This window comes from Azospira sp. (genome assembly GCF_030247495.1).
GTDB classification, from domain to species: Bacteria; Pseudomonadota; Gammaproteobacteria; order Burkholderiales; family Rhodocyclaceae; genus Azospira; species Azospira oryzae.
The window spans coordinates 115,165-337,255 of sequence record NZ_JAOTRW010000004.1; the positions used below are offsets into that span (position 1 = coordinate 115,165).

The following is a 222,091-nucleotide window of genomic DNA, read 5'->3' on the forward strand; positions in this document are numbered from 1 at the left end:
GCAAGCAGCGCATCAACGGCTACGAGCTGGGCTTTGCCGGCAACCTCACCGACAAGTGGCAGGTCACCGGCGGCTACACCTACATGGATTCCGAACTGGTGGAACCGGGCCCCTCCTACTGGAGCAAGAGCGGCACCAACTGGCGCTACAACGCCAACGCCGAGAACAAGGGCAACAAGGTGCCCAACACGCCCGAGCACAGCTTCAGCGTGTGGACCAGCTACCGCATCCTGCCCCAGCTGACCATCGGCGGCGGCGCCTACTACGTCTCCAAGGTGTACGGCGATGCCGCCAACACCAAGTGGGTCCCCTCCTACTGGCGTGCCGATGCCATGGCCACCTACCAGGTGGACAAGAACCTGTCCCTGCGCCTCAACGTGCAGAACCTGTTCGACGAGGTGTACTACGACAAGGCCTACGCCAGCCACATGGTCAGCGTCGCCCCGGGTCGCCAGGCCATCCTGACGGCCAACTACAAGTTCTAAGCGTTGCCTCCCCGCCCGGTCCGCCGGGCGGGTTTTTCGTTTCACCCGGGCCTAGCCCATCGCCAAGGAGCCCTGCATCATGATGCTGCATATTCCGGAATTGCTGACCCGGGACCAGGTGGCCGAGTGCCGCCACATTCTCGCCAACGCCCAATGGCAGGACGGCCTCGCCACCGCCGGCATCCAAGCAGCCCAGCGCAAGCAGAACCTGCAACTGCCCGAAGGCACGCCGGCCATCGCCCGCCTGCGGGAGATCGTCACCGGCGCCCTGCTCAATAATCCCCTTTTCTTCTCCGCCGCCCTGCCCCAGCGCATCCTGCCGCCCTTCTTCAACCACTACGAAGGCGGCGGCTTCTACGGCAACCACGTGGACAACGCCATCCGCTATCCCCACGGCAGCCAAGCTGGCATCCGCACCGACGTCTCCACCACCATCTTCTTCACCGACCCGGACGAATACGAGGGCGGCGACCTGTTCGTGGACGACACCTACGGCAGCCACCAGGCCAAGCTGCCGGCCGGCGACGCCATCGTCTACCCCTCCACCAGCCTGCACCGGGTCGAGCCTGTGACCAAGGGCGCCCGCATCTGCTCCTTCCTGTGGACCCAGAGCATGATCCGGGACGACTGGAAGCGCACCATGATGTTCGACCTGGACTGCACCATCCAGAAGCTGCGCCAGCAGGTGGGCGACAGCGAGGAGGTGGTGGCCCTCACCGCCCACTATCACAACCTGTTGCGCCAATGGGCGGAGATGTAAGCCGTCCCATGAACACCGCAGCAAGCATCGCCCCCGCCCGCCGCCCCGGCTGGCTGAAAACCCTGCACCAGTGGCACTGGATCAGCTCCGCCATCTGCCTGCTGGGCATGGTCCTCTTTGCCGTCACCGGCATCACCCTCAACCACGCCGCCGACATCGGCAGCAAACCGACGGTGCTGCGCCAGCAGCTGCAACTGCCCGAAGCCCTGCAAGCCCAGCTGGCACCGGCTGCCGCCGAAGCCCGGCAGGCGCCCCTGCCGCCGGCCCTGGCGGCCTGGGCCGCCGCGGCCCTGGGCATCGAGGCGGCCGACCAGGAGGCCGAGTGGTCGCCGGAGGAAATCTACCTGGCCCTGCCCCGGCCCGGCGGTGACGCCTGGCTGCGCATCGACCGGGAAAGCGGCGAGGCGGAATACGAAGTGACCGACCGGGGCTGGATCTCCTACCTCAACGACCTGCACAAGGGCCGCCACACCGGCGGCGCCTGGCGCTGGTTCATCGACATCTTCTCCGCCGCCTGCCTGGTGTTTTCCCTGTCGGGCCTGCTCATCCTCAAGTACCACGCCGGCAACCGGCCCGGCACCTGGCCCCTGGTGGGCCTGGGCGCCCTGGTGCCCCTGCTGCTGGCCCTGCTGCTGATGCACTGACCCTCCCCCAACTATTACCGAAAGCCTCCGACCATGACGTTCGCCAAGAAACGCCTGCTTTCCCTGCTCCTCGGCTGCGGCCTCGCCCTGCCGTCCCTGGCCGCCGACCTGGCGGTGGAAGTGGAAATCCCCCGCCTCAACGTGGCCGAATACCACCGCCCCTATGTGGCCGTGTGGGTGGAACGGGCCGACAACAGCATCGCCGCACACCTGGCGCTGCTCTACGACGCCAAGATGAAAAACGGCGAAGGCACCAAGTGGCTGAAGGACCTGCGCCAGTGGTGGCGCCGCGGCGGCCGGGACCTGGCCATGCCGGTGGACGGCATCACCGGCGCCACCCCCACCGTGGGCAAGCAGAAGCTGCGCTTCGCCCAGGGCAAGGCCCCCCTCGGCGACCTGCCTCCCGGCGACTACAAGCTGGGCATCGAAGCCGCCCGGGAAGTGGGCGGCCGCGAGCTGCTCTACATCCCCTTCCAGTGGCCCCCCAAGCAGGCCCAGCAGGCCACCGCCCAGGGCCAGAGCGAACTGGGCCACATCACCCTGGACCTGAAGCCCTGAACGGCACGGGCGGTTCATTCCGCCCCGCCCCCTCGGTGATCTCTGTGCCCTCTGTGGCCAGCTTTTAAAACTCCACCCCATTCCCACCGCAAAGGATTCCCCATGAAACTGCTGCGCCCCCTGACTATCGCCGCCCTCCTGGCCACCGCCCTGGTGCCTGCCGCCCAGGCCCACAATGCCTGGCTGCTGCCCTCCTCCACCGTGCTCTCCAAGGCCCAGTGGATCACCGTGGATGCGGCCGTGGCCAACGACCTCTTCTTCTTCAACCACAACGCCCTCAACCTGGACAACCTGAGCGTCACCGCCCCCGACGGCAGCAAGGTGGCGCCGGAAAACCTGGCAAAGGGCAAGCTGCGCAGCGTCTTCGACCTCAACCTGACCCAGGCCGGTACCTACCGCGTCGCCGTGGTCAACGCCGGCATCATGGCCAGCTTCAAGCTGAAGGGCGAACCCAAGCGCTGGCGCGGCAGCGCCGAAGCCTTCGCCCGGGAAATCCCGGCCGAGGCGGAAGAGCTGAACGTCAATGAAATGGCCGGCCGCAACGAGACCTTCGTCACCGTCGGCAAGCCCTCCGCCCTGACCCCCATCGGCAAGGGCCTGGAACTGGTGCCGGTGACCCATCCCAACGACCTGGTGAACGGCGAGGCCGCCACCTTCCAGATGCTGCTGGACGGCAAGCCCGCCGCCGGCCTGGAAGTCACTGTCACCAAGGGCGCCACCCGCTACCGCAACCAGCTGGGCGAAATGAAGCTGAAGACCGGCGCCGACGGCAAGTTCAGCGTCACCTTCCCCGAAGCCGGCATGTACTGGCTCGACGCCGAACTGAAGGACAGCAAGACCAGCGTCAAGGCCGCCAAGGAACGCCGCGTCACCTACGCCGCCACGCTGGAAGTGCTGCCCCAGTAAAGGGCAAGGCAAAACCTTAGCCACAGAGGGCACAGAGATCACCGAGGTTTCTGTGCCCCGGGCTTCCCGGGTCGGGTAGCCAGCCTCCTGTGCGCTTCCGTCACCGTTCCCGCCAGCAACCCTCCTCCCCGTTTCGGTTCCATTTCATGCCCGACACCGTGCGACTCCTCACCGCCTGGGGCGCCACCCTGGCCTACGGCGGCCTTTGCGCTGCCGTCTATCTGCGCCACCGGCGGCGGCAGCGCATCGCCGTGGCGCCCCTCGGCGACGGCGGGCGCCCCGTGCTGGTGGCCTATGCCAGCCAGAGCGGCAGCGCCGAGGCCCTGGCGCAACACACCGCCCGCAGCCTGGGGGCTGCCGGCCTCAACACCACCCTGGTGCCCCTCAACCGGGTCACCCCGGCCCTGCTGGCCGCCCACGAACAGGCCCTGTTCCTCGTCAGCACCTGCGGCGAGGGGGACGCGCCGGACAACGGCGCCCTCTTCGAGCGCCACTGCATGGCCGACGCGGGTCCGGACCTATCCCGCCTGCACGTCGGCGTGCTGGCCCTGGGGGACCGGGAATACGCCCACTTCTGCGCCTTCGGCCGGCGCCTGGCCGCCTGGCTGGAGGCCCGGGGCGCCGTGCCGCTGTTTGCCCCCCTGGAGATGGACAACCAGGATGCCAACGCCCTGGCGGCCTGGCAGCAGCAGGTGGCCCACATCGCCGGCAGCGGCGAGACGCCGGACTGGCGCGCCCCGGCCTTCACCCCCTGGCGCCTGCTGGAGCGGCGCCACCTCAATCCGGGCAGCAGCGGCGCCCCCGTGTTCCACCTGGCCCTGGCGCCGGAACACGCCCCCCTGCCCGAGTGGCAGGCCGGCGACCTGGTGCAGGTGCAGCCACCAGAGGCCGGGGAACATCCCCGGGACTATTCCATCGCCTCCCTGCCCGCCGACGGCGCCCTGCACCTGCTGGTGCGCCTGCAGGCCCGCCCCGACGGCACCCCCGGCCTGGCTTCCGGCCACCTCTGCAAGGACCTGGAGGTGGGCCGCAGCGTGGCCCTGCGCCTCAAGCCTCACGCCAATTTCCGCCTCGGCGACAACGCCGGCCGGCCCCTCATCCTGATCGGCAACGGCACCGGCATCGCCGGCCTGCGGGCCCTGCTCAAGGCCCGGGAAGCCCGGGGAGATAAGCGCAACTGGCTGATCTTCGGCGAACGCCACGCCGGCCCGGACCGGCACTACCGGGAAGACCTGGCCCGCTGGCGCAACAATGGCCTGCTGCCCCGGCTGGATCTGGTCTTTTCCCGGGAACAGGCGGCCAAGGATTACGTGCAGCATCGCCTGGCCCAGCGCGGCGACGTGCTGCAGGACTGGCTCGACGAGGGCGCCGCCCTCTACGTCTGCGGCAGCGCCGCCACCATGGGCGCCGCGGTAGATGAGACCCTGGCCCAGCTGCTGGGCCGGGAAGCCCTGGACCGGCTGCTGGCGGAAGGCCGCTACCGGCGGGACGTTTACTAAGGCCCGGGCACTCCCGGCCACGGATTCCCCAGACCACCACGCCAGAAACAAGAAGGGACGCTCCTCTCAGCCATGGCACGGCTGAGAGTGGCGTCCCTTCTGCCTTCCAGGGCAGGCGTCTAGTGGGCTTCTTCCACCCGGTAGGCGCTGTGGCAGGCGATGCAGTTGTTGAGGTTGTCGGCCAGGGTGTTGAGCACCACGTCCCGGTCCTTCAGTTCCGTGGCCAGTTCGGCGATGCGGTCGAAGTTGATGTGGGTCTCCCGGCCCAGGGGGAAAAAGGCCTGGGGCGCCTTCTTGCGGATGCCGTGCACCAGGCTGCCCGGGTTGGCGAAGTCCTTCTGGTGCGCCTTGAGACCGCCCACCCGGGCGGCCTCGGCCACCGCCGCCATGTCGTTGGCGGTGGCGGCGCTGATGATCTTCTGGGTGATGGCAACGAAGCCCCGCATTTCCGAGAGCAGGAAATGTTTTTCCGCCGGCGTCAGCCGGATCACCTGGCGCTGGTCGCTGCCGCTGCCAGCGTCGTGGTCGTGGGCCGCGGCCGGGCCGCCGGCCAGGGCGGCCAGCAGCAGGACCAGGGCGGAGGGGCGTAATTGCATCAGAAGTCTCCTTTCCAGGTGAGAACGAGGGAACGGCCGGGGGCCAGGATTTCGTTGCCGCTGACGCCTTCGGCCAGGTGTTCGTGGTAGCGCTTGTCGGCCAGGTTCTTCAGGGCGACGCGGAAGCTCTGCCGGGACCAGCGGTAGGTGGCGCCCAGGTCGGCGGTGGCAAAGCCGGCGGTGGCGTTTTCGCTGCCGCGGCTGAAGAGGGTGGCTATGCGGTCCTGGCGGGCCACCAGGCGCAGGGTGGCGTCGGCACGCCAGCCCTGGGCAACGGCGCCGTCCCAGCCGAGGGAGAGTTCGTCCGCCGGCATCTGGAAAAGGGGCTCGTCCAGGTCCTTGTTCTCGCCCCGCAGGCGGGAATAACCGGCATTCAGCCATTGCCCCGGCCGCACCTGCCAGCGGGCGGAAGCCTCGACCCCGGCGATGACGGCCCGGCCCAGGTTCACCGTGGCCTTCACCGGCAGGCCGCTGATGAAGGTGCCGGTGGGCTGGCCGGTGATGTAGTTGTCGATGCTGTTGCGGTAGGCCGCCAGGTGGTAGTTGAAGTCGGCGCTGGCGCCCTTCAGGCCCAGCTCGAACTGGGTGGCCTCTTCCGGCTTGATCTGGGGATTGCCGACGTAATAGTAGCCGTCGCCCCGGGGCGAGGACTCGTAGCGTTCCCGCATCTCGCCGGCGCGGAAGGCGCGGGAGAGGTTGGCATAGGGCCGCAGCAGGGGCGCCGCTTCATAGACCGCGCCGAGGCTGCCGGAGGTGGCGCTGTCGCTGCGGGAAAGGCCGTTCTTGATCGCCCCGTTGTTCATGGAGGCGGCGCTGCCCTTGACCGTGTCGTGGCGCAGGCCGGCCAGCACGTTGAGCTTGCCGAAGCGCATGTCGTCCTGCAGGTAGGCCCCCAGGGATTCGATGCGGCCATCGGCGAAGGGATTGTTGGCCACCATGTTGCCGGCCTGGTACAGGCGCCGGTTGGGGGAGGCCTCCATCTCCCAGGCGTTGAGGCCGAAGGAAAGCAGGTGCTGGGGATGGACCAGCCAGTCGGCCTTGGCATCCCAGCCCTCGGTGACGAAGGAGACCTTGGTCTCGGCGTTGTTGCGCTTGATGCCGCTGGCCCAGGAGTAGATCTGCCGCTCCATCTCCTGGCGGTAGACGCGGAAGTCCAGGTTCAGCGGCGCCTCGCCCGAGCCCTGGCGGGAATAGCCCGCTTCCATGAGGCGGCGGCTCTGCTTCGGCGAATAGATGGTGGTGGATTTGATAGGGTTGGCGGCCGCCTTGGTGGAGCCGGGGTACCACACGTCCTCGTCCGTATGCTCCTGGAAGGAGAGGCGCAGTTGCTGGGCGCCATCGATGCGGAAGCGATACTGGCCGATGAGGCTGTCGGAATCGTAGCCGGTCTTGGCCACCTTGCCGTCCGGGGAGCGGTAATCGCCGATGCGGGCGCTGGAGGTGCCGAGCATCAGGGCATGGTCGCCGGCGGAGAAATTGACCACACCGGTGGCCCGCAGGCCGTTGCTGGCGCTGTCCCAGGAAGCCATGGCCGAACCGCTGGTGCCGGCCTTGAACTGGGCCTGGGGCAGGCGCACATTGACCACGCCGCCCAGGGCGCCGCTGCCGTAGAGCACGGAGGACGGGCCCTTCACCACCTCCACCCGTTCCGCCAGGCCGAGGGACATGAAGGAGGCGATGGCCCCCTGGGGCTGGGCCGAGTTGAGGCGGATGCCGTCCACCAGCAGCACCACGCTTTCCTTCTTCAGGCCGCGCAGCACCGGGTTCTGGCCCTGGGCGCCGTCGCTGGCGACAGCGATGCCGGGCTCGCCGCGCAGCAGTTCCCCCGGATTGTTGGCGCCGCGGCGGACGATTTCCTCCCGATCGAGGGAAACGGTGCTGAGGGGCGTTTCCAGTTCGTCGGCGGCATAGCCCTTGGCGGTGACGCTGACGGTGGACAGGGCGGATTCGGATGAAGCGGGGTTATCGGCGCCCCAGGCAAAGCCCGAGGCCAGGCTCAGGGCCAGCAGATGCAGGGCGAAAGGTGGGCGCTGACGCGACGGGGAAGAAACAGCGACAAGGGATGACAGCGTTGACATGGACGGGCTCCGGAAGGAATCCCCGCGCCTGGCTGGCATTGCTGTCGCTGGCTGGATCGCGGCGGGTTGATCGAAGTCCGCACTGTACTTTGTTGAGAATTGATCTCAATATGATGCAGGTCAAAAAACGTAAATCCCTGCCGCTCAGGCAGCAGGGGAACTACTCCACTGCTCCTTCCGCCACCTCGGAAATACCGCGCACGAAGCTGGAAACACCGGCCCCCTTGAGATAGACGCAGGGCTTGCCGGTCCGCTTGCAGTGGTCCTTCAGCTTCCAGTAGGCGCCATGGCTGATGCAGCCGGCCTGGCAGATGACCGCATCGGCGGCAGACAGCACCCCGTCGAGGAAGCGGGGATTGTCCTCCAGGCCGCCGTCGTGGTGGGCGAAGCGGCCGCCCAGCCGCTCCACCAGCCGACGGTAGGTTTCCACCAGGCCGGGCCGGCCGCCGACGCAAAGCACGCTGCGCCCTTCCAGGCGCGGCATGGCGGCCTCGGCGCCGTCCTTGCCGCTGGCGCATTCCCGGCCGCAGGTGGCGGAGAGGGCGCAGGCATCGCCTTCCGGCGCGCCGTCCAGCAGCAGCCAGGATTCCATGGCCTGCTCGGCCGCCACCAGATCGCGGCGGGATTCCTCCAGCTGGCGGGTCAGGTCCCGCACCCGGGCCTCGGCGGCATTGGTGCGATCCTCCGCCGACACCAGACGCAGGGCCAGGGCGTCGGCCCGGGCCTTCTGGCCGCCGTCGGCCCCTTCCAATTCGCGGCAGCGGGCCTCCAGTTCCACCACCCGCACCGCCAGGGCCTCCCGCTCGCAGGCAAAGACTTCCATCTCCGCCAGCTGGCGCTTCAGTAGCTCTGCCTCCTGGATCTTCTCCGCCAGACGCTGGCCGCCCTTCTCCCGCTGGGCTTGCAGTTCGGCTTTGAGGGCGGCGTTTTCCGCCTCCAGCTGCTTCAGCCGGTTCACATCCGCCTGGTGGGCGGCGCCGGCCTGGTGGGACAGCATGTGGATGTCGCCGTAGATGCGCTGGGCCGTCTCCGTATCGCAACGGGGATGGGTCCAGGCAGCCCACAGGGCGTCCGCCACCTGGCCCGAGGCCACCGCCTCCCGCCACAGGCGGTAGATGGCATCGCCATCCCGGGCCGGGCGGAAGCGCTGGATGGTGAGGTTGTAGCGCCGCTCCAGTTCCTGCTGCATCAGCTCGGCAAAGGGATTGCGCTGCTCGGCAAAGCCCACGGCCTGGGTATGCAGGGAGAAGTCGGACATGTTGGGGCCGAGTATCTTGGCCCGGGCTGCCAGGCGCCGCAGCAGATCCAGTGGCAGGCAGGTACCGATCACCGGGCAGTGGTGCTGGTGCTTCAGTTCCCACAGGCGCTTGCGACGGGAGCCGGCGCTGGGGACGGGAGCCGCCGCAGCCGGTTCCGGCAGGGCGGCCTCGCCCAGTTCCGGCAAATTGACGGGTTCATGTTTCTGCTTGAAGGGAATCATGGTGGCACCTCCTCGCCCCTCGGAAGAATGGAGCGGAATGACGGGATTCAGGACAGGCCGGAGTCGTTTTCGCCCTCACGGCCTGAACGGCATATCGCAAATAATAACAACTCTCATTTGCATTGCAATAGCACCAAAGAACTAGTCGCATCCCCGGGGCATCTCCCGGCATGGCCTGATCCGACGCCGGAGCCCGCCAGTTCTTGCATTGCAGCATCCGTCAGAAACCTGTCGCAAAACTGACGTACGCGAATAATTGACACGAGAATCATTCTTACTTAGATTGTTATTAAGCCGCGCCAAAGCGGTATCCCAAAAACATCCGCCTATTACCGCTCAGGAGCCTAGTCATGCCTTCCATCCGCCTTTCCTTCGCCCGTACCCTGGTAGCCCTCGCTGCTGCCTGGTCCTTCTCCGCCAATGCCGTGGAATACCCCATCGGCACGCCCCAGCAGCGCTACGGCATGGAGATTTCCGCCGTCTATCTGCAGGCGGTGAACATGGAGCCGGACGGCATGATGCGCAAGGCCGAGGAATCCGACATCCACATCGAGGCCGACATCCGGGCCCTGGCCAACAACCCCAACGGCTTCGAGGAAGGCCACTGGATTCCCTACCTGGTGGTGAAGTACGAAGTCTCCAAGATCGGCTCCGACCAGAAGACCTCCGGCGAATTCATGGCCATGGTGGCCAACGACGGCCCCCACTACGGCGACAACATCAAGCTCTTCGGCCCGGGCAAGTACAAGGTGAAGTACACCATCCTGCCGCCCACCGAAAACAAGCACGCCCATTTCGGCCGCCACACCGACCGTCTCACCGGCGTGCGCCCCTGGTTCAAGCCCTTCGAAGTGGAAAATGAATTCACCTTCGTCGGCATCGGCAAAAAAGGCGGGTACTAAGCCATGGCTGCCACCACCAACCTCCTTCGGCCGCGCCCCCTGGCGCTGCTGACGGCGGCCCTGATCGCCGGCAGCGCGCCGGCCTTCGCCGCCCCCCAGGCCGCCGGCAACCAGGCTGAACTGCTGAAGCTGCTGGAAAAGATGAACGAGCGCCTGGAGAAGCTGGAAAAGCGCAACGCGGAACTGGAAAAGCAGGCCCAGGCCGCCCCGGCGACGAAAGCCTCCCCGGCCCTGGAACAGCGCATCAAGACCCTGGAAGAGCAGAACGCCCGCATCACCAAGGGTCTGGACAGCGACGACATCAGCCAGTACGAGCCGGAAATCACCGCCCGCCTGAAGGCCGTGGAATTCCAGTCCCTCGACATGCTCAAGGCCGCCCGCACGGTGGAATCCCTGGACGGCATCACCGCCGGCATCAGCCTCACCACCGTGGCCCAGCGGCCGTCCGGCGTGCCCAGCGGCGACAGCAACGGCAACAGCCAGCTCAACTACCGGGGCGACGTCTTCGTCACCCTGCCTCTGGCCAATATCGGCGATACCGAGAGTCACATCTTTGCCCAGTTCCGCCTCGGCCAGGGCCAGGGCCTCAACGGCATGAGTTCCTACGCCAAGCCCAACGCCAGCGCCTTCCGCGTGCAAAGCGGCAATCCGGATGACTCCGTGGCCGTGTTGGGCCAGGCCTGGTACCAGGCCACCATTCCCCTGCCCTTCGGCGGCTACAAGCCCCGCTCCCGGGAAAAGCTGGAGATCAACTTCGGCAAGATGGACCCCTTCGTCTTCTTCGACCAGAACGCGGCCGCCAACGACGAAACCCGCCAGTTCCTCAACACCGTCTTCGTGCATAACCCGCTGCTGGATGCGGGCGGCGACATCGGGGTGGACGCCAACGGCTTCTCCCCCGGCTTCCGCGTCTCCTACTACAACGAGACCCAGAAGCCCGAGACCTGGCGCTTCTCCCTCGGCGTCTTCGGTGCCGGCGCCAACGGCTCCACCTACACCCGCTCCTTCAGCTCGCCCATGGTCATCGCCCAGATGGAGACCCAGCGCAAGTTCTTCGGCGGCCTCACCGGCAACTACCGGGCCTACTACTGGCGCAACGGTCAGGCAGTGTCCTTCGCCGGCATCCAGGAATCCCATTCCGGCCTGGGCGTTTCCGCCGACCAGCGCATCGGCGATGCGGTCACGGTGTTCGGCCGCTACGGCCAGCAGATCTCCGGCAACGTGCGTTTCGACAAGGCCCTCACCCTGGGCGCCGAACTGGGCGGTTCCTACTGGGATCGGGGCGGCGACTCCCTCGGCCTGGCCTTCGGCCTGCTGCGCACCAGCAAGGAGTTTTCCGGCGAATCGTCCTTCGTGGACGCGGACGGCGACGGCATTCCGGACTACAACTTCAACGCCAGCGGCGCCGAGCGCGTGGCCGAAGTCTATTACCGCTACCGCATCAACAAGCAGTTCGAGCTGTCTCCCGACCTGCAATACCTGGGACGGCCCGGCGGCGACGCCACGGCCAAGGCCATCAAGGTGCTCGGCATGCGTGCCCAGCTGACCTTCTAAGGAGCCGCCATGCGCCTGTCTTCCCTCGTGGTACCCGCCCTGCTGCTGTGCGCCGCCCTGTTCGTCGGGCCGGCGCCGGCCGCGGCAGCGGAGCTGCCTTCCTTCCAGATCGTGGCCAAGGATGGAAAGCTCATCCCGAACCGCCTGGAAGTGCCGGCCGGGACCAAGTTCAAGATCATCTTCCGCAACGAGGGCCCCGGCCCGGAGGAGTTCGAGAGCACCCAGCCCCGCATGGAGAAGGTGCTGGCCCCCGGGGCCAGTTCCTTCGTCGTGGTGCAGCCGCTGCAACCGGGCACCTACCGCATCTTCGGCGAGTTCCATCCGGATACCGCCGAATGCCTGCTGATCGCCAAGTAAGAGGACAACCATGCTCAATGCCCTGATTGTCGTCTGGCGCGAAAGCCTGGAAGCAATGCTGGTGGTCGGCGTGCTGCTGGCCTGGATCGCCCGCCAGGAGGACGCCTCCCGCCTGCGCCGCACCCTGTGGAGCGGCGTCGGCGGTGGCACCCTGCTGGCCCTGGCCCTGGCCTTTCTCGCCTACGGCGCCCAGACCTGGCTCGACGGCGAGTCCCTGGAACTGTTCCAGATCGGCATGCTGCTGCTGGCCTGTGTGCTGATGACCCAGATGGTGATGTGGATGCGCCGCCACGGCGCCTCCATGAAACGGGAGCTGGAAGCCGGCGCCAGCCGCGCCGCGGAAACCGGCGGCCGCCTCGGTGTGGCCCTGGTGGCGGCCCTGGCCATCGGCCGGGAGGGCATGGAGACCGTGGTCTTCCTCTACGGCATGGCGGCGGAGCGCCAGGGCAGCGAGCTGCTTGGCCTCTACGGCATGGCCGCCCTGGGCTTTGTCATCGCCGGCCTCACCGCCTGGGCCGTGGCCCGGGGCGCCCGCTTCTTCTCCTATCGCACCGTCTTCCGCGTCAGCGAGGTGGTGCTGCTGGTGACGGCCGGCTCCCTCCTCGGCGCCGCCGTGGATCGCCTGATCGGCATGGACTGGCTGCCCACCCTGATGGACCTGGTGTGGGACACCTCCGCCGTCCTCGACGACGGCAGCGGCCTCGGCCAGGTGCTGTCCACCTTCGCCGGCTACCGGGCCCAGCCCACCGCCATGCTGCTGCTGGCCTATGCCCTGTACTGGGGCTACGTCGCCCTGCGGCTGCGCTCCTTCACTCCCAACCCATCATCCGTGCGAGCCGATTCATGCCAGCCCACAGCAGCACCTTGAAGCGTCCCCTGCCCGCCGCTGCCGCAACGCAGCGGCGGGGTCCCATCGCCGGCCTGCTGCAGGCCTGCGGCCGGGGCATGCAGAAACATGGAGCCACCATCCGCGCCATCCAGTGGGCGGTGGTGGTTTTCTATTTCGGACTGGTCATCACCCCCGCCTTCCTGCCCCTGCCGCCGGAAGGCTCCAGCATCTTGGACAACCTCACCCTCTTCGCCCAGTTCCTCTTCTGGGGCATCTGGTGGCCCTTCGTCATGGTTTCCATGCTGTTCATGGGCCGCCTCTGGTGCGGCGTCTTCTGCCCCGAGGGCACCCTCACCGAATGGGTCAGCTGGCGCGGCCTCAACCTGCCCATCCCGCGCTGGCTCAAGTGGGGCGGCTGGCCCTTCGTCGCCTTCGTGTGCACCACCGTCTTCGGCCAGCTGGTCAGCGTCTATGAATACCCCAAGGCCGCCCTGCTGGTGCTGGGCGGCTCTTCCGTCGCCGCCGTGGCGGTGGGCCTGCTCTACGGCAAGGGCAAGCGGGTGTGGTGCCGCCACCTGTGTCCCGCCTCCGGCGTCTTTTCCCTCCTGGCCAAGGTCGCCCCGGTGCACTTCCGGGTGGACCGGGCCGCCTGGGATACGGCCACAGCGCCGGCCCAGCCCGTCAATTGCGCTCCTCTGGTGGACATCCGGCGCATGACCGGGGCCTCCGACTGCCATGCCTGTGGCCGCTGCGCCGGCCACCGGGAGGCGGTACAGCTGTCGCCCCGCCGCCCCGATGCGGAAATCCTCGCCAGCAAGGCGGAACAGATCCACACCGGCGAGGCCATGACCCTGCTCTTCGGCGTCCTCGGCATCGCCACCGCCGCCTTCCAGTGGACCGTCAGCCCCTGGTTCGTGGCCCTGAAGACCGCCGCCGCCAACTGGCTCATCGACCACGACTCCTTCCTCCTGCTGCAGGACAACGCCCCCTGGTGGCTGCTCACCCACTACCCGGAGGTGGGCGACGTGTTCACCTGGCTCGACGGCCTGTGCATCCTGGCCTACATCCTGGGCGGCGGCTGCGCCATTGCCCTGGCCCTGCTCGGCGTCGTTGCCCTGGCCAGCCGCATCGTCGCCAGCCCCCAGCTGCCCTGGCGGCGCCTGGCCCTGGGCCTGGTGCCCCTGGCCGGGGCCAACGTCTTCCTAGGGCTTTCCATGCTCACCCTGAGCCAGCTCAAGGGCGAACGGGTGATCCTGCCCTGGGTGCCGGATGCCCGCATCGCCATCCTCGCCCTGGGCATCGGCTTCGCCCTGTGGCTGGGGCTGCGCCTGGTGCTGCAGACCACCCCGGCCTGGGGTCGGCGCGTGGCGGCCTTCTCCATCTATACCCTGGCCCCGGCCTTGATCGGCGCGGTCTGGTACGTGGTCTTCTTCGTCTGGTAGGCGCCCCGGACCCGGCCGCCCTGACCGCCTAAAAAGGCGCTCCCTTACTGGCTCCCAGCCCTCCTCCCGGACGGCTGGGATTTCGTGCTGGTGGCCTCGCCTGCAATCTCAACTGTCAAACTCAAATGAGATAAGTTATCATTAGCGCCATTGCCGCTCCGCTTCCTCACATTCCGGCGGCCACCTTTCGGGGTCTTCCATGCTGCGTTCCGTCCTTGCCGCCTCCCTGGTACTCCTTCTCGGGCTGACCCTGGGCCCCCTGGAGCGCAACCCTGCCCAGACCGCCGCAGCGCACCCCGCTCCCCGGCACTGAAGCCCCGCCTCCCAGCCACCCACCCCAGGCAGCCGATGGAAACCTCCGCAGAAAGCACCCGTCCTTCCCCCCTGGCCGACAACGAAGCAGCGGCCGCCGCCCCCGCCGGCCTGGTGGTGGCCCTGGTAGGCCACCCCAACGTCGGCAAGTCCGTCCTCTTCCACCGCCTCACCGGCACCTACGTCAATGTGTCCAACTATCCGGGCACCACGGTGGAAGTCTCCCGGGCCACCCTGAAAATCCACAAAGAACAGCAGGTGCTGGACACCCCGGGGGTACTCTCCCTGCCCTCCCGCAGCGACGACGAGCGGGCCACCCTGCGGGCCCTGCTGCAGGAGAACCTGAACTGCCTGGTACAGGTGGGCGACGCCAAGAACCTGCGCCGCACCCTGACCCTCACCGCCCTGCTGGCGGACCTGGGGGTGCCCATGGTGCTGATGCTGAACATGGCCGACGAGGCCGAACAGCGGGGCATCGGCGTCGATGACAAGCTGCTGGCCGAAGCCCTGGGCATTCCCGTCATCAGCGGTGTCGCCACCCGCAACGAAGGCGTCGGCGCCCTGGAGGCCGCCCTCGCCAAGGCGGCCCGGCCCGAGCCCCTGCTCTGCTACGACGACGCCGTGGAAAGCGCCATCGGCCGCCTCGCCGCCCAGTTCGCCAGCGACGTCCCCCATGCCCACCTCTCTGCCCGGGGCCTGGCCATCCTCTACCTGGGCCACGACCCGGAACTGGAAGCCTGGCTCGACCAGCACTTCCCCAAGACCGCCGCCCTGCTCGCCGCCCTGCGCCTGAACCTGGAAGGGGAATTCACCGGCCAGCCCCTGGCCGCCCTCCTTTCCGGCGAACGGGGCCGGGCCGCCGAGGCCCTCACCCGCACCGTGGCCCGGGAAGGAAAGAAGCCGGCCAGCGGCAAACCCCTCACCGCCGGCCAGCTGGCGGTGCATCCGGTGTGGGGCTGGCCCATCCTGCTGGGCGTGCTGTTCCTGCTCTATGAGTTCGTCGGCGTCTTCGGTGCCAGTACCCTGGTGGGCCTGTTCGAGGAGGACTTCTTCGGCGGCGTCCTCAATCCGGCCTTCACCGAGCTGGTGCAGAACCACGTCTCCATCCCCTGGATCGTCGAGCTGCTGGTGGGCGAGTACGGCCTGTGGACCATGGGCATGACCTACGCCCTGGCCCTCATCCTGCCCATCGTCACCACCTTCTTCTTCGCCTTCGGCATCCTCGAGGATTCGGGCTACCTGCCGCGCCTGACGGTCATCGCCAACCGCACCTTCGCCGCCATCGGCCTCAACGGCAAGGCCGTGCTGCCCATGGTGCTGGGCCTGGGCTGCGTCACCATGGCTACCCTCACCACCCGCATCCTGGCCACGCCGCGGGAGCGTCTCATCACCACCTTCCTGCTGGCCCTGGCCATCCCCTGTTCGGCCCAGCTGGGCGTGGTGCTGGGCCTCCTCGGCGGCGTTTCCTTCGGCGCCCTGCTGACCTGGGCCGTGTGCATCCTGGTGGTGCTGCTCAGTTCCGGCTGGCTCGCCTCCCGCCTCATCCCGGGCAAGCGCATCCCCCTCATGACCGAGCTGCCGCCCCTGCGCTGGCCGGTGCTGGGCAATGTGCTGAAGAAGACCGGCGGCCGCCTGAAGTGGTATCTGGTGGAGGTGATTCCCCTCTTCCTCATCGGCACCTTCCTCATGTTCGCCCTGGACAAGATCGGCGCCCTGCCGGCCATCATCGAGGCCGGCGAGCCCCTGGTCTCCGGCTGGCTGGGCCTGCCCAAGGAGGCCAGCGCCGCCTTCGTCATGGGCTTCCTGCGGCGTGACTTCGGCGCCACCGGCCTGTTCGCCATGACCGAGCACCTCTCGGCCATCCAGGCCGTGGTCGGCATGGTCACCATCACCCTGTTCGTGCCCTGCATCGCCAGCGTCATGATGATCGTCAAGGAACAGGGCCTGAAGGTGGCCGTGGTGCTGCTGGCCCTGATCATTCCCACCGCCTTCCTCATCGGCGGCATCCTCAACCACCTGCTGAGACTGTTCGCATGAGCCCCGCCACCCACGAAGCCCTGCGCCTCACCGGCATCCCCGAAGGCACCCGGGCCAACCTGGCCCACTTCGATGCGGACATCCCCGCAGTGTTGGCCGAACAGCTCCACGCCTACGGCCTGGTGCCGCCCCACGCCATCCAGGTACTGCGCCAGCAGCCCCTCACCGTGGTCCTCTGCGAACAGGTGGAACTGGCCCTGGAACACGAGATCGCCCATCGCATCTGGGTGGAGGCGACGCCGGCCTGAGCGCTCGGCCGCCCCACAAAACAAAAGCCGCCGCCCGGCAACGGGCAGGCGGCTTTTTCATGCCGGAACCGGGAGAGTTACAGGGCGTCGAAGCCCGCATCCTCCACCGCTTCCCGCAGGCGGGCCTCGCCCACCTGGGCCGGATCGTAGGTGACGGTGGCCTGGCCCGGCTCCAGCAGCACTTCGGCCTTTTCCACCCCGGGCAGCTTGGACAGCACGCCGGTAAGGGAGGCCACACATTTCTGGCAGCTCATGCCGCCGACGGGGATGGTTGTTGTTGCCATGGAATCCTCACTTAAAAAACTTGGCCACAGAGGGCACAGAGAACACAGAGTTTAAAACCATCGGCGCCTTCCAGGCCGGTGGTCGACGCAGAACCCACATCAACAACGACAAAGAACCCTCTGTGAACTCTGTGTCCTCTGTGGCTAACGCCCCTATTTCGGCAACCAGCGCCGCAGCAGAAGGGAATTGCTCACCACCGACACCGAACTCAAGGCCATGGCGGCGCCGGCCACCACCGGGTTGAGCAGGCCGAAGGCGGCCAGGGGAATGCCCAGCACGTTGTAGATGAAGGCGAAGAACAGGTTCTGGCGGATCTTCGACAGGGTGGCCCGGGAAAGCGCAATGGCGTGGGCCACACCCATGAGGTCGCTTTTCACCAGGGTCAGGTCGGCGGCCTCCACCGCGGCGTCGGAACCGGCGCCCATGGCGAAGCTGACGTCGGCTGCCGCCAGGGCCGGGGCGTCGTTGATGCCGTCGCCGGCCATGGCCACCAGACGGCCGCCCTGTTTCAGTTTTTGCACCGCCGCTGCCTTGTCGCCGGGCAATACTTCGGCCTCGAAACGGGCGATACCGGCCTGGGCGGCAATGGCCGCCGCCGTGGCCCGGTTGTCTCCGGTGAGCATCACCACTTCCACGCCCAAGGCCAGCAGCCGCGCCACCGCAGCCTTGGAACTTTCCCGCAGGGGGTCGGCGATGGCGATCAGGCCCAGGGCCACGCTGCCATCGGCCTGCTGTTCGGCCAGCACCACCACCGTCTTTCCCTGTCCCTGCAAGGCAGCAAGGACGCCATTCTCCACCATGGCACCCCGCTCCGCCGCCCAGGACGGGCTGCCCAGCAGCAGGGCCCGGGAGGAAACCGTCCCTTCCACCCCGTGGCCGGCCACGGCGGCAAAGCCGCTCACCGCCTGCATCGCCAGGCCCCGGGCTTTCTGTTCGGCCAGCACGGCCCGGGCCAGGGGATGTTCCGAGCCCTGCTCCAGGGCTGCCGCCAGGGCCAGCACCTCGTCTTCGCTGGCGCCCAGGGCGACGATGTCGGTCACCGCCGGTTCGCCCCGGGTCAGGGTGCCGGTCTTGTCCACCGCCAGCACTTTCAATTTTTCCGCCCGCTCCAGGGCTTCCGCATTCTTCACCAGGATGCCGGCGGCGGCGCCCCGGCCGGTGCCCACCATGATGGCGGTGGGCGTGGCCAGGCCCAGGGCGCAGGGGCAGGCGATGACCAGCACCGCCACCGCATTGACCAGGGCGGTGGTGAAATCGCCCCCCAGCCACCACCACAGACCGAAGGTGACCAGGGCGATGGCGCAGACCACCGGCACGAAAATGGCAGAGATTTTGTCGGCCAGCCGCTGCACCGGGGCCTTGGAGCCCTGGGCCTCGGCCACCAGGCGGATGATGCCGGCCAGCAGGGTGTGTTCGCCGACGCCGGTAGCACGGCAGCGCAGCATGCCCTGGCCGTTGCTGGTGGCGGCGAAGACGGCGTCGCCCGCCTGCTTGCCGACGGGCATGGACTCGCCGGTGAGCATGGCTTCATTGACGCTGGAAGCGCCCTCGATCACCTCTCCGTCCACCGGCACCGCTTCGCCGGGGCGGACGATGAAGACGTCGCCGGGAATGAGCAGGGCCACGTCCAGCTCCACCAGTTCACCATGGCGTTCGACCCGGGCGGTCTTGGGCTGCAGGCGCACCAGTGCTTCCAGGGCGGCGGTGGTCTTGGCCTTGGCCCGGGCCTCCAGCAGCTTGCCCAGCAGCACCAGGGTGATGACGGCGGCGGAGGCTTCGAAATAGACGTGCTGGTGCTCCAGCCCGAAGAGGGTCACCACCAGGGAAAAGACGTAGGCCATGGTGGTGCCCAGGGCCACCAGCACGTCCATGTTGGCGCCACCGCCGCGCAGGGCCTTGTAGGCGCCGTCGTAGAAGCGCCAGCCGATCCAGAACTGCACCGGGGTGGCCAGCAGCAGTTGCAGCCAGCGAGGCAGCAGATCGCTGTGGCCATGTTCCGGCGCCGGGCCGAACATGGTGACCATCTGGGCCACCAGGGGCAGGGTGAGCAGGGCGGCGATGAAGAAGCGGCGCTTCTCGGCGGCGTAGAGGGCGGCCTTGCGGGCCTTTTCCTCTTCCCGGGTGGTGTCGCTGGCCACCCGGGCGCCGAAGCCGGCTTTTTCCACGGCACTGATCAGCCGGGCCGTATCCACCAGACCCGGCACGTAGCGGATACGGGCCCGCTCGGCGGCCAGGTTCACCGCACCTTCGACGCCGGGCAGACGGTTCAGCACCTTCTCGATGCGGGCCGCGCAGGCGGCGCAGGTCATGCCGGTAAGTTCCAGTTCCACCGTGGCCGGCGGCACGGAAAAACCGGCCTTCTCGATGGCCTCCACCACCCGCTGGGGCGTGGTTTCCTCGCTGTTCAAGGCGACGCTGGCCCGCTCCGCCGCCAGATTGACGCTGGCTTCCACGCCGGGCAGGCGGTTCAGCACTTTCTCGATGCGGGCCGAACAGGCGGCGCAGGTCATGCCGGCAATGGGCAGGTCGAGGCGGGAGGAAGAAGGAGCGGCAGGGGACTGGGACACGGGCAACTCGGCAAGAAACATTAGCAATGGCTAATTATGGGCGCAGGCGCCCTTAGCCGCCAGTAACAGAGGGGCTCAAACCCCATGGTTACAGACCGCCGGCACGGCCAGGGGTTTCTTCGTTGCGCGGGGATGGACGCAGCCCTCCTCCCCGCCCGCTCATGCCGGGGATCAGGCCGGCTGCGCTGGCAGACGGCCTGCCGCCTATTTCACCAGCAGGACGGGCACCGTGGTTTCATGCACCACCCGGGTGGCCACCGAGCCCATGACGGCCCCGGCGATGGCGCTCCAGCCGTGGCTGCCGAGCAGCACCAGGTCGGCCCCCAGTTCAGCGGCCTGATGGGCGATGACGGCCCCCGGCTGGCCCACGTGGATGTGCCGCTGGTAGGCCACCCCGGCGGCCTTGAGCTTGGCCTCGGCCGCCTCCAGGCGTTCCACGCTGTCCTCCCGGTAGTAGCGCTCCAGGGTTTCGTGGCCCAGGTGGCGCTGCACCCGGCCGTCGGGAATGGGCGGATGCACGTAGAGCAGGTGCACCGTCGGCACTTCCCGGTACCAGGAGAGGCGGGAAATCAGGTGATCCACGGCCCGCAGGGAACAAGCGGAACCATCGACCGCCAGCAGGAAATTCAGCATCGTCTGCTCCTCAGCATTTCTAGATGTTATGGGCCAGGCGCCAGGCACCCAGCAGGCCCCACAGGCCGAAGCCGAGCACGCTCAGCCCGGCGATGCCGCGCACCCAGGGGCGCCGCACGAAATCCTTCAGCCGCGCCGCCAGGAGGCCGGCCAGCAGCAGGTTGGGCAGGGTGCCCAGGCCGAAGGCCAGCATCACCGCGCCGCCCCGGGCGGCGCTGCCGCTCACCAGGGCGGTGGTCAGCACACTGTATACCAGACCGCAGGGCAGCCAGCCCCACAGCAAGCCCAGGGGAAAGGCCTGGGCCGGGCTGCGGGCGGGCAGAAAACGTTTGGAAAAGGGCTGCAGACGGCGCCACAGGCCCTGGCCTGCCCGCTCGGTCCACGCCAGGGCCTGGGTGGCGCCAAGCAGATAAAGGCCCAGGGCCACCAGCATCAGGTTGGCCAGCACGTAGAGCACCAGGCGCAGGGACCATTGCTCTCCCAGGTGGGCGCCGGCCGCGCCGACGGCCCCCGCCAGGAGGCCGGCCAGGCCATAGCTGGCGATACGCCCCAGGTTGTAGGCCAGATGCAGGGACCAGCGGCTGCCTCCGGCCTGCCCCAGAGAGAGGGCGCCGACGATGCCGCCGCACATGCCGATGCAGTGGGTGCCGCCGAGAAAGCCGACGAGGAGGACGGAAAGCAGGGTGGGCAGGAAGGAGTCAGCCACGTGGGAGCGCCGTGCGGAAAGTGAAAAAGGCCATGGCCAAAATTATACCGGGCACTGGGGTTTCCCCCAGCGCCCGGCTTTTCCCCCCTGAGGCTTGCCTCAAGTTAAACGCGGTATCCCGTAGCCCGGTCAGATGACCTTGCTGTAACGGGTGCGCTGCCGATCGGCGCGCAGATATTTGTCGAACACCATGGAGATGGCCCGCACCAGGAGACGTCCCGGGGGCAGCACGGTGATCCATTTGTCGTCCACCTTCACCAGCCCGCCCCGCTCCAGTTCCTTCAGGTCCTCCAGTTCGGCGGCGAAGTACTTCTTGAAGTCGATCAGGTGGGCGATTTCGATGGACTCGGTGGAGATTTCGAAATGGCACATCAGGGCCTGGATGATGGAACGGCGCAGCAGGTCGTCGGCGGTCAGCTCGATGCCCCGCAGCACCGGCAGCACGCCGGCGTCCAGGCGGTCGTAGTACTCGTCCAGGGTGCGGTAGTTCTGGCTGTAGGTGGGCCCCACCTTGGCGATGGAGGAAATGCCGAAGGACAGCATGTCGCAGTCCGCATGGGTGGAGTAGCCCTGGAAATTGCGGTGCAGCCGGCCCTGGCGCTGGGCCACGGCCAGCTCGTCGTCCGGCTTGGCGAAGTGGTCCATGCCGATGAAGACGTAGCCGGCATCGGTCAGCTTCTTGATGGCCAGGGAGAGCAGCTGCAGGCGCGTGTCGGCGTTGGGCAGGTCGCTCTCGTTGATGCGCCGCTGGGGCTTGAAGAGGCCCGGCAGGTGGGCATAGTTGTAGATGGAGAGACGCTCCGGGTCCATGGCCAGGACCCGCTCCAGGGTGCGGTTGAAGCCCATCACCGTCTGGTGGGGCAGGCCGTAGATGAGGTCCACGCTGATGGACTTGAAGCCGCTCTTGCGCGCCTGGTCCATCACCGTGAAGGTTTCTTCCTCGGTCTGGATGCGATTGATGGCCTGCTGCACCCGCTCGTCGAAATCCTGGACGCCCAGGCTCATGCGGTTGAAGCCCAGCTCGCCGAGCAGGGCCACGGTGGGCCGGTCCACCTTGCGCGGATCCACTTCGATGGAAATCTCGGCCCCATCCACCAGCTTGAAATGGCGGTGGGTGAGGTCCATCAGCTGGTGCATTTCCTCATGGGAGAGGAAGGTGGGCGTGCCGCCGCCCCAGTGCAGCTGGGAGACTTCCCGATCCCCGTCCAGCAGGTACTCGGCCTGCAGGGCCATCTCCTTGCCCAGGTACTTGATGTACTTGGCGCTGCGGCCGTGATCCTTGGTGATGATCTTGTTACAGGCGCAGTAGTAGCAGATGGTGTTACAGAAGGGGATGTGGAAGTATAATGACAGCGGTCGGCTGATACCGCCGATGTTGCGTTTGCCCAACCACAGCTTCAGGGCCTCGGCATCGAAGGCTTCGACAAAACGGTCAGCCGTCGGATAGGACGTGTAGCGCGGTCCATTGACGTCGAAGCGGCGGATGATCTGGGGATCGAAAACCAGGTTGTTGGCGGTAAATGTCATTGAAAAACAGTCGTTGCAGAACCACACATTAGGTGCGGCTTATTATCGTGGTGCAGGAACTGGGGCACGTTGACCTGGATCAAAGGCTTCCAAAGGGCCTTCCGGCGCAGGTTACCACCATCCGAACGCCCTTGGCCCAGCGAGGAACAGCATGCCGTTGAAGAAGACCAGCGCCCAAGAAATTACCCTGTCGGTCATCAAGACCGCCTGCTCGAACTGTAACCTGCAAGAACTGTGTCTTCCCTACGGTCTCAACGAGACCGAGATGTCCAAGCTGGACGAACTGGTCAGCACCCGCCGCAAGATCAAGCGCGGCGACCACCTGTACCGGGCCGGGGAGGCCTTCGAATCCATCTACGCCATCCGCGCCGGTTTCTTCAAGACCGACGTGCTGCTGGAAGACGGCCGCGACCAGGTCACCGGCTTCCAGATGGCCGGCGAGCTGCTGGGCCTGGACGGCATCAGCACCGAACACCATTCCTGTAACGCGGTGGCCCTGGAAGACAGCGAAGTCTGCATCATCCCCTTCCCCCGCCTGGAAGGCCTGTCCCGGGAGATCGTGGCCCTGCAGCACCACTTCCACAAGGTGATGAGCCGGGAGATCGTGCGCGACCACGGGGTCATGATGCTGCTCGGCACCATGCGGGCGGAAGAACGGCTGGCCGCCTTCCTCCTCAATCTCTCCCAGCGCTTCACCGCCCGCGGCTATTCCCACGCCGAGTTCTACCTGCGCATGACCCGGGAAGAAATCGGCAGCTACCTGGGCCTCAAGCTGGAAACCGTTTCCCGCGCCTTCTCCCGCTTCCAGGAAGAAGGTCTGATCGCCGTGCAGCAAAAGCACATCCGCATCCTGGACATCCCGGGCCTGAAAAAGCTGATGACCCACCAGTCGGCCTGATCCCGGGCAAGCGTCAAACAAAAAAGCGGCTCCGCGGAGCCGCTTTTTTTATTGCCCGGATTATTGCCCGGGCTTAGTCCAGGAGTGCCGGCAGTCCTACTGTTCCCCTTCCGGAAACACCGCCCCCCGCCGTGCCGCCATGCTGCGGCCGACGGCGGCCGCCTGCTCGGGGGACAGCAGGCGCCGCCCCAGGGGCAGCAGCTCCCGGGTTTCCAGATCGATGTGTCCCAGATAAAGCTCGGCCAGCCCTTCCACCATGGCCGCCGGCAGGGCCTCGCTGCATTCCCCCGGCTGGGCCGCGACGATGGCCTGCAGGCGGGCCAGCACCTCGTCCCGGGCCCGGTCCATGCGCCGGTGATCGGCCAGGATGCGCTCGATGAGGGCCTCCACCTGAGCCGCCACCGCCGCTTCCCGGGCCACCGCCTGGCTCGCCCGCAGGGCGGGAAAGAGGTCATCCTCCTCGTCCGCATGGTGATGGGGAGCGGCCACGGAGAAATAGCGCAGCACGCCCTGGGCCGCCTCCCGGGCAGCCTGGTCGGCACCGTGCCGGGGCAGGTGCTGCACCAGGCGACGCAGGGTCTCGATCTGGGCCTGGATGCGACCGTGACAGGCATCCAGCATTTCCAGGGGTTCGTCGAAACTGGGGGCGGCGGCGCCCAACAGGCTGTGGCTCATGCAATTCCTTTCACAGACCGGCGAAGAAGCCGGCGGGATGACGCGTCAGGGCAACGGAAACGATATAGGCGAAACACGACAGGGCCATGACGAAAAAGATGCCCCGCACCGCCTTGCTGCGCCCCCGCTTGAGGGCCACGCTGCCACAGCCGATGTAGGCCAGCAGGGCCAGCACCTTGGCCGTCAGCCAGCCCTGGACGAAGGGATACTGGCCGGAGAGAAAGGCCAGGGCCAGGGCGCTGCCGAGCAGCAGGGTATCCACCACATGGGGCGCCACCCGCGGCAGGCGCCCCTGCAGTCGAGGCGACTCCTGCAGCATCCAGAATCCGCGCAGGAGGAATCCGAGGCCGGAGAGGACGACGCAGGTGATGTGCAGATGCTTGAGGGCCAGGTACATGGGATGGCTCCGCGATCCGTCAGCCGGGCTGGCCGTCGGGCCGGGGCCGCAGGTACATGGCGCCGTGGCGCCGCACCCACAGGGCGAACACCAGCAGCCAGGCCAGGCTGGCCAGCCACTGCAGGTTGAAGGGGCCGGACAGGGGCAGGAACTCGCCGGCGATGCGCAGCAGGGGCACGCTCTGGAACAGCCAGAACAGGGGCCAGGTGGTCTGATCCCCGGCGTTGATGGGCCGGCCCGAATGCCCCAGGGTGACCCGGGTGACCATGCCCAGCAGCATGGAAACAAAATAGCCGATGCTGATGGCGTGCAGGGGCGCCAGGCCGCCGAAGCTGCCGCCCAGCGCCAGGGCCAGCCCCTGGCAGGCATAGAGCACCAGCCCCAGGCCCAGCCAGACGGTGGCGCCGTGGATCATGGCCAGCATGGGCACCGCCAGGCTGCGCCGAAGCTGCCACTTCCAGGAGAAATGGATGACCACGGCGGCGGCAACGGCGTCCGGCAGCCACAGGGCTCCGTGCCAGCCGACCAGGGCCAGCAGGGCGTGGCCAAGGAAACAGGCCAGCACCAGCCACAGCAGGGGCATGGGTCGGTAGATGGTGTAGTTCTTCAGCACCGCTGCAGTGAAGAAGGGCAGCATGCGATGGCTGACGATGAAGAACACCGGCAGCAGGCAGCCCCACAGCCCCAGCTCGATGCCGGCCCGCACCCCGTCGCCGGCCATGGCTGCCAGGCCCCAGGCATAGGCCCAGAGGGCGACCAGGCCCAGCCCCAGGGCGGCCAGCAGCGCGTAGGCGTGGGAACGGTCCGGTGCGAAGCCCCGGGGCTGGGGCCAGGTCACGGCCCGGGCCAGGGCGACCAAGCCCCACAGCCAGCCGAGGGACGCCACCACCAGGCCGGACACGGCCAGGGGCGCCGCCAGCAGGCCGCCCCAGAAGAGCAGCCAGCCGCCTGCCAGCAGAGCGAAGGCCGGCAGGTACTGGCCCCGCGTCAGGGCCGGGGCGCTCACCCACTTGGGCAGGGCCGTCATGAGAAAGCCGAAGATGAAGGGGGGGAACAGGCCGAACAGCATCAGGGCCCCATGCAGCCAGATGCCGGGCAGGGCCCAGGCCGGAGCCCCATAGAGTCCGGCATAGCGGCCGCCCAGGTCCGCCGCCCAGAACAGCACCGCCAGCAGGCTCTGCAGGGCGCCGAGGGCGAACATGACCCGGTGGGGGGCGCTGAAAAAGGCCTTGAACATGGAATCTCCGAAAAATCAGGCAGCCGTGGCGAGTTGCTCGCCGATATGCCGCAGGTGCCGCCGATAGACCTGCAGGCAGCGCCAGAGGTTCACCAGCAACCACAGGTTGGACAGCAGCAGGGCCAGTCCGGCCGGCCAGGCGAACCAGGCGGGGCGGACCACGGCGGCCAGCAGCAGGGCCAGGGAAGCGGCATGGGCCGCCATCTGCCGCGCCATGGCGCTCTCGGCCAGGATGCGCTTCATGTTCGGCGCCAGCACCCGGCCCTGGCCCGCGTTCTGCAGATGCAGCCAGATGAGGAAGGGCACGATCTTGTACAGCATGCCGGTGATCACCGACATGAACCCGCCCACCAGCAGGAGCATGCCCAGCAGCAGGGGCAGCCCGGGCCACAGGCCCAGGGCCGGCCACAGCTGCCCCACCGCCCACAGGGCCGCCCCGCCGACGGCGCAGGCCAGCCCCAGCCGCCAGTAGCGCTGGGTGGCATCGAGCCTGGCCCGCTTGCTGCGCACCAGCAACCACAGGGTCGCCAGGGCAAAGGTGCCGCAACCGGCCGCCACCAGGGCCGCCAGGAGGGGGGCGCCGCCCCAGCCGGCCGCCTCGGCGCCGCTCCACAGGGCCAGCAGCAGGAACAGCAGGGGCGCCAGGAGCCGGGTCAGCCAGCCGGGAAAAGCCGGCGTCAGGAGGAACATGGGCACCACCACGTAGGCGACGCCGGACAGCAGCAGCACGCCCCAGCCCACCAGGCCCCAGGCCAGGTGGATGCCGGTGATTTCCAGCAGGGGCCAGGACAGCCCCCAGGCCAGGTTGACCAGCATGGACAGGCCCAGCAGCACCGTCACGCCGAGGCCGGCCACGGCCAGCTTGAGGGCCCACTGGATGGTGCTGCCCATGGGAATCTGAACCAGGGCCCGGCCGACGGCAACGAGGAAGATAAGAATGCCGCCACCGAGACACAACAGGGCGCCCTGGAACAGTTCGCTGCGGTAGGTGAGGAAGGCCCCCACCAGGAACAGCAGCCCCAGGGTAAGCAGGCCGTGCACCGCCCGGGCCACGCCCAGGGGCCGGGCCACGCCGGCGCCGGTGGCCACCGGCAGGATCTGCAGCAGGGCACCGACCATGGTCTGCAGCATGAAGCCGGCCGTCAGCAGGTGGGTGAAGGCCAGGGCGCCGGCGGTCCAGCGGGAGGCCAGCAGCTCCGGCCCGAGGAGCAGCAGGAGCAGGCCGGCGGCCGCCGCGAACAGGGGGGCGCTGAGGAAGAAGCGCAGGGGCGCCGCCAGGGGCGGGGCCTGGTCGAAGGACAGCATGGCTTGCATGGGAAGCGTCCTGGGCGGCGGCGTGACGATCAGCGGCGACGGGCCGGCGCCAGGGACCTCAGGCCGCCACCTTCCAGATGAGAATCTCCACCGTGCCGTCTTCTGCGGTCTGGGAACGGTAGGTATAGCCGTTGTTCACCAGGGTGCGGTACAGGGGATGGGGCTCCCGGTAGAGCAGGAGCAGCATCTTTTCCCCGTCCTTCAGCTCATCCAGGCCCTCCATGGTGCGCACGAAGGGTTCGGGCGGCTCCATCATGCGGGCATCCACCACCAGGGTGGCTTCGTCGCGGGCACTCATGACTGGGCACTCCCGGTGGTCTTCTGCAGCAGGGGCAGCAGCTCACCGGCATGCCCGGCCAGATGTTCGTCGCACATGGGATACAAGACGTTTTCTTCCTTCAGGTTGTGCTGCTGCATGAGGATCAGCAGGGTCTCGGCCGCCCCCAGGTAGTCGTCCTGGTCGCCGGCGGCCAGGGCCTGGCGCGCCTCGTCCATGAGACTGCGCATCTGCACATGTTCCAGCCGCATCATCTGGGTGGGCCCCATGCGGATGCCGGTGGCCTGCTCGAAGGCGGGAAAGAGGGTTTCCTCTTCCGCCTGGAAATGGGCCAGGGTGGCTTGGCAGAAATCGGCGAAGAGCTGGGCCGGCAAGGCCGGGTCGGGTTGGGCGAGGGACTGCTCCACGGCCGCGAACAGGTCGTCGCAGCGGCGGTGGTCGCCACTCATGTAGTCTCGGATGGGGGTCATGCCTGCTTCCTCTCTGGGGTTCAGGCAGATTCTGCCCAGCCCGGCAGGAGGACTCCTTGACTGGAATCAAAAGCGCCGGACAGGTGTCCGGCGCCGGGCGAAACAGGAGGGCGGGAGAGGCCGCTCAGCCGCGCAGGATGCCGACCTGCAGCTCGTCGAACCAGTTGATGAAGCGCTGCACGTCGGCCCCCTGGTAGATAGCGCCGTGCTGGGGGCAGAGCATGTCGATTTCCATCTGGGCCACCCGCTCGCACCAGCGGCGCTTGGCTTCGTTGGAACCCATCCAGCGACGGTGGAAGCCTTCGGCGTGCTTGATGTGGCGGTCAAAATCCTCGACGAAGAGGCCAGCCTCCTCGGGCGGCAGCAGGGCGGCGCCGACGTCGCCGGAGAAGTACATGCGGGCCTGGCGGTCGTAGAGGTGGAAATTGCCGGAGGAATGCAGGTAGTGGGCCGGCACCGCCGTCAGGGTGAGGCCGTTGAGGCCGATCTCCATACCCTCGTCGGGAATGGGCACGAAGGTGTCGCTGGTGCCGCCGAAATGGGGAATGAAGCTCTCCCAGAGCCAGCTGGTGTAGCAGTGCATCTTGGGATTGAATTCCAGCCACATGGCCAGGGAGGAGATGATGTCCGGGTCCTGGTGGGAAGCGAACAGGCCGACCACTGCGGACGGATCGAACTCGGCCGCCAGGGCGGAGAACACCGCCGGGAAAATCTCGGCGCCGCCCGGGTCCAGGATCAGCCCCTGGACGCCGTTGGCCACCAGGTACTCATTGGTGTCGATGAGGGAGTCGGGACGTTCCGGATCGCGCACGATGGCCACCCACTTGTGGGTGCCGTCCTGAAAGATGGTCTGGGTCTTTTTCATTATCTCCCCCCGAAGAAGCTGGATTTTTTCAGGGTCTCCAGGGAACCGCGGATCTCTTCGACAATGCCGTCGAACTCGCCGGAAACCTGGGCCAGGGCCCCGGCAAAGCTTTGCCCGTAGGCGGCTTCGATCTTGGCCGACTTGGCCAGCACGCCGCCCAGCTCCACCAGCTGGAAAGCATCTTCCAGGGCCAGCTTCAGCTCGCGCCGCAGGCGGGAAAGGGTCTCGCGCCGCACCTGGGCCTCCCGGTCGCGCCGCCGCAGCACCTCTTCCAGGCGGGCGTTGCCGCCGGAAAGCTGGACACCGGCCGCCAGCAGGCGGGAATAGCGGGAATGCTGCAGCAGGCGGGACACTTCCACCACGGAGGCGTGGATCAGCTGGCGCAGGGACTCCATCTGGGTCCGCAGGTCCCGGGAGAAGACTCGCAATTCGTTGGAGAGAACGCCGAAGCCGAGGGCGGCACTGCCGGCCCGCTTGGCCAGGAAGATGGCGTTCAGGGCCATGATGTTGATCTTGAAGGCGACGGCCACCACCGCCTTGATCTGTTCGTTGATGCGCACGATGCGCAGCAGGTCCAGGGACGCCCCGGCAGTTCCTTCCGCGGCACGAATGCCGGAATGGGATGCCGGGTAGGTGTCGGAAACCTGCAGCGCCGTGGAGGTCATGTGAAGACGGGTTTTTCGCCAGTCAGCAGATAATGCATCAATTCTCGCACGGGGCGAATGGCGGAACCAAACGGCAGGCTGGAGGCGCCGCGGAAGAAAAGGCCCTTCTGCACGTCGCCGGTGACGGCGGCAGCCAACTGGTTGTCGATGCAGAACTGGCCATGCTTGGGGTTGCTGTCCCGCAGGCCGCACTGCAGCAGGCAGTCCCAGGCCAGGGTGCATTTGTGCTCCTTGCCGGCGGCGGCAGCCATGAGCTTTTCTTCCCGGTTCAGGTACTTTTCCAGCCAGGGGGTCTTCACTGCCCGGGCCGGCAGGCCGGCACAGCTCATGAAGTCCACCACGTCCTTGTCCTTGGCGCCGGCCAGGACCTTCTTGAATTCGATGTCGGCGTCGCCCTCTTCGGCCACGGCGAAGGCACTGCCCAGCTGCACGGCGGCAGCGCCCATGTCGATCAGCTCCCGCACCCGTTCGTGGCTGTTGATGCCGCCAGCCGGAATCAGGGGAATCTTCTCGGAAGCAATGCCCATTTCCTCGAAGGCTTCCAGCACGCCGGGGATGACCACCTCGAAGTTGAAGCGGGGATCGTTCACATCCTCCTTCTTGGCGGCACCCAGGTGGCCGCCGGCGTAGCGGGGATGTTCGATGACGATGGCGTCGGGGAGGCGGTTCTTGCGCATCCATTTCTTCAGCAGCAGCACGATGCCGCGCACGTCGGAAAGAATGGGCACCAGGGCCACGTCCGGGTAGCCCTCGGTCAATTCGGGCAGATCCAGGGGCAGGCCGGCACCCATGACGATGGCCTCGGCGCCGGACTGACAGGACTGACGCACGTAATCCTGGTACTGGGTCACCGCCCGCATGACGTTCACGGCGATGACGCCGCGGCCCTGGGCGATGTCCTGGGCCATCTTGATTTCCCGGTCGAGGGCGATCAGGTTGGCCTTTTCGATGGCTTCCCGGTTGCGGGAACGGCCGGTCTCGGCCATCAGGTCCGGGTGGTGGCGGCGCAGATCGACGCTGGCGATGGTCCCCACCCCGTTGAGGGAGGCGACGGTACCAGCCAGGCGGTGGGCGGAAATACCGACCCCCATTCCCCCCTGGACGATGGGCACCAGGGTCTTACCTTTGATTTTGAGAGGGGGGAAAGCGGTGGAGCTCATCGAGTCTGGGGCCTAAAAACAAAGCCGCCCACGATATCACAATCCGGGATGCTTGGCTTGATCTGGATTAAGCCTTTTGTCGTAGCTCCCCCGCCGGGCTTTCCCCTTCCCATGCCTGCCTCAGGGTTCCAGCACGTAGGTGCCCGGCGCCGGCGCCAGGGCCGGAAAATCCTTGTGGGGCTTGGGCGGGGCCACCAGGGCGCCACTCTTGGGCACCAGCCACTGCACCCAGTCCTCCCACCAGCTGCCAGGACGCTTCTCGGCCGCCGCTTCCCAACGCTCGATATTCTCGCCCCGCTCCGGCTCGCCCACCCAGTAGCTGCGCTTGGGCGGATTCACCGGCGGATTGACGATACCGAGGATGTGGCCGGAAGTGGACAGCACGAACCGGGTCGGCGCACTGACGTACTTGCGGATGCGATAGCACTGGCGCCAGGGGGCGATATGGTCGTCCTCCGCCGTCACTGCATAGAGAGGCTGGGTGATGCGTTCCAGGTCGATGGCCTCACCGCCGATGGTAAGGGCATCCTTCTTCACCAGATTATTGTTGAGGTACATCTCCCGCAGGTAGTAGGAATGCATGGCGTAAGGCATGCGGGTGCTGTCCACGTTCCAGAACAGCACGTCGAAAGGCGCCAGGGGCTCGCCGTAGAGGTAGCTGTGCACGTAGTAGTGCCAGATCAGGCTGTTGGAACGCAGCATGCGGAAGGAGGACATCATTTCCTTGCCGTCGAGGTAGCCCTTCTTGGCCATGGAATCCTCGATCCACTTGACGCTGGCCGGATCCACGAAGACCTCGATGTCGCCGGGACGGGAGAAATCCGTCAGGGTGGTGAACAGGGTCCAGGAGGACACCGGCACCTTGTCGGCACTGCCGAACTTGCGGTTGGCCCAGGCCATGTAAGCCGTCAGGGTGGTGCCGCCGATGCAGTAGCCCACCGCATTGACCTGAGGCACCTTGCAGATGGTGCGGGCGGCTTCCATGACCTCATGCACGCCCTCAGTCACATAGTCTTCGTAGGTGACCTGGGACATGTCCTCGGTCGGATTTTTCCAGCTGGTGATGAAAACCGTGAAGCCCTTCTCCACCAGATAGCGCACCAGGCTCTTCTTGGCGGTCAGGTCCAGAATGTAGAACTTGTTGATCCAGGGCGTGACGATGACGATGGGCTGTTTGTAGACCTGGGCCGTGGTCGGGGTGTACTGGATCAGTTCCACCAGGCGGTTGCGGAACACCACCTGGCCGGGCGTGGTCGCCAGATCGACGCCGACCTTGAAGGCATCCTCGTCCACCATGCGCACGGTGCCGGACTGGCTGTCCTTGAGATAGTTCTCCATGCCCCGGGCCAGGGACTCTCCCTTGCTCTCGACGAACTTGCGCAGGGCCACCGGGTTGGTCCAGAAGAAATTGGTGGGCGCCACGGCATTGAGCCACTTGCGCAGCCAGAAGGCGGCGCGGCGGCGCTCCTTGTCCGACAGTCCGGGGGTCTCGAAGTACATGTCCTCCAGCCGGTGGGTCATGGCCAGATACCACTCCTTCATGATGTCCCAGGTCGGGGACTGCTCCCATACCGGATCTGAAAAACGGCTGTCATCCTCGTGGGGGCGCACCACATCCTCGGAAGGCAGGCCCAGGGCCCGGCGCATGACGTGGGCCTGGAGGGCCAGCAGGTCGCCGGAAAGACCCGTCATGACGCGGCTCAGCTCCTGGGGATGCATCAGCCAGGCGGCCTGGGCATTGAGCATGGAGGTGGTGATGCCAAAAGGATCGACCTGCTTCTCCAGTTTCTCCCCCATGTCTTCCAGGGGACTGGCTCCCGAGAGGTTGATGCTCTTGTGGTGCTTGGAGGAGGAAGCTGAATTGGGGTTGGCCGCCATGGTTTTCTGCCTTTTTAGGACTGACGCTGGAAGAGGAATTTTATATCAAACTATGACAGGGTCGTTGCAACGGGCTACGGCCACATTGGCCCAGCCGTAGCGCTGTTCGATGGCATCGCGCAGGGCCTCGGCAGCCTCCGGCTCGCCATGGACGACCCGCACCTGGCCCGGCGCCCGGGAAAAGTGTCCGACCCAGTCCAGCAGCGCCTGCTGGTCCGCATGGGCGGAGAGGCCGCCGATGGTATGCACGTCCGCCCGCACCGGCACGATCTGGCCGAACAGGCGCACGGTCCGGGCCCCATCCACCAATCGACGCCCCAGGGTGCCAGCCGCCTGGAAGCCGGTAATCAGCACCGTGCTCTCGGGACGGGGCAGGTTGTAGGCCAGGTGGTGCTTGATGCGTCCCGCATCGCACATGCCGCTGGCGGAGATGATCACGGCGCCTTCCCGGATGTCGTTGAGGGCCATGGACTCTTCCACGTCGGCGGTGAAATGCACCCGCACCGCCTGGGGATTGGCTTCCTGCCAGGCCATCAGGTCCCGGGTTTCGTCGTCCCACAGATGGCGGTACTTGAGGGTGATGCGGGTGGCCGCATCGGCCATGGGGGAATCCACGTAAATCTTCAGGTGGGGCAGCCGCCCCTGCCGCACCAGACCGCCAAGGACATAGAGGATTTCCTGGGTCCGCCCCACGGCGAAGGCGGGGATGATGATGTTGCCGCGCTTCTCGCCGAACGTGTGCTCAAAGGCCCGGATCAACTCCGCCTCGGTATCCTCCAGGGGCCGGTGCACCCGGTTGCCGTAGGTCGATTCGATGCAGAGCAGGTCGGCCTCGGCGATGAACTCGGGGTCCCGCAGCACGGGGCGCCCCGGCTGCCCCAGGTCGCCCGAGAACACCAGCTTGCGCGGACCGTCGGCCGTGTCGATCTGCACCTCCAGAATGGCCGACCCCAAAATGTGACCCGCATCCCGGAAACGCACGCTGACACCGGATGCCGGATGCAGGGGGGTGTCGTAATCGACGGCACGCAGCAGCTTCAGGCACTCCTGGGCCTGGGTCACCGTATAGAGCGGCGGCTGCAGACCGCGCCCGCCGCGGCCGGAGCGGTGGCTGCGACGCAACTGCCACTCCGACTCCTTCTCCTGGATATGGGCCGAATCGAGCAGCAGCACCTGCAGCAGGTCGGTCGTGGCGGCGGTGGCGTAGATGGGGCCGCGATAGCCCAGCATGGCCAGGCGCGGCAGCAGTCCGGAATGGTCGATATGGGCGTGGGTCAGCAGGACGAAGTCCAGATGGCGCACGTCAAAAGCCAGCGCGCGCTGGTTCTTGCCGTAGGCATCGCCGCCCCCCTGGAACATGCCGCAATCCACCAGGAAGCGCAGCCCTTCCATTTCCACCAGGGTGCACGACCCGGTGACCTCACCGGCCGCACCATGCATGCTGACCTGAATCTTGCCCTGCAGCGACATCGATACACTCCTTGCGTTTATGCCATTCTCGCCCCAAGAGTGGCTAGGGTTTTGACTTCCGTCAAAACTGACTTAGGATGGGGCCTAGAGATTTTTTCCCATAGAGGAGCCCCTCACATGTTCAAGCACATCCTACTCCCTACCGACGGTTCCGAACTCTCCCGCGAGACGGCCAAGAAGGCGGTCTCCTTCGCCAAGGAATGCGGCGCCCGCATTACCGCCTTCTACGCCAAGCCCGAGTATCCCGTCACCTACTACGGTGAAGGTGCTCTGATCGATCCGACCACGCCGGAGAAATTTGCCGAACTGGCCGACAACCAGGCCAACGAATTCCTGGGTCAGGTGGAGCAACTCTGCCAGGCCAATGCCGTACCCTGCACCACGGTCGCCGTCACCAGCGACATTCCCTATGAGGCCATCATCGAGACGGCCGAAAAGTCCGCCTGCGACCTCATCTTCATGGCCTCCCATGGCCGCAAGGGCATCACCGGCCTGTTACTGGGCAGCGAGACCAACAAGGTCCTGACCCACTCCAAGGTGCCGGTGCTGGTGTATCGCTGATCCCGGATCAGTTGCCGCAAATGAAAAAGGCCTGGAAATTCCAGGCCTTTTGCTTTGACGGAGACCGGATTACTTCTGACCGGGCTTCTCGTTCATTTTCTTGCTGAAATAGACGCCGAAGTAGGCGCCCATCACCACCACAAAGCCGATGGTGAAGAGACTCAGCAGACCGATATCAGTGGAAAACAATTCCTTCCAAGCCATGGTGTTACCTCCCGTTATTAACGATTAGAAGAAGAAACCGGTGCGGTCACTTTCATAGACAGCGACTCTTGCTTTTCCATTGCCCACTCGGCGGACAGACGCCAGTTGCCGGATTCGTCCTCAAGACGCACCAGCCAGCGATTGCCGACGATGGGATTATTCAATTTGCCACTATAGGCGCCCTGACCATCGGATGCCAGGGTAATTTCCTGATCGAATCCGGCCTTGGCCGGGTGGGCCAGTTTCAGGCGCACATTCTCCGGCAGGGCCGCACCCTGGGTGCTCGTGAGCAGGACGCGGAAGCTGCCGTTGTTACCGGCGAAGACTTCCGCCTGGAGCCCCAATTCCTCGGCCCTGCGATCCCGCTGAATGACCTGGTTCACCTCCAGGCCCTGCTTGTAGTAATCGTCCGCCACCAGGCCGTCGTTGCTCTTGATGGCAAGCCAGACGGTGACGATGCCTGCCAGGATGACAGCGACAGGGCCGGCAGCCAGGATCCAGGGCCAGGGCTCGCGGTACCAGGGTTGTGCAGCAGTTCTCATAGGGGCTCGCTTGAAAAATCAGGGAAGCATGAAACTGGCCTTTTCACTGACGCGCACCTTGTCGTGATTCTGGGCCTGGATTTCAAAGAAAATATGGTTGGCACCCTTGGTACCGGACTCGGGCGGCACACGCACGGACACCAGGACCGACTCGGTGGTGGCGGCAGGCACCTCGACGATGCGCTCGCCGATGATCTCGGCCCCCGGCAGCCCGCTGACGCTGAGGGCATAGCGCCGCGGCGCTTCTTCGGTGTTCATGATGCGCAGAGTGTAGATGTTCTCGATGCGCCCGTCGTCGGCTTCCCGGGCCAGGGTCGCGCGGTCGCGGATGACGTCCACCTTGAGCGGAATGCGGGTACCGAGCCCCCAGGCTGTCGCCAGGATGATCATGCCGAGAATGGCAGAATAGAGCAGCACCCGGGGCCGCATCACATGGGCCACCATTTCCTTGGGCGTGTAGTGCTTGGCCAGGGCATTCTCCGTGGAGTAGCGGATCAGGCCCCGCGGATAGGACATCTTGTCCATCACCTCGTCGCAGGCGTCAATACAGGCGGAACAGCCGATGCACTCGTACTGCAGTCCGTTGCGGATATCGATACCGGTCGGACATACCTGAACGCAGATGCCACAATCGACGCAGTCGCCCTTGCCCTCGCTACGGGGGTCGATCCCTTTCTTGCGCGCGCCCCGCGGCTCACCCCGTTCCGGGTCATAGGTGATGATCAGGGTATCCGGATCGAACATGACCCCCTGGAAACGGGCATAGGGGCACATGTACTTGCACACCTGCTCCCGCAGGAAGCCGGCCTGCATGTAGGTGAAACCGGCGTAAAACAGGATCCAGAAGATTTCCCAGGGGCCGAAGCCGAAGGAAGGAATGGAGGCCACCAGCTCCTTGACGGGGGTGAAATAGCCCACCAGGGTAAAACCGGTCCACAGCGAAAGGATCAGCCACAGGGCATGCTTGGTGGTTTTCAGGCGCAGTTTGCGCCCATCCAGCGGCCCCTTGTCCAGCTTCATGCGGGCGGGCCGGTCACCTTCGACCTTGGCTTCTATCCAGAGAAACAGTTCGGTGTAGACGGTCTGGGGGCAGGCATAGCCGCAAAAGAGCCGCCCGGCCACCGCAGTAAACAGGAACAGGGCATAGGCGGAAATGATCAGCAGCAGCGCCAGGTAAAAGACATCCTGGGGCCAGAACACCATGCCGAAAATATAGAACTTGCGCTCGACCAGATGGAACAGGACCGCCTGGCGGCCATTCCAGTCGACCCAGCAGAGCCCGTAGAACAGGGCCTGGGTGAGGAACACCATCCCCCAACGCCAATTGTTGAAGAGGCCGGAGGCGGCCCGCACGTAGATCTTCTTGTGCTTTTCGTAGAGAGACCCATTCGCTTCCGGTACAGCTGAATTGCCGTTCTCGATCTGGCTCATTGCTTGCTCTTAACGTTTATCAGAATCGCAGTACCGGGTCATGCCCGCACTGCGATTTTGATACAGGTCACAGCTCATGCACGGTGAAAAAAAAGCGCGGCACAGAATCTCTGCACCGCGCTTCCTTTTGACTACAGCATTACTTCTTCTCGGCGCCGGACAGGCTCAGCACGTAGGCGGCCAAGATGTGCACCTTGCCTTCACCCAGGAAGTCCTTCCAAGCCGGCATGCGGTTGTTGCGGCCGTTCTTGATGGTCTCGGTGATGGTAGCCTCGGAGGAGCCGTACAGCCAGACCTTGTCGGTCAGGTTGGGGGCGCCCAGAGCCGGGGTGCCGGTAGCTTCCGGACCATGGCAGCCGGTGCAACCGACGGTACCGAAGGCTTCCTTGCCCTTGGCGGCCAGCACGGCATCGTGCGGCAGACCGGACAGGGAGCGGACGAAGTTGGCCAGGTTCTTGATGGTCTCGTCGCCCAGTTGAGCGTGAGGAGGCATCACACCGTTACGACCTTCCAGGATGGTGGTCTTGACGGTATCGGCCTCACCGCCCCACTGCCAGTCGGCATCGGCCAGGTTAGGGAAGCCCTTGGAACCGCGGGCATCAGAACCGTGACACTGGGAGCAGTAGGTCAGGAACAGGCGCTTGCCCATTTCGTTGGCTTCCTTGTCGGCAGCAACAGCCTTCAGATCCATCTTCAGGTACTTGTCGTAGATGGGACCGTAGGTGTCGTCAGCCTTCTTCACTTCAGCCTTGTACTGGCCAACGGAAGACCAACCCAGCACGCCCTGGAACTTGCCCAGGCCGGGATACAGGGCCAGATACACCAGAGCGAAGACGATGGTGATGTAGAACATCCACTTCCACCAGGCAGGCAGAGGGTTGTTGTACTCAGCCAGAGTCTCGTCCCACACGTGCCCGGTGGTATCCGTGGAGCCCTTGTGGACGCTCTGAAATTTCAAGAAAATGCCGCAGCCGATGATAGACACCAGCGAGATTACGACGACGTACAAGTTCCAAAACTCGCTAACGAAATCGCTCATGATGTTTTCCTCTCTTCTTTGCGGGAGAGATCGGTGATCACTTCCGCATCGTCATCTGCGAAGGGCAAGTTGGCCGCTTCGTCAAAGCCCTTGCGGGCCCCCTTGCCATAAGCCCACCAGACGATGCCGACGAACGACATAAATGCCAGCACCGTCACGATGGAACGCAGATCGTTGATGTCCATACCTTACTTGGTGTTCTTCAGGGCAGTGCCCATGCCTTGGAGGTAGGCGATCAGAACGTCGAGCTCGGTCTTGTCGCCAATCTCGGCCTTGGCACCGGCAATCTCCGCGTCGGTGTAAGGAACACCGACCTTGCGCAGAGCCCGCATCTTGGCCTCGATGTCGGCACCCACGCTGTCCTTGGCCTTGCTCTTGGCCAGGAAGGGGTAAGCCGGCATGTTGGACTCAGGAACGACATCGCGAGGATTGTTCAGGTGAGCAACGTGCCACTCGTTGGAGTAACGCTCGCCAACACGGGCCAGATCGGGACCGGTACGCTTGGAACCCCACTGGAACGGGTGGTCATAAACGAACTCACCAGCAACAGAGTAGTGACCATAGCGCTCGGTCTCGGCCCGGAACGGACGGACCATCTGGGAGTGGCAGTTGTAGCAGCCTTCCCGGATATACACATCGCGGCCAGCCAGGCGGACAGGATCGTAAGGCTTCACGCCTTCAACCGCCTGGGTCGTGGACTTCTGGAAGAAGAGCGGAACGATTTCCAGAGCGCCACCGAAACTGATCACGATGACGGTCAGAACGATCAGCCAACCAGCGTTCTTTTCGATTTGTTCATGCGTAAGCATTTGTAGCGTTCTCCCTGATTAAGCGTGATGAGCGGCAGGGGCCATGATGCGCTCGTCGGCGCCTTGGCTCTGACCGATGGTCTTCAGCACGTTGTAGAACATGATCAGCATACCGCCCAGGAACAGAACACCACCAACCAGACGGATGGTCCAGAACGGGTAGGAGCCCTTCACCGCTTCGACGAAGCTGTAGGTCAGGGTGCCATCAGGGTTGAAGGCGCGCCACATCAGGCCTTGCATCACACCGGCGATCCACATGGAAGCGATGTACAGCACCACGCCGATGGTAGCGATCCAGAAGTGCACGGTGACCAGCTTGACGCTGTACATCTGCTTGGCGCCGAACAGGCGGGGGATCAGGTAGTACAGGGAGCCAACGGAAACCATCGCCACCCAGCCCAGAGCACCAGCATGCACGTGACCAACGGTCCAGTCAGTGTAGTGGGACAGGGCATTCACGGACTTCACGGACATCATCGGACCTTCGAAGGTCGACATACCGTAGAAAGACAGGGAAGTGATCAGGAACTTCAGGATGGGATCGTCACGCAGCTTATGCCAGGCGCCGGACAGGGTCATGATGCCGTTGATCATACCGCCCCAGGAGGGAGCCAGCAGGATCAAGGAGAACAGCATGCCGATGGACTGGGTCCAGTCGGGCAGGGCGGTGTAGTGCAGATGGTGAGGACCTGCCCACATGTAGGTGAAGATCAGGGCCCAGAAGTGCACCACGGACAGGCGATAGGAGTAAACCGGACGCTCAGCCTGCTTCGGCACGAAGTAGTACATCATGCCCAGGAAGCCGGCGGTCAGGAAGAAGCCCACCGCATTGTGGCCGTACCACCACTGCACCATGGCATCCTGCACGCCGGCGTAGGCGGAGTAGGACTTCAGCATGGAGACCGGGATTTCGGCGCTGTTCACCAGGTGCAGCAGAGCCACAGCCAGGATCATGCCGCCGTAGAACCAGTTGGCAACGTAGATGTGGCTAACCTTGCGCTTGATCAGGGTACCGAAGAACACCAGGGCGTAGGCAACCCACACCAGGGTGATCAGGATATCGATCGGCCATTCCAGTTCGGCATATTCCTTGCCGGTGGTGATACCCAGGGGCAGGCTAACAGCAGCCAGCAGGATGACGATCTGCCAGCCCCAGAACGTAAAGGCAGCCAGTCCGTCGGAGAACAGACGAGTGTGGCAGGTACGCTGCGCCACCCAGTAGGAGGTTGCAAACAGCGCACAACCGCCAAAAGCAAAAATCACTGCATTGGTATGCAGCGGACGAAGACGACCATAGGTCAACCAGGGCCCGAAATTGAGCTCCGGCCAGACCAGCTGGGCGGCAATGATGACACCGACAAGCATGCCAACAATGCCCCAGACTACGGTCATGATGGCAAATTGCCGTACTACCTTATAGTTGTATGTGGATTGCGTTTCCGACATGGACCCACCTCTCGACTAGGAAAAGATAATCTTCATGCCACCTCCCTATGAACCCTTGGGCAGCATCGCAGGGATGCTATTGTAGCGGAGCCCCGCGCCTTTTGACATAGATCAAGCCGTCTCGCACAAAGTCAAAAAGGCGGCGGACCACATCAAAAAAATGGGCAAAAAAAAGGGTGCGTTACAAACGCACCCCAACCCCAACAGAGAAACAAACTTGGCGAAGCCCCCAACAAAATGAGGGACTTCCAAAACGAGAAGGATTCTCTCTGATGCCCCGTTTGGGATTGTTGACCCAGATCAAACCAGGGTTATTTCTCCCCCGCCCCCTCCTCCGCCCCCTTGGCAGTCGCAGCCCCATCCCGCTTCCCGGGCAGTTCGTCGTCCATCAGGATGCGGTAGGCGGGCCCCTCCAGATCGTCGAACTGGCCGTTGCGCACCGACCACCAGAAGGCGACGCCAATGGCGAAGACCAGAACGACCGAGAGGGGAATCAGCAGATACAGGCTTTCCATGGACGAAACTCCGCTAAAGGGGGCGTTGCAGCCGCAGGGAATTGAGCACTACCAGCAGGGAACTGCCGGACATGCCGATGCCGGCCATCCAGGGCGTGATGAAACCGAACATGGCCAGAGGCAGGGCGATGAAATTATAGGCAAAGGACCATACCAGGTTCTGCCGGATGATGCGTAGCGCCTTGCCGGAAAGGGCAATGCCGCGCCGCAGATGATCCAGGTTCTCCGACAGCAGGATCAGGTCGGCCTGGGTCCGCGCCAGCTGGGCGCCGCCGCCCATGGCCACGGACACCTGGGCCTGGGCCAGGACCGGGGCGTCGTTAACCCCATCCCCCACCATGGCCACCACGGCGCCGGCCTCCTGCAGGCGGGAGACAAAATCGTGCTTGCCCTGGGGCGAGACACCGCCATGGACGTCCTGGATGCCGAGCAGGGCGGCCACCCGGGCCGCCGCCTCCGGGGCATCGCCGGAAAGCAGCACCACCTGGCGCCCCGAGGCCAGCAGATCGGCCACCAGGGCCGGCGCCTCGGCCCGGATCTCGTCCCCCAGGGCGAACAGGGCAATCCAGCCGCTCGCCGCCCCCAGGGCAATCACCGTATCGCCCCGGGCGGCAAAGCCCCGGGCAGAGTCAGGCAGGGCAGCCCCCACCAGTTCGGCGACGAAGTCGGGACGGCCGATACGGTATTCGACACCGCCCAGCACCCCGGAAATGCCGCTCCCCGGAATACTGGTGACGACTTCGGTGCCATGGGGCCAGGCGGCCAGCTGCGCCGCCTTGCTGCGGAATACCTGGGCGATGGGATGCTCGGAAGCCCCTTCCAGCGCTCCCGCCAGCCGCAAACCGTCCTCGGCACCGACAGTCCCTAGCGGCAGGACCTCCAGCAGGCGCATGCGGCCCGAGGTCAGGGTACCGGTCTTGTCGAAGACGACATGGGTGGAGCGGGCCAGGGTTTCGATGGCATGACCCCGGGTCACCAGCAGCCCTTCCCGGGCCAGCACACCGCTGGCCACCGTAAGGGCGATCGGGGTGGCCAGGGAGAGGGCGCAGGGGCAGGTCACCACCAGCACGGAAACGGTGATCCACAGGGCCCGGGCCGGATCGATGAACCACCAGGCCAGGGCGACGGCCGCCGCCACCAGCAGCAGGGCGGCGACAAAACGGCTGGCGATGCGATCAGCCATCTCGACGATCCGCGGCTTTTCCATGGCCGCCCGTTCCATCAGGCGCACGATGGCGGAGAGCCGGGTGCCCTCCCCTACCTGTTCGACCCGCACCACCAGGGGGCTTTCCACATTGATGGCGCCGCCGGTGACTGTATCTCCGACCCGCTTGGACACCGGCAGGCTCTCACCGGTGAGGAGCGATTCATTGACCGAACTCGTCCCTTCCAGCACCCGCCCGTCGGAGGGAATGGTGCCGCCGGGACGCACCAGGACGACATCCCCCGCCCGCAGGTCGGCCACCACCACTTTGCCCGGCGTGCGGTCCTGGGGATAGGCGACGAGGCGCTCGGCAAAGGCCGGCAGCAGCTTGGCCAGGGCTTCGGTGACGCCGACGGCACGCTGGCGCGCATTCATTTCCAGGAATCGCCCGCCCAGCAGGAAAAACACGAACATGGTCACCGAGTCGAAATAGACCTCGCCGTCGGCGACGAAAGTGGCCCAGATGCTGGCGGCGAAGGCCGAACCGACGCCCAGGGCCACCGGCACGTCCATGCCGACCCGGCGGAACTTGAGGTCGCGCCAGGCATTGCGGAAGAAGGGGGCTGCCGAATAGAAGACCACCGGCAGGGTCAGCAACAGACTGGCCCAGCGCATCAGGGATTCGATATCCGCCGTCATGTCCCCTTCCGCCATATAGACGGGGATGGCGTACATCATCACCTGCATCATGCCGAAACCGGCCACCCAGACGCGCCACAGGGCGTCCCGGCGTTCCTTGCGGGCCAGCTCCTCGGTCCGGGCCGGATCATAGGGGTAGGCCCGGTAGCCGATGGCCGAGATGGCCGCCAGGATGTCGGAAAGCTTGATCTTGCTCTCGTCCCAGCGCACCCGGGCGCGGCGCGTGGTGTAGTTGATATCCACCCCGGCAACCCCGGGCAGATGGGAGATGTGCTGTTCGTTGAGCCAGATGCAGGCGGCGCAGGTAATGCCTTCCAGGATCAGGGAGGCTTCCCGCTCGTTCTCGCCCAGGGCGCGCACGAAACTTTTCTGGAAATCGGCGTGGTCAAAGAGGCGCAGGTTGTCCAGCACCTCGGGCAGGGCTTCCCGCTTCGATTCGGGCAGGGCATCCCGGTTGCGGTAGTAGTCGTCCAGGCCGTTGTCCACGATGGCCTGGGCCACCGCCTGGCAACCGATACAACACATGGCACGGGGAGATTCGGAGACCCGGACCGTCAGATCGACGTCATCCGGAACGGGCTGACCACAGTGGTAACAGGCGCCTTTGCTCATGGCTCGCAAATAAGAAAGGCGCGAGCATTGCCCGCGCCTTTGGGTGGGACTGACAGGCCCGCAGTATAAGTTATTTCGCCGCCATGCGAATGGCGCCGTCCAGACGGATCACTTCGCCATTGAGGTAGGAGTTCTCCACGATGTGGCGCACCAGGGCAGCGTATTCGGCCGGTTTGCCCATGCGGGAGGGGAACGGCACCATCTTGCCCAGGGAGTCCTGCACTTCCTGGGGCATGCCCATGAGCATGGGGGTTTCCATGATGCCCGGGGCGATGGTCATGACGCGGATGCCGCTGCGGGCCAGTTCCCGGGCGATGGGCAGGGTCATGGCCACGACGCCGCCCTTGGAGGCGGCATAGGCAGCCTGGCCCAGCTGGCCGTCGAAGGCGGCCACGGAGGCGGTACTGACGATGACGCCGCGCTCGCCCTGAGCATTGGGTTCGCCCTTGGCCATGACTTCGGTGGCCAGGCGGATCATGTTGAAGGAGCCCACCAGGTTGATGTTGATGACCTTGGCAAAGCTCTCCAGGCGATGGGGACCTTCCTTGCCCAGCACCTTCTCCGCCGGCGCCACGCCGGCGCAGTTCACCAGGCCATTGAGCTTGCCGAAGGTGGAGACGGCCAGTTCGACGGCCGCCTTGGCGCTGGCTTCATTGGTCACGTCGGTTTCGGCGAAGCGGGCATTGGCGCCCAGTTCCGCCGCCAGGGCCTCGCCGGCTGCCTTGTTCACGTCGGCCAGGACCACCTTGCCGCCGCCGGCCACGATCATGCGGGCCGTCGCGGCACCCAGGCCGGAACCACCGCCGGTAACAACGAATACGCTCTCTTTGAGTTCCATATTGTGTTCTCCTCGTCCTCAAAATAATGACCGACGGATTCTATAGCATTTCCAGACGGTAGCGTATGGAAATGCCGACCCGCCCCGAGTCGCCAGGGCAGACGGAAACAAAAAAAAGGGCAGCTCCGGAGAGCTGCCCTTTTTCCTGGAATTGGTGCCGGAGATAGGAGTCGAACCTACGACCTTCGCATTACGAATGCGCTGCTCTACCAACTGAGCTACACCGGCAAAAAACCATCCGGATTGCACATCCGGGGCCGCGAAGTTTATCCGAGACCGCAGGGCAATACAACACCGCCAGCCGGCCCGCCAGGCAAAGCGACGCCCTGCCCCGGTTCTCCGCCGCCGCGGCGGCCGCCACAGCAATTCCCGCTGCAACTCCCTTTCCCCTGGCCGCCTGACACCGGGTATAGTTACCGGTTGGCCCCAACCGAGCTCAGAACACCCCATGGACGAAATAAAAATCCGCGGCGCACGGACCCATAACCTGAAAAACATCAGTCTGGACCTGCCCCGCGACAAGCTGATCGTGATCACCGGACTTTCCGGCTCAGGCAAGTCCTCCCTCGCCTTCGACACCCTCTACGCCGAGGGCCAGCGCCGCTATGTGGAATCCCTCTCGGCCTACGCCCGCCAGTTCCTGCAGCTGATGGAAAAGCCGGATGTGGACCTGATCGAGGGCCTGTCCCCGGCCATTTCCATCGAGCAGAAGGCCACCAGCCACAACCCCCGTTCCACCGTGGGCACGGTCACCGAAATCCACGATTACCTGCGTCTGCTCTACGCCCGCGCCGGCACCCCCTATTGCCCGGAACACGGAGAGCCCCTGGAGGCCCAGACCGTGTCCCAGATGGTGGACCACGTGCTGGCCCTGCCGGAAGAGACCAAGCTGATGATCCTGGCGCCGGTGGTGGCCAACCGCAAGGGCGAGCAGCTGGACCTGTTCACCGAGCTGCGGGCCCAGGGCTTCGTCCGCCTGCGGGTGGACGGCACCATCTACGAGATCGACAACCTGCCCAAGCTGGCCAAGAGCCAGAAGCACAACATCGACGTGGTGGTGGACCGCCTCAAGGTGCGGGAAGACATGCGCCAGCGCCTGGCCGAGTCCTTCGAGACCGCCCTGCGCCACGCCGACGGCCGGGCCATCGCCCTGGAGATGGAGAGCAACCAGGAGCACCTCTTCTCCGCCAAGTTCGCCTGCCCCATCTGCTCCTATGCCCTGCAGGAGCTGGAGCCGCGCCTGTTCTCCTTCAACAACCCCATGGGGGCCTGTCCCAAGTGCGACGGCCTGGGGGTGATCCAGTTCTTCGACCCGAAGCGGGTGGTGGCCCATCCCGACCTGTCCCTGGCGGCCGGCGCCATCCGGGGCTGGGACAAGCGCAACCAGTTCTACTTCCAGATGATCGGCTCCCTCGCCGAGTACTACGGCTTCAGCGTGGACACGCCCTTCAGCGAGCTGACCGACGAAGTGAAGCAGGTGCTGCTCTACGGCAGCGACAAGGACCTGGTGCCCTTCCAGTACATGAACGAGCGGGGCAAGCTGGTGCTCAAGGAACATGCCTTCGAGGGCATCATTCCCAACCTGGAGCGGCGCTACAAGGAGACCGATTCCCTGGCGGTGCGCGAGGAACTGGCCAAGTACATCAGCAACACCACCTGCCCCACCTGCGAAGGCACCCGCCTGCGCCAGGAGGCGCGCCACGTCAAGGTCGGCAGCAAGACCCTGCACGAGATCAGCCATCTGCCCCTGGCCGAGGCCCGGGACTACTTCGAGACCATCCAGCTCACCGGCCACAAGGCCCAGGTGGCGGAGAAGATCCTCAAGGAAATCACCTCCCGCCTGCAGTTCCTCATCAACGTGGGCCTGGACTACCTTTCCCTGGACCGCTCCGCCGAGACCCTTTCCGGTGGCGAAGCCCAGCGCATCCGCCTGGCCAGCCAGATCGGCTCCGGCCTCACCGGCGTCATGTATGTGCTGGACGAGCCCTCCATCGGCCTTCACCAGCGCGACAACGACCGTCTGCTGCAGACCCTGCGCCAGCTGCGGGACATCGGCAACACGGTGATCGTGGTGGAGCACGACGAGGACGCCATCCGCACCGCCGACTACGTGGTGGACATCGGCCCTGGCGCCGGGGTACACGGCGGCGCCATCGTCGCCGAGGGCACGCCCCAGCAGGTCACTGACAACCCGGCCTCCATGACCGGCGACTACCTCTCCGGGCGCAAGAAAATCGAGGTGCCGAAGAAGCGCCGCCAGGCCGACCCGGAGAAGAAGCTCCAGGTCATCGGCGCCAAGGGCAACAACCTGAAGGATGTTTCCCTGGAACTGCCGGTGGGCCTCATGACCTGCATCACCGGCGTTTCCGGCTCGGGCAAGTCCACCCTCATCAACGACACCCTGTACACCGCCGCCGCCAAGCACCTCTACGGCTCCACGGCGGAACCGGCGGAGCACGAGGAAATCATCGGCCTGGATCACTTCGACAAGGTGATCAACGTGGACCAGAGCCCCATCGGCCGCACGCCCCGTTCCAATCCGGCCACCTACACGGGCCTGCTCACCCCCATCCGGGAGCTGTTCGCCGGAGTGCCGGAAGCCCGCTCCCGGGGCTACGGCCCGGGCCGCTTCTCCTTCAACGTCAAGGGCGGCCGCTGCGAGGCCTGCCAGGGCGACGGCGTGATCAAGGTGGAAATGCACTTCCTGCCGGACATCTACGTGCCCTGCGACGTCTGCCACGGCAAGCGCTACAACCGGGAAACCCTGGAAGTGCACTACAAGGGCAAGTCCATCTACGACGTGCTGCAGATGACCGTGGAGCAGGCCCGGGAATTCTTCGACCCGGTGCCGGTGGTGGCCCGCAAGCTGCAGACCCTGGTGGATGTGGGCCTCTCCTACATCACCCTGGGCCAGAGCGCCACCACCCTCTCCGGCGGCGAGGCCCAGCGCGTCAAGCTGGCCCTGGAACTGTCCAAGCGGGACACCGGCCGCACCCTCTACATCCTGGACGAGCCCACCACGGGCCTGCACTTCGCCGACATCGAGATGCTGCTCAAGGTGCTGCATCGCCTGGCCGACCACGGCAACACCGTGGTGGTCATCGAGCATAACCTGGACGTGATCAAGACCGCCGACTGGCTGGTGGACCTGGGTCCCGAGGGCGGTGGCGGCGGCGGTCGCATCATCGCCGCCGGGGCGCCGGAAGCCGTGGTCAAGGTGGGCGAGAGCCACACCGGCCGTTTCCTCAAGCCCCTCCTGAGCCGCTGAGGAGAAGGCCGTGAGCACCTCTCCTTTCAAGGGCAAAACCGGCCTGGAACGGCTGTGGAACGCCATGGGCTATTCCCGGGACGGCTTCAAGGCGGCCTGGCAACACGAGGCGGCCTTCCGCGAGGAAGTGCTGCTGGCCCTGGTGGCCATTCCCCTGGGCCTGTGGCTGGGCAAGAGCGGCCTGGAAAAGGCAGCCCTGGTGGCCAGCATCCTCATGGTGCTGCTGGTGGAACTGATCAACTCCGCCGTGGAAGCGGTGGTGGACCGGGTCTCGCCGGAACGCCACGATCTCTCCAAACGGGCCAAGGACCTGGGCAGCGCCGCCGTTCTCATCGCCCTGGCCACCGCCGCCGCCGTCTGGGCCCTGGTGCTGTGGCCGTGAGGCCCTGACCAGCACCGGCGGCTGCCGCCACAACGACAAAGGGCCGTTTCCGGCCCTTTGTGCTTTTCGGGGGACCATGGCCGGGAAGGCGCATGGATATTGCCGCCTGGCGATGCCAGGCCCGAAACCGGCGTCCTTTCTGCCCCTCAGGCCACCCGCTCCTGGCCACCCCGGCCCGGACGCAATCCCAGATCGGCTCCCAGCACGGCGGCCAGGGCCAGGCTGAGGGCCCAGGCGAACCAGGCCGACCACAGCACGTGGGAAAGGAAGTGGGCCCCCTGGAACAGGCGCACCACGCCGAGGCCGGCGCCCAAAGCCAGGCCCAGGCCCAAGGCTAGGCGGGACCAGGTGCGACCTGCCGGACGCAGGGCCACGCCCCACACCAGCCAGAGAAAGCCGGCCGCCGCATGGCCGGCCGGGAAACAGGCACCGGCCTTGATGCCTGTCGGCCCTGGCACCAGCAAGCCAAGATAGGGCGCATAACCGCCAAACTCCAGTACATCCCAGGGACAGTGGCGGTTGGTCAGGCTCTTCAGCAGGGAAACGCCGATGGGGATCAGCACCATGCCCAGGGCCGCCAGCAGCGCATTGCGCCGGGGCAGCCAGTCCAGCTCGCCCTTCCAGCCGAGCCAGCAGGGCACCAGGGCGATGCACACCAGGGCGTAGGAGGCGTACTTCATGCCGTGGTGCAGCACCCGCTCGAACAGCCAGTGGTGGTGCATGGGAAAATCCCCCAGGGCCGGGTCGTAGAGCCGCTGACTCAGGGCCAGGTCCAGGCCCGTGTTCTCGAATACCGCCAGCAGCAGCACCGCCAGCAGAACCAGCAGCAGGGCCTGGGCCAATAGCCAGCGGCGTCCGGCGTGGCGTTCCAGGACGCCGGCCAGGGGCAGGGGCAAGGAGGTGGCGTTGTCCATGGTCAGCTCCGGCAGCCGGCGGCCAGGTCCAGCTTGGCGTCGTAAATGCTGGTGCTGACGTCGAGCAGGCCGAGCACGGAATGGAAGATGTTGTCGTGGCTGGCCGGCTGGGCCGCCCGGGCCTTGAGGCAGGAGACATTGACCTTGAAGTCCTGGGCGAAACCGCGGGACAGCCACATCACCATGGGCACCCGGGTCTGTTCCTGGGGCGCGATGCTGTAAGGCATGCCGTGCAGGAACAGATTGTTCTCGCCCAGGGACTCGCCGTGGTCGGAGAAGTACATCAGGCCCGTGTCGTAATCCTTGTCCTGGGACTTGAGGAAGTCGATGGTCTTGGCCAGCACATGGTCCGTATACAGCAGGGCGTTGTCGTAGGAATTGACGATCTGTTCCCGGCTGCACTGGCGCAGGTCGCTGGAATCGCAGGTCGGCGTATAGCGGCGATAGGCTTCCGGATAGCGCTTGTGGTAGGCCGGGCCATGGTTGCCCAGCTGGTGCAGCACCAGCACCCGGTTGCCCTTGTCGTCGGCCAGCACCTTGTCCAGGTTGTGCAGCAGCACTTCATCGAGGCAGCGCTCGCCGTCGCACAGGCCGGGGATGGCGGCATTGGTCAGGCTGTCGTTGGGCAGGCCTTCGCAGACACCCTTGCAGCCGGACTGATTGTCCCGCCACAGCACCTTGAAGCCGGCCCGGTTCAGCACGTGCAGCAGGGATTCGCTGCCGCGGATCTTCTCCTCGTCATAATCCCGGCGCCCCACGGGGGCGAAGATGCAGGGCACGGAAACTTCGGTGTTGGTGCCGCAGCTGCTGACCTGGGGGAAATTGATGACGTCGAGCCGCGCCAGTTCCGGCGTGGTCTGCCGCTCGTAGCCGTTGAGCCCCCAGTTGGCGGCGCGGGCCGTCTCGCCGACGACGATGACGAACAGGGCCGGCTTGCTGCGGCCCTTCCAGGCTGCCGCCAGGGCAGCATCGGTGCCGATGGGCTGGCGCGGCCCCTGGGCCGCCTCGGCCTTGGCCACCCGGGACAGGGAATAGACCAGGTTGGCCGGGGTGATGAGGTAGCGGATTTCCTTGTGGTTGCGCATCAGGGAGGCGAAGTCCTGGAACACCAGAAACACCGCCCCGCCGCCCAGGACCAGGGCCAGCAGCAGGGAACCGGCGCGGATGGCCAGGGTACGGCCGAGACCGGCCTCCGGCAGGCGCACCCGGGACAGCAGCAACAGGGGCAGCCCCACCACCAGGGCCAGGTGGGGCAGGAGGGACCAGGTAAACAATTCCCCCGCTTCCTTGACGTCGGTCTTGAGCACGTTTCGCAGCATGGAGGGATCGAGGTAGATGCCGTACTTCTCCATGTAGAAGCTGGCGCAGCCCACCACCAGCAGCAGCAGGGCCAGCACCGGCTTGGCGGTGCGGCGGCCCATCAGGGGCGCCAGCAGGACGAAATGGATGGCACTGAGGAATACGAACAGGGCGGCGGCAAAGCCCCAGGTGGACCACTGGCCGCCGTCCCGGCCGGCCATGGCCGCTTCCCAGAAGAGACGGTTGCCCGCCAGGCTGAAATAGACGCTGCCGAGCAGGGCCAGGGTGGTGCCGCCCACCGCCGGCTGCCAGTGCCGCCAGTGGCGCAGGCCCTGGCGCGAGCCCTGGTTGAGCCAGAAGGCGAAGGCCAAGAGCAGGTTAACCAGGGTCAGTCCGGTCAGGATCAGTCCGGAAGGATTGGCCACCAGAGCGGGGGCGGGAGCGAATACGGCCATGGAGCGGCAACCTGATGAGGGAAATTGGCCGCAACTTTAGGCGCCGCCCCGTGAGGGACTGGTGAGGGAAGTGTGAGGAATGTGTGAGGAAAGGTCCGGCACGGCCTCCGGCCGGAGGCGCCGGGGCGCCGCTGCCCGCCGGGAGCGGCAGCGCGGCCCCCGGGCGGCAGGAGGACTCAGGCAGCGGCAGCCGGTGACGGCCCCTGCAGGGACGCCCCCAGATCCACGCTGAGGACGGCGCCGCCGTCGGGGCCGTTGGCGGCGACCGGCACCCAGCCGCAGGCGCGGCAGACGTGGGCCACCAGGGCCAGGCCGAGGCCGTGGCCGGCACCGGGGCCGCGGCGGTAGAAACGGTCGAAGACCCGGGGCAGATCGTCCGGGGCAAAGCCCGGGCCCTGGTCCGCCACTTCCAGCACGCTGCCCCGCAGGCGGCAGGTGATGGTGCCCGACTCGGTGTGGCGCAGGGCATTTTCCAGCAGATTGCGCAGCACCAGCTGCAGCAGGGCCGGGTCGGCCCGCACCAGGGCCGGTTCCGGCACCTCCAGGGCCAGCTGCACCGGCTTGGCGTACTGGGTGCCCAGGGACTCCCACAAGGACTGGATTTCCAGGGACAGGCGCAGGTCGTCCTGCAGCTGGGGCCGGGTCTCCCGGGCCAGCATGAGCAGGCTCTCGGCCAGACGGGTGATGCGGTCGGTGCTGTCCACGATGCGCCGGGAGCGGCGGTAGGCCGCCTCCGGCAGGCCGCCGGCGGCGCTGAGCATTTCCGCATCGGTGCGGATGGCGGTGAGGGGGGTGCGCAGCTCGTGGGAAAGGTTGGCGGTGAATTCCCGCTCCCGCTGCAGCAGTTCCGCCTGGCGGGCCTCCAGGGCGTCCAGGGCCTGGGCCACGGCCAGCACTTCCCGCTCCATGCCGGCCTGGGCGTAGCTGCCCGCTTCCGGCACTTCGCCCCGGACCCGTTGGGCCAGCCACTCCAGGCGCCGGGTGAAGCGGCCGGAGAGGGCATAGACCATGGCCAGCACCACGCCGCCGATGATCAGGGCGCCGGCGACGATCACCGCCGTCACCGCATCGAGCCGCTCCTCGTGTTCCTCCACGTCGTAGCTGAGGATGAAGCGGGCGCCGCCATCCTCCCGCACCGCCACGTGGAACTCCTTGTCGCCCTCGAACATCTCGTGGTTGCCGATGGGCAGCCGGGCCAGGTTGTCCGGCACGCTGCCCGGCGGCGAGTGGGGCTCGAGCCGGTACAGGGTCATGGACGGGGTGTTGGGGAAGGCCGTCTCGGGCGAGGTGTGCCACAGCTCGATGCTGTGTTCCACCTGGGTGGTGAGGAGGTTGTCGATGAACTCCTCCTCCATCTCGTCGAACATCAGGAGCAGGGCCACCGACTGGGCCAGGATGATGACCAGGGCCAGGGCCGCCACCCACAGGGCGATGCGCAGGCGCATGCTGGGCGCCTGGCGGTCGGCGGCCAGCTCCTCGGCGGAATGATTAGCGAGCGACAAGTTTGTACCCCAGTCCGTGAATGTTCACCACTTCGACCCCGGCCCCCTCTCCCAGGGCCCGGCGCAGGGTGTGCAGGACGCTGCGCAGGTTGTCGCTGGCCTCCTGCTCGTGGCCCCAGATGGCGATCTCCAGCTCCCGCCGGGAAAAGACCCGGTTCGGCTGCTGCAGCAGCAGGGCCGCCAGGCGCAGGGCCTTGGGCGGCAGGCGCAGGGCTTGGCCGGCCAGGCGCAGTTCCTGGGAGGTGGCGTCGTATTCCAGGGGCCCCTGGCGCCACACGCCCGCATCCTTGCGCGGCGCCGCCCGGCGCACCAGGGCCGTCAGGCGCACCTCCACCTCCTGCAGGGCGAAGGGCTTGACCAGGTAGTCGTCGGCCCCGGCGTCGAAGCCGGCCAGCTTGTCCTCCAGGGTATCCCGGGCCGTCAGCATCAGCACCGGCAGGCTGCTGCCCTCGGCGCGCAGGCGCCGGGCCAGGCTGAGGGCGTCGCCGTCGGGCAGGCTGCGGTCGAAAACGGCGCAGTCGAAACTGCCGCCGGCCAGGAGGCGCCCCGCCGCCGCCAGGGAATCGGCGTAGTCGCACTGGTGCCCCCGGGATTCCAGGAATTCGTAGAGGTTCTCGGCGATGGACCGGTCGTCTTCGACGATGAGGATGTGCATGGCGCTGTCCGTGGCGGAAGGGCCCCATTATAGGGCGCCCGGACCGCCGTACGGCGAGCGGGCGAATCGTTCAATAAAATTGAACGGTTCCGCCAATTCTTATCGCTTTTCAGCCCTGGCCCGGAGCCCTAGGATGGTCGGCATTCCTGCGGCTGGCCTGAACTGTCCCGTCGCCGCGATAAAACATGAAAGGAAATCAACGATGAAATCTCCCGCCGCCCCCGAGATCCTGGCCCAGGCCTTCCTCGACGCCCGCAGCTTCAACCGCTTTGCCGACCGTCCGGTGAGCCCGGAAACCCTGCAGCAGCTTTATGACCTGGCCAAGTGGGGGCCCACCGCCATGAATTCCCAGCCGGCCCGCTTCGTCTTCGTCACCAGCCCCGAGGCCAAGGCCCGCCTGGCCAAGGCCCTCTCCCCGGGCAATGTGGAAAAGACCCTGGCGGCGCCGGTGACCGTCATCGTCGCCCAGGACACGGCCTTCTACGAGCACCTGCCGACCCAGTTCCCGGCCTACGACGCCAAGCCCATGTTCGAGGCCAACCCGGCCATGGCGGCCAGCACCGCCTTCCGCAATTCCAGCCTGCAGGGTGCCTACCTCATCGTCGCCGCCCGCCTGCTGGGCCTGGACGCGGGCCCCATGTCCGGCTTCGACGCCGCCAAGCTGGACGCCGAGTTCTTCCCCGACGGCCGCTGGCAGAGCAATTTCATCATCAACCTGGGCTACGGCGACGCCGCCGGCAACCACCCCCGGGGACCGCGCCTGCCCTTTGCCGAAGCAGCCCGTATTCTTTAGTCATTTTTTCGATCTAGATCAAACCCGGACGCCGCCGGCGCGCGTAGGGTAGCTCCCCATGGAGACCAAGCCCCACACGTCCGGCCACGCCCACTCATGCGGCACCTGTGGCCAGGCCATCCCCCTCAAGGACTGGCCCGGCACCATCGTCTGTGCGGCCTGTCTCGACCTGCGTCCCGCCGATAGCCCGGCCCACTGCCAGCACTTTTGCGGCGGCGAGGAACGGGAAGCGGGCGTCTGATCCCCGGTTTTCAGGCAACCTTCCACCAAGAGGTCCGCACCATGGAATACCAAGTTCAACTCCGCCATTCCGCCGCCCCCGCCCTGGACAAGGCCAACCAGCTCCTGCTGCAGGCCCGGGAATACCTCTGTGCCGGCTGCAAGCGCGACTGCGAGCGCCGCCTGACCCAGTTCGGCCAGGTGCCCCAGTCCTGTCGCCGCTCCTGAGCCGGACCTCCCCCGCCCGCGCCGGCCCTGCTGCGGCCGGCTTTTGACCCGCATCATTTTCAGCCCCGGAGACGGCGCCTAGAATGGCCCTGCTCATTTCTCCGGGTGCCCCATGATCGCCAAGCTTCTCCCTTCCCTGCGCACTTCCCTCCTCCTCGCCGCCGGCCTTGGCGCCCTGCTCTCGCCCCTGGCCGGCCACGCCGACGAACGGGGCAAGGAAATCTACGGCCCCTGCGCCGCCTGCCACGGCGAATTCGGCCAGGGCGGCAAGAAGGGCGAATACCCCCGCATCGCAGGCCAGCAGGCCAAGTACATGGAATCCCAGCTGAAGGCCTTCCAGAAGCGCATCCGGGTGAACATCCCCATGGTGCCCTACACCGAAGAGCGGGAACTGTCCCACGAGGACATGAAGGTCGTCTCCGAATACATCGCCGGCATCGAATTGCCCACCGCCATCCCCACCTTCAAGGACACGGACGACGCCCTGACCCGTCTGCAGGCCATGGAAAAGGTCATGATCGTGCCCCGGGAACCGGGCGACGTGGAGGCCGGCAAGGCCATCTACCAGAAGCAGTGCGCCGCCTGCCACGGCAAGACCGCCAAGGGCCGGGGCATGTTCCCCCGCCTGGTGGGCCAGTATTCCCAATACCTGAAGCGCCAGGTGGACCTCTACCTGAAGGGCGACCGCCCCCACGACGAAGAAACCACCCAGGGCGTGCTCAACACCCTCAAGCCCGAGGAAATCCAGAACATCCTGGCCTATGTGACGGCGCTGCAGGAAGAAGTGAACAAGCAGTAGGAACGACCCATTGCCTCCGGCTCCATGCCGGAGAGGCAGCAAGGACGGCTATTTCGGCCATGGGGTGGCTGGGAGGGCCGTTTTTGTTGGGGTGTGGCAGGGGTAGTTGTTTGAAGCCTTGTCGCTGCCTCAAACGTGATGGGTTTAGTGACCGCTGTATTCCGCGCCTGACGCGCGGGTTACTTTTCTTGTCTTGCCAAGAAAATGTAACCAAAAGAAGGCGCGCCCGGTTTGGCGCCCCTTCGGGGTTCCCTGCGCTACTCGCTTCCGGCGGGGGCTGCGCAACTCGGCCTACGGCCTCAGACAGTGCTCGCCCTTTCCCCGCCGGAGGCTCCGTTGCTCGGCGCCGCACAGGGCCAATGGCGGATACCTAGAACGTTCAGGACAAGCCAGCCACCTTACTGTTGTGGAAGGTTCAGGGGCGATCCGACTCGTCGTTGGCGGGCAAGAACTTTCGATACCGGAAAGGCACGGCCCAGCCGCCCAACAACACTTCAGCCACGCCTCGCAAGCGGTCCCGCACACCCAGCTTTGCGCAGACAAAACTCTCCTGGTGGCCCTCACGGAATACGCCGAAGAGTTCTATGGACGCCTCCGCATATGCCACTGGCACCATGACCCGCTGGACGTTGTAGAGCGACACCTGCATTCCCGGATATAAACCGCCAAAGCCGCGGTTGTGCACATAGAAGGGAATCCGGTTTGCGATCAGCATGCTTTCCATGACAGCAAGCTCTGATGCCGATCGGGGGGCGGCCAGGTGGAAGAATTCCATAGCTCAGTTTTTGCGCGGGCCAAATCGAAAGCTAGATGGGCCTAACGTGGAAGTGGGCGGCCTGCGCGGCTTTTCGCGCAGGCCCGCTCGACTGAAGGGTTATGCATCTCTTCGCACATGCGCGTTATGGATGATTGGGTTAATGCCATCAAGATGTCCGACAGTCTTTGCGAAGGAGCGAACGTTGCAGTTGAACTCAATATTTCCATCGAGGGCGACTGGATTGCCAGAATGCCTCGCGAACTGGTTGGCTGGGCCTTCTGGAATTGCTCCGCTGATGTAGAGAGACGCCACTTCGCCAGGGGCGATGACTTGTTTCTTCAGGATTGACGCATCTATGGTCGAACCGCCGAGCCAGAACCGAAAGCCAGCACGATCCAACTCGACGGGGAACGGCGAGAGATTGATGGCCATGAGCCACAGAGAGAACGAAGCTGACTCACCAAGATCAACGACCACCGAACTGTGGCGAGGCCGAAGATCGACATAGATCAACTGCGACAATTTCTCTTTCGTGAAATACCGGCGAAGAAGGAATCCCGGCAGCCAGCGAAGCAGACGCCAAATACCTTGAATTGGGATGGTCTCAAGTGCCATGCGCGGTCACCAAGTGAAATGCATAACGTGCTAGTTCAGGGGCGACCGGAGGCTGAAGGCCGGAGGGAACCTGCCGGCACGGTCGGCAGGGCATCCCCTGGAGCGGCGGGTTAGCCCCCGGCATTTGCGAGCACATTTCTATACCACTCAACATACGCTGGATCTGCCAAAGGTGACTCCGGGACGACGAGTTCTGAGGACTGAACATCGATCACCACGACGTCTGACCTGTGAGCCGCAAGTGCAACGGCATTTACGAGTGCGACGATATCGCCATCGCCACGGCACCAAAGAGAAAGTGAAGCGTCAGATGGGTGCAACTCGACAAACACCCCGTCTTTGTTGGTGTTCCCGGTTCCGTCTCTTTGCCACCGGATGCTCTCAAAGAGGTTCTCGGCCAAAGCGCGGTATTGCTCACGACCGAAGGACTCATCGGCCTCAAGCTCGGAGAGCGAGTTTGGGGGAGATTGGTACTTGACGAGGATGAAGTCGAGGCTCATGAGCGATGGCTCCGGGGGCTAACGTAGAGCTAACCGGCGCTGCGCGGGTTTATCGCGCAGCGTCCAGCGACTGAAAGGAGCGAGGTTGAGCGCCATGTTAGGTTTTTAGACCTTAGCGACCCAACTGGAGAACTCTCGGGTTGTTCTTTTCCCGACTTGAACTACAGCCCCACGTTTGAAAAACTCACTCCCGAAAATATGTATGTAGCCCCCGAAATCGGAAGGAAGGTAAAAGTCTCCGTACTTCATCATGGCCACCTTCTCCTTTCCGAAGTGGCCGTAGAAATAGCCAAACTCAAACAAGACATTCAGGTTCGGTGTCCAGACAGGCTTTCCACGCACTGTACTTTCTGCTTCGGGAGAGAACAGCAAAACTGCACCATCGACTTTGTCTTTTATGTTGTCCAACTCTTCGAGCAATGTTCTACCTGCGATGAATGCGTCGTCCCACCAAGGCAGAAACTCCAAGGTTGCGCTCGTAAACTTTTTCACGACCGCTTTTGCTTGGGAGCGGGCAGCAGAGGATGATCCAATAAACAGTGTGGTTTTAGGCATGATGGTATTGGAGGGGGAAAAAACCTAACTAGTAGTAGACGACAAAAACGTCCAATAAAAATGGGGCTGTCCAATATCCTGGAACACCGGACAGCCGAATCGCTTGTCCTGCAACGGATTCATCAAACCTTCCGATTACTGGCCCCGCTAAAAATCCGTAAAACCGGACAGCCTCAAAGTTACCGTCAGCAAACCCACACCGCAACAGAAAGTTGCCAATCGCATATCCCAAGTAACTAAACCACCACCCCCAACCAATGCGATCGCGTTCGCTACACCACCGGTTTTCCATCCCCTTCCACCCCCGCCGAGCAGCGCAAGGCGGGCGGGGGGCATTCGGCGAGGACTGTCTGAGGCCCGAAGGGCCGAGTTCCGCAGCCGCCCCGACCGACTGAGCAGCGCAGGGAAGCCCGCAGGGCCGGGGGTGAGGGTCCGCCTTCTTTTGGCTACTTTTCTTAGCGGTTAAGAAAAGTACGCCCGCCGGGCAACGGCGGAACCCAGCCGCAAATCAACAATGTAGGGCCGCGCTCGATTTGTCGTAGTTTTGCACGAGATTTGTCGTAGTGCGTTCGGTAGCGTACACAACAAAAAATGGCCGATTCTGGTTACAGATCGGCCATTTCTTTACGGGAGCTTCCCACCCGAAGTGGTATTTGTCGAGTTAGGGAAACCTACTAGGGCAGCTTGCAGGCCATCCCGCTCGACTTCCAAGTTAACGGGCTTGCATATCAACCATGTATGTACTGGATGACGATTTTGTGTGTATTTCCCGTTGCAGATATTTCGTGGTAAATGTTACTGACAACAGCTTGAATATTTCCGTCAAGGTAAAGCGTTTGACCGATATCTGGGACACATTGAAGAGTTACCCCTTGGATTAGAGAGTCAGATCCTTTGAGCTGAAGAGTGCAGGAAATTGACATATATCCCTTTCATTGTGGTGACGTGGAAATGCTGCAAGTACCGGAAGTGCCAATGGCATTATACAGCTGCTTTCTGGCTACTCGACCACCGGCTGCTCCTGGCCGGAAGCTGGCGAAGCCCTAACCTTCATTTAGGGCCGCGCTCGATTTGTCGTAGTGCTTACCCTTAGAATAGCCCGCCCATCACCCCGGGCTCGTAGTTCGTTATCACCAGCTCCCGGCTCTCCCCTGGAGCGCCCTGGTTGTTCCCTACGCTGTACTTGATCCCCAGCTCGTGAAAGACCAGGCCGGCGAACGCCTGGCGGATGTCCGGGTGGTCGTTGATGCTGACCATCATCTTGCCCTTGCAGCTGCTCATGGCCTTGGCCATCGCCTCGTATTGCTCAAAGCCGAAGGGGACGCCATAGCCTTCAGTCTGCCAGTAGGGAGGGTCCGCATAGAAGAAGGTATGGGGACGGTCATACTTGGCTAGGCACTCCAGCCAGGGCAGGTTCTCCACCAGGGTGCCGGCAGCCAGGCGCAGATGGGCGGAAGAGAGGTTCTCCTCGATGCGGAGAAGATTGATCGATGGCGCGGTGGTGGCCGTGCCAAAGCTCTGCCCTTCAACCTTCCCGCCGAAGGCGTGATGTTGCAGGTAGAAGAAGCGGGCCGCCCGCTGGATGTCGGTCATGGTTTCTGGCCGGGTTTCCTGCAGCCACTTGAAGACCTGGCGGGAGGACAGCGCCCACTTGAACTGCCGTACGAACTCTTCCAGGTGGTGCTGGACCACTCGGTAGAGATTTACCAGCTCGCCGTTGATGTCGTTGATGACTTCGCAGTTCGCCGGTACCGGCCGGAGGAAGTAGAGGGCGGCTCCACCGCAGAACAGTTCCACGTAGCACTCATGCTTGGGGAACAAGGGGATCAGACGGTCGGCCAGGCGGCGCTTTCCACCCAGCCAGGGGATGATGGGACTTGCCGGATTGTTAAGGAACGGTGTGGTCACAGAGGCTCTCCTTTCGCGCACTTGGCGCTGGATCGGGAGGCTCGGTGGCCTTCAGGTCATTCATCACCCCACAGCGGGGGCACTTGATGGCCAGGCGCCGGTAATCGGCTTCGGCCAGCTTCTTGTTGCAACTACTACAGCGGATTTCCTTCACGGTAACGCCTATGTGTTAGGCTTCGGCCCGCCGTCGCGACGGTAACGGTGCCTTGGCTAAACGCAGGCTGCTTCTGCGGGAGGTGGCCGTTGGGGGTGTTCCTGCACCCCCAGCGGTCGCACCGTTCTTCCCTACACCGGGTAGCTCTTGCCAGCCTTCGGCGCCGGCTTTGCCACCCCGTCAGAAATGGTTACTCGATCTCCGGCGGTAACGGTGCCGGAGGCTTTTAGCGTCAGCAGGCCGACGCGGGTGGCCACCTTGACCACGTCGCCCTGGACAGAGGCCACGACTCCGGTCGAGGCATCCGGCCCCTGCAGCAGCCGGCGCAGTTCCCCCAGGGCGTGTCTCACAGCGGGCGCTCCAGGCCGATATTGGCGCTGCAGCGCACGTTGTCGGCCGTGAATGAGACGCTGACGATTCGGCCTACCCAGGGGGCCTGGCCAGACGGGAAGCCCTTGGCGATGTTTCCCGGCAGCATCCCGGCCTTGGGGGCGCAGGTGGTGGTGACCGACTCCCTGGGCGTTGCCCGGTCGTTCATTTCCGCCCAGCCCCGCTCCAGAAGAGCTGCCTCACCCTCAAGCAGGGGCACTTCCACGTCGGCACCGCGTCGATCCCCAGCACCCCGATACACTTCAACCAGGCCGTCCATCAAGCATCCTCCTCGACTTCGGTCGTGGGCCGGCTGCCGGTGATCAGTACCAGCACATCGAAGTCCACCAGGCCAGCAACCCGATCCGGTGCCACCAACCCATAACTCACCGCCCGACAGGTATAGGTGATACGGGCAATGGCCACCCCGGATTCATCGGCGGTCAGGCTCAGGCCATCACCTCCAAGCTTGATGCCTCCCAGGCTACGGCCGATCCAAAGCACCGAGGTGATGGCCTTGGCCGGTACCGGCAACGATCCTGCAGCCGAATTCTCGAAAGAGATATCTTCCGTCTTGACCAGGGTCACCTCATTGCCGCCCACAATGCTGCCGGCAGAAGAATCCAGCTTCAGCTCGATGCCTTCGGAGCGATGCACCAGGAACCATGCCGTGTCGCCGGGAAGAAACGAGGTCTTCCCAGCGTTCGGGCCGGCTGCCCGATCATCAACGACGGCAGACAGATGATCGCTGGCGCTGGTACTGGCGCCGAATTGAACCCGCACCGTTACATTACTCATCAGCGTCCTCCAGTAGAAATTGCACTTCCTCCACCTGGTCGTCAGCGACGGCCCAGACGTAGGCTCTCGTTGAATAGCGAACCTTGGCCAGGCTGTACCCCAGGCCGTAGGAAGCCGTCAGGGTGTCACCATCGAGCAGTACTCCGCCAAGATCGGTATGGAGCCAGGTCACCTCCAGAAGCGCCTGGGCAGGCGTTGATAGCCGGGCGGCGCCATCCTTGAACTCGACGGTCTCTTCGATCTCCCAGACCCGGATGCCCTTCGGCGTTATGGAAACGGACGGGCGGCCGGTATGCACCAGGCTGACCGGCCGCCACGGGCTCGGCCAGGCGCGCACCGTTCCACTCAAGGGGTTAGTGTCGGCCTCAAACTCGATACGGTCGCTCGAGCTATCTGAGGCGCCCCCGTTTCCGATGGTCAGACGATTCACGATCTCGACGTTGATGGTGGACGTGCTGCGGACAGTGGCTTCCGAGTCGTAGAGATTCACGTCCGGGACCGCGCTGGTGAAGTCTGCAGGGGCGACGCGATACCGACGCCTGGCCACCACGCTGCCATCGGGCCGGGACTCCAGAAGCCCGCCGATGGCCTCGACGATGCTTCTGGCTGCAGCCAGTGGGGTGGCGGACGTAAAGGCCAGGCCAGCTGTCGGAAGAGTCCAGTCCGGCAGGCTCCAGGCCAGCGTTACTACACCGCCAAGCAGAGACTCCACCGCTTCTTTGGCGGTGGTGCCGGCGAGGAATGAGATATCGCCCGAGAGCGCGTAAGGGGTATCCAGCCAAGCCACAGGGGAAAGGGCCTTGGCGCTCCAGGTCCGCCCTGCAGGCCCCTGTGCATTCTCGCCCCGCCCATCGAGGCGCAGGGAGAAGGTATAGCCGCACATCGTCAGCGTCAGCTGCTCCCCGGTTTCGAGCTGGAGGAACTCTTCCTCACCGCCCAGGGTGATATCAGCCTGCCAATAAGGGGAATTTTCAGAGGCGGAAACCGTTACCCGGCGCGGGCTCAACCAGCGACCGTCACCAGCCAAAAGCACCACACTGGAATCGATCACCTGGCCATCCGCAGGAGCAGTCCAGGGGAGCCGGCAGCTGGCGGCCGCCCGGTACCGGGAACTGATATCCCATGGGAACACCACGCTCCCCTGCAACGGGGAGGTTAAGGCCCAGGGCGCCACCAGGCGCTTTGCCACAGGCGTAGTCTTTCCCCAGGCAAATGCCATCCGGCGTGAAACCCTCGATGCCCATTCCAGACGCAGCCCACCCGCCAGCTTTTCTGACCAGGGGAAAGCTATCGTGCGGCAAACGACTTGGGTATTTGCCCACATCAATTCAGCCCGGCCCGAAACTGCAACCGTAGTCGCCCAGGGCATGACCAGGCGGCCACTTATAGCTCCTGGTTGAGGCTCGGGTGACGTCGCGCCCAGGGACACCCCCAGGGCATCGAGGCCGAGCGGGCTGGAGAAAATAAGCACTCTTAGAACCCGTCAGGGACAGCGAAGAAGGGGCCGGTGTCACCGACCCTGGCCACCGCCCAGCCGGGAACGACATTTTCACCGACGGTGAACCCGTCCGTTGCGGCCATCAGGTCCATCAACTCCCCCATGTAGAAGCATGGCATCTTGCTCGGCGCCATGACCACCGGGAAGATCGGGGCGATGGTGGGCGCCATACCTCCTGCCACGCGTTCTCCGGGCATGGGATTACCCGGATACCAGGTTGGCTGGAACAACGGGGAGAATAGAATTCCCTGGGCCTGGGTTGTATCGGCAGCGTCGAAGCCGGCACCGGCATGAGCAATCCCAGACCAGGATGGGGACCAATACCCTGAAACCGGGCCGAGACTCACAGCCAGGTAACGCGGGAAGATGCCTTCGTGCATGTCACTCGGATAGCGGCGTACCCGGCTCCCCGCAATGGTCAAGATGCCATTAACTTCAATCCGCCAGGAGCCGGTGATACCGTTCAAAACGCAATGGACATCTGCACCACTCGGGATGGCAGCGCTGACCCAGCTCGTAAAGGCGACACCCCGAATGGCCGCTCCGATTCTAAGATTTCCCGTGCTGTCATCCACGTTCCAGGTGGGAAAGTCCTCAGTCGGACCTTCCGCTGTGGCCACACCGAACTGCTTTAGCCCGTAGGCTGCAGCGGCCGTTATCTCTTCAAAGCCACAAGCAATCGCATTGCTCAAAATGGCATCGGCTAGGCCGGTGATGCCGGTGTGGTTGAAGTCGGTCATGTAGGGAGTTGTCATGCGCTTTCTCCCTGGATGCCGATTGCCACGTTGTCGCCGGAGACCGAAGCGGCACCGGCCGGAGTGACCCGCTGCAGCCACAACGGAATGGCGGCCGGCTCGGTGGAAAACGTCAGCGTGTCGCCGGCGACCCAGGAACCGCCCCAGACATCGGACGGAATGGAGAAATAGACACCGCCCGCAGGGTTGGCCGGCGCAAATGCGGCCGCCGTGGTGCCGCTGGCCACCCCGACGCCCAGGACGTCACCATCCAGGCGGAAGGCCGTGGAAGAGGTAAAGGTCAGGGTCCAGTTCTGCAGCACCGTGCCCCGATTGCTGCCGGCCGGCTTGGCACCGCTATGGGTTCCTCCTGCCGTAGCGGCAACCGGCACCGAGGCACCGGCCTTGACCGAGGCATAGGTAAGGACGCTGGCCACGGTCACCGCCCCGGCCGCCGGATCAAATGCGGCACCGAGGGCGGCGGTAAGCGTTACTGTGGCCGTCAGGCCGGACCAGATAACGTTATCGACCATGGCGAAGGCCTCGGCGCCGCCACCGCCGGTGGCCGGCATGTTCGCCACGCGGATGGCATCGCCTACCCGGATCGGTCGCAGGTTAGCGAACTCGGCATGCTCAAAATCGACCACCAGCTGCAGCGCATCTGCAGCGATAGCGGCCGCCAGGCGACCGACGCCATAGGGGCGCCCGATGACTTCGTTTTGCGTGTCGCTCTGGGTGCCGGCGTAGAGCAGCACGTATCCATCACCTGGCGTGACGTCCTCGAGGAACACCTTGGCGTCGATCATTTCCGCTTCAGCGGCGCTGGCCACGTGGAGGAAGACCTTGCGGTAGTGCTCGGCGCCGGCCAGGCGCTGGGCCTGGGTAACGTCGGGGAAGAGATTGTTCTTCACGCTGGAGACGACGGCCGCGCTGGTCATGCGCCCCCCGTTCTGGGCCGGCACCGTATCGGAGGCCAAGGCGGCCCGGCGGAAGATTAGTTCGTTACCTGCAATGGGCATGGATGGCTCCTATACGGTCTTGAGCTTCAGGGAAGCGGTGTAGTTATCGGAAGGTGAATAGTTGGCCATGGGCCACACGGGCTGTGCAGTGAACGCCTGTTGGTTTTCTTCATGGCGGAAGCGCACCTGGTAGCTTTTCCCCCGCAGCACCAGGGTGTAGATGGCCTTCGGCCGGGACGCCAGTTCCTGCAACGCCTCGACGTCGGAACGCTTGATCCATTTCCCGGATTCGAGCGTGATGGGCCGGCCGCCAACCAGGGCGCTTGAGTAGTTCAGCTCCGACCCATCCAGGGCGCGATCCGAGGCACCGCTCACCGGAATCCAGGAGAACTCATCCGTCCACAACAGGCCGTCCGGCAAAAACAAAGTATCGAGACGGATCACGCTGCCACCTCCTTTTCACCACCGCCACCAGAACCGTCGCTGATGACGTAGGTAACGGTCCATCGAGATATCACTTGGGACTCGGACGGCAGGGCACCAGCGCCCCGAAGATTCAGGCGGCCCTCTGGTAGGGGGATATCAACGTCCTCACCAGGCTGCAGGGTCGTCTTCTCGGAAGAGCTGCTGACGATCCGTTCACCGGCCAAGGGCAGCTGGTAGTAAGCCCGAAGGGAGAAACCAGCCAGGGTCACAGCAAAGGGCCAGGGGTTGCGAAAACGGATCTTGCCGCCCTCTGGCCAGACCGCCACCAGCGACCACTCGCCGTTGTCGTCCTGGCTGCTATAGGTCTGGTGCTTGGCCAGGGCCTGCACCGCCATGTCCTGGTCGTCATAGACCTCAAACTGCACTAGGTGCCGTCCATTCACCGGGCGGCCATTGCCAATGCTGGCGGACTGAATTTCCAGAGCCCCTGCCTTGTTCAAGATTCGATGGGCATAGGTCGTATAGTCATGCCCCTGATACATGGCGTAGAAGCCTGAGTACCCCGCCTGGAAGTCGAGGTAGACGCGATAGGTGCCAGCCATGGGGGCGGTATCGATGACCCCGAGCGAATCAGGGCCGGCGCCGATCATCAGCTCCGGCTTCAACTCCCCTGCCGTGAAGACATTCCACCGCACATGATCCTGGATGCACCTTCCGTCAGGACGCTCAAGGGTCAGCGTAAATTTCGAGGCATCAACGCCTTCGGGCCGCACAGTGAAATCTCCATCCTCCTCGAGCCGCCAACTGGGGAGCGTGGCCGGGGGTTCCCGATAGGTGACCGTACCGACATCGAAGTTGCCGCAGTTCAGGACCAGGCCGAACTGGTTGTTGGCGATAAGGACGTCGCCGTGGTACCTAAACGAACCCAGGAACAAAGGCGAATGCGAGGGCGTCCGCAGGGAGAAAGACGCCCCTTGCAACTTGGAAAAATCAAATATCAGGTTGATCTCCGCCTGCGCTGCCGTCGCAAAGAGGGAGCGACTCACCTTGCCCAAGGTGCTGGGCACGCCGAAGGTCAGCCGCAGGGCCGTCTGCAGGCGTGTCTCCTGTCCAATGCCGCCAGATTCCAGGGACGGCATGGCCGTGGATAGCCTCAAATTAATGCCGGTAGATGCGGGTGTCTCAGCCGGCTGGTCCGGGTTTTCATAGCGTCTCCAGGCCTCGGCCATTCTGTCTCCGGCATCGGCGACGAAGCGATAGCGGGCTCTGTCGGCCATGTAGTTGTTCTGGAAGTGCTCGACCCACTCAGGCTTGGGCGGCGCGTCCCAGTACGACATGTTTTCATCATCAGCCACCCACTCGCCGAGAATCCACTTATCGTCCTCTGCCAGGTAGTCCCGCAGATCACGGCTCGGCGGCTCACCCCGGCCGAAGTGCAAAGAAAGGGCGGAAGAAGCCATCAGGCCACCCGGCTCAGTTGATTGAGTGCAGCCACCAGGCGCTCGGCTTCGCTGCGGTCGGACTGCACCCGCACCGGCTCTTGCAACCCCGGCAGGGAAAGATTGACGTCCACAACGTCGCGGGAGCTGCTCCCGTTTGCAGCGGCCGCACCGGGGATGCCTACCAGGCCGCCCACGGCGAACGCCGGCAGAGGGGCGCGCATGGCGTTGTAGTTCAACATGGTCCCGAGACCGTAGTAGCGGACTGCTTCTTTACGGATCACCACCTCACCAGCCTCCAGCAGCGCATGGATGCGGTCACCGCCACCATATCCGGGAAGATGCCCCCCGGAGTTGAAGCGCTGGGGAGCAATGCCGACCAAACCACCGACGCTGTGGGCCTCTACCGTGTTCTGGACAACGGTAACGGTGACCGTCTTGTCCTGCAGCGCATCAAGAGAGGCCTGGATTGCCGTGATGTTGGCCTGGGCTGCCTCGATGTTTGCATCGATCTCGATCAGGCGCTTTTTCTTCTCCAGCTCATCGAGCTGGGTGGCCAGGTCGGCCAGCTGCTCCTTCAAAGAGGCCGCCTTGGTAGCGGCGCCTTCGGCGGCCTTCTGGTTTGCATCGCCAGCCGTCTTGGCGGCGTCGGCTGCGATCTTCCCGGCCTTCTCCACGATGCCGATGGCCTGGCCGGTGTTTTTCAGGCTGCTGCCCAGGGATTCGGCCTGCTTGGCCAGGGACTCGGCCGCTGCTGCTGCCTTTTCAGCCCCGGTGGTATCTCCCTTGCCGGACAGGCGCACGGCCTCGGCGGCGCGGGCTGCTGCGGCCGCCAGCTTTTGCTGGGCCTGGGCAGCGATATCAGCCTGCTGGGCCGACTCGGACATGTCCCGGCGGCGAAGCTCCCGGACCCGGTCAGCGGTGGACATCTGGATGTCAGCAGCCCGCTCGTAGGCGGCGCTAGCGGCCTGGCGGTAACGCTCCACGTCACGGAGGGCTTCCTCCATGTCGTGCTTCTTCTTCTCGGCGAGCTTTTGCACCGCCTTGATACGGGCCTCAATGGCCTTTTCCTCTTCCAGGACTTCCTTGCCAGCCAGCACAGCCTGGCGTTGCGCAGACGCCTCGGCGAGCTTCTTCTTCTGGCCTTCCAGCTCCTGGTGCAGGCCGATCATCTTGTTGGCCCAGTCGGTAGCCGTGGCCAGGGTGCGGCCGATATCGGCATTGGGATCGGCCAGGACGGCCTGCTTCAATGCCCGCAGCTTCTCGGCGGATTCGGTAAGGCCGGCGGATTTCAGGCGCTCGATCTGGGCGTTGAACTCTTTATGGACTTGAACAGCGCGGGAGATTCGGGCGCTTTCGTCGTCCAGTTCCTGCCCCCCCATGAAGCGCTGATAGAACCACTCCACGGCTTTTCCACCAGCATAGAAGCCGGTAGCCAAACTTGCCGCTCCGACATTGAGGCGGGCCAAATAGGGGGCCATCAGGTTCATATTTGCCGTGGCAGTGGTCAGTGTTCCAGCCAGGCCCGCACCAACGCCAAAACGGGCAGAAACCGTTCCCGCCATCCAAGCCAATGACCCCAGCGCCACACGTAGCGTCCCAATGCTATTTGCTACGGCCAAGCCAATGACAATGAATCCCCCAACTGCACCAATATCCTTTACGAAATCTCGGACGCCAGCAGTCATTGCCATGAGAGCATTGGCTATTGCTGTGATAGCAGGAAGGAACGGCGTTCCCAGAGCATCCCCCAGGGCCTTGACCTGCTCCGTCATCCGCTTGATGGCGGCCTCGGTAGTGCCTGCCTGCTTGGCCGCCTCCCGGCCGACGCCGCCCTTGGCTTCTTCGGAGGCAGCCAGCTTCAGGGCATCCCGGTATTTATCCACCCCCTCCGCCAGCAAGGCTATATCGTCGGCGTACTCCCTGCCGATGAAGCCGGACAGCACGTCGATCTTGACCGACTTCGGCAGCCGCTCCAGGGCTCCCAGGAACGTCTCTACCGCCTGCTGGGGCTCGGTCTTCAGGATGGTCGAGAACTCGGTGATGGAGAGGCCTGTACGCTTGAAGGCCTCCTGGGCCTTGGCCTCTGCACTTTCGACGGTCGCCAGCTTCTGTAGCAGCGCGGCGATGGACGTTGCTGCAATTTCCGGGGGGCGGCCTAGGGAGAGGAAGGCCGTGGCCAGGGCGGCAGTCTGGCGGGCAGAGAGACCAAAGATATTGGCCATGCCCGACACCCGGGTCATGACGTTGAGGATGTCCTTCTCGGTGGCGTTGGTGTTGTTGCCCAGGTAGTTGATAGTGTCACCGAGGTCTTGCACCTGCTCCATGGAGAGGTGGAAAACGTTCATCAGCTTGGCGATGGCGTTACCGACGTCCTCGGCCGACATGCGGAAGGCAATGCCCATGGTGCCGGCGAGTTGCACGAACTCACTCAGCTTGTCGGTGGGGATGCCCATCTGGGCACCGGCCGCCGCCATGCCTGCCAACTCCTGGGCGGTATAGGGCAGGGTCTGGGTGAGGTCTTCCAGCAGGGTCTTGAAGCGCTCCAGCTCCTTGGGCGACTTGAAGTCGGCGACCTTGGAGACTTCGGCCATGGCGGTTTCCATGGCCATGGCCTGGCGGGCGGCCAGGCTCAGGATATAGAACTGGGCAGCCAGAGCCACCGCGCCCGCCCGGACCTTCTCAAAGGTGCCCAGCAACCCATTCTTGGCGGCCTGCAGTTCCTTGGTGCGTTCGATCACCTTCAGCTGGGCCTGGGCCAGCTCGGCGGCCGACAGTTTGCCGCTGGCAGCCAGGCGGTTGTAGGAGGCCTGAACCTGGGCGATCTGCCGATCGATGTCACGGAACTGGGTGACGCCCAGGTTGTCCCGGGCGGTACTGAGCCGGGATGCCTGCTGGGCGCGCTCGGCCTGGGCCTTGGTGGCTGCCGCGTAGCGTTCGGCCTCGGCGGCCGCCAGCGCTTCGGCCTGGCGTGCCCGATCCAGAGCGGCGGCATTGGCGACCAGCTCGGTCCGGCGGTTCATCAGCGCGGCCGTCTCCGCTACCCACTGCTCCTTTGCTGCCCGTGTGGCACTGGCGGCCGACGCCGTGGCCTTGGCCAGCACCTCCTGGCTGCCGCCCGAATCCTTGGCCGTTGCTGCCAGGCGCTTCAGCTCGGCCTCCCCAAGGCGCCACTGGATATAGGCCTTGTCGGCTGCTTCCCTCCCGGATGCAAACGCGCTAAGCTGGGCTTTGCGGGTCTCTTCGAGAGCCGCTACCGCGCTTTTCGCATCGCCGGTAAGTTTTAGCGCAACGACTAAATCGGAGCCAGACGCCATGAAGGTTTCTCACAAGTCCTTGGAAGTTGCCCCCTGGGCCGGGGGCTTGCTGGGTGCGGTTGCGCTCTTGTATCCCGCTGCTGGCCAGGGCATGGCCTTGTTGCTGCTTGGTGCCCTGGCACTTGGCGGTATTGCCTTTGCGGCCACCTTTCTCTACGCGCTGGCCCGGGGCTGACCTACTTCTTTTGATGCCGGCCCAGTGCCTGCATGAAGACGCGCCACGGGTAGTCCCAGACCTGGCTGTGCCCTAGTTCGGCCAGAGCCAAGGCCTGGTTTTCCAGCCAAGTCAGGCTGCGCTCTTGGCTAACGCCTTGGCCCCCGCCTCCTCCAGCGTCTTCCGCAGCACGAAAAAACCCTTGTTCACCTCCTTGCAGAAGTCCCGCAGGCTTTCCAGCTGAGACGGGGTCGCCTCCTCGATCTCTTCGTCCGTGATGTCGGTCATGATCTTCAGATCGGGAAGGCTCACGTCACCGAGCAGGACCAGATCGACGGCAGAGAGCTTTTCCAGGTCTTTCATCATGCCGTCGGCCAGCCAGGCGCGGATTTCCTTGACGGTCAGTTCCCTGACCTTGATATCCCGGACGCCTTCAAGGGGAAAGGTATTCTCAACGCGCATGGCCATGGTTAGAAGCCCGTCCGCACGCGCATGTACTTGGAGAGGCCGACGCCGGTCTTGGTCTCATCCTTTTGCAGGGTGCCTTCCAGGTCGAGGGAGACGAAGTCGTCGCCGATGAATTCGATGGATTTGGCGGGGGTGAATTTCACCTTGTAGAACTCAGCCAGGACGGGCGTCTCATCTACCTCATTGACGCCGTCAAGAACCAGGTAGTAATCCCGGTTGATATCGACCAGGGCTTCGATGTTGTGGCCAGCCAACTTGCTGTAGGCCACTTTTAATTTTTCATCAGCCGCGATGGCACCCCCTTCCAGGAGAACGAAGCCGGCGCGAACACGCCGGTAGTCCTCACCCTCAACGTAGGGATCGACGCCGGCATCCGGGGTAACGGTCATGGGCTGGGTCATGTCCTGGGGGAAATCAAGCATCACCAGAGAACCAGTGCTACCCGCCGTATGGGCTTCTGCAGGAACGTTGCCGGCCGCGAAGGAAGTAGCATTACCGCCCAACGCCAGTTCCAGGTTTTTGACCGGCACCTTGCGCAAGTTGATAACGATTTTGGCGGACTTGACGCGGGTCGACTTGGTATCGACACCGCCGCCCGAGTTTTCGTAATCGGGCAGCTCTTTCTCGTCCAACTCGACGGAATAGCTAACCTTGGAAGAGTTACCCAGGGGCTCCGGGGTTTTTGTTCCATAGGGGGCCAGGTAGGGAGCCCCCTTGAGGATGGCGGCAGAACTGTAGGGCATAGTGATCTCCGGTAAATCCAGGGCGGATTGAATAGCGACAGGGCCATGCTAAGGCCCTGCACCGGAGGTCAGCAGGGGGGCGGGTGTCGGCAGTTAAGGGGACAGGTCGGCCAGTTCCTGGCGCAATGCGGCGGCGTCGGCTTCCAGCTGCAGCAGCTTGGCGGCAGGGAATTCCGGCGCCGGCTTTCCCGCGACCAGGGCGGCAGCAACCTCCCGGGCCGGGCGAATACTGGCGGTGTCGATGGCGGCCAGGGCACCCATGATCTCGGCGCGGCGATCCGGCACCGTCTCCGGCAGCGGCGCTTCCGGTTGCGTGATGTCTTCTGCCACCCAGGCACCAGCCTCGGGCCGGTAACGCTTTCCGGGCTCTACCTGGGGCGGTGCCAGTTCAATGCATCCACCGGGAATGATGAACACGCCCGGCTCCCGCTGGCATGCATCGGCCACCGCCGGCCCCACGAAGTAGCCCGCGTCATCGAGCTGAGAAACGATCTTTTCCATGGTCATGCTTCAGTACTTGATACAGGCCAGCATGGCCACGTTGCGCGGACGGGTTTCTGTGCCGCCAGTCGACAACGTCCCCGGGTTCTGGACAGTTGCTCCTCCATACATACCTCTAGCAGCACCAACGCCACCCCCGCTAATAAAGACCGCGGAGGCATACTGCGCATGGCTATGGGTTTTGAAGTCATCTTCTTGATCACTGCCTATGGCGCGTCCAGTATCCACACCCCGACCATCGTCCAGGCCACGCAGGAATTCTCCGCGCAAGTCAGGAATGCGGAAGGTGGTGGAACCGTCGCCAGGGGAAAACTGGCCAGCCTGCCATGCTGCATCTGATGCCGCCATGTTGCCGCTGGCCACCTCGACCACCTCCAGGTGGTGGTTTTGAATCGCCACGACCTCGGGTTTGCCGCTATGAATGACGGCCAGCTCCCGGGTAATGACCTCGACAATTTCACGATTCACCCGGCCGCCTCCAGGTAAGCCACCCGCCCCCTGAAGAAGAGGGATGCGTTACCGGAGGCGTCGACGAATGTCAGCCGGTAACGGCTATGGGTCTCAGCAATGCCCCGGGTGTCTTCGCCACTCAGGCGGATGGCCGTCGTTCCCTCGGCGCCGCCCAGGGCGACATGCCCGCTTTCCGTATTGAAACGGAGCGGTGCCGCCGTAGGATCGGTCGCATCGAGCAGTACCAGCTCGGCGCGGCAGCCGGTCAGATCAATTGGGGTTCGGTCAGGGTTGAGGCGGGTGAAAAGGAACTCCCAGGGGAAGCCCATTTCGATGGCATGGGGGCCGACCAGGTCAAACGAGGTGGCTGCCATCAGTCCTCCTCCACTCCGGTCAGGGTGTGGGTGGTGGCCACCGCCACCGGCAACAGGTAGAGCCCGCGCTTGGGGAGCCAGAGCGGCCCGCCGGCCGGGGCCAGGGTGAAGCGGGAATAGCCTTTGGCGGGCCGCCATCCCAGCAGCCCCTTGAGCAAGGTATCAGCCAGGGCCAGCGCCTCACCTTTGGCTCTTTGGGCGGCGCCGGCCTGGGCGGAGGACGCAACGGCAATGGCCAGGAGCCAGGTGCTTTCCACCTTGGCATCGGCTCCGGTTTGGGTCAGCGGCTTGTAACCATCGTAGGCGATGGGGATTGCCGGCAGGGCGGGCAGCTTGGCGGCTTCGTCCAGAAGGTCACCGAGGGACGGGCTTCTATCCTTGAATTTCGGCAGCAGCTCACCGACGCGCCGCTGCAGGGCTTCCTCAACAGGGGTGAACATGTCAGCTTTCCCCGAAGGTGCGGGGGCGGGTCCGGACGACCATGCCGCTGGCGGCCGGGGTCGGCATCGGTACGGTGGCCGGGGCAACCGGCAGGGCCATCAGCCCCTTGCCGATGGACACCAGGTCTTTCATGGCGGCATCGTAGCGGGCCTTGACGGTGTCGTTCATCACGCTGACGTAGAGGTAGCCACGGGCCAGGTCGAGAACATAGCCCCGGACAGCCTCGGCCGGGACCGGCAGGGTATAGCGGCCGGCCAGGTAACCATTGACGGTCGTCTCGGCGCGGACGATAGCCCGGTTGGCCACCGTCGCGTCGATCTCGCCGGCCGGAGGGTCGGCACGATCCGTCAGATCACGGATTTCACGCTCCCCGAACTCGGCGACCAGGTCAGCGACGGTGGCGTAGGACATGGTTTAGATGCCCCGGACGATACGGATCAGGTCACCATCCGCCAGGGCCGCATCCAAGGCGATGCCGTTGGACAGGCCTGCATCCTTGGGAATGGCCTTGCCCGCAGCATCGGACTGGACATCGGCGCCTGCGGAAACGGCCGCACCGGCTTCCACCAACATGATGCCCAGCACATTGGCCGGAGCAACGTTACCGGACTCGGTGTCGGCCTCAACAACGCCGATGGCCTTGGCACCGGCCGCGCACAAACCGCCGTCGAAACCGACAAAGCGGCGCTCCGGCAGATCGGAAAGGGCCAGCAGCGAGTGCACCAGCACTACTTTTTGGGTTTGGTTCATTTCTTCACTTGCTCCTGTTTTTTGCCGGCGGCGGTGGCTTTCTTACCGTTACCAGCGGGGGGGGTGACAACAGCAGGATCACTGGTCTTTGCCGTTACCGGCTCCAGCCAGCGCTCTGCATCCTTGGCGGCGGCATCGTCCAGATCGACCTCACCCCCCTCGGGGATGGTGTTTCCACCCCCGAGGTCCAGGTCGATACCGACAACGCGATAGCGCTTGGTGGTCATGGCTTAGGCGTTGGTGTCGGAGATCAGATAGCCGGCATCGGCACCGACGATCACGGGCTTGTAGATGTCGGTATGGCGGACGTTCTGGACCTTGCCGCCGGAGCCGCCGTCGTACTTGTCGGTTTCCGGCATACCCTTGAGGCGCAGGGTGTAGCCGAAGCTGGGCTCTTCATAGTCGGCATTGCGGCTGGCGTTGGGCTTGGCCACATAGGCCAGGATCACGTTGTCGCCCCAGATGTCGTCGGTGGTGATTTTGTTACCGGCACCGGAACCGCCCAGGGCTTCGCCGATCTGGATGTCGTCGACGCCGAACAGCATCTTGAGATGCTCCAGGGTAACCAGCTTACGTTCCTGGGAACCCAGGGCCGCCTGCAGCTTGGTGTGGAACTTGAGGGACTGATAAACGGAGGCCCCCATCACGATGGTGTTGGGCCGCTTGCCGATCCGGCCGCGGATCACTTCCTTGCCGGCTTCCACGTCAGCGATGGGGTCGCCGCCATTGCCGCTCCAGCGGGCAGTGCCAGAGAGAGCCTTCTTTGCCCCGGCCTGGAAGCTATTCGGATTCTGAGCCAGAGCGGCGCAGGCGTATTCCCGGCGCAGATCGATGGCATCCTTCACCCGCTTGGCGGCGCGGGACTCGGCGTCGAACATGGACTCGGACTTTTCCCGGTAATCCACCGGGTAGGCCAGGTCGTGTTCCCGAAGGACCACGTCCAGCTCACCGATGCCGTCGGGGACCATGACATTGGAAGCAGCCCGGATGGCCCGCTCCGTATCCCACAGCAGGAAGGACTCCTTGCCGAACAGGGGAACGACGACCCCTTCCTTTTCGGTGATGGCGATGGGGAAAAGAGATTCGCCGATGTACTGGGCATTGCTGTAGCCCCGGGCGATGCTGGTGAGAACCGGATCGACGACCCGGAGCGACTTGAGACGGTCAGCCATGGTGGCGACTCCTTCTAGGTTGAGGCAGGCAGCGCCGGCCGGTTATTACTTGATGAGACGGCGGACGGCGTCCTCGTAGGGGATACCTTCCTTGGCGGCCAGGGCCGTTGCCTTGTCATGGATGGCCAGGCGATCCGCATCGGTACGCTTCTCCGAGAACTCAGCATCAGCCTCCGGCTGACCAGCAACCTTGTCCTTGGTGGCCAGCTCGGAAAACTCGACCAGGTCGGGCAGACCGGAGAACAGGCCCTTGAAGGCTTCGGTCAGGGGCTTCTTGCTTTCGCCTTCGCCGAACTCCACCGGGGTTTCCTGGCTGGCCAGGTGGTCCAGGGTGGCCACAACCACCTGGCGCTGTTCCGGTTTGAGCTTGCCGGTGAGAGCCTCGGCAAAGGCCACGTTGTCGTCGTGGCGCTTGGCCAGTTCTGCCTGGCGGGACTGCGCCTGCAGCTGAGAGATTTGCTGCTGCAACTGGGCGTTCTTGGCCTGCAGCTCGGCCGCTTCTTCCGGTTTCACGGTGTCTTTCTCCTGGGTGGTGGTGGGCGGGTCAGAAAAGGCGGGGCCGAGCTGGCCGGATTCTTCCGCCCGCTCCTGGCGGGCTTCGTCTTCCAGGTTGGCCACGGCGTAATCGGGGATAACCTTGTCGGCCTCTTCCAGGCCGTACTTGCTGATCCACCAGTCACGCATGCGGCGGAACAGGAAGGCGACCTGGGTGTCTGCCCAGCCGGAGAACTCAACCCCTTCGGTAAAGCAGACGCAGCCGTCGTCATCCTCGGAAAACTCCGGCTCATCCATGCCCTTGACGGAGGGGGGCTCGGCACCAAGGAAGCCGATATGGCGCAAATACCAGACGCCCGGGACCGGGTTGTTGGGGTCCGTGGGCCGATAGAACTTGGAGGAAATCGTGCCGTAGCGGCCGGTATTGACGCTCTCGGCGAATTCGGGAGCGACCTTCATGGGCTCGGCATACAGGCCTTTGCTGCCGGCCGTCAGGGCCTTGGCCCAGCCTTGGGCGGGATCGTCGGTCTTCGGATGGCCGATCACCAGGGGCGCCTTGTGCAGCTTCGGGTCGTAGGCTGCGGCGGTTGCCCGGAGGTCGGCCTCGGTGAACTCGATCTCTTCCCCGGCTGCCGTGGTGCGCTTGCCAGCTTTGAAGATGTGCAGGAGCTTGGGTGCCTTGGGAGGCTGGGGGGCGGTTTTGGTATCCATGCCGGCAGTTTGGATGCCGGGCAGTACGGTTGGCAGGGGGGCGGATGTCGGCAGTGGAACGACTACCGGAGGGGGAGAAAGGGGGGGGTTGGCGATTTTGCGGGGTTCGTTATGACCTTCGTCTGTCATCAGGGGCCGTTACTGGCGCGTTACTGGCGATGAGAGCGGACCTCCTGCGCCCGTGATTCACGCCAAGGCGAAAAAATCGATCCTGGCGCGATTGTGGGGCTCTACTGTTCGCGCTCACCCTTCCCACTCAAGAGGCCCTATGAAAAAACAGATCCTGCTCGGTATCACCCTCGCCGCTCTGGGCGCAACCGCCGCCATCGCCCAGGAGCAGTCACACCCCCAGCAACTTCCGCAAGTCGGTCGCTTTCAAGTGATTGAGGCCACCTTCACTTCCGCCCCCGACAACCCAGAAAAGCAATTCATGGGGGTGCTCAGACTGGATACGGCCACTGGCGAGATGGTCTTTTGCGACTACATCTATCTTCACGCAAACGACAAGCAGTGGCACGCCAATGGGAACTGCGCGCCTTTCCAGGCGCCCCAGGGATACCTGATCAACAAGCGTCAAAAGAAGTAGAGAGCCCCACCTGGATCACTCCAGGTAGCCGGCGATCAGCTCCAATATGGCGGAGCGGTCGCCGGCGGACAGCCCCAGATAGGGCCGCGCCGGAATGTCGCCCCAGGGAGCCCCGCCTCCCAGGGAGCCCTTGTCGGCGCCGTACTGCATTACCGCCGCTTGGATGCGGTTGGAGCCGACCTGCAGAACCGCATCGGTTGCCTGGTAGAGAATCTGGCTGCCCAGCTGCCGCGTCGCCCCTACCAGGGGCTTCTTGTTCTGGGCCAGGGCGGCCCCCCGGGAAATGATCCGTCCGGTCTTCTTGCTGTAGCCCCCCCGCTCCCCGATGTAGCGCTCCATGGTGGTCTGGCTGTTGGACGCCCAGCGGCTGCCGTCTGGCGCCCGGGACTCCACAAAGCGCATGCGGGTAGTCTCGGCCAGGTGTTCGCCGATGGCCAGGAGCAACGGACGCGGGCGCTGCAGGCTCTTCACCTTGGCCGCCAGGGCCGATTGGACGGCCAGCTCGTTGGCCTCGAGCTTGACCATGCTCATTGCAGCACCGAGGCGGCATGGGCCGCCAGGGCGGCCCCGATCTGAGGAGAGAGCCGGATCAGCTTGTCATCCACGAAGGCCTGCAGCTCGTCCTTGGCCCTGGCGCCGGGCATGTAGTCCCAGCCCTTGTCGATACCCATGGGGGCGCCCGTCCGGGGATCGATGCCGTCGTCTGGCGGGTTGTCGAGGATGCGCAAGCCCCAGGCCTTCGCATCATTGATGCTGACGGCCACGATGTAACACTGACAGCCCCAGCCGTTGGGGGTGTAGTGGGTCTGGAACCATGGATGGTTTGCCGGCAGGGTGATGCCGTTCCATGACACATGCAGAGGGCGGGGGTGCAGCACCGAGTCCCGGTGCCGATAGGTCCAGAACGGCTTTACCTTCAGGAGGTCGGGGTCCAGTAGCTGCTTCAGCCGGCCGGCGGAATAGCTGGTGTTGAGGTTGGTCTGGTAGATGACCCGGGTCCGCCAGTCCCGGCCTTCCTTGGTGCCGTCGCCGGTCCAGCCGGACCAGCCGTGGCGGCCGACGATGCTGTCAAAGTCCTTGCGGAACTGCTCCAGGGTGGTGCCCTGGGCGATGGCCTTGGCCACGGCGTCGGCCAGGTCTTGCAGCAGATCGGCGGCCTGGGCGCCGGCAACTACCCAGGCCCGGTCATGGGCGGCCGTCTGGATGTCGTCCCACCGCTCGGTCGGTAACGCCAGCTTGCCCATGAAGAAGTCGATCTGTTCCTGGAACGGTAGCCGGGCCACCGCCTTTGCATCTCCCTGGGGCGGGAAGTTGATGGCCGCCATCAGCTTTTCCCGCCGACGCCGGTCTCCTGGACCACGTCAGCCACACCGGCCAGCTCGGCGGCGGAAAAGCCCAGCTCCATGACCTTGGCCAGGCGCTCCACCGGCAGGTCACCAAAGGCCTGCAGCAGCTTGTCCCGTACATCTTCCAGGGTTTCGGCCTGGTCAATGATCAGGCGCACGTGCTTGAGGATGTACGCCCAGGCCTGCGCCCCTTCCCTGGCCTGGGTATCGGCCGCCACCTCGGCGTAGGTCGGCGCTGGCAGACCTCCCTCGGAGAACTGGGCCGGCGGCGTTACCTCGGTGTCGGCCGGGCCACCGACCTGGGGAGCCAGGTCACCAGGCTTATAACCGTAGGCGCGTTCAAAGTAGCGGTTGGTGAACCTGGCGCCGGACTCGGATACCGACTTGTCGCGGTCAGCCTGCAGCTTGTCCTGGGACTCCTGGTCCCACATCGACCACACCGGCCGCTCGGTGCTGCTCCAGTTCAGCTCCACCGTCCAGCGGATCAGCTCGTTGAGCGTCTCTGCCACAACTCCCGCATCTCCATCCCGGATATCGTCGGCCACTTCCAGGCCGGCCGTGGCGCTGGCCCGGTTGGAGTTGGCCTCCACCGTCTGGTTTGTGCCGGTCAGGGCAATGCTCACCTCGGAGCGGCAGTACATGACCAGGCGCTCGTACAGATCGGCGCTGGCCGACTTGCCGGCCGCCTCGAGGATTTCCACCGAGGAATCGTCCGGGATCACGGCCACCGCATCCTGGATCATGGCTTCCAGGTTGTCGGCCAGCTGGTCCTTTTCGCTCTGTTGCGTTCCGCGCGGGGTTTTGCCGACCGCCCAGGGCGTACCGTACTTCTCGGCGAAGTTGAGCCAGAACTTCACCCCGCCCTTCTTGAAGACGATGGGCCAGAAGCACATGGACAGGTCGGGGAAGCCGTAGGGGTTGGCATAGGTGGGCTCCTGGCGGGCCACCAGGAACTTCATGGGCGGCAGCTCTTCACCATTGACCGGATTGGAGCGGCTCTTGAACCGCAGCTTGTTGTTGTCGTCGTAGCCGAACCACTCGGCCGGCTTGGACTCCACATTGACGGGGACCACCAGCCCCCCGACCTTTCCCCAGGAAACCTCCAGGGGCTGGTAGCCATAGAGGACGGCATCGAGAATCTCGCCGATGATGCGCTCCAGCTGCAGGTCGGCGAAGATGGCTTCGATGTTCTTGGCCACCCGATTCTTGGCCTTCTCCCGATCCAGGCCCCACTCCAGTGCCTTTACGGCCGCCTTGCGGCGACGGACGCAGCCGCCGACGTGGGCATCGGAACGCAGCTCACGGTAGACGCGCAAGTCCTGGCCCCTGGCCTTGAGTATCGGGTCCGGGTTGGGGAGCAGCGTTCCCAGGCTGAAGAAGTCCGTGCTGCGGCCCCGGGTTGCGATCTGCTCGGACAGACTCGCCGCCTTGCCGGCCTCGGAGAACCTGACGAATTGATGCTCGTTGATGTAGATGCCTTGGGCCATGGTCAGTACCTGTCTGCAATGCCGCCCCGGGTATTACGGGGGCGAGAAACCACCGACACGGGGCCGGATGCGACCTCCAGGGTGGCGAAGTTGGCCAGGGCGCCGGCTCCGGCAAAGTCGCCGTGCCGGTACAGCTCCGGGTCTTTGAGGTCTTGGGAGCGGGCCTTGACGATCATGGGGATGCCATCGACGGTCTCGATGGCGCGGATGTCTTGCTGCAGGGAATCGTCTTTTGGCAGGCTGATGGTGCCGTCCTCGAATAGCTGGACAAACTTTGGCATCCAGGCGCCGTACCAGTTTCGGCTGATCTTGACCTGCTCGATGCGGTTGCGGCCGAATTCATCGGCGGTGTCTTCTGCCAGGGTTTCGCCGTTACCGGACGCATCCAGGGCGGCACCGGCAAAGCGGGGAAGGCTGCGGATGATGAAGAAGAGAACCAGCTTCTGCTGCCGGGCCGGCACCTTGTGCATTTCCACCACGAAGGGGACGTCCCGTCGCCTTGCCTGATCCACTCCCATGGGGCAGATGATGGAGAAGTCCCGGTGGCGGGCGTAGTCCATGCCCAGGAAGTGGCGCATGGCCGGGTCTAGCTTGGCGACGACCGGCGCCAGGTGGATGTTGATCCATTCCTCGACATAGGCGTCGCGGCGATAGACCGGCTGCTGGGTAAAGTCGTCATCCAGGGCGAGGCGCAGGACGGGCCGGCCCGGCACCATGGCGTCCTCGATCCAGACGCCGGGGATGCACACACCGTTACCGTCCCGGGGGATGGCGTCCAGCTCCTCGCGCATCTGGGCCTTGCGGGGACCGTAGGCGTTTCGGATTTTCTTGTACCAGCGCTCCTTGCCTTCAGGCGTGGGCGTCTCGCCGCTCATAAAGCACACGCGCTCGTAGAGGCCATTGGCCACGGCATCGTCAAAGGTGGCCTTATAGACCACGGCATCGTCGCCGTAGCGCCCTTCCCGGATATCGGTCGCCATCCCGTTGAAGGGATTGCTCTTGCCGTTGTGGCTGCTGATGATGACGATGCGGCCGCCCCAGATCAGGAGGGCGGTGGCCGCATCAAGGACGGTGGCGACGTCACGGTGGAAGGCCGCCTCATCGATGATGACCTTGCCCTGCAGGCCCCGGATGTTGGCCGGGTTACTGGATAGCGCCACGATCTTGAAGCCACTGGCGAAGCGGATGCGGTAGGCGTTGATCTGGCGCGTGTTGCCGTGTTCGTCTTGGTCGTCGAACAGGAACTCTTCAATTTCGCTGACGCCGGAAGCCTGGGCCTCGGCGATGACCCGGGAGAACTTGGCGCAGTAACCGATGAACTCCAGGCCCTTCTCTTTGGTGTCGCCGATGTAGAAGACGTCCATCCCCCCGGCGCTCTTGCGAGAGGCGGCCGTGATGACGGAGTCCAGGGCTTCGGCGAAGGTGATGCCGGTTCGGCGGCCTTTCTCGCACAACTTGATCTGGGCCTGAATCCCCAGCCATTCGGCCTGGTGAGCCATCAAGATGCCGGCGGTCAGGGGGTTCAGGCTTGAGGGAATCTGGCGTACAGACTCCGGCAGCTCGTCCCACTCGACGACGCGCAAGGTGCTGGAGGATGGCTTGAGAGCCATCATTGAACCCCGAGGAATTTCTTACGCCAGAACATGACCTGCTCTTCATTCATGCCGCCAGCCTTAAAGCTGGCCTCCAGCTCCTGAGCCTGCTCATTCAGCAGTTCCTGACGGATGGCCTGACGCACGTCCGCCTGGTACTTCTTCAGATTCACGCTGGCCCGGGAGAGCGTGGCGATGTTCTTGGCCGCCGTGGAGAGCAGCTTGACCCGCTGCTCCGGCTTGATGGACGCATCGGTGGCCTCCTGCAGGTTCACCAGGGTCTCGAACAGCTCGGTCTGGACCAGGGCGATCACGGCCTCGGAGCGGGCGTCCTGGTCATCGGCCGCGCCTTCGGTCAGCATGCGGGCGGCTTCGGTACTGGCCTTGATGGCCGCCAGACGGCGTTCCAACGGCTTGCCGTAACGCTGGATGGCGCTTTTGCTGATCTGGAATCCCCGCTCCCGCAATTCCTCTTCCAAGGCCAGGTACTGGGAGAAGTTCTTTTCCATCAGGGCCGACACCAGCCAGGCCTTCACCTCCGGCGGCAGGGCTTCGACGCTGCTGCGCTTGGCCATGTCAGCCCCAGTACTTCTCGGGCCGGGCAATCCCGGGCTCGACATCCACGGTGTACTCGGCCACGTCGGTGCCGGTGCGGGTGAGGTCTGCCCACCAGCGGCCGGATGGTTCCTTGCGCAGTTTCACCAGCTCCCGGTCCTCCAGGTAGTCGAGCTGCTGGCGGACTTCCAGGGGCGTCACATCTGGATAGATGGCCTGCATGGTCATCAGGACCACGTCTTCACACACCGGCTCCGGCCGGGCGTTGTAGAGGGCAAGGATCAGGTACCAGCGCAGGCCCTCGCGTCGCACTTTGGCTTGATCAATGTTCATTGCATGGCTCCCTTGCGCTGGGCCTGGTGAATGGCATCCAGCTTGGCTTCGATGATGGTTTGGTTGCGGACGTAATCCTCTCGCCGGACATACGTGGTCGGCAGCTCGGCCTTCAGTTCCAGTACCTCGCGTTCAACACGGCGCCATTCCTTCCCCTCTTCCTTGAACGTCTTTTCCAGGTCGGTGAATCTGGTATCCCAGTGCCCCATGCCTTCAACACGGGCCTTTTCCTGGGTGGCAAAGCGTTCATCCAGCAGGGTCTTCTGGGCTGTATGCCGCTCATCCAGCCGTTTGTTGAATTGCCAGAGAAGTACTTTGCCGAAGGTGTAGAGCAGCCCCAGGAAGGAGATGGTCACGTAAATGAGGTGCCACAGTTCAAACTGGATGGGCATGGTCTTTCTCAGTAGTGGTGTCGGTTCAGCGCATCGTCCAGCTCGGCCTGGCAATGCACACAGGTCTGGCAGCCGGGGGATGCCTCCCGGCGTTCCTGGGGAATCGGGTCATGGCAGACGGCGCAGCGCTTGGCAGAGGGAGTGGCGGCCTGGGCTTCCATCATCTGGTGGTGGGCCTGCCAGGCAGCCTGCCGCTCGGCCTGCTCCAGTTCGCTGGCCTGATCGAAGGCGCGCTTACTCATCACCCCGGAGTTCCTTGTTGGTCTTCTCGATCCACTCCACCAGTCCCTTCAGCCGCTCCCTGGCCAGGTGATACAGGCCCGCCGAGATCACGTGGTTCTCCACCAGGTCGTCCAGGTGGTTGCTGGCCGGCTCCGGTAGCCGCTCCGGCGGTAACGTCGTCAGGCTGGCCGGCGGGATCAGCCGGGGCGCCATGGTTGGCTGACCGCCAGCGGCGCATGCCGTCAGCGTCAAGGCGACAATCAGGAGGGGAAGGATTCTCTTTGACATGGGCGCGGCCCTCGGTGACCAGGCGCTGGGTGTGTTCGGCCTGCTTGGTTTCGGACTGGATGGTTTTGACCTCGACCTGGTGGCCGACTTCAGCAGCCTTGTCGTGTCGCTCGATGGCGGCCTCCTGGGCGCCGACCTTGCCGGCCTGGCACTGGGTCTCCCCGGCCGAGTCGCCCCAGAGGTAGCCGGCTCCGATCCCGAGCAGGAAGGCCAGGAGGACATAAGCGAGACTGCGGATCACCAGGCACCTCCCATGCAGCGGCGGTACTCGGACTGGCGGCGCTTGGTCAGGCCGGGAATCCGAACCAGGGGGCACTCCCACTTGCCCGTTTTTGGGTTCTGCACCCTGGGCTTGGTGCAATCGCGGAACTTGTCGAAGTCCAGGATGGCGAGGCAGGCCGCTTCGTACTCCTCCCGCTCCAGCTTTCCGGGGATGGACGAATCGCAGACCGCTCCGGCGCCCACGTTGTAGGCCAGGCTGACGTAGGCGTCGTATTCGTGCTGGAACAGCTTGGCGTTGATGCAGCCCTTGAGGGTCTGCTCCTTCATGGTGACGGTGCGAACCATCAGGGCCAGGCCGGCCGGGGGGGTAATCTTGTCGCCCAGCTGGACGGGGGAGCCATCCGGCCGGGTGGTGCTGCCGAAGGCATAGGTGGGCTTGTCACCCGGGAGGGGCTGGGTTGCAGTACTTACCCAGCCTTCGTAGCCGGCAAGCCCGCCGAGGCCGAGTGCAGAGAAGCTCAGGGCGGCGATGGCGATGCGGTTAAGCTCCAAGGCGCTTTTCCTCGTAACGATTCGGCACAAGCCAACATGGACCGTCGTCGGAAAAGAACCGGGCGCGGCCCTCCAGGGATGGAGAAGCCTTGCAGTAACCGTATCCATCAAGCCCCCGGCGACGTTCGTCGCCGGATTTTTCGTAGTGGATGCAGTCCCGGCAGGCCATGGGCCAATGCTACGGGTGCGGGTATGGAGCAGCAGGGGGATGGCTGTCGGCAGCCAAATGAAAAGCCCCGCACAAGGCGGGGCTTCGGTGGGTGGCGATGGGGCTAAGGTGAGATGCTGATGACGGTTCCCGAGTCATCCAAAACGAATGTCCTCTCTTCGATTACGTAGCCACCAAATCCATTCTTCGATCGGTAACGGTGGGCCACCACATTGGCTCCATTTTCTCGCCTAATTTTAGACCAAGAAATCGGCTGATATGAATCAGGATCACGCAGGTGGTTCTGTAGATAGGCTTTAACCTGGTAAACAGAGCCGTCGACTGGGCTGTTCTGAGGGCCGCTATTCTGCTGGAGCCTTCCAAAGTGGAGAGCTGAGGCAAAAACCACAATGACCAGGCCGGAGACAAGTAGGACCCCTGTCTTCTCGGCTGTTGTGGCTTCGGAGAATGGCTTCAATGTTGGCGGCTGGTATGGGTTCGAGTGACCACAATGAGGGCAGACATCTGCCTCCCTAGAAACCTTTTCCCGGCAAGCTTTGCACTTGCTTGTCAGAGGCCAGCGCTCCGGTGCAGTAACGAACATTGCATCATAGACTGCCGCGACGAGACTCTTTTGTTTGGGCTTTTCATAGTATTTCTTCCCACAAGCAGGGCAGGCCCAGGCCGGTGCCGTTTCCTCTTCGGCCGGGGACCGGGTGTGGCCGCAATGTTTGCACGTTTCAGTAGCCATACATTTCTCCTTTATCGCCATTGTCATGGATGGGCGTGGTCAGAACAAGGGCATCTGGCTGTCGTCTGGCGGCGGCATCGGGGAGCCATCCGGGTTGGACGGTTGGGAAATGACGCGCTCGATGGTGCGGCTGGCTAGGTTGTACGTCAGGCCCAGCTCGAAGACGGCCTCCCGGTGGCTGTAGCCTCCGGCGCTGCTGACCAGGCGGTCGTAGTGGCTGCGGATTTTGTCGTGGGTCTTGGCCCACAGTGCGTCCTTGCAGGAAGGAACATCCAGAATCCCGCCCCCCCAGTGCATCACGATCCGGCGGGCGGCATGGTCGCCCACGATCTCCTGCAGCATGTCGTAGCGGCGCTGCCCTTTTGCGCTGTAACGGCCAAACACCTTGGGGCAGGGATACTCCTGCCCGGGCCAGGCCGAGATGAGGCGGGCGGTGGCTTCCAGGCCTGCGACCTGGATCAGCTCCTCGGCGATCCTGGGGAAGGATGGAAGGTGGCGGATTTCCTGGAGGTCTTCAGGCGTCACTTCTTCGCTCCTTTGAATATCTGGCTTTGCTCCAGTCCCTTGGGTTGCCACATCAGGCCGCGATGTTCCAGCCAGGCATACACCAGGCGTTCGTTGAGGGTGCCTATGGCCTCCGGCGTTACCTGAAAGTCCACCTTTCTGGCTGGGAGATTCAAGGCGTAGTGGAAGGCTGCCCAGAGCGCCACGGCAGCACCGCACATGGCGCCGGCGAAGAAAACAATGAAGTCATGCATGCTTGGCTTCCTCCAGCTTCTTCGCCCAGCTCTCCAGAATCTGGATCAGCACGTGCATGTGCACCGGGCCGCAGGTTTCCAGGGGAGCCACCACCTTGCACACCTGGCCGTTCAACTTGTAGCCCTTGGACTGGGCGATGATTCCCTCCACCCAGGCCTTGGGCATGATCTTGACCTTGGGCTCTTGCAGGGCGCCGATCTTCTGGGCGCAGCGGTATATTTTCTTGGCCAGGGCCTGGGTCTCCACCGGCAGGCTGAAGACGAAGGCCCACTCGTTCGCGGGCTTTTTGTCGGCCTGCACCGGCCGGCGCTTGGCGGGCTGACCCAGGCCCAGGCGGTCGAACTCACGCAGCACGGCGTCAGCCTGGGCGAGGCGTTTGATCTGGGTGGTGCTGGTAACGTCTGCGGTGCGCTGCAGGAGGTCACGGTAGGCGGCATCGTCCAGCAGCTCGGCCACCTGGTGGCGGCGGGTACGGATGGCGACGATGCGGCGCTTGAGCTGGTCGGCGGGGAGCATGGCCATGCTGTTCTCCTGGAAGTCTTCTGGCCGGGCGGCCCCGTTACCGAGGCCGCCGAGTCAGGGGACTCGGGTTAGGGGTTGAGGGCCTTCTTCAGGGTGATGGAGACGGAGAAGCCGGGGGCCTTCTTCGCGGCGATCTGCACGTCCTCGCCGGTCTTCGGGTTGCGGCCGGTGCGGGCGGGGCGGTCCTTCACGGTGAACTTGCCCAGGGAGGGGAAGGCGACGGCATCACCCTCCTGCAGCTGGTTGGTTACCACGTCGGCCGTGGTCTTGAGGATGGCCTCCACGTCCTTCTTGGAAGCGCCGGAGACTTCGGCGACCTTAGCGATCAGTTCGGCTTGGTTCATGTGTTGCTCCTTGTGGTTGGTTGCTACGGGAAAAATTAGTGGCCGACCTGGTCGGCCCAGTGGGTGTCGGTGGCGCCATCAGGCCCGGTTACCTCCACCGCTACCCGGCTTTCACCATCGGGGCGGTAGAAGCTCACAGAGACACCCTCGGGAAGGAAGCGGCCGACCATGGCCACCGCCTGGGCCAGCTCGGCCTGGGCGGTCAGAACGGGGAGAACCTGAGAGGCATTACCCATGGGGTACCCCACGCGGGTCTCGTGCATGGAAAACGACGCCGTTATTCCCCCGGCGGCCGTTACCTTTAGCGGCCCATTCAACCCAGGCACGAAGGGCATCAACAGCCGCCATTTTTCCTTCCGCTTCGGGAACTCCGGGAATAAGCAGCTTGCCGGCGCTGGCCCCCTGGCCATGTCGGGCCAGGACGCTGACGCGCCCTTTCAGGAAGGCATCAGGCCCCGAGGCAAAGACGATGCAGCCGCTGCCATCTGCCTCATCATTCGGTGCGACCTCGCCGAATTCGATCAAGCCGGATTTCCAGCACCAGGCCAGCATGGGAGTCATGTTGAAGTAGTTGCTGCAGTTGCAGCGCGGGCATACCGACTGGGTAACACCCTGGCAGCCTTTCTTTGGGACGTAGGGGCGTTCCGATTCCAGGTGCTTGTTACGGCAGCGGCAGCACTGGACGGGGGCGTCTTGACGGTCAGGCATTCAGCACCTCCCCCCCAAGCGCTTCCACCAGGGCCGGGATGAAGTGGCGCAGCTCCCCGGTGAGGATGGCGAGATCCGCATCGAGCTGTTCGGCGGCGTTCTCGGCCTGCGTTTCCGCCTGTTCCTTGACCACATCCAGGAACGCCAGGCGCTTCACTTCCTGCTTTTCGGTGAGGACCAGGGACATGCGATCGTTCCAGGTCATGGCCAGGCGGGTGGGCAGCTTGCCGGCGGCGATGTGCTGGCGCACGTCGTCGCCTTCCAGGGTGTGGCGGACATAGCGGACGGTGGCCTTGCCCTCCACCGGAGACTTCACTTCGCAGTCCCGGTCGATGGTGAAGCCCTCCGGCGCTTCGCCGCTGGCCAGCCACTCGGTCATGGCGGCCGTGGGGGACATGGCGGTGTTGAGGCGCTCCAGGGGGAAGTTGTCCAGGGCCTTGCCGAGCAGCTCCAGGGCTTCCTCGGCCTTGGAGGCGTTACCGGCATCCACCACCAGCCAGCCCTCCTGGGCATCGATCAGGAGCATGGTGCGGCGGCACTGGGTGAAGGCACGGGGCAGCAGTTCGTCACGTACCCGCTCCCGCAGCTCCTTCATCTGCTTGCGGCCTACCGGGTAGCCCTGCTGCACGGCCAGTTCCTCGGCCCGCTCCTGAGCGGCGCGATTGATCACGGCCGTGGGCAGCAGCTTGGCCTCCACCTGGAGGGCCAGCAGGAAGGCCTGGTTGCCGATGGTGTAGGCCAGGGCATCCCCGGCCGGGGGGACAAAGCCCTTGGTCTGCGGGTCCATCTTCCCGCAGGGCTGGAAGCGCTGGCGCTGCAGCTGCTCGTTCAGGGCCTGGGCCGTGATGCTCCAGGCAGGCGGCAGGCGGTAGATCATGGCGTTGTGGAACATGGTCAGCTCCTGGTGACTTTGAAGGTGACGGTCTTCGGCGGGCTGGGGATGATCCAGTCCAGCGCCTTGAAGCCGACGCACATGAAAGCGCCCATGGCGAAGGACCAGCTGGCCAGGGCGAGGAGTTCGCGGACCTTTTTCATGTCAGTCCTTCCGTTCCTGGGAACGCCATTCACCGTCGCGGTAGAACTCAATCAGCTCACCGCTGGCAGTGTCGAAGGCTTTGAAGGAAACCGGCCCCTTGGAGGCCTTGGCCAGAATCTCGCAAGCGGCCTTTACGTCCCGATACTGGCCACCATTGCAGGTGATGAGGTTGGCCCAGGAACCGCTGGAATTGACCTTGATCTGGACGACCGGGAGTACTTGAGCCATTACGCAGCCTCCCCGGCCAGCTCCGCCTCGAAGGGCACCACCACGAAGTCCTCGCCCTGCTGGATGCTGATGCCGGGCACGGTGGCCACGGCTTCCGGCTCGTTGAGGATGGCCTCCTTGTTCACTTCGTCCTTGGTGCGGATGAAGCGAGTCAGGCCCAGGCGGCGCAGGAGGTCCAGCACCGCCTCGGCACCGACGACACGGACGCTCGGGGGACGCATGCGCCAGGCGACTTCCCCAGTGGTGAGGGCGGCGGTTTTCACCTTGCCGCCGTTGGTGATCTGGTCCCGGTTGGCTTCGCACCAGGTCTGGACACCCTTGGTCAGCGTCTCGATGCGGGACTTGTGGGGCTCGGCCTGGATTTCCCAGCGTTCTTTCACACGGGCCAGCTCGTCGTTCATGTCGGCCGTCAGGCGGGTCAGTTCGCGCTGGCGTTCGCCGATCTCGCGGATGGCCTCGGCGGTCTGCTCCCGGGTCTGGGGGACAAAGGCCGTGGCGGCGGCGGTCTTGATGCGGGTCTTTTTGGTGGTCATAGATTCCTCACTCGGTAACGGTTTGGGGGGGCAGGACTTCCAGCTCGTCCTGGTGAAAAAGGGTCAGGTTGGGGCGCTTGCCCTGGGGGGTGCCGTCCCGGTAGTTGAGAGCGACGGCCACGAAACCGGGCAGGAGCTTGAAGGCGCTGGCGTCGCAGATGACGCCTGTCCGATCCTGAAGGTGGGCAATCTGCTCACGGCCGGGGCGGTGCCCCGTTACGCGCACGGCGATTCCGGGTTTCATGCCTTGGTCTCCTCGAGGACTTGGGGGTCGAAGCGGGGCGGCCAGGCCGTAATCTCCAGGCAGCCCAGGAAGTAGCCCAGGCGCCGGGTGGCGGAAGGCGGCAGCACCATGACCTGGTTGTCGTCGGTGATGGAGAGGCGGCCGTCGTCATGGATGGCGAAGCTGACCTCCTGCTCGGAGGACGTATCCGCCCCGGGGGCTGCAGCGGCAACTGCAGGCCCCGGGGTGGGAGTGGATACGGCGATGGCCACCAATGAAAGGTTGGCACCAGTGCCGTCGCTGACGCTGTTGTTGCCCGACACCTGCGCCTGGTCGGCCGGGGTGGCAACAGCCCCGGAAGGAGAAGTGGGGGAAGCCAGGTAGTAGGCCCTGGCTCCTTTGCGTTTGGGGTGGTCAGTGGTAGCTGCTACGCCGCTATCCAGCAGGCGGATCATGGCCGGGTTCCAGCTCGACTGCGTCCGCTCCAGCAGCTCATTGATGTCGCTAGCCGTCATGGGGGCATCGGCGCTGGTTCCCTTCAGGATGGTCTGCAGGGCAGCATCCAGGTCGATGGCTGGTGCCTTTGCGGGGGTACTCATGGTGTTTCCTCTCTCCGGCCGCGGCGGCCGGGTGAAAGAGCCCGATGGCGGGCGCTTCTTCGGATTGATGGTGAAGGCGTAGCCGGTGCTGGGCGCCGGCAGGCTGGTCGGCCAGATGGCCAGGAAGGACTCGCCCTTGCGGGTGATGCGGGCCTGATTCACGGCCCGCTGCGCGTACAGCTCCTCAATGAGGGAGGCAGCCTGCAACTCAGGAATCCCCAGGCGCTTGGCCAGGTGGTCAAGCCGATCCGGCTGCTGTGACGTGGCCTTGGCGATGGCCTGGAGGATTCGCTGGTGCATGGCTTAGTCCTCAGTCCAGAAGACGCAGCAGTCCATGAAGCGGCCGGACACGACGGTCTTGCCTTCCTTCTCCTGGAAGCGCTTGTTCGTCAGGCGATCCAGCAGGGGCGCCATGGTCTTGTCGGAACGGGTGACGCAAATCTCCGGCAGCTGGCCGGCCAGGGCCGTCCAGGCCACCGAGTAGCCCATGGCACGAATCTCCCGCTCGGCCGCAGTGATGGCGGCCAGGCGGACCAGGAACACGGGGGTGAAGACTTTGGCCTCGGGCATGTCCGCTCCTTCGGGACCGGGATTGATGACAGTCACCCCGGGGAACGGGAAGACGTTGATGGCGATGCCTTGCTGTGCGCGGTTCATTGCTGGTCTCCCTTCTCGGGTCGGTTGGGGCAGGTCTGGCATACCTTCCAGACCCGCAGGTCCAGGGGGTTGTGGGTGGGGGCCTTTTCGTTGCCCCGGTAGCACTCCCGGCGCTCCACCTCCAGGTCGCAGCGGGCCGGGCAGGTAACGCGGTGGAAGCGTTGGATTACCCGGTCGGTAAAGCTCTGGGGCATGCCACCCTTCTTCAGGTCATGCAGGGCCTGGCTGACGTAGGAGCGGCCTACGCCTAGGCGGATGGCCACCTTGGTGACGCCGCCCTTGCCGGCCGCCTTGATCTCCGCCTTGAGGACCGTCTTCCACAGCGGTTCGTCGGTGGCCGCCGGGGCGACGGCGGTTGCTTCATTGCTCATTGAGTGCCTCCAGATCGGGTTCTTCGCGCCAGACAACGGCGCCGATGTTCGGGTCGTAGACGCTGGTCAGGTGCTGGACGATGGGCGGCCGGGGGCCGGGCTCCTTGCCGGTCTTGGGGTTTTTGCGGCGCAGCTGGTACCGGGCCTTGGAGCCCCCGGCCCCATTGCGGGCGGGCACGGTTTCTTCCAGGTAGGCGGCCTGCAGCAGGGCGGTGATGTAGGACTTGGCGGTATCAGCGCTCACCTTGACGGTGGGCGTGGTGGCCATGAAGGCGATCTCAATACTGTTGAAGTCGCCGCCCATCTGGGCCTGGTTGCGCATGGCCCGCCACAGGTTCTCGTTGATGGCGCCACGGACGGTCGGCTTGCCGTCCTTGGTCAGCCGGGGTGCTTCCACCCCGTTGTCCTTCACCAGGCGCAGCCACTTGGTGCTGACGATGCCCTTGTTGGCCTTCTCTTCCCGGACCACCTTCAGGTAGCCGGCCTTGACCAGGACGGAGCAGTATTCCCACACCACTTGCTGGGAGACCTTGGCGGCTCCGGCCAGCTCGGTCTGGCAGAACTCCCGATCCCGGCGGGCGCGGATGGCTTCCCAGATGCGCTGCCGGGGGCTCTTGCCTCCGATCATTTCGAGGTGGGCTGGCTTACGGGGCATGGGGGGCCTCGTCTTGTTCGTCGATGCCAGCGTCCACCGCCATGTTGAGCAGCTCATTCCAGCTCAAGGAAAAGGTCTTTCCGGTCTTTGAGCTACGAATTAGCGGCTGACCGTCTAGGGTCGTGTCCAGGTCGTACTTGGTGCCGCCCTGCCCAGAGGCAGTGCCGCAGGCAACGCGCACGAACATCTTTTCCTGCGAATAAATCGTCCCAGGCATCACACCCTCCGCTTCTGGATTTCGCCGGTGTAGATCGGGCGGTCCCCCCAGAGGGCCGCATCCACCGCGCCCCAGCCGCCCACAGCGGCCTCTTCGGCGATGCTGCGCAGATTCACCACCACCCGGCGCACGGAGCCCTGGGAGGACGTTACGAGGCGCGCCAGGAGGTCATCGGCGATCTGGAGACCAGGGGCGTAGATCGGGGCCAGCTGCTTGGCATCGCCCAGGGAGACGGGCTGGGCCGGCACCCAGGCGAGGACGCGGGAGTGGAAGCGCTCCCACTTCTTCAGCTTGGTGGGCAGTTGCTCCTCACCGACCAGGAGGATGGCGGCCTGGCCGCCGTCGTGCATGTCGCGGACCAGCTCCAGCATGCTTTCGTTGCGGGTGGCATGGTCGAACTCGTCAAGGATCAGGGGACGGTCACCGGCTCCGGCCAGCTGGTCGCAAACCTGGTCGAGCATGTTGGGGATGGTGCCGTGGGGCTTGATGCCCATTTCCGTGAGAATCTTCTCCAGCAGGGTCTTCCGGCTCCAGGCGCTACGGATTTGCACGAAGTAGCCCCGGTGCACCTGGGCCAGACGGTTGCAAGAAAGGGACTTTGCCCAGCCGGCCGGGCCGTGGAGGACAGCCAGGCCGGGCAGGCCAGGGCCGCGCTCTACCAGGCGCTGCAGGGCCACGGCGGTGATGTCCAGGTTGGCGATCTGGGCGATCCCTGGTGCGGCGAGAGTTTGTTGGGTTACCATTGCGGCTCCTCTAGTAGTTTCAAATTCCGGCCTCACCGGGCCGGCACTCCTTGAGCCGAAGCGTTGGCGCGCTCCGGCTCAAATCTTTTCTGCATGGCCCGGAACTGGGCGGTCTGCGGGTAGGTGACGAACCACCGGGCATCGGCGGCGTCTTCAATGGCCTTGCCTTCCAGGACTGCGGCTTCCAGGTTTTTCCATTCGCGGTAGTTGGTTTCCGGCGGGAACTGGGTGCGGCACTTGCGCAGCTGGGCCACGGCCGGCTCCGGCGCGGGCTCGATGGGCTGTTCCTGGGCGGGTTCGGTAACGGTTGCCGGCTGGGTGGCGTTACGGCGGGCAACGAAGGCGGCCAGGTCGGGCGGCAGGGCCGAGACGGGCTCTTCGATCCGCACGGACACGCTCTCGATGGCCGCCCGGTCGATGGTGCCCAGGCCGGGGATAACGATGCTCTCGGCCTGCTCCAGGGCGGGGCGACCACGGCGCTCCAGTTCGATCTCTTCCCGCTTGGCATCCAGGCGCTGCAGGCGGGCGTCGGCCCGGCGCTCCCGGGCCTGCTCGACCTGGGACATGGGGAAGTAGTCGGCGCTGTTGGCGTTCCACTCGGCCTTGCAGATCAGGCGGCCGTCTTCGTCATAGACCCAGACCCACTGGGCGTTGTGGATGTCGTAGGCCACTTGCACGGTGTCGCCGTGGAACTCGGTGAGGTCGCGGGAGAAGTAACGGTAGCCGCCGAAGGCGACCTCGCCGCGCTGTGCGACCCGAGCCACCCGAGGGCGGTACAGCGTCTCGGCTTCGTCTCCGGTCAGCATCAGAGGCTCCCAGCCTGCCGCCCGGTGCTGGGCCAGCATTTCGTTGGGGCTCATGTGCCGCCGCTTGCCGGCAGCGTCTGTGATCTTGGGCAGGCTGCGGTGGGGGCGGTCGTTGTACTCGGCGATGCGCTCGTTGCAGAAGGCGATGAAGTCGGCCCAGCCGATCAGGGGTATGGCGCCGCCGTTCTTGATGGCCTTGCGGGTGATCTTGAAGATGGCCAGCTTGGCTTCACGGTCCATCTTGGCGCCCATGTAGCTTTCGAGCTTCTGGGCCGCACTCACCCAGACGGTCTTGTGCAGGCGCTCAATGACGCCCCGGGCCTGGGAGTTGTAGGGCAGGGAGTGGCAGACCTGGAAGCCCAGGCGCCCCTTGAGGCCTACGCCTTCGTCCTTGATCAGGTCGTTGTCGTAACCGGAACCGTTATCGACGTAGAAGATGGCCGGCAGACCGTTACTGCGGCCGGCGTCGGCCAGGGCTTCCACCACCACCAGAGCGCCTTCTGCCAGGCCGATGGAGTACCCGACAATGCGGCGGGTGCCGACGTCGGCAATTGAGGTGACTTCCGGCCGGAAGGGGCGGCCGTGGTAGGGGTGCTGCACTTCGGCGTCGAAGCAATGGCCGTCCGCCGTCCAGACATCGTTGGGCAGCAGCTTGTCGAAGGCCCGGCGCACGAAGGGCTGGATGTTCTTCAGCTCACGGTCACCCATGCGGCCCCGTTCCCGGGTGACGGCACCCATCTTGTCGAGGAAGCGGCGCACCTGGTGGATGCTGGGCAGATCGTCCCGCTTCACTTCCTTGCAGAAGTCCTTGTAGGCCTCGGCCACGGATGGCTTCTGGGGGCGCTGGTAGTAGGAGAGGAAGGCCGGCGCCCACTCGGGCACGGACATGTCCTTGACCGGCACCTTGGGGGTGAGGTCTTGGGCGGCCAGCCAGCGCTGCAGGGTGCGGGCGGAGGGATAGGGGCTTTCGCTCTTGCGGCCCCGCTTGTCCTTGGCCAGCCGCAGCATGGCATCCAGGGTGGAGTCCAGACGTCCGGAGCCGGCATTGGTCAGCAGGGTAACGATGGCCGCCTCCAGGCTGCACCTGGATTCGCCCTGCAGGCGCTCGATGGCCAGGCGAACACCGTTGCGGGCGTCCCGTTCCAGGCGCTGGGTATCGGTCAGTAAAGAAAAAGGCACCGCCGGGGAAGCAAGGGGGAGGACTCCCCCGGCAGTGGCCGGCAAAAAGGAGCCGGCATCCTGGAGAACCTTGTCCATGACCTTGCTCTGGACGGCCTTGCGCACGTCGGCGGGGAGCTGATTCAGGGGATAGAGGCGCTTGGTCCCGCCGCGCCCCGTTCTTTCCTCAAAGGGCCAGCCCTCTTTCTCTGCGCGCCGGAGAACGTTGGTTCTGTGCAGGCCCATGGCGTGGGCAATGTCAGCCACAGCGAACGTCTGAGTTATAGGTGTGGGGGCGTTCATGCGCTTTCCCCCAACAGTCTCTTGAGGGTCTTTTCCTGCTGGGCAAGCTCGTCCTTCATCCGGCTAACCTTGCCGAGTTGGGCTTCCAAGGCTTCCCGGCCTACGGAAAGGCGGGCGCCTCGCAGGTCAGCCAACCAGGCGGTAATGGCATGGGTTTCCAGGACGACTTCCAGAGCCGGCATGTATTCCAGGGGAAATCGCCAGCCGTCGCGGCTCTCGGCAGTCCAGGAGTCCAGTTGGTTCTTGGTGATTTCGTGGCCGACTAACTCGGACATCCTTGCCGCCACTTCGTAGCGGTTAAGAGGCGAGGCCTTGAGCAGATCGGAGATCAGGCTCCGCAGCTGCTGACCGATAAGAAGGGCTCCGGGCCGGGGGAAAACCGGCGTTGGCACCTCGAATAGGTCCATGGTCAGGTTGTCAGCAGGCCGGCGTGGCATGTTCACGCAGCCTTACGTGCATTGCCATTGCGCCTGGTAACGGCTCGGGTACACTTCTTTTGCTGCAAAACTTGGAATCCTTGGGGCTTCCGGGTTCCGTCTTCGTTGTACCGGCTCGGCCAGATTTCCTTAGGGTGCAGTCCCAGGGCGTCGGCGATCCGTTTCTCATTGAGGGGATAGCTACGCACAAGCGCGGCCGAAAACGTTGAACTGCTGGTTAGTCCATGTTCGGCAGCGATGCTCGTAAGGGTTTTACCCGCCTTGTGAAGGGCGGCTTTGATGTCAGCAGGGTGCCAGTCTTGACTGGTATTTTTATTGCAGTTCGTTGCCATGTTTTGCACCGCGTTGTGGTTGTGCGATGGATGGCATTACACAGAACTATTGTTCTGCTGTCAACGCAGTTGACGCAGTATTTTTCTGTGCACAGCTTTGGAGAGGTCATTTTTCTATGCACGTACCGCTGAAATCATCTTGTAGAGCGGGTTTTGCGGAAGTTGTGCGCCATGTGACGTGCACAGCTTCTGTGCACATCTTGATCTCCGAAAGTGGTGCGCGATGATGATCTCTGACAGGCTAAAGGCTGCACGGGCTGCCCTTGGGCTTTCCCAAAGGGAGATTGCAGCAAAATCTGGCGTGTCCGCTCGGGGGTATCAGGGATATGAAGATGGCAGGAGTGTTCCGGGGGGAGATGCTCTGACAGGGTTGGCCAGTCTGGGAATAAACGTGAACTGGCTACTCACCGGAGACGGAGAAATGCTGCGGGCCGAGGGGAATGAGGAGCGAGGCGCTCCTCCGCCGAATGAAGGTTATGTAGCGGTCCCGCTCTACAACGGCGTCCGCGCAGCAGCTGGCCATGGTGCCGTGGTGGAGCATGAGGCCCCTGACGATGCCCTGATGTTCAAAGAGGATTGGATACGCTTTGAGTTGGGCACCAGGCCTGAAGACCTGCGCCTGATAAGGGTTTCAGGGGATTCCATGGAGCCGACGCTCCGCTCTGGCGACGTGATCCTGATCGATCACAGCGCCACCCGGCCAGACCGTGAGGGCATCTACATCCTGCGCATGGATGGGATGCTCCTGGTTAAGCGTGTTCAGGCGATGCCGGGCGGCATACTGAATATCTCCAGCGATAACGCAGCCTTCGCCCCATGGCAGCTCACACGGGCCGACTTAGAGGGCTCGGAAGTGTGCATCGTTGGGCGCGTTGTATGGGCCGGCCGCCGGTTCTGACCACTCCCCGGTTACTTCCCGACAATTCCCGCGCAAAACTTACCGGGCGCCGCTCGTTTTTGCTCATTTCTTAGCGGTGCGCGATTTTGGAGCCCGCCGCGCTGAAACCCGCTCCCTGTCCCGGATTCTCCCGATTTATCCCACCTCATCCCGGTTGTTCTGCCCCGTCAAAACGAACACCTCCCCACAAACAAACCACGCCCAACCAATCCCCAAACCTCAAGCCGCCGGACCAGAACCCGATCTCGGGGCAGAGGGATCATCCTCCCCCTTGTCCACCTCAATCCCCCAATCCCCATGCTCATACCAATCCTCCCCCAGCAGCTCCATCGGATGCTGGGTGCGGCTGGAGCCGTTGCCGCATTGCAGGTTGTCCGTGGAGCAATACTTGTCGCAGCCCCAGCAGATGCGCTCGGGGTGCTTGGGATGGAGGGGGAATTTCTTGGCCATGGGGATTCACCGGAAACGACGGGACCGGCCCGTTCATAACCAAGCAGATTACTCGGGTATACGGCGCCCGCCCTGATCCTAGTCAAAAAGGGGCGCCGGCGACCCGGCGGCAAAGAGTGGCAGCGAAGGCTAGCGGCGGCGCCACACCTGCCAGCGCTCGCCGCCGGCGAAGACCGGGATGGGCGCCTGGGCGGGCACGTCGACCATGCGCTCGAACCAGGGGGACAGCAGTGCCTCCTGCGCCGCCGCACCGATGCCGAAGGGGGGCCCCTTGGGCTCGTCGCTGAAAAAGAAGAAGCCGGCCAGATAGCCGCCGGGGCGCACCAGTTCGGCCGCCCGGGGGCCGTAGCCGGGCCACAGCTTGCGCGGCAGGGCGCAGAGGAAGGCCCGTTCGTACACCACGTCGTAGGGCGCTTCCACGGGGAAATCGAAAAAGTCGGCGCAGCGCAGTTCGCCGCCCCACTCGCCGAGGACTTCCCGGGCGGCGGCGATGGCGGCGGGGGCAAAGTCCAGGGCCGTCACCGCCCAGCCGCGCTGGTCGAGCCAGGCGGCCTCCCGGGCGTGGCCGCAGCCGGGCACCAGGATGCGCGGCGGCGTGGCGCAGGCGGGGGGCGGCAGCAGGGCCTCCAGTTCCGCCGGGGCGCTGCCGTGGTCCCAGGGCGTGGCGCCGGCGGCAAAGCGCTTGTCCCAGAAGTCGGGCAGTTCCGGGCGCTGGTGGTCGGGCTTGGCGGACGGGGCTTGGGTCATGGGCGTCTCCTGATTCTTGTGTGCGCCATTCTACCGGCCCCGCCCCCTCTCAATGGCAGTGACCGCCCACCTGGAAGGGGTCGAGCAGGTTGCTGCAGATCCAGCGGGCCAGACGGCCGCGCCAGCTCTGGTCAGGCTTGTAGCGTTCCAGGCGCTGGGTGAAGGTCCATTCCCGGGGCAGGTCGAGGAAGAGGATGGTGGCGATGAAGATGTTGAAGAAGACGTCGAGGAACAGGGCCACCAGGGCGGCGGGGGCGATCAGCACCCGGGGCACCGTGGTCAGTTTGGGCCAGGCGGCCTTGCCGGCCATGGTGACGATGAAGAGCAACCAGAAAACGTAGATGTAGACGAGCAGCATGATGTTCTCCCTGAATCGTTATGGATGACCACGACGGCAATACGACGTCATGGCCTGGGGCGATTATGGGCGGGAGAGGCCGCCGCTGGAAGCCTCATCGGCGACGGCCGCCATGGCGCCACCTCCGGCCTGCAGGGCGAGCCAGGCCTCGTAGCCGCCCCGCACCGGGCGCACGTTGCGGTAGCCCAGGGCCATCAGGCGGCGGGCGGCCTGCACGGCGCTGGCATCGGCGGGGCAGTTGCACAGGGTCGCCACCAGGGCCTCCCGGGGCCAGTGGGCGGCCCGCTCCGCCAGGTCCTCCAGGGTGGCGGCGGTGGCGCCGGGGAGGAGGCCCGTCTCCCGGATCATGGCCTCGCCGCGCAGGTCGAGGAACAGGGGCGGCGCGGCGGACTGCAGGGCATCGGCCAGCTCCGCCGGGGTGAGGTGGGGAATGGCGGACAGCTTCTCGAAACGGTATTTCTGCCAGAACTTCCAGCCCAGCCACAGGCCCAGCAGGGCCAGCAGCAGCGTCAGGGCCAGGTTCCCGTTGCCCTGCAGGCGGGCCAGCACCTGCTGCAGTTCGCCCCGCAGCCACCAGCCGGCCAGGATGGCGCCGCCGGCCCACAGGGCCGCCCCCAGGGCGGCGGCGGCGAGGAAGGACGGCAGGGCCAGGCGCAGGGAGCCGGCGATGGGCGGGGCCACGGTGGAAAAGCCGGGGATGAACTTGGCCAGCACCAGGGACCAGGCGCCCCAGCGGGTGAAGCGGGCTTCCGTGGCGCTGACGCAGGAGCCCGGGTTGATGGAGAGGCGGCAGAGGCCGGCCAGGACCCGGTAGCCGAAGCTGCGTCCGGCCAGATACCACACCCAGTCCGCCAGGACCGAGGCCAGCACGGCGGCGGCCAGCAATTGCATACCGTGCAGGGGCGAGGCGGCCAGGCTGCCGGCCAGCAGCAGGGTCGGCACCGCCGGCACCGGCAGCCCCAGTTGCTGCAGCAGCACGTTGAGGAAGACCACCCAGGCGGCGTCCCGTTGCAGGGCATCGGTCAGCTGGGCAAGGTCCATGGGCGGCTCCGGAGGCAGCGGGGAATTAGGGTTGGGGCCAAGAAAAAGGGCCCGGGCTTGTCACTATAGCCCGGGCCCCGCGGGGAGTAGAAGCCGGCGGCCTCAGTCGGTGCGCACCGGCACGTAGAGGCGGGCATCCTCCCGCTGGATGAGCAGGGCGAAGCGCTTGCCGGCCTGGTCCAGCAGTTCCTTGAGCTGGGCCGGGGAGGAGACCCGGGCGTTGTTCACCGCCAGCACCACGTCCCCTTCCTGCAGGCCGGCCCGGGCGGCGGGGCCGTTCACCCCCACCACCACCACGCCGCTGCTGCCCAGGGCCGCCGCCTCTTCCCGGGAGAGGGAACGCACGGCGAGGCCGACGCGGCCGCCGCCGGCGCTCTCGCCCCGGGCCTGGGGCGCCGTCTCGCTGGGCATGGCGGCCAGCACGGCCTGCTTCTCCAGGCGCTTGCCGTCCCGCAGCACGGTGAGGCCAAGCTTGGTGCCGGGAGCGCTGTCGCCCACCTTGCGCGGCAGGTCGGTGGCCTCCTCGATGGGCACGCCGTCCAGGGCGATGATGACGTCGCCCGGCTGCAGGCCGGCCTTGTCCGCCGGGCTGCTGCGGTCCACCCCGGTCACCAGGGCGCCCACGGGCTTGGCCAGGCCGAAGGACTCGGCCAGTTCCTTGGTCACCGGCTGCATGGTGACGCCGAGGCGGCCGCGCTGCACCTTGCCGGTCTTCTGCAGCTGGTCCTTGACCTTCATGGCGACGTCGATGGGGATGGCGAAGGAGATGCCCTGGTAGCCACCGGAACGGCTGTAGATCTGGGAGTTGATGCCCACCACCTCGCCCTTGAGGTTGAACAGGGGGCCGCCGGAGTTGCCCGGGTTGATGGCCACGTCGGTCTGGATGAAGGGCACGTAGGTCTCGTCAGGCAGGGCCCGGGACTTGGCGCTGACGATGCCGGCAGTGACGGAATTCTCGAAGCCGAAGGGGGCGCCGATGGCGGCCACCCACTCGCCCACCTTGAGGCGGTCCGGGCTGCCGATGCGCACCGTGGGCAGGTTGCTGGCGGCGATCTTGATCAGGGCCACGTCGCTGCGGCGGTCGATGCCCACCACCTTGGCCTTGAATTCCCGCTTGTCGGTGAGCTTCACCGCCACCTCGTCGGCATCGGCCACCACGTGGGCGTTGGTCAGCACGTAGCCGTCGGCGCTGACGATGAAGCCGGAGCCGATGCCGCGGCTTTCCTGGGGCTGCTGGGAGCCCATGCCGGGGGCGATGCCGAAGCGGCGCAGGAAGTCGTAGAAGGGGTCGTTGGGATTGATGCCGCTGACGTTGCTGTTCTTGGCCAGGGTCACGGTGGAGATGTTCACCACCGCCGAACCCACCTGCTCCACCAGGGCGGAAAAGTCCGGCAGGGCGGCCAGGGGCGCGCCGGCGGCGGGCCCTGGGACGGCCGCGGCGGAGGCGGCGGCAACCGTGGCGGGGGCGGCGTTGGAGCGGGAGATCAGGGACAGGTCGGCCTGGGCGGCGACGAAGGCCAGCAGGCCGCCGGCGGCGAAGGCGGCGACGCTGCGGGAAAGACGGAACGGCAGGGGACGGAAGGGGATTTTGGTCATGGTCTTATATCCTCCAAAAGTTGGGGCACGGCAGAAGACTACCGAAAATCCGCCGCCATGCGCCTGACCTTACAAGGTGTTACAACGACGACACAGAACGTCATCAAGCAATGCCGGAGGAAATGGGGGCGCCGGCCGCCGAACACAAGCCCTGCCACGAGGCAGAAGGGACGGCCATCTCCGGCATGGCATGGCGGAGATGGCCGTCCCTTCTAGGTTTGCAGCCACCCACCCTGGTGGCTCCGCGCCTGTCCCTAGATCTGCCGCTCCCGCCCGGCCCACCAGGGGTCCCGCAGGGTGCGCTTCAAGGTCTTGCCGGCGGCGTTGCGCGGAAAGTCGGGGACGATCTCCACCGAATGCAGGCGCTGGTACTTGGCCGCCACCCGCTCGTTCACCCAGTCCCGCAGTTCCGTCGGGCTCGCCGCCGCCGGCTGCCGCAGGACGATGGCGGCATGGGGCGTCTCGCCCCATTTGTCGTGGGGAATGCCGAACACCGCAACCTCCCGCACCGCCGGGTGGCGGGCGGCCACCTCCTCGATGTCCTTGGGGTACACCTTGACCCCGCCGGAATCGATCATGTCCTTCTTGCGGTCCACCAGGTGCAGGTAGCCCTCCTCGTCCCGGTAGCCCAGGTCGCCGGTATGCAGCCAGCCGTCCTTGAGGGTCTGGGCCGTCAGCTCGGGCCGGTTGAAGTAGCCGCTCATGAGGATGGGCCCCTTGCCCACCACCTCCCCCACTGCGCCGGGGGGCAGGTCGCGGCCGTCCTCGCCGACGATGCGCAGCTCGTAGAACTGGGGCGGGGTGCCCACCGAGAGAGGCTTGCGCAGGGACTGGCTGCGGTCGAGCACGGTGATGAAGCCTTCGGTGAGGCCGTACAGCTCGTAGAAGCGGTTGGGCAGGAGCCGGTTCAAAGCCTGCTTGCGCTCCTGCAGCAGGGGGGCGCCGACGGAGAGGAAGGTCTCGATGCTGGCCAGCTTCTCCGCGGCGAAATCCGGGTGGTCCAGGATGGCGACGATCTGGGAGGGCACCACCACCGTGTGAGTCACCTTTTCCTGCGCAATCAGGTCGATGGCCAGGGCCGCATCGAAGGCCCCGGCCAGGACATAGGTGGCCCCCAGGTAGAAGGCGGGGAACATGGTCAGCAGGGCGCCGTTGAAGACGATGCCGCCGCTGTGCAGCACCACCGACTCCGGAGTCATGCGCCAGGTGGAGGCCAGCAGGGTGCAATAGGCGGCGCGGCAGGCGTGGGACTGCAGGATGCCCTTGGGCTGGCCCGTGGTGCCGCTGGAATACATGATGGCGAAGATGTCGTCGCCGGCGGGGTGGGGCACCGCCGGCTCGTCCTCGGAAGCCGCTGCGGTGAGGGCTGCATAGGCGGGATGGTCGCCCGGGGAAGTCCCGGAATCCAAGGGCGCGGCAGATGAGGGATCGCCCTCCCCCACCACCACGATGCGTTCCCGGGCCAGGGCGGGCAGGGCCTGGCCCAGGCCGTCCACTTCCGCCACCGCAGCGGGGTGGATGAAGAGCGCCGCCGCCCCCGCATCCGCCAGCAGGCTGCCGAGGCCGGCGGCGTTGAGCAGGGGCGAGAGGGGCACCAGCACGGCGCCGATGCGCGGCACCGCCCAGTAGATTTCCAGCAGCTCCAGGCTGTTGGGCAGCACCGTCGCCACCCGGTCCCCTTTCTTGATGCCCAGGGCCAGCAGGGCATTGGCCAGGCGATTGACGCGCTGATGGAACTGGCGCCAGGTGAGGCGCCGGGTCTGCCGGCCGTCGGCGAAGACCACGGCCGGGTGTTCGGGCCGGTAGCGGGCGTGGTGGGCGATGAGGGTGGTGGGTTGCTGCATGGGGCCTCCGGAGACGGGAGGCGGCAAAGGGCCGCCGGACAGCAGCCAGTCTAGGAAGGCGCCGGCTCCGGACCCAACGATTGTTTTGGAATATTTTTATGGCAAAAGAACGGGGCCGGGGAGGTTGCCCTCGCCGGCCCCGCTGGCAGGCGCTCCCGCCGCCCGGGCGGAAGCTGCCATGGTGGCGCCTACTTGGCCGGGCCCTTGCGGATCAGGCCCAGGGGCTTGCCCAGGGGCAGCAGGGTGCGGCCGAAGTAGCTGTTGATGAAGATGGAACCGGCGGCATAGAACCCCAGCAGGGCGATGGCCAGTTCGGACCAGGCGGCGGCACCGCTGAAGAAGGCGGGGGCCACGCCCAGCATGGAGAGGGCCAGGGAAGGCAGCAGCACGTTGATCAGCACCAGGATGGCGGCAAACACCTTGTTGGCCTCGAAAGCCGCCACCATGATGAAGATGGAAAAGATGAAATAGGCGATACAGGCGAAGGCGAACTGGCGCGGATCGGCCTTGGCCGGGTCCAGGGGACCGAACCAGCCCAGGCTGATGGCCCAGTGCATGGCCACGGCGATCCAGAACAGTCCGTAGGCGCCGAGAACGATGGCGCCGAAGTAGTTGTTCTTCTTGAAGTCGATGGTGGAGGCCCAGATCTGGGCGATGGAGCCCAGGAACAGGGCCCAGGGGATCAGGAAGGTGACGCCGCTGGTCCAGCCCAGTTTGGCGGAGGCGGCGACGAAAGTGACGGTGGCCAGGCCGAACACCCCCAGGGCGGTGGGGTCGGACATGACAATTTTGGTCTCCATGACCTGTGCTTGCTGCTGCATAAAAACTCCCTCGCGTTGTGTTTGATTGGATCGAGGTCGGTTTTTGCTGCCCTGGCCATGGCACAGAAAAGGGGGAAAGGCCTGGCGGCCCGCCCCCCTATTTCCAGCGACTGTCACCTGGCACCACCGCCAGGCGCAACAAATTACGAATTATGAAATCGTATTTACCGTATCTCGCCCGACACTATAGAGAGCCTTTATTTGCAGTCAATCCGCAGTGCACAATAGATTACGATTAGTAAAATCTATTGCTTATACAGCATTCAAAGGGAATATCAGCCGCTGTTGCGCAGACCGGCGGCCACCCCGTTGATGGTGAGGTGGATGCCGCGGCGGATGCGCTCGTCCGTCTCCCCGGCCCGGTGGCGGTGCAGCAGTTCCACCTGCAGGTGATTCAGCGGGTCCATGTAGGGGAAGCGGTTGCGGATGGAGCGCTTCAGGAGCGGGTTGTCCGCCAGCAGTTCGGCCTGTTCCTCGATGGCCAGCAGCAGTTCCCGGGTGCGCTCCCACTCGGCCTTGATGCGGCCGAAGATGGCGGCGCGCAGCTCGGCATCGGTCACCAGTTCGGCGTAGCGGGAAGCGATGGCGATGTCGCTCTTGGCCAGCACCATGTCCATGTTGGAGAGCAGGGTGCGGAAGAAGGGCCAGTTGCGGTACATCTTGCGCAGGGTGGCCAGACCCGCCTCCCGCCCTTCCGGGTGCTCGCCCAGCCAGGCCTCGACGGCGCTGCCGAAGCCGTACCAGCCGGGCAGCATGAGGCGGCACTGGGCCCAACTGAAGACCCAGGGAATGGCCCGCAGGTCCTCGATGGCCTCCGACTTCTTGCGCGAGGCCGGGCGGCTGCCGATGTTGAGGTTGGCGATCTCGGAAACCGGCGTCGATTCGCGGAAATAGGTGGTGAAGCCCGGGGTCTCGTACACCAGACCCCGGTAGGCGGCAAAGGCAAGCTGGGAAAGGCGGTCGAGCACGGCGTGGTAGGGCCGGGCCGGCTCCACCCGGTTTTCGTGGTCGGTGAGGGTGGCTTCCAGGGTGGCGGCGGCGAGAATCTCCAGGTTGCGCCGGCCCACTTCCGGGTTGGCGTACTTGGAGGCGATGACCTCGCCCTGCTCGGTGATGCGGATCTGGCCGGAGACGGCGCCGGCGGGCTGGGCCAGGATGGCCTGGTAGCTGGGGCCGCCGCCCCGGCCGACGGAACCGCCACGGCCGTGGAAGAGGCGCAGGCGCACGCCCGCTGCGGCAAAGACCCGGGTCAGATCGATCTCGGCCTTGTACAGCTCCCAGCCGGAAGTGAGGAAGCCGCCGTCCTTGTTGCTGTCCGAATAGCCCAGCATCACCTCCTGCTCCTCGCCCCGGGCGGCCACCAGGGCCCGGTAGGCCGGCAGGGCGAAGAGACTGGCCATGACCGGGGCGGAGCGGCGCAGGTCGTCGATGGTCTCGAACAGGGGAATGATGTTTACCGCCAGCTTCGGTTGGGCACCCGGAATCAGCAGCCCGGCCTCCTTGGCCAGCAGGGCCACTTCCAGCAGATCGGAGGCGCCGTCGGTCTTGGAGATGATGCAGTTGGGCAGGGCGGCGTCGCCGTAGCGGGCCTTCAGTTCCCGGGCGGCGAAGAAGATGGCCAGTTCGCCGGCCGTCTCTTCCGAATACGCCAGGTAGGGCGAGTAGAGGGGCCGGGGGCTGGCGATTTCCTCCGCCAGCAGGGCGATGCGGGCGGCTTCGTCGAGGGCGGAATAGGCTGCGACGGAAGGCAGGCGTCCGGCCAAGGCCAGCAGTTCGGCAACGCTGCGTTCGTGCACGTCCGAGTTCTGGCGCAGGTCGATGGGGGCCAGGTGGAAGCCGAACACCTGCACCGCCCGGATCAGGCGGCGCAGGCGGCCCCGGGCCAGCAGGCCGGCGCCGTGGGCGGCGAGGGAGGCGGCCAGCACCTGGAGATCGGCCACCAGGGCGGCGGACGAGTCATACGGCGCGCTCTCGGCCACGGCATGGCGCAGCGGCGGGTGCCGGTCCAGGGATTCGGAGGTGGCGGCCAGGCGGGCATAGATGCCGGTGAGGGCGCGCCGGTAGGCTTCGTCCGCCCGGTGGGGGGAACGGTCCGGGGAGCGGTCGGCCAGGGCCGCCAGTTCCGCCGACACGGGCAGCAGCATCTGGGACAGGGGCAGGTCGGCGCCGAGGGCGTGGATTTCGTCGAGATAGAAATCCAGGGCGGCGGACGACTGCAGGCGCAGGGCTTCCTTGAGGATGTCGGCGGTAACGAAGGGGTTGCCGTCCCGGTCGCCGCCGATCCAGCTGCCGATGCGGAAGAAATTGGGCAGGTCCCAGGACTGGTCCGGGAAGCGGGATTTCAGCTGGTCCTCGAACTGGCAATAGAGCCGGGGCAGTTCGGCGAAGAAGGTGTCGTCGTAGTAGCTGATGCCGTTCTTCACCTCGTCCACCACCGCCAGCCGGTTGGGCCGCAGCATGCGGGTGCGCCACAGGGTGAGCACGGCGGCGCGCAGGGCGGCGTCGTTGTCGGCCGCCTCTTCCGGGGTCATGGCCACCCGGTCCCGGGTATCCAGCAGGCGGGCCACCTCCCGCTGGCAGTGCAGGATGCTCTTGCGGCTGACTTCGGTGGGGTGGGCCGTCAGCACCGGGGAGACCAGGGAATGACCCAGAGCCTCGGCCAGGGCCTCGCCGCCGACGCCGGCTTCGGCCAGGCGCTCCAGGGCGTAGGCCAGACTGCCTTCCCGCGCCTCGGAGCCGGCGATTTCATGGGTGCGGCGGCGGCGGATGTGGTGCTGATCCTCGGCGATGTTGGCGAAGTGCAGGAAATAGGTGAAGGCCCGCACCACGGAGAGCATGGTGTCCCGGGGCAGGCCGTTGAGGATGGCGGCCAGCTCGTCCCGGGCCGCCGGCTCCTGGTCCCGGGCGAAGCGCACGGCGATCTGGCGGATGGTCTCGACGGCGGTGAAGGCCTCGCCGCCCTCCTGTTCGCGCACGGTGTCGCCGAGGAGGCGGCCCAGGAGGCGGATGTCCTCCCGCAGGGGCTGGTCCTTGTCGGCGGCGGCAGAGAGGTCGGCAGAAGGGGCGGGAGCGTGCAGGGACACGGTTTTTCCTTGGATGCGAGTCATGACCCGGCCAGATTACTGCGCTGCAACAGAGGCGCCTATGGGGGTTTTCACCGATGCCGCGCCGGGGACGGCGCTTTTGTGCCGCATCAAAGTGGCGCCCCGCCCCCATGCTAGAATGGGCGCCACTTTTTTCCACCCGCCGCACGGCATTTTCACGCTTTTCCGGGGACCGCTTTGACCACTACGCCCGCTAATGTCACCACTCCTTCCCGCATCGTCATCGCCTCCCGGGAATCCCGCCTGGCCATGTGGCAGGCCGAGCACGTGCGCGACCGCCTAGCCGAGATCCACGCCGGCGCCGAAGTCTCCATCCTGGGCATGACCACCCAGGGCGACCAGATCCTCGACCGCCCCCTGTCCACCATCGGCGGCAAGGGCCTCTTCATCAAGGAACTGGAAGTGGCCATGGAAGAAGGCCGGGCCGACCTGGCGGTGCACTCCCTGAAAGACGTGCCCATGGACATGCCCGAGGGCTTCGCCCTGGTGGCCATCTCCGCCCGGGAGAATCCCCGGGATGCCTTCGTCTCCAACAAGTTCCGCGGCCTGGAAGACCTGCCGGAAGGCGCCGTGGTCGGCACCTCCAGCCTGCGCCGGGAAGCCATCCTGCGGGCCAAGTACCCCAAGCTGCAGATCCGCAGCCTGCGCGGCAACCTGGACACCCGCCTGCGCAAGCTCGACGAGGGCCAGTACGACGCCATCATCCTGGCCGCCGCCGGCCTCATCCGCCTGGGCCTCTCAGACCGCATCCGCTCCGTGCTCACCCCCGAGCAGTCCCTGCCGGCCCCCGGCCAGGGCGCCCTGGGCATCGAGGTGCGGGCCGACCGCCTGGATGCCGCCGCCTGGGTGGCGCCCCTCAACGACGCCACCACCGCCGCCTGCGTCATCGCCGAGCGGGCCTTCTCCCGGGCCCTGGGCGGCAGCTGCCAGATTCCCCTGGGCGGCTACGCCGAAATGAAAAACGGCCAGGTCTGGCTGCGGGGCTTCGTCGCCAGCGTGGACGGCCAGCAGATGGTGGAAGGCGAAGCCTGGGGCACCCCGGTGGAAGCCGCCGCCCTGGGCCGCCAGCTGGCCGAGGACCTGAAGGCCAAGGGCGCCGGCGAAATCCTCGCCGCCCTGGCTTGTGCCAAGCACTGATTGAAAACCCTTAGCCACAGAGGGCATAGAGAACGCAGAGAAAAACGAGGGCAAAGCAAAGGCAAGGAGTTGCCGCTGACGTGGATTCCCTCCTCTCGGTTTTCCCCTCTGTGTTCTCTGTGCCCTCTGTGGCAAAAATGACATGCCCCTGACCGGCCGCACCATCGTCGTCACCCGGCCCCGGGCCCAGGCGGACAGCCTGGCCCAGGCCATTGCCGCTGCCGGCGGCACTCCCCTGCTCTACCCCCTGCTGGAAATCGAGGCCGCCGACCCGGCGCCGCTGCAGGCCGTGGCCCCCCGTCTGGCGGACTACGCCATCGTCTTCTGCGTCAGTCCCAATGCGGTGGAACACGCCCTGCCCACTCTCCTGGCGGCCGGCCCCTGGCCGGCAGGCACCCGCCCGGCCGGCGTCGGCACCGGCACGGAAAAGGCCTGGGCCCGCTTCGGCCTGGGCCAGGTCATCGCCCCCAGGGAACGTTTCGACTCCGAGGCATTGCTGGAACTGCCGGAATTCCAGGCCGAGGCCGTGGCCGGCAAGAAGGTGCTGATCCTGCGCGGCGATGGCGGCCGGGAGCTGCTGCGGGAAACCCTGGAAGCCCGGGGCGCCACGGTGGACGTGCTCACCTGCTACCACCGCCGCCCGCCGAGCCAGGGCACTGCAGCCCTGGAACAGGCCTGGACCGCCGGCCGCCTTGATGCCATCATCATCTCCTCCAGCGAAGCCCTGCGCCACCTGTGGCAGTTGCTGGACGAAGACGGCCGCCGCCGCCTGGCCCAAACGCCCCTGTTCGTCCCCCACGAGCGCATCGCCCAGGGGGCCAAGGACCTGGGACTGCAACGGGTCATCCTCACGCCCCCTGCCGACCAGGGCCTATTGGCCGGCTTATGCGCCTATAATTGGGCTCAATAATTCGCTTCAGACAACACGGCCCCAGCCATGAACGACTCCCTGCCCCCCAACGAGAGCCCTGCCCCTGCCGAGACGACGCCTGCGGCGTCCCCCACCCCGCCCCTGGCCAAGCCGCGTCAGGAAGCCTGGCGCAATCCCTGGATCGGCGTCGCCGTGGTGGCCCTGGGCCTGGCCGGCTGGCAGTGGGTGGAAACCCGCATCAAGCTCTCCGACACGCAGCAGGAACTGGCCAAGCGCCTGGCCGACGCAGACAGCCTGTCCAAGGAAACCCGGGGCGTGGCCAAGCAGTCCCAGGAGGAAGTGGGCCGTCTGCAGGCCAAGCTGGGGGCCCTGGAAGCCAAGCTGGCCGAATCCCAGAACCAGCAGGCCGCCCTGGAAAACCTCTACCAGGACCTGGCCCGCAACCGGGACGAAGCGGCCCTGGCCGAAATCGAGCAGAGCGTCACCCTGGCCGCCCAGCAGCTGCAGCTGGCCGGCAACGTGCAGGGCGCCATCCTGGCCCTGCAGGCCGCCGACGCCCGCCTCTCCCGCAGCGAACGGCCCCAGTTCACCGCCCTGCGCAAGACCATCAACCGGGATCTGGAAAAGCTGCGTGCCGCGCCCTATGTGGATGTTTCCGGCATGAACCTGCGCCTGGAAAACATCATCGTCGCCACCGACACCCTGGCCCTGGCCTTCGACGAGCGCCCCAAGCCCGAGAAGGAGGCCAAGGAAGCCGCGACTGACGGCACGCCCGCCAGCGGCTTCTGGCAGCGCCTGGGCCTGGACCTGTGGAGCGAGGTGAAGGGCCTGGTGCGCATCCAACGCTTCGACCGCCCCGAACCGGCCCTGCTCTCCCCCTCCCAGAGCTTCTTCCTGCGGGAGAACCTCAAGCTGCGCCTGCTCAATGCCCGCCTGGCCCTGCTTTCCCGGGACCAGTGGACCTTCCGCAGCGAGCTGAAGATGTCCCAGGCCTGGCTGGAGCGCTACTTCAACACCAACGACAAGTCGGTGCAGACCGCCATCGCCAGCGTCAAGCAGCTGGCCGGCACCGAAATCGTCATCGAGCTGCCCCTGCTCAACGACAGCCTCAACGCCCTGAAGACCCTGAAGCTGGCCAAGGAGCGCAAATGAGAGGCCTGTTCTGGATTCTCGCCCTGTTCGCCGCCGCCGTCGGCCTGGCCCTGGCGGCCCGGGTCAATGACGGCTACGTGCTGGTGGTGTTCCCGCCCTGGCGTCTGGAAGTCTCCCTCAACCTGCTGATCATCGGCCTCATCGCCGCCTTCGCCGTGCTGCACGGCCTGCTGCGCCTGGTCTCCCTGACCCTGGGCCTGCCCGCCCGGGTCAGCGAGTTCCGCGAACGGCGCAGCAAGGACAAGGCTGCCGCCGCCCTGCAGGATGCCCTGCGCCACTTCTTCGAGGGCCGTTACGGCCAGTCCATGAAGCGGGCCGAGGAATCCTTCAGCGCCGGTTACGTGCCCGGTCTCTCCGCCCTGGTGGCGGCCCGGGCCGCCCACGCCCTGCGCGAAAACGCCAAGGAAGGCCAGTGGCTGAAGGATGCGGAAGGGGACAACAACCTGAAGGTGGCCCGCCTCATGCTGACCGCCGAGATGCGCCTGGACTCCCGGGACTTCAGCGGCGCCCTCGATGCCCTGCGCCAGCTGCAGGAAACCGCCGGCCGCCACATCGCTGCCATGCGCCTGGAGCTGAAGGCCCAGCAGGGCCGCAAGGACTGGGAACAGGTGCTGCGCCTGGCCCGCCAGCTGCAGAAACGGGACGCCATGGCGCCGGAACAGGCCCGGGAAATCATCCTCAAGGCCCACCGGGAAAACATCCGGCAGCGCCAGGAAGACGCCCCGTCCCTGCTCGCCTACCTGCGCACCATCCCCAGCCGGGAAGGCTCCCCCCGTCTGGCCGCCACCGTAGCCCGGGCCCTGCTCAGCCTGGACGCCAAGGCTGAGGCCCTGAAGGTGGTGGAGAGCACCCTGGAAAAGTGCGACGAGGACGACTGGAATTCGGACCTGGTGGAAATCTACGGCCAGGTGGCCGTGGCCGACGCCGACGGCGGCGAACTCACCGCCCGCATCGCCCGGGCCGAGGGCTGGCTCAAGCAGCGCCCCCGGGATGCCGGTCTGCTCCTGGCCCTGGGCCGGCTGTGCCTGCAGCAGAAGCTGTGGGGCAAGGCCCAGAACTACCTGGAAGCCTCCCTCTCGGTGGAGGAAAGCCGCGATGCCCACCTGGAACTGGCCCGGTTGCTGGACCAGCTGGAGCGCCCCGGCGAGGCCGACCGCCACTACCGCCAGGGCTCGCGCCCGGACCTCTACCGCAACTGACGGCCCGACGGCCCCTTACGGGGGCCTGTTGCGGCAGCCGGGAAGCGCGCTAGAATGGTCATCCCAACGAGGGAAACACAGACAACACAGAGGGTATACGGGGACTAGTCATGCTCAACATCGATCTGCGCAAAATCTACAACTTCTACCCGGTGGAGCCGGCCCCCGATGCGGCCAACCTGCCCACCGGCGGCGACATCTACTACGAGTGCCTGGACTGCACCACCGTCATCAACTCGGTGCCCCACATCAAGAGCACCTGCCCCTGCGGCAACCTGACCGGCGGCGGCGGCAACCTGACGGTGAAGCACCCGGACCGGGTGAAGGTGGTCAAGGGCAAGCTGAAATAAGCCAGCCCGCAAAACAAAAAAGGGAGCCCATGGCTCCCTTTTTTATTGGCCGCTGCCGGCGCCGGCGGACGGCTGCGGACGATTTACGACCTGCGCCAGCAGCCAGTATCCGCGCCGTTCTCGGCAGATATGCCCGGGAGAATGGCTTCCCTCCTGCCTCCCGGGCCGGGTGCCCTAGACCCAGTCCCGCGGCGGCAGGAAGTCGGTGTACAGGGCGGCCTCGGCGCTGCCCGCTTCCGGCTGCCAGTCGTAGCGCCACTTGACCACGGGCGGCATGGACATGAGGATGGATTCGCTGCGGCCGCCGGACTGCAGGCCGAACAGGGTGCCCCGGTCCCACACCAGGTTGAATTCCACGTAGCGGCCCCGGCGGTAGGCCTGGAAGTCCCGCTCCCGCTCGCCGTAGGCCAGGTGGCGGCGCTGTTCCAGGATGGGCAGGTAGGCCGGCACGAAGGCGTCGCCGACGCTGCGGGTAAGGTCGAAGCAGCGTTCGAAGCCGCCCTCGTTGAGGTCGTCGTAGAAGACGCCGCCGACGCCCCGGGGCTCGTTGCGGTGCTTGAGGAAGAAGTATTCGTCGCACCACCTCTTGTAGCGCGGGTGCACCGTCTCGCCGAAGGGCGCCAGGGCGTCCTTGCAGGTCTGGTGGAAGTGGCGGGCATCCTCGGCGAAGCCGTAGTAGGGGGTCAGGTCCATGCCGCCGCCGAACCACCACACCGGCTCCTGGCCCTCTACCGTGGCGATGAAGAAGCGCACGTTCATGTGGGCCGTGGGGCAGTAGGGATTGCGCGGATGCAGCACCAGGGAGACGCCCATGGCCTCGAAGCTGCGGCCGGCCAGTTCGGGCCGGTTGGCGGTGGCCGACGGCGGCAGGTTGCCGCCGGTGACATGGGAGAAATTGACGCCGCCCCGTTCGAACAGGTGGCTCTCCTCGATCACCCGGGATTCGCCGCTGCCGCCCTGGGGCCGCTGCCAGGCATCGCGGCGGAAGGTGCCGCCGTCCAGGGCCTCGAGGGCGGCGATGATGCGGTTCTGCAGGTCGGTGAGGTAGGCGCGGACGGGGGCGCTGCTGGGAAGCTGGCTCATGGGGAATTCTCGCAGGGAAAAAGAAACGGGGCGGTCATGGCCGCCCCGCTGTTTAGTGTGGTGTTGCGCGCAAAGGTTCAGCGGCTGACGGCCCGGTAGCCGATGTCCTTGCGGTACTGGACGCCGTCGAAGCGCACCTGGGCGGCCACCTCGTAGGCCCGCTTCTGGGCCAGCTTGACGTTGTCGCCCAAGGCGGTGACGCACAGCACACGGCCGCCGGAGGTCAGCACTTCGCCGTTGGGCCCGCTGCTGGTGCCGGCGTGGAAGACCTGGGCATCGTCGCCGAAGGCGTTGCCGTGGGCCGGCAGGCCGGTGATGACGTCGCCCTTCTTCGGCGTGTCGGGATAGTTGGCGGCGGCCAGCACCACGCCGAGGGCGACGCGACGGTCCCACTCGGCTTCCACCTGGTCCAGGGTGCCGGCGATGGCGTGCTCCAGGACCTTGGTCAGGTCGGACTTGAGCCGCATCATGATGGGCTGGGTTTCCGGGTCGCCCATGCGGCAGTTGAATTCCAGGGTCTTCACCGAGCCGTCCTTGCCGATCATCAGGCCGGCGTAGAGGAAGCCGGTGAAGGGGATGCCGTCGGCTTCCATGCCGCGCACCGTGGGCATGATGATTTCGCGCATGACCTTGGCGTGCACTTCCGGGGTCACCACGGGCGCCGGGGAATAGGCCCCCATGCCGCCGGTGTTGGGGCCGGTGTCGCCGTCGCCGATGCGCTTGTGGTCCTGGCTGGAGGCCAGGGGCAGCACGTTCTTGCCGTCCACCATGACGATGAAGCTGGCTTCCTCGCCGTCGAGGAAGTCCTCGATCACCACCCGGGCGCCGGCATCGCCCAGAGCGTTGCCGGAGAGCATGTGGTCGATGGCGGCGTGGGCTTCCGCCAGATCCATGGCCACCACCACGCCCTTGCCGGCAGCCAGGCCGTCGGCCTTGATGACGATGGGGGCGCCCTGGCGATCCACGTAGGCGTGGGCCGCGGCAGCGTCGGAGAAGGTCTCGAAGCCGGCGGTGGGGATCTTGTGGCGGGCCATGAAGCGCTTGGCGAAATCCTTGGAGGATTCCAGCTGGGCCGCTTCCTTGGTGGGGCCGAAAATCTTCAGGCCCCGGGCGCGGAAGATATTGACCACGCCGGCTGCCAGGGGCGCCTCGGGACCCACCAGGGTGAGGTGGATCTTTTCCTTCTCGGCGAAGTCGGCCAGGGCCACCGGATCAGTGATGTTGAGGTTTTCCAGTTCCGCTTCCCGGGCGGTGCCGGCGTTGCCGGGCGCCACGTAGACCTTCTGCAGGCCGGGGGACTGGGACAGCTTCCAGGCCAGGGCGTGCTCGCGGCCGCCGGAACCGATGACGAGGAGTTTCATTGTTTGTCCTTTGCGCTTCTCAGATATTGCACTGGGTACTGTACCAATGCGCTCGGCGGGGCAGCCCGGCTGCCCCGTCACGCAATCAATGGCGGAAGTGGCGGGCGCCGGTGACCACCATGGCCAGGCCGTGCTCGTCGGCGGCGGCGATCACTTCGGCGTCACGCATGGAGCCGCCGGGCTGGATCACGGCCTTGGCGCCGGCCTGGGCCAGCACGTCCACGCCGTCGCGGAAGGGGAAGAAGGCGTCGGATGCCACACAGGAACCGTCCAGGGAGAGGCCGGCGGCCTGGGCCTTGATGGCGGCGATCTTGGTGGAATCGACGCGGCTCATCTGGCCGGCACCCACGCCCAGGGTCATGCCGCCGCCGCAGAAGACGATGGCGTTGGACTTGACGAACTTGGCGACGCGGTAGGCAAAGAGCAGGTCTTCCAGCTGGGCGTCGGTGGGGGCCTTCTTGGTCACCACTTTCAGGTCGGAGGGCTGGACGTTGAACATGTCCGGGCTCTGGATCAGCAGACCACCGCCAACGCGCTTGTATTCGAAGGCGTGGTAGGCGCGCTGCAGGGGCACTTCCAGCACCCGCAGGTTGGTCTTGCCGGCCAGCAGTTCCTTGGCGGCGGGGGTGAAGGCCGGGGCGATCAGCACTTCGACGAAGTGCTTGCGCTCGTTCATGGCGTTCACCACATCCACGTCCACGGTGCCGTTGAAGGCGATGATGCCGCCGAAGGCGGAGGTGGAGTCGGTCTTGAAGGCCTTTTCATAGGCTTCCAGCAGCTTGCCGCCGATGGCCACGCCACAGGGGTTGGCGTGCTTGATGATGACGCAGGCCGGGGTGTCGAAGACCTTGACGCATTCCCAGGCGGCATCGGCGTCGGCGATGTTGTTGTAGGACAGTTCCTTGCCCTGCAGCTGGGTGTAGTTGGCGATGGCACCGGGGGTGTGCACCGGGTCCTTGTAGAAGGCGGCCTGCTGGTGGGGGTTCTCGCCGTAGCGCAGCACTTCGACGCGGTCGAAGGCGGCGTGGTAGGCGGCGGGGAACTGCTGGGGCTGGTTCTGCTCGTCCAGGCTGGTGAGCCAGTTGGCGATGGCGGAATCGTAGCGGGCGGTGTGGGTGAAGGCCTTCTTGGCCAGACCGAAGCGGGTGTTGAGGGACAGCTCACCGCCGTGGCCCTGCATTTCGTCCAGCAGGGGCTGGTAGTCGGCCGGATCGGTGACGATGGCGACACCGGCGTAGTTCTTGGCGGAGGAGCGGACCATGGCGGGGCCGCCGATGTCGATGTTCTCGATGGCATCTTCCAGGGTGACGTTGGGCTTGGCCACGGTCTCGCGGAAGGGGTAGAGGTTCACGCACACCAGGTCGATGGTGGGGATGCCGTGCTGCTCGATGGTGGCCAGGTGCTCGGGCAGGTCGCGGCGGGCCAGGATGCCGCCGTGCACCTTGGGATGCAGGGTCTTGACGCGGCCGTCGAGCATTTCCGGGAAGCCGGTGTAGTCGCCGATTTCGGTGACCGCCAGGCCGGCGTCGCGCAGCATCTTGGCGGTGCCGCCGGTGGACAGGAGCTTGACGCCTTGGGCGGCCAGGCCTTGGGCGAATTCGAGAACGCCGCGCTTATCGGAAACGGAAATGAGGGCTTGACGGATTTTCATGGTGGATGCGATGAAAGATTGAAAACGGTGAATGGCGATGAAACGGGAACGGGTGGGGCTCAGATGAGCTTGTAGTCCACCAGTTTCTTGCGCAGGGTATTGCGGTTGATGCCCAGCATCTCGGCGGCCAGGGTCTGGTTGCCGCCGGCCTGCTGCAGGACGATCTGCAGCATGGGTTTTTCCACATTACGCATGACCATGTCGTAGATGGCTGCCGGACGCTCCCCGTCCAGGTCCCGGAAGTACTGCTCCAGTGCCCCGAACACGCAGGCGGAAATATCATTGTTATTGCGGCTCATGGCCGAGGTACCTCTCCAAAAGTGTGTTGCTGACGCCCTCTGTGAGGCGGCGTCCGGCCTGCCCGGGAAGCGCGCGGCTCCCGCTCAGGCGGCCAGATCGTGATCCTGCTCTTGTTGTGGTGCTTCGTACTTCAGGTGTTCGCCGGCCTGGGCCAGGCTGGCAAAGAATTCGTTGACGGCGGCCTGCTGGGCATCCAGTTCCATGAGCTGGTTCATGGTCTTGCGGAAGGCGGCGGAACCCACCAGGCCCTTGGTGTACCAGGAGATGTGCTTGCGGGCGATCTTCACCCCGGTCTCGATACCGTAGAAGGCATAGAGGTCCTGCAGGTGTTCCTGCAGGATGCGGTGGATTTCCTCCACCCGGGGCGGGGGCTGGTGCTCGCCGGTCTTCAGGAAGTGTTCGATCTCGCGGAAAATCCAGGGCCGGCCCTGGGCGGCGCGACCGATCATGACGCCGTCGGCGCCGGTCACTTCCAGCACATGCCTGGCCTTTTCCGGGGTGGTGATGTCGCCGTTGGCGATCACCGGAATGCCGATCTGGCTTTTCACCAGGGCGATGGTCTCGTACTCGGCCTCACCAGTGTATTGGTCGGCCCGGGTGCGGCCATGGATGGCCACGGCGCGGATGCCGGATTCCTCGGCAATGCGGGCAATGGTGGGGGCGTTCTTGTTGAGGCGGTTCCAGCCGGTGCGGAACTTGAGGGTCACCGGGGTATCGGGCACGGCGCCGACCACGGCCTCCAGGATGCGGCCCACCAGCACCTCGTCCTGCATCAGGGCCGAGCCGGCCATGACGTTGCACACCTTCTTGGCCGGGCAGCCCATGTTGATGTCGATGATCTGGGCGCCGTTGTCCACGTTGTACTTGGCCGCCTCGGCCATCATGGCCGGATCGGCGCCGGCGATCTGCACGGAAATGGGCGCCACTTCCCCTTCGTGGTTGGCCCGGCGCTGGGTTTTCTTGCTGCCGTAGAGCAGGGAATTGGAGGTGACCATCTCGGACACCGCCAGGCCCGCGCCCAGGGTCTTGCACAATTGCCGGAACGGCCGGTCCGTGACCCCCGCCATGGGAGCGACGAACAGATTGTTGCGCAAGGTAAAACCGCAAAATTCCATAGGTATTGCCGGGCAAGAAAGGGGTGAGGAAGGGGGCGGATTCTACCCCAAGCGCTGCCTAAAAAATAGTCACCAGACGGGGCGCGGCTTTGCGGGGCACAGGCGGAACCCGAAAAACCAATTTGTGAAATAAGTCACAGATAGCAAAGACTACCCCAACCCGGGTAAGCAACTGGCTTTTTCGCTGCCGGAAGTCGCCCGGGCCAGACAGAAACACGCCTCCATTCCACGGAAAGGGGCAGTGGCGCCGTCAGGGCAAGGCGCGCCGGCCCGCCGTTGGCTCACTGCCAACAAGGGCCGGCGCAACGCCGCCCTGGCGGTGTCAATGCCCCTTTACGGCCAGGCGCGGGCGCCCCAGATCATGCGCTTGGCGACGAAATGGCGGGCCGGCGGGAACAGGTCCAGGGCCAGCAGGCCCAGGCCCCGGGCCAGGCGCAAGGGAGCAATGTCGTTGGAGAAGAGACGCACGATGCCGTCGGTGAACAGGGCGCTGCCCTGACGATCCGTCCGCCGCCCCCGGGCGTAGGCCTGGAGCGTTGCCGCAGCCCCGGGGTCCGGGCTGGGAGCCAGGAGGGACGCCAGTTCCCAGGCATCGCGCAGGCCCAGGTTGAAGCCCTGGCCGGAGACCGGATGCAGGGTCTGGGCGGTGTTGCCGACCCACACTTCCCGCTGGGCCACGGTTTCCTGGCGCAGACGCAGGGCCAGGGGGAAACGGGCCCGGGGGCCGGCGCCGGTGAAGGTGAGGCGGTTGCCGAACTGGGCCTGCAGGGCGGCGACGAAGGCCTCGTCGTCCAGCCCCATGAGCCAGTCGGCCTTGGTCGGCGGCACGGTGAAGACGATGGCGTAGCCGTCCTCCAGGGGCAGCAGGGCCAGGGGACCGTCGGCGGTGAAACGCTCCCAGGCCTGACGGCCGTGGGGTTCCCGGGTGCGCACTTCGGCCAGCACCGCATGCTGGCGGTAATCCCGCACCGACACGGCCGGGTCGTCGTAGGGCGTGCCTTCGGCATGGACCAGCAGACGGGCGCCCAGGCGCAACACCTCGCCCTGCTGCTGCAGGGTGACGCCGATGCCGGCCCCATCGGCACGCCAATCCACGGCCCTGCTCTGGCACAGGACGCTGATGGCCGGCGTCCGGGCCACCTGTTCGGCCAGGGCCGCGGCCAGGTCGCCGTAGCGCATGACGTAGCCGAGGGAGGGCAGCTGGTAGTCGGCCGCGGTCATGACGGCGCGGCCGAAGCCGTCCCGCTGAGAGATATGGATGTGGTCGATGGCGGTGGCGGCCCGGGCGTTCCAGGCCTCCAGGGTTTCCAGCAGCTGGCGGGCGCCGTGGGACAGGGCCAGGGCCCGGGGATCGCCGGCTGCGGCGTCGGCCGGGGCGGCATCCACCAGGGTCACCCGGTGCCGGCTGGCGGCCAGGGCCAGCGCCAGGGTCATGCCCACCGGGCCGGCGCCCAGGACCAGGATGTCGGTATCGGGGGCGGCGCTCACGACAGATGCTCCATGACCGCCTCGATCTCCGCCACGGTGCGGGGCGCCGTGGTGTAGACGCGGCAGCCGTCGGCGGTGACCACCACGTCGTCCTCGATGCGGATGCCGATGCCGTGCAGGTGGGCCGGCACGTCGTCGCCGGGGCGGATGTAGAGGCCGGGTTCGACGGTGAGGGTCATGCCCGGCTGCAGGGTCACCCAGTTATCCCCTTCCTTGTATTCGCCGGCATCGTGCACATCCAGCCCCAGCCAGTGGCCGGTGCGGTGCATGTAGAAACGGGTGTAGGCCTTGCCTTCGACGAGGGTGTCCACGTCGCCCTTGAGCAGGCCCAGATCCACCATGCCCCGGGTCAGGACCCGCACCGCCGCATCGTGGGGGGCCATGAAGGCGACGCCGGGACGGGTGGCGTCGATGGCTGCCGCCTGGGCCGCCAGGACGATTTCGTAGACATCCCGCTGGGCCGCGGAAAAGCGGCCATTGACGGGGAAGGTGCGGGTGATGTCGGAGGCGTAGCCCTCCACCTCGCAGCCGGCGTCGATCAGCACCAGGGCGCCGTCGGCCAGCAGCTTGTCGTTTTCCACATAGTGCAGGACGCAGGCGTTGGCACCGCCGGCGACGATGGGCGGATAGGCGTGGGAGGAGGCGCCGCGGCGGCGGAATTCATAGGTCAGCTCGGCCTCCAGCTCGTACTCGGCGAGGCCGGGACGGCAGCGGGCCATGGCCCGGGCATGGCCGGCGGCGGCGATGTCGGCGGCGCGCTGCATGCAGTCCAGCTCGTGGGCGTCCTTCACCAGGCGCTGCCGGTCCAGGGCGGCGCGCAGGTCGCGGATTTCCGCCGGGGCCCGCTTGCCGGCCCGGCTCTGGGCCCGCACCGCATTGAGGGCGCCGGCGATGCGGGCATCCCAGTCGCTGTCATGGCCGAGGGAATGCCAGAGGGAGTCCCGGTCCGCCAGCAGTTCGGCCAGGCGGCCGTCCAGTTCGCCGATGGGATAGGCGGCGTCGACACCGAAGGCTTCCCGGGCGGCCTCGGGACCATAGCGGAAGCCGTCCCAGATTTCCCGCTCCTCGTTTTTCTCGCGGCAGAAGAGCAGGGACTGGGGCTCGGCCCCGCCCACCAGCACCAGCACCGCATCGGGCTCGGGAAAACCGGTGAGATACCAGAAGTAGGAATCGAAGCGGTAGGGATGGTGGGTGTCCCGGTTGCGCACCCGCTCGGGCGCGGTGGGGACGACGGCGACGCCGTTGCCGAGGGCCTGCAGCAGGCGTTGGCGACGGGCGCGGAAAGGATCTTGGGTCATGGCGGAGAGCCTCGTATTACCTTGTTTCTAGGACGTTCGACGTAATGCTTTTGCGGACGGGTTTGGCTATAGTGCGCACGTCTTTGTCATGCCCCGCCGTCGGATATCAACATGATCAACACCTTGAAGCAGCTCGAAAGCCATCGGGAGCAGATCATCGCTCGCCTGCCCAGTTATTGCCAGAGCCGCATCAACGACCGCTTCGGCCGTTACCAGAACGAGTGCCAGGAATGCCGCCGTCTGCTGCGCAATTTCGCCAGCGACCACAACGAACACCCGGACCAGGCGGCGGGCCGCCTGCGTCAGCACATCATCAACTGCGACTGCCTCGGCGGCGCCCATCTGCGGCGCAGCGCCGACCGGCAGCCGGCCACGGCCCGCTGAGGCCGCCGCCGGGCTAGACCCGGGCGGCACCGCCCAGTTCCGCATCCAGGGCCTGCAGGCGGGCCGGCGTGCCCACATCCTCCCAGCGCCCCCGGTACAACTCGCCCCCCACCTGGCCCCGGGCCATGGCCTGGCGCAGCAGGGGCGCCAGCTTTGCCGGCTGGCCGGCCACGAGTCCGGCAAAGAGGGCGGGGCGATAGAGGCCGATGCCGGCGAAGGTATGGCGCGGTGTGCCGGCATCCGTCACCCGCCCATCCGCCAGCGCAAAATCCCCTTCCGGGTGCTGGGGCGGATTGGGCACCAGCACCAGATGGGCCTGGTCCTCGCCCAGGGCCAATGCCGGCGCCCGGCCCACATCCCAGTCGCAATAAACGTCACCGTTGATCACCAGGAAAGGCTCATCTCCCAGCAGGGACAGGGCCTGGACGATGCCGCCGGCAGTTTCCAGGGCCCCCGGCGGCTCGGGCGAATAGGCGAGGTGCAGGCCCCAGGCGGAACCATTGCCGAGGGCGGCCTCGATCTGCGCCCCCAGGTGGGCATGGTTGATCACCACCTCGCGGAAGCCCGCGGCGGCCAGGCGCTCCAGGTGCCAGACGATGAGGGGCTTGCCGCCCACCGGCAGCAAGGGCTTGGGGCAGGTGTCGGTAAGGGGGCGCATGCGTTCGCCACGCCCCGCCGCCAGGATCATGACCCGCATCAGAAGGTGTAGCCCACCTGGACTTCGCCCTGGGGCTCCAGCTCGTCGAGGAGCCGAGCCAGGGCCCGCAGGTCGCCGTAGCGCTCGCAGGTGCGGCGCAGGTAGGACATGACCCGGGGCATGTCCTTCAGGTAGCCGTCCTTGCCGTCCCGATGGCAGAGGCGGGCGAAAATGCCCAGGACCTTGAGCTGGCGCTGGGCTCCCATCCACTCGTAGTCCTTGTAGAAATCATCGAAGTTGGCATGGACCGGCAGGCCGGCCTTGCGCGCCTTTTCCCAGTAGCGGATGACCCAGTCCAGTTCCTGGTCCTCTTCCCACTGGATGTAGGCATCGCGGAAGAGGGACACCAGGTCGTAGGTGATGGGGCCGTACACCGCGTCCTGGAAATCGATGATGCCCGGATTGGGAATGGTCACCATGAGGTTGCGGGAGTGGTAATCCCGGTGCACATACACCGAGGGCTGGGCCAGGTTGTTGGCCAGCAGCTTGGCAAAGACGTCGTCCAGCACATGCTGCTGCTTGTCGCTGAGGCTCTTGCCCAGGTGCTTGCCCACATACCATTCGGGGAACAGGCCCAGCTCCCGCTGCAGCAGGGCCGCATCGTAGGGAGGCAGTTCCCCGGGCCGGCTGGCCTGCTGGATGCGCACCAGGGCATCCACCGCCTCGCCGTAGAGGGCCCCGGCATTTTCCCCGTCCAGCACGGACAGGTAGGTGGTGCTGCCCAGGTCGGAAAGGAGCAGGAAACCCTGGGCCAGGTCGGCAGCGAAAACCTCCGGCACATGCACCCCGGCGCCCCGCAGCAGCTGCTCCACATGCAGCCAGGGGGCGCAGTCTTCGTGGCTCGGCGGCGCATCCATGACGATGCGGGAAGGGCTGCCGTCGGCAAAGCTGACGCGGAAATAGCGCCGGAAGCTGGCATCGGCGGAAGCCGGGGTCAGGCTGAAGGTTGCACCGGAAAACTGACTCTCTAGCCAGGCCTGAAGCTGGGCGGTACGCGGCATGCCGCTTCTCCTCGTTCGAAGATGCTAAAATGCGGCGATTTTAGCATCCACGCTGCACGCCTCACGGGGCTTCGCCGCGGCATGCCCACCGATTTCCCTGAATTCCCTGTCCATGCCATTTGCCCGTCGCCCTCTGGCGCTCCTTCTCTGCTGCGGCTTTGCCGGTGCCGTTCTCGGCTCCCTACCCGAGGAAGCGCTCGCCCAGGGAATGACGCCGCTGAGTGTGGATCCGACCCTGCTCGGCCTGCCGCCGGCCCAACCCAAACCCAAGCCTGCCCCCCGTCCCGCCGAAGCGGAAAGCGCCCCCCGGGCCACGGCCACCCCGGTGACCGCTCCGGAGCCGATCCCGAGCAAGGAACTGAACAACGACGGCCCCGCGCCGGCAGCTGCCAAGCCGGCACCGGCCACCAAAGCCGTGGCGGCTCCCGCTCCCCAGCCCGCGCCGGCACCGGCCGCCCCCGCACGCAAGGCGGCGGCACCTGCTGCACCGATCGTCGCCGCCCCGCCCGTGACCCAGCCGGCCCCGGTGGTGCCCGTGACGACTCCGGCGGCAGAATCCTCCCGCCCGGCCACCGTCGCCCCGGCGGCCGTGACCTATCCCACCCCTGCCCGTCCGGCTCCCCAGGCCGCCCAGGCCAGCGGCGGTCTGGCGCCGCTGCGGGTGGACCCGGCCCTGCTCGGCCTGCCACCGGCTCCGGCAACCACCCAGGTGGCCCGTCCCGCGGCGCCTGCAGCCACGCCCACCACCAGCACCGGCGCGGCTCCGGCGGCAGCCCCGGCAACAACGACTGCCGCTACCGCCACCAGCCCGGCTGGCGCCGCGACAACCAGTGCCGTCGCTCCTGGGCGGCGCGCTGTCCGGGCGCCCCTGGTGGCCCCGGCGGAAGTCCTGGCCCGGGAGCCGGCAGCGACGCCCGCTCCGGCCCGCACCGTGGCAGCGGCAGCAGCGCCCGCTCCCATCGCCCACAAGGGTGAGGCTGCGGGTGGCACGGCCCTCGGTCCCCTCAAGGTGGATCCGACCCTGCTGGGTCTGGCCCCCCTGCCGGCGCCGGCGGCGCCGCCCCAGATCGTGAACGCGGTCTCCGATCCCCAGGCCGAAGCCGAAGCCATGGCCCCGGCCCTGCCGCCCCGCCGCCGTCGCGGCGAGGAGACCGAGAACGCCGTCCCCCTGCCCTACGCCGAGCGGGATCCGGGACCGGCCCTGGCACTGCGTCGTTCGCGCAACATGACGCCGCTGCCGAAGAACGACGACGCCCGCCCCACCTTCCTCACCGCCCGCCGCCTGTACGGCGTCGCCGACCGGGAAGCCGTGCTGGAAGGCGATGCCGAAATGCGCCGCTCCGACACCGTCCTCACCTCGGACCGGCTGGTCTACTGGCAGAACGAAGACGAAGTGGAGGCCACCGGCAACGTGGTCTATGAACAGGAAGGCACCAAGGTATCCGGCCCCAGCCTGTTGATGCGTCTTTCCGACAGCACCGGCGTCTTCGACCAGGCCGCCTACTCCATCCGCCAGGAGCGCAAGGTGCCGGTGTGGGGCGTGCGGGAAAACAGCCAGGCCATGGGCACCACCCTGACCACCGGCCGCGGCCAGTCGGAAAAGATGGAATTCCTCGGCGAAAACCATATCCGCCTGGCCAATGCCACCTACACCACCTGCACCCCGGGCAACAACGACTGGTACGCCAAGGCCGACTCCCTCGACCTCAATTACGACAGCGAGGAAGGCGAAGGCAAGAACGGCACCCTGTACTTCAAGGATGTGCCCATCTTCTACATGCCGAGCATGAGCTTCGCCCTCAACAACCGGCGCAAGTCAGGCTTCCTCGCTCCCACCTTCGGCACCAACAGCCTCAGCGGCGCCACGCTGACCACGCCCTACTACTGGAACATCGCGCCCAACATGGACGCCACCATCGCCCCCCGGGTGATGACCAAGCGGGGCCTGCAGCTGGGCGGCGAGTTGCGCTACCTGAACTACGACTACAGCGGCTACGCCCGGGGCGAGTATGTGCCGACCGACAACGTGCGTAACCTGGACAACCGCTACGCCGTCAATATCTGGCACAACCACAATTTCGGCAACGGCTTCACCGGCCTGCTGAACCTGAACAAGGTTTCGGACGACTACTTCTACACCGACCTTTCCAGCCGCATCGGTGTCAGTGCCCAGACCCTGCTGCCCCGCCAGGGCAAGCTCTCCTACAGTTCCACCTGGTGGGGAGCCACGGTCAACGTAAACCGCTACCAGACCCTGCAGCCGGATGCCGCCAACCCCATCATTGCACCGTACGACACGGTGCCCCAGGTGACCGTCAGCGCCCGCCGTCCGGACTACTTCGGCACCGATGTCTCGGTGCTGGGCCAGTTCACCTCCTTCAGCCACCGAACCAAGGTCGAAGGCGACCGTACCGTGGTCTATCCCCAGGTGTCCCTGCCCCTGATCTTCCCGGCGTTCTATGTGACGCCGAAGGTCGGCATGCACGTCACCAGCTACAGCCTGTCCCGCCAGGCAGTGACGGTACCGGATCGCATCAGCCGCAGCCTGCCCATCTTCAGCGTAGACAGCGGCCTCACCTTCGAGCGCGACACCACCCTGCTGGGCACGGCCTTCACCCAGACCCTGGAGCCCCGGCTGTACTACGTCTATGTGCCGAACAAGGACCAGAGCAACATTCCGATTTTCGACACGGGCATCGCCGACTTCAATTTCGGCCAGATCTTCTCGGAAAACCGCTACGTCGGCCAGGACCGCATCGGCGACGCCAACCAGCTCACCGCTGCCGTCACCACCCGCTTCATCGGCCCCAATACCGGTCGGGAATACTTCCGCGCCCTGGTGGGCCAGCGTTACTACTTCGACGACCAGATGGTCACCGTGCCCGGCGAGAAGCCCCGCCAGCACAAGAACACCAACTGGCTGGCCGCCGTTTCCGGCCAGATCATGCCCAAGACCTATCTCGACGGCGCCGTCGAATACAACCCCTTCGATGCCCGTACCGACCGTCTGACGGTGGCCGGCCGCTACCAGCCGGAACTGGGCAAGGTGCTCAATGCCGGTTACCGTTACACCCGGGACGTGCTGGGCAACCTGGACGTTTCCGGCCAGTGGCCCCTGGGCCGCGGCTGGTATGGCGTGGGCCGCTACAACTACTCCCTGAAGGAAAAGCGGGTGGTGGAAAACATTGCCGGCCTGGAATACAACGGCGGCTGCTGGGTCGTGCGCGGGGTCATCCAGCGCTACGCCCTGACGGCCAATACGTCGTCCACCGCCTTCTTCGTGCAGCTCGAACTCAACGACTTCTCCCGCATCGGTTCCAATCCGCTGGACCTGCTGCGCCGGACCATCCCCGGTTACGGCCGCATCAACCAGCCCATGGCCGACCCGGTGTTCGGAGGTGAGGAATAATGCAGACCATGATGAAATACTGGCTCTCCCTGCTGCTCTGCCTGGCGGCCTGCCAGGCCAACGCCCAGACCTACCGCGGCCAGCGTACCGACCCGGTGGAGGCGGACCGCATCATCGCCGTGGTCAACAGCGAGGTCATCACCCTCAACGAACTGCGCCAGCGCCTCGACTCCGTGGTCAGCCAGCTGCGCCGCCAGGGCACGCCCCTGCCCCCGGCCGACGTGCTGGAGAAGCAGATGCTGGAGCGCATGGTGGTGGACAAGGTGCAGGTCCAGTTCGCCAAGGAGAACGGTATCCGCATCGAGGACGCCCAGCTGGACATGGCCCTCAACCGTATCGCCGCCAACAACAAGATGACCCTGGCCCAGTTCCGCCAGGCCCTGGAAAAGGACGGCATCGCCTTCGCCAAGTTCCGCGAGGAAATCCGCCAGGAAATCACCGTGTCCCGCCTGCGGGAGCGGGAAGTGGATGCCAAGCTGCTCGTCTCCGAAGGCGAAATCGACAACTACCTGGCCGGCGCCAGTGCCGGCGGCAGTGCCGAGGAATACCAGGTGGCCCACATCCTGGTGCGCTCCCCCGAGTCTGCCAGCCCCGAACAGCTGCAGAAGCTCAAGGCCAAGGCCGAGCAGATTCTCGACCGCCTCAAGCGGGGCGAGGATTTCGCCCAGGTCGCCGCCGCCTACTCCGACGCCCCCGACGCCCTGCAGGGCGGCAACCTGGGCTTCCGTCCCCTGGACCGCATGCCCAACATCTTCGCCGAAACCGTGCAGAAGATGCAGCCCAGCCAGCTGTCCCCCGTGATCCGCAGCCCCAACGGCTTCCACATCGTCAAGCTGGTGGCCAAGAAGGGCGGCGCCTCCATTCCCGCCGTGCAGCAGACCCACGCCCGCCACATCCTGATCAAGGTGAACGAGGTGGTGTCCGAGGCCGAAGCCAAGCGCAAGCTGCAGGCCGTGAAGGAACGCCTGGACCACGGCGGCGACTTTGCCGAGCTGGCCCGCCTCTACTCCCAGGACGGCTCCGCCCCCAAGGGCGGCGACCTGGACTGGCTCTATCCCGGTGACACCGTGCCCGAATTCGAGCGGGCCATGGATGCCCTGAAGGTGGGCGAAGTCAGCCAGCCGGTGCAGTCCATGTTCGGCTGGCACCTGATCCAGGTGCTGGAGCGCCGCGTCCAGGACGTTTCCCAGGACCGGCAGCGGGCCATCGCCCGCAACGCCCTGCGCGAACGCAAGTCCGACGAGGCCTACCAGGACTGGCTGCGCCAGTTGCGCGACCGGGCCTACGTGGAGTATCGCTGGGAAGAGCAGTAAGCACCCGGCAATCACCAGGGGGCCTGCGGGCCCCTTTTGCATTTCAGTCCAGCGGAGTCTGCCCCATGCGCCCCACCCTAGCCGTCACTTCCGGCGAACCGGCCGGCATCGGTCCCGAACTGTGCCTGGCCCTGTCCCGCTACCCGGCACAAGCCCGTCTGGTGGTGCTGGCGGACAAGGAACTGCTGCGCCAGCGCGCCGCCCAGCTGGGAATGGACGTTCCCCTGCACGACTACGCCCCGGGCCGCCCGGCCCCGGCCGGCAGCCTGGAAGTGCTGCACCTGCCCCTGGCCGCTCCCTCCGCCCCGGGCCGCCTGGATGCCGCCAACGGTCCCTACGTCCTCCAACTGCTGGACCGGGCCCTGGCCGGCTGCCTCCAGGGTGAGTTCGCCGCCATGGTCACCGCCCCCCTGCACAAGGGCGTCATCAACGACGCCGGCATCCGCGGCTTCACCGGCCACACCGAGTACCTGGCGGAAAAGACCGGCACCCCCCTGGTGGTGATGATGCTGGCCGGCACCTCGCCCATTGGCGGCCACGGCCCCCTGGGCCAGCCCGGCCCCCTGAGGGTGGCCCTGGCCACCACCCACCTGCCCCTGAAGGAGGTGCCGGCAGCCATCACCCCGGCGGTGCTGGAGGACGTTCTGCGCATCCTGCACGCCGACATGGCGCGCAAGTACGGCATCTCCCGGCCCCGCATCCTGGTGGCCGGCCTCAACCCCCATGCCGGCGAAGGGGGCTACCTGGGCCGGGAAGAGATCGAGGTCATCACCCCGGTGCTGGAAAAATTGCGGCACGAAGGCATGGAACTGCTCGGCCCCCTGCCCGCCGACACCCTGTTCACCCCGCCCCAGCTGGCCCGGGGCGACTGCGTCCTGGCCATGTACCACGACCAGGGCCTGGCGCCCCTGAAGTTCGTCACCTTCGGCCAGGGCATCAACGTCACCCTGGGCCTGCCCATCATCCGCACCTCGGTGGATCACGGCACCGCCCTGGATCTGGCCGGCACCGGCCAGGCCGATCCGGGCAGCCTGTTCACCGCCGTGGAGCAGGCCGTCGAGATGGCCCGGCGCTCCCGGCCGGCTTGAGCGGCGACCGATCGGAGGCCCGTATCTGCCAACATGGGCCAACATCGGCCAACATCGGCCGACGCAAAAAAGCCCGGCGCCGAAAAGGCGGCCGGGCTTTTTTTATCCCCAGGATGACGGGAGTGGCGAACTCAGCCCACCAGGATCAGATGCACCCGGTAAGGCCCGTGGGCGCCGAGGGTCACGGTCTGCTCGATGTCGGCGGTGCGGGAGGGGCCGGAGACGAAATTGACGGCCCGGGGCGCCTCGCCCTTTTCCGCCCGCAGCAGGGCGAAACCGTCTTCCATGAGGGGCACCACCCGTTCCACCGGCACCACGGCGATGTGGGTTTCCGGCAGCAGGCTGGTGGCCGCATGGGTGTCGGCGCCGGAGAGCAGCATCAGGGTGCCGGTGTCGGCCACGGCGCAGAAGGTGGAAGTGATGCCCACCAGATCGTCGCCCCGGGAGGGGCGGGCCTCCACCTGCAGGCCGGCGCCAGCCCACGCCTGGTCGGCCAGGGAGGGCCAGCACACGGCCCGGGTCGGCAGCTCCCGGGCAATAAGATAGGCAGCGGCCGCCGCCGGCACTTCGGCCCAGGACGGCACCCGTTCCACCGTGGAGGCTAGGGCCGTGGCCCGTTCGGTGAAGCGCTGCAGCAGGCCTTCCCGGCTGTCGCGCCAGGCGCCGCCGGGGGCGGGGCCCCGGGTGCGGGCCGCCAGATGGGGCGCCAGCACGGCACCGTCGGCCGGGGCGCCGCGGCCGATGGAGGCGCGGATGCGGGAGAGGATCAGGTCGCGGGAACTCATCGGTGCGGCTCCTATCAGTGCAGGTTTTTGCGGGCGCGGTAGAGCTCGCGGAAGGTCTTGCCCGCCGGCGCCGGGAAGTCCCGGCCGTCGGTCCAGCCGCCGCCCAGGGGCAGACGGTGGATCAGCTTGTCGGCGCCGCCCAGGCGCTTGAGGAAGCGGGCGGCGATGGCCGTGCCGATGCCGTAGAGCCAGGACTGGCTGGCGCTCCAGCCCCACAGCTTGAGGGAGAGGCGCTCCTGCCAGGGCCGCAGGCCGGCCTCCACCTGCATTTCCCGCTCCTTGCGCATCAGCTCGGGCAGGGGAATGCGCACCGGGCAGACGGCGCTGCACTGGCCGCAGCCGGTGGCGGTGTGGGGCAGCTCGTGGGCGTGCTCCATGCCGGCGTAGGAGGGGGTCAGCACCGAGCCCATGGGGCCGGGATAGACCCAGCCGTAGGCGTGGCCGCCGACGGCCTGGTACACCGGGCAGTGGTTCATGCAGGCGCCGCAGCGGATGCAGCGCAGCATCTCCTTCAGCTCGGAGCCCAGGACCCGGGAGCGGCCGTTGTCGAGCAGGACGATGTGGAACTGCTCCGGGCCGTCGCTATCGCCGCTGCCGGCGACGCCGGTGTTCATGGAAACGTAGTTGGTGATGGGCTGGCCGGTGGCGGAACGGGGCAGCAGGCGCAGCAGTACCGACAGGTCCTCCAGGGTCGGCACCACTTTTTCGATGCCGGTGAGGGCCACGTGGATGCGGGGCACGGTGGTGCACAGGCGGCCGTTGCCCTCGTTGGTGACGATCACCGTGGAGCCGGTTTCGGCCACCAGGAAGTTGGCGCCGGAAATGCCCATGTCGGCGGAGAGGAAGTGGGGCCGCAGGATTTCCCGGGCCTCCCGGCACAGGGCGCCGATGTCCTCGGTACGGGGCTTGCCGTGCTTGGCGTGGAACAGGTCGGAGACCTCGTCCCGGGTCTTGTGGATCACCGGGGCGACGATGTGGGAGGGCGGCTCGTGGTCGTTGATCTGCAGGATGTACTCGCCCAGATCGGTCTCGACGGGCGTCACGCCGGCCGCCTCCAGGGCGTCGTTGAGGCCGCACTCCTCGCTCACCATGGACTTGGACTTGACCACCTTCTTCACGCCGTTGGCCTGGGCAATGCCGACGATGATGGCATTGGCCTCGGCCGCGTCCCTGGCCCAGTGCACCCGGGCGCCGCGGCGGGTGGCCTCCTGCTCGAAGCGTTCCAGCCACAGGTCCAGGTTTTCCAGGGCCCGGTTGCGGATGTCGCGGCCGGCGTCGCGCAGGGCCTCGAAGTCGCCGAACTCGGCGGCAGCGGCGGCCCGGCCGGGGACGAACTTCACCTGCACCAGCTTGAGGGCCTTCTGCAGGTTGGGATTGGCCAGGGCCTCCCGGGCCCGGGCCTTGAAGTCGTTGGAATGGATTTCCATGGCGGATCCTGATGAAGGCGGAAGAAGGGCGCCCGGCGGCAGCCGGGGCCGGGGTGAAAGGAATTTAGTCGAGCTTGCCGGCCAGCACTTCGGCCACGTGCAGCACCTGGGTCTTGCGGTCGCCCTTGCGGCGCAGGCGGCCTTCGATATTGAGCAGGCAGCCCAGGTCGCCGCCGACGATGGCGTCGGCTCCGGTGGCGCAGGCGTTCTCGCACTTGTTGTCGGCCAGCTTGGTGGAGATGTCGCCGAACTTGAGGGAGAAGGTGCCGCCGAAACCGCAGCAGGTCTCGGCCTCGCTCATTTCCTTGATTTCCACCTGGCCCATCTTGCCGAGGAGCTGGCGGGGCTGCTGCTTGATGCCCAGTTCCCGCAGGCCGGAACAGGAGTCGTGGTAGGTGATGCTGCCGGCGAAATCGCCGGGCACGCTTTCCAGCTTGGCCACGTTCACCAGGAAGTCGGTCAGTTCATAGGTGCAGGCCGCCAGCTTCTTGGCCCGGGCCAGCAGGGCCGGGTCGTCCTTGCACAGTTCTTCGTAGTGGGCGCGGATCATGCCGGCGCAGGAGCCGGAGGGCAGCACCACGTATTCGTAGCCTTCAAACTCGTCGATGACCTTGCGCGCCAGGGTCAGGGCGGTGGCCCGGTCGCCGGAGTTGTAGGCGGGCTGGCCGCAGCAGGTCTGGGTCTCGGGGACTTCGACGGTGCAACCGGCGAGCTTGAGCAGTTTCAGGGCGGCAAAAGCCACATTGGGCCGCATCAGGTCGGCCAGACAGGTGACGAAGAGGGCAACGCGCATGACGGTTCTTTCCCGGGCAGTGTTGGCGCCACGATAGCGCGCCGGCCCGCAAGATGAAATTGGGGAAATCCCCGTTTCCGGGGCAGGGGGCGATTGGACTCCCAAGCCAGGGCCCAGTCAACACGGCCCTGTCGGGGCAGGCACCGCCGGCAGGGCCGTCCCGCCTGCCTCCCCGGCCATGCCCCGTCAGCGTTCGGCCTGGCTCGACTCCAGGGCGCACTGCACCAGTTCGGCCAGGGAGCGCACTCCCATCTTTTCCATGACCCGGGCCCGGTGGGCCTCCACGGTCTTCATGCTGATGCTGAGCTCGTCGGCGATCTGCTTGTTGAGCTTGCCTTCCACCACCCGGTCCATCACCTCCCGCTCCCGGGCGGTGAGCTGGGCCAGGCGGCTGGCCACGGAATTTTCCCGGGCCCGGCGGGCGCGGCGTTCCGTATCCAGGTCCATGCACTGGCGGATCAGGCGCAGCATGTCCGTATCGTTGAAGGGCTTCTCGATGAAGTCGGCGGCGCCCTTCTTCAGGGCCGCCACGGCCATGGGCACGTCGCCGTGGCCGGTGATGAAAATCACCGGCAGGGTGGAACGCTGGGCCGCCAGCCGCTCGTACAGCTCCAGGCCGCTCATGCCGGGCATGCGCACGTCCAGCACCAGGCAGCCGGCCAGGCCGTCGGTGTAGGCGGCGAGGAAATCCTCGGCACTGGGAAAGGCGCGTACCGGATAGCCTTCGGACTCGATCAGCCAGACCATGGAATCGCGCATGGCCTCGTCGTCGTCCACCACGTAGACACACTGGGTTGAGGCGACGGCAGCGCTCTCCTGGCTGTTGTGTTGCGTCATGGCCTCATTCCTCCAAAGGCAGGGTGAATCGGAAAACGGTGCCGCCGCCCGGATTGGCGTCGGCCCACAGGCGGCCCTTGTGGTACTCGATGATGGACCGGCAGATGGGCAGGCCCATGCCCATGCCCTCGGGCTTGGTGGTGTAGAAGGGGGCGAACAGTTCCTCGGCGGTGGTGCTGCCGAGGCCGTGACCCCGGTCGGCCACCGCCACCTCCAGGCTGTGATTGTCCGGGAGGGTCGCGGACACCGTCAATCGGCGTTCCGCCGGCAGGGTGTCGCGCATGGCCTCGATGCCGTTCTTCACCAGGTTGAGCAGCACCTGCTCGATCATGATGCGGTCGGCAAACAGGGGCGGCAGTTCCGGCGGCAGATCCACGCAGATGTTCACCCCCAGCTTGCGCGCCTCGATCTCGGCGAAGCCCAGGGCCTCCTCGACGATGTCGCCGAGCAGCACCTGGCCCCGGTTGGGCTCGCTCTTTTTCACGAACTCCCGCATGCGGCGGATGATCTTGCCCGCCCGCTCGGCCTGGAAGCTGGCCTTTTCCATGGCCCCCAGCAGTTCCTCCGGCTTGGCGGCGCCGCCCTTCATGCGCTTGACGCAGCCCATGCAGTAGTTGGCGATGGCGGCCAGGGGCTGGTTCAGTTCGTGGGCCAGGGAGGAGGCCATTTCTCCCATGGTGATGAGGCGCGAGGTCTGCTCCAGGCGCTTCTGCTGCTGCAGGTTCACTTCCTCGATCTGCTTGCGCTCGGTGATGTCGGTGCCGATCTGCACCCGCACCACCCGGCCGTCCACCCAGCGGATGGCCCGGTCGTGCAGGTGGTACCAGCGGCCGGAGAGGCTGTTCTGCACCTCGCCGTCGAACAGCTGGCGCGGCAGCACTTCCGGCGAGAGCAGGCGCAGGTCGCAGTCGAAGGCGCCCACCGGCGGCCGGCAGGCTTCGGTCACCTCCCAGCAGTTGCGGCCGACGGCGTCGAAACCGAAGATGCTCTTGAAGGCCCGGTTGCCGAAGAGGATTTCGTCGCTCTTGGCGTCGGCCACGTACACCGCCGAATCCAGGCCGTCCAGCACCGCCATGAAGCGCTCCTGGGAGCGTTCCAGTTCGCCCCGCACCCGCTTCGGCTCGGTGATGTCGGTCATGGCCCCCATCCAGCCCGTCTGCTTGCCGTTGGCATCGATCAGGGGGGAAATGTAGAAGCGCACGTCCATGCGCTCGCCGTTCTTGCGCATCACCCGCTGCTCGAAGCCCTTGGCGGGGGCCTGGCCGGCCAGGGTCAGCTCGATGTTGGTGGCCAGCTGGCGGGCGTGTTCCGGCGGCCAGTAGGGGAAGGGGGGCTTGAGGCCCAGCAGCTCCGCCTCGCTCCAGCCCAGCATGCGACAGAAGGCCGGGTTCACGTAGATGATGCGGCCTTCCATGTCGATGGCCCGCAGGCCGGTGGACACGGATTCCTCCATGGCCTTGCGGAAGGCATATTCGTCGGTGAGGGCCTGCTCGGCGGTCTTGCGGTCGGTGATGTCGTGGGCCACGGCGTAGAGCAGCTTCTCCTCCGGCACCGGGTTGATGCTCCACAGCAGCCACTTGTCCTGGCCGTTGGCGCTGTGGAAGCGGCACTCGAATTCCTGGGCCGCCCCTTCCGCCAGATGACGCAGCATGTCCACCACCAGGGCCATGTCGTCCGGGTGCACGAAGTCCAGCAGGGACTTGTCCCGCAGCTCACCCAGGGGATAGCCCAGAACCCGCTCGAAAGCCGGATTGACCCGGCGCAGCTTGCCTTCCAGGGTGGCGATGCACTGCAGGCCGAGGGACAGGGAGAACAGCCGGTCCCGCTCCTTCTCCGCCTGCAGGCGGCGCTGCACGTCGCGCCGCAGCAGGGCCAGGCTCCAGATCAGGGCCAGGGTCAGGGCGCCGATCACCAGGGGCGGCAGGGTGCGGGACCAGGCGTCGTCGGTGGCGTAGGCAATGGCCCGCAGGGAAAGGCCGTTGGCCGGGGGCTCCAGGGTCAGGCGGTAGGCCAGTTCCTTGCTGGTGGGGCGCACCGCCGTATTGGCCGCCACTTCCTTGCCCTCCCCGTCTTCCAGGGTGAGGCGGTATTTTTCGGTGAACCAGGTGGGCACCGGATGGCGCAGCAGGCCGTCGGTGCTGTAGATGCCGACGATGGCGCCCATGTCCTCGCGCCAGCGCTGCACCGGGATGGTCAGATCGAAGTAGGCGGCGCCCTGGCGGTTGCGGTAGGTGCTGCCGTAGAGGGGCCGGCCGCCGCGCAGGGCTTCGGCCAGGCGGTCCTGCTGGGTCGGGTCCAGGCTTTCCCCGGCCACCCATTCGGTGGCCTCGAAGGGCGCCACCCACTGCACCTTGCCCTTGGGGTCCACCCACAGCACCACCGACAGTTCCGGATTGTTGGCCAGGTGCTGGGCGGCGCGGATCTGGAAATCCTCGTAGTCGAGCACGCCGTCGGCCAGGTTGCGCCCCAATTGGACGAGGAAATCCTGGTTGGCGGTGAGGTGCAGGCGCAGGGTCTGGTCGGCCCACTGCATGTCCCGCTCCACCATGGCGCGGCGCTCGTCCGCATCCCGCTTGTCGATGTAGCCCACCAGGGCAAACATGGTGAGGGCGAAGAGGACGATGGCCAGGTAGGGGACGAGCCAGTACCACCCGCCCCGGGCAACGGCGGCTTTATACGGCAGGGAGGCAGGTTCGGCGCGGTCCGGCATGGCGCTGGGAGGCAATTCGGGTCTCAATCTTCGCTGCCCGTACAAGCGCCGGGCCATTGGTGTTTACCCTGAGTATCGCATGGGCAGTGGCTCGGTGGCCCGGCGAGGGGTGCGGCGATGGGATAATGGCGGCTTGCGGGATAACCCGAATTGGCGCCCTCCCGACCCATCCCGTAGGCTCGACCCATGCTGCCCGCCCTCCCTTCTCGACTGTCGCTCTTCCTCGCCGCAGCCATCGCGCTGCTGGCCCCCGCCTGGGCCCAGGCCGCCCCCCAGGCGCCCCTGCCGATCCGCATCGGCGTGTACGGCCCCTTCACCGGCGGCTCCAGCCCCATGGGCCTGTCCATGCGCGACGGCATCCGCCTGGCGACGGCGGAGATCAACGCCGGCGGCGGCCTCCTGGGGCGCCCCCTGCAACTGGTGGAGCGGGACGACGAGGCCAACAACCAGCGGGGCAGCCGCATCGCCCAGGAGCTGGTGCAGATGAAGGTGACCGCCGCCGTGGGCATCGTCAATACCGGGGTGGCCCTGGCCAGCCAGCATTACTTCCAGGATGCCCGCATTCCGGTACTCACCGCCGTGGCCACCGGCTCCATCATCACCAAGCAGTTCCTGCAGCCCCACTACGCCGAGAACTATGTCTTCCGCGTCTCCAACAGCGACGCCATCCAGGCGGCCATGATCGTCGAGGAGGCGGTGGAGCGGCGCCGCTTCAAGCGCCTGGCCATCATCCACGACACCACCAACTACGGCCAGCTGGGCCGGGAGGACCTGGAGAAGGCCCTTACCGCCAAGGGCCTGAAGCCGGTCAGCATCGAGCATTTCAACCTGGGCGAGATCGATCTGACCCGCCAGCTGCAGCGGGCCCGGGATGCGGGCGCCGAAGCCATCCTGGCCTACGGCATCGGTCCGGAACTGGCGGCCCTGGCCAACGGCCGCGCCAAGCTGCACTGGGAGGCGCCCCTCATCGGCGGCTGGACCCTTTCCATGTCCTCCTTCATCGACAACGCCGGCCCCAATGCGGAAGGGGCGCGCATGCCCCTCACCTTCATCGACGAGGGCACCTCCCTGAAGCGACGCCAGTTCCTCGACGCCTACCTGAAAGCCAGCGGCGCCCCCCGCATCCCGGTGCCTTCGGCCGCGGCCCAGGGCTACGACGCCATGCTGCTGCTGGCTGCCGCCATCCGCCAGGCCGGCAGCACCGACGGCCCGCGCCTGAAGGCGGCCCTGGAGAACCTGCGGGACAAGGTGGAAGGGGTGGTGCAGATCTACGAACGCCCCTTCAGCCCCAACGACCACGAAGCCATCGACCGGCTCGACACCCCGGTCATGGGCGAGGTCCGCGGCGGCCGGGTGGTCCATGCCTACGGCGTACGCCTGCGCCACGTGCCCTGAGCCGCCCTCGCCGGGGCCACCAGCCCGCCGAGGAGACTGCCAGGCACCCCGGGCCCAGTCCTGCTCTATGTTGCAGTGCAATGTTGCACAATACGAACTGTGTTTTTACAATGTGGAAATTCGCTAGGCGAAGCTATCGTTTCGGTCTAAGCTAGGTGTTGCCGCCCCACCCGGTGCGCAACAAAAAAACGTCCTTCCAAATAGGAGACAAACCATGGCAGCACTGCCCGAAGTTCCCCAATCGGTTGATGCCGATCCCCAGGAAACCAAGGAATGGGTCGACGCCCTCGAAGGCGTGATCGAGAAGGAAGGCCCGGACCGGGCCCACTACCTGATCGAGAAGCTCATCGGACAGGCCCGTGAGGAAGGCGTGGACATTCCCTACAGCGCCACCACCGAATACATCAACACCATCCCCGCCGAGAAGCAGCCCAACTACCCGGGCAACCCGGACCTGGAAGAGCGCATCCGCTCCTACATCCGCTGGAACGCCATGGCCATGGTGGTACGGGCCAACAAGCACACCAACGTGGGCGGCCACATCGCCTCCTTCGCTTCCTCCGCCGTGCTCTACGACGTGGGCTTCAACTGGTTCTGGAACGCCGCCTCCGACAACCACGGCGGCGACCTGATCTTCTTCCAGGGCCACTCCGTGCCCGGCGTCTACGCCCGGGCCTTCATGCTCGGCCGCCTGACCGAGGACCAGATGGACAACTTCCGCCAGGAAGTGGACGGCAAGGGCATCTCCTCCTACCCCCACCCCTGGCTGATGCCGGATTTCTGGCAGTTCCCCACCGTCTCCATGGGCCTGGGCCCCCTGCAGGCCATCTACCAGGCCCGCTTCATGAAGTACCTGCAGTGCCGCAACCTGGTGCAGACCGAAGGCCGCAAGGTGTGGGCCTTCCTCGGCGACGGCGAGGTGGACGAGGTGGAATCCCTCGGCGCCATCGGCATGGCCGCCCGGGAAAAGCTGGACAACCTGATTTTCGTCATCAACTGCAACCTGCAGCGCCTGGACGGCCCGGTGCGCGGCAACGGCAAGATCATCCAGGAACTGGAAGGCGACTTCCGCGGCGCCGGCTGGAACGTCATCAAGCTGATCTGGGGCACCCACTGGGACGCCCTCTTCGCCCGCGACAAGAAGGGCATCCTGAAGAAGCGCATGATGGAATGCGTGGACGGCGAGTACCAGACCTTCAAGGCCAAGGACGGCGCCTACGTGCGCGAGTACTTCTTCAACACGCCGGAACTGAAGGAACTGGTGGCCGACTGGACCGACGACGAAGTGTGGGCCCTGAACCGTGGCGGCCACGACATGTTCAAGATCTTCACCGCCTTCAAGGCCGCCACCGAACACAAGGGCAAGCCCACCCTGATCCTGGCCAAGACCATCAAGGGCTTCGGCATGGGCGAGGCCGGCGAGGCCCAGAACACCACCCACCAGACCAAGAAGATGGGCCACGAGGCCCTGCGTCGCATGCGCGACCGCTTCAACCTGCCGGTGCCGGACGACAAGATCGACGAGGTGCCCTACCTGAAGTTCGAGGAAGGCTCTCCCGAACTGACCTACATGCGGGAACGCCGCCTGGCTCTGGGCGGGTATCTGCCCCAGCGTCGCGAAAAGGCCGCCCCCCTGGCGGTGCCCGAACTCTCCGCCTTCGAGGGTCTGCTCAAGGCCACCGGCGAAGGTCGGGAAATCTCCACCACCATGGCCATCGTGCGGGTCCTGTCCACCCTGCTCAAGGACAAGAACATCGGCCGCCACATCGTGCCCATCGTGCCGGACGAATCCCGCACCTTCGGCATGGAAGGCATGTTCCGCCAGGTCGGCATCTGGAACCAGGAAGGCCAGAAGTACGTGCCCCAGGACCACGACCAGCTGATGTTCTACAAGGAATCCCAGGACGGTCAGATCCTGCAGGAAGGCATCAACGAGGCCGGCGCCATGGCCGACTGGATCGCCGCCGCCACCGCCTACAGCACCCACGGCGTGCAGATGGTGCCGTTCTACATCTGTTATTCCATGTTCGGCCTGCAGCGCACCATGGATCTCTGCTGGGCTGCCGGCGACCAGCGCGCCCGGGGCTTCCTGGTGGGCGGCACCGCCGGCCGCACCACCCTGAACGGCGAAGGCCTGCAGCACGAGGACGGACATTCCCTGATCCTCTCCGGCCTGATCCCCAACTGCGTCTCCTACGACCCCACCTTCGCCTACGAAGTGGCCGTGATCATGCAGGACGGCCTGCGCCGCATGTTCAAGGAGCAGGAGGACGTCTATTACTACCTGACGGTGATGAACGAGAACTACGAGCACCCCGAAATGCCGGCCGGTGCCGAAGCCAACATCGTCAAGGGCATGTACCAGTTCAAGAAGGGCGCCGCTTCCGACGCTCCCCGCGTGCAGCTGCTGGGCTCCGGCACCATCTTCCGCGAGGTGATGGCCGCCGCCGAGCTGCTAAAGAACGACTGGGGCGTGGAAGCCGACCTGTGGTCCTGCCCCAGCTTCAACGAACTGGCCCGAAACGGCCAGGACACGGCCCGCTGGAACCTGCTGCACCCCCTGGAAAAGCCGAAGAAGAGCCACGTGGAAGAATGCCTGGACGACACCCGCGGTCCGGTCATTGCCTCCACCGACTATGTGCGTCTCTACTCCGAGCAGATCCGTCCCTTCATCAACCGCCGCTACGTCACCCTGGGCACCGACGGCTTCGGCCGCTCCGACACCCGGGAAAAGCTGCGCCACTTCTTCGAGGTGGATCGCCACTGGGTGGTCCTGGCCTCCCTCAAGGCCCTGGCCGACGATGGCCAGATCGAGCGCGAGAAGGTGGCTGCGGCCCTGGTCAAGTACGGCCTGGACCCCGAAAAGCTGAATCCCCAGACCTGCTAATCGCCTGACGGAGAAGAACAATGAGCCAAACCATTGAAGTGAAGGTCCCGGACATCGGCGATTTCAAGGATGTGCCGGTCATCGAAATTTTCGTCAAGCCGGGCGACACCGTGAAGGTGGAAGACCCCCTGTGCTCCCTGGAGTCCGACAAGGCCACCATGGACGTGCCCTCCTCCGCCGCCGGCGTGGTCAAGGAAGTGAAGATCAAGGTCGGCGACAAGGTTGCCGAAGGCAGCGTGGTGGTGATCCTGGAAAGTGCCGCAAGCGGCGCCGCTGCGGCGGCCCCCGCGCCCCAGGCCGCTGCGCCGGCTCCAGTGGCTGCAGCCCCTGCGGCCCCTGCGCCTGTTGCCGCCGCGCCGGCCCCGGCCGCCTCCGGCCCGGTGGAAGTGAAGGTGCCGGATATCGGCGACTTCAAGGACGTGCCGGTCATCGAAGTGTTCGTCAAGGTCGGCGACACGGTAAAACAGGAAGATGCCCTGTGCTCCCTGGAGTCCGACAAGGCCACCATGGACGTACCCTCTTCCGCCGCCGGCGTGGTCAAGGAAGTGCGCGTCAAGGTCGGCGACAAGGTTTCCGAAGGCAGTGTGGTGGTGGTGCTGGAAGGCGCCGCCGGTGCCGTGGCCGCCGTGGCTGCAGCCCCTGCGGCTGCCGCACCGGCACCGGCCGCCCCCGCGGTCATCCCGCCGGAACTGGACGGCCCCGCGCCCACCAAGCCCTTCACCCCGGCCCCCGCTGCCGCGCCCTACGGCCTGGCCCTGGGCGGCAAGGTGCACGCCTCCCCCTCGGTGCGCGCCTTTGCCCGGGAACTGGGCGTGGATCTCTCCAAGGTCACTGCCACCGGCCCCAAGAGCCGCATCCAGGCCGAAGACGTGAAGGCCTACATCAAGGGCGTCATGTCCGGCCAGACCGTGGCCCCCACCCAGGTGGGCGGCGGCGGCATCACCGGCGGCGGCTCCCTGGACCTGCTGCCCTGGCCCAAGGTGGACTTCGCCAAGTTCGGCCCCATCGAAGCCAAGCCTCTCTCCCGCATCAAGAAGATTTCCGGCGCCAACCTGGCGCGCAACTGGGTGATGATCCCCGCCGTGACCTACCACGAGGACGCGGACATCACCGACCTGGAAGCCTTCCGGGTGCAGTTGAACAAGGAAAACGAAAAGAGCGGCCAGAAGCTGACCATGCTGGCGTTCATCATCAAGGCCTGCGTCAAGGTGCTGCAGCAGTTCCCCGAACTGAACACCTCCCTGGATGGCGACAACCTGGTGTACAAGAAGTACTACCACATCGGTTTCGCCGCCGACACGCCCAACGGCCTGGTGGTGCCGGTACTGAAGGACGCCGACAAGAAGGGCGTGCTGGAGATCGCCAAGGAAACCGGCGAACTGGCCAAGCTGGCCCGGGACGGCAAGCTGAAGCCCGCCGACATGCAGGGCGCCACCTTCACCATTTCTTCCGTCGGCGGCATCGGCGGCACGGCTTTCAGCCCCATCGTCAATGCGCCGGAAGTGGCCATCCTGGGCGTTTCCAAGTCCAGCATGAAGCCGGTGTGGAACGGCAAGGAATTCGTGCCGCGCCTGATCGTGCCCTTGTCCCTCTCCGCCGACCACCGCGTCATCGACGGCGCCCTGGCGACCCGCTTCAACGCCGAACTGGCCAAGCTGCTGGCGGATTTCCGCCGGGTCATGCTGTAAGGGAGAGAGAACATGAGCCAACTGGTTGAAGTGAAAGTCCCGGATATCGGCGACTTCAAGGACGTGCCCGTCATTGAAGTGTTCGTGAAGGTCGGCGACACGGTGAAGGTGGAAGACCCCCTGGTCTCCCTGGAGTCCGACAAGGCCACCATGGACGTGCCCTCGTCGGCTGCCGGCGTGGTCAAGGAAATCAAGGTCAAGCTGGGCGACAAGGTGGCCGAAGGCACGGTGATCGTGGTGGTGGAAGCCGGCGCGGCTGCTGCAGCCCCGGCGCCCCAACCCGCCGCCCCGGCGGCAGCGCCCGCTCCTGCAGCAGCTCCGCCCCCCGTGGCTGGAAGCCACGGCGGCGGTGCCGACGTCGAATGCGACATGCTGGTGCTGGGCGCCGGCCCCGGCGGCTACTCCGCCGCCTTCCGCTCCGCCGACCTGGGTCTCAAGACCGTGCTGGTGGAACGCTACCCGACCCTGGGCGGCGTCTGCCTCAACGTCGGCTGCATTCCCTCCAAGGCCCTGCTGCATGTAGCCGCGGTACTGGAAGAAGCCCAGCACCTGGCCGACTGCGGCGTCACCTTCGCCGCCCCCCAGGTGGATGTGGACAAGCTGCGCGCCCACAAGGAAAAGGTGGTGGGCAAGCTCACCGGCGGTCTCGCCGGCATGGCCAAGGGCCGCAAGGTGCAGCACGTGCAGGGCGTGGGCCAGTTCATCGACCCGCACCACATCGAAGTCACAGCGGCCGACGGCAAGAAGCAGGTGGTGAAGTTCAAGAACGCCATCATCGCCGCCGGCTCCCAGCCCGTGGCCCTGCCCTTCATGCCCAAGGACGATCCCCGGGTCATCGACTCCACCGGCGCCCTGGAACTGCGCTCGGTGCCGAAGAAGATGCTGGTCATCGGCGGCGGCATCATCGGCCTGGAAATGGCCACGGTGTACAGCGCCCTGGGCACCCGTATCACCGTGGTGGAACTGGGCCCGGGCCTGATGCCCGGCGCCGACCGGGATCTGGTCAAGGTCTGGGAGAAGAAGAACACCCAGCGCTTCGACCGCATCCTGCTGGCCACCGGCGTCACCGCCGCCGAGGCCAAGGCCGAAGGTATCGAGGTCACCTACTCCACCGGCGAGAAGGAAGCCTTCGACCTGGTGCTGGTGGCGGTCGGCCGTACTCCCAACGGCAAGAAGATCGCCGCCGACAAGGCCGGCGTCGCCGTCACCGACCGGGGCTTCATCAATGTGGATGCCCAGATGCGCACCAACGTGCCCCACATCTTCGCCATCGGCGACATCGTCGGCCAACCCATGCTGGCCCACAAGGCGGTGCATGAAGCCCACGTCGCCGCCGAGGTCGCCGCCGGCGAGAAGGCTGCCTTCGACGCCCTGCAGATTCCCAGCGTGGCCTACACCCATCCGGAAATCGCCTGGGCCGGCAAGACCGAAGACCAGCTCAAGAACGATGGCATAAAGTTTGAAAAAGCCGTGTTCCCCTGGGCAGCCAGCGGCCGGGCCATCGCCAACGGCGCCGAGGAAGGCTTCACCAAGCTCTTGTTCGACGCCGAAAGCCATCGCCTGCTGGGCGGCGGCATCGTCGGCATGAACGCCGGCGACCTCATCGGCGAAGTCTGCCTGGCCGTGGAAATGGGCTGCGATGCGGTGGATATCGGCAAGACCATCCACCCCCATCCGACCCTCTGCGAATCCATCGGCATGGCGGCGGAAGTGGCCCACGGCAGCTGCACCGACCTGCCGCCGATGAAAAAGAAATAAGCCGGCCGCCACCTGCCGGCAAGCACCACCCCGCAAGGCCGCCCACCCCGGGCGGCCTTTTACTTTTTGTGCAAAACCGGGGGGAACCCCGAGACTCCTTAATTTTCAAAGAAAAAAGGAATAGACTCCTCCCCTTATTGCACCTGCGTGACAGACCATCATGCTTAACTGGATCACTTCCCGCCTGAAGAATTCTGGCAGCGATCACCCCCTGGGCAGCGACAAGGGGATTGACGCCTATCTGGCCCAGATTCCGCGGGTCAATCCGCAAACCACCCTGCAGGATGTGGATCAGTGGCTGGAACACCCGGAACAGCTTTCCGCCGACATGCCGCCGGAAAGTGTCGCCCGGGCAGTGGAACGCCTGGACGAGAACATCCAGCCGGCCCTGGCTGAAGCCTGGATCAATTATTTCAACGACAACCGCCAGGACTACCTGGCCGATCGTCTGCTGAAGACCCTGGAGCACCACTACCGGAGCGCCTACCAGGCCTATCGCCACGTGCTCGAAGCTCTGGCCCAGCAGGCAATCCAGTCGGGCAAGGAGCCCGATCGCACCCGCCTCACCAAGTTGGCGGTACGCACCATGCAGGCCCTGGTGTGGGGCAAGAAGATCGCCCAGTTCAACTATGTGGGACCGGATGCCCTGTGGTGGAGGACCTGCCACGAAGTCCTGTTTCTGGCCCGTAACCTGGGACTGTTGCACGGCAAGGTCAGTGCCTACCCGGACCTGCCGGAAACCACCAGCGTCTGGCGTGAATACCTGGTCGGAGTCCTGTTCGAGTCCGTGCCGCTGTCCAACCTGACACCGCCCCAGATGGAAGCGCTGGACCGCACCATCCGCAAGGTGGAATCCCACTGCCTGTTCATCGACAGCTTTACCTCCCAGACGCCTTTCCGCATCAATCTGGAAGCCACCGACGGCCCCAGTCGTTGCAGCCCCGGCCAGGAAATGGGTCCTTCCTGGCGCTATTTCGGCCCCGGCCCGGCCCAGGCACAACTCATCAAGCTGCGCGCCACGCTGCAAACCAGCGGCAAGCTGCCGGATTGGCTGGACAACTGCCAGTGCGACACCCGCACGGCCATGGATCTCCTCCATCTGCTGATCCAGCATTGGTCCCTCACCCCACCGACGCGCCAGCAGGAACGTACGCCCCTGGCGGCCAATCTGCTGGTGGTGGCCGGCCTCTCCATGGCCCGGCGCGCCATCGCCGCCGCCGAATTCGCCCGCTCCGGCCGCACCCTGGACTACAAGGGCCACGTCCGCATCCTGGACCTGCATCGGGTCGAGGGTGGCGCCCGTCCCGAGGAGGAAAAGCAGGCGCCGCCCAAGACACCCCTGGAAGTGCTCCAGGCCCTGGAAAGCACGGGCATCCAGCAGATCACCGACACCTGGGAAGGCCTGGACCTGAGCGCCGCCGGCCTGGGCGCGCGCCTGCCCTTCCGCCGCCCCTGGCACAGCATCGGCGCCCTGGTGGGGTACCGCCTCGAACACGAGATCGACTGGCGGGTCGGCATCATCCGCCGCCTCGGCCGCAGCCACGGCAAGCCCAATGCCGGCCTGACCGTCTTCCCCGGCATCCCGGCCTGCGCCCAGGTGCAGCTGGCGGACAAGAATGCCGATTGCCCCTGGAACGAGCAGATTCCCGAAGCCATGGGCCTGGGCCTGCTCGATGCCATCCTCATCTCCCGGGAGGAACGCCTGCTGGCCGTACCGCCGGACACCTACACCCCGGACCGCCGGGCCGACCTCATCATCGGCGGCAAGCGCCAGCCCATCCGCCTGGCCGGCATCCAGGAGAGCGGCCCCGACTACCAGCTCATCCTCTACCGGGAAAATGAGGCCTGAGTCCGCCGGCGGCCAATCCCTCCGGTAAAATAGGGCTTTTCCAGCCCCCCCACCGGATTCCCCCATGACCCAGGACGAACTCAAGCAGGCAGTGGCCCGTGCCGCTGCCGATTACGTGGCCAGCCGCGTCGCCGAAGATGCCATCATCGGCGTCGGCACCGGCTCCACCGCCAACTGTTTCATCGACGCCCTGGCCGCCATGAAGGGCCGCTTCCGCGGCGCCGTGGCCAGCTCCGAAGCCACGGCCGCCCGCCTCAAGGGCCACGGCATCCCGGTGCTGGACCTCAACGACGTCAGTACCATGCCCGTGTATGTGGATGGTGCCGACGAGGTGACGCCCAAGCTGCACATGATCAAGGGCGGCGGCGGCGCCCTGACCCGGGAGAAGATCGTGGCCGCCGTGGCCGAGACCTTCATCTGCATCGCCGACGGCTCCAAGCTGGTCCAGGCCCTGGGCAAGTTCCCCCTGCCGGTGGAAGTGATCCCCATGGCCCGGGCCCAGGTGGCGCGGGAGCTGGCCAAGCTGGGAGGCACGCCGAAGCTGCGCGAGGGCTTCCTTACCGACAACGGCAACATCATTCTCGATGTACACGGCCTCTCCATCGCCGATCCGGTGGATCTGGAAAGCCGCATCAACCAGATCGTCGGCGTCGTGACCAACGGCCTCTTCGCCCGTCGCGGTGCCGACATCCTGCTGATGGGCACCCCGGAAGGGGTCAAGACACTTAGCGCTTGACCGGAACGGCGGGGGCGCTGAAACTTCCCTGTCACATTAGCCTGCTAACGTTGCCGGTTCTGACCCCAACAGGACCGCGACCATGGAAGCCATGAGCGAACATACCTACAAGCAATTCGATATCGAGCTGGAAAGCCTGCGCACCCGTGTGCTGCAGATGGGCGGACTGGTCGAGCAACAGGTGAAGAAGGCCATGCAGGGCCTCTACGCTGCCGATACCAGCCTGCTCGAAGCGGTAGTCCGGGAGGATGCCCGGGTGAACCAGCTGGAAATCGAGCTGGACGAAGCCTGCAACCAGGTCATCGCCAAGCGCCAGCCCACCGCCATCGACCTGCGCATGATCACCACCGTGATCAAGGCCATTTCCGATCTGGAGCGTATCGGCGACAAGGCCCACAAGATCGGCCGCCTGGGCCTGGCTCTCAACGCCCAGCACACCTCCTTCACCCCGGACGTGGAACTGCGGCACATGGCCGACCTGTCCCTGGAGATGCTGCACACGGCCCTGGACGCCTTTGCCCGCCTCAACGTCACGGCCGCCGCCGAAGTGGTGCACCAGGACGAGGCGGTGAACGTGGAATACAGCTCCGTGGTGCGCCAGCTCATCACCTACATGATGGAAGACCCCCGCACCATCTCCCGCTCCCTGGACATCATGTCCATCGCCAAGGCCATCGAGCGGGTCGGCGACCACGCCAAGAACATCGCCGAATACGTGATCTACATGGTCAAGGGCCTCAACGTGCGCCACGCCACCCTGGAAGAAATCGACCGGGAAATCGCCAACAGCTGAACCGCCCCCCCTGCTGGATTCAGTCTCCAGCTGACTGGCACAAGCCGCCTGCGGGCGGCTTTTTCTTTGCCGAACCAAACTGGGTTATGCTCCTGTAATAAGCAAACAGGGAGCGACGATGAAGCGGAAAGGACGATGGGCGATGGGACTGATACTGGCGGCTGTGCAACTGGCGGCCCAGGCAGGCGGTATGTACCGCTGCGGCAATACCTTCAGCGACAAGCCCTGCCCGGATGGGCGGGAACTGAAACACTACGCCAGCGGCACCATCCTTCAGGATGGCGGCGGCCCCAAGGAACTGGGCGCCCAGCTTTGCCGCGACCGCTTCGTCGAACACTTCCGCATTGAAAACCCGGAAACTGTACGCATCCATCAGGTCAGCGGCGGCCAGTCCGACATCATCGCCTACGGGGCAAGCCGGCAGACCACAGCCCGTACCTTTCAGGTGGAGGTGATGGTGCGCAATGCCTATGGCGTCTTCTTGGGCCCTGAAATCTACCGCTGCCATACCACTGACGATGGGCGCCGCCTGCTGCGCTACGCTCGCTAAAGCTCGGCCTCGGCAGATCGCAAACAGATCAGAGACAAAAAAACCGCGGGGATTCCGCGGTTTTTTTTCTGCAGCCCTTGGTTTCAGGACTGGGGCGGCACGTAGCCCTGCACCTGTTCGGCGCCTTCGCCGAAGAAGTGCTTTTCCAGCTGCTCGGCCAGGTACTGGCGATGGCGCTGGTCGGCCAGGTTGAGACGGTTCTCGTTGATGATCATGGTCTGCAGGCGAATCCACTGCTGCCAGGCTTCCTTGGAGACGTTCTCGAAAATGCGTTTGCCCAGTTCGCCCGGGTAGGGGGCGAAATCCAGGCCTTCGGCCTCCCGGCCCAGCTTGATGCAGTTGACGGTTCTTGCCATGGTGCTTCCTCCAGAAATTGATTGGGGATGATTATATCGCGAGGCCACCGCCGTACCGCCAAAGCCCCCAGTCACTGTGGGGCCATGGGGCGCGAGGCCCTACTTGCCCAGACTCTTCATCAGCACCTTGGAGCGGCGCTGCAGGTTGTACATGTGGCGTTTTTCTTCCGGCAGCTCGTCCACCGAGGCCAGGGCAAAGCCCCGTTCGATGAACCAGTGGGTGGTGCGGGTGGTGAGCACGAACAGCCGCTTGACCCCGGCCGCCTTGGCCTTGACCTCGATGTGCTGCATCAGGCGTTCGCCGTAGCCCCAGCGGCGATGTTCCGGCGAGACTGCCAGGCAGGCCAGCTCCGCCGTCTTGGCCTTCTGCCCGTCTTCCGCGTAGGGGTAGAGGGCGGCGCAGCCGACGATGACGCCATCGTGCTCCACCACCGAGAAGCGGCCGATTTCCCGCTCCAGCAGTTCCCGGGGCCGGTGCACCAGGGTGCCGTCCTCTTCCAGGGGGGCGATCAGGCCCACCAGGCCGCCGATGTCGTCGGGCTTGGCATCCCGCAGGGTATCCAGGGGGTCCCGGGTGACCACGGTACCGACGCCGTCGTGGGTGAACAACTCGTGCAGGACGGCGCCGTCCAGTTCATAGCCGATGATATGCACCCGGCCCACACCCCGCCGGCTGGCGCGCACGGCACAGGGCAGGTAGCGCTTCAGGTCCGGCGACAGCCATTCGCCGACCCGGGCCAGCTGTTCCGCCGCGTCGGCGGTCAGCTCGTCCAGCAGGTTGCCCTCCGCATCGGTGGCGCCCTGGCTGTCGGTGAGGAAAATCAGCTTGTCCGCCCCCAGGGCCTTGGCCGCCTCCTCCGCCACTTCTTCCATGGAAAGGTTGAAGATTTCGCCGGTGGGACTGGCCCCCAGGTTGGAGAGCAGGACGATGTTGCCCAGGCCCAGCTGGGCTTTCAGCCCTTCCGCGTCGATCTTGCGCACGGCGCCGGTGTATTGCAGGTCCACCCCGTCCAGCACCCCCATGGGGCGGGCGGTGATGAAGTTGCCGCCCACCACCCGGATGGTGTTGCCGGCCATGGGCGTGTTGGGCAGCCCCTGGGAAAGGAGGGCCTCCACTTCCAGGTACACGCTGCCGACGGCATCGATGACGCAGTCCAGGGTATCCGCATCGGTGATGCGCTGGCCGGCGTGGAAGCGGCTTTCCAGGCCTTTCTCCTGCAGCTCTTCCTCGATCTGGGGGCGGGAGCCATGCACCAGCACCAGGCGCACCCCCAGGTTGGCCAGCAGGCTGACGTCGTAGGCGAAGGTGCGGGCCAGGGGGCCGGAGATGGACTTGCCGCCGAAGGCGACGACGAAGGTCTTGCCGCGGAAGGCATTGACGTAGGGCGCGACGGAACGGAACCAGGCGACGAACTGGGCGGCGTTGGGCAGGGCGTTATCGGTCATGGGCGGGCTGTTCTGAGGGCAAGCGCACGATGGGCAAGGGGAGACTTTACGACAGTCTCATTTCTTTTTCCCGCTCTTGGCGGGGTCTTTTTTCAACGACCTTTCCAGATGCTCGCACAGCGTGCGCAAGACATGGATGCGGGCGTAGTTCTTGTCGTTGGCCGGCACCAGGGTCCAGGGGGCGATTTCGGTGCTGGTGCGGTCCACCATGTCGCACACCGCCTGCTCGTAGTCGTCCCACTTTTCCCGGTTGCGCCAGTCTTCGTCGGTGATCTTGAAGCGCTTGAAGCGGGTGTCCTCCCGCTCCTTGAAGCGGCGGTACTGCTCGTCCTTGCTGATGGCCAGCCAGAACTTGGCGACCACGGCGCCGTCCCGCACCAGCTGGTCCTCGAAGTCGTTGATCTCGGCGTAGGCCCGCATCCAGTCGGCCTCGCCGCAAAAGCCCTCGACCCGCTCCACCAGCACCCGGCCGTACCAGGAACGGTCGAAGATGGTGACCCGGCCGTGGCGCGGCACCTGGCGCCAGAAGCGCCACAGGTAGGGCTGGGCCCGCTCTTCCTCGGTGGGGGCGGCGATGGGCACGATGCGGTACTGGCGGGCATCCAGGGCACTGGTGATGCGGCGGATGGTGCCGCCCTTGCCGGCGGCGTCATTGCCCTCGAAGACGGCGATGAGGGAACGGCCCTGGAAGCGCTCGTCCCGGCACAGGGCGTTGAGCCGGCCCTGCCACTCGGCCAGCTCGCTTTCGTACTTCTTCTTGGCCAGGGCCTTGGACATGTCCAGGGCGGTGAGCAGGTTCTCCCCGGGCACCGGTCGCTGGAAGGGGGCGGCGGCGATGCGCAGGTTGCTGTCCGGCCGGGCCAGGCGGCGGCGCATGGCATCCAGCACGATGCGGCCCACGGCCAGGGAACGGTAGCGCTCGTCGAAGCCGTCCACCACCACCCAGGGAGCATTGCCGGTGCTGCTGTGACGCAGGGCGTGTTCGGAGACTTCCCGGTATTCGTCGTAATGCTCGTAGCGCCACCAGTCCTGCTCGCTCACCCGCCAGCTCTGCTTGGGGTCCTTGGAGAGGGCCTTGAGACGCTTTTTCTGGTCGTTCTTGGAAAGGTGGAACCAGAACTTGATGAGCAGGGCGCCTTCGTCGGTGAGCATCTTCTCGAAGCGGACGATCTCCTCCAGGCGCTGGTCCAGCTCGGAAGCCTTGAAGGTGCCGTTCACCCGGCCCTGGATGGGGTCGGTGTACCAGTTGCCGAACATGATGCCGACCCGGCCCTTGGGCGGCAGGGAACGCCAGAAGCGCCACATGGGCGGCCGCTCCCGCTCCTCGTCGGAGGGAGGCGGGAAAGCGTGTGTGTCGATGTGGCGCGGGTCCATCCAGGAGTTGAGCAGATTCACCGTCTCGCCCTTGCCGGCCCCGTCCACGCCGTTCACCAGGATGATCACCGGGAAGCGCTTGGCCTGCAGCACGTCGTACTGGGCATCCAGCAGGTCTGCCCGCAGCTGGGGCACCTGGGCATCGAAATCCTTCTTGTCGACCCGGTGTTCCAGTTCCGCCGATTCAAACATGACTCAACCTCCCCTGAAATCGCCCCACAGGGCCTGAATCGCTGCCAGGGCCGCCAGGCCCGCCGTTTCGGTACGCAACACCCGGGGGCCCAGGCTCACCGGGGTGAAGCCGGCGGCCACCGCCGCTTCCGCCTCCTCCGGCGCCAGGCCGCCTTCGGCCCCCACCAGCAGGGACACGGGACCGTCCGGCGGCGCCATGGCCGCCAGGGACACGGCGGCGCCGGGCAGCAGCACCAAGCGCCGGGAAGCGCTCTCCGCCTGGCCCAGGGCCCGCTCCAAAGGCAATAGGGGCGCCACTTCCGGCAGCCGGTTGCGGCCGCACTGCTCGCAGGCGGAAACAGCGACGCCACGCCAGTGCTCCAGGCGCTTGGCCGCCCGCTCGCCGTCCAGGCGCACCACGCTGCGCCGGCTGGAGACCGGCTGGAAGCGGCTGACGCCCAGTTCCACCGCCTTCTGCAGGGTGAAGTCCATCTTGTCCCCGCCCTGCAGGGCCTGGATCAGGGTCAGGGCCAGGGGCGACTCGCATTCCCGGGGCTGGTGCTCGCCCAGGCGCACCCGCACCCGGTCCTTGGCCACGGCCTCGATGCTGGCGCCGTACTCGCCGCCCCGGCCGTCGAAGAGGATGAGGCCGTCGCCGGCCTGCAGGCGCAATACCCGGGCGGCATGACGGGCCGGACCTTCGGGCAGGTCCACGGAGGCCCCGGGACTCAGGCTGAGGGCCTCGGGGGAGCAGAAAAAGCGGGGATCGGTCATCGTGCTATTATAGGCGCGCGCGCCCTTACGTCGCCCATTCCCGTGCATCCACGGGGCTTGCGGGCCAGTTCCAGAGAATCGGGGCCGCTCTGCCATACCCTGACAGAAAGCGAGTTTCCCCATGGTCAGCCTCACCACGCCGCTCTGCGACTTCGGTTGGCAAGCGCCGGATTTCCTCCTCCCCGGCACCGACGGCCGCCAGCACGGCCCGGCCAGCGCCCGGGGTCCCCGGGGCCTGCTGGTGATGTTCATCTGCAACCACTGCCCCTACGTCAAAGCCATTCTCGAGCGCCTGGTGCGGGACTGCCGGGAATTGCGCGACCACCACGGCATCGGCAGCATTGCCGTCATGAGCAACGACACGGCGGCCTACCCGGAAGACGGCTTTGCCCAGATGCAGGCCCTGTCCAGCCAGTGGGACCTGCCCTTCCCCTATGTGCTGGACGACAGCCAGGCCGTGGCCCGGGCCTACGGCGCCGTGTGCACCCCGGATTTCTTCGGCTTCAACGCCGACCTGCAACTGCAGTACCGGGGCCGCCTGGACGACACGGGCCGCAATGCCCCCCGCCCCGATGCCCGCCGGGAGCTGTTCGAGGCCATGACCCTGGTGGCCGCCGGCGGCCGCGGCCCGGCGGAGCAGACGCCGAGCATCGGCTGTTCCCTGAAATGGCGTGACACCTGAGCCGGAGCCGTTCAATGCGCTACGCCGACAACGCCAACCGGCACACGGTTGAAACGGTCATCGCAGCCGTACACCAGGTGGCCCGGGAAGCCATCGTGCCCCGTTTCATGAAGGCCATCCACCACCGCAAGGATGACGGCACCCTGCTCTCGGAAGCGGACCTGGCGTGCCAGAGCTTTCTCCTGCAGCGCCTGCCGGAAATCGTGCCCTGCCCGGTGATCGGCGAGGAAATGAGCCGGGCCGAACAGGAAGCCGCCCTGGAGGCGGGCAACGGGGACGTGTGGTGCATCGATCCCATCGACGGCACCACCAACTTCGTCAATGGCCTGCCCGTCTTCGCCGTCTCCATCGCCCTGCTGCGGGAGCGCAAGCCCCGCCTGGGCATCACTTACAACCCCATCACCAACGAACTTTTCTATGCCTGGGAGGGCGGTGGCGCCTACGTGAACGGCAAGCGCCTGCCCCTGCGCCGGGTGGCCGGCAGCCTGGACCAGGCGGTGGCCAATGTGGACCTGAAACGCCTGCCCCGGGAACTGGCCGTCCGCATCGCCACGGCACCGCCCTTCTTCTCCCAGCGTAATTTCGGCAGCAGCGCCCTGGAGTGGTGCCAGGTGGCCGCGGGCCGCATCGACGTGGCGGTGCACGGCGGCCAGATGCTGTGGGATTACGCCGCCGGCTGTCTGATCCTGAAGGAAGCGGGCGGCCACATGTGCACCCTGGAGCAGGACGACTTCCACGCCGACGACCTGTGGCGCCGGCGCATCGTCGCCGCCCTGGACCCCGGCGTCTTCGCCGCCTGGCGGGACTGGCTGCGGGCCGGCCTCTAGGCCGCCGGCCCGCCCCGTGCTCAGGCGGGCTTGCGGATTTCCCGGTCGGGACGGCCGATGTAATAGCCCTGGGCCATGTCCATGCCCATGCGCTTCAACTCGTCCAGCACCTCGCCGGTTTCGACGAATTCGGCAATGACCTGGATGCCCAGTTCGTGGGCCAGGGACTGCATGCTTTGGACGAAGGCCCGATCCTTGGTGCTGTGCAGGATATTGACCACGAAGTCCCCCTCCACCTTGAGGAAATCCACCGGGAAGCGACGCAGGTAGTGGAAGGAGGAGAAGCCTGAACCGAAGTCGTCGATGGCCAGCTTGAAGCCGTCGAACTTCAGGTCGTTGAGGAAACGCTCCATCAGGGCCAGGTTCTTCACCGTATCCCGCTCGGTGATCTCGAAGACGATGCGCTCCGGCGGAATACCGGAATCGGCCACGATCTGGCGCAGGGAGCGGGCGAACTCGTTGAGCACCATGGCCCGGGGCGAGAGGTTGAGGAAGATGTAACCCTCGTGCCCTTCCGCCGCCAGCTTCTGCAGGGCCAGTTCGATCACCAGACAGTCGAGGCGGTGGATGACACCGATTTTCTCGGCGATCTCGACGAACTCGTCGGCCCGCATGATTTCCCCGTCCACCTCGATGCGGGACAGCACCTCGTAGCCCACCACCACGCCGGCCTGGACATCCAGGATGGGCTGGAAGAAGGGGATCAGCCGCCGTTCGTCGATGGCCTTGAGGATGGTGACGCTCTTCTGGGAGATGTCGCGGAACACTTCCATGACGTCGTCCGCCGTGGGAATGGCGACCCGCTCCTTACCCTCCGCCTTGGCCTTGTACATCATGTTGTCGGCGAAGAGGAAGAGGTCCTTGGGCTCGGTGGCGTGGTCCGGATACACGGCCAGGCCGATGGAAGCCGTGCCGTGCACTACGTCGCCGTTGAAGGCGGTGACGCTGCTCTGCCGGGAGGCCTCGAGAATGCGCTGGGCGATGACGGAGGTCTGCTCCAGGTCGGCCTCGGGCAGGATCACCACGAACTCGTCGCCGCCATAGCGGGCGAAGATGTCGCCGCTGCGTAGCACCTGCCGCACCTCCCGGGCGAAGGCCTGGAGGAATTTGTCGCCCACCGCATGGCCGTAGTTGTCGTTGACCAGCTTGAAGTTGTCCAGGTCGATCAGCAGCAGACCGAAATGCTCGTCATGGCGGGAGGAACGGTCGATCTCGTAGCCGATCATCTCCCAGAACACCCGCTGGTTGAAGAGGTCCGTCAGGGGGTCCCGGGTGGCGTAGTACTCCAGGTCCTTGGTGTACTTGTAGATGGCCTTCACCGACCCCACCACATTGAGCAGGGTGGACAGCACGGAATCGAGCACCAGGTGGCGGGTGTCGTCCTCCAGCTCGTCGGCCTGGACGCCGATGCCGACGATGCCGCCGATCTTCGGCGTATCGACGAAGAAGGACTTGACCCGCAGCTGCACCTCCTCCTCAGCCAGTTCCACCTTCTCGCCACCGGGCTTGGCCACGTGGTGGTTAATGGTGAAGGAGGTGATGACGGAGAAGCGGGGATTCTGCTTCAGCACTTCCCGGATGTGGCTCTCCACCCGCTGCTTGGTGGCGGCGGAGGGCTCCCGGTACCAGAAAATCTCCAGGTCGAAGAGCTCGTCGTCGATCTGGAAGATGGAGAAAAGCACGTGGGCGTTCATCACCTTGTTGATGTCCACCACCAGGTGATTCACGTATTCGGTCCAGTCACGGATGATGTCCGAGGTGATGACGAACTTCTCCAGCAGGCCGATCTCGAACTTGAGCATGTCCTTGTCCACCGCCACGGCCCGCAGCTTGGCCACCAGCTCCTCGACGGCGCAGACGATGCGGGTCAGCTCGGCGAAGCCGGGGCGGCTGCCGCGCAGTTCCAGCTTGCGCAGGTCCGATACCGCATTGACGCCGGCCACGCCCTCCTCCACATGGCGCAGGGCGCCTTCCAGCCGGTGGTTCACCCACCACACGGCCAGCAGCGCCAGCAGCAGGCCCAGGGGCATGAGGATGGCCAGGGACCAGGAGAATTCGGCCCGGGCCTGGTCTACCAGGCCGCCCACGTTCTGCCGCACTTCGATCAGGCCCAGCACGTCGCCCACGGCGGCGTTGTCGTGACAGCGCAGGCAGCGGTTTTCCGCCTGCAGGGGATAGATGAAGCGGATGAAGGAGCCCTGCATGGACTCCTGGGGCTTGCCGGCGGAAAAACCCTGGCGCAGCAGTTCATCCAGGGGCGGCTGCTCGATGGCGCCGAAGAGGGCCTCGACCTTGGGACCCCGATAGATTTCCACGGTGGCGTTGGAACCCCGGGTGGCGTCGCGCATGCCCTGGAGGAATTTTTCCACCTGGTCCCGGCGCCAGCCGGTGCTCATCAACTCATACATGGAGACGAAAGCCATGCGCGCCATGGTGTTGGCGCCTTCCCGGGCATGATCCCGTACGGTGCTGTCGAAGGAGCGGCTGACGGCCCAATAGCTGCCACCAAAAAAGAGCAACCCAACCAGGATGGAGGTCGCCAGGACGAACGTTCGGATTTTCATGGGGTTCCCTGAGCCAAGCCTTATATTTGTATGACATCGAAGGAGGCACCCCCGTACCTCCCTATGCTGTCGGCAAATTACTATACCCCCCCGCCAGGAGCAAGCCGGAAAGCGCAAATCCGGCCCATGGAATCTGGGATAATGGCGCCTGTCCCCCCTGCCAGCACCCCGGCCCCAGCCATGTCCCTGCGCCGCGAAACCCACCTTCAGGCGACCGTTGTCGTCGTCTTCTTTTCCCTGGCCGTCAGCCTGGGGCTGGCCAACATCTATCTATCCCACAGCGAGGAGGCGGCGGTACGCGTCCGCACCTTCCAGGAACTGCGGGCCGTGGCCGACCTCAAGGCCCAGCAGGTGGCCGCCTGGCGCAGCGAACGGCAGGCCCAGGCAAAATCGTGGCAGGACAGTCTGCACCTGGAGCGCCTGCTCGAGGCCCCGGGCAAGGCGGCAGAACTCCAGGCCAACCTGCAGAAGAGCCTGGGCCCCCTGGCCGAATTGCCGGAGAACCGGGCCTACCTGCTGCTCGACGACGACGGACGGGTGCGCTTCAGCACCGCCGCCCCACCCCAGGACAGCAGCGTCAGCGAAGCCACCCGGGACCTGCTCAAGGTCGCCGAATACAGCGACCAGCCCCAGCTAAGCGACCTGCAGCTGGACCCCCAGGGCCATGCCTTCATCGACCTGGCCGCCGTCATCCGCAGCCCCCGCAGCGGCCAGCGTCTGGCCTTCCTGGTGCAGCGGATCGACCCCGGCGCCGTCCTCTTTCCCCTCATCCAGGCCCGTCCGGTGCCCAGCGCCACCGCCGAGACCCTTCTGCTGCGCCAGGACGAAAGCGACTTCCTGGTGCTCAACGAACTGCGCCACCGCCAGGACACGGCCCTCAAGCTGCACCTGCGGCGGGAGGAAAGCATGCTCGGCGCCCCGGCCATGGCCGCGCCCCAGCAGGAGGGTGTCGACTACCGCCGCCAGCTGACCCTGGCCACCAGCCAGCAGGTGGCGGACACCCCCTGGATCCTGGTGACCAAGGTGGATGCGGAGGAAATCCTCTCCCCGGTGCGCCAGCGCAATTTCCTCACCTACGGCGTCTCCCTGCTGTTGCTGGCCGGGGGTGGCGCCTTCACCCTCTACCTGCTGCGCCAGCAGCGCAAGTTCTTCGCCGAGCGCCACGAACGGGAACAACTGGCGGCGGAGGAACTGCAGCGCACCCAGGACCGCCTGCTGGAAGCCCAGCGCATCGGCCACATCGGCAGCTGGGAGCGGGACCTGCGCAGCGGCCGCCTCTGGTGTTCCGAGGAAGCCTACCGCCTGGTGGGCCTGGACCCGCGCGAGCCCCTGACCTACGCCCACTTCCTGGAACTGGTGCACCCGGAGGACCGGGACAAGGTGCAACAGGCCACCGACCACAACGCGGCCAAGGAGGAAACCTTCGCCGTCGAGTACCGGGTGCTGCTGCAGGACGGTCGCCTGCGCCACTTCATCAACCGGGGCCGACTCTTCTGGGACGCCCGGGGCCAGCCCCTGCGGGCCAGCGGCACCACCCAGGACATCACCGAACGCAAGCTGGCGGAAGAAGAATACCGGCGCCAGTCCACCCAGCTGCGGGCGGTGCTGCAGAACATGCCCCAGGGCATCAGCGTCTTCGACGAGCATCTGCGCCTGCAATTGTGGAACGAAGGCATGCGGGAAGTCCTGGGCCTGCCCGCCGAAGCCCTCTACCGCGGGGTGCCCTTCGAGGACCTGGTGCGCTACCCGGCCCAGCGAGGCGAGTACGGCCCCGGCGACCCGGAACAGCACGTGCAGGAACGCAAGGCCCTGGCCATGCAGTTCAAGCCCCACCGCTTCGAGCGCACCCGCCTGGACGGACGCACCACCCTGGTCCAGGGCGAACCTCTCTTCGACGACGGCCAGCTCACCGGCTTCATCACCACCTACACCGACATCAGCGAAAGCAAGCGCAACGAACAGGCCCTGCGCAACCAGAACGCCATCCTGCAGAACATCCTGGAGAACCTGCCGGACGGCGTCAGCCTGTACGACCCGGAGCAGCGCATGATCGCCTGCAACGAGCGCTTCCGCACCCTGCTGGACCTGCCCGACACCCTCTTCGCCCAGGGCTACCCGACCCTGGAGGACATGGTCCGCTTCAACGCCCGACGCGGCGAATACGGCCCGGGGGACGAGGAACGGCGCACCCGGGGCGTGCTGCGGGCCCTGCAGCGGCCCAACAACACCGCCGTCCTGCGGGAGCGGCCCGACGGCACGGTGCTGGAAATCCGCCAGGTCAACCTGGGGGACGGCAGCACCATCATCATCTACACCGACATCACCGCCCGCCACCGGGCCGAGGCCGAGCTGAAGCTGGCGGAAAAGGTCTTCGCCAACAGCCCGGAAGCCATCATGATCTGCGACCAGGGCAACCGCATCATCTCGGTGAACCGGGCCTTCTGCGACATCACCGGCTACGCCCAGGAGGAAGTGCTGGGCCAGGATCCGCGCATGCTGGCCTCGGGCCGCCACGACAAGGACTTCTACCGGCAGATGTGGGAAATCCTGCGGGACACCGGCGCCTGGGCCGGGGAAATCTGGGACCGGCGCAAGAACGGCGAGATCTACCCCAAGTGGATGACCATCAACGCCGTGCACGACACCCAGAGCGGCGCCCTCACCCACTACATCACCCTCTTCTCCGACATCACCGAGCGCAAGGAGACCGAGGCCCGCATCCACCACCTGGCCCACCACGACCCCCTCACCGGCCTGCCCAACCGCTTCACCCTGGAAGCCCGCCTGGAGCAGTCCCTGGCCGATGCCCGGCGCCATGGCCACAAGGTGGCGGTGATGTTCATGGACCTGGACCGTTTCAAGACCATCAACGACTCCCTCGGCCACGCCGTGGGCGACTCCCTGCTCATGGAAATCGCCCACCGCCTGCGCTCCGCCGTGCGGGAATCGGACACGGTGGCCCGCCTCGGCGGCGACGAGTTCGTGGTGGTGCTGCCCGACGTGGAAGGGGCCAACGATGCGGCCCACGTGGCCGGCAAGATCATCGAGGACGTGGCCCGCAGCCTGCGGGTCGGCGCCCACGAGCTGCACACCTCTGCCTCCATCGGCATCAGCCTCTATCCGGACGACGGCGAAACGGTGCCGACGGTGATGCAGAACGCCGACACCGCCATGTACCACGCCAAGGCCATCGGCCGGAACAACTTCCAGTTCTTCGCCTCGGCCATGAACCGGGCCGCCACCGAGCGCCTGGAACTGGAACGCAAGCTGCGCCAGGCCATGGTCAATGACGAACTGGAATTGCACTTCCAGCCCCAGTTCGCCCTCGCCGCCGACCGGGTCACCGGGGTGGAGGCCCTGCTGCGCTGGCGCCATCCGGAGGACGGCCTGATCCCGCCGGACCGCTTCATCCCCATCGCCGAGGAAACCGGCCTCATTGTCGGCATCGGCGACTGGGTGCTGCAGGCCGCCTGCCGCCAGCTCAAGGCCTGGCTCGACCAGGGCCTGCCGCCCCTGCGCATGGCGGTGAACCTGTCCACCCGGCAGCTGAAGGAAAAGGAGTTCCCCAGCCGGGTGGCCGCCATCCTCCAGGAAACGGGCCTGCCCGCCGTGCTGCTGGAACTGGAGATCACCGAGAGCGGGGTCATGGAACGGCCGGAGGAGGCCATCACCACCCTGCAGGCCCTCAACGACATGGGCGTCACCCTGGCCATCGACGACTTCGGCACCGGCTACTCGTCCCTGTCCTACCTCAAGCTGTTCCCCATCGACCGGCTCAAGATCGACCGCTCCTTCGTGCGCGACATCGAGCGGGACCCGGATGACGCCGCCATCGCCCGCGGCACCATCGCCCTGGCCCACAGCCTGGGCCTGGAAGTGGTGGCCGAAGGAGTGGAAACCTCGGCCCAGCTCGACATGCTGGCGGCCGACGGCTGCGACGAGGTGCAGGGCTACTTCTTCAGCCGCCCCCTGCCGCTGGCGGCCGCCACCGCCTTCCTCGCCCAGCAGGCCGGTAGGGCGGGGTAGAATACCCCTCCGTATCGTCCCCGCCGGGGACCTCACCCATTTTCGCTGCAACCCGCTGCAAGGAATTCCATGTCCCGTACCACCCTTTCCCGCTACCTGATCGAAGCCCAGCGCGACAACCACATCAACGCCGACCTGCGCTTCCTCATCGAAGTCGTCGCCCGGGCCTGCAAGGCCATTTCCATCTCCATCGGCAAGGGCGCCCTCTCCGGCGTGCTGGGGGAGGCCGGCAGCGACAACGTGCAGGGCGAGGCCCAGAAGAAGCTGGACGTCATCTCCAATGAAATCCTGCTGGAAGCCAACGAATGGGGCGGCCACCTGGCAGCCATGGCCTCCGAGGAGATGGACCATCCCCATCCCATTCCCCACCGCTACCCCAAGGGCGAATACCTGCTGATGTTCGACCCCCTGGACGGCTCCTCCAACATCGACATCAACGTCTCCGTCGGCACCATCTTCTCCGTGCTGCGCTGCCCCGAAGGCATGGAGCCCACCGAACAGGCCTTCCTCCAGCCCGGCACCCAGCAGCTGGCCGCCGGCTACGCCCTCTACGGCCCCAACACCCTCCTGGTGCTGACCATCGGCCAGGGCGTGCATTGCTTCACCCTGGACCGGGAAGTGGGCTCCTTCGTCCTGACCCAGGAGAACCTCCGCATCCCCGAGGACACCAAGGAATTCGCCATCAACATGTCCAACCAGCGCTTCTGGGAAGCCCCGGTGCAGCGCTACGTGGGCGAACTGCTGCAGGGCAAGGAGGGCGTGCGCGGCAAGGACTTCAACATGCGCTGGGTCGCCTCCATGGTGGCCGACGTGCACCGCATCCTCACCCGCGGCGGCCTCTTCATGTACCCCCTGGACAGCAAGACCGCGGAAAAGGGCGGCAAGCTGCGCCTGCTCTACGAAGCCAATCCCATGAGCCTCATCGTCGAACAGGCCGGCGGCGCCGCCACCACCGGCCGCCAGCGCATCCTGGACCTGCAGCCCACCCAGCTGCACCAGCGGGTGCCGGTGGTCCTGGGTTCGAAGAACGAGGTGGAACGGGTCACCGCCTACCACCTGGAATCCTGAGATATCAGGAGAGGAGGAGCATGTCGGCCAAACACCCCATCATCGCCGTCACCGGCTCCTCCGGCGCCGGCACCACCACGGTCCGGAAAACCTTCGAATCCATTTTCCGCCGGGAAAAGATCAACGGCGCCATTGTCGAAGGCGACGCCTTCCACCGCTACACCCGGACGGAAATGGGCCAGAACATCGAGGCCGCCGAGCGTGAGGGACGCAAGCCGCCCTCCCACTTCGGCCCCGAGGCCAATCTGCTGGCCGAGCTGGAAACCCTCTTCCGCGAATACGGCGAACACGGCACCGGCAAGATCCGCCAGTACATCCACGGTGCCGCCGAGGCCCGCCGCTGGGGCCTGCCCGAGGGCTATTTCACCCCCTGGGAAGCCATCGCCCCGGGCACCGACCTGCTCTTCTACGAGGGCTTGCACGGCGCCTACCAGGACAAGCAGATCGACGTAGGCCGCCATGCGGACCTGCTCATCGGCGTGGTGCCCATCATCAACCTGGAATGGATCCAGAAAATCCACCGGGACACCCGCAGCCGGGGCTATTCCCTGGAAGCGGTGACCCACACCATCCTGCGGCGCATGCCCGATTACGTGCATCACATCACACCCCAGTTCTCCCGCACCCACATCAACTTCCAGCGGGTGCCGGTGGTGGACACCTCCAACCCCTTCATCGCCCGGGACATCCCGAGCAACGACGAATCCTTCGTCGTCATCCGCTTCCGCGACCCCCGGGGCGTGGATTTCCCCTACCTGCTCAACATGATCGGCGACGCCTTCATGTCCCGCCCCAACACCATCGTGGTCCCCGGCGGCAAGCAGGACCTGGCCATGCAGCTGATCCTGACGCCCCTCATCTGGCAACTGGTGGAAGACCGCAGCCGGGGCGCCTGAGCTCGGCAGCTTTCCCGTGAAAAAGGCCGCCGCAACCCCGGACGGGCCGGGAGCGGCTACCGCCATTGCCCTATCCCAGCGGAATTACCCCACCGCGGCAGCCCTTGTGCTGCGGTGAATCTGGAAAAACCCCAGCATTTGGCGGATAATTCCGCCTCTTTCCCGCCTCCCCCCTTCCGGTGACCATGCAATTCAATCCCCTCACCAGCGCCATCCGTGCCCTCGCCATGGATGCGGTCCAGAAAGCCAATTCCGGTCACCCCGGCATGCCCATGGGCATGGCCGAAATCGCCGAAGTCCTGTGGCGGCGCCACATGAAGCACAATCCGGCCAACCCCCGGTGGGCCGACCGGGATCGCTTCGTGCTATCCAACGGCCACGGTTCCATGCTGCTCTACAGCCTGCTGCACCTGACCGGCTACGACGTCTCCATCGACGACCTGAAGAACTTCCGCCAGCTGCACAGCAAGACCCCTGGCCACCCGGAAGTGGGCTACACCCCCGGCATCGAGACCACCACCGGCCCCCTGGGCCAAGGCATCACCAACGCCGTGGGCCTGGCCCTGGCGGAAAAGATCCTGGCGGCTGAGTTCAACCAGCCCGGCCACGACATCGTGGACCACCACACCTACGTCTTCCTCGGCGACGGCTGTCTCATGGAAGGCGTCTCCCACGAAGCCTGCTCCCTGGCCGGCACCCTGGGCCTAGGCAAGCTGATCGCCTTCTACGACGACAACGGCATCTCCATCGACGGCCACGTCGAAGGCTGGTTCACCGACGACACCCCGAAGCGCTTCGAAGCCTACGGCTGGCAGGTCATCCCCAATGTGGACGGCCACAACGCCACCGCCATCGAGGCCGCCCTGCTGCAAGCCAAGGCCGAGGGCAACAAGCCCACCCTGATCTGCTGCAAGACCAAGATCGGCATGGGCTCCCCCAACAAGGCCGACAGCCACGACGTGCACGGCGCCCCCCTGGGCGATGCGGAAATCGCCGCCACCCGGGCTGCCATCGGCTGGAACCACGCCCCCTTCGAAATCCCCGCCGACGTGTACGCCGCCTGGGACGGCAAGGCCAAGGGCCAGGCCGCCGAAGGCCAGTGGAACGAACGCTTCGCCGCCTACGCTGCCGCTTTCCCGGCCCAGGCCGCCGAATTCCAGCGCCGCATGGCCGGCAAGCTGCCCGCCAACTGGCAGCAGACGGTGGATGCCTACATCGCCGACACTGCAGCCAAGGCCGAGAACATCGCCACCCGCAAGGCCAGCCAGAACGCCATCGCCGCCCTGGTGCCCAACCTGCCGGAAGTGGTGGGCGGCTCCGCCGACCTGGCCGGTTCCAACCTGACCCTGTGGAAGGCCGCCAAGGGCGTCACCCGCAAGGACGGTGGCAACTACGTCTATTACGGCGTGCGCGAATTCGGCATGACCGCCATCGCCAACGGCCTGGCCCTGCACGGTGGCCTGATCCCCTACACTGCCACCTTCCTGGTGTTCTCCGACTACGCCCGCAACGCCATCCGCATGGCGGCGCTGATGAAGCAGCGCCAGATCATGGTCTACACCCATGACTCCATCGGCCTGGGCGAGGACGGCCCGACCCACCAGCCGGTGGAACACGTGCCTTCCCTGCGCCTGATCCCCAACCTGGACGTGTGGCGTCCCGCCGACTCCACCGAGACCGCCGTGGCCTGGGCCAATGCCGTGGAACGCCATGACGGTCCTTCCGTCCTGGCCCTGTCCCGCCAGAACCTGCCCAATGTCACCGCCGGCATCAGCGCCGAGACCATCCGCCGCGGCGGCTACGTGCTGTCCGAGGCCAAGGGCGAAGCCCAGGTGGTGCTGATCGCCACCGGCTCCGAGATCAAGCTGGCCCTGGATGCCCAGAAGGCCCTGGGCGACGAGGGCATCGCCGCCCGTGTCGTCTCCATGCCCTGCGTCGAAGCCTTCGAACGCCAGGACGCCGCCTACCGGGAACAGGTGCTGGGCACCTGCCGCAAGCGCGTCGCCATCGAAGCCGCCCACTCCGGCCTGTGGCACAAGTACGTGGGCCGTCACGGCGCCGTGGTCAGCATCGACCGCTTCGGCGAGTCCGCCCCCGCCGGCAAGCTGTTCGAGATGTTCGGCTTCACCGTGGCCAACGTGGTGAAGACCGTCAAGGAAGTGCTGGAATAAAAGGAAGGGGTGCCCCGGCCACGGGGCGCGTCAGGTTTTTTAGATAGAGGAGAGAAGTGCCATGGCTATCAAGGTTGCCATCAACGGTTTCGGTCGTATCGGTCGCTGCACCCTGCGGGCGATCTACGAGCAGGGTCTGCAGAATGAGTTCGACGTGGTTGCCATCAACGCCTCCGGCGACCTGGCCACCAACGCCCACCTGCTGAAGTACGACACCACCCACGGCCGCTTCGGCACCTCCGTGGAGACCGAGGGCGAGAACTGCATCATCATCGATGGCAAGAAGATCCCCTTCTACTCCACCAAGAACCCCAAGGACATCGACTGGTCCAAGCACGGCGTGGAAGTGCTGCTGGAATGCACCGGCGCCTACACCACCAAGGAAAAGGCCCAGGCCCTGCTGCAGCAGGGTGCCAAGCGGGTGCTGATCTCCGCCCCCGGCGGCGACGACGTGGACACCACCATCGTCATGGGTGTTAACGAAGGCGTGCTCAAGGCCGACATGACCGTGGTCTCCAACGCCTCCTGCACCACCAACTGCCTGGCCCCCGTGGCCAAGGTGCTAGCCGAGAGCGTCGGCATCAAGCAGGCCCTAATGACCACCGTGCACGCCTACACCAACGACCAAGTAACCGTGGACGTGCGCCACAAGGACCTGCGCCGCGCCCGTGCCGCCGCCGCCAACATCATCCCCACCAAGACCGGCGCCGCCAAGGCCGTCGGCCTGGTGCTGCCCCAGCTGGCCGGCAAGTTCGACGGCTTCTCCCTGCGCGTGCCCACCATCAATGTCTCCCTGGTGGACCTGACCTTCACCGCCGAGCGCGCCACCACCAAGGAAGAAATCAACGAGCTGATGACCGCCGCTGCCAAGGGCCCCCTGAAGGGCATCATGGCGGTGAACAACGAGCCCCTGGTTTCCTCCGACTTCAACCACACCACCGTCTCCTCCACCTTCGATGCCACCCAGACCCGGGTCATCAAGGGTGCCGACGGCTCCGTGCTGGTGAAGGTGCTGGCCTGGTACGACAACGAGTGGGGCTACTCCTGCCGCATGCTGGACGCCGCCCGCGCTTGGATGGCCGCCAAGTAAGCAACTCCGCCGACGGCAAAAAGCCGCCTGGGAGCATCTGCTCCCAGGCGGCTTTTTTATTGCTGCAGCGACTATCGGGGCCAGGGGGCGCGGCAGGCCCAACCATGGGCGGCCCGACGGCACCGCCCTCGCCGCCCAGGCTCAGGAAGGACTGCCCGACTTGCCGTTCACGGCCGCCTGCAGCAAGGCGTAGGCGGCAATGCCGGCAGGGGACTGGCCATTGCCCAGACCATCGCCCTGGCCGCCGGCGGCCGCACCGCCCTGGCTCTGGCTGAGCCTGGCCATGGTGGCATCCTGCAGGGTGGTGGCATCGGGATGGGCCTCATCCTTGGCCAGCAGGCGCTCCCGCATCTTGCGGGCGATATCCGACTCGATCGCCTCCCGCTTTTCCGGCGGCAGAGCGGCCAGGTCTTCCTCGCTCATGCCCATTTCCTTGAGGATGGCGTCACGCATGTGCTCGGCCGGACTCTTGTCCAGGTATTCCTGCAGCTGGGCCCGCAATTCCTCGCGGCGGGCCTGGGCAGCGGCATCGGCCTTGTCCTCGGCCGTTTCCACCCGGCTGGAAGTGTTGGCGCCGGCTGACGGATTGGCACCTTCCGTCAGGCCGGCTTGAGGCGATGCCTGCAATGCGGCCGCTTCGGCCTCCTGGCCGCGCTTTTTCGCCGTCAGGCTCTGCAGGCTGAGTTGGTTATAGAGGGAATCGATACGCATGGTCATACGCTCCATAGGTGCTATGGCCACCCTTAATGCAAACGGCGTACCAGAATGTAAATTCCCTTTGAGAACAAAGGACTTTGCCGATCTGGCGAATATTTGCCGCCTGCCCGGGGCAAAAAAATGACGGCAAGGTTGGCCGCCAGCGGCCATCCTTGCCGGGCAAAACCCTGTCCGCCTCTCGGATTTAGGGCCGCAACCCTGTAAAATCACGGCCTTCATCCATTTCCTCCCTGGCCCCCCGTGTCCGGCTCCCTCCCCCCCCTTCGTCTCGCCATCAACGGCTACGGCCGCATTGGTCGCTGCTTTCTGCGGGCCCTGCATGAACGGGGACTGGCGGAGCGTTTCCAGGTGGTGGCCATCAACGAGCCGGCCAACAGCGAGAGCATCGCCTACCTGACCCGCTTCGACTCCACCCACGGCCGCTTCCCCGCCCCGGTGGAACTGCAGGACGGCACCCTGGTCATCGACGGCCGCAGCATCCAGCTGACCCATGCCGACACCCCCGAGGGAGTGGACTGGCGCAGCCTGAAGGTGGATCTGCTGGTGGAATGCTCCGGCCAGTACAGCAACCGGGCCGGCCTGCGCCGCTTCCTCGAAGCCGGCTGCCCCCGGGTGCTGCTCTCCCACCCGGCCAACAGTGCTGCCGACGTGGATGCGACGGTGGTCTATGGCCTCAACCACGGCCGCCTCAACGGCGACGAGCGCATCGTCTCCAACGCCTCCTGCACCACCAATGCGGTGGTGCCGGTGCTGGAACTGCTGGACCGGGAGCTGGGCCTGGAACAGGTGCTGCTGACCACCCTGCATTCGGTGATGAACGACCAGCCCCTGGTGGACGGCTACCACCACAGCGACCTGCGCCGCACCCGCTCCGCCATGCAGTCCATGATCCCCGTCTCCACCGGCCTGGCCCGGGGCGTGGAGCGCCTGCTGCCGGGCCTCAAGGGCAAGGTGCTGGCCAAGGCCATCCGGGTGCCCACCCTCAACGTCTCGGCCATCGACCTCACCGTGACCCTGGCCCAGGATGCAGACGTGGCGGGTCTCAACGCCCTGCTGCAGATCGCCTCCAACGGCCCCTGGAAGGGCGTGCTGACCACCTCCGCCGCCCCCCACGCCTCCATCGACTTCAACCACGACCCCCATTCCGCCATCGTGGACCTGAGCCAGACCCGGGCCGGCGGCGCCCGCCTGTTCAACCTTTTCATCTGGTTCGACAACGAGTGGGGCTTCGTCAATCGCATGGTGGACGTGGCCGAGCACTGGCATGCCGGCTGGTCCCAGTCCTGAACAAGCTTCGTCCCATCACCAAATTCAACGCTAGGAGACTTCCATGAACGTTCTCAAACTCGCCGACCTGGATGTGAAGGGCAAGCGCGTCTTCATCCGCGCCGACCTCAACGTACCCCAGGACGAGACCGGCCGCATCACCGACGACACCCGCATCCGCGCTTCCGTGCCGGCCATCCAGATGGCCCTGGAAAAGGGCGCCGCGGTCATGGTCACCTCCCACCTGGGCCGTCCCACCGAAGGCGAGATGAAGCCCGAGGACAGCCTGGCCCCCATCGCCCACCGCCTGGCCGAGCTGCTGGGCCGCAAGGTGCCGGTGATCGACAACTGGGTGGACGGCGGCTTCGAGGTGAAGCCCGGCGACGTGGTGCTGCTGGAAAACTGCCGCGTGAACAAGGGCGAGAAGAAGAACAGCGACGAACTGGCCCAGAAGATGGCCAAGCTGTGCGACGTCTACGTAAATGACGCCTTCGGCACCGCCCACCGGGCCGAAGCCACCACCCACGGCATCGCCAAGTACGCTCCCGTGGCCTGTGCCGGCCCCCTGCTGGGCGCCGAGCTGGACGCCCTGGGCCGGGCCCTGGAAAACCCCAAGCGCCCCCTGGTGGCCATCGTCGCCGGCTCCAAGGTCTCCACCAAGCTGACCATCCTCAAGTCCTTGGCCGGCAAGGTGGACCAGCTCATCGTCGGCGGCGGCATCGCCAACACCTTCATGGTGGCCGACGACCTGCCCATCGGCGAATCCCTGGCCGAGCTGGACCTGGTGGAAGAAGCCCGCAACATCATGGACATGATGGACGAGCGCGGCGCCTCCGTGCCCATCCCCGAAGACGTGGTGGTGGCCAACGAACTGTCCGTCCATGCCCGCGCCAACCGGGTGGACGCCAACGACGTGCAGCCCGACGACATGATCCTGGACATCGGCCCCAAGACCTCCGCCAAGCTGGCCAGCATCATCGCCCACGCCGGCACCATCGTCTGGAACGGCCCGGTCGGCGTCTTCGAATTCGACCAGTTCGGCGGCGGCACCAAGATGCTGGCGGCCGCCATCGCCCACTCCCCGGCCTTCTCCATCGCCGGCGGCGGCGACACCCTGGCGGCCATCGCCAAGTACGGCATCGAGAAGCAGATCGACTACATCTCCACCGGCGGCGGCGCCTTCCTGGAATTCCTCGAAGGCAAGAAGCTGCCCGCCGTGGAAGTGCTGGAGCAGCGCGCCAACGGCTGATCCTGCAGCCCGGCACCTGCCATGGAAAGGCGGCCTCCGGGCCGCCTTTTTACATTTTGCAACGTTTGCCCCGGCCGGGGCCCGGGGTGGCGATGGAGTAGAATTGCCCGCTGCCAAATTGCCGCCGCCCTTTCGCCTGCCGCCCTGTCGCCCGCCGCCGCGCCACGCCGGCGGCAGGCCGGAACCACGAGACTCCGCCATGCCCCACCGCAAACACCGCTACGCCGTCATCGCCCTTGCCGCCGCCGGAATCGTCGGCCTGGGCTGGGTCGCCTACAACGCCAACCGGGCTCCCGGCGGACCCCAGGCCCCGGCTGCGGCCGGCGCCAAGGCGGGCGACGCCGGCGCCCCGGCAGCGCCCCTGCCGGTGGAAACGGCGCTGGCGGCGCCCCAGAACATCACCGACGAGGCGGCGGCGGTGGGCACCCTGCGCTCCAACGAATCCGTGGTGCTGCGGCCGGAAACGGCGGGACGCATCGCCAGCATCGGCTTCAAGGACGGCGTGCCGGTGGCCAGGGGCACGGTGCTGGTGGCCCTGGATGCGGCCACCCAGGAGGCGGAACTGCAACAGGCCAAGGCCAACCACGCCCTGGCCGTGACCAATTTCAAACGCACCGAGGAACTGCTGGCGAAGAAGTTCATCAGCCAGCAATCCCTGGACACCACCGCCGCCAACCTCAAGGTGCAGGAGGCGGCGGTCGCCCTGGCCGAGGCCAAGCTGGCCAAGACCCGCATCCGGGCGCCCTTTGCCGGCGTCGTCGGCATCCGGGAGGTGAGCGTCGGCGACTACGTCAAGGAAGGGGCGGACCTCATCAACCTGGAGGACATCCGCACCCTGAAGCTGGATTTCCGCCTGCCCGAGCTGTACCTGAGCCGCCTGCAAAAAGGCCAGGCCGTGGAAGTGAGCGTGGACGCCCTGCCCAACCAGGCCTTCAAGGCGGTGCTGGACGCGGTGGATCCCCTGGTGGATGCCAACGGCCGCGCCATTTCCCTGCGCGCCCGCCTGGACAACCCGGAGCTCAAGCTGCGGCCCGGCATGTTCGCCCGGGTGCGCCTGCTCTTCGGCAACCGGGACGGGGTGCTGATGATCCCCGAGCAGGCCATCGTCTCCGGCGGCGGCAAGCAGACCGTGTTCCGCATCGAGGAGGGCAAGGCGAAGAAGGTGGAAGTGAAGACCGGCCTGCGCCGCAACGCCCAGGTGGAAATCCTCTCCGGCCTGGCGGCGGGGGACCGCATCATCACCGCCGGCCAGCTCAAGGTGCAGGACGGCAGCCCGGTGAAGGCCGTCGATACAGTCCCCCAGCCGGCCCAGGAGGCAGAAGGGACGGGCATCTCCAAGCCCCCTGCCGCCACCGCCGCGCCCCAGGCCGCCCCCGGGCCGGCCGCCGCGCCGGCCAAGCAGGGATAAGCCGCCATGCTGCTGTCCGACATCTGCATCCGCCGCCCGGTGTTCGCCACCGTGCTCTCCCTGGCGGTGATGCTCATCGGCCTGGTCTCCTACCAGCGCCTCTCGGTGCGCGAATACCCGAAGATCGACGAACCGGTGATGACCGTCACCACCACCTACCGGGGCGCCTCGGCGGAAATCGTCGAATCCCAGATCTCCAAGCCCCTGGAGGATTCCCTGGCCGGCATCGAGGGGGTGGATGTGCTGACCTCCATCTCGCGCCAGGAAAGCAGCCAGATTTCCGTGCGCTTCCGCCTGGAGCGCAATCCGGATTCCGCCGCCTCGGACGTGCGCGACCGGGTCTCCCGGGTGCGCAACCGGCTCCCCGACGACATCGACGAGCCGGTCATCGCCAAGGTGGAGGCCGACGCCAGCCCGGTCATCTGGCTCGCCTTCTCCTCCGAGAAGCATTCGCCCCTGGTGGTCACCGACATCGCCAACCGGGTGGTCAAGCCGCGCCTGCAGACCCTGCCCGGGGCCGCCGACGTGCGGGTCTTCGGCGAGCGCAAGTTCGCCATGCGCATCTGGCTCGACAAGGACCGCCTGGCGGCCCACCAGATCACCGCCCAGGAGGTGGAGGACGCCCTGCGCACCCAGAACGTGGAAGTGCCCGCCGGCCGCATCGAGAGCCGCCAGCGGGAATTCGCCGTGCTGGCCCAGACCGACCTGAAGGAACCGGAACAGTTCGCCGCCATCGTGGTGAAGACGGTGAACGGCTACCCGGTGCGCATCCGGGACCTGGGCCGGGTGGAGATCGGCGCCGCCGCCGAGCGCACCAACGTCCGCTTCGGCGGCAAGCCAGCGGTGAGCCTGGGCCTGATCAAGCAGTCCACCGCCAACCCCCTGGACCTGTCCCGGGCCCTGCGGGCAGAGTTGCCGAAGATCGCCGCCGAGCTGCCCGACGGGCTGAAGGTGGAAATCGCCTATGACTCCTCGGTCTTCATCGACCGCTCCATCGAATCGGTGTTCTCCACCATCGGCGAAGCGGTGATCCTGGTGCTGCTGATCATTTTCTTCTTCCTGCGCAACCTGCGCGCCACCCTCATTCCCCTGGTCACCATCCCGGTGTCCCTGATCGGCGCCTTCGCCCTCATGTTCGTCCTCGGCTTCACCATCAACACCCTGACCCTGCTGGCCCTGGTGCTGGCCATCGGCCTGGTGGTGGACGACGCCATCGTGGTCCTGGAGAACATCTACCGCCACATCGAGGAAGGCATGCCGCCGATCCAGGCCTCCCTCCAGGGGGCCAAGGAAATCGGCTTCGCCGTGGTGGCCATGACCATCACCCTGGCCGCCGTCTACGCCCCGGTGGCCTTCATGACCGGCCGCATCGGCAAGCTCTTCATCGAATTCGCCCTGACCCTGGCCGGCGCCGTGCTGGTCTCCGGCTTCGTCGCCCTGACCCTGTCGCCCATGATGTGCTCGGTGCTGCTGCGGCACGAGGAAAAGCACGGCAAGGCCTTCGTCGCCATCGAGAATTTCCTCAACTGGCTCAACGCCGGCTACCGCCGCATCCTCGGCGCCGCCCTCGACCGGCGCTGGATCGTCCTGGTGGGATTCGCCGCAGTGGCCCTGGCCTGCGTCGGCATGCTCAAGCTGCTCAAGTCTGAGCTTTCCCCCATCGAGGACCGGGGCGTCATCTTCGGCATCTTCAACGGCCCCGAGGGCGCCACCCTGGAATACACGGACAAGTACGCCCGCCAGATCGAGAAGATCTACGCCGGCATTCCCGACGCCGCCAACTACTTCGTCGTCTCCGGCAATCCCATCGTCTCCCAGGGCTCCGCCATCCTGCGCCTGAAGGACTGGAAGGAGCGCCAGCACAGCTCGCCGGAAATCGCCAAGCAGCTGCTGCCCCGCTTCCGGGACATCCCCGGCGTCATGGCCTTCCCGGTGACGCCGCCCTCCCTCGGCCAGAGCGCCCGGGAGCGGCCGATCAACTTCGTCATCGTCAGTTCCGCCTCCTACCAGGAGCTGCAGGCCACCACCACCAAGTTCCTGGCGGCAATGGCCAAGAGCCCCCTGTTCCTCAATGTGGACACGGACCTCAAGCTCAACCTGCCCCAGCTCTCCGTGGCGGTGAACCGGGACAAGGCGGCGGACCTGGGGGTGCCCGTGGAAACCGTCGGCCGCACCCTGGAGACCATGCTCGGTGGCCGCCAGGTGACCCGCTTCAAGCGGGACGGCGAGCAGTACGACGTGATCGTCCAGGTCAGCGACGCCGACCGCGCCAATCCCCGGGACATCAGCGACATCTACGTGCGCGGCAAGAGCGGCGAGATGATCCCCCTGGCCAACCTGGTGCAGGTGGACGAGACCATCAGCCCCCGGGAGCTGAACCACTTCGGCCAGCGCCGCGCCGTCACCATCACCGCCAACCTGGCCCCCGGCTCCACCCTGGGCGAGGGCCTGGCGGCCATGGAAGGAATCGCCGGAGAGGTGCTGCCGGCCGGCTACGCCGTCGATTACAACGGCCAGTCGCGGGAGTTCAAGACCTCCACCGCCTCCCTGGCCCTCACCTTCATCCTCGCCCTGGCCTTCATCTACCTGGTGCTGGCGGCCCAGTTCGAAAGCTTCCGCGATCCCTTCATCATCATGCTGACGGTGCCCCTGTCCATGGCCGGCGCCCTGCTGGCCCTGCTCCTCAGCGGCGGCACCCTCAACGTGTACAGCCAGATCGGCCTGGTCACCCTGGTGGGCCTGATCACCAAGCACGGCATCCTCATCGTCGAATTCGCCAACCAGCTGCAGGAGCAGGGGCGCAACGTCCGGGAGGCGGTGATCGAGGCGGCGGAACTGCGCCTGCGCCCCATCCTCATGACCACCGGCGCCATGGTGCTGGGCGCCATCCCCCTGGCCCTGGCCCGGGGCGCCGGTGCCGAATCCCGTTCCCAGATCGGCTGGGTCATCGTCGGCGGCCTGCTCCTGGGCACCTTCTTCACCCTCTTCGTGGTGCCCACGGTCTATACCCTGATGGCCCGGCGCAAGGGCATGGACCGGGTGGCGGCGGAACAGGCCCGCCACGGCCTGCCCACCTGAGCCGCCCCCGGCCCCGGACGGCCCCGGGCCGTCACCCTGAAAAAGCCGCTGCCCAGCGGCTTTTTTTTCGCCTCCGGAATGCCGACTGGATCAAGAATGGCGACAAAATCCCTGGGGACGGACATGCCATTGAGTTAGCATAAATCCCGCTTTGCCAATGACTTGGCGCCACCTGACTTCGCCACCGGACCCGCCCATGAGCCTCAAGCACAAAATCTGGCTGCTCACCTCCGCCATCATCCTGGGCATCATGGCGGCCGACTTCGCCGTCGGCTACCGCAGCATCGAGGCCGGCATCCGCGACGAGCTGACCCGGGACGCCCAGAACATCCGCGGCATGCTGATGGCCACGCGCCGGGTGTACCACCAGCAGTTCATGGCCAGCGGCCTGCCCATCAACGCCGACACCGTGGGCTTCCTGCCGGCCCACGCCCTCTCCCGCATCTCCGCCGACTTCAAGGAATGGAGCGACAGCGGCCTCTTTTTCAACAACGTCTCCGACCGGCCGCGCAATCCGCAGAACCAGGCCGACGCCGACGAGATGGCGGCCATCGCCTGGTTCCGCGCCAATCCCAAGGCCCCCGACCGGCTGGTGGAAATCCGGGGCCAGGACAACCGCAGCTTCTACCACTACACCGCCCCCATCTGGGTCGAGGCCTACTGCCTGGCCTGCCACGGCGAGCGCAGCCAGGCCCCCGGCTCCATCGGCAACGACTACGACCAGGCCTACGGCTACCAGGTGGGCGACCTGCGCGGCGTCATGAGCATCAAGCTGCCGACGGAGCAGCTGCGCCAGCGGGAATATGGCGCCTGGCTGCACAACTTCCTCATCCGCCTGGGCGGCTACCTGATCCTGCTGCTGACCCTGGGCAGCTACCTCAACCGGGCCTTCGTCGGTCGCCTGGCACGGCTGCAGCGCAGCGTCGGCGACATGGCTGCCGGCAACTACGACACCCGCAGCGACGATGCCGGCGGGGACGAAATCGGCGCCCTGGCCCAGGACTTCAACCGCATGGGCGAAGAAATCCGCCTCCGTACCGAAGCCCTGCAGCAGAGCGAGGCCCGCTTCCGCCGCCTGTTCCAGGAGGCCCCGGTGGGCCTGGCCTACGTGGACCAGGCCGGCACCATCGTGGACCGCAACCGGCGCTGCCTGCAGATGTTCGGCTACTCCGTCGAGGAAATGCCGAGCCTGGAACAGTGGTGGCTGCGGGCCTACCCGGACCCGGACTACCGGGCCCAGGTCATGGCCGACTGGCAGCGGGCGTTGGCCGCTGCCGCCAACCACGACGGCGACATTGCGCCCATCGAGTGCAACGTTACGGTGCGCAGCGGCGAGGAGCGCATCGTCCTCGTTTCCGGCATTTCCCTGGGCGACGACTTCCTCGCCTGCTTCTACGACGTCACCGAGAGCCGCCAGGCCGAACGTATCGCCCGGCAGTACGAGGCCATCGTCCGTTCTTCGGACGACGCCATCCTCAGCAAAACCCTGGACGGCATCGTCACCAGCTGGAACCGGGGCGCCGAGGAGCTGTTCGGCTACAGCGCCGCCGAAATGGTGGGCCGCTCCGCCCTGCACCTGTTCCCGCCGGAGTGCCTGGCGGAGGAACGGGACATCCTGGAACGCCTGCGCCGCGGCGAGACGGTGAAGCACTTCGACACCCGCCGCATCCGCAAGGACGGCCGCATCGTCGACGTCTCGGTCACCATCTCCCCCCTCCTGGACGGCGAGGGCCGGGTTCTGGGCATCTCCAAGATCGCCCGGGACATCACCGCGCGCAAGGCCGCCGAGGCCGAGCTGCAGCGGCACCGCCAGCGCCTGGAGGAGCTGGTGCAGGAGCGCACCCGCCAGCTGGAGGAGCTGAAGGATGCGGCGGAATCGGCCAACGTGGCCAAGAGCGCCTTCCTGGCCAATATGAGCCACGAGATCCGCACCCCCCTCAACGCCATGACCGGCCTCACCCACCTGATCCGCCGGGCCGGCCTCAAGCCCCAGCAGGCCGAGCACATGGACAAGCTGGAGGCGGCCGCCCAGCACCTGCTGGGGGTGATCAACGCCATCCTCGACCTGTCCAAGATCGAAGCCGGCAAGTTCGCCCTGGAGGAGGCGCCCGTCCGCGTCGAAAGCCTGCTCGGCAACGTCGCCTCCTTCCTGCAGGAGCGGGTCCAGGCCAAGGGCCTGGTGCTGCGCACCGAAGCCCAGCCCCTGCCGCCCCACCTGCTGGGGGACCCCACCCGGCTGCAGCAGGCCCTGCTCAACTATGCCGGCAATGCCCTCAAATTCACCGAGCAGGGCAGCATCACCCTGCGGGTGCACACCCTGGAAGAAGGCGAGGCGGACGCCCTGCTGCGCTTCGAGGTGCAGGACACGGGCATCGGCATCCCGCCCGAGGCCATGCACAAGCTCTTCTCCGCCTTCGAGCAGGCCGACAACAGCACCACCCGCCGCTACGGCGGCACCGGCCTGGGCCTGGCCATCACCCGCAAGCTGGCCCAGCTCATGGGCGGCGAGGCCGGTGCCAGCAGCGAGCCGGGCCGGGGCAGCACCTTCTGGTTCACCGCCCGCCTGAAAAAGGGCAAGGAGCGCTACGGCAACGGCGCCCCCCTGGCCGGCGGCAACGCCGAACAGCGGCTGCGCCAGGAGTTCGCCGGCCGCACGGTGCTGCTGGCCGAGGACGAGCCGATCAACCAGGAAATCACCAAGTTCATGCTGGAAGACGTGGGCCTGCGGGTGGAACTGGCACCGGACGGCAAGGTGGCGGTGGAAAGGGCCCGCGGCAACGACTACGCCCTGATCCTGATGGACATGCAGATGCCCCTCATGGACGGCCTCGACGCCACCCGGGAAATCCGCCAGCTGCAACGCCACCGCCAGACCCCGATCCTGGCCATGACCGCCAATGCCTTCGCCGAGGACAAGGCCCGCTGCCTGGGAGCCGGCATGAACGACTTCATCGCCAAGCCGGTGAACCCGGACGTGCTCTACGCCACCCTGCTGCAATGGCTGCTGCAGGACCGCTAAGCGCGGCGCCGGGGCAAACAAAAAGCCGCCTCCCGGCGGCTTTTTCATGGCGCTGCCGGACTAGGCCGGCGGCTTGCGACGCGGCGGGCGCCTGCGGCCTGCAAGGTCACGCCCCCGCAGGGCTGCGGCAAAGGCGCTGCGGGCCCAGGGCAGAAGGGCATGGGGCGCATCCAGGGCCTCGTCCGGGGCCCGGTAGTAGCTCAAGGCCGTGAGCTTGCCCTGACGCGGATAGGTGAAGGGCGGCAGGTCGAGGGCGGTGAATTCGCCCCGGTTGAGGTCGTCCGCCTTCAGCCACAGCTGGTCGTCGATGACGATGGCGAACATGAGGCCGTCGAGAAAGAGGCCGACGCCGCTGAACATGCGCTTGCCCACCACCGGCCCCAGGGGCGCCAGGCTTTCCAGGAGGTAATCCACGTACTCCCGGCTGGCGGCCATGTCAGACCTTCTGCTGTTCCAGAAAGCGGGCCACCCGGGCTTCCACCCGGGCAATCAGGTCCGGCGCCAGGCAGTCGAACACTTCCGCCGTGGGGTCGGAGCGCAGCCAGGTGATCTGGCGCTTGGCCAGCTGGCGGGTGGCGAAGATGCCCCGGTCCAGCAGCTCGGCAGCGGGGGCCTCGCCCTCCAGCACCTCCCAGGCCTGGCGGTAGCCGACGCAGCGCATGGAAGGCAGGCCGGCGTTGAGGCGGTACTTGGCGCGCAGGGCCTGCATCTCGTCCATGAAACCCTGGGCCAGCATCTGGGCGAAACGCTCGGCGATGCGCTGGTGCAGCACCGCCCGGTCGGAGGGGGCCAGGGCCAGGGGCAGCAGGTTCCAGGGCAGGGGTTGCCGCTGCTGCTCGGCCAGCAGGTCGGACATGGGCCGGCCCGTCAGCTGGCAGATTTCCAGGGCGCGGGAGACCCGCTGGGAATCGGTGGGGTGCAGGCGGGCGGCGGTGACCGGGTCCAGCTTGGCCAGTTCGGCGTGCAGGGCCGGCCAGCCGTAGGCCGCCGCCTGCGCTTCCAGTTCGGCGCGCAGGGCCGGGTCGGCTTGCGGCAGGTCGGAGAGCCCCTCCCGCAGGGCCTTGTAGTAGAGCATGGTGCCGCCCACCAGCAGGGGCACCTTGCCCCGGGCGGTGGCCTCGGCCATGGCGGCCAGGGCTTCGTCGCGGAAGCGGGCGGCGGAGTAGGCCTCCTCCGGCGAGATCACATCCACCAGCCGGTGCGGGTAGCGGGCCAGGGTGGCCCGGTCCGGCTTGGCGGTGCCGATGTCCATGTCGCGGAAGACCAGGGCCGAATCGACGCTGATGAGTTCCACCGGGAAGCGGTCGAACAGGTGCAGGGCCGCCGCGGTCTTGCCGCTGGCGGTGGGCCCCATGAGCAGGATGGCGGGGGGATGGGCGCTCATGCCGCCATCCCGACGATTCCTGCCCGGTGCCCGGGACGGGACCTGAAGCCGTAAGCCGAGGGAGCCATCACTGCCCCCGCAGGAAGAGCTTGTCCAGGTCCGCCAGGGACAGCTCGGTCCAGGTGGGGCGGCCGTGGTTGCACTGGTCGGCCCGTTCGGTCTCTTCCATCTGGCGCAAGAGGGCGTTCATTTCCGGCACGGTGAGCAGGCGCCGGGCGCGCACGGCGCCGTGGCAGGCCAGGGTGGCCAGGAGTTCGTTGCGCCGGGCGGTGGAGACCTGGGAAGCCCCGTGTTCCATCAGCTCGGCCAGCAGGCTGCGGGCCAGGTTCACCGGATCGCCGCCGGCCAGCAGCTGGGGCACGGAGCGCAGGGCCAGTTCGTTGGGGCCCAGGGAAGCCAGTTCGAAGCCCAGTTCGGCCATGGTGGCGCCGTGTTCCTCCACCGCCGCCACCTCGTGGGCGCTGGCGGAGAACACCGCCGGAATGAGCAGGGCCTGGGTCGGCACCGCCTTGCTGTCGTAGGCGGTCTTCAGCTTTTCGTAGAGGATGCGCTCGTGGGCGGCGTGCATGTCCACCAGAATCAGGCCCCGGGCATTCTGGGCCAGCACATAGATGCCGTGCAGCTGGGCCAGGGCGTAGCCCAGGGGCGGCGCCTCCTGGCCGGGGGCATCGGCGGCCGCTGCCGGGGCGAAGCTGCCGCCACCGGGGAAGGCGCTGGCAGGGCCCGACCCCTGCCGGGCCGCTGCCGCGAAAGCCAGGTAGGACGAGGCAGACGGCTCGGCCACGCCCAGGCTGCCCTGGCGGGGCGGATTCCAGGCCGGCACGGCCGGGGGGCGTTGCCCATAGCCGCTGTCGGCATGGACAGGGCCGGAAGTCGCGCCGGCATTGCCGCCCAGGGCAGTCAGGCCAGGGGAGGCTGTCTGCACTTCCCGGCTCGGATCGCTGATGACCTGGGACAGGGCCTTATGCACCGCGTGATAGACGAACTGGTGCACCGCCCGGCCGTCGCGGAAGCGCACTTCGGTCTTGGCCGGGTGCACATTCACATCCACCGCCGCCGGGTCGATTTCGATGAACAGGGCGTAGCCCGGGTGGCGGCTGCCGTGCAGCATGTCCTGGTAGGCCTCGCGCAGGGCGTGGGCCAGCAGCTTGTCGCGGACGAAGCGGCCGTTCACGAAGACGTACTGGGCGTCCCGCCCGGGCCGGGACCAGGCGGGCTGGGCGGCGTAGCCGACAATCGACAGCCCCTGGATGCCGGCCTCGACGCGGCGGCATTCAGCGAGGAAATCCTGGCCCAGGATGGCACCGACCCGGCCGGCCAGATCGGCTTTCGGCAGCGACAGGCTGACCCGGCCGTTGTGGGAGAGGGAAAAGGCCACGCCCGGATGAGCCAGGGCCACCCGCTTCACCGCATCGGCGCAGTGGGCGAATTCGGTGCCTTCGGACTTGAGGAATTTGCGGCGGGCCGGGGTGTTGTAATAGAGGTCCCGCATTTCCACCACGGTGCCGGCGGCCAGGGCGGCCGGTTCCGCCTCGCCGCTGCCGTGGGCCGCCAGCTTCCAGGCATGGCCGGCGCCGGCGGCGCGGCTGGTGAGGGTGAGGCGGGCCACCGCCGCCACCGAGGCCAGGGCCTCGCCGCGGAAGCCCAGGGTGGCCACCCGTTCCAGGTCTTCCAGGCTGGCGATCTTGCTGGTGGCGTGGCGGGTCAGGGCCAGGGGCAGTTCTTCCTTGGGAATGCCGCAGCCGTCGTCGCTGACCCGGATCAGTTTCACCCCGCCCTCTTCCAGCTGGATCTGGATGGCCTGGCTGCCCGCGTCCAGGGCGTTTTCCAGCACTTCCTTGAGGACCGAGGCGGGCCGTTCCACCACCTCGCCGGCGGCGATCTGGCTGATGAGAAGGTCGGGCAGGAGGCGGATGGGCATGGCGGCAACGGGGTCGGGGACAAACGGCGAGGGGGCATTATAGCCCCTGCCGAAGTCGGCTCCGGGCGCGGCGTTGCGGCCGCCATGCGGGGCTACCGCCGGTAGCGGAAGTCGCTATAATCGTCCCACACCTGTCATACAACGGCGCCATACCCCATGCCCGTATCGCCTGAGTCTGCACTGCCCCTGCGCGTCCTCTTCGTCGACGACTCCGAACTGGATGTGGAGCTGGCCGCCCGTGCCCTGCGCCAGAGCGGCCACCGCATCGAGTGGACACGGGTGGAGACCGGCGCCGCCATGGAGGAGCAACTGGCCCAGGGCGGCTGGGACGTGGTCATCTGCGACCACAACATGCCCGAGTTCGACTCGGTCTCGGCCCTGGCCCTGCTGCAGTCCCGGGGGGGCGACCTGCCCTTCGTCATCGTCTCCGGCATGATCCCCGACGACATCGCCATCGAGGCCATGCGCCTCGGCGCCCGGGACTTCGTCAGCAAGGACAACCTGAGCCGCCTGGCTCCGGTGGTGGAGCGGGAGATCCGGGAGGCCGGCAACCGGGCCGCCCTGCGCCAGGCCCAGGCCAGCCTGGAACACCTGCTGCGCTTCGACCCCCTGACCGGCATCGCCAACGTGGATTTCCTGCTGGAACACCTGGAACACCGCAGCGCCCCCGAACAGGCCCCCTTCCTCCTGCTGCTGGTGGACATCAACCGCTTCCGCAAGATCATGCACGGCATGGGCATGGTCCTGGCCAACCGGGTGCTGCGGGCGGTAGCCCGGCGCCTCTCGGCCCTCATCGGCGAGGACGATTTCGTCGCCCGGGCCTCCTCCGACCGCTTCGCCCTGGTGCTCTCCGGCATCGCCGACCCGGCCGGGGCCGAGGCCTGGTTCGAGCGCCTGCGGGAAGCCTTCGCTGCCGGCTTTTCCATCCAGGGCCAGGACCTGTACCTGACCTGCAGCATCGGCGCCGCCCTCCACCCCCGCTCCGCCGACAAGGAGAACGAAGGCCTGGACCTCATGCAGCACGCCGAAGCGGCCCTGGAAACGGCCAAGCGGGCCGGCCCCGGCCAGGCCCGCCTCTTCCACGAGCGCATGGCCCAGCCGGAAAAGGGCCGCCTGGTGCTGGAAGCGGCCCTCTACCACGCCCTGGTCAACCACGAATTCGTGCTGCACTACCAGCCCCAGGTGGACCTGGCCACGGGCCGCATCACCGGGGTCGAGGCCCTGCTGCGCTGGCAGAGCCCGGAACGGGGCCTGGTCTCGCCCCTGGAATTCATTCCCCTACTGGAGGAAACGGGCCTCATCGTCCCCGTCGGCGAATGGGTGCTGGGGGAAGCCTGCCGCCAGAGCGTCAAATGGGCCCAGGCCGGCCACCACGACCTGCGGGTGGCGGTGAACCTCTCCGCCCTGCAGTTCCAGCAGCCCCGCCTGGCCGAATCGGTGGCCATGGTGATCCAGCGCTCCGGCGCCGATCCGCGCAACATCGAACTGGAGATCACCGAAAACATCGCCATGAACCAGGAGGAGGAAGTCCTGGACACCCTGCAGCAGCTGCGGGACATCGGCGTCTCCCTGGCCATCGACGACTTCGGCACCGGCTACTCCTCCCTTTCCTATCTGCAGCAGTTCCCGGTGAACCGGCTGAAGATCGACCAGTCCTTCGTCCGCGGCCCGGCCGCCGGCAGCGATCTCTCCATTGCCCGGGCCATCGTCGCCATGGGCACCAGCCTGGGCCTGGAGGTCATCGCCGAGGGCGTGGAAACCGCCGACCAGCGCAGCCGCCTGCAAGAGTGCGGCTGCAGCGAGGGCCAGGGCTACCACTTCGCCCGCCCGGCCCTGCCCGAAGACCTGGCGCCGGCCCTGGCCCAGTGGCGCTGAAGCGGTCATGGCGCTGCCTTCGCTTCTTGCACTCCCCGGCCGGCTGCGGCGCCTCCTTTCCCTTTTTCCCTTCCGCTTCTCCTTCCTGCTGCTGATCCTGGGCCTGCTGTCGAGCCCCCTGGCCCGGGCCCAGAACTATTCCCCCGAGCAGCGCCAGTGGCTGGCCCAGCACCCGGAAATCCGGGTCGGCGCCACGGAAATGCCCAACCTACTGATGCGGGACTTCCGCAGCGGCAGCTACTCGGGCCTCTCGGTGGACATGCTGAAGCTCTACGAGCAGCGCCTCGGCGTGCGCTTCCAGATAGTCTATTACGGCAGCCTGGAAGACATGCACGACGGCATCCGCAACCGGGAGGTGGACCTGCTCTTCGCCGCCGTGCACACCCCGGGACGGGAAACCTACCTGAGCTTCCCCAAGCCCTACGCCGAGCTGGAAACCAAGATCATCGTGCGCCAGGAGACCCTGGGCACCGGCCCCCTCACCCTGGACCAGCTGGAAGGACGCAAGGTGGCGGTGCTGGCCGGCAGCGCCCTGGAGGACCGCCTGCGGCGGGAGTATCCCGGGCTGCACCTGGCCCCCAGCCGGGACGAGCTGTCGGCCCTGACCAAGCTGGCCTTCAGCGAGGTGGATGCGGCGGTCACCGACCTGGGCCGGGTCACCTACTACGTGCAGAAGGAAGGCTTGGTCAATCTGGCCGTGGGCGGCAACACCGGCATCAACTACGCCTTCACCTTCGGCGTGCGCGGCGACTGGCCCGAGCTGACCGCCCTCATGGACCAGACCGCCGCCGCCATTCCGGCCCAGGAAAAGGAACAGGTGCTGCAGCGCTGGCTGCGGGTGGGCAACGCCGGCCCCTGGAACAACCCCAATTTCTGGTGGGTGGCGGGCGGCCTGCTGACCCTCGTCGCCGCGGCCCTGGGGGTGATCCTCTTCTGGAACCGGACCCTGCGCCAGGAAGTGGCGACCCGCACCGCCCAGCTGGACGCCCAGATGGCCGAACTGCTGGAGGTGGACCGGGACCTGCGGGAGAGCGAGGCCCGCTTCCGCGACCTGGCCGAGCTGTCCTACGACTGGTACTGGGAGCAGGACGAGAACTGCCGCTTCACCATGATGTCCGGCGGCGCCTTCCAGAAGGGCCGCCTGCCCCTGGAGCAGTACCTGGGCAAGACCCGCTGGGAACTGCCCCTGCTCGGCGTCACCCCGGAGCAGATGACCGCCCACCGGGCCCAGCAGGAAGCCCACCTGCCGTTCCGGGACTTCACCTACCAGATCGTCGCCGGCGACGGCGAAATCCACTGGTACGTCAGCAACGGCCGCCCGGTCTTCGACGAGCGGGGCCAGTTCCGCGGCTACCGCGGCACCGGCCAGGACATCACCGCCCGCATGCGCACCCAGCAGGCCCTCATCGACAGCGAACAGCGCATCCGGGGCCTGCTCGACAGCACCTTCTCCTTCGTCGGCCTGATGGACCCCCAGGGCACCCTGCTGGAGGCCAACCGCACCTCCCTGGAATTCGCCGGCGCCGCCAAGGAAGAGGTGGTGGGCCGCCCCTTCTGGGACACCCCCTGGTGGGACCGGGACAGCGACAGCCGGGAAACCCTGCGCCAGGCCGTGGCCCGGGCGCGCCAGGGCGAGACGGTGCGCTTCGCCGCCAGCCACCGCACCGCCCAGGGCATCCTGCACTGGATCGACGTCAGCATCACCCCGGTGCGGGACGAGCACGGCCGCGTCATCTACCTCATTCCCGAAGGCCGGGACGTGACCGAGATGCGCCGCACCCAGGAAGCCCTGCGGGCCCTGGTGGAAAACACCGCCACGGTCTATGGCGAGGCCTTCCTCGATTCCCTGGTGCAGCACGTGGCCACCCTCTTCGACGTGGCCTACGCCTTCGTCGGCGAAGTGGACCCGGACGGCTGCCACATCCGCACCCTCTCCAGCTGGACCCACGGCGCCCCCTCCACCAATTTCGCCTACGCCCTGGACGGCACGCCCTGCCAGGTCATGCTCGGCTCCGGCCCGACCCTCTTCCCCCGGGGCATCACCGAGTTGTTCCCGGACAACCGGGCCCTGAAGGAAATGAAGGCGGAAAGCTACATGGGCGCCCCCATCACCGGCAACGGCGGCAAGATCCTGGGCCTGCTGGTGGTGATCGACGACAAGCCCCTGCCCGAGGCCAGCGGCTACCTGCCCATCATCAGCCTGTTCGCCCTGCGGGCCGGCATGGAAATGGAGCGCATGGCCCAGGAACGGGCCATGCGCAGCCTCAACCAGGAACTGGAACGGCGGGTGGCCGAACGCACCGACCAGCTGGCGGTGGCCAACAAGGAGCTGGAAGCCTTCTCCTACTCCGTCTCCCACGACCTGCGGGCGCCCCTGCGCCACGTCTCCGGCTTCGTCAGCCTGCTCGAGGCCGATGCGGACAACCGGCTGTCGGAAGCCAGCCGGCGCTATCTCAACATCATCACCGAGGCCGCCAACCGCATGGGCGACCTCATCGACGGCCTGCTGGCCTTCTCCCGCATCGGCCGGGCCGAAGTGCACAAGACCCCGGTGGACCTCAACAAGCTGCTCCAGGAAGTGATCGACGACCTGGCCCAGGAACCCCGTGCCCCGGCGGTGGATTGGGCCATCGGCAGCCTGCCCCAGGTGCTGGCGGACCGCACCCTGATCCGCCAGGTGCTGGCCAATCTGGTGGGCAACGCCCTCAAGTACTCGCGCAAGCGGGAGCGGGCCCAGATCCACATCGCCGCCGAGAGCGGGGAGCACGAGGGGCGGCCCGAGTGGGTAATCCGCATCGCCGACAACGGCGTCGGCTTCAACATGAAATACGTGGGCAAGCTGTTCGGCGTTTTCCAGCGCCTGCACGGCGCCGCCGATTTCGAGGGTACCGGCATCGGCCTGGCCAACGTGCGCCGGGTGGTGGAGCGCCACGGCGGCCGCACCTGGGCCGAGGCCGAGCCCGACCGGGGCGCCACCTTCTACTTCAGCCTGCCCCGGGACGAATGATGCATAAAGACAATAAGGAGATTCCATGGAACTGAAGCGCATCCTCCTGGCGGAAGACGATCCCCGGGACGTGGAACTGGCCCTGGAAGGCCTGGGTGCCAGCCACCTGGCCAACGAGGTGGAGGTGGTGAACGACGGCGAGCAGGCCCTGGACTACCTCTACCGCCGCGGCCCCTTCGCCGACCGGCCGGCGGGCAACCCGGCCCTGATCCTGCTGGACCTGAAGATGCCCCTGGTGAGCGGCCTGGAAGTGCTGCGGGAGATCAAGCAGGACGAGGAGCTGCGCCACGTGCCGGTGGTCATGCTGACCTCCTCCCGGGAGGAGCGGGACCTGGACGAGGCCTACGACCTGGGCTGCAACGCCTACGTGGTGAAGCCGGTGAATTTCCGCGACTTCATCGACGCGGTGAAATCCCTGGGCCTGTTCTGGGCCGTGCTCAACGAGCCGCCGCCGGGCTGCGTGCACAAGTAGGCTAGAATCCGGGCCTGGCGGCCCCGCCCGGAGCCGCCCCATCCGCCCCCATACTCCCTGCCGCCCCATGGAATTTTTCGACGCAATCACCGGCCTCTTCCTGCAGTTCATCGACCTGGTCCTGCACCTGGACAAGCACCTGGCCGTCCTGGTCCAGCAATACGGCCCCTGGATCTACGCCATCCTCTTTTTCATCGTTTTCGCCGAAACCGGCTTCGTCGTCGTGCCCTTCCTTCCCGGCGACTCCCTGCTCTTCGTCGCCGGCGCCCTGGCCGCCATCGGCGACATGGCCCTGCTGCCCCTGATGCTCAGCCTGTCCCTTGCCGCCGTGCTCGGCAACAGCCTCAACTACGTCATCGGCCGCTGGTTCGGCCACCGCATCCTGGCCTGGAATTCCCGCCTGCTGAACCGGGCAGCCCTGGAAAAGACCCACGCCTTCTTCGAGGTACACGGCGGCAAGACCCTGGTCATCTCCCGCTTCCTGCCCCTGCTGCGCACCTTCGCCCCCTTCGTCGCCGGCATGGGCGAGATGGGCTACGGCCGCTTCACCTTCTTCAACGTGGTCGGCGGCGTCTCCTGGGTGGTGTCCCTCAGCCTGGCCGGCTACTGGTTCGGCAACCTGCCCCTGATCAAGAACAACCTGTCGCTGGTGATCGTGCTCATCATCGCCGTGTCCCTGCTGCCGGCCGTCATCGGCTACTGCAAGGCGCGCAAGGCCAGCACCGGCTGAACGGCACAACCACAGACAAAAAACCAAGGGGGAGTCATGGGGAAGCAGGAACAAGACGGAGCGCGGGCCGGCCCCGCCCTGGCCGCAGCGGCGGCCCTGCTGCTGGCCCTGGCCCTGCCGGGCTGCACCACCCGCACCAGCCACGACGGGCGCAGCGAATCCCGCTTCGACCCCCGGGCCATCGCCAAGACCGACATCGACCGGGTCATCGACGCCAGCCAGCGGGAAGTCAGCGCCGGCCTCAAACGCCTCACCGAAAAGCTGTACCGGCGCAATCCCCGGGAATGGAAGAAGGTCGGCCAGCCCTCCCTGGAAGCGGCCGTGGCCCGCATCTTCGACAACAACCAGTGGCCCGAGCTGGAAGGGCGCCGGGAGGCCCAGGCCATGCTGCTCGCCTTCCGCGAGGATTACCACGGCGACCGGGTGCTGGCCCTCATGGCCGGGGTCAACGGCATGGTCCAGGCGGCCTACGAGCACAAGACCGATTTTTACGTTCTTGACGGCCTCGACGCGCAAAAGCTCTACAATTGCGCCCGCAACCTGGAAATCGTCGCCTGGCGCCTGAACAACAACCGCAATGTGGAAGGCGAGCTGTACATCCTCTCCAACGAGCCGGACGCCGCCGTGCGCAACCTCTCCTTCGAGCGGGAAATCGGCCGCCTGGTCGGCCTCCTGGATTTCCTCTCGGTGGTGGTGGCCGACAAGAACGGCCGCACCGTCAACCGGGTCATGCAGAACCTGGCCACCGCAGTCTTCCTGCCGGTGGCCGCCCTCACACCGATCAAGTAGGACCGTCCCGGCAGCCCCTGCCGGGCCCCAGCAGACATGAAAAAAAGACTCGTCATCCTCATCTCCGGCCGCGGCAGCAATATGGAGGCCATCCTCCGGGCCGCCGCCGATCCTGCCTATCCGGGCCAGGTGGTGGCCGTGATCGCCAACCGGCCCGACGCCAAGGGCCTGGAAACCGCCAAGGCGGCCGGCATCGCCACCGCCGCCCTGGACCACAAGGCCTACCCCAGCCGGGAAGCCTTCGACGCCGCCCTGGCCGAGGCCATCGACGCCCACGCCCCGGACCTGGTGATCCTGGCCGGCTTCATGCGCATCCTCTCCGAAGGCTTCGTGCGCCATTACGAAGGCCGCCTGATCAACATCCATCCCTCCCTGCTGCCCGCCTTCCCCGGCCTGCACACCCATCAGCGGGCCCTGGAGGAAGGCTGCCGGGTGCACGGCTGCACCGTGCATTTCGTCACCCCGGCCCTGGACCACGGCCCCGCCATCGCCCAGGCCGTGGTGCCGGTGCTGGAAGGGGACGACGAGCACAGTCTGGCGGCCCGGGTCCTGGTGCAGGAACACCAGGTCTATCCCGCCGCCGTGGCCTGGTTCTGCCAGGGCCGCCTGCGCCTGGAACAGGGCCGGGTGCTGCTGGCCGACAACCCCATGGCCGCCGCCAGCGCCCTCATTTCCCCCCCGGCCCGGAGCTGATCCCTGAAGCGCTCCATCCCCGTCGCCCTGGCGCTGGCCCTGGCGACCTCCCTCTTCCTCCATCTCGGCGCCCTGGTGCTGCCGGAAGTCGAGCTGCCCGGGCTGGGCGAAGAACCACCCTCGCCGCCCCTGGAAGCCACCCTGACGCCCCAGCGGCGGCCCGAAACACCCCCTGCCCCGGCACCCGCGCCGAAAGCCGTGCCCAAGGCCCCCAGGCCCAGCAGGGCCGTCCCGCCTGGGCCGGCAGCAGTGCCCGCCCCCCAGGCCCAGCCGGAGCCGGCGGCCGCCGCCCCGGTGCCGGAAGCCGCGCCGGTGGCCGCCCCCGAGCCTGCCCCGCCGGCGGCAGTGGAGCCCCGGCTGCCGCCCCGGGGCCGCATCCGCTTCGTCGTCATCAAGGGCGAGCAGAATTTCGAAGTGGGCCAGACCATCCACGAATGGCGCATCGCCGACGGCCGCTACCGGCTCACCGGCGTCACCGAAACCACCGGCCTGGCGGCCCTCTTCAAGTCGGTCCAGGTGGCCTACGAGAGCCGGGGTAAAATAGGCCCGGCCGGACTGCAGCCGGAAACCTTCGTCGCCCGCAAGAACGGCAGCGAGACCGGCGACCGGGCCGACTTCGACTGGAACGCCGGCAGCGTCGTCCAGGGCAGGGAGCAGCGACGCCAGCCCCTGCCCCCCGGCGCCCAGGATTTCATCAGCTTCTACTACGCCTTCGGCTACCTGCCCCAGGTGGGCGCCACGGTGGATCTGCCGGTGAGCACCGGGCGCAAGCTGGACACGATCCGCTTCACCCGGGTCGGCGAGGAAGTCCTGGAACTGGCCTTCGGCAGCGTGCCGACCGTGCACCTGCGGGCCAGCGGCGACACCACCACCGAAGTGTGGCTGGCCACGGACCGCCTGCTGCTGCCGGTGAAGATCCGCCACATCGACAAGAAGGGCGAACGTTTCGACCAGATCGCCACCGAACTCCAGGTCGGCAGCGAATAGACGCCGCCCGCCGGGGTTCCGGCCCCACCGATTTTCCGCGCCCTCCGGGGCCAACGTTTTTTTGAAGACCGCCATGACCCACGCACCCGCTCCCGCCCTGTTCCAGCACGCCATCGCCGCCCTCACCGAGGTGCTGCGCCTGAACCACCCGGCGGACGCGGCCCTCTCCCGCTACTTCCGCGAGCACAAGCAGCTGGGCCACCGGGACCGGGGCTTCGTGGCCGAGGCCGTGTTCGCCATCCTGCGCCACAAGCGCAGCCTGGAAGCCCTGGTGCTGCCCCAGGTGAACGCCCGCCGCCTGCTGCTGGCCCACCTGGCCTGCCACCAGGGCCTGGAAGCCAAGGCCCTGGAAGCCCTGCTGCGCCACGGCGAAGCCGAGCTGGTGGAACACTTGCAACAGCGCTGGGCCGCCATCGGCCGCGGCGAAGACCATTTCGACCCCAGCGGCCCCCTCGGCCTGAGCGCCCCGGCCATCGCCCTGGACCTGCCGGACTGGCTCTACCAGCGCCTGCTGGCCCAGTACGGCGCCGAGGAGACCCAGGCCCTGGTGGCCGCCCTCAACCGGCCGGCCCCCCTGGACCTGCGGGTCAATAGCCTGAAGGGCGAACGCAACGCCGTCGCCGCCCAGCTGGCCAAGGACGGCATCGCCGCCACTCCCACCCCCTATTCGCCCCTGGGCCTGCGCCTGGCCGGCAAGCCCGCCCTCTCCCGCAACCCGCTGTTCATGGACGGTGCGGTGGAAGTGCAGGACGAGGGCAGCCAGCTGCTGGGCCTGCTGCTGGCGCCCAAGCGGGGCGAGATGGTGGCCGACTTCTGCGCCGGCGCCGGCGGCAAGACCCTGCTGCTGGGCGCCCTGATGCGATCCACCGGTCGCCTCTATGCCTTCGACGTGTCGGAGAAGCGCCTCAACAACCTGAAGCCGCGCCTGGCCCGTTCCGGCCTGTCCAACGTGCACCCGGTGCGCATCGAGAGCGAGAACGACGCCCGCATCAAGCGCCTGGCCGGCAAGCTGGACCGGGTCCTGGTGGATGCACCCTGCTCGGGTCTGGGCACCCTGCGCCGCAATCCGGACCTGAAGTGGCGCCAGGACGAAAAGTCCGTCGCCGAGCTGAACGCCAAGCAGACCGCCATCCTCAATTCCGCCGCCCGCCTGGTGAAGGCCGGCGGCCGCCTGGTGTACGCCACCTGCAGTCTGCTGCAGGAAGAAAACGGCGCCGTCGCCGACGCCTTCCTCGCCGCCCACCCGGACTTCGTCGCCGTGCCGGTGGCCGACATCCTGGCTGCCCAGGGCATCGAGCTGCCGGGGCTGGAGGCCATGCCCGCCGGCCGTCTGGCCCTGCTGCCCCACCGCCACGACAGCGACGCCTTCTTCGCCGCCGTCTTCGAACGTCAAGCCAAGTAAGCCTGCGCCATGGAAACCCTGCCCCAGCTATTCACCGACCTGTGGGACGACCTGCAGAATCCCCGCATTTTCTGGCAGATGGCCGTGCTCCTCGGCTGCATCGGCATCGCCTTCTTCGCCTCGCGTCAGGTGCGCAACCGCATCCAGACGACGCCGGAGCGCTGGCACGCGGGCCGCAGCGGGGTCAAGCGCCTGCTCTTCCCCCTGCTGGCGGCGGGCCTGGTAGTACTGGCCCGGGCCCTGCTCAAGCCCCACATGCACGTCAATCTGCTGTCCCTGGCCGTGCCCCTGATGCTGTCCCTGGCCGGCATCCGGCTGATGGTCTACATCCTGCGCCAGGCCTTCGCCCCCTCGGGCTGGCTGGCAGCTTCCGAGCGGGTCATCGCCACCCTGGTGTGGCTGGCCGCGGCCCTGCACATCACCGGCCTGGACCTGCCGGTGATCGACGCCATGGAGCAGGTGCAGTTCGCCGTGGGCAAGCAGCGCCTCGACCTGTGGATGATCCTGCACGGCCTGGTCACCATTTTCGTCACCGTGCTGGGCGCCCTGTGGCTGGCCGGCCTGGCGGAGGCCCGGCTGATGGGGGCGCAGAAGCTGGATTCCAACGTGCGGGCGGTGCTGGCCCGCATCATCAAGGCCCTGCTGACCCTGGTGGCGGTGCTCATCAGCCTGTCCCTGGTGGGCATCGACATCACCACCCTCTCGGTCTTCGGCGGCGCCCTCGGCGTCGGCCTCGGTTTCGGCCTGCAGAAGATCGCCAGCAACTACATCTCCGGCTTCATCATCCTGCTCGACCGCTCCATCCGCCTGGGCGACTTCATCGCCATCGACGCCGCCACCAGCGGCGTGGTGACCCAGATCACCACCCGCTACACGGTGCTGCGGGGCCTGGCCGGCACCGAATACCTGATCCCCAACGAGCAGTTCGTCGCCAACGTGGTGCAGAACCAGTCCTACACGGACACCCAGGTATTCCTCAAGACCGCCGTCCAGGTCGGCTACAACAGCGATGTGGAGCGGGCCATGGCGGTGCTGGTGGAGGCGGCCGCAGCCCATCCCCGGGTACTGCAGGAGCGGCCGCCCCGGGCCTACCTGACTGGCTTTGCCGACAGCGGCATCAACCTGGAGGTGGGCTTCTGGATCGAAGACCCGGAGGAGGGTTCCGGCGCCCTGCGCTCGGACATCAACCTGGAGATCTGGAAGCGCTTCAAGGCCGAAGGCATCGAAATCCCCTTCCCCCAGCGGGAGGTGCGCATGCTCGGCGAGGCCCCTACGGCAGCGGCCGAGGGTGCAGCCAGGTTATAAGAAAAGACCGAAATATTCCGTTTTGGCGGGGGAAACTCCGCCGCTGCGGTTGTTATACTCCGGGCCAAATCTGGACTATCTACGTCTACCCAAGGAGATGCCATGCCCTTTGCGCGCCACCTGATGTCACGCCTTTCCCTGCTCGCCGTCCTGGCCGCCGGCCTGGGCAGCACCGCGGCCTTCGCCGCCGACCCCAACCTGGCCCGCAATCTGGCGGCCACCTGCGCCAACTGCCACGGTACCGACGGCCACGCCCAACCCGGCGCCATGGACATCCTGGCCGGCCAGGACAAGGGCGTGCTGCTGCAGAAGCTGAACGGCTTCCGCGACGGCAGCCGGCCGGCCACCATCATGCACCAGATCGCCAAGGGCTATACCCCGGAGCAGCTGGACCTGATCACCACCTATCTGGCAGCCCAGAAACGGGAGGGCAAGTAATGACCATGCAACGCCGGGATTTCCTCAAGGCCGCGGGCATCGTCTCCGCCGCTTCCGTCACTGCCTCCCTGACCGGCTGCGCCAGCACCCCGGTTCCCCGCAAGCAGGCTGCCGGCCACGTGGTGGTGGTGGGCGGCGGCTACGGCGGCGCCACGGTGGCCAAGTACCTGCGCAAGTGGAGCGAGGGCGGCGTCCGCGTCACCCTGGTGGAGCGTAACCCCAGCTTCATCTCCTGCCCCATTTCCAACCTCATCCTCTCCGGCGACAAGACCCTGGACGACATCACCGTCTCCTACGACGGCCTGAAGAACCGCTGGGGCGTCAAGGTGATCCAGGACGAAGCCGTGGCGGTGGACCCGGTCAAGCGCACCCTGCGCCTGGCCCAGGGCGGCAGCCTCAGCTACGACCGCCTGGTGCTCTCCCCCGGCGTCGATTTCCTGTGGTCCCTGGTGCCGGCCCTGGACGCCAAGGAATCCCAGGAGAAAATCCTCCACGCCTGGAAGGCCGGCCCCCAGACCGTGGCCCTGCGCAAGCAGCTGGAATCCATGAAGGACGGCGGCGTCTTCGCCATCACCATTCCCAAGGCGCCCTACCGCTGCCCGCCCGGCCCCTACGAGCGGGCTTCGGTGGTGGCCAGCTACTTCAAGGCCCACAAGCCCAAGTCCAAGGTGCTGATCCTGGACGCCAACGAGGACGTGATCTCCAAGAAGGGCCTGTTCACCAAGGCCTGGAGCGAGCTGTACCCGAACATCGTCGAATACCGGCCCAACCACGAGCTGATCGACGTGGACGTGACCAACACCACCGCCCTCTTCGAATTCGACAAGGTGCGGGCCGACGTGCTCAACGTGGTGCCGCCCCAGCGGGCCGGCGCCATCGCCAGCGCCGCCGGGCTGAAGCTGGTGAACAACCGCTGGGTCGATGTGGACTGGCTGAGCCTGGAATCCACCAACACCCCGGGCATTCACGTCCTGGGCGACGCCATTTTCCCGGCGCCGACCATGCCCAAGTCCGGCCACATGGCCAACCAGCACGCCAAGCTGGCCGCCGCCGCCATCCTCAACCTGCTGGCCGGCGAGGCGCCCAATCCCAATCCGGTGGTGATGAACACCTGCTACAGCTTCCTCAGCTCCACGGAAGCCTGCCACGTGGCCTCCATCCACCAGTACGACGCCGAGAAAAAGACGGTGCTGCCGGTGCCCGGCTCCGGCGGCGTCTCCGCCGTGCGCAGCGTCGCAGAGGCCCAGTTCGCCCTGGGCTGGGCCAAGAACATCTGGGCCGACGCCCTGGCCTAGAACAAAAAAGCAGCACTGCCGGGAGGCAGGCAGGACGGCCATCTCCGCCATGGCATGGCCAACAGGCCCGTCCTGCCTGCCTCCCGGGCCCACCCCCTGCAGCCGAATAAAAAGGCCGCGCCTCCTTGCGGAAGCGCGGCCTTTTCTCATTGCACAGGGCGCCGAGCGGCGCCGGGATCAGCCCTTGCCGGTGCTGCCGAAGCCGCCGGCACCCCGGTCGCTGGCGGCAAACTCGTCCACCAGGTTGAACTGCACCTGCAGCACCGGCACCACCACCAGCTGGGCGATGCGGTCCAGGGGATTGATGGTGAAGGCTTCCTTGCCCCGATTCCAGGTGGAAACCATGATTTCGCCCTGGTAGTCGGAGTCGATCAGGCCCACCAGGTTGCCGAGGACGATGCCGTGCTTGTGGCCCAGGCCGGAGCGGGGCAGGATCATGGCGGCCATGCCCGGGTCGTTGAGGTGGATGGCGATGCCGGTGGGAATCAGCTGGGTTTCGCCCGGATGCAGCTTCACCGGGGCCTCGATGCAGGCCCGCAGGTCCAGCCCGGCGGAACCGGGGGTGGCGTACTGGGGCGGGGTTTCGTGCAGGCGGGGGTCCAGCAGTTTGACGTCGACGGGATGCATTGTTTCTCCAGATAAAAATCAGTGGGGCATCAGTTGGGCAGACGCGCGGCAATGGCAGCGACGATGCTGCGGGCCACCTCGGTCTTGCTGGCGGTGGCCAGGGGATGGGCGCCGGCGGCATCGAACAGGACCACGGTGTTGTCCTCGCCGCCGAAGCCGTCGCTGATCAGGTTGCCCACCACCAGGGGCAGTTTCTTGTTGATGCGCTTGCCCTCGGCGTAGGTGGCCAGGTCGTGGCTCTCGGCGGCAAAGCCGACGCAGAAGGGCGGCCGCGGCAGGGCCGCCACTTCGGCCAGGATGTCCGGGTTCTTCACCAGCTCCACCGTCATCGCAGCGGCGTTCTTCTTGATCTTTTGGGCGGACGGGGCGGCCGGCCGGTAGTCGGCCACGGCGGCGACGCCGATGAAGACGTCGCTCTCCCCGGCCCGGGCCAGCACTTCCCGCTGCATCTCCAGGGCGGCGCTCACCTCGACCCGCAGCACGCCCCGGGGGCAGGCCAGCCCGGTGGGGCCGGAGACCAGGGTGACGGCGGCGCCGGCCTGGGCACAGGCCCGGGCCAGGGCGTAGCCCATCTTGCCGCTCGAAAGATTGGTGATGCCCCGCACCGGGTCCAGGGCCTCGAAGGTGGGGCCGGCGGTAAGCAGCACCCGCTTGCCGGCCAGGGGCTTGGCCTGGAAGAAGGCGATCAGGTCCTCGACGATTTCCGCCGGCTCCAGCATGCGCCCGGCGCCGACCTCGCCGCAGGCCTGGTCGCCGCAGGCGGGGCCCAGCAGGGTGATGCCGTCCGCAGCCAGGGTGGCGGCGTTGCGTTGGGTGGCCGGGTTTTCCCACATCTGCCGGTTCATGGCCGGGGCCACCAGCAGGGGGCAATCCCGGGCCAGCACCAGGGTGGTGAGCAGGTCGTCGGCCTGGCCGTGGGCCACCTTGGCCAGGAAATCGGCGGAGGCCGGCGCCACCAGCACCGCGTCCGCCTCCCGGGAGAGGTCGATGTGGGCCATGTTGTTGGCCATGCGCGCATCCCACTGGTCGGTGAACACCGGCTGGCCGGACAGGGCCTGGAAGGTCACCGCACCGACGAAATGGGTGGCCGCCTCGGTCATGGCCACCTGCACCGTGGCCCCCTGCTTCTGCAGCAGGCGGGTCAGCTCGGCCGCCTTGTAGGCGGCGATGCCGCCGGTGACGCCGAGGAGTATTTTCTTGCCCAACAATTCCATTGTCGTAATCGCTAGAATGGCTGATCCGCCCGATTCTACTTGAGATCATGGCAATCACCGACTGGCCCGAAGACGAACGCCCCCGGGAGCGGCTGCTGAAGCAGGGCGCCACCGCCCTCTCCGACGCCGAACTGCTGGCCGTCTTCCTGCGGGTCGGGGTGCGGGGCCAGAGCGCGGTGGACATGGCGCGCAGCCTGCTGCAGCGTTTCGGCAGCCTGACCCGGCTGTTTGCCGCCACGGCGGAGGAGATCAGCGCCGTGCCCGGCATGGGCAGCGCCAAGTACGCCCAGATCCAGGCCATCCTGGAAATGTCCCGGCGCGCCCTGCGGGAGGAAATGGAGCGGCCCCATGCCTTCAATTCCCCGGGTGCGGTGCGCGACTACCTGCGGGCCCGGCTGGGCGGCGAGCCCCGGGAGGTGTTCCTGGCCCTGTGGCTGGACGCCCAGAACCGCCTCATCGCCGCCGAAGAACTGTTCCGCGGCACCCTGACCCAGACCGCCGTCTATCCCCGGGAAGTGGTGAAGACGGCCCTGGCCCGCAATGCGGCGGCCGTCATCTTCGCCCACAACCACCCCTCCGGCGTCGCCGAACCCTCCCGGGCCGACGAACAGCTCACCGCCGCCCTCAGGCAGAGCCTGGCCCTGGTGGAGGTGCGGGTGCTGGACCATTTCGTCGTCGCCGGCAACGCCCCGCCCCTTTCTTTTTCCGAGCGGGGCTTGCTCTGATCTATATCAATAGTAAGAGGGGGTCTGTGGTTATACTGCGCGCTGACCAGATAACAACAATTCCCAATTGCAATGAAAGAACAGCGCCAATATGACCGGTACCCAGCCCGGTGGTCGTGCATGATCGTCCTCGACAGCGAGCCGGACCGGGTCTATCACGGCCGTACCCACGACGTTTCCCAGGCCGGCGCTGCCGTACTGACGGACCACAACCTGCACACCTCCAGCCAGTTCACCATGCGGCTGTCCGTGCCACCCACCCACTCCCACGAACGCCCGCTGGTGCTGGAATTCCGCTGCCGCATGGCCTATTCGGTGCACTCCGACCGCCACTGCTGCTTCCGGCATGGGGTACAATTCGTCGGCTTCACGGGCGCAGCCAAGGTTCAGCTGCAACGTGTACTCGCCCAGCATTTTTTACCCGGGACGGAAAGGTACGCCGGATAAGGCTTTCCGGCCTTTTTGCCGCCCCGGGCAAAAGGAAAACGCAAAAGAGGCTTGATATTATTCAGGCAGTTGCGTTACAATCGCGGGCTTTCCTTCCAAGTTTTCTGGAGCAAATCATGGCGCGTGTCTGCCAAGTGACGGGCAAGGCCCCGATGGTCGGGAACAACGTTTCCCATGCCAACAACAAAACCAAGCGCCGCTTCCTGCCGAATCTGCAGTATCGTCGCTTCTGGGTTGAGAGCGAAAACCGCTTCATCCGGCTGCGTGTTTCCAACGCCGGTCTGCGGTTGATCGACAAGAAGGGTATCGACGAGGTCCTGGTGGATCTGCGTGCCCGCGGCGAAGTGTAATAAGCGTTTCACGGTCTAAGGAGCTGCGACATGCGTGAAAAGATCAAGCTGGAGTCCACTGCTGGGACCGGCCATTTCTACACCACCACCAAGAACAAGCGTACCAAGCCGGAAAAGATCGAGATCAAGAAGTACGATCCCAAGGTCCGCAAGCACGTGATCTACAAAGAAACCAAGCTGAAGTAAGCCCCCCAAAGGCTTGGCTACCGGAAAACCCGCCCTTGTGGCGGGTTTTTCTTTGGGCCTTCGCCCCGGAACGCCGCCGCAAATGAGCCCCCGTTCTCCCCCCCCCCCCGCTTTGCAGCCGGATTCGGGGCAGAAACGACACCTTGCCCCCAACGCTGTCGGCCTCCCCGCCGGAAGCAGCCGCCGCAAGCGAAAGCCGCAAACAACCTGCGATCAGCGACGGCGGCCGATGACCAGCAGGCTGACCAGCACCCCGGCAAAGCAGAGCACGGACCAGTTGGCCATGGAAAGCTGCAGGAAGGTCCAGTCCCGGGCCGAACAGAAGCCGGTGGCCATGAACAGGGGCGGATACTGCATGCCCAGCCAGTCCACCAGGCGCTCGATCAGGTTGGGATCGCCGTAGGCACATTCCAGGGCCGGATCAGCCACCCATTGCAGCCAGGTCTGGTACAGGGCCGTGGCCATGCCGCCGACGGCGGTGACGCCGATCAGACCGAGCCACAGCCAGCGCAGCCGGGGCAACAATGCCCCGCCCAGGGCCAGGGCGGCCACCAGCAGGTAGAGCACGCGCTGGAAAATGCACAGGGGACAGGGCTGCAGGCGGTCAAACTCCTGGATTACCAGGCCGGCGGAGACCAAGGCGACGCAGCCCACAGCGAGAAGCAGATAGCCGGGACGTCCGGCCAGACGGTTGAGCAGGGACATAGGGGATCGGACTTTCCTGAAGAAAAGGGCACCCCGCAGGGCGCCCCGTCATTGTGCCAGCGTTGGCCGCTCCGGCTCAAATGGCGTAGCGGCGCAGACGCAGGGACATCTCCTCCAGCTGGCGGATGCCGCTGCTTTCGGCCCGGCGGCACCAGTCCTGCAGGTGGGTCAGCAACTGCTCCCGGCTGGCGTTGGTGCGCTCCCACACCGCGCTCAGTTCCTCCCGCATGGCCACCAGGGTCTGCAACGGGCCGCTGCCCTGAACCAGGGCATCGAAGCGCTGACGCAGTTCCGCCGGCATCCGCCCCAGGTCGCCGGCCAGCCAGCGCCGCGCGTCCCGGGCCCGCTTGAACTCCACCGCATCGAGACGCCCACGGAGGGCCCGCAACTCGGCCTCGTAGGTCTGGCGCAGGGATTTGGCGTAACGGGTCATGAGATCGTAACGGTGGGTGATGAGGGCCTGCAGGGTATGGTCGTCCACCTGGGGCCGCAGGGAACGCAGCCGGGGCCGGGGCGCCACCTTCTTCACCCGGGCCAGGCCCAGGGCGCTCATCAGGCGGATGTAGCCCCAGCCGATGTCCACCTCGTACCACTTGGCGGAGAAGCGGGCGGAAGTGGCGAAGGCATGGTGGTTGTTGTGCAGTTCCTCGCCGCCGATGACCAGCCCCAGGGGCCAGAGATTGGTGGAGGCGTCGGCGCAGGCGAAGTTGCGGTAGCCCCAGAAGTGGGCCAGGCCATTGACCACCCCCGCCGCCCAGAAGGGAATCCAGGCCATCTGCACCGCCCACACGGTGATGCCGGCGGCGCCGAAGAGCAGCACGTCCAGCACCAGCATGAGGGCCACGCCGAGTACCGGATGCCGGGCATAGACGTGGCGCTCCAGCCAGTCGTCCGGCGTGCCGTGACCGTAGCGGGCCAGGGTTTCGGCATTGGCGGCCTCGGCCCGGTACAGTTCGGCGCCTTCGGAGAGGACCTTCCACAGGCCCTTCACCTGGGGACTATGGGGATCCTCGGCGGTTTCGCACTTGGCGTGGTGCTTGCGGTGGATGGCAGTCCATTCCTTGGTCACCATGCCGGTGGTCAGCCACAGCCAGAAGCGGAAGAAATGGGAAGGCAGGAGCCCCAGATCCAGGGCCCGGTGGGCCTGGTGGCGGTGCAGGAAGACGGTGACGGCGACGATGGTCACATGGGTCATGCCCAGGGCCGCCAGCAGCACGCCCCACCAGGGCAGGTCGAGGGCGCCGGAATGGAGAAAGGCTAGGAGGGACGACAGGATATCGGCAAAGGCCATGGTTGGAACTACCCCTTGAAAAGGATGAATGACGCCAAGCGCCTGATTCGCAGCCATTTCCATGGCGCAGCGCAACAACCAGGCGACGGGGCATTTGTTACACTGCCCCGACAAAAACAAGCAGTACACAATGAGGAGGAGACCTCTTGTCCCCGCAACACCCAAATGAGGACGTCAGCGGTGAAGACCAGCTGCGGCGTCTGCTTGCCCTGCTGGCCCATTGCCATGCCGCCGCCGGTGCAGCTGGCAACGAAGCGGACCTGGCGGCCCGCATCTGCGACAGCCTGACCGGCTGCGGCGGCTACAGCCTAGCCTGCGTCGGTCTGCTGGAAAACGGCAGCCACCGGCTGGTGGCAGCCCGCCTCGGCGCCGATGCGGCAGCCGGCGCCATGCTTCCGTCAGACTGGCAGGACCTGGATCGGTTCCCCCAGTTTTCCGCCTTTGCCGGCTCCCTGTCCCTGCCCCTGGAAGCCGGAGGCAAGGCCCTGGGCTGGCTGCGCATCTATGCCGCCGCCCGCGCCCTGTTTTCGCCGGAGGAACACCAGCTGCTGCGGGACATCGCCACCCTGCTGGCCCTGGCCCTGGCGGTACGCCGCTGCACCAGCGAGGCCGAAGCCGCCGCCCGCCAGGACGCCGGCGAGGCCCTGCGGCTGCGGGACCGGGCCGTGGAGTCCTCCAGCAACGGCATCATGATCACTTCCGCCACCCAGCTGGACCACCCCATCACCTATGTGAACCCGGCCTTCGAGCGCATCACCGGCTACAGCGCTGCCGAAGTGCAGGGGCGCAACGGCCGCTTCCTGGTGCGGGACGACCTGCAGCAGAAAGGCCTCAACGAAATCCGCGCTGCCCTGCGGGACCGGCGCGAGGGCCACGCCATCCTGCGCAACTACCGCAAGGACGGCAGCCTGTTCTGGAACGAGCTGCACCTGGCACCGGTGCTGGACGAGTCGGGCCAGAGCACCACCCATTTCGTCTCCGTCATCAACGACGTCTCCGACCGCATCCATTACCAGGAACAGCTGGAATACCAGGCCACCCACGACGTCCTCACCGGCCTGGCCAATCGCAGCCTGCTGGCCGACCGCATCAGCCAGGCCATCGCCCTGGCGCGCCGGGACAGGCGCCTGGTGGGCGTCATGCTGCTCGACCTGGACCGCTTCAAGGTGATCAACGACGGCCTCGGCCACGCCCCGGCCGACAAGCTGCTGAAGACCGTGGCCGAGCGGCTGCAGGCGGCCGTGCGCGACACCGACACGGTGGCCCGCCTGGGGGGCGACGAGTTCGTCATCGTCGTCGGCGACATCCTGGACGCGGACGACGTGGCCGTGGTGGCCGGCAAGATTCAGCGGGCCCTGGCCCAGCCATTGTTCGTCGAGGGCAAGGAGCTGTTCGTCACCGCCTCCATCGGCGTCAGCCTGTTTCCCCGGGACGGGGAAACCGGAGACATCCTGCTGCGCAACGCCGACGTGGCCATGTACCGGGTCAAGGAATACGGCCGCAACAACTACCGCTTCTACCTGCCGGAAATGAGCAGCATGGCCCTGGACCGGCTGGACATGGAGGGCAACCTGCGCCGGGCCCTGGAGACCGACGAATTCCAGGTCTACTACCAGCCCAAGGTGTCCCTGCAGCAGGGCACCATCGTCGGTGCCGAGGCCCTGCTGCGCTGGATGCACCCGCGCATCGGCCAGATCAACCCCAACGAGTTCATCCCCCTGGCCGAGGAATCGGGCCTCATCATTCCCCTGGGGGAAAAGGTCATCGAACTGGTGTGCCGGCAGATCCGGGCCTGGCGCGAGGAAGGCCTGCCGCCCCTGAAGGTGGCCATCAACATCTCCGCCCGCCAGTTCCGCCAGGAAAACCTGGGGGAGACGGTGCGCCGGCTGCTGGAGGAATACCAGGTGCCCGGCGAGATGCTGGACATCGAATTGACCGAATCCATGGTCATGCACGACACCGACCACGCCGCCCTGACCCTGCGGGAGCTGAAGGACCTGGGCGTGACCCTGTCCCTGGACGACTTCGGCACCGGCTACTCCAGCCTCTCCTACCTCAAGCGCTTCCCCATCGACTGCCTGAAGATCGACCGCTCCTTCGTGCGCGACATCAACTCCAACGCCGACGACGCGGCCATCGCCAGCGCCGTCATCGCCATGGCCCACAGCCTGGGGCTCAATGTGGTGGCCGAAGGCGTGGAAACGGCCGAACAGCTGGCCCTGCTGCGCCAGCACGGCTGTGACGAGTTCCAGGGCTACTTCTTCAGCCGGGCCGTCCCTGCCGGCGACTACGCTCTGCTGCTGCGCCAGGGCAAGACCCTGGCCGATGCGGAAGCGGCGCCGGACGGGGACCTGGCATGAGCGGCAAGACCCTGCACTGGGCCCTGGTGGACCGGGAAGCCCTGGCCGAACACCTGCACCCACGGCAGATCAAGGATTCCCTGGCCACCCCCGCCCTCAGCCTCTATCACTGCAAGGAGAGCGGCCCCGGTGGCCGGGACAGCATCGCCGTCTCCTTGCCCGACGGCCAGTGCCTGCTCATCACCCTGCCCGAGCCCGCTGCCGGCCATCCGGAGCGGCGCAAACGGAGCGCCGCCGCGGGGGCCGCCAACGGCAAGGACACCCAGCCGCCAAAGTCGGGGTAAACTCGCGTTTTCCCCTTCCGCCTGGAGCGTCATGGCCGCCCCCCGCATTCTTCTGGTCGAGGACGACGAGCGCCTCGCCGAGCTGACCGCCGAATACCTGAGCAAGAACGACTTCGAAGTCGCCATCGAACCCCGGGGCGACACGGCCTGCACCCGCATTCCCGCCGACAATCCGGACGTGGTGGTGCTGGACGTGATGCTGCCCGGCAAGGACGGTTTCGAGGTCTGCCGCACCGTGCGCCCCCATTACCAGGGCGTGATCCTCATGCTCACCGCCCGGGACGAGGACATGGACCAGATCCTCGGCCTCGAGCTGGGCGCCGACGACTTCATATCCAAGCCGGTGCAGCCCCGGGTACTGCTGGCCCGGGTGCGGGCCCTGTTGCGCCGGGCCGGCCCCAGCGAGGGCAGCGAAGGCGGCGGGGCCGGCGACGAGCTGGTGTTCGGCCGTTTCCGCATCAACCAGGCCACCCGCAGCGCCGAACTGGGCGATGCGGCCATCGACCTGACCACCGCCGAGTTCGACCTGCTCTGGCTGCTGGCCTGCCACGCCGGCACCGTGCTGTCCCGGGACGACCTGCTGCAGCGCCTGCGGGGCATCGGCTTCGACGGCCTGGACCGCTCCATCGACGCCCGCATCTCCCGCCTGCGCAAGAAGCTGGGGGACGATCCGGACAATCCGGCCCGCATCAAGACCGTGCGCGGCAAGGGCTACCTGTTCTCCCGGCATGACTGGAATTGACCCCCGCCGCCTGCCGGAACAGGAGGTAGAAGCAGCGCCGGAGGACAACAGCCCGGGCAAGGAACGGCGGGAGTCGGAACAGCGCTTCGCCCGCCTCTCCCGCGCCCGCTACAGCCTGTCCCGGCTGTTCTTCAATTTCTACCTGCTGGCCATGGGCTCCTTCGTCGGCATCGCCATGATCGCCGACTTTGCCATTTCCACGGCCCTGCAGGGCATCACCGACGACTACGCCAAGCGCTTCATGCGCGGCACCATCGTCCTCATCGAGGACGAGCTGCAGCGCTATCCCCGGCACCAGTGGGAAAAGCAGATCAAGGCCCTGGACGAGAAGTTCGCCTACCGCCTGGTACTGGAAGACCTGGACCAGGTGCTCCTGCCGCCCAAGCAAAGGGAAAAGCTGGAACTGGGCGACATCGCCATCGACTCCCACCGGGACATCATGTTCCACCGCATCCGCGGCGGCGACAAAGTGCTGGTGGTGGGCCCCCTTTCCCCCGACCTGAACCCGGAGTACCAGCGCGCCATCCCCCTGGAACTGCGCATCCGGCTGATGACCTGGACCGCCATCGGCCTCGGCTTCGCCGTCCTGGTATGGATCTGGATCCGGCCCATCTGGCGCGACCTGGAATCCCTGCGCCAGACTGCCCGGGCCCTGGGTGAGGGCCGTTTCGAGACCCGCGCCCCGGCGGCCCGCAGCAACCTGTTCGCGCTCCTGGCCGACACCCTCAACGGCATGGCGGAGCGGGTGCAAAAGCTCATCGCCGCCCAGCGAGAGCTTTCCAGCGCCATCTCCCATGAACTGCGCACCCCCATCGCCCGCCTCCGCTTCGCCCTGGAAATGGCAGCCGACACGGACTGCCGCGACGAACGCCAGCGCCACTGGAAAACCATGGAAGAGGATCTGGAGGAATTGGACAACCTGATCGACTCCAGTCTCACCCACGCCCGCTTCGAACGGGAGCGCCCCACCCTCAACCTCACCTCCATCGCCCTGGTGCCCTGGCTGGAAGAGGAGGTGGACGACCTGCGCATGCTGGCCGGCCAGCTGGCAGTGGCAGTGGACCTGGGCCACCTGCCGCCCAACCTGATGGCCCGCCTGGACCGCAAGTCCATGCCCTACGCCGTGCGCAACCTGCTGCGCAACGCCTTCAAGTACGCCAAGGCCCGAGTCCGGATCAGCGCCGAAGTGCAGGATGGACTGGTGCAGATCCACGTCGAGGACGACGGCATCGGCGTGCCGGCGGAGGAACGGGAACGCATCTTCGACGCCTTCACCCGCCTCGACCGCTCCCGGGACCGCACCAGCGGCGGCTATGGACTCGGCCTGGCCATCGTGCGCCAGGTCATGGAGGCCCACGGCGGCCATGCCAGCGCCGGCGAGTCCAGTCTCGGCGGCGCCCGCTTCACCCTCTCCTGGCCGGGCTGAAAGCCCGTGCCCAGGCGGCCCGGGGCCACTGGCGTTACATTGCGTTACAAACGCTCACGCTAGCGGCCATGACGCCAGGCCGCGTCCTGCCTAGAATGCAGCCCATACCGTGCCGGATGGCTCCACGGCCGTCCGCGGTATGCCCGCTCCACTAGCCCATCTTCAATGCCCCTCCCATCCGTCCCCGACTGCCTGCTGCGCTGCAAACGCCGTTTCAAGGCCACCTTTCCGGCGGCGGAGAGCCTGGGCGTCCTGCTCGGCATCCTGGGCTTCGACCTGGTCACCGAAGGCCGCGCCAACCTGCCCAAGGCCCTGCTGGCCACCGCTCTCTTCGCCATCGCCGTCATGGCCTGGCGCTTCTGGCGGCGGCGCTGAGCGCCCCCCTCCCCGCGCCACTGCCGAACGGCCCCGCCCCCTCGCCTGCCAAGGCTGCACATGGGGCATTACAAACCGTCAAAGTCCCTCACCCCCGGTTACACAACCCTCCTGCAATCGCCACAGACGGCAGCCGGGGGGCTCCCTAGAATGGATTCTGCGTTGACAGCGCATGACTCCCCCAAGTCCCATCCACCTCCCCCCCTTCGGATGGGCACCCTCTCCACCCCACCTCCCCCGGTGGGGTTTTTTTTGCCCGGATTTTCCGCTCCGGGTCTGTCTCCCGCCATACCCCGGGGGCTGTTACAAATGGAGAGGAGGACCGCCACAGACCGTTACACAAGGGCCCAGGAATCGCCACAGACGGCACCGCCGGGCCTGCCTAGAATGCATCCATGCGTTGACAGCGCATGACTCCCCCAAGACCCATCCCCTCCCTCCCTGGATGGGCCTCCTCTCCAACCCCGCCGCTCTCGGCGGGGTCTTTTTTTGTCACGCTGTCACACGCGGTCATCAAAGCGCATGGGCCGTTACCGGTCGCTACAGGGAGGCGACAGACGCAACCCGGGGTCCTGCCTAGAATGACCCCATCGACAACTACAAGGGCCCAGGCCCTCGCCTCCGGGAGAATCCACATGCAAGACAAGACCATGACCGCCAATGCCCGCAAGATCCTGCTGCTTACCGCCAGCGCCTTTTGCCTGTCGTCCGCGGGGGCCTATCTGGCTGCGGAAACCTTCAAGAGCGGCAACGAACGCCGCACCACGGAGCGCACCCAGCAGCGCGGCGACAACGACAGCCGTGCCAGCACCAACCTGGCCCTCGGCCGCTAAGCCCCGATCATTCAAAAAGAAGCCCCGGCCTTCCTCAGGAAGGCCGGGGCTTCTTGTTTGTGGTGCCGAAGAATCAGCGCTTGGTCTGGATCTGGTCGTAGATGGCGCCGTCGGCGAAGTGGGCCTTGGTGGCAGAGGTCCAGCCACCGAACAGCTGGTCGATGGTGAAGAGATTCACCTTGCCGAACTGCTTGGCGTACTTGGCCGCCACCTTGGGATCGATGGGCCGGTAGTAGTTCTGGGCAGCGATTTCCTGGCCGGCCGGGGTGTAGAGGTACTCCAGGTAGGCCTGGGCCTGCTTGCGGGTGCCGTGCTTGTCCACATTCTTGTCCACCACGGCCACCGGGGGCTCGGCCAGGATGGAGAGGGAAGGCGTGACGATGTCGAACTTGTCCGGCCCCAGTTCCTTCACCGCCAGATAGGCCTCGTTTTCCCAGGCGATCAGCACATCGCCCTGACCCCGCTCGACGAAGGTGGTGGTGGAGCCCCGGGCGCCCGTATCCAGCACCAGCACATTCTTGTACAGCCGGGCGACGAAGTCCTTGGCGCTGGCGTCGTTGCCGCCCGGCTGCTTGAGGGCGAAGCCCCAGGCCGCCAGGTAGTTCCAGCGGGCGCCGCCGGAGGTCTTGGGATTGGGGGTGATGACGCCGATACCCGGCTTCACCAGGTCGTTCCAGTCCTTGATGCCCTTGGGATTGCCCTTGCGCACCAGGAAGACGATGGTGGAGGTGTAGGGGGAGGCGTTGTGGGGCAGCTTCTTCTGGTAGTCGGCGGCGAGCAGGCCGCGCTCGGCCAGGGGATCGATGTCGCCGGCCAGGGCCAGGGTCACCACATCGGCCTCCAGGCCGTCGATGACGGAGCGGGCCTGCTTGCCGGAACCGCCGTGGGACTGCTTGATGGTCAGGGTCTCGCCGGTCTTTTCCTTCCAGTGCTTGATGAAGGCGGCGTTGAAGTCCTGGTACAGCTCCCGGGTGGGGTCGTAGGAAACGTTGAGCAGGGTGGCGTCGGCCAGGGCCTGGCCGGCGAAGGCCAGGGACAGGGATGCTGCCAGGGTGGCGATGAGCTTGCGGGGGTGAGCCATGATTTCTCCCAGGAGGTGATATGCGATGGGAGAAGTCTAGGGCGCTCTTTTTATAAGAAGAAATACTGTTTTGTAAATTGTTTATATCTATAAAGGAATATTAAACCCACTCTCCGGATCGACAGGACCTTTGGCCAGCAGGCCTTCGGCCCGCTCCCGGACCGTTTCCAGGATGTCGATCATGGCCTCCAGCTGGGCCGGGTCCAGCCCCGCCAGCAGTTCGGCCCGCAACTCCTCCACCGTGGCTTCCATGCTCTCCGCCAGCTCCAGACTGGCGGCAGTGAGCACCACCCGTTTGCTGCGCCGATCCCGGGGATCGGACTGGCGCTGCAGCCAGCCCTGCTTTTCCATGCGGTCCAGGAGGCGCACCAGGGTGGGCGCCTCGATCCCCAGGCGCTCCGCCAGGACGGCCTGATTGCAACCTTCCGGCTGGCGCCGCAGGGCAATCAGGGCGCGCCAGCTGGCCTGGGAAAAGCCCAGGGGCCGCAGGCGCCGGTCCAGGGCCGTGCGCCACAGGGCCGCCGTCTGGTGCAGCAGGACGGAAAATCGCTGCTGGGGCGGGAACGTCGCTTCAGGCTGGCGGTCTGACATATAGTTAGCATGCTAATTATTTGCTGATACAATCATTTTACTCAGCCCCCGCTCCGGAGTCACCGTGTCATTTTCAAGCTCTCCCCGCAGCCTGGAAGCCCTGCAGGCCCGCCATGGCGGACGTTACCCCTGGCTGGTCCTGGCGGCCATGGCCTGCGGCATGGTCACGGCCGTGCTTTCCGCCACCATTTTCAACGTGGCCATTCCCGCCCTCATGGCGGACTTTCACCTGGGCCAGGACCGGGTGCAGTGGGCCGTCACCGGTTACATGGCCGCCATGACCGTGGCCATGCTGCCCACCGCCTGGCTCATCGAGCGTTACAGCTTCCGCCGGGTCTTCCTCGGTGCCGTGCTGCTGATCGGCATCGGCAGCCTGGGCGGCGCCCTGGCCTGGAACTTCCCCTCGGTGGTGGCCATGCGCATCGTCCAGGGCCTGGCCGCCGGCCTGCTGCAGCCCATGAGCACCCTGCTGGTGCTGCGTCTCTTTCCCCTGGAGCGCCAGGGCCGGGCCATGGGCATCCTGGGTTTCGGCATCATCCTGGCGCCGGCGGTGGCACCCATTGCCGGCGGCTTCCTGGTGGACCATTTCGGCTGGCGCGCCATTTTCCTCATCACCGTGCCCGGCAGCCTCGCCGCCCTGGCGGCGGGCCACCTGCTGCTGCCCCACAAGCCGCCAGCCCGGGCCGAGCACCCCTTCGACTGGACCGGCCTGTCCCTGCTCACCCTGGCCATCCTCAGCCTGCTGCAGACCGTCGGCGGCCTCCACGCCCACGGCCTGCTGTCGCCCCAGAGCGGCATCGGCGCCCTGGTGGCGACCGCCGGCATCGCCCTCTTCCTGCGCCACGCCCGCCGGGTGCCCGGGCCGATCCTGGCCCTGGGCCTGTTCAGCGAACGGGCCTTCGCCATGGGCACCCTGGTGTCCTTCATCTTCGGCGTCGGCCTCTACGGTTCCACCTATCTGGTGCCGGTGTTCCTGCAGAGCATCCTCGGCTACAACGCCGCCACGGCAGGCCTGGCCCTGCTCCCCGGCGGCATCGCCCTGGCCCTCATGACCCCGGGAGCCGGCTACCTGGCGGACCGCATCCGGCCCCATCGGCAGACGGCCCTGGGGCTGCTGCTGTTCGCCATCTCCTTCGTGCTGCTGGCGCTGCTGGCCGGCATTTCCTTCGGCCTGCCCCTGCTGCCCACCCTGATGGGCACGGTGGTCATCGGCCGCATCGGCCTGGCCCTGATCCTGCCGGCCCTCAACCTGGGCTCCCTGCGCCCCCTGGCCCAGCGCCTGGTGGGCCAGGGTTCGGCCCTGCTCAACTGCACCCGGCAGCTGGGAGGCACCCTGGGCATCAGCCTGGGTGCCGTCTATGTGGAATGGCGCAGCAACCACCTGGGCCAGCCGGCCGGCAGCGCCCAGGCCTTCGCCGAGGTCTTCGCCCTGGTGGCCCTGGCCTTCTTCCTGGCCCTGGGCGGGGCCCTGGCCATGGGCAAACCGGCCACGGCGGCCACGGCCGCGTGACGCTAAGCCGGCCCGGCGCTGGGGATGGTCAGGGGGCGGACAGGTTCTGTTAAACTTGCCCGTCAGAGTTCGGACCCCGGGGTGGAGGGAGCTGTTGCCGTCCCGGATTGACCGACCCCAATTTCCGTAAGAAGCGCATGACCATTCAACAACTGGGCCGCTACCGTATCGACGGAGTACTCGGCGAGGGAGCCATGGGCGTGGTGTACCGCGCCTTCGATCCCCTGCTGGAACGGGTCGTGGCCATCAAGACCATCAAGTTCGACGCCAGCCTGTCCGAGAAGGAGAGCTTCGAGCGCCGCTTCTTCCGCGAGGCCAAGTCGGTCGCCCGCCTCAGCCACCCGGCCATCGTCACCCTGTACGACGCGGGCAAGGCGGAGGACGTGGCCTACATGGCCATGGAATTCCTCGAAGGCCGGGAACTGCGCCGCTTCATCAGCGAAGCCGGCCCCCTGCCCTATACCCGCATCGCCGACATGATGGCCGCCGTTGCCGACGGCCTGGACTACGCCCACCGCCAGGGCGTGGTGCACCGGGACATCAAGCCGGCCAACCTCATGGTGCTGGCCGACGGTGCCGTGAAAATCACCGATTTCGGCATCGCCCAGCTGCAGACCGGCAGCAAGACCATGACCGGCCACATGCTGGGCACGCCCAAGTACATGGCGCCGGAACAGATCATGGGCCATCCGGTGGATGGCCGGGCCGACATCTTCTCCCTCGGCGTGGTGCTCTACCAGTGGCTCACCGGCGTCGCCCCCTTCGACGGCGAAACGGTCACCACCATCATGTACCGGGTCATCAACGAAGGCCCGGTGCTGCCCACCCGGCTCATGCCGGAACTGCCGCCGGGCTTCGAGGCCATCCTGGCCAAGGCCCTGGCCAAGTCGCCGGAGGAACGCTACCAGACCGCCGGCGAACTGGCCGCCGACCTGCGCCGCTACGCCGAGCTCGGCTCCCCCGGCCCGGTCCTCGGCCTGGCCGCCCAGGCCCAGCCCCAGCCGCGCATTCCGCCCAGCCCGTCGGAAGATCCGACCATGCTGCTGGCCCACCCGTTCACGGACACCAACCCCCTCAGCCTCTCCCCTGCGCCCCAGGAAGCACCGGCCTCGCCGCCGGCCCGCCGCGGCAAGGCGCTGTGGCTGGGCATCGCCGCGGTGGCCATCGCCGGTGGCGCATTCGCCCTGCTGCCCACGGAACGCAGTGCCGGCAACGGCGCCACGCCTGCCCCTGCGGCCAGTACTGCAGCGCCCGAACCCCAGCCCGCCGCCCGGGTGGACCTGGCCATCGCCCCCTGGGGCGAAGTGGTGGTGGACGGCAACCCCAAGGGCATCTCGCCGCCCCTGGAAAGCATCGAGCTGCTGCCGGGCCACCACGAGGTGGAAATCCGCAACGGCCAGTCCGAACCCCATCGCCTGACCCTGGAACTGGGCGCCGGCGACACCTACAAGATCAAGCACAAATTCAAATGAGCACACCTACCGCCATGCGATCCCTCTCCTCCCTGCTGCTTGCCTCCTTGCTGGCCCTGGCCGGTTGCGCCAGCCAGAACACCCCGCCCCCGGCCGCCGAACCGGCGCCCCCGCCCGAAGCCGCCAAACCGGCCGAACCGGTGAAGACGCCGACCGCGCGCAAGGCCGAGAGCGAACTGGCCCGGGGCATCAGCGCCTACGAAAACGGCGACTACAAGAGCGCCGGCCAGACCCTGCAACAAGCCCTGGACCTGGGCCTGCCCAACCGCATCGACCAGGCCCGGGCCTACAAGCACCTGGCCTTCATCGCCTGCGCCTCCCGCCAGGTGGACAGCTGCAAGGCCAACTTCCGCAAGGGCCTGGCCGCCTACCCCAAGCTCAGCCTGACCAAGGCCGAATCCGGCCACCCCATCTGGGGGCCGGCCTTCCTCGAGGTGAAGGCGGAAAGCAGCAGGAAAAAGGCCAAGTAGGCCTTTCCTGCAGACGCAAAAAAGCCGGCAATCGCCGGCTTTTTTGTTGGCTTTTTCGGGATCAGCCCAACTTCACTTCAGGCTGAGAATCCATTTGGCCAGGGTGGTGGCATCGGCCTCGGAAATGGCCGGATTGGGCGGCATTTCGGCACCGCCCCAAACGCCCTTGCTGCCGCCGCGAATCTTCTTCGCCAGATCGGCTTCGGCGGTTTTCACGCCGGCGTACTTCTGGGCCACGTCCTTGTAGGCAGGGCCCAGGACCTTGGCGGAGACCTGGTGGCAGCCGACGCACAGCTTGGCCTTGGCCAGTTCTTCGGAAGCCTGGGCCAGATTGGCGGACAGGCCGGCGGCCAGGATCAGGCCGGTAACGATGACAGCGGATTTGCTCACTTCTTACCTCCAAGCGGTTTTTTTTATGGGGAAACCGTAGCTTGCCCGGACACCGCAGCCCGGGCAAGTCCTGTATGCGGTGAGGCTCAGTTCACCTGGGTCTGGGCCTCGTCGCCCTGACGGGCCCGGATGTCGCCGATCTGCCACACCTTCTCGCCGGCGGCCTGCAGCAGCTGGATGGCCTGGCGGGCGTGCTCCTGGGCCACCACCACCACCATGCCGATGCCGCAGTTGAAAACCCGGTGCATTTCGTCGTCGCTGACATTGCCTTCGGCCTGCAGCCAGTCGAACAGTTTGGGACGCTGCCAGGAGGACTTGTCCAGGATGGCCACGGTATTTTCCGGCAGCACCCGGGGCACGTTCTCGGTCAGGCCGCCGCCGGTGATGTGGGCCATGCCCTTGACCGGCAGGGTCTGCAGCAGGGCCAACAGGGGCTTGACGTAGATGCGGGTGGGGGCCATCACGGCATCGGCCAGGGTGCGGATTTGGTCACCCTCGCCGTCGAACTTGGCATTGAAGTCGGCGCCGGAACGCTCGATGATCTTGCGCACCAGGGAGTAGCCGTTGGAGTGGGCGCCGTGGGAGCCCAGGCCCAGCACCACGTCGCCGGGGACGATGGACTTGCCGTCGATGAGCTTGCTCTTTTCGGCGGCGCCGACGGCGAAACCGGCCAGGTCGTATTCACCATCCGGGTACATGCCGGGCATCTCGGCGGTCTCGCCGCCGATGAGGGCGCAGCCGGCCTGTTCGCAGCCGGTGGCGATGCCCTTGATGACGTCGGCCGCCGCATCCACGGAGAGCTTGCCGCAGGCGAAGTAGTCGAGGAAGAAGAGGGGCTCGGCACCCTGCACCAGGATGTCATTGACGCTCATGGCCACCAGGTCGATGCCCACGGTGTCGTGGCGGTTGAGCTGGAAAGCCAGCTTCAGCTTGGTGCCGACGCCGTCGGTACCGGACACCAGCACCGGCTCCTTGTACTTCTTCGGCACCTCGAAAAGGGCGCCGAAGCCGCCGATGCCGGCCAGCACGCCTTCCCGCATGGTCTTCTTGGCGAAAGGCTTGATGCGCTCGACGAGGGCATCGCCGGCGTCAATATCCACGCCGGCGTCACGATAGGAAAGGGAGGTCTTGCTGGTATCTTGGGTCATGGTCGGGAAGGGCCTGGCATCCGGAGTGATAGAATGGGCGCCGGAAAGCTATTGAAAACCCGCATTTTAGCCCAAATGACCGAAGATCGGCCCGACAACCGCACCCAAAGACTGCAGGCCCTGCTCTGGCTCGGCTTTGCCGCGGCCTGCGTCTGGCTGCTGCTCGCCCTTTCCCCCATCCTCACCCCCTTCCTGCTGGCCGCCATCCTGGCCTACATCGGCAACCCGGCCACCGGCTGGCTGGCCCGCCACCGGGTCCCCCGCCCCCTGGCCGCCCTGCTGGTGATCCTGGGCCTGATCGGCGCCCTCACCCTGCTGGCCCTGACCCTGGTGCCCCTGCTGCAGAAGGAAGTGAGCCTCATCGCCGAGCGCCTGCCGGCCACCCTGACCCTGCTGCAAACCAAGCTCGACCCCTGGCTGCAGAAGCGCCTGGGCATCGACCTGCCCCTGGACCCGGCCAGCTTCAACGCCCTGGTGCGCAAGAACCAGGACGCGGCCCAGCAGATTCTCGGCCACGTGCTGACCACCCTCGGCAGCAGCGGCCTGGCCCTGGTGGCCTTCGTCGCCAACCTGCTGCTCCTGCCGGTGGTCATGTTCTACCTGCTGAAGGACTGGGACAGCCTCCTGCACCGTATCGAGGACCTCATTCCGCGCCGCTTCCACAACCTGGCCCTGCGTCTGGCCCGGGAAGTGGATGCGGTGCTGGCCGAGTTCCTGCGCGGCCAGCTGGCGGTGATGCTGCTGCTGGCCCTCTACTACAGCCTGGGCCTGTGGCTGGCGGGGCTGGAGTTCGCCCTGCCGGTGGGCCTGCTCACCGGCCTGCTCATTTTCATTCCCTACGTCGGTTTCGCCACCGGCCTGCTGCTGGCCCTGGTGGCGGCCCTGCTGCAGTTCCAGGGCCTCGGCCTGGTGCTGGCGGTGGCCATCGTCTATGGCGGCGGCCAGATTCTCGAAAGCGTGGTGCTGACCCCCTGGCTGGTGGGCGAGCGCATCGGCCTGCATCCGGTGGCGGTGATCTTCGCCCTGATGGCCTTCGGCCAGCTGTTCGGCTTCTTCGGCATCCTCATCGCCCTGCCTGCCTCCGCCGCCCTGCTGGTGGGCCTGCGGGAACTGCAGCGGCATTACAAGGCCAGCCCCTTCTACCTCAACTCCTGACCCCATGCTGCCCCCCATGCGCCAATTGCTGCTGGACCTGATGCCCGAGTCCCCGCCCTCCCTGGCCAACTTCGTCGGCGACGGCAACGAGGAGGCCCTGGCGGCCCTGGCCGACTGGTTCTCCGGCCCCCAGCCCCTGTTCCTGCTGTGGGGCGAGGCGGGCAGCGGCAAGAGCCACCTGCTGCAGGCCTCCGGGCTGCATTATGTGGACGGCGCCCAAGACCCGCTCCTGGCCGTCGCCCCGGCCGAGGCCGAGGGCCTGGCGGTGGATAACGTGCAGGCCCTGGCCGAGGCCGGCCAGATCGCCCTCTTCAACCATTTCAACCGCCTGCGCCTGGCCGTGGAAAACGGCCGGCCGGGCAAGTTGCTGGTGGCCAGCGACCAGCCGCCGGCGGCCCTGCAACTGCGGGAAGACCTGCGCACCCGCCTCGGCTCGGCCCTCATCTTCCGCCTGCGCCCCCTCTCCGACGAGGAGAAGCTGGCTGCCCTGGCGGCCCAGGCCGCCGACCGGGGCCTCAAGCTCTCCCGGGAAGCCCTCACCTACCTGATGAACCGCAGTTCCCGGGACATGCGCACCCTGGCCGCCCTGCTGGCGGCCCTGGACCGCTACTCCCTGGAACACAAGCGGCCCATCACCCTGCCCCTGCTGCGCGAAGTGCTGCAGCATGCCGGCGACTCCACCGTCTAACCCTTCCGAAACAGGCACGATGAATCTCGCACTCTTTGATCTCGACAACACCCTTCTGGCCGGCGACAGCGACTTCGAGTGGGCCCAGTTCCTCATCGGCCAGGGCGCCCTCGACGGCGAAATCCACGCCGCCCAGAACGAGAAATTCTACGAGCAGTACAAGGCCGGCACCCTGGACATCTACGAATTCCTAGACTTCCAGCTGAAGCCCCTGGCCCGCCACTCCCGCGCCCAGCTGGACGCCTGGCACCAGGAATTCATGGCCCGCAACATCCGCCCGATCATGACCGACCAGGCCCGGGCCAAGGTGCAGGAGCACCTGCAGCGGGGCGACCTGGTGCTGCTGGTGACCGCCACCAACGCCTTCGTCACCGGTCCCATCGCCCGGGAATTCGGCATCCACCATCTCATCGCCACCATCCCGGAACAGCGGGACGGCCAGTTCACCGGCGGCGTGCGCGGCACCCCATCCTTCCAGGACGGCAAGATCACCCGGGTGGAAGACTGGCTCGAAGCCCAGGGCCTCAACTGGGGCAGCTTTGCCGACAGCTGGTTCTACAGCGACTCGCGCAACGACCTGCCCCTGCTGGAAAAGGTCAGCCGCCCGGTGGCGGTGGACCCGGACCCCATCCTCAAGGCGGAGGCGGAACGGCGCGGCTGGCCGGTAATCAGCCTGCGCTAACCGCCCCGTACGGATATAATGCCTTGTTTTTTCAGGCGGACGAACCGCCAGATTGCATAAAAAAACCTACATGATCCGCAAACTAATTTCCCGGGTGTTTGGCGGCAAGAACAACGCCGGCAAGAGCGAAACCCGGAACGCCCGTAGCGGCGGCCACGGCGACAGCGCCGCCATCATCCCCGTCAAGAACCACGGCATCCGCCGCGAGCAGCTCAGCTCCGGCGCCCGCCGCACCGTCGAAGGGCTGCAGAAGGCCGGCTACAAGGCCTACGTGGTGGGCGGTGCCGTGCGCGACCTGCTGGCAGGCATCCCGCCAAAGGATTTCGACGTCGCCACCAACGCCACGCCGGAACAGGTGCGGGCCTGTTTCCGCCGCTCCCGCATCATCGGCCGCCGCTTCCAGATCGTGCACGTGATGATGGGGGCGGAGACCCTGGAGGTCACCACCTTCCGCGCCATCCACGCCAGCAACGCGCCCACCGACGAACACGGCCGGGTGCTGCGCGACAACGTCTTCGGCACCATGGCGGAAGATGCGGCCCGCCGCGACTTCACCGTCAATGCCCTGTACTACGACCCGGCCGACGAGACCATCCACGACTACCACCACGGCGTCGCCGACCTCAAGCAGAAGACCCTGCGCATGATCGGCGATCCCAAGGTGCGCTACCGGGAAGACCCGGTGCGCATGCTGCGGGCGGTGCGCCTGGGGGCCAAGCTGAACCTGGCCATCGACCCGGCCGCCCGGCGTCCCATCCGGGAGATGTCCGAGCTGATCGAAAACGTGCCGCCGGCCCGCCTCTTCGACGAAATGCTCAAGCTGCTCACCTCCGGCTACGCCGTGCGCTGCGTCAAGCAGCTGCGGGAAGAGGGCCTGCACCACGGCCTGCTGCCCCTGCTCGACGTCATCCTGGAGCAGCCCCTGGGCGAACGCTTCGTCATGCTGGCCCTGGCCAACACCGACGAGCGGATCCAGGCCGGCAAACCCACCTCCCCCGGCTTCCTCTTCGCCACCCTGCTGTGGCACGAAGTGCTGGGCCAGTGGGAAAAGAACAAGGCCAACGGCGAGCGCCCCATCCCCGCCCTCTTCGCTGCCATGGACGAGGTGCTGGACGTGCAGGCGGAAAAGCTGGCCATCACCCGCCGCATCGCCGGTGACATCAAGGACATCTGGGCCCTGCAGCCCCGCTTCGAGGCCCGCTCCGGCAAGAAGCCCTATGCCGTGCTGGAACAGCCCCGCTTCAAGGCCGGCTACGATTTCCTGCTGCTGCGCGCCGAGTCGGGCGAGGTGGACAGGGAGCTGGGCGAATGGTGGCGCCGCTTCCTCAACGCCGAAGGCGAAGAGCGCCAGGCCATGCTGCTGCCCGAGGCCAAGGGCGACAAGAAGCGCCGGCGTCGGCGCAAGAAGCCGGCCGGCGGTGGTGCCGGCGCGGGCGAAGGCGGCAGCGGCGACTAGGCCGCGACGAGTTCCATGCATCGCGCCTTCATCGCACTGGGCGCCAATCTGGAAGATCCGGCAGCCCAGGTCCGCGCCGCCCTGGCGGACCTCACCGGCAGCGGCGACATCGCCCTGGTCGCCGCCTCCTCCCTCTACCGCACTGCCCCCATCGGTGCCGACGGCCCCGACTACATCAACGCCGTGGCGGCGGTGAACACGCCCCTGCCGCCGACCGGGCTGCTGTCCCGGTTGTTCGCCGTGGAAGCCCATTTCGGCCGTACCCGCAGCTACCGCAACGCCCCCCGCACCCTGGACCTGGACCTGCTGCTCTACGACGACCAGGTGCTGGACGGCCCCGAACTGACCCTGCCCCACCCGCGCCTGCATCTGCGCGCCTTCGTCCTGGTGCCCCTGGCGGAGATCGCTCCGGACCTGGCCCTGCCCGGCCGCGGCAGCGTCGCTGCCTGGCTGCCGGCCGTGGCCAACCAACGGATCGAGAAACTATGAGCCTGTGGACCGAACTGCCGGTGCTGTGGAAGACGGTATTGCTGCTCTCCGCTTCCAACGTCTTCATGACCTTCGCCTGGTATGCCCACCTGAAGAACCTGGCGGACAAGCCCTGGTGGATCGCCGCCCTGATCTCCTGGGGTATCGCCCTCTTCGAATACCTGCTGCAGGTGCCGGCCAACCGCATCGGCCATACCGATCTCACCCTGGCCCAGCTGAAGATCCTGCAGGAAGCCATCACCCTCACCGTCTTCGTGCCCTTCGTCGTCTTCTACATGGGCCAACCCCTCAAGCTCGACTATCTGTGGGCCGGCCTGTGCCTGCTGGGGGCCGTTTACTTCATATTCCGCAGCTGATCCGGTCAGGAAATGCCAGCTTGCGGCTTATTTCATAACCACACTCTTATAAAGGCTATTAATATCTCCCTTTGCTAATAGTCAAAATAACTTAGGGAGATGTCTGTGGCATTGTTCGGCAACAACCAGCGGCAACGAGAACTAGAAGCGGCCCTTGCCGCCCTGCAGAACGAGAACGCCAGCCTGCGCTCCCAGGTGGCCAATCTGGAAAACGAGCAGCAGACCCTGGAACAGAAGTGCCACGCCGCCGAAACCGTGGCCCGGGGCTGGGAAAAGCTGCTGCACAACCTGGACCGCTTCGGTTCCAGCCTGGCCAAGTCCCAGGGCACCATGGCCGCCATGGCCCACAGCCTGAAGACGGAAAAGGAAGAGGCCGTCACCGCCGGCCGCATCACCACCGACAGCCAGGCCCAGATGCATGGCATCAGCGCCAACCTGAGCCAGCTGGCCCTGCAGTCCCAGACCACCATGGGCCAGGTCGAAGGCCTCAATGCCAGCACCGAGAAAATCGGCAGCATCCTCAACCTGATCAAGGAAATCGCCGACCAGACCAACCTGCTGGCCTTGAACGCCGCCATCGAGGCGGCCCGGGCCGGCGAGGCGGGCCGTGGCTTTGCCGTGGTGGCCGATGAGGTGCGCAAGCTGGCCGAACGCACCGCCACCGCCACCAACGAGATTTCCGGCCTGGTCAGCGCCATCCGCCACGATACCGTCTCGGCCCACGCCAGCATCTCCTCCCTGGCCAAGGAGGCGGACCACTCCAGCCACGAGGGCAAGCAGGCGACGGAGAACCTGGACAACATCATCGGCCTCTCCCGCCACATCGAGACCGCCGTGGCCGTAGCCGCCCTGCGCAGCTTCACCGAACTGGCCAAGATGGACCACCTGGTGTTCAAGTTCGAGGTGTACAAGGTCTTCATGGGCGCCTCCCAGAAACGTCCGGAGGATTTCGCCGTGCATACCTCCTGCCGCCTGGGCAAGTGGTACTACGAGGGCGAGGGCCGGGAGTGCTTCTCCCTGCTGGACGGCTACCGGGCCCTGGAAGCGCCCCACATCAACGTGCACAAGAGCGGCAAGGAAGCCCTGGAACGCCTGCGCCTGGGCGATTTCGACGGCGGCGTGGCCCTCCTGGAGCACATGGAGGCGGCCTCCGAGGAGGTCCTGGACTGCCTGGAGCGCATGGCCCAGGCCGGGGAGCAATCCCCCGACGTGCTCTGCCTGGAACACTGAGACCGGACGGTCCGGGCTGCCCCTCTGGCCTCCCGGACCTGCCTGCCGTACCATAGAGCCGCCGGGCTGGACCCGGCGCTTTTTTTCCCGTCCCGACCCACACCCCAGCCCGCCGCCCATGCCCGGTACCCCAGCCCGCAACCTGCTCGAGCACGCCCGCAACATCGTGGTGGAAGGCCCCATCGGCGTCGGCAAGACCAGCCTGGCCCGGCGCCTGGCCGAGCATCTGGGCCAGAGCAAGGAATGCCAGCTGCTGCTGGAGCAGCCGGAACTCAACCCCTTCCTCACCCGCTTCTACCAGGAGCGCAGCCGCTACGCCCTGCAGACCCAGCTGTTCTTCCTCTTCCAGCGCCAGGACCAGCTGCGGGACCTGGCCCAGCCGGACATCTTCCGCCAGACCGTGGTCTCCGACTTCCTCTTCGAGAAGGACCCGATCTTCGCCCGCCTCACCCTGGCCGAGGACGAATACAAGCTCTACCGCCAGATCTACGACACCCTGGCGCCCCAGGTGGTGTCGCCGGACCTGGTGATCTACCTGCAGGCCAGCCCGGAAAACCTCATCGCCCGGGTGAAAAAGCGGGGACTGGACATGGAGCGGCGCATCGGCGACGTGTACCTGACCCAGCTGGCGGAAAGCTACAGCCGCTTTTTTTACGGCTACAATGCCGCGCCGGTGATGATCGTCAATTCCGACCGACTCAACTTCGTCGATCAGGACCGCGACTTCCACCTCCTCCTGGAACGGCTCGCCGCCATGCGCGGCCACCGGGAATACTTCAACCGGGGAGAATGAACCCATGTCCAGCCAATCCACGACCCGCCGCCTGACCATCACCGACATGGCCAAGCTCAAGGCCGCCGGCGAAAAAATCGCCATGCTGACCTGCTACGACGCCAGCTTTGCCCGCCTCTGCGACAACGCCGGGGTCGATACCGTGCTGGTGGGCGATTCCCTCGGCATGGTGGTGCAGGGCCACGATTCCACCCTGCCGGTGACCCTGGCCGACATGGTCTACCACACCGCCATGGTGGCCCGGGGCTGCGACCGCCCCCTGATCATCACCGACATGCCCTTCGGCACCTACCAGGAAACCCCGGAACTGGCCTTCCGCAACGCCGTGCAGCTGATGGCCGCCGGCGCCCAGATGGTCAAGATCGAGGGCGGCGAAGACATGGCCGAGACGGTGCGCTTCCTCACCCACCGCGGCATCCCGGTATGCGGCCACATCGGCCTGACGCCCCAGTCGGTACACCAGCTGGGCGGCTACCGGGTCCAGGGCAAGGACGAGGCCGGCGCGGCCCAGCTCAAGGCCGACGCCCTGGCCATCCAGGCCGCCGGCGCCAGCATGGTGGTCCTAGAGGCCATTCCCCGGGCCCTGGCGGCCGAGGTCACCGCCCTCCTGCAGATCCCCACCATCGGCATCGGCGCCAGCGTGGAGTGCTCCGGCCAGGTGCTGGTGCTGCAGGACATGCTGGACATCGCCCCCGGCCGCAAGGCCCGCTTCGTGCGCAACTTCATGACCGGCCAGCCCTCCGTGGCTGCCGCCATCGCCGCCTACGTGGCGGCGGTGAAGGACTGTACCTTCCCCGCCGCCGAACACTGTTACTGAGTCACCCCACCGGCAACGGGCCGCCAAGTACGGCCCGGCCATCAGGAGAAACAGCCATGCAGATCTTTTCCCGGGTCGACGACCTGCGCGCCGCCCTTGCCGGCAAACCCGAGGTGGTGTTCGTGCCCACCATGGGCAACCTGCACGAGGGTCACATTTCCCTCATGACCCAGGCCCGCCGGCACGGCCGGACCGTGGTCGCCAGCATTTTCGTCAATCGCCTGCAGTTCGGCCCCGGCGAGGACTTCGACAAGTACCCGCGCACCTTCGAGGCCGATTGCGCCAAGCTGCAAGCCGCCGGCGTGGACGTGCTGTTCGCCCCCACCGAAGCCGACCTCTACCCGGAGCCCCAGACCTACCAGGTGGAACCGCCGGAAATCCAGAACTGGCTCGAGGGCGAATTCCGCCCCGGCCACTTCCGCGGCGTCGCCACCGTGGTGCTGAAGCTGTTCAACATCGTCCAGCCCCAGACCGCCCTCTTCGGCAAGAAGGACTACCAGCAGCTGATGGTCCTGCGCAACATGGGGCGCCAGCTGGCCCTGCCCATCCGCATCCTGGGCGGCGAGACGGTGCGGGCCGAGGACGGCCTGGCCCTGTCCTCCCGCAACGGCTACCTGACCCCCGCCGAACGGGCCGAGGCACCGCGTCTGGCGCGGGAGCTGAACAGGCTGCGGGACGCCATCCGCGCCGGCAACCGGGACTACCCGGCCCTGGAGCGGGCCGCCATGGCCGCCCTTGACGCTGCCGGCTGGAAGGCGGACTATGTTGCGGTGCGGCAGCAAGCCGACCTCCAACTTCCCGGCAGTCCCGATGCACCCCTGGTGGTGCTGGCCGCCGCGCGCCTCGGCGTTACGCGACTCATTGATAATCTTGAGATTTAATTCAAAAACTGGGCGTTGACAGACGGCGGTGAGCCGTTAAAATGCCGTTCCCCTTACCTTTTGCCTACGGGTGAAGCCATGCAGAGAACCATGCTCAAGTCCAAGCTCCACCGGGTGACCACCACCCACTCGGAGCTGCATTACGAAGGCTCCTGTGCCATCGACCAGGACCTGCTGGACGCGGCCAATATCAAGGAATACGAACAGATCGACATCTGGAACGTGAACAATGGCGAGCGCTTCACCACCTACGCCATCCTGGCTGAACGCGGCTCCGGCGTCATTTCCGTCAACGGCTCCGCCGCCCGCAAGGCTGCGCCCGGCGACATCCTGATCATCGCCACCTTCGCCACCTACACCGAAGTGGAACTGGCCAAGCACGAACCCCAGCTGATCTACGTCGATTCCCAGAATCGCATTGCCCGCATCGGCAACAAGATTCCGGCCCAGGCCGCCTGAGACACCGGATTTTTACCCGGCCCTTCGGGTAAAAGAAGGTAAAAAAGCCGCGAGCAATCGCGGCTTTTTCTTTTGGGGCTGGCCCTGACCTGCATCGGCCAAGACACGGCGGAAGCGGGCGGCGCAAACCCAGAAGGGACGGGCCTCTTCAGGCAGGCCTGCCCGACAGGCCCATGGCGCCTGCCTGTGCGGGCATCCCCTTGATGGTTCCTTACTCGGCGGCGGCCTTCTTCGCCGGCCGCTTGGCCGGGGTGCGCCGGGCCTTGGGCTTGGCGGCGGTTTCGGCGGCAGCCGGCGCAGCTTCCACCTGGGGCGCTGCCTTGGCTTCAGCCTTGGGTTCAGACTTGGCCTTGGCCGGCGCCTTCTTGGCGGCTTCAATTTCCTTGGCGGCGGCCGTCTTGCGGGCCCGGGTACGGGCGCCGCTGCGGGCGCCGGAGGACTCGCCGCGGCCGGACGGCTGCTTGGCCGCAGCCGGGCTGGCGGCAACCGCTTCGACTGCCGTGGGGGCTGCCGCGGCTTCCACCACGACCGGAGCGGGTGCCGGGGTGGGGGCCTCGGCCGCTGCTTCCTGGACCCGTGGACCATCCTTCACGCCGTTTTCCTTGGCGCCGTCGCGGCCGCGGCCGCGCCGACGGTTGCCGCCGCGTCCTTCCCGGGCCGGCGCTTCCGCCGTCTCGGCAGCCGGAGCCTGCGCCTCGGCAGGACTTTCTTCCGGTTGCGTCACTTCCCGCACCGACACATTGCCCGGACGGGCTACGTAGGCGCCGGACTTCTCGTCCCGGCCGAAGGCCAGCAGGCCCCGGTTCTGGGCCTCTTCCAGCAGATTGCCGAAGGCGCGGAAGCCGTAGTAGGACTCGTTGAAGCCCGGATTGCGGCGCTTGATCGCCTCCTTCAGCACCGAGGCCCACAGCTTCTCGGTGTCGCTGCGCTCGGCCATGAGGTCCTCGAAGGTGGCCATGGCCAGCTCGATGCCCTTGGTGCGGCGGGCATCCTGGTCGTCCTTGCGCTTCTTCTCGTCTTCCGGCGAACGGCGGGGCGCCGCCTCCTTGGCCGGGTCCTTGCGGTTGGCGGCGGCCCGCTTGGCTTCCCGGTCCCGCACCAGATCGTCGTAGAAAATGAATTCGTCGCAGTTGGCGATAAGCAGGTCCGAAGTGGACTGTTTCACGCCGACGCCGATGACGTGCTTGGCGTTTTCCCGCAGCTTGGAGACCAGGGGCGAGAAGTCGGAATCGCCGGAGATGATGACGAAGGTGTCCACATGGGACTTGGTGTAGCAGAGGTCCAGGGCGTCCACCACCAGGCGGATGTCGGCGGAGTTTTTGCCGGACTGGCGCACGTGGGGGATTTCGATCAGTTCGAAATTGGCCTCGTGCATGGTGGCCTTGAAGGTCTTGTAGCGCTCCCAGTCGCAGTAGGCCTTCTTGACCACGATGGAGCCTTTGACCAGCAGGCGTTCCAGCACCGGCTTGATGTCGAATTTTTCGTATTGGGCGTCGCGCACGCCCAGGGCGATGTTCTCGAAGTCGCAGAACAGGGCCATGCTGACGGTATCGGCAGGAGCTGCCATGGGTGTTTCTCCGTAAGGAATTGGATCAAGTATAAGGCCGGGGACCGCTCAGGCGGCGCGCAGGGCCTCGACGATGTTCATGCGGGCGGCCCGGAAGGCAGGCAAGAAGCCGCCCAGCAGGCCCATGAGCAGGGCAAAGAGCAGGCTCTTGACGACGATGCCCGCATCGAGGGAAAAGGTGAAGGCCAGTTCGGCGAAGGACTGCCAGTTCATGGTGGAAATGGTGAACAGCTGCATGGTGGAGGCCAACAGCAGCCCCACCAGCCCGCCCAGCAGCGCCAGGCCCAGGGATTCGGCGAGGAAGGCCAGCAGGATGGCCCGGCGGTTGAAGCCCAGGGCCCGCAGGGTGCCGATCTCGCCGGTGCGGTTGGCTACCGCAGCATACATGGTGATCATGGCACCGATGATGGCGCCGATGGAAAAAATCACCGACAGGGTGATGCCCAGGATGCTGATGAACTTGGACAGGGCCTCCGACTGGTCGGCGTAGAACTGGGCTTCCCGCTTGGCTTCCAGGGTCAGGCGCGGGTCGTCCTCGATGGCCGCCTTGACCGCGGCGAAGGCGCCCGGGTCGTTGAGGCGGAAGATCAGGGAAGAGAACACCGGCCGGCGGAAGGCCTGCATCAGCTGCTCCGCATCGCCCCACACCTCCGAATCGAAGCCGCTGCCGCCCGCATCGAAGACCCCCACCACCACCCAGTCCCGGGCGCCGAAGCGCATGGTTTCGCCCAGGCCGGCGCCGTTGAAGCGGCTGGCGATGGCCTGGCCAGTGACGATCTCGTTGGAGCCGGGGCGGAACGGCCGCCCCGCCACCAGCCGCACCTGGGGCCGCAGCTGCAGGCCCACCGGCGACAGGCCGCGGATAATGACGTTGGAAGGTTTGGCCGCCGCCCCCTCGGCCACCCGCTTGTTGAGGGAGATCAGCACCACCGTCTCCTTCGACAGCATGCGCAGGCCGCCGGCCCCCAGGGCCACCTGGGGCAGGCTCTCGACGATGGCCGCCGGCCCCCGCTCGATGCCGCTCTGCACCTCGGTGCCGGAGGCCCGGCGGGTCACCACCACGTTGTCCGGGCTGCCCGTATCCACCAGGGTCTTCTTCAGCCCCGCATCCAGCATCAGCACCGTGGCGAAGACGAACACCACCAGGGCCATGCCGCCGGCGGTGAGGGCCGTGGTCAGCTTGCGTGCCGCCAGGTTGCGCAGGGAATAGGAAAGGGGAATGGCCATGATCAAGCGACGCTGCGCAGCCCTTCGACGATCGGAATACGGGCCGCCCGCCGGCTGGGGAACCAGGCGGCGATGAGGCCCACCCCCAAGGCACAGGCAGCCTGCAGCAGCACCGTGGTGCCGGAGACGAAGAAAATGGGGAACAGGGTGCCCATGGCCTGGGCGAAGGCGGCCGCCGCAGGAAAGGTCAGGGCGATGCCGAGGCCGCCGCCGATGGCGGCGATGGCCACCGACTCGCCGAAGATCAGCCCCTGCACGAAGCCGGGGCCGAAGCCCAGGGCTTTCAGGGTGGCATATTCACTGGTGCGCTCCCGCACCGTCATGGCCATGGTGTTGGCCATCACCGCCAGGATGATGGCGATGACCACGTAGGAAACGATGCGGATGGCGACGACGATGGCCTCGGTCATGGAGACGAAGGAAAGCTGGAAGGCCTTCTCCGTCTCCGTCAGGGTTTCCGCCGCGCTGTTGCGGAACTCGGCATCGATGAGGCGCGACAGCTCCGCCGCCCGCCCCGGGTCGTCGATGGTCACCACATAGACCCCCACCTGGTTCTGCCGCCGCGGATAGCGCACCTTGGCCACCTCATTCAGGTAGTCCCAGTGAAAGAGCATCTGGGCCACGTCCGTCTTGGCGTCCCGCCCGGTGTAGATGCCGCGGATGACGAACTCCCAGGTGCCGGGAAAGATGGTGCCCTTCAACTGCACCACATCCCCCACCTTGAAGCCGTACTGGGCCGCCAGCTTGCGCCCGACGACGGCCCCCTTGCGGTCCCGGGCGAAGGCGGTGCGCTCGTCGTCGCTGAGCAGGTACTCCGGGTACAGCTCCAGATAGTTGGGGTCCACCGCGAACTGGGGAAAGAAGTTCTTCGGCTCCTTGTAGATGCCGCCGAACCAGTTGGCCGTGGTGATGGCCTTGACCCCGTCGATCTGCCGGATCTTCTGCTTGTAGGTCAGAGGCAGGGGGAAAACCAGGGAAATGGAATTGCGCGTCACCAGCCGGGCGTTGGACGCCCCTTCCGCCCCGGCGTACCAGGCATCCACCACCGTGGACAACAGCCCGAAAGACAACACCGCCACCATCAACCCCACCAGGGTCAGCAAGGTGCGCAGCTTGTGCCGGAAGGCGTTGCGGAGGACGAGATTGAGGAGGATGAAGAGCACAGGGAACTCCGGGAGATGTTGCATTATAGGCGGAGCGGAGTTCCAGGCAGGTTATGGGAAGGGCTCGATGCATGGAGGCATGCAACTGGATCGTCATTCACCAACAACCACCGCTTACATGCTCTTAGAATATGGGCAACTATTTGAGCAACCTGGTCATCCCACACAACATATGCGAAAGCTACAAATTCGATTCTGGCTGATTGTCCTAGCGTGGTTCTTATATGGGCAGATGATTGCCGGTGGGCTCTCTGCAGGCTATCTCAACAATATTGGGGTTTATGCTTGGGAGGCTTTTGGGCAATACATTCCCTCGATAGCACGACTACATGAGTCTTATGAAATATTGCCAAGACTTCATTCTTCGCTAATGTTGATGTCCATGCCTTTCTTATTCATCGCGCTTCTTCTCACCGATGTTGAAGGCTCTGTTGAAGGCGTTCGAAAGAAGGGCACAGAGGTGCCCGCAACCATCTTCATAATTCTCATGGGCAGTATGGTCTTCGTTGCAGGTTTCGGTGCTCGACGCTTCAACGGCAGCTTTTTCACCTTCTCAATTGGTGCATCTTTCCTGACTGCAGTCTCAGCATATTGCTTCCGTGCTGCTTACTGCATCGTGTTTCAGTCACCGCACAGACCAAGCCATCAAGAATCACCAGGGCGACCAGGGCAATAGGGATCTCCTATGAGAAAAGCTCTTCTCGAATACCTCGGGGCACTAAGCGCCATCGGTGGCATAACGCTATTGCTGTTTTCCTTTGTCCGACGCAAGGATATTCGGGACTTTCTGTGGTCATTTCTACTGCATGGAAAAATCTCACAGGATTGGGATGCTGCTGTGCTCCTGGCGCTCGGGGGATGCTTAACCGCCTTTGCTGTCTATTCGGGAGTATTGGGACCCCACCGTGATGGCAGAAAAAGTTGAATCGCCATCACCAGAAGCCATCAACCCAAAACCAGGGATCACGTCCCGCAAAACGTCTGAAACGTCCGCATGAATTCCCGGGGTGCCGGTTCGGCTAGGTCGGCGTAGCGGGGCTGTTCCCGGTAGGGCTCGGCCAGGGCGCCGAGCAAATGGTGGAAGGGTGCGAGATCGCCCTGCTCGGCGGCATCGAGGGCTGCTTCCACCTGGTGGTTGCGGGGAATGAGCCAGGGGTTGTGCCGGGCCATGGCGGCGGCCCGGGCGGCCCCGGCCACGCGGGCGTTGTCCCCCTCCCCGTCGGCGGCGGTGCACTGCCGGCGCCAGCGTTGCAGCCAGGCGGCGAGGGCGGCGCCATCGGCGAACAGCGTTCTTAGCCGCTCCTCCCGGCCTTCGGCCGCTTCTCCCAGATAACGCCAGGCCAGGGTGAAATCCACGGACTGGGCCTGCAGCAGGGCCAGCCAGTCGCCGCCCAGGGCCTCGGCCTCAGCCCCGCCATCGGGCAGGCCCAGCTTGGCTTTCAAAGCGGCCAGCCAATGCTCTTGGTAGCGGGCGGGGAAGGCTTCGATGATGGCCGTGGCCCGCGCCACGGCCCGTTCCATATCGGCATCGATGAGGGGCAACAGAGTCTCGGCGAAGCGGGCCAGGTTCCAGGCGGCGATCTCCGGCTGCCGGCCGTAGGCATAGCGACCCTGGCGGTCGATGGAGCTGAACACGGCCCCCGGGTCGTAGGCCTCCATGAAGGCGCAGGGGCCGTAGTCGATGGTTTCGCCGGCGAGACTCATGTTGTCCGTGTTCATGACGCCGTGGATGAAGCCCACCGCCATCCACCGGGCCACCAGGGCGGCCTGGCGCTCGGCCACGGCCCGCAGCAATTCCAGATACCCATTCTCCGCCCCGACCAGTTCCGGGTAATGGCGGGCGATGGTGTAGTCGGCCAGTTGCCGCACCTGGGCCGGGCCGGCGTGGGCGGCGAAGAACTGGAAGGTGCCGACCCGCAGATGGCTGTCCGCCACCCGGGTGAGGACGGCGCCGGGCAGGGGACGCTGCCGCCGCACCGGCTCGCCGGTGGCCACCACGGCCAAGGCCCGGGTGCTGGGAATGCCCAGGGCGTGCATGGCTTCGCCGGTCAGCACCTCCCGCAGCATGGGGCCCACGGCGGCCTTGCCGTCGCCGCTGCGGGAGAAGGGGGTTCGACCCGAGCCCTTGAAGGCGATGTCGCGGCGCCGGCCCTGGCCGTCGATCACCTCCCCCAGCAAAAGGGCCCGGCCATCGCCCAGCTGGGGCGAGAACTGGCCGAACTGGTGGCCGGCGTAGGCCTGGGCGATGGGGCTGGCGCCCTCCGGCAGGGCGTTGCCGGAGAACAGGGCGGCCAGCTGATCCGGCGTGGCCTCCGCCAGGGGCAGGCCCAGTTCCCGGGCCAGGCCGGGGTTGAAGTGCAGCAGCCGGGGGGCCGGAACGGTGGCAGGCTGCCAGGGCACGGCGAAGCCGGGCAGGTCCCGGGCGTAGCTGTTATCGAAGGGGAAGGTGAAGGCGGGGGCGGTAGGGGCGGACATGCCTGAGTAGAACGGTGCCCGGCGGGAAAGTTCGCCCGGCCGCACCATAAAAAAAGGGGCGCAGCCCGCACCGGCCGCGCCCCTGCCAAGGGAGGAGACGTTTTAGAAGAAGCCCAACGCCTTGGGGCTGTAGCTCACCAGCAGGTTCTTGGTCTGCTGGTAGTGGTCCAGCATCATCTTGTGGGTCTCGCGGCCAATGCCCGATTCCTTGTAGCCGCCGAAGGTGGCGTGGGCCGGGTAGGCGTGGTAGCAGTTGGTCCACACCCGGCCGGCCTTGATGCCGCGGCCCATGCGGTAGGCGGTGTTGCCATCCCGGCTCCACACCCCGGCGCCAAGGCCGTAGGGGGTGTCGTTGGCGATTTCCAGGGCTTCGGCTTCGGTCTTGAAGGTGGTCACGGCCAGCACCGGGCCGAAGATTTCCTCCTGGAAGATGCGCATCTTGTTGTGGCCCTTGAACAGGGTCGGCTGGATGTAATAGCCCTCGGCCAGTTCGCCGCCGAGGCGGGCCCGATCGCCGCCCACCA

Annotated in this window: 223 protein-coding genes, 1 tRNA gene and 1 pseudogene (2 of these 225 running past the window's edge); 90 read left to right on the top strand and 135 right to left on the bottom strand. The window is 66.3% G+C overall.

Translation table 11 applies throughout. The features are described from left to right. The 6 genes from OEL49_RS06400 to OEL49_RS06425 form a co-directional block, all read left to right on the top strand. Positions 1-485: the end of a TonB-dependent receptor gene (locus OEL49_RS06400; RefSeq protein ID WP_287874236.1), read on the top strand. The gene continues 1,819 nt to the left of window position 1, outside the view; 485 of the gene's 2,304 nt are visible here — the last part of the coding sequence; its start codon lies beyond the left edge, outside the window; its stop codon occupies positions 483-485. A 79-nt stretch (positions 486-564) separates the two neighbouring features. Further along, the gene (locus tag OEL49_RS06405) at positions 565-1,245 is read left to right on the top strand and encodes a Fe2+-dependent dioxygenase (RefSeq protein ID WP_014236752.1); all 681 of its coding nucleotides are present in this window, start codon (positions 565-567) and stop codon (positions 1,243-1,245) included. An 8-nt stretch (positions 1,246-1,253) separates the two neighbouring features. Next, positions 1,254-1,889 (top strand): PepSY-associated TM helix domain-containing protein, encoded by a 636-nt coding sequence (locus OEL49_RS06410; protein WP_043797953.1) that lies wholly within the window; start codon positions 1,254-1,256, stop codon positions 1,887-1,889. Positions 1,890-1,922: 33 nt separating this feature from the next. After that, positions 1,923-2,447 (top strand): DUF2271 domain-containing protein, encoded by a 525-nt coding sequence (locus OEL49_RS06415; protein WP_287874237.1) that lies wholly within the window; start codon positions 1,923-1,925, stop codon positions 2,445-2,447. A gap of 102 nt (positions 2,448-2,549) precedes the next feature. Further along, positions 2,550-3,353 (top strand): DUF4198 domain-containing protein, encoded by an 804-nt coding sequence (locus OEL49_RS06420; RefSeq protein ID WP_287874238.1) that lies wholly within the window; start codon positions 2,550-2,552, stop codon positions 3,351-3,353. Positions 3,354-3,499: 146 nt separating this feature from the next. Then, positions 3,500-4,852, top strand: a complete 1,353-nt coding sequence (locus OEL49_RS06425; protein WP_287874239.1) for a sulfite reductase subunit alpha — start codon at positions 3,500-3,502, stop codon at positions 4,850-4,852. A gap of 119 nt (positions 4,853-4,971) precedes the next feature. Here the strand turns inward: OEL49_RS06425 and OEL49_RS06430 are convergent, their stop codons facing one another. From OEL49_RS06430 to OEL49_RS06440, 3 genes are all read right to left on the bottom strand, one after another. After that, positions 4,972-5,448 carry a hypothetical protein gene (locus OEL49_RS06430; protein WP_287874240.1) on the bottom strand — a complete coding sequence of 159 codons (477 nt, stop codon included), beginning with the start codon at positions 5,446-5,448 and terminating at the stop codon, positions 4,972-4,974. Further along, positions 5,448-7,526, bottom strand: coding sequence for a TonB-dependent receptor (locus OEL49_RS06435; protein WP_287874241.1), 2,079 nt, complete (start codon positions 7,524-7,526; stop codon positions 5,448-5,450). The genes OEL49_RS06430 and OEL49_RS06435 overlap by 1 nt, the downstream gene beginning before the upstream one ends. A gap of 160 nt (positions 7,527-7,686) precedes the next feature. Continuing rightward, entirely contained in the window at positions 7,687-9,006 is a 1,320-nt protein-coding gene (locus OEL49_RS06440; protein ID WP_287874242.1) for a DUF2325 domain-containing protein, read from the bottom strand. A 350-nt stretch (positions 9,007-9,356) separates the two neighbouring features. Between OEL49_RS06440 and OEL49_RS06445 the strand changes: the two genes are divergently transcribed. The 7 genes from OEL49_RS06445 (at position 9,357) to OEL49_RS06475 (ending at position 16,687) form a co-directional block, all read left to right on the top strand. Next, positions 9,357-9,908, top strand: coding sequence for an iron transporter (locus OEL49_RS06445; protein WP_014236744.1), 552 nt, complete (start codon positions 9,357-9,359; stop codon positions 9,906-9,908). A gap of 3 nt (positions 9,909-9,911) precedes the next feature. Then, on the top strand, positions 9,912-11,462 hold the full coding sequence (locus tag OEL49_RS06450; RefSeq protein ID WP_014236743.1) for a carbohydrate porin: 1,551 nt from the start codon (positions 9,912-9,914) through the stop codon (positions 11,460-11,462). A 9-nt stretch (positions 11,463-11,471) separates the two neighbouring features. Next, positions 11,472-11,819: a cupredoxin domain-containing protein gene (locus tag OEL49_RS06455; RefSeq protein ID WP_014236742.1), complete on the top strand. Its 348-nt coding sequence runs from the start codon at positions 11,472-11,474 to the stop codon at positions 11,817-11,819. 10 nt (positions 11,820-11,829) lie between these two features. Next, positions 11,830-12,687 carry an FTR1 family iron permease gene (locus OEL49_RS06460; protein WP_014236741.1) on the top strand — a complete coding sequence of 286 codons (858 nt, stop codon included), beginning with the start codon at positions 11,830-11,832 and terminating at the stop codon, positions 12,685-12,687. Next, positions 12,663-14,090 (top strand): 4Fe-4S binding protein, encoded by a 1,428-nt coding sequence (locus OEL49_RS06465; RefSeq protein ID WP_205230882.1) that lies wholly within the window; start codon positions 12,663-12,665, stop codon positions 14,088-14,090. Before OEL49_RS06460 ends, OEL49_RS06465 begins: the two co-directional genes overlap by 25 nt. Positions 14,091-14,438: 348 nt before the next feature. Next, positions 14,439-16,439, top strand: coding sequence for a ferrous iron transport protein B (gene feoB, locus OEL49_RS06470; RefSeq protein ID WP_014236739.1), 2,001 nt, complete (start codon positions 14,439-14,441; stop codon positions 16,437-16,439). Then, entirely contained in the window at positions 16,436-16,687 is a 252-nt protein-coding gene (locus OEL49_RS06475; protein WP_014236738.1) for a ferrous iron transport protein A, read from the top strand. Before feoB ends, OEL49_RS06475 begins: the two co-directional genes overlap by 4 nt. A gap of 77 nt (positions 16,688-16,764) precedes the next feature. On the opposite strand, the gene OEL49_RS06480 is transcribed toward OEL49_RS06475, so the two are convergent. The 5 genes from OEL49_RS06480 to hemN form a co-directional block, all read right to left on the bottom strand. After that, positions 16,765-16,971 (bottom strand): heavy-metal-associated domain-containing protein, encoded by a 207-nt coding sequence (locus OEL49_RS06480; protein ID WP_014236737.1) that lies wholly within the window; start codon positions 16,969-16,971, stop codon positions 16,765-16,767. A gap of 153 nt (positions 16,972-17,124) precedes the next feature. Then, entirely contained in the window at positions 17,125-19,560 is a 2,436-nt protein-coding gene (locus OEL49_RS06485; RefSeq protein WP_014236736.1) for a heavy metal translocating P-type ATPase, read from the bottom strand. Between the two features lie 183 nt (positions 19,561-19,743). After that, positions 19,744-20,172: a universal stress protein gene (locus OEL49_RS06490; protein ID WP_014236735.1), complete on the bottom strand. Its 429-nt coding sequence runs from the start codon at positions 20,170-20,172 to the stop codon at positions 19,744-19,746. Between the two features lie 19 nt (positions 20,173-20,191). Continuing rightward, the gene (locus OEL49_RS06495; RefSeq protein WP_014236734.1) at positions 20,192-20,878 is read right to left on the bottom strand and encodes a sulfite exporter TauE/SafE family protein; all 687 of its coding nucleotides are present in this window, start codon (positions 20,876-20,878) and stop codon (positions 20,192-20,194) included. Between the two features lie 129 nt (positions 20,879-21,007). Further along, positions 21,008-22,405 carry an oxygen-independent coproporphyrinogen III oxidase gene (gene hemN, locus OEL49_RS06500; protein ID WP_014236733.1) on the bottom strand — a complete coding sequence of 466 codons (1,398 nt, stop codon included), beginning with the start codon at positions 22,403-22,405 and terminating at the stop codon, positions 21,008-21,010. 151 nt (positions 22,406-22,556) lie between these two features. On the opposite strand from hemN, the gene fnr reads away from it, so the two are divergent. Further along, positions 22,557-23,303: a fumarate/nitrate reduction transcriptional regulator Fnr gene (fnr, locus tag OEL49_RS06505; protein WP_014236732.1), complete on the top strand. Its 747-nt coding sequence runs from the start codon at positions 22,557-22,559 to the stop codon at positions 23,301-23,303. Positions 23,304-23,399: 96 nt separating this feature from the next. Here the strand turns inward: fnr and OEL49_RS06510 are convergent, their stop codons facing one another. From OEL49_RS06510 to OEL49_RS06560, 11 genes are all read right to left on the bottom strand, one after another. Then, positions 23,400-23,978, bottom strand: coding sequence for a hemerythrin domain-containing protein (locus OEL49_RS06510; RefSeq protein ID WP_014236731.1), 579 nt, complete (start codon positions 23,976-23,978; stop codon positions 23,400-23,402). Positions 23,979-23,988: 10 nt separating this feature from the next. Beyond that, positions 23,989-24,375, bottom strand: coding sequence for a SirB2 family protein (locus OEL49_RS06515; RefSeq protein ID WP_014236730.1), 387 nt, complete (start codon positions 24,373-24,375; stop codon positions 23,989-23,991). Positions 24,376-24,394: 19 nt separating this feature from the next. Further along, positions 24,395-25,612 carry an NnrS family protein gene (locus OEL49_RS06520; protein WP_014236729.1) on the bottom strand — a complete coding sequence of 406 codons (1,218 nt, stop codon included), beginning with the start codon at positions 25,610-25,612 and terminating at the stop codon, positions 24,395-24,397. A 15-nt stretch (positions 25,613-25,627) separates the two neighbouring features. After that, entirely contained in the window at positions 25,628-26,926 is a 1,299-nt protein-coding gene (locus OEL49_RS06525) for a hypothetical protein (protein WP_014236728.1), read from the bottom strand. 58 nt (positions 26,927-26,984) lie between these two features. Further along, positions 26,985-27,224: a DUF2249 domain-containing protein gene (locus tag OEL49_RS06530; protein WP_014236727.1), complete on the bottom strand. Its 240-nt coding sequence runs from the start codon at positions 27,222-27,224 to the stop codon at positions 26,985-26,987. Further along, complete coding sequence (locus tag OEL49_RS06535; RefSeq protein ID WP_014236726.1) at positions 27,221-27,673, bottom strand: hemerythrin domain-containing protein; 453 nt, start codon at positions 27,671-27,673, stop codon at positions 27,221-27,223. Before OEL49_RS06535 ends, OEL49_RS06530 begins: the two co-directional genes overlap by 4 nt. A gap of 124 nt (positions 27,674-27,797) precedes the next feature. After that, complete coding sequence (locus OEL49_RS06540) at positions 27,798-28,538, bottom strand: MBL fold metallo-hydrolase (RefSeq protein WP_014236725.1); 741 nt, start codon at positions 28,536-28,538, stop codon at positions 27,798-27,800. Next, positions 28,538-29,203 carry a chemotaxis protein gene (locus OEL49_RS06545; RefSeq protein WP_287874243.1) on the bottom strand — a complete coding sequence of 222 codons (666 nt, stop codon included), beginning with the start codon at positions 29,201-29,203 and terminating at the stop codon, positions 28,538-28,540. Before OEL49_RS06545 ends, OEL49_RS06540 begins: the two co-directional genes overlap by 1 nt. Next, positions 29,200-30,363, bottom strand: a complete 1,164-nt coding sequence (locus tag OEL49_RS06550) for an NAD(P)H-dependent flavin oxidoreductase (protein ID WP_014236723.1) — start codon at positions 30,361-30,363, stop codon at positions 29,200-29,202. The genes OEL49_RS06545 and OEL49_RS06550 overlap by 4 nt, the downstream gene beginning before the upstream one ends. A 120-nt stretch (positions 30,364-30,483) precedes the next feature. After that, entirely contained in the window at positions 30,484-32,241 is a 1,758-nt protein-coding gene (locus tag OEL49_RS06555; protein WP_014236722.1) for a PHA/PHB synthase family protein, read from the bottom strand. 45 nt (positions 32,242-32,286) lie between these two features. Next, a complete protein-coding gene (locus OEL49_RS06560) occupies positions 32,287-33,711 on the bottom strand; it encodes an MBL fold metallo-hydrolase RNA specificity domain-containing protein (RefSeq protein WP_014236721.1) in 1,425 nt (474 codons plus the stop codon). Between the two features lie 117 nt (positions 33,712-33,828). On the opposite strand from OEL49_RS06560, the gene OEL49_RS06565 reads away from it, so the two are divergent. After that, positions 33,829-34,272 (top strand): universal stress protein, encoded by a 444-nt coding sequence (locus tag OEL49_RS06565; protein ID WP_014236720.1) that lies wholly within the window; start codon positions 33,829-33,831, stop codon positions 34,270-34,272. Positions 34,273-34,341: 69 nt separating this feature from the next. Here the strand turns inward: OEL49_RS06565 and OEL49_RS06570 are convergent, their stop codons facing one another. From OEL49_RS06570 to OEL49_RS06620, 11 genes are all read right to left on the bottom strand, one after another. Next, a complete protein-coding gene (locus OEL49_RS06570) occupies positions 34,342-34,476 on the bottom strand; it encodes a DUF3149 domain-containing protein (protein ID WP_014236719.1) in 135 nt (44 codons plus the stop codon). 17 nt (positions 34,477-34,493) lie between these two features. Then, entirely contained in the window at positions 34,494-35,018 is a 525-nt protein-coding gene (locus OEL49_RS06575; protein WP_014236718.1) for a FixH family protein, read from the bottom strand. A gap of 18 nt (positions 35,019-35,036) precedes the next feature. Then, on the bottom strand, positions 35,037-36,449 hold the full coding sequence (gene ccoG / locus OEL49_RS06580) for a cytochrome c oxidase accessory protein CcoG (protein WP_014236717.1): 1,413 nt from the start codon (positions 36,447-36,449) through the stop codon (positions 35,037-35,039). Between the two features lie 139 nt (positions 36,450-36,588). Further along, positions 36,589-37,488 (bottom strand): cytochrome-c oxidase, cbb3-type subunit III, encoded by a 900-nt coding sequence (gene ccoP / locus OEL49_RS06585; protein ID WP_014236716.1) that lies wholly within the window; start codon positions 37,486-37,488, stop codon positions 36,589-36,591. Beyond that, the gene (locus tag OEL49_RS06590) at positions 37,485-37,673 is read right to left on the bottom strand and encodes a CcoQ/FixQ family Cbb3-type cytochrome c oxidase assembly chaperone (RefSeq protein ID WP_014236715.1); all 189 of its coding nucleotides are present in this window, start codon (positions 37,671-37,673) and stop codon (positions 37,485-37,487) included. The genes ccoP and OEL49_RS06590 overlap by 4 nt, the downstream gene beginning before the upstream one ends. Positions 37,674-37,676: 3 nt before the next feature. Further along, on the bottom strand, positions 37,677-38,297 hold the full coding sequence (ccoO, locus tag OEL49_RS06595) for a cytochrome-c oxidase, cbb3-type subunit II (RefSeq protein ID WP_014236714.1): 621 nt from the start codon (positions 38,295-38,297) through the stop codon (positions 37,677-37,679). 18 nt (positions 38,298-38,315) lie between these two features. Then, entirely contained in the window at positions 38,316-39,743 is a 1,428-nt protein-coding gene (ccoN, locus tag OEL49_RS06600) for a cytochrome-c oxidase, cbb3-type subunit I (RefSeq protein ID WP_014236713.1), read from the bottom strand. 311 nt (positions 39,744-40,054) lie between these two features. Continuing rightward, positions 40,055-40,258, bottom strand: coding sequence for a cbb3-type cytochrome oxidase assembly protein CcoS (ccoS, locus tag OEL49_RS06605; protein WP_014236712.1), 204 nt, complete (start codon positions 40,256-40,258; stop codon positions 40,055-40,057). Positions 40,259-40,271: 13 nt separating this feature from the next. Beyond that, positions 40,272-42,713: a heavy metal translocating P-type ATPase gene (locus tag OEL49_RS06610; protein WP_014236711.1), complete on the bottom strand. Its 2,442-nt coding sequence runs from the start codon at positions 42,711-42,713 to the stop codon at positions 40,272-40,274. A 70-nt stretch (positions 42,714-42,783) separates the two neighbouring features. Then, on the bottom strand, positions 42,784-43,551 hold the full coding sequence (locus OEL49_RS06615; protein WP_014236710.1) for a 3-hydroxyacyl-CoA dehydrogenase: 768 nt from the start codon (positions 43,549-43,551) through the stop codon (positions 42,784-42,786). 152 nt (positions 43,552-43,703) lie between these two features. Then, positions 43,704-43,779 (bottom strand) — tRNA-Thr (locus OEL49_RS06620). Between the two features lie 220 nt (positions 43,780-43,999). On the opposite strand from OEL49_RS06620, the gene uvrA reads away from it, so the two are divergent. Together uvrA and OEL49_RS06630 are read left to right on the top strand one after the other, a co-directional pair. After that, positions 44,000-46,819 carry an excinuclease ABC subunit UvrA gene (uvrA, locus tag OEL49_RS06625; protein ID WP_014236709.1) on the top strand — a complete coding sequence of 940 codons (2,820 nt, stop codon included), beginning with the start codon at positions 44,000-44,002 and terminating at the stop codon, positions 46,817-46,819. 64 nt (positions 46,820-46,883) lie between these two features. Then, positions 46,884-47,201: a diacylglycerol kinase gene (locus tag OEL49_RS06630; protein ID WP_050804357.1), complete on the top strand. Its 318-nt coding sequence runs from the start codon at positions 46,884-46,886 to the stop codon at positions 47,199-47,201. 146 nt (positions 47,202-47,347) lie between these two features. On the opposite strand, the gene OEL49_RS06635 is transcribed toward OEL49_RS06630, so the two are convergent. The 4 genes from OEL49_RS06635 to OEL49_RS06650 all read right to left on the bottom strand — a co-directional run bounded on the left by OEL49_RS06635 (position 47,348) and on the right by OEL49_RS06650 (position 52,026). Beyond that, complete coding sequence (locus OEL49_RS06635; protein ID WP_287874244.1) at positions 47,348-48,115, bottom strand: phosphatase PAP2 family protein; 768 nt, start codon at positions 48,113-48,115, stop codon at positions 47,348-47,350. A gap of 2 nt (positions 48,116-48,117) precedes the next feature. Continuing rightward, positions 48,118-49,869 (bottom strand): phosphoethanolamine transferase, encoded by a 1,752-nt coding sequence (locus OEL49_RS06640; RefSeq protein ID WP_287874245.1) that lies wholly within the window; start codon positions 49,867-49,869, stop codon positions 48,118-48,120. Between the two features lie 176 nt (positions 49,870-50,045). Continuing rightward, positions 50,046-51,371, bottom strand: coding sequence for a sensor histidine kinase (locus OEL49_RS06645; protein ID WP_287874246.1), 1,326 nt, complete (start codon positions 51,369-51,371; stop codon positions 50,046-50,048). Further along, positions 51,358-52,026 (bottom strand): response regulator transcription factor, encoded by a 669-nt coding sequence (locus OEL49_RS06650; protein ID WP_014236704.1) that lies wholly within the window; start codon positions 52,024-52,026, stop codon positions 51,358-51,360. Before OEL49_RS06650 ends, OEL49_RS06645 begins: the two co-directional genes overlap by 14 nt. Positions 52,027-52,228: 202 nt before the next feature. Here OEL49_RS06650 and OEL49_RS06655 point away from each other — a divergent pair, with 202 nt between their 5' ends. The 4 genes from OEL49_RS06655 (at position 52,229) to OEL49_RS06670 (ending at position 54,065) form a co-directional block, all read left to right on the top strand. Beyond that, complete coding sequence (locus OEL49_RS06655) at positions 52,229-52,819, top strand: malonic semialdehyde reductase (protein WP_287874247.1); 591 nt, start codon at positions 52,229-52,231, stop codon at positions 52,817-52,819. Positions 52,820-52,877: 58 nt separating this feature from the next. Beyond that, the gene (locus OEL49_RS06660; RefSeq protein WP_130460040.1) at positions 52,878-53,060 is read left to right on the top strand and encodes a hypothetical protein; all 183 of its coding nucleotides are present in this window, start codon (positions 52,878-52,880) and stop codon (positions 53,058-53,060) included. Positions 53,061-53,101: 41 nt separating this feature from the next. Beyond that, positions 53,102-53,266: a hypothetical protein gene (locus tag OEL49_RS06665; RefSeq protein WP_014236701.1), complete on the top strand. Its 165-nt coding sequence runs from the start codon at positions 53,102-53,104 to the stop codon at positions 53,264-53,266. 112 nt (positions 53,267-53,378) lie between these two features. After that, positions 53,379-54,065: a c-type cytochrome gene (locus OEL49_RS06670; RefSeq protein WP_287874248.1), complete on the top strand. Its 687-nt coding sequence runs from the start codon at positions 53,379-53,381 to the stop codon at positions 54,063-54,065. 415 nt (positions 54,066-54,480) lie between these two features. Here the strand turns inward: OEL49_RS06670 and OEL49_RS06675 are convergent, their stop codons facing one another. From OEL49_RS06675 to OEL49_RS06740, 15 genes are all read right to left on the bottom strand, one after another. Further along, positions 54,481-54,789: a hypothetical protein gene (locus OEL49_RS06675; protein ID WP_014236699.1), complete on the bottom strand. Its 309-nt coding sequence runs from the start codon at positions 54,787-54,789 to the stop codon at positions 54,481-54,483. A gap of 150 nt (positions 54,790-54,939) precedes the next feature. Further along, positions 54,940-55,437 (bottom strand): hypothetical protein, encoded by a 498-nt coding sequence (locus tag OEL49_RS06680; protein WP_157870600.1) that lies wholly within the window; start codon positions 55,435-55,437, stop codon positions 54,940-54,942. Between the two features lie 110 nt (positions 55,438-55,547). Then, complete coding sequence (locus OEL49_RS06685; RefSeq protein ID WP_043797937.1) at positions 55,548-55,937, bottom strand: hypothetical protein; 390 nt, start codon at positions 55,935-55,937, stop codon at positions 55,548-55,550. A gap of 105 nt (positions 55,938-56,042) precedes the next feature. Beyond that, complete coding sequence (locus OEL49_RS06690) at positions 56,043-56,492, bottom strand: TIR domain-containing protein (RefSeq protein ID WP_083833943.1); 450 nt, start codon at positions 56,490-56,492, stop codon at positions 56,043-56,045. A gap of 1,089 nt (positions 56,493-57,581) precedes the next feature. Further along, positions 57,582-58,400, bottom strand: coding sequence for a DNA adenine methylase (locus OEL49_RS06695; protein ID WP_287874249.1), 819 nt, complete (start codon positions 58,398-58,400; stop codon positions 57,582-57,584). After that, positions 58,381-58,554, bottom strand: a complete 174-nt coding sequence (locus tag OEL49_RS17395; protein ID WP_414635385.1) for a Com family DNA-binding transcriptional regulator — start codon at positions 58,552-58,554, stop codon at positions 58,381-58,383. The genes OEL49_RS06695 and OEL49_RS17395 overlap by 20 nt, the downstream gene beginning before the upstream one ends. Before the next feature lie 131 nt (positions 58,555-58,685). Then, positions 58,686-58,904 carry a hypothetical protein gene (locus OEL49_RS06700; protein WP_287874250.1) on the bottom strand — a complete coding sequence of 73 codons (219 nt, stop codon included), beginning with the start codon at positions 58,902-58,904 and terminating at the stop codon, positions 58,686-58,688. Further along, positions 58,901-59,203, bottom strand: coding sequence for a hypothetical protein (locus OEL49_RS06705; protein ID WP_287874251.1), 303 nt, complete (start codon positions 59,201-59,203; stop codon positions 58,901-58,903). Before OEL49_RS06705 ends, OEL49_RS06700 begins: the two co-directional genes overlap by 4 nt. Further along, complete coding sequence (locus OEL49_RS06710; RefSeq protein ID WP_287874252.1) at positions 59,203-59,721, bottom strand: hypothetical protein; 519 nt, start codon at positions 59,719-59,721, stop codon at positions 59,203-59,205. Before OEL49_RS06710 ends, OEL49_RS06705 begins: the two co-directional genes overlap by 1 nt. Further along, on the bottom strand, positions 59,714-60,772 hold the full coding sequence (locus tag OEL49_RS06715; RefSeq protein ID WP_287874253.1) for a hypothetical protein: 1,059 nt from the start codon (positions 60,770-60,772) through the stop codon (positions 59,714-59,716). Before OEL49_RS06715 ends, OEL49_RS06710 begins: the two co-directional genes overlap by 8 nt. 422 nt (positions 60,773-61,194) lie before the next feature. Then, positions 61,195-61,974, bottom strand: coding sequence for a hypothetical protein (locus OEL49_RS06720; protein WP_287874254.1), 780 nt, complete (start codon positions 61,972-61,974; stop codon positions 61,195-61,197). Beyond that, positions 61,971-62,972: a hypothetical protein gene (locus OEL49_RS06725; protein WP_287874255.1), complete on the bottom strand. Its 1,002-nt coding sequence runs from the start codon at positions 62,970-62,972 to the stop codon at positions 61,971-61,973. The genes OEL49_RS06720 and OEL49_RS06725 overlap by 4 nt, the downstream gene beginning before the upstream one ends. A gap of 9 nt (positions 62,973-62,981) precedes the next feature. Next, complete coding sequence (locus OEL49_RS06730) at positions 62,982-63,356, bottom strand: hypothetical protein (protein WP_287874256.1); 375 nt, start codon at positions 63,354-63,356, stop codon at positions 62,982-62,984. Next, positions 63,353-64,798, bottom strand: a complete 1,446-nt coding sequence (locus OEL49_RS06735; protein ID WP_287874257.1) for a hypothetical protein — start codon at positions 64,796-64,798, stop codon at positions 63,353-63,355. Before OEL49_RS06735 ends, OEL49_RS06730 begins: the two co-directional genes overlap by 4 nt. Next, the gene (locus tag OEL49_RS06740) at positions 64,798-68,094 is read right to left on the bottom strand and encodes a phage tail tape measure protein (protein ID WP_287874258.1); all 3,297 of its coding nucleotides are present in this window, start codon (positions 68,092-68,094) and stop codon (positions 64,798-64,800) included. The genes OEL49_RS06735 and OEL49_RS06740 overlap by 1 nt, the downstream gene beginning before the upstream one ends. Here OEL49_RS06740 and OEL49_RS06745 point away from each other — a divergent pair. Then, a complete protein-coding gene (locus OEL49_RS06745; RefSeq protein ID WP_287874259.1) occupies positions 68,093-68,269 on the top strand; it encodes a hypothetical protein in 177 nt (58 codons plus the stop codon). The genes OEL49_RS06740 and OEL49_RS06745 overlap by 2 nt on opposite strands. A 111-nt stretch (positions 68,270-68,380) precedes the next feature. Here the strand turns inward: OEL49_RS06745 and OEL49_RS06750 are convergent, their stop codons facing one another. The 11 genes from OEL49_RS06750 to OEL49_RS06800 form a co-directional block, all read right to left on the bottom strand. Next, positions 68,381-68,716, bottom strand: a complete 336-nt coding sequence (locus OEL49_RS06750; RefSeq protein WP_287874260.1) for a hypothetical protein — start codon at positions 68,714-68,716, stop codon at positions 68,381-68,383. Positions 68,717-68,718: 2 nt separating this feature from the next. Beyond that, on the bottom strand, positions 68,719-69,459 hold the full coding sequence (locus OEL49_RS06755) for a hypothetical protein (RefSeq protein ID WP_287874261.1): 741 nt from the start codon (positions 69,457-69,459) through the stop codon (positions 68,719-68,721). Between the two features lie 93 nt (positions 69,460-69,552). Continuing rightward, positions 69,553-69,960, bottom strand: coding sequence for a hypothetical protein (locus OEL49_RS06760; protein ID WP_287874262.1), 408 nt, complete (start codon positions 69,958-69,960; stop codon positions 69,553-69,555). A 9-nt stretch (positions 69,961-69,969) separates the two neighbouring features. Then, positions 69,970-70,428, bottom strand: a complete 459-nt coding sequence (locus tag OEL49_RS06765) for a hypothetical protein (RefSeq protein ID WP_287874263.1) — start codon at positions 70,426-70,428, stop codon at positions 69,970-69,972. After that, on the bottom strand, positions 70,425-70,784 hold the full coding sequence (locus OEL49_RS06770; RefSeq protein ID WP_287874264.1) for a hypothetical protein: 360 nt from the start codon (positions 70,782-70,784) through the stop codon (positions 70,425-70,427). The genes OEL49_RS06765 and OEL49_RS06770 overlap by 4 nt, the downstream gene beginning before the upstream one ends. Beyond that, positions 70,784-71,224 (bottom strand): phage tail terminator protein, encoded by a 441-nt coding sequence (locus OEL49_RS06775; protein ID WP_287874265.1) that lies wholly within the window; start codon positions 71,222-71,224, stop codon positions 70,784-70,786. The genes OEL49_RS06770 and OEL49_RS06775 overlap by 1 nt, the downstream gene beginning before the upstream one ends. A gap of 1 nt (position 71,225) precedes the next feature. Then, complete coding sequence (locus OEL49_RS06780; protein WP_287874266.1) at positions 71,226-71,636, bottom strand: gp436 family protein; 411 nt, start codon at positions 71,634-71,636, stop codon at positions 71,226-71,228. 3 nt (positions 71,637-71,639) lie between these two features. Further along, positions 71,640-71,975, bottom strand: a complete 336-nt coding sequence (locus OEL49_RS06785) for a DUF2190 family protein (protein ID WP_287874267.1) — start codon at positions 71,973-71,975, stop codon at positions 71,640-71,642. After that, entirely contained in the window at positions 71,972-72,202 is a 231-nt protein-coding gene (locus OEL49_RS06790; protein ID WP_287874268.1) for a hypothetical protein, read from the bottom strand. Before OEL49_RS06790 ends, OEL49_RS06785 begins: the two co-directional genes overlap by 4 nt. 3 nt (positions 72,203-72,205) lie before the next feature. Beyond that, the gene (locus OEL49_RS06795) at positions 72,206-73,147 is read right to left on the bottom strand and encodes a hypothetical protein (protein ID WP_287874269.1); all 942 of its coding nucleotides are present in this window, start codon (positions 73,145-73,147) and stop codon (positions 72,206-72,208) included. A gap of 45 nt (positions 73,148-73,192) precedes the next feature. Further along, entirely contained in the window at positions 73,193-74,353 is a 1,161-nt protein-coding gene (locus OEL49_RS06800; protein WP_287874270.1) for a hypothetical protein, read from the bottom strand. 268 nt (positions 74,354-74,621) lie between these two features. Between OEL49_RS06800 and OEL49_RS06805 the strand changes: the two genes are divergently transcribed. Next, positions 74,622-74,939: a hypothetical protein gene (locus tag OEL49_RS06805; protein WP_287874271.1), complete on the top strand. Its 318-nt coding sequence runs from the start codon at positions 74,622-74,624 to the stop codon at positions 74,937-74,939. 15 nt (positions 74,940-74,954) lie between these two features. Here OEL49_RS06805 and OEL49_RS06810 read toward each other — a convergent pair whose 3' ends face one another. From OEL49_RS06810 to OEL49_RS17370, 31 genes are all read right to left on the bottom strand, one after another. Beyond that, positions 74,955-75,470: a phage virion morphogenesis protein gene (locus OEL49_RS06810; RefSeq protein ID WP_287874272.1), complete on the bottom strand. Its 516-nt coding sequence runs from the start codon at positions 75,468-75,470 to the stop codon at positions 74,955-74,957. After that, entirely contained in the window at positions 75,467-76,264 is a 798-nt protein-coding gene (locus OEL49_RS06815) for a phage minor head protein (RefSeq protein WP_287874273.1), read from the bottom strand. Before OEL49_RS06815 ends, OEL49_RS06810 begins: the two co-directional genes overlap by 4 nt. Continuing rightward, on the bottom strand, positions 76,264-77,772 hold the full coding sequence (locus tag OEL49_RS06820; RefSeq protein WP_287874274.1) for a DUF935 domain-containing protein: 1,509 nt from the start codon (positions 77,770-77,772) through the stop codon (positions 76,264-76,266). Before OEL49_RS06820 ends, OEL49_RS06815 begins: the two co-directional genes overlap by 1 nt. A 2-nt stretch (positions 77,773-77,774) precedes the next feature. Further along, positions 77,775-79,382: a hypothetical protein gene (locus OEL49_RS06825; RefSeq protein ID WP_287874275.1), complete on the bottom strand. Its 1,608-nt coding sequence runs from the start codon at positions 79,380-79,382 to the stop codon at positions 77,775-77,777. Continuing rightward, positions 79,382-79,939 (bottom strand): DUF3486 family protein, encoded by a 558-nt coding sequence (locus tag OEL49_RS06830; protein WP_287874276.1) that lies wholly within the window; start codon positions 79,937-79,939, stop codon positions 79,382-79,384. The genes OEL49_RS06825 and OEL49_RS06830 overlap by 1 nt, the downstream gene beginning before the upstream one ends. A 1-nt stretch (position 79,940) precedes the next feature. Beyond that, positions 79,941-80,252 (bottom strand): hypothetical protein, encoded by a 312-nt coding sequence (locus OEL49_RS06835; protein ID WP_287874277.1) that lies wholly within the window; start codon positions 80,250-80,252, stop codon positions 79,941-79,943. Next, positions 80,249-80,644, bottom strand: a complete 396-nt coding sequence (locus tag OEL49_RS06840) for a hypothetical protein (RefSeq protein ID WP_287874278.1) — start codon at positions 80,642-80,644, stop codon at positions 80,249-80,251. The genes OEL49_RS06835 and OEL49_RS06840 overlap by 4 nt, the downstream gene beginning before the upstream one ends. An 8-nt stretch (positions 80,645-80,652) precedes the next feature. Further along, positions 80,653-80,886, bottom strand: a complete 234-nt coding sequence (locus OEL49_RS06845) for a TraR/DksA C4-type zinc finger protein (RefSeq protein ID WP_287874279.1) — start codon at positions 80,884-80,886, stop codon at positions 80,653-80,655. Next, entirely contained in the window at positions 80,879-81,154 is a 276-nt protein-coding gene (locus OEL49_RS06850; protein ID WP_287874280.1) for a hypothetical protein, read from the bottom strand. Before OEL49_RS06850 ends, OEL49_RS06845 begins: the two co-directional genes overlap by 8 nt. Before the next feature lie 237 nt (positions 81,155-81,391). Continuing rightward, on the bottom strand, positions 81,392-81,928 hold the full coding sequence (locus OEL49_RS06855; RefSeq protein WP_287874281.1) for a glycoside hydrolase family protein: 537 nt from the start codon (positions 81,926-81,928) through the stop codon (positions 81,392-81,394). A 272-nt stretch (positions 81,929-82,200) separates the two neighbouring features. After that, on the bottom strand, positions 82,201-82,827 hold the full coding sequence (locus OEL49_RS06860) for a hypothetical protein (RefSeq protein ID WP_287874282.1): 627 nt from the start codon (positions 82,825-82,827) through the stop codon (positions 82,201-82,203). 39 nt (positions 82,828-82,866) lie between these two features. Next, complete coding sequence (locus OEL49_RS17355; protein WP_287874283.1) at positions 82,867-83,352, bottom strand: Mor transcription activator family protein; 486 nt, start codon at positions 83,350-83,352, stop codon at positions 82,867-82,869. After that, positions 83,349-83,585, bottom strand: a complete 237-nt coding sequence (locus OEL49_RS06870) for a hypothetical protein (protein WP_287874284.1) — start codon at positions 83,583-83,585, stop codon at positions 83,349-83,351. The genes OEL49_RS17355 and OEL49_RS06870 overlap by 4 nt, the downstream gene beginning before the upstream one ends. Further along, a complete protein-coding gene (locus OEL49_RS06875; protein WP_287874285.1) occupies positions 83,578-84,108 on the bottom strand; it encodes a phage protein GemA/Gp16 family protein in 531 nt (176 codons plus the stop codon). The genes OEL49_RS06870 and OEL49_RS06875 overlap by 8 nt, the downstream gene beginning before the upstream one ends. A gap of 68 nt (positions 84,109-84,176) precedes the next feature. After that, positions 84,177-84,512, bottom strand: a complete 336-nt coding sequence (locus OEL49_RS06880; RefSeq protein ID WP_308806184.1) for an HU family DNA-binding protein — start codon at positions 84,510-84,512, stop codon at positions 84,177-84,179. Further along, positions 84,488-84,688 (bottom strand): hypothetical protein, encoded by a 201-nt coding sequence (locus tag OEL49_RS06885; RefSeq protein WP_287874286.1) that lies wholly within the window; start codon positions 84,686-84,688, stop codon positions 84,488-84,490. Before OEL49_RS06885 ends, OEL49_RS06880 begins: the two co-directional genes overlap by 25 nt. Beyond that, positions 84,681-85,013 carry a hypothetical protein gene (locus tag OEL49_RS06890; protein WP_287874287.1) on the bottom strand — a complete coding sequence of 111 codons (333 nt, stop codon included), beginning with the start codon at positions 85,011-85,013 and terminating at the stop codon, positions 84,681-84,683. Before OEL49_RS06890 ends, OEL49_RS06885 begins: the two co-directional genes overlap by 8 nt. Before the next feature lie 139 nt (positions 85,014-85,152). Continuing rightward, positions 85,153-86,052, bottom strand: a complete 900-nt coding sequence (locus OEL49_RS06895) for a recombination-associated protein RdgC (protein WP_287874288.1) — start codon at positions 86,050-86,052, stop codon at positions 85,153-85,155. A 2-nt stretch (positions 86,053-86,054) separates the two neighbouring features. Further along, the gene (locus OEL49_RS06900) at positions 86,055-86,195 is read right to left on the bottom strand and encodes a hypothetical protein (protein WP_287874289.1); all 141 of its coding nucleotides are present in this window, start codon (positions 86,193-86,195) and stop codon (positions 86,055-86,057) included. Position 86,196: 1 nt separating this feature from the next. Next, entirely contained in the window at positions 86,197-86,424 is a 228-nt protein-coding gene (locus OEL49_RS06905) for a hypothetical protein (protein ID WP_287874290.1), read from the bottom strand. After that, positions 86,424-86,957 (bottom strand): host-nuclease inhibitor Gam family protein, encoded by a 534-nt coding sequence (locus OEL49_RS06910; RefSeq protein WP_287874291.1) that lies wholly within the window; start codon positions 86,955-86,957, stop codon positions 86,424-86,426. The genes OEL49_RS06905 and OEL49_RS06910 overlap by 1 nt, the downstream gene beginning before the upstream one ends. Positions 86,958-86,964: 7 nt before the next feature. After that, the gene (locus OEL49_RS06915; protein WP_287874292.1) at positions 86,965-87,201 is read right to left on the bottom strand and encodes a hypothetical protein; all 237 of its coding nucleotides are present in this window, start codon (positions 87,199-87,201) and stop codon (positions 86,965-86,967) included. Beyond that, a complete protein-coding gene (locus tag OEL49_RS06920) occupies positions 87,198-88,079 on the bottom strand; it encodes a hypothetical protein (RefSeq protein WP_287874293.1) in 882 nt (293 codons plus the stop codon). Before OEL49_RS06920 ends, OEL49_RS06915 begins: the two co-directional genes overlap by 4 nt. A 3-nt stretch (positions 88,080-88,082) precedes the next feature. Then, complete coding sequence (locus tag OEL49_RS06925) at positions 88,083-88,436, bottom strand: hypothetical protein (protein ID WP_287874294.1); 354 nt, start codon at positions 88,434-88,436, stop codon at positions 88,083-88,085. Continuing rightward, positions 88,433-88,807: a hypothetical protein gene (locus tag OEL49_RS06930; RefSeq protein ID WP_287874295.1), complete on the bottom strand. Its 375-nt coding sequence runs from the start codon at positions 88,805-88,807 to the stop codon at positions 88,433-88,435. The genes OEL49_RS06925 and OEL49_RS06930 overlap by 4 nt, the downstream gene beginning before the upstream one ends. Next, a complete protein-coding gene (locus OEL49_RS06935; protein ID WP_287874296.1) occupies positions 88,797-89,462 on the bottom strand; it encodes a hypothetical protein in 666 nt (221 codons plus the stop codon). Before OEL49_RS06935 ends, OEL49_RS06930 begins: the two co-directional genes overlap by 11 nt. Next, positions 89,452-89,649 carry a hypothetical protein gene (locus OEL49_RS06940; RefSeq protein ID WP_287874297.1) on the bottom strand — a complete coding sequence of 66 codons (198 nt, stop codon included), beginning with the start codon at positions 89,647-89,649 and terminating at the stop codon, positions 89,452-89,454. The genes OEL49_RS06935 and OEL49_RS06940 overlap by 11 nt, the downstream gene beginning before the upstream one ends. A 29-nt stretch (positions 89,650-89,678) precedes the next feature. Beyond that, the gene (locus OEL49_RS06945; RefSeq protein ID WP_287874298.1) at positions 89,679-90,422 is read right to left on the bottom strand and encodes an AAA family ATPase; all 744 of its coding nucleotides are present in this window, start codon (positions 90,420-90,422) and stop codon (positions 89,679-89,681) included. Positions 90,423-90,454: 32 nt separating this feature from the next. Continuing rightward, on the bottom strand, positions 90,455-92,485 hold the full coding sequence (locus OEL49_RS06950; RefSeq protein ID WP_287874299.1) for a Mu transposase C-terminal domain-containing protein: 2,031 nt from the start codon (positions 92,483-92,485) through the stop codon (positions 90,455-90,457). Between the two features lie 200 nt (positions 92,486-92,685). After that, positions 92,686-93,096 (bottom strand): hypothetical protein, encoded by a 411-nt coding sequence (locus OEL49_RS06955; protein ID WP_287874300.1) that lies wholly within the window; start codon positions 93,094-93,096, stop codon positions 92,686-92,688. A 32-nt stretch (positions 93,097-93,128) separates the two neighbouring features. Further along, positions 93,129-93,458, bottom strand: coding sequence for a helix-turn-helix transcriptional regulator (locus OEL49_RS17370; RefSeq protein WP_349254606.1), 330 nt, complete (start codon positions 93,456-93,458; stop codon positions 93,129-93,131). Positions 93,459-93,684: 226 nt separating this feature from the next. Between OEL49_RS17370 and OEL49_RS17400 the strand changes: the two are divergent. After that, positions 93,685-93,825: pseudogene (locus OEL49_RS17400) on the top strand (helix-turn-helix domain-containing protein); the annotation flags it as partial. 24 nt (positions 93,826-93,849) lie between these two features. Next, the gene (locus tag OEL49_RS06960; RefSeq protein ID WP_331489251.1) at positions 93,850-94,356 is read left to right on the top strand and encodes a helix-turn-helix transcriptional regulator; all 507 of its coding nucleotides are present in this window, start codon (positions 93,850-93,852) and stop codon (positions 94,354-94,356) included. A gap of 219 nt (positions 94,357-94,575) precedes the next feature. Here OEL49_RS06960 and OEL49_RS06965 read toward each other — a convergent pair whose 3' ends face one another. The 8 genes from OEL49_RS06965 to ppc form a co-directional block, all read right to left on the bottom strand. Continuing rightward, positions 94,576-94,806 carry a DUF3079 domain-containing protein gene (locus OEL49_RS06965; RefSeq protein WP_287874301.1) on the bottom strand — a complete coding sequence of 77 codons (231 nt, stop codon included), beginning with the start codon at positions 94,804-94,806 and terminating at the stop codon, positions 94,576-94,578. A 129-nt stretch (positions 94,807-94,935) separates the two neighbouring features. Continuing rightward, a complete protein-coding gene (locus tag OEL49_RS06970) occupies positions 94,936-95,553 on the bottom strand; it encodes a methyltransferase domain-containing protein (protein ID WP_287874302.1) in 618 nt (205 codons plus the stop codon). A 49-nt stretch (positions 95,554-95,602) separates the two neighbouring features. After that, positions 95,603-95,911, bottom strand: coding sequence for a hypothetical protein (locus tag OEL49_RS06975; protein WP_014236696.1), 309 nt, complete (start codon positions 95,909-95,911; stop codon positions 95,603-95,605). A 63-nt stretch (positions 95,912-95,974) separates the two neighbouring features. Then, positions 95,975-96,952 (bottom strand): VTT domain-containing protein, encoded by a 978-nt coding sequence (locus tag OEL49_RS06980; RefSeq protein ID WP_287874303.1) that lies wholly within the window; start codon positions 96,950-96,952, stop codon positions 95,975-95,977. 102 nt (positions 96,953-97,054) lie between these two features. Then, complete coding sequence (locus tag OEL49_RS06985; protein ID WP_287874304.1) at positions 97,055-98,548, bottom strand: DegQ family serine endoprotease; 1,494 nt, start codon at positions 98,546-98,548, stop codon at positions 97,055-97,057. A 254-nt stretch (positions 98,549-98,802) separates the two neighbouring features. Further along, the gene (locus OEL49_RS06990) at positions 98,803-100,392 is read right to left on the bottom strand and encodes a class I adenylate-forming enzyme family protein (RefSeq protein WP_287874305.1); all 1,590 of its coding nucleotides are present in this window, start codon (positions 100,390-100,392) and stop codon (positions 98,803-98,805) included. A 188-nt stretch (positions 100,393-100,580) separates the two neighbouring features. Then, positions 100,581-101,192 carry an acetate uptake transporter gene (locus tag OEL49_RS06995; protein WP_287874306.1) on the bottom strand — a complete coding sequence of 204 codons (612 nt, stop codon included), beginning with the start codon at positions 101,190-101,192 and terminating at the stop codon, positions 100,581-100,583. A gap of 296 nt (positions 101,193-101,488) precedes the next feature. Then, on the bottom strand, positions 101,489-104,296 hold the full coding sequence (ppc, locus tag OEL49_RS07000) for a phosphoenolpyruvate carboxylase (RefSeq protein WP_287874307.1): 2,808 nt from the start codon (positions 104,294-104,296) through the stop codon (positions 101,489-101,491). A 198-nt stretch (positions 104,297-104,494) separates the two neighbouring features. Between ppc and hemC the strand changes: the two genes are divergently transcribed. The 5 genes from hemC to OEL49_RS07025 all read left to right on the top strand — a co-directional run bounded on the left by hemC (position 104,495) and on the right by OEL49_RS07025 (position 109,026). Next, entirely contained in the window at positions 104,495-105,454 is a 960-nt protein-coding gene (hemC, locus tag OEL49_RS07005; RefSeq protein WP_014236690.1) for a hydroxymethylbilane synthase, read from the top strand. 142 nt (positions 105,455-105,596) lie between these two features. After that, on the top strand, positions 105,597-106,364 hold the full coding sequence (locus tag OEL49_RS07010; RefSeq protein WP_014236689.1) for a uroporphyrinogen-III synthase: 768 nt from the start codon (positions 105,597-105,599) through the stop codon (positions 106,362-106,364). Positions 106,365-106,391: 27 nt separating this feature from the next. Further along, on the top strand, positions 106,392-107,477 hold the full coding sequence (locus OEL49_RS07015; RefSeq protein WP_287874308.1) for a uroporphyrinogen-III C-methyltransferase: 1,086 nt from the start codon (positions 106,392-106,394) through the stop codon (positions 107,475-107,477). After that, positions 107,474-108,676 (top strand): heme biosynthesis HemY N-terminal domain-containing protein, encoded by a 1,203-nt coding sequence (locus OEL49_RS07020; RefSeq protein WP_014236687.1) that lies wholly within the window; start codon positions 107,474-107,476, stop codon positions 108,674-108,676. Before OEL49_RS07015 ends, OEL49_RS07020 begins: the two co-directional genes overlap by 4 nt. Positions 108,677-108,786: 110 nt before the next feature. After that, a complete protein-coding gene (locus OEL49_RS07025; protein ID WP_287874309.1) occupies positions 108,787-109,026 on the top strand; it encodes a hypothetical protein in 240 nt (79 codons plus the stop codon). Between the two features lie 174 nt (positions 109,027-109,200). On the opposite strand, the gene hemF is transcribed toward OEL49_RS07025, so the two are convergent. From hemF to pepP, 7 genes are all read right to left on the bottom strand, one after another. Then, positions 109,201-110,109, bottom strand: a complete 909-nt coding sequence (hemF, locus tag OEL49_RS07030; RefSeq protein WP_287874310.1) for an oxygen-dependent coproporphyrinogen oxidase — start codon at positions 110,107-110,109, stop codon at positions 109,201-109,203. A 77-nt stretch (positions 110,110-110,186) separates the two neighbouring features. Then, positions 110,187-111,470 (bottom strand): phosphoribosylamine--glycine ligase, encoded by a 1,284-nt coding sequence (gene purD / locus OEL49_RS07035; protein ID WP_014236684.1) that lies wholly within the window; start codon positions 111,468-111,470, stop codon positions 110,187-110,189. Between the two features lie 85 nt (positions 111,471-111,555). Beyond that, positions 111,556-113,121 carry a bifunctional phosphoribosylaminoimidazolecarboxamide formyltransferase/IMP cyclohydrolase gene (gene purH, locus OEL49_RS07040; protein ID WP_014236683.1) on the bottom strand — a complete coding sequence of 522 codons (1,566 nt, stop codon included), beginning with the start codon at positions 113,119-113,121 and terminating at the stop codon, positions 111,556-111,558. Between the two features lie 59 nt (positions 113,122-113,180). Next, on the bottom strand, positions 113,181-113,420 hold the full coding sequence (locus OEL49_RS07045) for a helix-turn-helix domain-containing protein (RefSeq protein ID WP_014236682.1): 240 nt from the start codon (positions 113,418-113,420) through the stop codon (positions 113,181-113,183). Between the two features lie 84 nt (positions 113,421-113,504). Then, the gene (gene dusB / locus OEL49_RS07050) at positions 113,505-114,536 is read right to left on the bottom strand and encodes a tRNA dihydrouridine synthase DusB (protein WP_287874311.1); all 1,032 of its coding nucleotides are present in this window, start codon (positions 114,534-114,536) and stop codon (positions 113,505-113,507) included. A gap of 333 nt (positions 114,537-114,869) precedes the next feature. Then, positions 114,870-116,024 (bottom strand): FAD-dependent monooxygenase, encoded by a 1,155-nt coding sequence (locus tag OEL49_RS07055; protein ID WP_287874312.1) that lies wholly within the window; start codon positions 116,022-116,024, stop codon positions 114,870-114,872. After that, on the bottom strand, positions 116,021-117,322 hold the full coding sequence (pepP, locus tag OEL49_RS07060; protein ID WP_014236679.1) for a Xaa-Pro aminopeptidase: 1,302 nt from the start codon (positions 117,320-117,322) through the stop codon (positions 116,021-116,023). Before pepP ends, OEL49_RS07055 begins: the two co-directional genes overlap by 4 nt. A gap of 111 nt (positions 117,323-117,433) precedes the next feature. Between pepP and OEL49_RS07065 the strand changes: the two genes are divergently transcribed. After that, a complete protein-coding gene (locus OEL49_RS07065; protein ID WP_014236678.1) occupies positions 117,434-117,706 on the top strand; it encodes a hypothetical protein in 273 nt (90 codons plus the stop codon). 13 nt (positions 117,707-117,719) lie between these two features. Here the strand turns inward: OEL49_RS07065 and murU are convergent, their stop codons facing one another. Beyond that, positions 117,720-118,403 (bottom strand): N-acetylmuramate alpha-1-phosphate uridylyltransferase MurU, encoded by a 684-nt coding sequence (gene murU / locus OEL49_RS07070; protein WP_014236677.1) that lies wholly within the window; start codon positions 118,401-118,403, stop codon positions 117,720-117,722. Then, the gene (locus OEL49_RS07075) at positions 118,403-119,404 is read right to left on the bottom strand and encodes an aminoglycoside phosphotransferase family protein (RefSeq protein ID WP_014236676.1); all 1,002 of its coding nucleotides are present in this window, start codon (positions 119,402-119,404) and stop codon (positions 118,403-118,405) included. The genes murU and OEL49_RS07075 overlap by 1 nt, the downstream gene beginning before the upstream one ends. Before the next feature lie 208 nt (positions 119,405-119,612). On the opposite strand from OEL49_RS07075, the gene OEL49_RS07080 reads away from it, so the two are divergent. From OEL49_RS07080 to pdxA, 3 genes are all read left to right on the top strand, one after another. After that, the gene (locus OEL49_RS07080; RefSeq protein WP_287874313.1) at positions 119,613-122,813 is read left to right on the top strand and encodes an LPS-assembly protein LptD; all 3,201 of its coding nucleotides are present in this window, start codon (positions 119,613-119,615) and stop codon (positions 122,811-122,813) included. Next, positions 122,813-124,126: a peptidylprolyl isomerase gene (locus tag OEL49_RS07085; protein ID WP_014236674.1), complete on the top strand. Its 1,314-nt coding sequence runs from the start codon at positions 122,813-122,815 to the stop codon at positions 124,124-124,126. Before OEL49_RS07080 ends, OEL49_RS07085 begins: the two co-directional genes overlap by 1 nt. Before the next feature lie 65 nt (positions 124,127-124,191). Then, a complete protein-coding gene (gene pdxA, locus OEL49_RS07090; RefSeq protein ID WP_287874314.1) occupies positions 124,192-125,214 on the top strand; it encodes a 4-hydroxythreonine-4-phosphate dehydrogenase PdxA in 1,023 nt (340 codons plus the stop codon). Positions 125,215-125,345: 131 nt separating this feature from the next. Here the strand turns inward: pdxA and OEL49_RS07095 are convergent, their stop codons facing one another. The 5 genes from OEL49_RS07095 to OEL49_RS07115 all read right to left on the bottom strand — a co-directional run bounded on the left by OEL49_RS07095 (position 125,346) and on the right by OEL49_RS07115 (position 131,766). After that, positions 125,346-125,999, bottom strand: a complete 654-nt coding sequence (locus OEL49_RS07095) for a LutC/YkgG family protein (RefSeq protein WP_014236672.1) — start codon at positions 125,997-125,999, stop codon at positions 125,346-125,348. Between the two features lie 14 nt (positions 126,000-126,013). Continuing rightward, complete coding sequence (locus tag OEL49_RS07100; protein WP_287874315.1) at positions 126,014-127,426, bottom strand: LutB/LldF family L-lactate oxidation iron-sulfur protein; 1,413 nt, start codon at positions 127,424-127,426, stop codon at positions 126,014-126,016. A 64-nt stretch (positions 127,427-127,490) separates the two neighbouring features. Beyond that, complete coding sequence (locus OEL49_RS07105; protein ID WP_014236670.1) at positions 127,491-128,219, bottom strand: (Fe-S)-binding protein; 729 nt, start codon at positions 128,217-128,219, stop codon at positions 127,491-127,493. A gap of 186 nt (positions 128,220-128,405) precedes the next feature. Then, positions 128,406-129,056, bottom strand: a complete 651-nt coding sequence (locus OEL49_RS07110; protein WP_014236669.1) for a response regulator transcription factor — start codon at positions 129,054-129,056, stop codon at positions 128,406-128,408. A 4-nt stretch (positions 129,057-129,060) separates the two neighbouring features. Next, positions 129,061-131,766 (bottom strand): PAS domain-containing sensor histidine kinase, encoded by a 2,706-nt coding sequence (locus OEL49_RS07115; protein WP_287874316.1) that lies wholly within the window; start codon positions 131,764-131,766, stop codon positions 129,061-129,063. A gap of 186 nt (positions 131,767-131,952) precedes the next feature. Between OEL49_RS07115 and OEL49_RS07120 the strand changes: the two genes are divergently transcribed. The 8 genes from OEL49_RS07120 (at position 131,953) to OEL49_RS07155 (ending at position 143,422) form a co-directional block, all read left to right on the top strand. Further along, a complete protein-coding gene (locus OEL49_RS07120; RefSeq protein WP_014236667.1) occupies positions 131,953-133,161 on the top strand; it encodes an ABC transporter substrate-binding protein in 1,209 nt (402 codons plus the stop codon). A gap of 214 nt (positions 133,162-133,375) precedes the next feature. Then, the gene (aceE, locus tag OEL49_RS07125) at positions 133,376-136,048 is read left to right on the top strand and encodes a pyruvate dehydrogenase (acetyl-transferring), homodimeric type (RefSeq protein WP_014236666.1); all 2,673 of its coding nucleotides are present in this window, start codon (positions 133,376-133,378) and stop codon (positions 136,046-136,048) included. A 20-nt stretch (positions 136,049-136,068) separates the two neighbouring features. Then, positions 136,069-137,736: a dihydrolipoyllysine-residue acetyltransferase gene (gene aceF, locus OEL49_RS07130; RefSeq protein WP_014236665.1), complete on the top strand. Its 1,668-nt coding sequence runs from the start codon at positions 136,069-136,071 to the stop codon at positions 137,734-137,736. Positions 137,737-137,748: 12 nt separating this feature from the next. Further along, the gene (gene lpdA / locus OEL49_RS07135; protein WP_014236664.1) at positions 137,749-139,494 is read left to right on the top strand and encodes a dihydrolipoyl dehydrogenase; all 1,746 of its coding nucleotides are present in this window, start codon (positions 137,749-137,751) and stop codon (positions 139,492-139,494) included. 160 nt (positions 139,495-139,654) lie between these two features. Then, positions 139,655-141,343 (top strand): hypothetical protein, encoded by a 1,689-nt coding sequence (locus OEL49_RS07140; RefSeq protein ID WP_014236663.1) that lies wholly within the window; start codon positions 139,655-139,657, stop codon positions 141,341-141,343. Between the two features lie 64 nt (positions 141,344-141,407). Next, positions 141,408-142,079: a ribose-5-phosphate isomerase RpiA gene (gene rpiA / locus OEL49_RS07145; protein ID WP_014236662.1), complete on the top strand. Its 672-nt coding sequence runs from the start codon at positions 141,408-141,410 to the stop codon at positions 142,077-142,079. 82 nt (positions 142,080-142,161) lie between these two features. Continuing rightward, on the top strand, positions 142,162-142,872 hold the full coding sequence (phoU, locus tag OEL49_RS07150; RefSeq protein WP_014236661.1) for a phosphate signaling complex protein PhoU: 711 nt from the start codon (positions 142,162-142,164) through the stop codon (positions 142,870-142,872). Positions 142,873-143,014: 142 nt separating this feature from the next. Then, positions 143,015-143,422, top strand: coding sequence for a hypothetical protein (locus OEL49_RS07155; protein ID WP_287874317.1), 408 nt, complete (start codon positions 143,015-143,017; stop codon positions 143,420-143,422). 83 nt (positions 143,423-143,505) lie between these two features. Here OEL49_RS07155 and OEL49_RS07160 read toward each other — a convergent pair whose 3' ends face one another. The 4 genes from OEL49_RS07160 to OEL49_RS07175 form a co-directional block, all read right to left on the bottom strand. Next, positions 143,506-143,778: an oxidative damage protection protein gene (locus OEL49_RS07160; RefSeq protein ID WP_287874318.1), complete on the bottom strand. Its 273-nt coding sequence runs from the start codon at positions 143,776-143,778 to the stop codon at positions 143,506-143,508. 99 nt (positions 143,779-143,877) lie between these two features. Next, entirely contained in the window at positions 143,878-145,224 is a 1,347-nt protein-coding gene (argA, locus tag OEL49_RS07165; RefSeq protein ID WP_205230837.1) for an amino-acid N-acetyltransferase, read from the bottom strand. A gap of 57 nt (positions 145,225-145,281) precedes the next feature. Continuing rightward, on the bottom strand, positions 145,282-146,790 hold the full coding sequence (gene pap, locus OEL49_RS07170; protein WP_014236657.1) for a polyphosphate:AMP phosphotransferase: 1,509 nt from the start codon (positions 146,788-146,790) through the stop codon (positions 145,282-145,284). A 3-nt stretch (positions 146,791-146,793) separates the two neighbouring features. Next, a complete protein-coding gene (locus tag OEL49_RS07175; protein ID WP_287874319.1) occupies positions 146,794-147,543 on the bottom strand; it encodes a 16S rRNA (uracil(1498)-N(3))-methyltransferase in 750 nt (249 codons plus the stop codon). A gap of 121 nt (positions 147,544-147,664) precedes the next feature. On the opposite strand from OEL49_RS07175, the gene OEL49_RS07180 reads away from it, so the two are divergent. Further along, positions 147,665-148,225: a thioredoxin family protein gene (locus OEL49_RS07180; RefSeq protein ID WP_287874320.1), complete on the top strand. Its 561-nt coding sequence runs from the start codon at positions 147,665-147,667 to the stop codon at positions 148,223-148,225. Positions 148,226-148,239: 14 nt separating this feature from the next. Further along, complete coding sequence (locus OEL49_RS07185) at positions 148,240-149,052, top strand: inositol monophosphatase family protein (RefSeq protein ID WP_014236654.1); 813 nt, start codon at positions 148,240-148,242, stop codon at positions 149,050-149,052. Positions 149,053-149,072: 20 nt separating this feature from the next. On the opposite strand, the gene OEL49_RS07190 is transcribed toward OEL49_RS07185, so the two are convergent. Continuing rightward, positions 149,073-151,616 carry a putative bifunctional diguanylate cyclase/phosphodiesterase gene (locus OEL49_RS07190; protein WP_014236653.1) on the bottom strand — a complete coding sequence of 848 codons (2,544 nt, stop codon included), beginning with the start codon at positions 151,614-151,616 and terminating at the stop codon, positions 149,073-149,075. 180 nt (positions 151,617-151,796) lie between these two features. Here OEL49_RS07190 and OEL49_RS07195 point away from each other — a divergent pair, with 180 nt between their 5' ends. From OEL49_RS07195 to gap, 5 genes are all read left to right on the top strand, one after another. Continuing rightward, positions 151,797-155,642: an EAL domain-containing protein gene (locus tag OEL49_RS07195; RefSeq protein ID WP_287874321.1), complete on the top strand. Its 3,846-nt coding sequence runs from the start codon at positions 151,797-151,799 to the stop codon at positions 155,640-155,642. Between the two features lie 69 nt (positions 155,643-155,711). Then, complete coding sequence (locus tag OEL49_RS07200; protein ID WP_014236651.1) at positions 155,712-156,710, top strand: class 1 fructose-bisphosphatase; 999 nt, start codon at positions 155,712-155,714, stop codon at positions 156,708-156,710. A gap of 20 nt (positions 156,711-156,730) precedes the next feature. After that, positions 156,731-157,606 (top strand): phosphoribulokinase, encoded by an 876-nt coding sequence (locus tag OEL49_RS07205; RefSeq protein WP_014236650.1) that lies wholly within the window; start codon positions 156,731-156,733, stop codon positions 157,604-157,606. Between the two features lie 185 nt (positions 157,607-157,791). Continuing rightward, positions 157,792-159,777 (top strand): transketolase, encoded by a 1,986-nt coding sequence (tkt, locus tag OEL49_RS07210; RefSeq protein WP_287874322.1) that lies wholly within the window; start codon positions 157,792-157,794, stop codon positions 159,775-159,777. Between the two features lie 61 nt (positions 159,778-159,838). Continuing rightward, complete coding sequence (gene gap, locus OEL49_RS07215; protein ID WP_014236648.1) at positions 159,839-160,867, top strand: type I glyceraldehyde-3-phosphate dehydrogenase; 1,029 nt, start codon at positions 159,839-159,841, stop codon at positions 160,865-160,867. 141 nt (positions 160,868-161,008) lie between these two features. On the opposite strand, the gene OEL49_RS07220 is transcribed toward gap, so the two are convergent. Further along, positions 161,009-161,578: a hypothetical protein gene (locus OEL49_RS07220; RefSeq protein ID WP_287874323.1), complete on the bottom strand. Its 570-nt coding sequence runs from the start codon at positions 161,576-161,578 to the stop codon at positions 161,009-161,011. Between the two features lie 246 nt (positions 161,579-161,824). Here OEL49_RS07220 and OEL49_RS07225 point away from each other — a divergent pair, with 246 nt between their 5' ends. The 5 genes from OEL49_RS07225 to OEL49_RS07245 all read left to right on the top strand — a co-directional run bounded on the left by OEL49_RS07225 (position 161,825) and on the right by OEL49_RS07245 (position 171,604). Next, complete coding sequence (locus OEL49_RS07225; RefSeq protein WP_287874324.1) at positions 161,825-162,871, top strand: type I glyceraldehyde-3-phosphate dehydrogenase; 1,047 nt, start codon at positions 161,825-161,827, stop codon at positions 162,869-162,871. Between the two features lie 43 nt (positions 162,872-162,914). Continuing rightward, positions 162,915-164,099 carry a phosphoglycerate kinase gene (locus tag OEL49_RS07230; RefSeq protein ID WP_287874325.1) on the top strand — a complete coding sequence of 395 codons (1,185 nt, stop codon included), beginning with the start codon at positions 162,915-162,917 and terminating at the stop codon, positions 164,097-164,099. A 199-nt stretch (positions 164,100-164,298) separates the two neighbouring features. Next, positions 164,299-165,507: an efflux RND transporter periplasmic adaptor subunit gene (locus tag OEL49_RS07235; RefSeq protein WP_287874326.1), complete on the top strand. Its 1,209-nt coding sequence runs from the start codon at positions 164,299-164,301 to the stop codon at positions 165,505-165,507. A 6-nt stretch (positions 165,508-165,513) separates the two neighbouring features. Continuing rightward, positions 165,514-168,585 carry an efflux RND transporter permease subunit gene (locus OEL49_RS07240; RefSeq protein ID WP_130460076.1) on the top strand — a complete coding sequence of 1,024 codons (3,072 nt, stop codon included), beginning with the start codon at positions 165,514-165,516 and terminating at the stop codon, positions 168,583-168,585. Between the two features lie 196 nt (positions 168,586-168,781). Then, on the top strand, positions 168,782-171,604 hold the full coding sequence (locus OEL49_RS07245) for a PAS domain S-box protein (RefSeq protein ID WP_287874327.1): 2,823 nt from the start codon (positions 168,782-168,784) through the stop codon (positions 171,602-171,604). A 60-nt stretch (positions 171,605-171,664) separates the two neighbouring features. On the opposite strand, the gene OEL49_RS07250 is transcribed toward OEL49_RS07245, so the two are convergent. The 3 genes from OEL49_RS07250 to mutL all read right to left on the bottom strand — a co-directional run bounded on the left by OEL49_RS07250 (position 171,665) and on the right by mutL (position 174,909). After that, positions 171,665-172,039, bottom strand: a complete 375-nt coding sequence (locus OEL49_RS07250; protein WP_014236641.1) for a TfoX/Sxy family protein — start codon at positions 172,037-172,039, stop codon at positions 171,665-171,667. Position 172,040: 1 nt separating this feature from the next. After that, complete coding sequence (gene miaA, locus OEL49_RS07255) at positions 172,041-172,988, bottom strand: tRNA (adenosine(37)-N6)-dimethylallyltransferase MiaA (RefSeq protein WP_287874328.1); 948 nt, start codon at positions 172,986-172,988, stop codon at positions 172,041-172,043. 67 nt (positions 172,989-173,055) lie between these two features. Next, positions 173,056-174,909 (bottom strand): DNA mismatch repair endonuclease MutL, encoded by a 1,854-nt coding sequence (gene mutL, locus OEL49_RS07260; protein ID WP_287874329.1) that lies wholly within the window; start codon positions 174,907-174,909, stop codon positions 173,056-173,058. Between the two features lie 156 nt (positions 174,910-175,065). Here mutL and OEL49_RS07265 point away from each other — a divergent pair, with 156 nt between their 5' ends. From OEL49_RS07265 to OEL49_RS07315, 11 genes are all read left to right on the top strand, one after another. Beyond that, positions 175,066-176,784 carry a putative bifunctional diguanylate cyclase/phosphodiesterase gene (locus tag OEL49_RS07265; RefSeq protein ID WP_287874330.1) on the top strand — a complete coding sequence of 573 codons (1,719 nt, stop codon included), beginning with the start codon at positions 175,066-175,068 and terminating at the stop codon, positions 176,782-176,784. 7 nt (positions 176,785-176,791) lie between these two features. Continuing rightward, positions 176,792-179,791 carry a PAS domain S-box protein gene (locus tag OEL49_RS07270; protein WP_287874331.1) on the top strand — a complete coding sequence of 1,000 codons (3,000 nt, stop codon included), beginning with the start codon at positions 176,792-176,794 and terminating at the stop codon, positions 179,789-179,791. Positions 179,792-179,816: 25 nt separating this feature from the next. Then, positions 179,817-180,263, top strand: coding sequence for a response regulator (locus OEL49_RS07275; RefSeq protein ID WP_014236636.1), 447 nt, complete (start codon positions 179,817-179,819; stop codon positions 180,261-180,263). A 67-nt stretch (positions 180,264-180,330) separates the two neighbouring features. Continuing rightward, positions 180,331-180,993, top strand: a complete 663-nt coding sequence (locus OEL49_RS07280; RefSeq protein ID WP_205230850.1) for a DedA family protein — start codon at positions 180,331-180,333, stop codon at positions 180,991-180,993. A gap of 36 nt (positions 180,994-181,029) precedes the next feature. Then, positions 181,030-181,782, top strand: coding sequence for a hypothetical protein (locus OEL49_RS07285; protein WP_014236634.1), 753 nt, complete (start codon positions 181,030-181,032; stop codon positions 181,780-181,782). Positions 181,783-181,818: 36 nt separating this feature from the next. Further along, positions 181,819-182,475 carry a phosphoribosylglycinamide formyltransferase gene (purN, locus tag OEL49_RS07290; protein ID WP_014236633.1) on the top strand — a complete coding sequence of 219 codons (657 nt, stop codon included), beginning with the start codon at positions 181,819-181,821 and terminating at the stop codon, positions 182,473-182,475. Between the two features lie 249 nt (positions 182,476-182,724). Next, positions 182,725-183,462 (top strand): DUF3108 domain-containing protein, encoded by a 738-nt coding sequence (locus OEL49_RS07295; RefSeq protein WP_287874332.1) that lies wholly within the window; start codon positions 182,725-182,727, stop codon positions 183,460-183,462. Positions 183,463-183,535: 73 nt separating this feature from the next. Further along, positions 183,536-184,864, top strand: a complete 1,329-nt coding sequence (locus tag OEL49_RS07300) for an RsmB/NOP family class I SAM-dependent RNA methyltransferase (protein WP_287874333.1) — start codon at positions 183,536-183,538, stop codon at positions 184,862-184,864. Positions 184,865-184,873: 9 nt separating this feature from the next. Beyond that, positions 184,874-186,169, top strand: coding sequence for a mechanosensitive ion channel family protein (locus tag OEL49_RS07305; protein ID WP_130460087.1), 1,296 nt, complete (start codon positions 184,874-184,876; stop codon positions 186,167-186,169). Positions 186,170-186,271: 102 nt separating this feature from the next. Beyond that, positions 186,272-186,607 (top strand): c-type cytochrome, encoded by a 336-nt coding sequence (locus OEL49_RS07310; protein ID WP_287874334.1) that lies wholly within the window; start codon positions 186,272-186,274, stop codon positions 186,605-186,607. Next, entirely contained in the window at positions 186,607-187,902 is a 1,296-nt protein-coding gene (locus OEL49_RS07315; protein WP_205231421.1) for an FCSD flavin-binding domain-containing protein, read from the top strand. The genes OEL49_RS07310 and OEL49_RS07315 overlap by 1 nt, the downstream gene beginning before the upstream one ends. A 177-nt stretch (positions 187,903-188,079) precedes the next feature. Here OEL49_RS07315 and dut read toward each other — a convergent pair whose 3' ends face one another. Together dut and coaBC are read right to left on the bottom strand one after the other, a co-directional pair. Then, entirely contained in the window at positions 188,080-188,529 is a 450-nt protein-coding gene (gene dut / locus OEL49_RS07320) for a dUTP diphosphatase (protein WP_014236627.1), read from the bottom strand. Positions 188,530-188,558: 29 nt separating this feature from the next. Further along, a complete protein-coding gene (gene coaBC / locus OEL49_RS07325; protein WP_205231422.1) occupies positions 188,559-189,743 on the bottom strand; it encodes a bifunctional phosphopantothenoylcysteine decarboxylase/phosphopantothenate--cysteine ligase CoaBC in 1,185 nt (394 codons plus the stop codon). A gap of 47 nt (positions 189,744-189,790) precedes the next feature. Here coaBC and radC point away from each other — a divergent pair, with 47 nt between their 5' ends. The 4 genes from radC to rpmG all read left to right on the top strand — a co-directional run bounded on the left by radC (position 189,791) and on the right by rpmG (position 191,451). Next, a complete protein-coding gene (radC, locus tag OEL49_RS07330) occupies positions 189,791-190,468 on the top strand; it encodes a RadC family protein (protein WP_287874335.1) in 678 nt (225 codons plus the stop codon). Between the two features lie 72 nt (positions 190,469-190,540). Continuing rightward, positions 190,541-190,915, top strand: a complete 375-nt coding sequence (locus OEL49_RS07335; RefSeq protein ID WP_083833939.1) for a PilZ domain-containing protein — start codon at positions 190,541-190,543, stop codon at positions 190,913-190,915. A gap of 116 nt (positions 190,916-191,031) precedes the next feature. Next, positions 191,032-191,265 (top strand): 50S ribosomal protein L28, encoded by a 234-nt coding sequence (gene rpmB / locus OEL49_RS07340; RefSeq protein ID WP_014236623.1) that lies wholly within the window; start codon positions 191,032-191,034, stop codon positions 191,263-191,265. Between the two features lie 30 nt (positions 191,266-191,295). Continuing rightward, on the top strand, positions 191,296-191,451 hold the full coding sequence (rpmG, locus tag OEL49_RS07345) for a 50S ribosomal protein L33 (protein ID WP_014236622.1): 156 nt from the start codon (positions 191,296-191,298) through the stop codon (positions 191,449-191,451). Between the two features lie 213 nt (positions 191,452-191,664). Here rpmG and OEL49_RS07350 read toward each other — a convergent pair whose 3' ends face one another. Both OEL49_RS07350 and OEL49_RS07355 read right to left on the bottom strand, forming a co-directional pair. After that, entirely contained in the window at positions 191,665-192,156 is a 492-nt protein-coding gene (locus tag OEL49_RS07350) for a disulfide bond formation protein B (RefSeq protein WP_287874336.1), read from the bottom strand. A 76-nt stretch (positions 192,157-192,232) separates the two neighbouring features. Further along, on the bottom strand, positions 192,233-193,447 hold the full coding sequence (locus OEL49_RS07355) for a DesA family fatty acid desaturase (RefSeq protein WP_287874337.1): 1,215 nt from the start codon (positions 193,445-193,447) through the stop codon (positions 192,233-192,235). Positions 193,448-193,593: 146 nt separating this feature from the next. Between OEL49_RS07355 and OEL49_RS07360 the strand changes: the two genes are divergently transcribed. From OEL49_RS07360 to OEL49_RS07385, 6 genes are all read left to right on the top strand, one after another. Then, positions 193,594-195,807 (top strand): putative bifunctional diguanylate cyclase/phosphodiesterase, encoded by a 2,214-nt coding sequence (locus tag OEL49_RS07360; protein WP_287874338.1) that lies wholly within the window; start codon positions 193,594-193,596, stop codon positions 195,805-195,807. Further along, complete coding sequence (locus tag OEL49_RS07365; RefSeq protein WP_152090613.1) at positions 195,804-196,091, top strand: hypothetical protein; 288 nt, start codon at positions 195,804-195,806, stop codon at positions 196,089-196,091. The genes OEL49_RS07360 and OEL49_RS07365 overlap by 4 nt, the downstream gene beginning before the upstream one ends. Before the next feature lie 31 nt (positions 196,092-196,122). Beyond that, positions 196,123-196,833, top strand: coding sequence for a winged helix-turn-helix domain-containing protein (locus OEL49_RS07370; RefSeq protein ID WP_014236617.1), 711 nt, complete (start codon positions 196,123-196,125; stop codon positions 196,831-196,833). Further along, the gene (locus OEL49_RS07375) at positions 196,820-198,259 is read left to right on the top strand and encodes an ATP-binding protein (protein WP_287874339.1); all 1,440 of its coding nucleotides are present in this window, start codon (positions 196,820-196,822) and stop codon (positions 198,257-198,259) included. Before OEL49_RS07370 ends, OEL49_RS07375 begins: the two co-directional genes overlap by 14 nt. 165 nt (positions 198,260-198,424) lie before the next feature. Continuing rightward, positions 198,425-198,634 carry a hypothetical protein gene (locus OEL49_RS07380; RefSeq protein ID WP_014236615.1) on the top strand — a complete coding sequence of 70 codons (210 nt, stop codon included), beginning with the start codon at positions 198,425-198,427 and terminating at the stop codon, positions 198,632-198,634. Positions 198,635-199,269: 635 nt separating this feature from the next. After that, positions 199,270-199,467: a hypothetical protein gene (locus OEL49_RS07385; protein ID WP_014236614.1), complete on the top strand. Its 198-nt coding sequence runs from the start codon at positions 199,270-199,272 to the stop codon at positions 199,465-199,467. Positions 199,468-199,540: 73 nt separating this feature from the next. Here OEL49_RS07385 and OEL49_RS07390 read toward each other — a convergent pair whose 3' ends face one another. Then, a complete protein-coding gene (locus tag OEL49_RS07390; RefSeq protein ID WP_014236613.1) occupies positions 199,541-200,548 on the bottom strand; it encodes a sulfate ABC transporter substrate-binding protein in 1,008 nt (335 codons plus the stop codon). Between the two features lie 87 nt (positions 200,549-200,635). Further along, positions 200,636-201,139, bottom strand: coding sequence for a MarR family winged helix-turn-helix transcriptional regulator (locus OEL49_RS07395; protein ID WP_152090612.1), 504 nt, complete (start codon positions 201,137-201,139; stop codon positions 200,636-200,638). Between the two features lie 64 nt (positions 201,140-201,203). Between OEL49_RS07395 and OEL49_RS07400 the strand changes: the two genes are divergently transcribed. The 3 genes from OEL49_RS07400 (at position 201,204) to OEL49_RS07410 (ending at position 204,591) form a co-directional block, all read left to right on the top strand. Further along, on the top strand, positions 201,204-202,649 hold the full coding sequence (locus OEL49_RS07400) for a DHA2 family efflux MFS transporter permease subunit (protein ID WP_232058810.1): 1,446 nt from the start codon (positions 201,204-201,206) through the stop codon (positions 202,647-202,649). 137 nt (positions 202,650-202,786) lie between these two features. Beyond that, positions 202,787-204,121, top strand: a complete 1,335-nt coding sequence (locus tag OEL49_RS07405; protein ID WP_287874340.1) for a serine/threonine-protein kinase — start codon at positions 202,787-202,789, stop codon at positions 204,119-204,121. Beyond that, the gene (locus OEL49_RS07410; protein WP_287874341.1) at positions 204,118-204,591 is read left to right on the top strand and encodes a TssQ family T6SS-associated lipoprotein; all 474 of its coding nucleotides are present in this window, start codon (positions 204,118-204,120) and stop codon (positions 204,589-204,591) included. The genes OEL49_RS07405 and OEL49_RS07410 overlap by 4 nt, the downstream gene beginning before the upstream one ends. A gap of 72 nt (positions 204,592-204,663) precedes the next feature. Here the strand turns inward: OEL49_RS07410 and OEL49_RS07415 are convergent, their stop codons facing one another. Both OEL49_RS07415 and purM read right to left on the bottom strand, forming a co-directional pair. Continuing rightward, on the bottom strand, positions 204,664-204,981 hold the full coding sequence (locus OEL49_RS07415) for a c-type cytochrome (RefSeq protein WP_014236608.1): 318 nt from the start codon (positions 204,979-204,981) through the stop codon (positions 204,664-204,666). Positions 204,982-205,067: 86 nt separating this feature from the next. Next, positions 205,068-206,129 (bottom strand): phosphoribosylformylglycinamidine cyclo-ligase, encoded by a 1,062-nt coding sequence (purM, locus tag OEL49_RS07420; protein ID WP_287874342.1) that lies wholly within the window; start codon positions 206,127-206,129, stop codon positions 205,068-205,070. A gap of 75 nt (positions 206,130-206,204) precedes the next feature. Between purM and OEL49_RS07425 the strand changes: the two genes are divergently transcribed. The 11 genes from OEL49_RS07425 (at position 206,205) to panD (ending at position 215,135) form a co-directional block, all read left to right on the top strand. Continuing rightward, positions 206,205-207,284 (top strand): AI-2E family transporter, encoded by a 1,080-nt coding sequence (locus tag OEL49_RS07425; RefSeq protein ID WP_130460100.1) that lies wholly within the window; start codon positions 206,205-206,207, stop codon positions 207,282-207,284. A gap of 16 nt (positions 207,285-207,300) precedes the next feature. Further along, positions 207,301-207,972: a DnaA regulatory inactivator Hda gene (hda, locus tag OEL49_RS07430; RefSeq protein ID WP_287874343.1), complete on the top strand. Its 672-nt coding sequence runs from the start codon at positions 207,301-207,303 to the stop codon at positions 207,970-207,972. A 19-nt stretch (positions 207,973-207,991) separates the two neighbouring features. Continuing rightward, positions 207,992-208,654 (top strand): HAD family hydrolase, encoded by a 663-nt coding sequence (locus tag OEL49_RS07435; protein WP_130460101.1) that lies wholly within the window; start codon positions 207,992-207,994, stop codon positions 208,652-208,654. A gap of 70 nt (positions 208,655-208,724) precedes the next feature. After that, positions 208,725-210,110: a polynucleotide adenylyltransferase PcnB gene (gene pcnB, locus OEL49_RS07440; RefSeq protein WP_287874344.1), complete on the top strand. Its 1,386-nt coding sequence runs from the start codon at positions 208,725-208,727 to the stop codon at positions 210,108-210,110. A gap of 15 nt (positions 210,111-210,125) precedes the next feature. After that, positions 210,126-210,599: a 2-amino-4-hydroxy-6-hydroxymethyldihydropteridine diphosphokinase gene (gene folK / locus OEL49_RS07445; RefSeq protein ID WP_287874345.1), complete on the top strand. Its 474-nt coding sequence runs from the start codon at positions 210,126-210,128 to the stop codon at positions 210,597-210,599. Further along, positions 210,596-210,955 carry a DMT family protein gene (locus OEL49_RS07450; RefSeq protein WP_130460104.1) on the top strand — a complete coding sequence of 120 codons (360 nt, stop codon included), beginning with the start codon at positions 210,596-210,598 and terminating at the stop codon, positions 210,953-210,955. Before folK ends, OEL49_RS07450 begins: the two co-directional genes overlap by 4 nt. Before the next feature lie 99 nt (positions 210,956-211,054). Beyond that, positions 211,055-212,185 carry a methyl-accepting chemotaxis protein gene (locus tag OEL49_RS07455; protein ID WP_014236569.1) on the top strand — a complete coding sequence of 377 codons (1,131 nt, stop codon included), beginning with the start codon at positions 211,055-211,057 and terminating at the stop codon, positions 212,183-212,185. Positions 212,186-212,303: 118 nt separating this feature from the next. After that, positions 212,304-212,978 (top strand): deoxynucleoside kinase, encoded by a 675-nt coding sequence (locus OEL49_RS07460; RefSeq protein WP_014236568.1) that lies wholly within the window; start codon positions 212,304-212,306, stop codon positions 212,976-212,978. Between the two features lie 4 nt (positions 212,979-212,982). Further along, on the top strand, positions 212,983-213,795 hold the full coding sequence (panB, locus tag OEL49_RS07465) for a 3-methyl-2-oxobutanoate hydroxymethyltransferase (protein ID WP_014236567.1): 813 nt from the start codon (positions 212,983-212,985) through the stop codon (positions 213,793-213,795). Between the two features lie 56 nt (positions 213,796-213,851). Further along, positions 213,852-214,676 carry a pantoate--beta-alanine ligase gene (gene panC / locus OEL49_RS07470; protein ID WP_014236566.1) on the top strand — a complete coding sequence of 275 codons (825 nt, stop codon included), beginning with the start codon at positions 213,852-213,854 and terminating at the stop codon, positions 214,674-214,676. 78 nt (positions 214,677-214,754) lie between these two features. Beyond that, positions 214,755-215,135, top strand: coding sequence for an aspartate 1-decarboxylase (gene panD, locus OEL49_RS07475; protein WP_014236565.1), 381 nt, complete (start codon positions 214,755-214,757; stop codon positions 215,133-215,135). Positions 215,136-215,346: 211 nt separating this feature from the next. On the opposite strand, the gene OEL49_RS07480 is transcribed toward panD, so the two are convergent. The 3 genes from OEL49_RS07480 to OEL49_RS07490 are packed head-to-tail and all read right to left on the bottom strand — an operon-like array spanning position 215,347 to position 219,092. Continuing rightward, positions 215,347-216,702, bottom strand: a complete 1,356-nt coding sequence (locus OEL49_RS07480; protein WP_287874346.1) for an NYN domain-containing protein — start codon at positions 216,700-216,702, stop codon at positions 215,347-215,349. 48 nt (positions 216,703-216,750) lie between these two features. Next, positions 216,751-217,929 (bottom strand): ABC transporter permease, encoded by a 1,179-nt coding sequence (locus tag OEL49_RS07485; RefSeq protein ID WP_014236563.1) that lies wholly within the window; start codon positions 217,927-217,929, stop codon positions 216,751-216,753. 2 nt (positions 217,930-217,931) lie between these two features. Continuing rightward, the gene (locus OEL49_RS07490; protein ID WP_014236562.1) at positions 217,932-219,092 is read right to left on the bottom strand and encodes an ABC transporter permease; all 1,161 of its coding nucleotides are present in this window, start codon (positions 219,090-219,092) and stop codon (positions 217,932-217,934) included. Between the two features lie 79 nt (positions 219,093-219,171). Between OEL49_RS07490 and OEL49_RS07495 the strand changes: the two genes are divergently transcribed. Continuing rightward, positions 219,172-219,768, top strand: coding sequence for a hypothetical protein (locus OEL49_RS07495; RefSeq protein WP_287874347.1), 597 nt, complete (start codon positions 219,172-219,174; stop codon positions 219,766-219,768). A gap of 287 nt (positions 219,769-220,055) precedes the next feature. On the opposite strand, the gene OEL49_RS07500 is transcribed toward OEL49_RS07495, so the two are convergent. Together OEL49_RS07500 and adh are read right to left on the bottom strand one after the other, a co-directional pair. Beyond that, a complete protein-coding gene (locus tag OEL49_RS07500; RefSeq protein ID WP_014236561.1) occupies positions 220,056-221,567 on the bottom strand; it encodes a protein adenylyltransferase SelO in 1,512 nt (503 codons plus the stop codon). A 102-nt stretch (positions 221,568-221,669) separates the two neighbouring features. Then, positions 221,670-222,091 carry the final stretch of an aldehyde dehydrogenase gene (gene adh, locus OEL49_RS07505; RefSeq protein WP_014236560.1) on the bottom strand. It continues 1,099 nt past the right edge of the window, so the window shows 422 of its 1,521 coding nt (coding positions 1,100-1,521); the start codon falls outside the window, past its right edge — the gene reads right to left on this strand; its stop codon occupies positions 221,670-221,672.

What these genes read in the sequence shown, in the direction of transcription:
- OEL49_RS06685 (WP_043797937.1), bottom strand. Translation starts at nt 55,937, where the DNA reads ATGAGCCTCGACTTCATCCTCGTCAAGTACCAATCTCCCCCAAACTCG.
- radC (WP_287874335.1), top strand. Translation starts at nt 189,791, where the DNA reads ATGGCAATCACCGACTGGCCCGAAGACGAACGCCCCCGGGAGCGGCTG.
- argA (WP_205230837.1), bottom strand. Translation starts at nt 145,224, where the DNA reads ATGACCGATAACGCCCTGCCCAACGCCGCCCAGTTCGTCGCCTGGTTC.
- OEL49_RS06785 (WP_287874267.1), bottom strand. Translation starts at nt 71,975, where the DNA reads ATGAACCAAACCCAAAAAGTAGTGCTGGTGCACTCGCTGCTGGCCCTT.
- OEL49_RS06560 (WP_014236721.1), bottom strand. Translation starts at nt 33,711, where the DNA reads ATGTCGCTGCAGGGCAAGATTCAGGTCAGCATGCATGGTGCGGCCGGT.
- OEL49_RS06815 (WP_287874273.1), bottom strand. Translation starts at nt 76,264, where the DNA reads ATGGCGGCCATCAACTTCCCGCCCCAGGGAGATGCAAAGGCGGTGGCC.
- OEL49_RS06460 (WP_014236741.1), top strand. Translation starts at nt 11,830, where the DNA reads ATGCTCAATGCCCTGATTGTCGTCTGGCGCGAAAGCCTGGAAGCAATG.
- panD (WP_014236565.1), top strand. Translation starts at nt 214,755, where the DNA reads ATGCAGAGAACCATGCTCAAGTCCAAGCTCCACCGGGTGACCACCACC.
- gap (WP_014236648.1), top strand. Translation starts at nt 159,839, where the DNA reads ATGGCTATCAAGGTTGCCATCAACGGTTTCGGTCGTATCGGTCGCTGC.
- OEL49_RS07245 (WP_287874327.1), top strand. Translation starts at nt 168,782, where the DNA reads ATGAGCCTCAAGCACAAAATCTGGCTGCTCACCTCCGCCATCATCCTG.
- OEL49_RS06680 (WP_157870600.1), bottom strand. Translation starts at nt 55,437, where the DNA reads ATGGCACTTGAGACCATCCCAATTCAAGGTATTTGGCGTCTGCTTCGC.
- OEL49_RS06975 (WP_014236696.1), bottom strand. Translation starts at nt 95,911, where the DNA reads ATGCTGCTCGTCTACATCTACGTTTTCTGGTTGCTCTTCATCGTCACC.
- feoB (WP_014236739.1), top strand. Translation starts at nt 14,439, where the DNA reads ATGGAAACCTCCGCAGAAAGCACCCGTCCTTCCCCCCTGGCCGACAAC.
- OEL49_RS07425 (WP_130460100.1), top strand. Translation starts at nt 206,205, where the DNA reads ATGACCGAAGATCGGCCCGACAACCGCACCCAAAGACTGCAGGCCCTG.
- OEL49_RS06660 (WP_130460040.1), top strand. Translation starts at nt 52,878, where the DNA reads ATGGAGACCAAGCCCCACACGTCCGGCCACGCCCACTCATGCGGCACC.
- OEL49_RS06910 (WP_287874291.1), bottom strand. Translation starts at nt 86,957, where the DNA reads ATGACCACCAAAAAGACCCGCATCAAGACCGCCGCCGCCACGGCCTTT.
- OEL49_RS06970 (WP_287874302.1), bottom strand. Translation starts at nt 95,553, where the DNA reads ATGACCCAAGCCCCGTCCGCCAAGCCCGACCACCAGCGCCCGGAACTG.
- OEL49_RS07265 (WP_287874330.1), top strand. Translation starts at nt 175,066, where the DNA reads ATGCCCGTATCGCCTGAGTCTGCACTGCCCCTGCGCGTCCTCTTCGTC.
- OEL49_RS06650 (WP_014236704.1), bottom strand. Translation starts at nt 52,026, where the DNA reads ATGCACATCCTCATCGTCGAAGACGACCGGTCCATCGCCGAGAACCTC.
- OEL49_RS07310 (WP_287874334.1), top strand. Translation starts at nt 186,272, where the DNA reads ATGCCCTTTGCGCGCCACCTGATGTCACGCCTTTCCCTGCTCGCCGTC.
- OEL49_RS06540 (WP_014236725.1), bottom strand. Translation starts at nt 28,538, where the DNA reads ATGAAAAAGACCCAGACCATCTTTCAGGACGGCACCCACAAGTGGGTG.
- OEL49_RS07175 (WP_287874319.1), bottom strand. Translation starts at nt 147,543, where the DNA reads ATGACCGATCCCCGCTTTTTCTGCTCCCCCGAGGCCCTCAGCCTGAGT.
- dut (WP_014236627.1), bottom strand. Translation starts at nt 188,529, where the DNA reads ATGCATCCCGTCGACGTCAAACTGCTGGACCCCCGCCTGCACGAAACC.
- OEL49_RS06920 (WP_287874293.1), bottom strand. Translation starts at nt 88,079, where the DNA reads ATGCACCAGCGAATCCTCCAGGCCATCGCCAAGGCCACGTCACAGCAG.
- OEL49_RS07280 (WP_205230850.1), top strand. Translation starts at nt 180,331, where the DNA reads ATGGAATTTTTCGACGCAATCACCGGCCTCTTCCTGCAGTTCATCGAC.
- hemF (WP_287874310.1), bottom strand. Translation starts at nt 110,109, where the DNA reads ATGAGCCAGCTTCCCAGCAGCGCCCCCGTCCGCGCCTACCTCACCGAC.
- OEL49_RS06630 (WP_050804357.1), top strand. Translation starts at nt 46,884, where the DNA reads ATGGGCTATTCCCGGGACGGCTTCAAGGCGGCCTGGCAACACGAGGCG.
- OEL49_RS07105 (WP_014236670.1), bottom strand. Translation starts at nt 128,219, where the DNA reads ATGCGCGTTGCCCTCTTCGTCACCTGTCTGGCCGACCTGATGCGGCCC.
- OEL49_RS06420 (WP_287874238.1), top strand. Translation starts at nt 2,550, where the DNA reads ATGAAACTGCTGCGCCCCCTGACTATCGCCGCCCTCCTGGCCACCGCC.
- hemN (WP_014236733.1), bottom strand. Translation starts at nt 22,405, where the DNA reads ATGACATTTACCGCCAACAACCTGGTTTTCGATCCCCAGATCATCCGC.
- OEL49_RS07390 (WP_014236613.1), bottom strand. Translation starts at nt 200,548, where the DNA reads ATGGCTCACCCCCGCAAGCTCATCGCCACCCTGGCAGCATCCCTGTCC.
- OEL49_RS06485 (WP_014236736.1), bottom strand. Translation starts at nt 19,560, where the DNA reads ATGTTTCTTGCCGAGTTGCCCGTGTCCCAGTCCCCTGCCGCTCCTTCT.
- OEL49_RS06860 (WP_287874282.1), bottom strand. Translation starts at nt 82,827, where the DNA reads ATGGCTACTGAAACGTGCAAACATTGCGGCCACACCCGGTCCCCGGCC.
- OEL49_RS06745 (WP_287874259.1), top strand. Translation starts at nt 68,093, where the DNA reads ATGAAGGTTTCTCACAAGTCCTTGGAAGTTGCCCCCTGGGCCGGGGGC.
- OEL49_RS06465 (WP_205230882.1), top strand. Translation starts at nt 12,663, where the DNA reads ATGCCAGCCCACAGCAGCACCTTGAAGCGTCCCCTGCCCGCCGCTGCC.
- OEL49_RS06480 (WP_014236737.1), bottom strand. Translation starts at nt 16,971, where the DNA reads ATGGCAACAACAACCATCCCCGTCGGCGGCATGAGCTGCCAGAAATGT.
- OEL49_RS07185 (WP_014236654.1), top strand. Translation starts at nt 148,240, where the DNA reads ATGCGCTACGCCGACAACGCCAACCGGCACACGGTTGAAACGGTCATC.
- OEL49_RS06720 (WP_287874254.1), bottom strand. Translation starts at nt 61,974, where the DNA reads ATGACAACTCCCTACATGACCGACTTCAACCACACCGGCATCACCGGC.
- OEL49_RS07305 (WP_130460087.1), top strand. Translation starts at nt 184,874, where the DNA reads ATGGAAACCCTGCCCCAGCTATTCACCGACCTGTGGGACGACCTGCAG.
- panB (WP_014236567.1), top strand. Translation starts at nt 212,983, where the DNA reads ATGTCCAGCCAATCCACGACCCGCCGCCTGACCATCACCGACATGGCC.
- OEL49_RS06640 (WP_287874245.1), bottom strand. Translation starts at nt 49,869, where the DNA reads ATGGCCGTATTCGCTCCCGCCCCCGCTCTGGTGGCCAATCCTTCCGGA.
- OEL49_RS06850 (WP_287874280.1), bottom strand. Translation starts at nt 81,154, where the DNA reads ATGTCAAAGAGAATCCTTCCCCTCCTGATTGTCGCCTTGACGCTGACG.
- purN (WP_014236633.1), top strand. Translation starts at nt 181,819, where the DNA reads ATGAAAAAAAGACTCGTCATCCTCATCTCCGGCCGCGGCAGCAATATG.
- OEL49_RS06570 (WP_014236719.1), bottom strand. Translation starts at nt 34,476, where the DNA reads ATGGCTTGGAAGGAATTGTTTTCCACTGATATCGGTCTGCTGAGTCTC.
- OEL49_RS07455 (WP_014236569.1), top strand. Translation starts at nt 211,055, where the DNA reads ATGTCTGTGGCATTGTTCGGCAACAACCAGCGGCAACGAGAACTAGAA.
- OEL49_RS06980 (WP_287874303.1), bottom strand. Translation starts at nt 96,952, where the DNA reads ATGGACCTTGCCCAGCTGACCGATGCCCTGCAACGGGACGCCGCCTGG.
- OEL49_RS07235 (WP_287874326.1), top strand. Translation starts at nt 164,299, where the DNA reads ATGCCCCACCGCAAACACCGCTACGCCGTCATCGCCCTTGCCGCCGCC.
- OEL49_RS06410 (WP_043797953.1), top strand. Translation starts at nt 1,254, where the DNA reads ATGAACACCGCAGCAAGCATCGCCCCCGCCCGCCGCCCCGGCTGGCTG.
- OEL49_RS07275 (WP_014236636.1), top strand. Translation starts at nt 179,817, where the DNA reads ATGGAACTGAAGCGCATCCTCCTGGCGGAAGACGATCCCCGGGACGTG.
- OEL49_RS06965 (WP_287874301.1), bottom strand. Translation starts at nt 94,806, where the DNA reads ATGGCCAAGAAATTCCCCCTCCATCCCAAGCACCCCGAGCGCATCTGC.
- OEL49_RS06930 (WP_287874295.1), bottom strand. Translation starts at nt 88,807, where the DNA reads ATGAGCAATGAAGCAACCGCCGTCGCCCCGGCGGCCACCGACGAACCG.
- folK (WP_287874345.1), top strand. Translation starts at nt 210,126, where the DNA reads ATGCATCGCGCCTTCATCGCACTGGGCGCCAATCTGGAAGATCCGGCA.
- OEL49_RS07335 (WP_083833939.1), top strand. Translation starts at nt 190,541, where the DNA reads ATGAAAGAACAGCGCCAATATGACCGGTACCCAGCCCGGTGGTCGTGC.
- OEL49_RS06675 (WP_014236699.1), bottom strand. Translation starts at nt 54,789, where the DNA reads ATGGAAAGCATGCTGATCGCAAACCGGATTCCCTTCTATGTGCACAAC.
- OEL49_RS06940 (WP_287874297.1), bottom strand. Translation starts at nt 89,649, where the DNA reads ATGTTCGTGCGCGTTGCCTGCGGCACTGCCTCTGGGCAGGGCGGCACC.
- mutL (WP_287874329.1), bottom strand. Translation starts at nt 174,909, where the DNA reads ATGCCCATCCGCCTCCTGCCCGACCTTCTCATCAGCCAGATCGCCGCC.
- OEL49_RS06820 (WP_287874274.1), bottom strand. Translation starts at nt 77,772, where the DNA reads ATGGCCCAAGGCATCTACATCAACGAGCATCAATTCGTCAGGTTCTCC.
- ccoS (WP_014236712.1), bottom strand. Translation starts at nt 40,258, where the DNA reads ATGGAAAGCCTGTATCTGCTGATTCCCCTCTCGGTCGTTCTGGTCTTC.
- purM (WP_287874342.1), bottom strand. Translation starts at nt 206,129, where the DNA reads ATGACCCAAGATACCAGCAAGACCTCCCTTTCCTATCGTGACGCCGGC.
- OEL49_RS06490 (WP_014236735.1), bottom strand. Translation starts at nt 20,172, where the DNA reads ATGCTGAATTTCCTGCTGGCGGTCGATGGTTCCGCTTGTTCCCTGCGG.
- ccoP (WP_014236716.1), bottom strand. Translation starts at nt 37,488, where the DNA reads ATGAGCGATTTCGTTAGCGAGTTTTGGAACTTGTACGTCGTCGTAATC.
- OEL49_RS06895 (WP_287874288.1), bottom strand. Translation starts at nt 86,052, where the DNA reads ATGTTCCACAACGCCATGATCTACCGCCTGCCGCCTGCCTGGAGCATC.
- OEL49_RS06770 (WP_287874264.1), bottom strand. Translation starts at nt 70,784, where the DNA reads ATGGCAGCCACCTCGTTTGACCTGGTCGGCCCCCATGCCATCGAAATG.
- OEL49_RS07160 (WP_287874318.1), bottom strand. Translation starts at nt 143,778, where the DNA reads ATGGCAAGAACCGTCAACTGCATCAAGCTGGGCCGGGAGGCCGAAGGC.
- OEL49_RS06565 (WP_014236720.1), top strand. Translation starts at nt 33,829, where the DNA reads ATGTTCAAGCACATCCTACTCCCTACCGACGGTTCCGAACTCTCCCGC.
- OEL49_RS07015 (WP_287874308.1), top strand. Translation starts at nt 106,392, where the DNA reads ATGAACGACTCCCTGCCCCCCAACGAGAGCCCTGCCCCTGCCGAGACG.
- OEL49_RS06525 (WP_014236728.1), bottom strand. Translation starts at nt 26,926, where the DNA reads ATGCAAGCCATGCTGTCCTTCGACCAGGCCCCGCCCCTGGCGGCGCCC.
- lpdA (WP_014236664.1), top strand. Translation starts at nt 137,749, where the DNA reads ATGAGCCAACTGGTTGAAGTGAAAGTCCCGGATATCGGCGACTTCAAG.
- phoU (WP_014236661.1), top strand. Translation starts at nt 142,162, where the DNA reads ATGGAAGCCATGAGCGAACATACCTACAAGCAATTCGATATCGAGCTG.
- OEL49_RS06840 (WP_287874278.1), bottom strand. Translation starts at nt 80,644, where the DNA reads ATGCCCATCCAGTTTGAACTGTGGCACCTCATTTACGTGACCATCTCC.
- OEL49_RS07270 (WP_287874331.1), top strand. Translation starts at nt 176,792, where the DNA reads ATGGCGCTGCCTTCGCTTCTTGCACTCCCCGGCCGGCTGCGGCGCCTC.
- OEL49_RS07250 (WP_014236641.1), bottom strand. Translation starts at nt 172,039, where the DNA reads ATGGCCGCCAGCCGGGAGTACGTGGATTACCTCCTGGAAAGCCTGGCG.
- OEL49_RS07350 (WP_287874336.1), bottom strand. Translation starts at nt 192,156, where the DNA reads ATGTCCCTGCTCAACCGTCTGGCCGGACGTCCCGGCTATCTGCTTCTC.
- OEL49_RS07205 (WP_014236650.1), top strand. Translation starts at nt 156,731, where the DNA reads ATGTCGGCCAAACACCCCATCATCGCCGTCACCGGCTCCTCCGGCGCC.
- OEL49_RS06945 (WP_287874298.1), bottom strand. Translation starts at nt 90,422, where the DNA reads ATGGTAACCCAACAAACTCTCGCCGCACCAGGGATCGCCCAGATCGCC.
- OEL49_RS07025 (WP_287874309.1), top strand. Translation starts at nt 108,787, where the DNA reads ATGCTCAACATCGATCTGCGCAAAATCTACAACTTCTACCCGGTGGAG.
- OEL49_RS07500 (WP_014236561.1), bottom strand. Translation starts at nt 221,567, where the DNA reads ATGTCCGCCCCTACCGCCCCCGCCTTCACCTTCCCCTTCGATAACAGC.
- aceF (WP_014236665.1), top strand. Translation starts at nt 136,069, where the DNA reads ATGAGCCAAACCATTGAAGTGAAGGTCCCGGACATCGGCGATTTCAAG.
- OEL49_RS06670 (WP_287874248.1), top strand. Translation starts at nt 53,379, where the DNA reads ATGATCGCCAAGCTTCTCCCTTCCCTGCGCACTTCCCTCCTCCTCGCC.
- OEL49_RS06530 (WP_014236727.1), bottom strand. Translation starts at nt 27,224, where the DNA reads ATGAGTGCCCGCGACGAAGCCACCCTGGTGGTGGATGCCCGCATGATG.
- dusB (WP_287874311.1), bottom strand. Translation starts at nt 114,536, where the DNA reads ATGGAATTTTGCGGTTTTACCTTGCGCAACAATCTGTTCGTCGCTCCC.
- OEL49_RS07480 (WP_287874346.1), bottom strand. Translation starts at nt 216,702, where the DNA reads ATGGCAGCTCCTGCCGATACCGTCAGCATGGCCCTGTTCTGCGACTTC.
- OEL49_RS06710 (WP_287874252.1), bottom strand. Translation starts at nt 59,721, where the DNA reads ATGAGTAATGTAACGGTGCGGGTTCAATTCGGCGCCAGTACCAGCGCC.
- tkt (WP_287874322.1), top strand. Translation starts at nt 157,792, where the DNA reads ATGCAATTCAATCCCCTCACCAGCGCCATCCGTGCCCTCGCCATGGAT.
- pcnB (WP_287874344.1), top strand. Translation starts at nt 208,725, where the DNA reads ATGATCCGCAAACTAATTTCCCGGGTGTTTGGCGGCAAGAACAACGCC.
- OEL49_RS07370 (WP_014236617.1), top strand. Translation starts at nt 196,123, where the DNA reads ATGGCCGCCCCCCGCATTCTTCTGGTCGAGGACGACGAGCGCCTCGCC.
- OEL49_RS06690 (WP_083833943.1), bottom strand. Translation starts at nt 56,492, where the DNA reads ATGCCTAAAACCACACTGTTTATTGGATCATCCTCTGCTGCCCGCTCC.
- pepP (WP_014236679.1), bottom strand. Translation starts at nt 117,322, where the DNA reads ATGACCCAAGATCCTTTCCGCGCCCGTCGCCAACGCCTGCTGCAGGCC.
- OEL49_RS07395 (WP_152090612.1), bottom strand. Translation starts at nt 201,139, where the DNA reads ATGTCAGACCGCCAGCCTGAAGCGACGTTCCCGCCCCAGCAGCGATTT.
- OEL49_RS06735 (WP_287874257.1), bottom strand. Translation starts at nt 64,798, where the DNA reads ATGGCTTCTTCCGCCCTTTCTTTGCACTTCGGCCGGGGTGAGCCGCCG.
- OEL49_RS07115 (WP_287874316.1), bottom strand. Translation starts at nt 131,766, where the DNA reads ATGCCGGACCGCGCCGAACCTGCCTCCCTGCCGTATAAAGCCGCCGTT.
- OEL49_RS06590 (WP_014236715.1), bottom strand. Translation starts at nt 37,673, where the DNA reads ATGGACATCAACGATCTGCGTTCCATCGTGACGGTGCTGGCATTTATG.
- OEL49_RS06935 (WP_287874296.1), bottom strand. Translation starts at nt 89,462, where the DNA reads ATGCCCCGTAAGCCAGCCCACCTCGAAATGATCGGAGGCAAGAGCCCC.
- OEL49_RS07085 (WP_014236674.1), top strand. Translation starts at nt 122,813, where the DNA reads ATGCAGACCATGATGAAATACTGGCTCTCCCTGCTGCTCTGCCTGGCG.
- OEL49_RS06845 (WP_287874279.1), bottom strand. Translation starts at nt 80,886, where the DNA reads ATGAGTAAGCGCGCCTTCGATCAGGCCAGCGAACTGGAGCAGGCCGAG.
- OEL49_RS07080 (WP_287874313.1), top strand. Translation starts at nt 119,613, where the DNA reads ATGACGCCGCTGAGTGTGGATCCGACCCTGCTCGGCCTGCCGCCGGCC.
- OEL49_RS06445 (WP_014236744.1), top strand. Translation starts at nt 9,357, where the DNA reads ATGCCTTCCATCCGCCTTTCCTTCGCCCGTACCCTGGTAGCCCTCGCT.
- OEL49_RS06615 (WP_014236710.1), bottom strand. Translation starts at nt 43,551, where the DNA reads ATGGAACTCAAAGAGAGCGTATTCGTTGTTACCGGCGGTGGTTCCGGC.
- OEL49_RS06740 (WP_287874258.1), bottom strand. Translation starts at nt 68,094, where the DNA reads ATGGCGTCTGGCTCCGATTTAGTCGTTGCGCTAAAACTTACCGGCGAT.
- OEL49_RS06455 (WP_014236742.1), top strand. Translation starts at nt 11,472, where the DNA reads ATGCGCCTGTCTTCCCTCGTGGTACCCGCCCTGCTGCTGTGCGCCGCC.
- OEL49_RS07435 (WP_130460101.1), top strand. Translation starts at nt 207,992, where the DNA reads ATGAATCTCGCACTCTTTGATCTCGACAACACCCTTCTGGCCGGCGAC.
- OEL49_RS07300 (WP_287874333.1), top strand. Translation starts at nt 183,536, where the DNA reads ATGACCCACGCACCCGCTCCCGCCCTGTTCCAGCACGCCATCGCCGCC.
- OEL49_RS06515 (WP_014236730.1), bottom strand. Translation starts at nt 24,375, where the DNA reads ATGTACCTGGCCCTCAAGCATCTGCACATCACCTGCGTCGTCCTCTCC.
- OEL49_RS06775 (WP_287874265.1), bottom strand. Translation starts at nt 71,224, where the DNA reads ATGTTCACCCCTGTTGAGGAAGCCCTGCAGCGGCGCGTCGGTGAGCTG.
- OEL49_RS07495 (WP_287874347.1), top strand. Translation starts at nt 219,172, where the DNA reads ATGCAACTGGATCGTCATTCACCAACAACCACCGCTTACATGCTCTTA.
- OEL49_RS06885 (WP_287874286.1), bottom strand. Translation starts at nt 84,688, where the DNA reads ATGGGTAATGCCTCTCAGGTTCTCCCCGTTCTGACCGCCCAGGCCGAG.
- OEL49_RS07385 (WP_014236614.1), top strand. Translation starts at nt 199,270, where the DNA reads ATGCAAGACAAGACCATGACCGCCAATGCCCGCAAGATCCTGCTGCTT.
- purD (WP_014236684.1), bottom strand. Translation starts at nt 111,470, where the DNA reads ATGAAACTCCTCGTCATCGGTTCCGGCGGCCGCGAGCACGCCCTGGCC.
- OEL49_RS07020 (WP_014236687.1), top strand. Translation starts at nt 107,474, where the DNA reads ATGAGAGGCCTGTTCTGGATTCTCGCCCTGTTCGCCGCCGCCGTCGGC.
- OEL49_RS06795 (WP_287874269.1), bottom strand. Translation starts at nt 73,147, where the DNA reads ATGGCTGACCGTCTCAAGTCGCTCCGGGTCGTCGATCCGGTTCTCACC.
- ccoO (WP_014236714.1), bottom strand. Translation starts at nt 38,297, where the DNA reads ATGCTTACGCATGAACAAATCGAAAAGAACGCTGGTTGGCTGATCGTT.
- OEL49_RS06800 (WP_287874270.1), bottom strand. Translation starts at nt 74,353, where the DNA reads ATGGATACCAAAACCGCCCCCCAGCCTCCCAAGGCACCCAAGCTCCTG.
- OEL49_RS07285 (WP_014236634.1), top strand. Translation starts at nt 181,030, where the DNA reads ATGGGGAAGCAGGAACAAGACGGAGCGCGGGCCGGCCCCGCCCTGGCC.
- OEL49_RS06905 (WP_287874290.1), bottom strand. Translation starts at nt 86,424, where the DNA reads ATGGCTCAAGTACTCCCGGTCGTCCAGATCAAGGTCAATTCCAGCGGT.
- OEL49_RS07095 (WP_014236672.1), bottom strand. Translation starts at nt 125,999, where the DNA reads ATGAGTTCCCGCGACCTGATCCTCTCCCGCATCCGCGCCTCCATCGGC.
- OEL49_RS07155 (WP_287874317.1), top strand. Translation starts at nt 143,015, where the DNA reads ATGGGACTGATACTGGCGGCTGTGCAACTGGCGGCCCAGGCAGGCGGT.
- panC (WP_014236566.1), top strand. Translation starts at nt 213,852, where the DNA reads ATGCAGATCTTTTCCCGGGTCGACGACCTGCGCGCCGCCCTTGCCGGC.
- OEL49_RS06915 (WP_287874292.1), bottom strand. Translation starts at nt 87,201, where the DNA reads ATGAAACCCGGAATCGCCGTGCGCGTAACGGGGCACCGCCCCGGCCGT.
- OEL49_RS06575 (WP_014236718.1), bottom strand. Translation starts at nt 35,018, where the DNA reads ATGAGAACTGCTGCACAACCCTGGTACCGCGAGCCCTGGCCCTGGATC.
- OEL49_RS06825 (WP_287874275.1), bottom strand. Translation starts at nt 79,382, where the DNA reads ATGGCTCTCAAGCCATCCTCCAGCACCTTGCGCGTCGTCGAGTGGGAC.
- OEL49_RS06990 (WP_287874305.1), bottom strand. Translation starts at nt 100,392, where the DNA reads ATGCAGCAACCCACCACCCTCATCGCCCACCACGCCCGCTACCGGCCC.
- OEL49_RS07240 (WP_130460076.1), top strand. Translation starts at nt 165,514, where the DNA reads ATGCTGCTGTCCGACATCTGCATCCGCCGCCCGGTGTTCGCCACCGTG.
- OEL49_RS06725 (WP_287874255.1), bottom strand. Translation starts at nt 62,972, where the DNA reads ATGCCCATTGCAGGTAACGAACTAATCTTCCGCCGGGCCGCCTTGGCC.
- pdxA (WP_287874314.1), top strand. Translation starts at nt 124,192, where the DNA reads ATGCGCCCCACCCTAGCCGTCACTTCCGGCGAACCGGCCGGCATCGGT.
- OEL49_RS07180 (WP_287874320.1), top strand. Translation starts at nt 147,665, where the DNA reads ATGGTCAGCCTCACCACGCCGCTCTGCGACTTCGGTTGGCAAGCGCCG.
- OEL49_RS06435 (WP_287874241.1), bottom strand. Translation starts at nt 7,526, where the DNA reads ATGTCAACGCTGTCATCCCTTGTCGCTGTTTCTTCCCCGTCGCGTCAG.
- OEL49_RS07110 (WP_014236669.1), bottom strand. Translation starts at nt 129,056, where the DNA reads ATGACGCAACACAACAGCCAGGAGAGCGCTGCCGTCGCCTCAACCCAG.
- OEL49_RS07315 (WP_205231421.1), top strand. Translation starts at nt 186,607, where the DNA reads ATGACCATGCAACGCCGGGATTTCCTCAAGGCCGCGGGCATCGTCTCC.
- OEL49_RS06810 (WP_287874272.1), bottom strand. Translation starts at nt 75,470, where the DNA reads ATGAGCATGGTCAAGCTCGAGGCCAACGAGCTGGCCGTCCAATCGGCC.
- aceE (WP_014236666.1), top strand. Translation starts at nt 133,376, where the DNA reads ATGGCAGCACTGCCCGAAGTTCCCCAATCGGTTGATGCCGATCCCCAG.
- OEL49_RS06755 (WP_287874261.1), bottom strand. Translation starts at nt 69,459, where the DNA reads ATGCCCTACAGTTCTGCCGCCATCCTCAAGGGGGCTCCCTACCTGGCC.
- OEL49_RS06425 (WP_287874239.1), top strand. Translation starts at nt 3,500, where the DNA reads ATGCCCGACACCGTGCGACTCCTCACCGCCTGGGGCGCCACCCTGGCC.
- OEL49_RS07460 (WP_014236568.1), top strand. Translation starts at nt 212,304, where the DNA reads ATGCCCGGTACCCCAGCCCGCAACCTGCTCGAGCACGCCCGCAACATC.
- OEL49_RS07190 (WP_014236653.1), bottom strand. Translation starts at nt 151,616, where the DNA reads ATGAAAATCCGAACGTTCGTCCTGGCGACCTCCATCCTGGTTGGGTTG.
- OEL49_RS07140 (WP_014236663.1), top strand. Translation starts at nt 139,655, where the DNA reads ATGCTTAACTGGATCACTTCCCGCCTGAAGAATTCTGGCAGCGATCAC.
- OEL49_RS06450 (WP_014236743.1), top strand. Translation starts at nt 9,912, where the DNA reads ATGGCTGCCACCACCAACCTCCTTCGGCCGCGCCCCCTGGCGCTGCTG.
- OEL49_RS06830 (WP_287874276.1), bottom strand. Translation starts at nt 79,939, where the DNA reads ATGGCCAAGCGCAGCAGCGTCGAAGCCCTGCCGCCGGAGGTGAAGGCC.
- OEL49_RS07195 (WP_287874321.1), top strand. Translation starts at nt 151,797, where the DNA reads ATGTCCCTGCGCCGCGAAACCCACCTTCAGGCGACCGTTGTCGTCGTC.
- OEL49_RS06950 (WP_287874299.1), bottom strand. Translation starts at nt 92,485, where the DNA reads ATGGACAAGGTTCTCCAGGATGCCGGCTCCTTTTTGCCGGCCACTGCC.
- OEL49_RS06635 (WP_287874244.1), bottom strand. Translation starts at nt 48,115, where the DNA reads ATGGACAACGCCACCTCCTTGCCCCTGCCCCTGGCCGGCGTCCTGGAA.
- OEL49_RS06925 (WP_287874294.1), bottom strand. Translation starts at nt 88,436, where the DNA reads ATGAACCGCGCACAGCAAGGCATCGCCATCAACGTCTTCCCGTTCCCC.
- OEL49_RS07200 (WP_014236651.1), top strand. Translation starts at nt 155,712, where the DNA reads ATGTCCCGTACCACCCTTTCCCGCTACCTGATCGAAGCCCAGCGCGAC.
- hda (WP_287874343.1), top strand. Translation starts at nt 207,301, where the DNA reads ATGCGCCAATTGCTGCTGGACCTGATGCCCGAGTCCCCGCCCTCCCTG.
- purH (WP_014236683.1), bottom strand. Translation starts at nt 113,121, where the DNA reads ATGAAAATCCGTCAAGCCCTCATTTCCGTTTCCGATAAGCGCGGCGTT.
- OEL49_RS06870 (WP_287874284.1), bottom strand. Translation starts at nt 83,585, where the DNA reads ATGCATGACTTCATTGTTTTCTTCGCCGGCGCCATGTGCGGTGCTGCC.
- ccoN (WP_014236713.1), bottom strand. Translation starts at nt 39,743, where the DNA reads ATGTCGGAAACGCAATCCACATACAACTATAAGGTAGTACGGCAATTT.
- OEL49_RS07405 (WP_287874340.1), top strand. Translation starts at nt 202,787, where the DNA reads ATGACCATTCAACAACTGGGCCGCTACCGTATCGACGGAGTACTCGGC.
- OEL49_RS07100 (WP_287874315.1), bottom strand. Translation starts at nt 127,426, where the DNA reads ATGGAAATCCATTCCAACGACTTCAAGGCCCGGGCCCGGGAGGCCCTG.
- OEL49_RS06750 (WP_287874260.1), bottom strand. Translation starts at nt 68,716, where the DNA reads ATGGCCATGCGCGTTGAGAATACCTTTCCCCTTGAAGGCGTCCGGGAT.
- OEL49_RS06665 (WP_014236701.1), top strand. Translation starts at nt 53,102, where the DNA reads ATGGAATACCAAGTTCAACTCCGCCATTCCGCCGCCCCCGCCCTGGAC.
- OEL49_RS06430 (WP_287874240.1), bottom strand. Translation starts at nt 5,448, where the DNA reads ATGCAATTACGCCCCTCCGCCCTGGTCCTGCTGCTGGCCGCCCTGGCC.
- OEL49_RS06510 (WP_014236731.1), bottom strand. Translation starts at nt 23,978, where the DNA reads ATGAGCCACAGCCTGTTGGGCGCCGCCGCCCCCAGTTTCGACGAACCC.
- OEL49_RS07220 (WP_287874323.1), bottom strand. Translation starts at nt 161,578, where the DNA reads ATGCGTATCGATTCCCTCTATAACCAACTCAGCCTGCAGAGCCTGACG.
- OEL49_RS07485 (WP_014236563.1), bottom strand. Translation starts at nt 217,929, where the DNA reads ATGGCCATTCCCCTTTCCTATTCCCTGCGCAACCTGGCGGCACGCAAG.
- OEL49_RS06955 (WP_287874300.1), bottom strand. Translation starts at nt 93,096, where the DNA reads ATGGACCTATTCGAGGTGCCAACGCCGGTTTTCCCCCGGCCCGGAGCC.
- ccoG (WP_014236717.1), bottom strand. Translation starts at nt 36,449, where the DNA reads ATGAGCCAGATCGAGAACGGCAATTCAGCTGTACCGGAAGCGAATGGG.
- rpmG (WP_014236622.1), top strand. Translation starts at nt 191,296, where the DNA reads ATGCGTGAAAAGATCAAGCTGGAGTCCACTGCTGGGACCGGCCATTTC.
- OEL49_RS06995 (WP_287874306.1), bottom strand. Translation starts at nt 101,192, where the DNA reads ATGGAGACCAAAATTGTCATGTCCGACCCCACCGCCCTGGGGGTGTTC.
- pap (WP_014236657.1), bottom strand. Translation starts at nt 146,790, where the DNA reads ATGTTTGAATCGGCGGAACTGGAACACCGGGTCGACAAGAAGGATTTC.
- OEL49_RS06535 (WP_014236726.1), bottom strand. Translation starts at nt 27,673, where the DNA reads ATGACCCCCATCCGAGACTACATGAGTGGCGACCACCGCCGCTGCGAC.
- OEL49_RS06555 (WP_014236722.1), bottom strand. Translation starts at nt 32,241, where the DNA reads ATGGCGGCCAACCCCAATTCAGCTTCCTCCTCCAAGCACCACAAGAGC.
- rpmB (WP_014236623.1), top strand. Translation starts at nt 191,032, where the DNA reads ATGGCGCGTGTCTGCCAAGTGACGGGCAAGGCCCCGATGGTCGGGAAC.
- OEL49_RS07375 (WP_287874339.1), top strand. Translation starts at nt 196,820, where the DNA reads ATGACTGGAATTGACCCCCGCCGCCTGCCGGAACAGGAGGTAGAAGCA.
- fnr (WP_014236732.1), top strand. Translation starts at nt 22,557, where the DNA reads ATGCCGTTGAAGAAGACCAGCGCCCAAGAAATTACCCTGTCGGTCATC.
- OEL49_RS07355 (WP_287874337.1), bottom strand. Translation starts at nt 193,447, where the DNA reads ATGGCCTTTGCCGATATCCTGTCGTCCCTCCTAGCCTTTCTCCATTCC.
- OEL49_RS07075 (WP_014236676.1), bottom strand. Translation starts at nt 119,404, where the DNA reads ATGCCGCGTACCGCCCAGCTTCAGGCCTGGCTAGAGAGTCAGTTTTCC.
- OEL49_RS06805 (WP_287874271.1), top strand. Translation starts at nt 74,622, where the DNA reads ATGAAAAAACAGATCCTGCTCGGTATCACCCTCGCCGCTCTGGGCGCA.
- OEL49_RS07450 (WP_130460104.1), top strand. Translation starts at nt 210,596, where the DNA reads ATGAGCCTGTGGACCGAACTGCCGGTGCTGTGGAAGACGGTATTGCTG.
- OEL49_RS07120 (WP_014236667.1), top strand. Translation starts at nt 131,953, where the DNA reads ATGCTGCCCGCCCTCCCTTCTCGACTGTCGCTCTTCCTCGCCGCAGCC.
- OEL49_RS06415 (WP_287874237.1), top strand. Translation starts at nt 1,923, where the DNA reads ATGACGTTCGCCAAGAAACGCCTGCTTTCCCTGCTCCTCGGCTGCGGC.
- OEL49_RS06900 (WP_287874289.1), bottom strand. Translation starts at nt 86,195, where the DNA reads ATGAAAAAGGTCCGCGAACTCCTCGCCCTGGCCAGCTGGTCCTTCGCC.
- OEL49_RS06835 (WP_287874277.1), bottom strand. Translation starts at nt 80,252, where the DNA reads ATGAACATTGATCAAGCCAAAGTGCGACGCGAGGGCCTGCGCTGGTAC.
- murU (WP_014236677.1), bottom strand. Translation starts at nt 118,403, where the DNA reads ATGCGGGTCATGATCCTGGCGGCGGGGCGTGGCGAACGCATGCGCCCC.
- OEL49_RS06545 (WP_287874243.1), bottom strand. Translation starts at nt 29,203, where the DNA reads ATGACCTCCACGGCGCTGCAGGTTTCCGACACCTACCCGGCATCCCAT.
- OEL49_RS07410 (WP_287874341.1), top strand. Translation starts at nt 204,118, where the DNA reads ATGAGCACACCTACCGCCATGCGATCCCTCTCCTCCCTGCTGCTTGCC.
- OEL49_RS06440 (WP_287874242.1), bottom strand. Translation starts at nt 9,006, where the DNA reads ATGATTCCCTTCAAGCAGAAACATGAACCCGTCAATTTGCCGGAACTG.
- OEL49_RS06790 (WP_287874268.1), bottom strand. Translation starts at nt 72,202, where the DNA reads ATGACCACCAAGCGCTATCGCGTTGTCGGTATCGACCTGGACCTCGGG.
- OEL49_RS06875 (WP_287874285.1), bottom strand. Translation starts at nt 84,108, where the DNA reads ATGGCCATGCTCCCCGCCGACCAGCTCAAGCGCCGCATCGTCGCCATC.
- miaA (WP_287874328.1), bottom strand. Translation starts at nt 172,988, where the DNA reads ATGAGCGCCCATCCCCCCGCCATCCTGCTCATGGGGCCCACCGCCAGC.
- uvrA (WP_014236709.1), top strand. Translation starts at nt 44,000, where the DNA reads ATGGACGAAATAAAAATCCGCGGCGCACGGACCCATAACCTGAAAAAC.
- OEL49_RS07010 (WP_014236689.1), top strand. Translation starts at nt 105,597, where the DNA reads ATGCCCCTGACCGGCCGCACCATCGTCGTCACCCGGCCCCGGGCCCAG.
- OEL49_RS07365 (WP_152090613.1), top strand. Translation starts at nt 195,804, where the DNA reads ATGAGCGGCAAGACCCTGCACTGGGCCCTGGTGGACCGGGAAGCCCTG.
- rpiA (WP_014236662.1), top strand. Translation starts at nt 141,408, where the DNA reads ATGACCCAGGACGAACTCAAGCAGGCAGTGGCCCGTGCCGCTGCCGAT.
- OEL49_RS06475 (WP_014236738.1), top strand. Translation starts at nt 16,436, where the DNA reads ATGAGCCCCGCCACCCACGAAGCCCTGCGCCTCACCGGCATCCCCGAA.
- OEL49_RS07065 (WP_014236678.1), top strand. Translation starts at nt 117,434, where the DNA reads ATGATCAACACCTTGAAGCAGCTCGAAAGCCATCGGGAGCAGATCATC.
- OEL49_RS06520 (WP_014236729.1), bottom strand. Translation starts at nt 25,612, where the DNA reads ATGTTCAAGGCCTTTTTCAGCGCCCCCCACCGGGTCATGTTCGCCCTC.
- OEL49_RS07045 (WP_014236682.1), bottom strand. Translation starts at nt 113,420, where the DNA reads ATGAGCCGCAATAACAATGATATTTCCGCCTGCGTGTTCGGGGCACTG.
- OEL49_RS06405 (WP_014236752.1), top strand. Translation starts at nt 565, where the DNA reads ATGATGCTGCATATTCCGGAATTGCTGACCCGGGACCAGGTGGCCGAG.
- OEL49_RS06610 (WP_014236711.1), bottom strand. Translation starts at nt 42,713, where the DNA reads ATGAGCAAAGGCGCCTGTTACCACTGTGGTCAGCCCGTTCCGGATGAC.
- OEL49_RS06705 (WP_287874251.1), bottom strand. Translation starts at nt 59,203, where the DNA reads ATGGACGGCCTGGTTGAAGTGTATCGGGGTGCTGGGGATCGACGCGGT.
- OEL49_RS06760 (WP_287874262.1), bottom strand. Translation starts at nt 69,960, where the DNA reads ATGGAAAAGATCGTTTCTCAGCTCGATGACGCGGGCTACTTCGTGGGG.
- OEL49_RS06985 (WP_287874304.1), bottom strand. Translation starts at nt 98,548, where the DNA reads ATGACCAAAATCCCCTTCCGTCCCCTGCCGTTCCGTCTTTCCCGCAGC.
- OEL49_RS06890 (WP_287874287.1), bottom strand. Translation starts at nt 85,013, where the DNA reads ATGACTCCCATGCTGGCCTGGTGCTGGAAATCCGGCTTGATCGAATTC.
- OEL49_RS17370 (WP_349254606.1), bottom strand. Translation starts at nt 93,458, where the DNA reads ATGGCAACGAACTGCAATAAAAATACCAGTCAAGACTGGCACCCTGCT.
- OEL49_RS07380 (WP_014236615.1), top strand. Translation starts at nt 198,425, where the DNA reads ATGCCCCTCCCATCCGTCCCCGACTGCCTGCTGCGCTGCAAACGCCGT.
- OEL49_RS07230 (WP_287874325.1), top strand. Translation starts at nt 162,915, where the DNA reads ATGAACGTTCTCAAACTCGCCGACCTGGATGTGAAGGGCAAGCGCGTC.
- OEL49_RS06550 (WP_014236723.1), bottom strand. Translation starts at nt 30,363, where the DNA reads ATGAGCTCCACCGCTTTCCCCCCTCTCAAAATCAAAGGTAAGACCCTG.
- coaBC (WP_205231422.1), bottom strand. Translation starts at nt 189,743, where the DNA reads ATGGAATTGTTGGGCAAGAAAATACTCCTCGGCGTCACCGGCGGCATC.
- OEL49_RS06655 (WP_287874247.1), top strand. Translation starts at nt 52,229, where the DNA reads ATGAAATCTCCCGCCGCCCCCGAGATCCTGGCCCAGGCCTTCCTCGAC.
- OEL49_RS06780 (WP_287874266.1), bottom strand. Translation starts at nt 71,636, where the DNA reads ATGTCCTACGCCACCGTCGCTGACCTGGTCGCCGAGTTCGGGGAGCGT.